This is a genomic window from Segatella copri, from assembly GCF_019249765.2.
Lineage (GTDB): Bacteria > Bacteroidota > Bacteroidia > Bacteroidales > Bacteroidaceae > Prevotella > Prevotella copri_K.
This window is the reverse complement of the sequence record NZ_CP152484.1, coordinates 3,635,514-3,862,622: the sequence shown is the minus strand read 5'-3', so window position 1 is coordinate 3,862,622 and position 227,109 is coordinate 3,635,514. Positions and strand designations below refer to the sequence as shown.

Genomic DNA, 227,109 nt, shown 5'->3' with positions numbered 1-227,109 from the left:
TGATTACTTATATTATTAATACTTTAATTCACAAATGACGGGACGCACCAAAAGATGCGAAATCACGTGCAAAGTTACAAAAAAAATAGGAGAAATGCAAATCCCCTTATTTAAAACATTTTAATAGATAGTCTTTAAATTACTGAATACCAAACACTTGTCTAAAATACAAATATAGCAGACTGAAATTCAGTGAAACAATAATGTAACGTCCCCGAAACGGCTAACAAACAAACAGTTTGCGAGTCATTTCGGGGCGTGAAACATACCGAATCTTATTTAGACTAAATTTATTTAGCTCGGACTCTTTTTACTTGTCTTTTCTGCCGAAAACAGAGAAATGGACATAGCGTTTCGGATGTGCCTTCAAGTCGATAACCAAGGAGTCAGCATGACCCATGGTTGACGTCAGATTGTCGTACAGCTTGGTATCGTTCATCAGCAATCCGAGGCTGCCCTGGTTGCTGTTCAGCTTCTCAGTAAACTGATGAGCACTCTCCAAAGTCTGGTTCACCTTGTTCAAAGTACCCTGCACATCAAGACTGGCCAGATTAGCTGTGAGGCGGTTGGTATTATCCAGCACGCCATTTGCCTTTCCTATCATACCCGGAACCTGTTTGTTGAGACCCGCCATCAGGGTATTCAGTTCACGTGTAGAAACGGTGAGGTTGCTTGTGATGGTTTCCACATTATGCAGCGAAGCAGCCAGAGCCGGGTCAGCCAGCAGCGCATTCACGCTGGTAAGGATAGAGTCCAACTTAGGCAACATCTTTTCCACTACCGGAACCAGGTTGGCAGCCTTATCCATCATGCCTCCGTTTACAGCACCCGGAATGATACCACCCGGTTCTACTCTTTCGCGCGGATTGTTTGCCAGAAGCAGATTCACCTGCAGGTTACCCATCAGGTCCTTTACTATTTCGGCTTTACTGCCCTGCGGGATTCTCAAATCCTTGATAATATCCACCTTTACTTTGATAGGACCATTCTCCTTGTAATCATATTCCAAACCATCCACGGTACCTACCTTATAACCATCCGCATAAATAGGCGTAGAGGCACCCAGTCCCTGGATGTCATCAAACGTTATAAAATAGGTATTGTTGGTAGAGAACAGATTCATGCCTTTCAGAAAATTGATTCCGAAATACAGAATCAAAATACCGACAATAGCTACAAGAGCTATCTTGATTTCTTTTGTTAGCTTCATATTTATCTCTTTATATATTCGTGCTTATATCTTATCCTTACTCAGGTCAATCAGCGGTTTCTGTTCTGTTTGAACTCACGTATAGCCTGATTCACATCATATTTCTTTCCATTCTTGAAAGCTATGATGAAAGCTTCCGGGAACTTCTCGGCAAGCGTCTTGCGCAAGCGGAAAATCTCATTATAGTTGGTAGAGGCTCCCATCGTATATTTCACCATATTGCCTTCCTGATAACTGTCATAACCGGTTTCGCCCTTAAAATGGGCATCGCCCTTGCGGAGCATGCGGTTGCTGACAAATATCTGAAGCTTGAAGACAGGCGCATCGGCTACATGGGCTTTCTGCTGTGCCGGCTGGTTCTGAGCTACAGTTCTGTTCTGCTGGTTCTGTCTGTTCTGCTGCGTCTGTCTGTTCTGCTGAGCCGGCTTATCCTGCTGGTTCTGTCTTCTGTTCTGCTGAACCGTTTTAGCCTTTGTTGCTCTGGTTTCCACATGCTTCACCATTCTTCTCGGCGCAGTATCCGCCTCCTCAGCACGGCGCTCGTCCTTCTCCTGCTTCGTATCAGAAACTATCTTGGCAACCGGCACCGATTCTGTATCCGCAGCTCGATAAGGAACCGAGATGGATTTATCGTATTTATTGCGATATTGCGCAAAACCTTCGTAGATGCCTCGGGCGATATCATCCACCCTGCTGGCATCGTTGAGCAGTCTTTCTTCATCGGCAGTAGTGATGAAACCGAGCTCTATCAGACAGCTAGGCATCGAGGTTTCTCTGAGAACCAGGAATCCTGCCTGATGCACACCCTTATCCGGACGGTTGGCACCGGAACATACCTTTCGCTGGATATTGCGCGCCAGTTCTACGCTTCTCTCCATATTCTTACCCTGTATAAACTCGAAGATGATGTAGCTCTCAGAAGATCGCGGGTTGAAACCCTGATAGGTCTGCTGATAACCCTTCTCCATCGAGATAACGGAGTTCTCTCGCATAGCCACATCGAGATTATCCTTGGCACGGTGCATACCGAGCGTATAGGTTTCAAAACCGCGGGCTATCTTACCGGCTGGCAGCGCATTGGTATGTACCGAGATAAACAGGTCGGCATTGGCACGGTTAGCAATGTTGGCACGCTCTTTCAGAGGAATAAAGACATCCGTCTTGCGGGTATAGATGACTCTCACATCCGGCATATTGCGCTCAACATATTTGCCAAACTGCAATGCCACAGAGAGATTGATATTCTTTTCTTTGGAAATAGCACCAAGTGCACCCGCATCATGACCGCCATGACCTGGGTCGATAACGAGCGTGAAACGGCGGTTGGCGCCTGTCGCTGTCAGCACCAACATACACAATAGGGTCAATATGAATGTTATTTTCTTCAACATATCTTTCTGATGATTTTGCAAAATTACTACTTTTGTATCAGAAAACCTAAATCTACTATAAAGTTTTATCATTTGTTAATACAACTTCTACCCCTGCGCCGTCACAATCTGCTCCAAAAGGAGGATTAACTTTGGTAATGGCGAGTTGTATTTTCTGAATAGTCGGATATTCTGCAAAGAGTCGCTTTCCTATCCTTCCGGCTACATGTTCCAGCAGTTTGCTAGGTATCTCCATCTCCTGTTTCACGAGTTCATAGAGTTCTGCATAGTTGAGGGTTCCAGCCAGTTCATCGGTTTCCATGGCTCTGGAGAAATCATAGAACACATCCAGATTCACCACATAATCGTTGCCCACCCGGGTTTCCTGTGGCAGAACGCCGTGATATGCATGGAAACGGACATTCTTTAAGTATATCTTACTACAGAAAAGCATAGTTTATATCAGTTTCTATCTTGTGGATTAGGATTCGGAATCACTATCATCGTAAAGTTTCATCAGGCTACCATCCTTCAGATATCTCTTCAGGGCTGTCACAACACCTTTCTTCCAGGTATTGATGTTATCTGAAGTAAGCTGGAGCTGATAAACGAGTTTGATGACATGTTCTATAGGCATACGGTAGCGCAGCACACCGGAAATCAGCTTGGCATAGTTCCAGTATTCAGGATTAAACTTCTCGCTCAATCCCTCAACCGTAATCTTATATCCTCGCTTGTTCACAAACTGGAAGTCGTATCGCTTCAATCCTCCATCCAGAATGGTCTTCACAATCTTGCCTTTGCTTACAGATTTAGGCAGCATGATGCCCTCGTCCTCATCCTGCAAACCCGTAAAGATTTCGTATGGATGACCGTCGAGCAGTCCTACCAGAGCCACCCATTTCTCCTTATTATTCTGGAATCGCACCACATCGCATTCCAGTTCTCGAGGTCGCACCTCCATCACTTCAGGAGAGAAAACAGGAAGATGAGTTTCCTCTGAAACAACATTGGCTATCTGATCATAGAGTTTATTCCAATCAGACTGTTCTACATGATAATTCTGATGAAGTGTTGCCAGATTAGCATTCAATTCATCTATAAGAGCCTTGGAAGCCTCTTCAAAAGTCATATTTTCAGTATATTTCATATCAAACGTTTCATATTTAGGTGCAAAATTAAACTTTTATTTCTAAAATCTGAAACGTTTTGGCATATATTTCACTAAAAAAGCGAAAGAAAGACAACTTTTTGGGAAACTTTCACTAACTTTGCAGCAAAATAGGGTTCTGAAATGGAACAGAACTCCTATATATATATAATAAGGTATAATGATAAATAAAAAAGATATGGAATCGATTAAGAACAGAACAAGCATCAGAAAATATGCAGAGAAGGAAGTATCTGAAGAACTCCTGAACCGCCTTTTGGAAGAGGCAGAGCGCACCCCGACAATGGGAAACCTGCAGCTTTACAGCGTTGTGGTAACAAGAAGTGAAGAAGGAAAGAAGGCACTGGCGCCAGCCCACTTCAACCAGCCGATGGTAACAGAAGCCCCTGTCGTCCTCACCATCTGTGCTGATTATCGCCGCACAACCCTCTGGGCGGAGAACCGCAAGGGAACCCCGGGCTATGACAACATTCTCTCTTTTATGAATGCAGCTACCGATGCCCTTCTCTTTACCCAGACCTTCACCAATCTGGCAGAAGAAGCCGGTTTAGGCACCTGCTTCCTGGGAACTACGGTTTATATGCCAAAGATGATCATCGACACTCTGAAGCTCCCTAAGCTCGTAATGCCAGTAGCCACATTGACCATCGGCTGGCCGGCAGAACATCCAGCCCTGAGCGACCGTCTCCCTCTGCGCAGCATCATCCACCACGAGCATTTCGAAGATTACACCCCAGAGAAGATTGATGACTTCTATGCAGAGAAGGAAGCTCTTGAAGAGAACAAGGAGTTCGTTCGCATCAACAACGTAGAGACCCTAGCCCAGGTTTTCACCGACATCCGATACACAAAGAAGGATTGCGAGGCGATGAGCGTTGGTTTTATCGAAGCCCTCAAACAGCAAGGATTTATTTAAAGGTAAAAAAAGTAAAAAGGTAAAAAGGGCACCTCGCTGGTTAACATTCCGCTAGGCTTTTTTACCTTTTTACTTTTTTACTTTTTCGTTATTCTACAACGATTGGCTTGTACTTAGGAACCAATGCCTTCATGATGCACCAGCCTACGAGGTAAGCAACACTACAGATGCAGAATACAATCATGTAGGCACCTGGCTTGCCATCAAAGCCCATGAAGCTGAAGGCTGAACCCTGACCATCTGCATAGGTGAAGAGCATACCGGAACCCTTGTTAATCAGGAAGGAACCGATACCACCTGCCATCGCACCAATACCGGTGATAGTAGCTACAGTTGACTTAGGGAACATATCACCGATGGTAGAATAGAGGTTAGCTGACCATGCCTGATGACCTGCACCGAGCAAACCGATGATGATAGCTGGCCACCATGCACTGTACGCACCCATAGGCTGGGCAATCAGACCGAGCAATGGGAAGCAAGCGAAAATCAACATCGCACGCATTCTACCGATATATGGATTCATACCCTTCTTGTCAACAAAGTAGGTTGGCAAGTAACCACCACCAATACTCAATACGGTTACAATAGCATAGAGAGTGAAAATGAGGGCGATACCCATACCTGAATCTGAAGAATAACCATACTGGTCAGAGAAATAAGCTGGTGCCCAGAAGAGGAAGAACCACCAAACACCATCAGTCATCAGCTTACCTACGATGAATGACCAGGTCTGACGGTAGCTGAAGCACTTCAGGAAACCGATAGTTTTCTCCTCAGCGGCAGTCTCTGTCTCTTTCTCAGCCTCAACCTTTTCGAGGTCCTCATCCTGCTCAATATAAGTAAGCTCAGCCTTGTTTACATGCTTGCTGTCAGATGGTTTGTCATAGAGCCATACCCAGAGGCCCATCCATATATAACCGAGCACACCGATGATGATGAAAGCCCACTCCCAGCCCATGCTGCGAGCCAACAATGGAATGGTAGCAGGAGCTGCCAAAGCACCTACTGAAGCACCACTGTTGAAAATAGCGGTAGAGAAAGCACGGTCTTTCTTAGGGAAATACTCTGCTGTTACCTTGATGGCTGCTGGGAAGTTACCAGCCTCACCCACAGCAAGAATCAAGCGGCAAGAGAGGAACAGCCATACACTGATTGTAGCAATCGCTACGGCTGCATCACTACCAGCCTGTACCATGCGGAGCGCCTCGATAGAATCATATCCTTCCATCTGCATAGCTACCCAACCGCAACCGGCGTGCATCACAGCACCTGTTGACCATACGAAGATAGCGATGAGATAACCTTTCTTGGTGCCCATCCAGTCAACGAACTTACCTGCGAAGAGGTTAGCGATGGCATAGAAGATTGAGAAAAGACCGGTGATGGTACCATAGTGATCATCTGTCCAGTGGAATTCTGGAGCAATAAAGTCTTTCCATGTTAAAGAGAGAACCTGACGGTCCATGTAATTGACTGTGGTTGCGATGAAGAGCAGTGCACAGATTACCCAACGAAAGTTGGACATTTTGCTTGTTGTAATAGGACTCATTTTGCAAAAAGTTTTTAAGCGTTATACTTATTTTTATTTTAGATTACTATTTAGACGGCAAAGCCTGGATCATATTCATCATAAACCAGGTTGCCATATCATGTATTTTATTATTCCAATGTAGGAATCTTCACTACCTGCATATCGTTGTAGATCAGATTCTCACCTGCCATACCCCAGATAAAGGTATAGTTGCTGGTACCTGCTGCACAGTGGATAGACCACTCTGGAGCAATCACAGCCTGCTCGTTGTTCAACCAGATAGGACGTGTCTCCTGTGGTTCACCCATTACGTGGAGAATCTTCTGGCCCTCTGGTACATTATAATAGAGGTAAGTCTCCATACGGCGGAGGTGAGTATGAGCTGGCATGGTGTTCCATACAGAACCCTCCTTCAACTCAGTAACCCCCATCTGCAACTGGCAGGTACGAACACCGGCTACGCCGTCGATAATCAACTGGTGGATTACGCGGTCGTTGCTCTCCTTCAGGCTACCAGCCTTGATGTTGTTGGCATCCTTCAGGGTAACCTTCTTGGTAGGATATGTCTGATGAGCACAAGCGCTATTCATATAGAACTTAGCTGGCTTAGCTGCATCCTTGCTGCTTACCTCGATGTTCTTGGCACCACGACCTACGTAGAGAGCCTCCTGGAAACCGAGTGTATACTTCTTGCCGTCAACGGTAACAGTACCCTCGCCACCGATGTTGATGATACCCAACTCGCGGTTGTCGAGCAGATTCTTCTGATCGTTTGGCTTGTCTGTATAGAGAGGAGCGATAGAAGTCAGCTTCAGAGGAGCGGTTGTTGGCTCAGCACCACCGATGAGGAAGCGGTCGAATAGGGTGTATGTCCAGTTTACCTCGCCTGGAGCAAACACCTTCTCGATAGCGAATTCACCGCGAAGACGGTCTGTTGTATAGTGCTTTGCATCCATCGGATTACTTGCATAACGAACGTTGTAGTTAGTGTAGGCATTTTCTGCCTTCACTTCATAACCACATTTTCCACACTGGCCAAAAGCCTGACTTGCTGTTAATACCATTGCTGCCAATATTAATGTTAATTTCTTCATAATTATCTTGTTTTATTATTGATATTTTATCTTGAGGGGACCAGCGATGGAATCGCTGGGAACGGGGACAGGAGGGGAAAGGCTCTTTTTACCTTTTTACCTTTTCCTCTTCATTCACGATGCGCTGACGGTTGATAACCATCATGGCTACCGTGATGACTGCGAGAACACCCATACCTACGTATGAAAGCTTCACACCGCGATAGATAACCCATCCGAAGAGAGAGGATGCGAAATCGAGTGCACCGCCTGAGAATCCGTCAGGGATATGAGCGGCATTATCGCCTGTTGCTGCATAAACCTGGTTGGCTGCCAGCGTAAAGTCTGGTGCCATATCGGTAACGAAATAGAGACCGATGACGAGGGTTACCAGGCCGATGATAAGCGTCTTCACCACATTACCTCTTGTAAACGGCAGAATCATTGGGAAGAGGTAGAACATACCTGCCAACGAAGCTAAAGGCAAGAATTGGTTGCCTGGCAGGAAGACTGCGATAGCCAGGATAACCGGAATCAGAATCACAGATGCTACCAGAGTAGTAGGATGGCCGATTACCAGGGCAGGACTCATACCGATATGAACCTTCGTGCCGTTAAACTTGGTCTTCACCAACTCCTGTGTCTTCTCTGAGATAGGCTTCAAACCGTCGATAAACAGGGCTGTAATACGAGGAATCAGCTCCATCACGGCTCCCATCGTTACACCCAGGAAGAGAATCTTCTTGATATCGAGCTGGGCTGCCCAACCTATCAGGGCACCTACGATAACACCGAGTACCAGTGGCTCACCGAGCACGCCAAACTTCTTCTTCAGTCCCTCTGCATCGATATCGAGCTTAGAGAAGCCCGGAATCATATCGAAGAGTTTATTGAAAACGATTGCGAATGGCACGAAACTCTGGCAGAATGGCTGCGGAATAGAGATACCATCCAAATCGTAATATTTCTGGAATCTGTCGGCTGTCAGGTCTGCACAGACCAAGGTATTGATGTAGCAGACGATGGCTGCGAAATAGCCCCAGAGCAAACTCTGACCCATCACGAAGTAAGCCACTGCACCGATAAAGGCGAAGTGCCAGTAGTTCCAGAGGTCGATATTCACTGTACGTGTTGTCTTGGTAATCAACATCAGGAAGTTGACACCCAGACAGATTGGGATAATCAATGCTCCCACTGCTGTATTGTAAGCTACAGCTGCAGCTGCTGGCCATCCCATGTCAAAAACGTTTAACTGTAAGTGGTAGATGTCTGAAATAGCCTTCAATGGGTCGTTGAAGTTGGTAGTCAGCAATGCTGTTACCACGCCCAAGCCTACGAAACCCACGCCTACGAAGAGTCCCGACTTCAGAGCCTTTCCGAATTTCATGCCAATACACAGACCGATGACCGTGAAGATGATAGGCATCATCACGCTCGCACCGAGACTGATAATATAGCTAAATACTTGTTCCATTTTAATTTTTTGAATTGTTTAATTGTTAGAAAATACTCGACAAGGAGCACCCTTTTTTGTCTTTAGATGATTTGTTGTGTGCAAAGATACACTTTTTTCTTCAATTACAATACGTTTTGATGGAAAAATTTACGCAAAAAAAATCCCATCAGAACATTTCTGATAGGATTTCTCTATTTTTATACGTTTTTAAATGATTTTTTACCGAATCGGTCTTCATTCTTCCCTCTTCGTTCTTCCCTCTTCACTTCCTAGTCCTGGAAGTAAACTCTCTTCACACGGTTGCTGATGGTGGTCAGCACCTCGTAAGGGATGGTCTCGAGGATGTCGCTCAGTGTCTGGACAGGCAGATGCTCGCCGAAGATTTCTACCGAATCTCCTTCCTTGCAAGGGATGTCGGTCACGTCTATCATAGCCACATCCATACAGATGTTGCCCACATAATCTGCCTTCTGACCGTTCACCAGACAGTAGGCATGACGGTTGCCCAGACGGCGGTTCAGTCCGTCAGCATATCCGATAGGGATGGCTGCGATGACGCTGTCTCTGTCGAGAATCGTCTTGCGGCTGTAGCCCACACTGTCACCTGCCTTCACGTTGTGCATCTGCAGAATGGTTGTCTTCAGGGTGCTCACGCAGTTGATGGTCTTGTTGTTGCGCGAATTGATGCCGTAGAGTCCGAGTCCCAGACGGCACATATCCAGCTGGCGCTCCGGGAAGTGCTCGATACCTGCCGAATTGCAGATATGGCGCAATATCTTATGGTCGAAGGCTGCCTGCAACTGCTTGCTGCCCTTGTCGAAGAGTTCAAACTGATGAGCTGAGAAATCATCGAAACTGTCGTCATCGCTGCCCACGAAGTGAGAGAACACAGAACGTGGGATGATAGCATTCTGGTGCTTCAGCTTGCCGATGAGTTCCTCCATATCGTTCTCAGGGTCGAAGCCCATGCGGTGCATGCCGGTATCCAGCTTGATATGGACAGGGAAACCGGTTACGCCCTCTTTCTCAGCTGCCTTGATGAGCGCATCGAGCAGACGGAAAGAGTAAACCTCAGGCTCCAGGTCGTAATCGAACATAGTCTTGAAGGCGGTCATCTCCGGATTCATGATCATGATGTTGCTGGTGATGCCGTTCTTGCGCAGCGTAACGCCCTCATCGGCTACAGCCACAGCCAGATAGTCTACACGATGGTCCTGCAGGGTCTTGGCTATCTCCACGGCACCTGCACCGTAGCCGTCTGCCTTAATCATGCATACCAGCTTGGTTTCCGGCTTCATAAACGCACGGTAGTAGTTCAGATTGGCTACCACGGCATTCAGATTCACCTCCAGCGTAGTCTCGTGTACTTTCTGTACCAGCAGTTCGGTGAGCTGGTCGAAGCCAAACTGACGGGCGCCCTTCAGCAGAATCACCTCATCGCGCAAGGAAGCAAACACCTCGCTGGCGATGAATTCCTCTACATTCGGGAAGAAGAACTTCTCTGAAATCTGAATCACGTCGTGCTGCTTGCAGAGCTCAGGACCGATACCGATGAACTTTACCACGCCACGTTTACGGGCCAAATCGCTCACCTCTTTATATAATACCTCCGGTGCCTGACCGCTCTGGTAAATGTCGCTCAATATCAGTGTATGGCGACGACCGCGATGGTCAGGACGGCGGTTCATGAAGTCGAGGGCGATATCAAGCGAATTGATATCACTGTTGTAGCTGTCGTTGATCAGCGTACATCCGTGCTGTCCTACCTTCACCTCCAGTCTCATTGCCACAGGTTCGAGCTGTGCCATGCGCTTGTCGATATCTTCAGCCGAAAGACCGAGTTTCGATGCCACGACGGCAGAGATGATGGCATTCTGTACAGATGCATCGTCGATGAACGGGATAGAGAAACTGTCTTCCACACCTTTATATATATAGGTAATCACGCTCACGCTCTGCTGCTTCTCGATGTTCTTTACATAGAAAGGAGCCTCCGCATTCTTGAGCGACCAGAAGAGTTTCTCGCCCTTATAGTCGGGATATTCGGCTATCACCTTGTTGATAACCTCGTCATCGCCATCATAGATTACGGTCTCTGCGTCATGGAAGAGGATGAGTTTCTCCCGGCATTTCTCCTCCATGGAAGAGAAGTTCTCCTGATGGGCAGCACCCAGATTGGTCAGTACGGCGATGGTTGGCTGGATGATGTCACGCAGGGCAAGCATTTCGCCAGGCATACTGATACCTGCCTCGAAAACGCCCACCTGGGTCTGCTCGTTCATCAGCCATACCGACAATGGCACACCTATCTGAGAGTTGTAACTGCGCGGACTGCGGGTAACAAACATGCTTGGCGAGAGCAACTGGTAGAGCCACTCCTTGACCATGGTCTTGCCGTTTGAGCCCGTGATGCCTACGATAGGGATGTTGAACTCGTCACGGTGGCGCTCAGCCAGACGCTGGAGAGCCTCGAGCGTGTTTACTACCTTCAGGAAGTTGGCTCCCGGATAATCAGAAGCATAGCCCTTAGGCACATTCGTTACAACAAAGTTTTTCACACCTCTGCGATACAACTCAGGGATGTAGTTATGACCATCATTACGCTCCGACTTGAGCGCAAAGAACAGAGTTTCCTCTGGGAAACAAAGTGAACGACTATCGGTCAGGATAAAACCGATGTTGGTATCATTGTCTCCATAGCGACGCGCACCTATCAGTGTGGTTACCTTTTCAATAGTATATGTCATTGTCTTGTTATTTAAATATTCTTTATTTTATAAGAGATGATATTTCTCCATTTTATAAGAGATGATATTTCTCCTCAAATTGTATTTTCTTCTCTTCCGTCCTGGCGATGAACTTCTGATGTTCCTCGCTCTCGGGATGGAAGGGCTTGTGGCCGAGTGCTTCGCGGATAGGCCGCCAGTCTTCCAGAAACTGCTCTGCTGCCTTACCGAAGTAAGTTGCCCGGAACCGCTCCCAGATATATTCCACAGCCTGTTCGCTCGGGTGCAGCATGTCTTCCTTGTAGAAGCGGTAGTCACGAAGTTCATCGTTCATAATCTCGTAAGCCGGGAAATAGCTCACCACTCCGGGATTCTCCTTCACTAGCTTATCGGCTGCCAGCAGGAGCGTAGCCTTCGAAAGCTGACTCCCGTGATAGCCGTATTTCGCATAGCGGATAGGGCTTACCGTGATGATTACCTTCAGAGTGCCTTCACTGCTACCGGATGCTGCGGTCTGCGATTTCAGCAGATTGATAGCCTTCTGCAGATAGCCGGCACATTCGTCCACGCTCAGTTCCCGCTCTTCGAAGAGGCGCTGCGGGCGCTTCTGGCAGTTGTCCACTATCTCGCCCGTCTCCTTCAGGATATACACATGGTTGGTACCCAGCGTAAAGACAGCCACACGGGGACGCACCTCGGAACATTTCTCTACCGTATGGAGAATGCTTGCCGGATTATACATCACCCCGAAGGGATTCACCGTAGCCCGGAAGCGGTTCTCCACAAACCGCCTACCCAGATTGTCGGCAAAGCAACTGCCCACAAAGAGCATCCGCTCTGCCGCCCCTATCTCGAAGTCGGCCTTCGGAATATCTATTTCTGTGCGAAACAGCATAAGTCTTTCTCCTTTTTATTCTTTCACTTCCGGAGAAGCCTTCTTGCGCTTTCTCACCTCAACCACTACACCTATTATAATAAGGAGAGCCAGAACGCCATAACCGATGTAAGCCACCGTCTCGGTATTCTTGAGCGACTGAGGATGGAAATCGAGAACCACTTTGTGGTTACCAGCCTTCACGTTCAACGCACGCAGAATATAGTTCACTCTACCCAGCTCAGCCGGCTGTCCGTCAACCGTAGCCGTCCAGCCCGGATAGTAAATCTCAGAGAATACGATCACACCACCCTTGTTCGACTTCACCTCGTAAGTCAGGTTGTTCGGCTTATACTGAATCATCTTCACCACCGAAGTATCATCCTGCTTCACGCTCTGCGCCAGCTGTTCCTTGAATTTGGCATCAGCCACAGCCACGTGTCGGAGGTTCACCTTGCCCACACCATCGATTTCCTCGTTGGCATTGTTCACATACTTCACCTCGTCTACGAACCATGCATTGCCGTAGGCATACGGATTCTGAACAGGAACGGTCTGTCCGCCCTGCAGCGGCATGATGAAGTATTTGGTATTCAGCATGTTCAATACCGGATAGATACTGTCGCCGTTCACCTTGGTCATATCGCCGCCCGCAGCAGCTACCGCCTGCATCGTCTTCTGCATCTCAGGAGCGATGTGAGCATCAATCATCTCCTGGTAGCGACGGAGCTTGGCTGGATGATAGCCGCCGATGCTCTTGTGGTAGTAAGAGGTCTCGTTCTCATTGAATGTATTCGATGCCAGATTCAGCACACGGTAGTCGAGTGCCTTGTCACGGCAGATAATCTTGTCGGTCTCGGTCATCTGCTGCGGTGTATCGCGCTGCGCCTTGTCCACGAACATATCATCGTAGAGATAGCGCTTGTTCACCATCCACATATCCACCAGACAGAGCACGGCGATACCGGCAATCATATATTCCTTGCCCAGCTTCTTCATCTTGAAGAGCATCAGCAGTGCCGAACCGATGAGAATAATCCAGAACGAACGCCAGCAGTCGGATGTGAAGATGCCCTTGCGGATATCTGTCAGATTGCTCATGATTGGAGAGATATACTCCTGAGGCAACTGCTGCAGCGCCTGAGTCTCCTGTACCGATACGAAATCAGGGAAGAATACGCCCGGCATGATGGCGAAGAGCAGACAGAAGCCTGCTGTCAGACCAAAGCTGGCATATACATATTTTATCTTCTCTGTCAGAATCTCCGGCTCATCCACAATCTTCTTCAGCGCCATCATCGCCAGGAGCGGGATGGTGAATTCTGCGATGACGAGGATAGATGCCACCGTTCGGAACTTGGCATACATCGGCACATAATCGAGGAAGAAATTGGTAAACGGCATGAAGTTTCTACCCCAGGCGAGCAGGATGCTCAGGATGGTGGCAGCAAGCAGCGCCCACTTCATCGGACCCTTCACGATAAACAGACCCAGGATAAAGAGCATGCAGACGAAGGCACCTACATATACCGGTCCGCTCGTTCCCGGCTGGTTGCCCCAGTACTGTCCCAGCTGCTGGTAAATCTGAACGAAGTTAGGATCCGCCTTCTCCATCGCCTGCTGGTTCTGCGCCAGCGGAACGGAGGCACCGCCCTTGGCATCCGGAATCATCAGCGTCCAGGTTTCGTCGATACCGTAGCTCCACTGTGTGATATAGTCTCTATCCAGACCGCTGCTGGTCTGGTTAGCCACATTTTTCTTTACTAGTTCGCTCTTTCCTCGCATGGTTTCCTGACCATACTGCCAGGTATGATAAAGGTTCGAGAGGTTGAGCGAGATACCGATGAGGGCACCCACCACGCATACCGCCGTAGCCTTTCCGAAGCGTGCGAGTTCACCTTTCTTGATGGCATCTGCCAGGAAGGCAATCACCATGAAGAGGATGATAAAGAGGTAGTAATAAGTCATCTGCACGTGGTTAGCCTGCACCTCGAAAGCCGAGAAGATGGCAGTAAGGAGCAGTCCCTTGAGATACTTGCCCCGATAGGCAAGCACCACGCCCGCAATCATCGGAGGCAGATAAGCCAGCGCCCATACCTTCCAGATATGTCCGGCAGCGATGATGATGAAAAAGTAGGACGAGAATGCCCAGATGATACTTCCCAGCGCCGCCAGCGACTGTCTGAAGTTGAAGGCACGCAGCATAATATAGAAGCCCAGGAGGTATACGAAAACATACCAAACATAGTCTGGCAACCACAGATGATATGCCTTCACAATCTGGCTGAGCACCTGATTACTGTCATACGAAGGCGACATCTGATAGGTAGGCATACCGCCAAACACCGAGTTCGTCCATCGTGTAGTCTCTCCCGTCTGCTGCTGGAAGAGTTCCTTTTCATGTCCCAGTCCCTTTCCTGCCGCTGCATCATGTCGGAAGAGGATTCGTCCGTCCATATCGGCAGGCATAAAGTAGACGAAGGAGATGATTGCAAATGCAATAACTACCAGAATATCCAGTAGATACTTCTTCAAAAATTTCATATTTCTATATAAACGTTTATAATTTGAAGGCAAAGATAGCACAAATTGGAGACAAAACAAAAAAATATAGCAAAAATTTATATTTTTTTTGTTGAGAAAGTTATATTAGGTCAGAAATAGGGGTTCCCCTCTATCATTTAGGGAAACACTCGCTGCCGTTTCGATTTTTATCCCTACCTTTGCATCGTAAAACAAGTTTCTTCAAACAGTATATATTAATGTATAAAAGAATAAGAATTATGAAAAGATTAGCATTCATCATGATGGCATTGCTCCTGGCTCTGATGCCGGCAGCTGCACAGAATTATCGTGACAGCAGATATTACAACAAGCAGACGGGGCATCTCGACTACCGTTACAACCACAACTACGGCAGCCCGTATTATGGTTTCCGCATCGGTCCTGCCTTCACCTTTGTCAATTCCGACGATTCCCGTCTGGATGGTGGCGACTGGCAGACTGGTCTGAACGTGGGCGTAGTAGCCGGCATCCCATTGACCGACAGCGCCCCACTCTATCTCGAAACCGGACTTTCGTATATAGAGAAAGGTGGCAAGAAGGATCTTCCTGAAGGCAAGAAGATGACCTACGATCTCAACTATCTTGAGATTCCTGCCGTTCTGAAGTACAAGTACGAGGTAGACGACCACTTCTCTATCCAGCCTCAGGTAGGCGGCTATTTTGCCGTTGGTGTAGGAGGTAAAATCAAAAACTTTGCCGAGCGTGAGGCAGAGAGTTCATTCAAGGATGCCAACTTCCGCCGTCTTGATGGTGGTATCCGCATCGGCTGCGGCATCGGCTACGACATGTTCTATGCCGATCTCACCTACGATATCGGTCTTGCCAACATCTGCCACGACAGTTTCGACAAATCGCGCAATGGAGCCCTCCAGCTCAATTTCGGAGTTAACTTCTAGGAAACCTCGGCAGTAACCCAGTTCTTGAACTTCACGGCAGTAGGAAGTTTGGAGCCGAGAACCAAAGCATAGAAACCGCTCTCGTTAACATAGAGCATCTGTTGGGCACAGAACTGCGGTTCTCCTTTTTTAAAAAACTACCCATGCACCCTAAAACAGGGGGCATGGGTAAGACCATCCGTATTCAGTATTCAGTTATTCAGTTTTTTTTTAAACCCTTACATGGATAAAGGGTTTGAAAACCCGAAAGAAAGGGATTGGTTATTTTGTAATGTATTTTTATTATTACATTATATTATATATATTATATATATAGATATATAGATAGTATATAAACTTTACTTTTTAAGGGGGTAAAAAGTAACCCCTTAAAAAAAAACTGAATAACTGAATACTGAATAAGGTGCTGTGTTTTCTTCTCTTTAACTCTATGTTTTCTCTTCTGAAAAAGTATGAGTTGCGGGGCGCAAAACGGCGAGTTAGATTGTTTAACAGATTTCAGATTGAAAGCGTGCTGAAAATCGCGCCTTATCACACGCTGAAATTTGGTGGTATCGGGGAATTGGCGTATCTTTGCATCGTGATTCAAGAAAGGCTTGTGCACCCCGCCAAGTCAACATTCAACATTCAACATTCGACATTAAAACTAAAGATTATGGAAGTAAAAGGAACATTGAAATATCGTAAAGTACAGCGCACACCTCAGACTAGTGAAAACGCAGGTAAGAAGAAGTGGTATGCTACTTCGGTAACCGACCGAAGCCCCCGGTGCATCACGCATCGGGGGCTTTTTTTACTTTTTTACCTTTAAAAGCCTTTTTCCTTAAAAACTCCTTAAACTTTGCTACTCTCTGCAATATTTTTAGTAACTTTGCACCCAAAAGTTAGTATACAAGATGAAAATAGGAATTATCGTTGCGATGGACAAAGAGTTCGCGCAACTCAAAACATTATTGACCGAATCGCAGGTTGAGAGAAAAAATTATAAGGACTTCGTTATCGGAAAGATAGGCAATAACGAGGTGGTGATGCAACAATGCGGCATCGGTAAGGTGAACAGTACCATAGGTGCCGTGGAAATGATTGACAACTATCACCCTGACCTCGTCATCTCTTCTGGCGTGGCTGGAGGCGCTGATATCAACCTCAACGTGACTGAGGTGGTGGTGGCAACCAACTGCGTTTACCACGATGCCTACTGCGGCGAGGAATGCGAATTCGGACAGATTCTGGGCATGCCGGCTTCCTTCAAGTCACCTAAGGAATATGTGGAGAAGGCACTCGCCATCAACAACCTGCCGGGCAATAGGCACCCGAAGATCCACGCCGGACAGATTGTGAGCGGCGAATGGTTTGTAGACAGCAAGGAGAAGATGCGCTCTATCCTGGAACACTTTCCTCAGGCGATGGCGGTGGATATGGAGAGCTGCTCTATCGCCCAGACCTGCCACATCTACAAGACGCCTTTCATCTCCTTCCGCATCATCAGCGATGTACCGCTGAAAGATACCAAGGCACAGCAGTATTTCGACTTCTGGGCTAAGATGGCTGAAGGCTCTTTCAACGTTACCAAGGCTTTTCTCGAAAGTCTTTAGAAGTGTTGAATGTTGAGTGTTGAATGTTGAATTTTTGCCTAACGGACTCAAGGGCGCTAGCCTAATTCAACATTCAACATTCAACATTCAACACTATTCACTCAACATTCAACACTCAACATTCAACATTATAAAAAAGATGAATAAGATTCCAAGTTTTACAATCAATCACAATAAACTGCTCCGCGGCATCTACGTGAGCCGTAAGGACGAAGTAGGCGGAGAAGTCATCACAACATTCGATATCCGAATGAAGGTGCCTAACCAGGAGCCTTGTCTGCACAACGGCGCCATCCATACCATTGAGCACCTGGCTGCCACCTATCTGCGCAACGACGAGGAGTGGAAGGACCGCATCATCTACTGGGGACCGATGGGATGCCTCACGGGCAACTATCTCCTCATCAAGGGCGACCTGGAGAGCAAGGACATCGTGGAACTGATGAAGCGCACCTTTAAGTTTATCGCCGATTTCGAGGGTGAGATTCCGGGACAGGCGGCAAAGGACTGTGGCAACTACCTGCTCCACGACCTGCCTATGGCGAAATATGAAGCCAGAAAATATCTGGATGAGGTGCTCTGCTGCATCAGGGAAGAAAACCTCATCTACCCTACCCAGGATTAGAAACAAAAAAATATGGCAAGCTTACCACTTAAGCTTGCCATATTTTTCTTTATACCAAAGTTGCCAGCCATTGACCAGATTCTGCCATACTACATAGGCACCCGGTGCTACGGCAGAAAGAGGATTCAGGAAGGTGAGGGTGAGCCAGATGCCCACTACCGTATTCTTCTGTCCCAACGCCTGACCGGCACTGATACTCGCACCGAAATGCCTGCCTACCGTCTTGCCGATGGCAAACTGGAGGAGACATACCAGCAGCGGTACAAAGAGCAGCAGAAGCATCGTTACGCCCGATACCTCGGCATGGAGCATGTTGCGAACCGTTTCGCCCATCAGTATCGTGAGGTTGAAACACCACATATAAAAACCCAAATCCTTTACATTCTTCACCTTATCCACCCATTTTGGCAGGAACCGGCGGCTCAGCAAGGCAAGCAGCAGAGGCACCACCAGCACGGTAGTGACATTGCGGAACACCATCGCACTCATCATGAGGAACGATACGTCTGCCCCCTTCTCTACCATCGGGAAAAGACTCGGAATGATGATCATCGTAAAAATGTTGGCGATGACCGTATAAGTGGTCAGCGAACCGATACTGCCGCCCAACTTCTCCGTAACCACAGCCACGGCGGCAGCCGTAGGACAGATGAAGCAGATGAAGGCACCCTCGAGAACCAGTTTGGTACTGTAATCGGAGCCGAACTCGAAGATGAGCACCACCATCATCAATGCCAGCGAGGTACGGATGAGCTGGAGGATGAAATGCCACGCCTTAGGCTTCATCTCCCTGATTTCTATCTTACAGAAAGTAACATAGAGCAGGGAGAACAGCACCACCGGCATCAGACTTACCAACCTCGGACCACAATAATCGCCAATGGGCACCAGGAAGGGCACATTGGCGAATATCAGGTAGCCCAATGCTCCCATAACCAGGGAGCAGGGCAATGAAAACTTTCTAAAAAATCTCCACAAAAACATTTCTGTTTAGTCTTTGTTGCTGCGCTTGCGCTTCAGGTGATCGAGCTCGATCTTGCGCATACGCATGTTCTTTGGAGTTACCTCTACGTACTCGTCCTCACGGATATACTCCAGGCACTCCTCAAGACTCATCACGGTCTTAGGAATGACGCGAGCCTTATCGTCAGAACCGGAAGCACGCACGTTGGTAAGCTGCTTAGCCTTGGTTACGTTGACTACCAGGTCGTTGTCGTGAACATGCTCACCTACAACCTCGCCGCCGTAAACCTCCTCACCCGGGTCGATGAAGAACTTACCACGATCCTGCAGCTTATCGATAGCGTAAGCAAAGGCAGTACCGGTTTCGAGCGCAATCATGCTACCGTTAGAACGGCGGCTGATTTCACCCTTGTATGGCTGATACTCCTTGAAGCGGTGAGCCATGATAGCCTCGCCCTGAGAAGCGGTAAGCACGTTGGTACGCAGACCGATGATACCACGTGATGGGATATCAAACTCAATGTCTACACGCTCGCCCATGTTCAGCATAGAGGTCATATCACCCTTGCGGCGGGTTACCATATCAATCATCTTAGAAGCAAACTCCTCTGGTACGTTGATGGTCAACTCCTCTACAGGCTCGCACTTCACACCGTCAATCTCCTTATAGATAACCTGAGGCTGACCTACCTGGAGCTCATAGCCCTCGCGGCGCATGGTCTCGATGAGTACAGAGAGATGGAGCACACCACGACCTGATACAATCCACTTATCGGTAGAATCCTCGTAAGGCTGTACGCGGAGAGCGAGGTTCTTCTCGAGCTCCTTGTTCAAGCGCTCCTGGATGTGGCGTGATGTACAGAACTTGCCTTCCTTACCGAAGAATGGTGAATCGTTGATGGTGAAGAGCATGCTCATGGTAGGCTCATCGACAGCGATTGGAGGCAGTGGCTCAGGGTTCTCGAAGTCGCAGATGGTATCACCAATCTCAAACTTCTCCAAGCCGACAACGGCACAGATATCGCCTGAATCTACATGATCGGTCTTCTTGTGGCCCATACCCTCGAAGGTGTGGAGCTCCTTGATCTTGGTCTTCTCCTGGGTTCCGTCGCGGTGGCAGATAGTAACATTCATGCCGTCCTTCAATGTACCACGGTGAACACGACCTACGGCGATACGACCTGTATAAGAGCTGTAATCGAGTGATGTGATAAGGAGCTGTGGAGTACCCTCGAGCTGCTTAGGAGCTGGGATAACCTCAATAATCTTATCGAGCAGATAATCGATATTGTCTGTTGGATGATTATAGTCCTCGCCCATCCAGCCGTTCTTGGCTGAACCGTAAACTACTGGGAAGTCGAGCTGGTCTTCTGTAGCATCGAGGTCGCACATCAGGTCGAATACCATCTCGTACACCTCTTCAGGGCGACAGTTAGGCTTATCTACCTTATTAACAACGACGATAGGCTTCAGTCCGAGCTGCAATGCCTTCTGGAGCACGAAACGAGTCTGAGGCATCGGACCCTCGAAAGCATCGACGAGGAGGAGGCATCCATCTGCCATGTTGAGCACGCGCTCAACCTCACCACCGAAGTCAGAGTGTCCAGGAGTATCGAGGATATTAATCTTAGTACCTTTCCAATTGATAGATACATTCTTTGAGAGAATGGTTATACCACGCTCGCGCTCCAAGTCGTTGGAATCGAGCACTTCGCCGCTGTTATCCTGGCCGTCGCGGAACAGCTTACCGGCGAGCATCATCTTGTCGACCAATGTAGTCTTACCATGGTCAACGTGTGCAATAACTGCAATGTTTCTAATGTCTTGCATTTTAATTTTTACCTTAAATACTTAAATTTGGGTGCAAAATTACAAAAAAATCCCGAAATGTTTGCATAATTCGGCAAAAAGTTGTATCTTTGCACCGCATTTTTAATGAAACCACCGTGAGGAAGGTCATCAGATGCACAAAATTAAACATATTCATATTTTATTAAATTAAGTTTTTACAGCTATGTATTTAGACAAAGCAAAAAAAGAAGAGATCTTTAGCAAGTACGGAAAGTCTAACTCTGATACTGGTTCTGCTGAGAGCCAGATAGCATTGTTCTCATACCGTATTGCTCATTTGACGGAACATGTTAAGAAGAACCGTAAAGATTATACTACAACACGTGCGTTGACACAGCTTGTAGGAAAGCGTCGTGCATTGCTCGATTACTTGTATGATCGCGACATCAATCGCTATCGTGCTATCATCAAGGCCCTCGGTCTTCGTAAGTAATCAGCTTAGGCAGACACATTGCTTAACAGAACAGAATCCCATCGTTCGCAAGAGCGATGGGATTTTTCTTGCATACTCAAGTCTTGAGTAAATAAAAAAAAAGAATATGATTCATTTCTTAGAACAGCACTTTGTAGAACTTGTAACCATAACCAGCATCATCTATCTGACGCTGGCAACCATCCTGTTGCTCTACCAGACACCTGATACAGCCGTTTACAAAACTTTTCGCAGATCTAAAAGACTGATGGCAGGCGGAATGATGCTCATCAGCCTGAATATATGGATCTGGATAGCTTCATTTACAGGAAGCTGGACGGAATATAACAACTGGGTTCCCTGTTTCGACATCATCCTCTTCTATCTGATGGGCATCTGCTTCAGCTTCTCGCTCAGCAGTCTGCTCGACCCGCATTATATCTCCCGGAAGCGCTGCAGGACGATAGCCGTAAAGTTCACAATGATGGCTTTCTTCGCCCTTATCGCCATGACAGATGCGCTGAAGGCATACCAGATACCTCTGCTGCTTATCGCCCTGATAGGACTGCTGGAGATGCTCATAGGGCATATCTACTACTTCAACAAGTGCTATCTGAGAAGCAACGCCCTCTTCGAAAACTACTTCTCGAACGAGAAGAGCCATTTCATCAGATGGCTCAAGGTGAGCCACTGGCTCTTCTACGGCATGCTGATACTGGGCGTGATATCCATCCGTACGGGTGCTCTGTTCAACTGGCTGGTGCAATTCTATGTGGTGGGCATGAACCTCTATATTCTGGTAAACATCATCAACTATACCTCAGAATACGAGACGCTGATGAAGGCAGACTGCGATAAGACGGAAGAAGAAAAGAGCGGAGAAGCCAGTCCGAAGAAAGCCTACATCGAAACGCTGCGCCCTAGAGTAACGGAATGGATTCAGGAGAAATCGTATCTGAAGGACCAGTTCACGATAGATGATCTTGCCACCAGGCTGTATACCAACAAGACCTACCTCTCCTCCTTCATCAAGGAAGAATTCGGCATGAGCTTCAGCAGTTGGATAGCGAATCTGCGCCTGGAAGAAGCCAAGAAAATGATGAGCGAGCATCCTGATGCCAAGCTGAAGGATATCGCCTACAACGTAGGTTTCTCTTCGCTGCCCTACTTTTCGAGCGTCTTTGCCAAATCAGAAGGTGTTACGCCATCTGCCTGGATGAAAGAACGCAGCAGGAATAAATAAAGAAAGATAAGAAACAGAAAACGGGCTGGGAGCGAAAAAGCTCCTAGCCCGTTTTTGTATACTTACTAAAATTAAATTACCTGAGTATCTCCTTCAGCGGTTTCATCACGAATTCACGCTCCTCCATCAATGGATGGGGAACCTTGAAATCGGGCTCATCTATCACCAAGTCATCTATCATCAGGATATCAATGTCGATGATGCGGTCCTGGTATTCGCCATCCACCGACTTCATAGTGCGCCCCATTTCGCGCTCTATGCGCTGCGTAGCCTCCAGCACCTGGCGCGGAGCCATCGTGGTGAGAACCAGCACACAGGCATTGATATAGTCGTTGGGCGATGAATAGCCCCAAGGCTTGGTTTCGTAAAGAGCAGACTGGCGCTCTACCACACCAATCTGCTCTCCTATCTTTTCTATTACCTCGCGAATGTTGCGCTTTCGGTTGCCCAAATTCGTACCGAGACTTAAATATACCTGATACATACTTATTCACACTTTTTTAAAATTGTGGATAACTAAGCTAAAACCCAGAATATCAACAACTTCTATGTGTATAAAAACTATTTATACCGCTGTTTAATCTGGAAGCATCAACAAAGAATCACCATAGCAGCCAAACATATAACCATTCTTCACAGCCATCTTGTATGCCTCGTAAACCAGGTCGTAACCGCCAAAGGCTGCAGTACTCATCATCAGGGTTGACTCCGGATGATAGAAATTGGCTACGGCACAGTCAGCAAGACCGAAATCGTATGGAGGGAAGATGAACTTGTTGGTCCATCCATCGAAAGCCTTCATCATACCATCGGTGCCTACAGCCGTTTCTGTTGCCTTCATCACACTGGTACCGATAGCGCAGACGCGATGGCCGGCAAGCTTGGTCTTGTTAACCAGATCGCATGCCTCCTGGCTGATCATCATCTGCTCAGAATCCATCTTGTGCTTGGTAAGGTCCTCCACCTCAATATCATGGAAGTTGCCCAAACCGCAATGCAGGGTGATATAAGCCTCGTTGATACCGTTGATTTCCATACGCTTCATCAGCTCGCGTGAGAAGTGAAGACCGGTAGCAGGAGCAGTAACAGCACCCTCTACCTCAGCGAAAACACACTGGAAATCGTCCATATCATCCTCTGTAGCGTGATGATCCTCACGTGCATCGATAACGTAGCGAGGAAGCGGAGCCTCGCCCAGAGCGAAGAGCGAACGCTTGAAGACATCATGATTGCCATCCTCATCATAGAGGAAACGGAGGGTACGGCCACGGCTGGTGGTATTGTCGATAACCTCGGCAACCATCTCGTTGACATCATCGAAGAAAAGCTTGTTGCCGATACGGATCTTGCGGGCAGGCTCTACCAATACGTCCCAAAGGCGCATCTCAGGATTGAGCTCACGGAGCAGGAACACCTCAATCTTGGCATCGGTCTTCTCCTTGGTACCATAAAGACGGGCTGGGAAAACCTTGGTATTGTTGAAGATGAAGGTATCGCCCTCTTCGAAGTAATTCACGATATCCTTGAACTGCAGGAATACTGGATTGCCATCGGCATCAACCATATCCTTGCCGTTTTCATCTTTCTTGTACATCTCGATGGTTTCTGACTTCTTGTGGAGAACCATGAGTCGGGACTCATCGCGGCGAGTAATCTCGAATGTACGTTCACCACTAGCCGTTTTTACCACGTGCTTTGCCTTATGTGGATAAAGTGCCACCTGATCTTTTGGCAACTTAAAGTTAAATTGTGATAGCTTCATGTTATATTTTTTATTACTTGGATGGCTGAAGGCTGTCTTCGAGAGGCTGCTCATCAAGCCATTCCTGGAAATGTTCAAAACTGATGCAGTTTTCTACTGCGAAACTTCCTGCCTTGGTACGGCGGAGGGCGGTAAGGTAGGCACCACTATCGAGAGCTCTGCCGATATCACGGGCGAGGGAGCGGATGTAAGTGCCTTTGCCACAAACCACGCGGATGCTGGCGGTCTTCTCCTCATCGTTATAATCGGTGAGTTCTATCTCGTCTACACGCACGGTCTTCGGCTTGAGCTGAACCTCTTCGCCTGCCCGGCGCAAGGCATAAGAGCGGTCGCCATTCACCTTTACGGCGCTGTAGGTAGGCGGAACCTGCTGAATCTCGCCCACAAACTGCTTGAGCGTTTCCTCCACCAGCTGGCGGGTGATATGCTCCGTAGGATAGGTGTGATTCACGCTGTGTTCCTTATCGTAGCTGGCGGTAGTAGCACCGAGCTGCAGGGTAGCTGTATACTCCTTGGTATGGGTCTGCAGCTGTTCTATCTGCTTGGTACATTTACCGGTGCAGAGCACCAGCACGCCAGTGGCAAGGGGATCGAGCGTACCGGCATGTCCTATCTTCACCTTAAAACCGAGCTTCTTGCTGAGCAGATAGCGAACATGTGCCAGGGCTCCGAAACTCGACATGCGATAAGGCTTGTCGATGGCAATAATTTCTCCTTTTCTGAAATCCATAGTTTATGTTTAGTCAACCATCTGCATATCTACACCGCAAAGGCCGCAGATGATAATGATAAGTCCTACTACGATACGGTACCAGCCGAAAGCTGCAAAACCGTACTTGGTGACATAATTGATGAAAAACTTGATGGCGAGAATGGCAACAATGAATGCTACCACTGAGCCTAATATCAATGTGAACAGGTTGTTGCCCTGGGTGAGCAATGAGCCGCCGCCATGGCTGATGAGCTTATAAACCTCGAGACAGGTGGCGCCAAACATGGTTGGCACAGCCAGGAAGAATGAGAACTCGGCTGCTGCCTTGCGGGTAAGACGCTGGGACATACCACCCACGATGGTTGACATGGAGCGCGATACACCAGGAATCATCGCTATACACTGGATGAAACCGATAATCAGGGCACGCTTGTAAGTAAGCTTGGTCTGTTCGCTGCCTTTATTGAATATCTTATCGCAGAAGAGCATGAAAATACCGCCAATGACAAGCATCCAGCCCACCAGCTGTACATTGCCAAGGTTTGACTCGATGAAATCATTGAAGGCAAGACCCAATACCACGGCAGGCAAGGTACCTACAACCAGACGGGCATAGAAATCGAACATCGCCTTCAAATAGGTCTTCTCACCGGTCTTCACTGCCTCTGGATAGAAGAATCTCTTCCAATACAGACAGATGACAGAAAGGATGGCGCCAAACTGGATGATGACAGTAAAGGCGTTGACAAACTTATCCTGGATATCTACACCCAGCAAATTTTCTGCTATAATCATGTGGCCCGTACTGGATACAGGCAAGAACTCGGTCAGTCCCTCTACGATAGAGATAATGATAGTCTGAATAAAATCCATCTAATAATAATATGTATATTAATTATAAATTATTCATTGTCTTTCGGCTTATGTATCACCGCATAGATGATTGAAAGGAAACCTATCAATGTTACGGTTGGTGCTACAACGATGCGACGGGTACTGAAAATATCAGTATCGAAGGTATGCTCGTTAGAACCGGCGCCACTCATCAGCAGAAAGCCGATGATGATAATCGCCATTCCGATGCCTAACAAGATAAAGTTCATCTTGTCGAATGCTAAATTCTTCTTATCCATTTTTTTTAATGTTGAATGTTGAGTGTTGAATGTTGATAGCAAGATTGCTATAAACTATTAACTTTTAACTATTAACTAAATCTTATAAAGGTCTCCCGCCTTCATCTTCAGGAACTTATTGACTGAGATGCAGGCGCAGAAGGCGGTAATGATGATACCGAAGAGGAAGACGGAGCCGCCGGTGATGGCAAGTTCCTGCCAGCCCAAAACGTTCATCAACTCAGGTTCGTGGAGCGACCATGCATAGAGACAACCGCCCAGGAAACCATCTGCCAGCAATGCAGAAACAACGCCCACAAGCATAGCCTTGCGGAGGAACGGGCGGCGGATAAAGCCCCAGGATGCACCTACCAGCTTCATCGTATGGATGGAGAAACGGCGGGCATAGATGCCCAGACGCACCGTATTGTTAATCAGCGAGAACGAGATGAAGGTGAGCAGGGCTGCTACAATCAGCAATCCGATACTGATCTTTGCCAACGAATTGTTCACCTGTTCTATCAGGTCGTGCTGATAAGTAACCTCGGTAACACGTGGGAATGCCTTCAGTTCCTTGGCAATCCACTTCAAAGAATCATTGTTCGCGTAATCTGCCTTCGTCGTAATCTCTATGGAAGGCTGGAAAGGGTTGACACCAGCAAACTCGCTCGGGTTGGTACCCAAATCGCGGGTAGCTTCTTTCAGTGCCTCTTCCTTGGTGATATAAGTCAGCGTATTGACATAAGGTCTTGCATTCAGGCGTTTACACATCTGCAATCCCTCCGGGTTAGTCATATCCTGTTCGAGCATCACCTGTACCACGAGATTCTCCTTCACATAGGAAGAGAGATTGCGTCCCATGAGGACAGAGAAGATAACTAATCCCAACAAAATGAGCACCATAGCGGTACTGATACACAAAGTAATGACCTGCAATCCACGATGATTGCTAGGCTTATATTGTTTCTTTCTCATTTTTAAAAATCTTTACTAACTTAAAACAAAAAGGGCACAATGACCCAAATTGTCTGCAAAGATACGCATAAACGAAGAGATAACAAAATAAAATTGCATTTATTTACATTTATTCAATTAATTAATCGAACCACAGGCAAAAGTTAAGTTCAATTGAAAAAGGAAAAGGGCCAACCTCACGGCCAGCCCTTCACATAATAAGTAAAATTCAAATAGGTATGACTTGAATTTACTAATTTACAAATACAATATTAGGGATGAAAAAATCCCAACATCTACACAATCTTTACATCTTAGTGATGACACCCTTCTCTGAACTCTCCAGGAACTGGATGATGTTCTGAATCTCCGGTCCATCTGGCACCTGATCCTTGATCTGGTTAATGGCATCGAAGATGGATGTCTGACCATGGAATACCAGTCGGTAGGCATTAGCAATATGCTTGCGAACCTTCTCGGTAAGCTCAGCTGCTTCCATGATGATGGTGTTAGGACCTGCATACTTTACAGGCTTTCCACCGGCAATGATATAAGGAGGAATATCCTTAGAGAAGGCAGTACCTGCCTGAATCATCGCCAAGTCGCCTACTCTAGTCTTGGCGTTCTCTACTACAGATGTTGAGTAGATGACACCGTTACCAATCACACAGTCGCCCGCAATCTTGGTACCATAACCGAATACGCAACCGTTGCCGATTACGGTATCGTGAGAGACATGGGCACCTTCCATCAGGAAGTTGTTGTTGCCCAGAACGGTCTTGCCGCCCTTATGGGTACCACGGTTGATAACCACGTTCTCACGGATGGTATTGTTATCGCCGATGACTACCTCACTCTCCTCACCTGTAAAGTGGAAGTCCTGTGGGAGCGCAGCGATAACGGCTGCCTGGAACACCTTATTATTATTACCCATGCGAGTACCGTTCATGATGCTCACGAATGGATAGATGGTACAGTTGTCGCCGATGACCACATCGTCCTCAATATAGGCGAATGGATATATCTTGCAGTTGTCTCCAATCTTAGCCTTTGGAGAAACCTCTGCCTTTGGACTTATTATACTAGCCATAACTATAAACTATTAATTATTAACTATAAACTACTTAGCTCCTCCACCCAATGCATAGTAGAGATTTACTACTGCCTGCATCTTGTAGAAGTCATCAGCTACCTTAGAAAGCTGTACGTTGAGGAGTGAAGACTGTGCCTGGATGATTTCAAGGTAAGAGCTGCCTGCAATACCCATCAATTCCTTGGTAGATTCTACATTCTTCTCGAGTACTTCTATTCGCTTCTGCTCTATCTTGCTCTTCTCATCAGAGTAGTTGTAGAGAACAAGCGCATTGCTCACCTCGCTACCAGCCTTCAGCACGGTATTCTGCCAGGTGTTGTAAGCCTGCTCATACTGCATCTTAGCCACCTTTAAACCGGCAATGATACGGCCGTTCTGGAAAATTGGCTGGGTAAGAGAACCTACAGCTGAGAGCAACCACTTACCTGGGTTCACGATGCCCATACCACCTGAATTGGTGAAGGCACCTGTACCGGAAATAGTGATAGATGGATAGAACTTGCTGCGGGCGGTCTCTACACCATAGAAGCACTGGGCAAGATTCATCTCGGCTGCGTGGACATCAGCACGGTTGTTGAGCAACTGGATGCCTACACCGGTTGAGAAATTAGAAGGAAGACTCTGGTTATCCAACTTGCCACGGGCGATGCTATGTGCCTGGTCGCCGATGAGCAGACTCAGAGAGTTCTCTGTCTCACGAATCTGGCGCAACAGATCGGTCTTCTGGGTCAACACAGAATAGTAGTTAGACTCAGCTGACTGGATGGCTGGTGTACGGTAACCCAATCTGAGATCGTGCATCTTCTGCATAGTCTCCCAAGTATCCTTGGTCAATCCTTCCATATTGTTAACCAACTCCACCTGCTTGTCGAGCATCAACAGAGTATAATACATGTTGGCGATGTTGGCGATGAGGTTGGTCTTGACAGATACCTGATAATCCTGCAACTGGAGCAGCGCCATCTGGGCACTGCGCTTCTGAGAGAGCAGGTTGCCGAAGAGGTCTACCATCCAGCTGGCTGTAACAGGCATCGTGTAAGTCTTGGTGGCAGCCTGACCATCCCAGGAAGCGATGGTTCCCTGAGGAGTGAAAGCCAGAGAAGGCACGAATGCCAACTTGGCACACTTCAGCTGCTCTTCTGCTATCTTCACGTTCAAAGCCGCATTGAGGAGGTTGACATTGTTGTTCAATCCCTTCTCAATGATTGACTGGAGCTGAGGATCGGTAAAGACACTGCGCCAAGGGATATTGGCGAAGGTAGTAGTATCCTTTACAGCCAATGTATCTGTATCAGAAGCTACATCGCGAACGATACCGCTGGTCTTCACATCCGGACGCTCATACTTTCCGTAGAGTGTCTTGCAGCTGCTCAGGGAGAGCGCTGCGAGACCCAATATGATGATATTTAAATTCTTTTTCATTGTTTCCTTTGAAGTTACATTGCGTTATTACTTCTTCTCGATACCCTTCATTTCGTGAGCGGCGTTGGCATACTGCTCCAATTCGGCAGCTACCTCCTCGTTCATCTCGTCCTCGAACTTCATTGGGGTCAACTTCTCCTGCAACCACTGGAAGACTGCAAAGAGAGCAGGAACCACGAAGATCTGACAGATAGTACCGATCAACATACCACCTACGGCGGCAGCACCCAAGGTCTGGTTACCATTCTTACCTACACCTGATGCGAACATCAGAGGCAACAGACCGATAACCATCGCCAGAGAGGTCATCAGGATAGGACGGAGACGGGCACCGGCACCCAGGATAGCTGAGTACTTGATAGCCATACCCGTACGACGACGCTCGAGGGCAAACTGTACGATAAGGATGGCGTTCTTAGCCAACAGACCAATCAACATAATAAACGAAATCTGCATGTAGATATCGTTAGAGTGACCGAAGAGGTTGGTGAAGATGAACGCACCTGCCAAACCGAATGGGATAGACAACACTACAGACAATGGCAAGATGTAACTCTCGTACTGGGCACTCAAGATGAGGTAAACGAATACAATACAGAGTGCGAAGATCAAACCTGTAGAGTTGCTTGATTCAGCCTCAGAACGGGTCAAACCAGAGTACTCATAACCATAACCCTCTGGCAATGTCTCCTTGGCAACCTCAGCAATCGCCTTCATACCGTCACCGGTAGAGTAACCGGTGTTAGGAGTTACAGATACATCCATAGAGGTAAACAGGTTGAAACGTGTGATGTTAGATGGACCATAAATCTTCTTCAAGTTCACGAACTCGCTTACAGGAGACATGGTGCCATCAGCACAACGTACATAAATTTTGCTCAGATCGTCTGGACGCATACGACTCTCAGGTCCAGCCTGAATCATGACACGGTAGAGCTTACCGTAGGCATTGAAGTTAGATGCGTAGAGACCACCAAGATAACCCTGCATGACAGACAATACTGTTGATGGAGAGATACCAGCCTGCTTGGTCTTGGCAACATCTACATCTACCATATACTGAGGATAGTTAGGGTTGTACTGAGTCTGAGCGGTCTGAATCTCAGGACGCTTGTTCAACTCAGCCAGGAACTTCTTCACATTATCAAAGAACTTATTCAAGTCACCACCGGTCTTATCCTGCATAGTCATGGTAATACCATTCTGCATAGAGAAACCGGAAATCATAGGTGGAGCAAAGGCAAGCACCTGTGCATCCTTGATCGTAGCAGTCTGCTTGTAGATCATACCCAATACAGAGGTATACTCCATAGGGTTGACAAACAGCGCCTCGATACCGCCACCGGTACAAGCCTCCTTGATACGGTGGAAGAATCCACCCGGACGCTCCTCGAATGGCTTCAGCTTCACGATGATGGTACCCTGGTTAGAACCGGCACCACCGATAAAGCTATAACCCATGATGGCGTTACGGGTTGCGATGGCTGGGTTGCTAGCCAGCATCTTATCTACCTGCTTAACGACCTCTGCTGTACGTTCCTGAGAAGTACCAGGAGCTGTAGAGATACAAGCGAAGATAGTACCGGTATCCTCATCAGGCACCAGACCCGTCTTGGTAGTACCCATCAGGGCAACCAGACCTACGATGCTGACAGCCACGAGGCTACCAGCGATGATGCCATGATTGATAACCCACTTGACACCACCTTTATATTTATTGGTAATCTTATCAAACTGATAGTTGAATCCAGCGTGGAATCGGTCGATGAAAGACATCTTCTTCTCGTGACCCTCCTCGTGTGGCTTCAGCAACACGGCACAGAGTGCAGGAGACAGCGTCAACGCATTGATAGCCGAAATAACGATAGATACAGCCATGGTTACACCGAACTCACGGTAGAAGTAACCGGAAGTACCACCGATGAACGATACAGGAACGAACACGGCAGACATCACCAATGTAATAGAGATGATGGCGCTGGAAATTTCGTTCATCGCATCGATAGCTGCAGTAAGGGCACTCTTGTAACCCTGGTCGAGCTTGGCGTGAACCGCCTCGACCACCACAATGGCATCATCGACCACAATCGCAATAGCCAGCAGCAGGGCTGACAGCGTAAGCAGGTTGATGGAGAATCCGAAGATCCAAAGGAAGAGGAACGTACCGACCAGAGCCACAGGCACGGCAATCATAGGAATCAGCGTAGAACGGAAGTCCTGCAAGAAGATATACACTACGATGAACACCAGTACCAGAGTGATGATCAAGGTGAAGATAACCTCCTCGATAGATGCGAACAAGAACTCAGTAACATCCATCAGGATGACATTCTTCAACCCAGGAGGATAACTCTTCTCCAGTTCATCAAGCGATTTCTTTACGTCGCTGGCAATCTGGGTAGCGTTGGAACCGGCAATCTGCTGAACCATACCCAGCACGGCAGGCTGACCATCATTGAGCAGGTTTACGTTATACTGCAAACCACCCAACTCAACCTTGGCTATTTCGCCCAAACGGAGCGTCTGACCGGAAGTATTACTCTTGATAAGGATGTTCTCATACTCCATTGGAGTCTTCAAACGACCCTTGTAGCGCAAGGTATATTCATACTGCATATCAGAGCTTTCACCAAAGCTACCAGGGGCAGCCTCGATATTCTGCTCTGCCAAAGCCTGAGAAACATCAGAAGGAACCAGTCCGAACTCCTTCATCTTCTCTGGCTTCAACCAGATACGCATAGAGTAGTTACGGGTAGAAGGGCTCTGCACATCACCCACACCACTGATACGTTTCAACTGAGGAATGACGTTGATCAGGGCGTAGTTGGTAACAAACTGGTCGTCGTAACGGCCATCGTCTGTAGTCAGAGCGAACATGATAACGTTAGAACTCTGACGCTTGGTTACAGTGACACCCACCTTGGTAACCTCGGCAGGCAACAGAGACTGCGCCTGAGACACACGGTTCTGTACGTTGACCGCAGCCATATCAGGGTCAGAACCCTGCTTGAAATAAACGGTGATCTGAGCAAAACCAGAGTTAGACGCAGAAGAGGTCATATAAGTCATGTTCTCCACACCGTTGATACTCTCCTCCAGCGGAGCAACGACAGAGTTCAACACCGTCTGGGCATCTGCACCCGTATAGGTAGCAGTTACCGTGATGGTAGGCGGCGCGATATTCGGATACTGCTCGATAGGCAGCGATACCAAGCCGATAATACCCAGCAAGACGAAGAAGATGGAAACCACCGTCGAAAGTACCGGGCGCTTTATAAAGTTTGTAAATGACATAATTTACTATTTTTCTTTATACCTTATTATATATTACTTCTTTCCGCCCATAGCAGTAGCGAAGGCATGAGCGTTATCCTGAGACTCAGCCAACTTGGCAGCCTCAGCAATCTTCTGATTGTAACGCTCCAGAGTGATAGGCTTGATCTGCTGGCCATCGGTCAACTTGGTAATACCCTTCAAAACAATACGATCGCCTACATGAAGACCTGCAGTTACGATATAGTTCTTGCCATCATCCTGTGGATTGACCTTGATCTCAGAATACTTCACCTTGTTATCCTTGGTTACGATGTAAACGAAGATCTTATCCTGAACCTGCGAGCAAGCCTCCTGAGGGATAACGATAGCGCTGTTATGATCGTTAGGAACAACGATAGAACCTGCACCACCACTCTTCAGCAACTTCTCTGGGTTAGCGAAGTGAGCGATGAGAGAGATAGAACCGGAAGTAGCATCGATGACACCACTCATCTTGACTACCTTACCTGGGTGATTATAGATAGAACCGTCTGCCAACTGCAACTTGACAGCTGGGAACGCTGCGATGGCTGCCTGAATGCTACCATTGGTCTTAGACATACTCAAGATCTGAGACTCAGAGAGTGAGAAGAATACCTCCATAGTGCTGATATTGGAAACGGTAGTAAGAGCCTGACCAGAAGCACTTACCAAAGCACCCACCTTGAAAGGAAGACTACCTACTACACCAGCAGAAGGACTGGTAACGGTACACCAAGCCAACTGCTCGCGGGCTGAAGCCAATGCTGCCTCTGCCTGAGCTACCTGAGCCTTAGCTGTTGCATAGCTGTTAGCTGCTGTAGAGAGTTCAAATTCACCGATAATCTTGCTATCATACAATTTTTTATTGTTCTGATAGGTCAACTTGGCTGTATTAGCCTGTGCCTTAGCTGTATTTACAGCGGCAGCTGCAGAACGGACAGCAGCCTGATAGGTCTCGCTATCAATAGAGAACAAAGCCTGACCTGCTGATACAGTCTGTCCCTCGTGTACAAAAACCTTAGTGATAAAACCAGAAACCTTAGGACGTACCTCTACATCCTGGATACCCTTGATGGTAGCAGGATAGGTAGTCTGCAATGCGGCGCTGGAAGTACCGATAGTAGCCACAGCGAACTCATCATCGCTGAAGTCAGGCAGACCGCCCTTCTTACTTCCACCACATGATGTCAACGCAGCAAGAACACAAACTGCTGCAACAAACAAAACGCTTTTAATTTTCATACCTATTTTTTATATTATAATTTATTATTTAATCTTTTATCTTCTCTTATTCAAAAGTTCTTTCCGTCCTCTAACGAAAACTTTTATGCGCCTTTAAGTTTTAAAAGCGCTGCAAAAGTACTAATAATAAATGAATAACGGCTCGCTAGGAGCCGTTATTTAACAAAAATTATTCTCTATTTTGAGTTTTCTGCATTTACCAATCCCATCTCCTGAGCCTTCTTCATCAGAAGTTCCATCAACGGTTCACGCTCATTAGCCACCTTATTATCCAATACAGCATCCTTGAGATACTGCTTCAGGGTGCCTACCTCGCGGCAAGGGGTAAGATGGAACATCTCCATAATCTCATTACCATCGATGCATGGCTGGAGAAGTCGCTTATAATCACGCTCCTGCAGATCAACCAGTTTCTCGCGCACCATCTTGAAATTATCCAGAAAACGCTGCTTGCGCACCTGGTTCTTGCTGGTAATATCAGCCTCGCAGAGCGTCATCAGGTCGTTGATGTCATCGCCGGCATCATTCAGCAGGCGGCGAACGGCACTGTCGGTAACCTCCTCATCAGCAATCACAATCGGACGCATGTGGAGTTCTACCAGCTTCTGCACATACTTCATCTTCGCATCCATCGGAAGTTTCATACGGCGGAAGATACCCGGAATCATCTTTGCACCTATTATATTATGACTGTGGAATGTCCAGCCGATATTGTTGTCCCAGCGCTTGCTCTTCGGTTTACCGATGTCGTGGAAGAGAGCAGCCCAGCGGAGCCAGAGGTTATCAGAGTGCTTGCACACATTCTCGAGCACCTCCATCGTATGGTCGTAATTATTCTTATGTGCCCTGCCGTTACGGGTTTCCACCTTGTCCATCGCAACCAGTTCTGGCAGAATGAGATCGAGCAGACCTGAATCTTTCAGGTAATAGAAACCGCTGCTTGGGTGCTTGGAGAGCATAATCTTGTTCATCTCGTCGCAGATTCGCTCAGCACTGATAATCTTCAGGCGCTCGGCATTGCGGGAGAGCGCATCATAGGTTTCCTCCTCTATCTGGAAATTGAGTTGGGTAGCGAAACGCACGCAACGCATCATACGCAGCGGGTCATCAGAAAAAGTGATATCCGGGTCGAGCGGAGTGGCAATAATGCCATCTTCCATATCGTAGACACCATCAAAAGGATCTACGAGTTCTCCAAAACGGTCTTTGTTCAGGCAGATAGCCATCGCATTGATGGTGAAGTCGCGGCGGTTCTGGTCATCCTCCAGCGTTCCATCTTCCACAATAGGCTTTCTGGAATCGCGCTGATAGCTCTCCTTACGGGCGCCGACAAACTCCACTTCTGTATCCTGATACTTCACTTGTGCTGTTCCGAAATTACGGAACACAGAGAGATGCGCCTTTCTTCCGAGCATCTTCTTCAAGGCAGAAGCTACCTCTATACCGCTACCAACCACAACGACATCAATATCATTGGAAGGTCGCTCCAGGAAGAGGTCACGCACATATCCACCTACTACATAACACTCCACAGACAGCCCATCTGCTGCCTCTGAAATCTTATGAAATATATCCTTATCCAGTATCTGTGCCAGTTCGGCATTGGTCAAATTTCTCATACTCTTTTTACTTTCGGGGTGCAAAGTTACTGCAAATCGAAGACAATACAAAATAAAAAAAGGTTTTTTTTGTTTTTATTGTTGAGATGCAGCGTAACTTATCAAAAGTTACAGCAATATAAGCGAAAAACAAAATAATTATTTGGCTATTTCATAATAAATGCGTAAATTTGCACCGAATTTCGAAATTATTATGGCAGATTTATTGAAAACAGAACAGCAGTTTAAGGATGTCATGAGTGAATGCAGGACATTATTTGAGAAGAAGCTTCATGATTATGGAGCCTCTTGGAGAATCTTGCGCCCTTCTTCTCTGACAGACCAGCTCTATATCAAGGCGAAGCGCATCCGCTCGCTCGAAATCAAGAAAGAATCTTTGGTTGGCGAAGGTATCCGTCCGGAGTTCATTGCCCTTATCAATTATGGTATCATAGGACTCATCCAGCTAGAAAAGCCTTTCGTGGATGAGGTGGATATGACACCCGAAGAGGCTATGAAACTATACGACCTCCATGCAAAGGAGGCACTGGAACTGATGCTCAGGAAGAACCATGACTATGATGAGGCATGGCGCTCGATGAGAGTCAGCAGTTATACAGACTTCATTCTGACCAAGATTCAGCGCGTAAAGGAAATTGAAGACATCGCAGGCGCTACCCTCGTTTCTGAAGGTATTGATGCCAACTATATGGACATCATCAACTATGCCGTCTTCGGTGCCATCAAAATGAGCGAGAAGTAAAAATATAAAATGATGAAGAATAAGGCAACTCACATATTAACAAAGATAGCGGTCAATATCGGGCGACTGCTGATGGCTATAACCTTCATTTTCTCAGGATTTGTGAAGGGAATTGACCCATTAGGCACGCAATACAAGATAACCGACTATCTGGAGGCGCTGCACATCGACTGGATGTTCCCTTCATGGAGCACCCTGGTGATGTCGGTATTACTAGCCACTGCAGAGTTTGCCATCGGTATCTTCCTCCTCTTCGCCATCCGACGGAGACTGATGAGCAAGATCACCCTTGCCGTGATGAGCGTGATGACGCTGATTACCCTGTGGATCGTTATCGCAGACCCAGTAAAGGATTGCGGATGCTTCGGTGATGCCGTAGTGCTCACCAATATGGAGACATTCATCAAGAACATCATCCTCCTGATATTCGCCGTCCTGCTTTGGAGAAAGCCGCTGGAGATGCAGAGACTCATCTCGAAACAGACCCAGTGGGTGGTGATCAACTACACCTTCCTCTTCTCCATCGTGATGAGTATCTGGAGTCTGTGGTATCTTCCGCAATTCGACTTCCGTCCTTATCATATAGGTGTCAACATTGCCAAGGGCATGGAGATTCCGAAGGGAGCCAAGCAACCCAAGTTTGATACCACCTTCATCCTGGAGAAGAACGGAGAGCGGAAGGAGTTTACGATAGACAACTATCCCGATTCCACCTGGACCTTCATCGACAGCAAGACGGTTCAGACCGAAGAAGGTTACGTACCTCCCATCCACGACTTCAGCATAGCTGATGCCAAGACGGGAGAAGACATTACCCAGGAAGTGATTCACGATAAAGGCTACACCTTCCTCCTAGTTTCGCCACATCTGGAATTTGCCGATGACAGCAACTTCGGCAATATCGATGAGATTTACGAATATGCCAACGACCATGGCTACCGTTTTCTCTGCCTCACAGCAAGTACGGAGAAAGCCATCAAGCACTGGCAGGACATAACAGGAGCGGAATATCCCTTCTATGTCACAGACGAGACTACGCTGAAGACGGTAATCCGCAGCAACCCAGGTCTTCTTCTACTGAAGAACGGAACCATCATCCAGAAATGGAGCCACAACGATTTGCCTGACATGGCAGAGATTGGTGACAAGCCACTGGAGAAGACCGAGATAGGCAAGATGCCGGAAGCAAGTGCCGCCAAGAAGATAGCCGGCATCATCTCCTGGTTCATCATTCCACTGGTACTCCTCACCATTGCCGACCGGCTCTGGGCTTGGGGCGCCTGGATCAGAAAGAAAGAGAATTCGAACAGAATATTATCAACTTTTAAAAAGAAAAGAAAAATGAGAAAGAAAATTGTAGCAGGTAACTGGAAAATGAACATGAACCTGCAGGACGGTGTTGCTCTCGCTAAGGAGATCAACGAGGCATTGGTAGCAGACAAACCAAACTGCGACGTAATCATCTGTACTCCATTCATCCACTTGGCTTCTGTAGCTCAGGTTTTGGATTCAAAGGTAGTAGGTCTCGGTGCTGAGAACTGCGCTGACAAGGCTAAGGGTGCTTTCACTGGTGAGGTTTCAGCTGAGATGGTAAAGAGCACAGGTGCTCAGTATGTTATCCTCGGTCACTCAGAGCGTCGTCAGTACTATGGCGAGACAGCTGAGATCTTGAAGGAGAAGGTAGAGTTGGCTTTGGCTAACGGTTTGAAGGTTATCTTCTGCTGCGGTGAGACTCTCGAGGAGCGTGAGGCTGAGAAGCAGAACGAGGTAGTAAAGGCTGAGTTGGAAGGTTCAGTATTCCACTTGAGCGCTGACGCTTGGAAGAACATCATCCTCGCTTACGAGCCAATCTGGGCTATCGGTACAGGTAAGACTGCTACTTCTGACCAGGCTGAAGAGATGTTGGCATACATCCGCTCTATCGTAGCAGAGAAGTATGGCAACGAGGCTGCTGAGGATACATCAATCCTCTACGGTGGTAGCTGCAAGGCTAGCAACGCTCCTGAGCTCTTCGCTAAGCCAAATATCGACGGTGGTTTGATCGGTGGTGCTTCTTTGAAGGCTGCTGACTTCAAGGGTATCATCGACGCTTGGAAGAAGTAATCTCATAAGGATATTACATTTCCCGAAGGGATGCCTTCTTCGTGAAGCGCATCCCTTCATTCTTCATTACACCTTATTATATATAGAGATCCAAGAATAAGGTGCTGTTTTAAAACAAGACGACAAACATAAAAGGAATAGTCATGAAACAATTCGTCACATTATTGATTATGATCCTCTGCTCAACATTCACAGCTAATGCGCAGAACTACCTGGACCATCTCAAAAAGAAGGAACCGGGAAAGGGTGTTGTAACCGTGAACCAAAGTAAAGCGATTGATGAACTGGTAAACGGCAAACAAGTGATTCCACAAGACGACAAGACTAAGACTACCCCACAGAAAAAAGAAAAAGAGCCTGAAGCTCAGCACAAACAGGGGCCTGATTCCCTGAAGAAGACTGAGCCACAGCATCATGAGGCAAACCGAGAGAATGCCCACGTGAACAATGCCCAAAAGGCAGAGAACAAAAAAGAAGAAACAGAGACACCTGTAGTGGATATGCGCAAGAAAGTGATGCGCAAGAGCTATAAGGTTACAGGATATAGAGTACAGGCTTTCGCTGGCGGCAATTCGCGTAACGACCGCCTGAAAGCAGAACAGACTGGCAATCAGCTGAAAGTTCATTTTCCTGAGCAGCCGGTTTATGTTCATTTCTACTCTCCAAGATGGATTTGCCGAATGGGCAACTTCCGCAGTTTAGCTGAAGCCCAGAAGATGCTTGCCAAGGTTCGTTCCCTGGGATACAGACAGGCATGCCTTGTAAAGGGACAGATTACGGTACAGTACTAGTTAATAGTTTATAGTTGATAGTTAACAGTTTACAGCATTGATGCCGTAGGCCTAACTATAAACTATTAATTGTAAATTATTAACTATTAATTAAGAATTATAAATTAAATAAGATGAATCCAGAAACAGAATTTCGCGAGGGATTGGACGAACTCGCAGAACACTATACAGAAGTATTAAAGCTCTTGGGAGAAGACCCTGAACGTGAAGGACTTGTAAAAACACCGATGCGAGTAGCCAAGGCTATGCAGATACTGACTCGTGGCTATACACAGGATGCACACAAGGTATTGACCGATGCCCTCTTCGAAGAGAAATACAACCAGATGGTCATCGTGAAAGATATTGATTTCTTCTCGATGTGCGAGCACCACATGCTTCCTTTCTATGGCAAGGTGCATGTTGCCTATATCCCGAACGGCAAGATTACCGGTCTGAGCAAGATAGCCCGTGTGGTAGATATCTACAGCCATCGTCTCCAGGTACAGGAGCGTCTTACCCAGCAGATTAAAGACTGCATTCAGGAAACATTGAATCCGCAGGGCGTGATGGTAGTGATAGAAGCCAAGCACATGTGCATGCAGATGCGAGGTGTAGAGAAACAGAATTCCATAACCACCACCAGCGACTACAGCGGAGTCTTCAATTCACTGAACACCCGCCAGGAGTTTATGAGTCTGCTGAGAGGAGAAACGAAGAGAATCTAATTTTTTAATGTTGAATGTTGAATGTTGAATGTTGAATGTTGAATTAGGCATACGCCATATCAACTCATCATTCATCATTCAACATTCAACATTCAACATTCAACACTACTCCCCATTCAACACTCCTCCCCCATTCAACATTCAACATTATTACAAAAAATGAAGTTTATATCCTGGAATGTAAATGGCCTGCGCGCTTGCGTAGGCAAGGACTTCGAGAACCAGTTTAAGGAACTCGATGCCGACTTCTTCTGCCTGCAGGAAACAAAGATGCAGGAGGGACAGCTCGACCTTCAGTTTGAGGGCTACGAGAGTTATTGGAACTACGCTGAGAAAAAAGGATACTCTGGTACAGCCATTTATACCAAGCACAAGCCATTAAACGTAAGTTATGGCATGGGCGTAGAGGAACATGATCATGAAGGCAGAATCATCACGCTGGAATATGACCAGTTCTATCTCGTTACCTGCTACACCCCAAATTCGCAGACAGAGCTCAAGCGTCTGGATTATCGCATGACTTGGGAAGACGATTTCCGCAAGTTTCTGAAATCTCTTGACGCCAAGAAACCAGTCGTCATCTGCGGCGATCTGAATGTAGCACACGAAGAGATAGATATCAAGAATCCGAAGACCAACCGTCGAAATGCCGGTTTCACCGATGAGGAGCGCGAAAAGATGACCGTTCTTCTGAATGATGGCTTTACCGACAGTTTCCGTTATCTCCACCCTGATGAGGTAACCTATTCGTGGTGGTCATACCGGTTCAAGGCGCGCGAAAAGAATGCCGGTTGGCGTATAGACTACTTCCTAGTATCCGACCGTATCAAGGAACAGATTACAGAAGCTAAAATCCATACTGAAATCATGGGCAGCGACCATTGTCCGGTAGAAGTAGATTTAGCATTCTAATCCAACATTAATAAGAATAATCAGAAGAGGGTGAATCATAAGTTTATGATTCACCCTCTTCTTGTTGTTGGTAAATATAGGTCATAAAAAAAGGGGATGCACCTTCCTCACGGAAGCCATCCCCATATTGGTCATATCAACATAAAATTTTAATTTATATAAGAGAGATTTTCTTCTAATTCAATGAAGTAACAAAACTATAGTTGCTTATTTCTGATTACATGAACTGCTTCAACTCAGAGAGATTTCTCTTCTCAGAAGAACCGTCCTTGTAAGTTACCATGAAGTAATCGTGAACAGACTTGCCATTCTTGAACTGAACGACAGCTACACCGCCTTCACGGAGCTGGAGTGTGAAGTAGCCTTCGCGCTTACCATTGACATAGTTGCCATGCCACTTCTCCTTACCATTCTTATAATAGGTAGTAACCTCACCATTAAAGATAGTATTGCGATCGTTGCCGAGGTCGATAAAGCTATAACCACCTTCAGCACGGAGATTACCGTTCATATAGAAGTCCTGAAAAACGTCCTTCTTGTTAAGGCCTGAACCAGTAGTCATCAGCAGTCTGTAATAACTAGCCTGATCTGCACTGGTTACATTGCTCATATTTTCTGCATAGAAAATAGTGTCAGCTACAACTGTTGCATTCTCTACGTGCTTACGACCGAAAGCTGCTATGGTCATCAAAGCCATCAATGAGAATAATATCATTCGTTTCATATCGTTTATTTTTAGGATGTTATTGTAATTGTCTTTGTTTCTTTTTCTGGTGCAAAGATACAACGATTTCCGAAAAATTCATAATTCCTTAACGCTATTTTATCTTATTTTTTGAGCAAGTAATACTTTTTGATTTTGAACGCGCACAAGCTTACAATTTGCAATTTCATAGCCTAAAATTTAGCATATTGCACGAAGACATACCTTACAAAACGCTGTTTTCATGGTATCAAGTTTACAAAATGTTACTGAATTGACATACATCAAGAAGATGAAAGCACAAGTTTTTTGGCATTTTGAGAAACTTTTTCAGGATATTTCTCGCCTATCTTCTTTTATTTTTGTATTTTTGCACGAAAATATATAATATAAGGTACGCGCATGAGAAAAATTCTTTATTTCATGATCGCCCTCACCGTCCTCAGCTTTGCATCATGCAAGGATACCGAAGGCTCTATCGGCGACCCTATCATATCCCACGGACAAGACCGTGACACAGATATCATTACAGGCGATGATTATGTCTATCATCTGCCTGTCATCTTCCATGTCTTCTACAGTAACACCACGCAATACATCGAATATACCCGCCTCAAGGAGATTCTCTCCAATGTGAACGAACTTTACCAGGGCGATATATACAACTATCAGATGGATACCATCCCGAGCGAGAACCTGCATATCCAGTTCGAACTGGCTGAGAAGAATGAGAGCGGCAAGAGACTCAGTACACCAGGTGTGGAATATATCAAGGTTCCAGAATCGGAGTTCGACTGCGAGAGCTTCATGAAGGACAAAAAGAATGCTAAGTACTGCTGGGACCAGAACAACTACATCAATGTGATGGTATATGCCTTCAAGAAGACCGATGAAAACAGCACCACGCTGGGCATCAGTCATCTGCCTTATCAGGTAGGCGGCTATCCGCAGATAGATGGTTTGGGCGATGGCAAGAATTATCCGCTGAGTAAGCTAGGGAAACCTTATTGCGTTTCGCTTAACTCAATCTATGTGGGAAGGGAGTATGAAGGGACCCGGTATACTACAGATAAGAATCATAAAGGATATACCTACAATACAGCCGACCCGAATGCTACGCTGGCCCACGAACTGGGTCATTATCTGGGTCTCTTCCACTGCTTCTCGGAAAAGACTACAAAAGAAAGTTCAGAGGCTGCCGATGATGATGACGACTCAGACCATTGCGATGATACACCGAGCTACAACCGAATAGCATACGGCAAATGGCTGACAGAATATGTCAGTAAAGCACAAGCCATCAAGAAGGATACCACGCTCAGCATGCGAGAGCTTGCCAAACGCACCAACAGCAAGAATGAGGAATGGCAGTCAGACAATCTGATGGACTACAGCATCTGTTACAGCATGCGATTCACCCCAGAACAGGCAAACCGCATCCGTCAGGTTCTGTATTACTCGCCCCTGATACCGGGTCCGAAGAAGGTTCGTCCGAGAACCCGTGCATGGGATGAGATGCCGGAAACAGAAGATGACCTCCCAATCCGATATGCCAAGGAAAAGGCTGTCAGCATCAAGGACATCCGGATACTGAAGGCTGAGAAATAGCAAAATCAGAAAAAAGAGTATTAAAAGAAAAAAAACAGAAACAAGAAGAAAATGAAATATACAATCAAGGCTCCACGCCAACTCAATGCAAGTATCAACTTGCCAGCTTCCAAGAGTATCAGCAACCGTGCATTGGTAATCAATGCCATGGCGGGATGCAAGTTGCAGCCCCGCAACCTGAGCGATTGCGATGATACAGAAGTCATCATTGCGGCACTGCGCGATATGCCTGATGTCATCAACATCAAGGCTGCCGGTACTGCCATGCGCTTTATGACCGCCTATCTTTCTGCTACACCGGGCGAGCATACCATTACAGGTACAGAGCGCATGCAGAACCGCCCTATTGCTATCCTGGTAGATGCTCTGCGCTACCTCGGAGCTGATATACAGTATGAAAAGAAAGAGGGCTATCCTCCACTCCACATCGTTGGTAAGCCATTGGAAGGCGGACATCTCGAAGTGGTGGGAAACATCAGTTCGCAGTATATCTCGGCACTGCTGATGATTGGTCCTATCCTGAAAAACGGTCTGGAACTGAAACTGACGGGCGAGATAGCATCACGTCCTTACATCGACCTCACACTGTGGACGATGCAGAACTTTGGAGCCAGCGCAGAATGGACCGATGTGGATACCATCACCGTAAAGCCACAACCTTACAGCTGCGTAGCCGACTACACCATCGAGAATGACTGGAGCGCTTCTTCTTACTGGTATGAAATGATGGCACTGAACGGAAACCCTGATTCTGAGGTAAGACTCGAAGGTCTGTTCGACAGTTCCAAACAGGGCGATTCTGTCGTGAAATACATCTTCAGTCTGCTGGGCGTGAAATCGGAATTTGAGAACCGTGATGTTCTTTCTCCTGTCAAGTTGAAAGTCCAGCGCTGTCTCTTGCCTCGTTTCGACTACGATTTCAGCGGTTCTCCAGACCTAGCACAGACCATCGTTGTAGCCTGCTGTGCCCTGGGCGTAAAGTTTAAGTTCACCGGCCTTGCCAGTCTCAAGATCAAGGAGACCGACCGCATCGAGGCTTTGAAGAAGGAGCTGAAGAAGGTGGGTTACGTGATTTATGACGAGAACGATAACACGCTGATTTGGGATGGCGAGACCTGCGAGCCTAGTTTCGAGCCTATCGACACCTACGAGGATCATCGCATGGCACTTGCCTTCGCCCCTCTTGCCTTCAAGTTCCCTCAGATTGAAATCAACAATCCTGAGGTAGTGAGCAAATCCTATCCTCATTATTGGGAAGACCTGAAGAAAGTTGGGTTTGAGATAGTTGAAAGTTAATAGTTGATAGTTAACAGTTTATGCTATATTTAGTTTTGGCCCTGGTGGTCCTAGGCTTGATAAGCGCCATTTTCGGCATCATTTCTCATCGCAAGGGAGAGGATGAAGAACCGCTGCAGGAAGGAGTATCGTGCAATACCTGCAACGGAGAGAACTCCAAATGCGAACAGGAATGCATGATGGAAGCCGCCACCAAGGAAATAGAATACTACGATGACGAGGAACTCGACCGGTTTGCAGGAAGAGCTGCCGACGACTATACCGATGATGAGGTAGAGGAATTCTCGGAAGTGCTCTATACGATGCAACCGGAAGAGGTGGCGGGATGGAACCGAAGTCTGATACTGAGAGGCATCAACCTGCCTAACCAGATAAAGGACGAAGTCATCAGTTTTTTAAGTTAAACATGCAATGCGCAAAGTTCAAAGTTTTAAGTTCAAAGTAAAGACATGGATATACTGCAATATACATTTTTTCAGAACGCACTGATTGGCGCCCTACTGGCAAGCATTCTGTGCGGCTTTGTAGGCACCTACATCGTCACCCGCCGGCTGGTTTTCATCAGCGGTGGCATTACGCATGCCTCTTTTGGCGGCATCGGTATCGGCGTATTTGCAGGCATCAACCCCATACTCTCTGCCATGGTATTCGCCATCTTGAGTGCCTTCGGCGTGCAATGGGTATCACGGAAGAAAGATGTGCGCAAAGACTCTGCCATCGCCATGTTCTGGACCCTTGGCATGAGCGTGGGCATCATCTGCTGCTTCCTTACTCCGGGATTCATGCCCGACCTGCCCTCTTTCCTCTTCGGAAGTATACTTGCCATCGACAGCACAGACCTCTGGCTTCTGGCAGGTCTTACCCTGTTTGTAGCAATACTGTTCACCTTTCTGCTGCGTCCTATCCAGACCATCGCATTCGACAGCACCTTTGCCAAATCGCAACATCTGCCGGTTGCAGCGATAGAATATATGATGATGACGCTCATCGCCATGACCATCGTGGCAACCATCAAGATGGTGGGCATCGTACTTGCCATCAGTCTGCTCACCATACCACAGATGACTGCCAACCTCTTCACCTACAGCTACAAGCGCATGATAGGAGCCAGCATCGTGATAGGCTGCATCGACTGCATCGTAGGCCTCTATGCCAGTTATCTACTCAATGTGCCATCAGGTGCAACCATCATCTTCGTCAGCATCATCCTGTTTGCAGCAGCAAAGATACTGGCAGCCAGAAAGCACTAAGGCTTTCACACGCCCTGAAAGAAAAATTTTAAATAAAGAAGAAACTTATGTTGAAGCATTTCCCATTCAGAAACTTCTTGCCAGCTATGGTTATCCTTGCCTTCGCAATGACCATAGCAGGATGCTCTACGCAGAAGAATACGGCGAAGAGCAGATGGTGGCATGCCTTCAACGCCCGATACAACACCTATTATAATGGTACCGTAGCCTATATAGAAGGCTCGCTCGAAAAGGAAAATGGGAATAAGGACAATTACTCTGAAATGATTCCTTATTATACGGTTGGCAACAAGAACAGCCGCGAACTGGGCAAGTCGAACTACGACCGCGCCATCGAGAAATGCGAGAAAGCCATTCACCAGCATAGCATCAAGCGCCGCCCGGTATGGGACAAGAAACGCCGCAAGACAGCCAAAGACCTGGAATGGCTGCATCGCCGTGAATATAATCCGTTTCTCTGGAAGGCATGGATGCTGATGGGCCGTTCCCAGTTTTTTGAAGGCGATTTCCAGTCGGCAGCAGCCACATTCGCCTATATGAGCCGTCTCTACGCTACCCAACCCGGCATTTACGGCAAGGCACGTGCCTGGCTCGCCAAGAGTTATCTCGAATCGGGATGGATATACGATGCCGAAGATGTAATCCGTAATATCGAGCGCGATTCCATCCACTGGCGTGCCCAGAAGGAATGGGACAAGACCTATGCCCTCTACTATCTGAAGACCGGACGCTATCAGGAAGCCGTTCCGTATCTCCGCAAAGCCATCGGCTATGAGATGCGACGCAAGCAGAAAGCCCGCCACTGGTATCTGATGGGACAGGTAGAAGCACAACAGGGACATGCCCAGAATGCCTACCGTGCCTTCAAGCATGTCATCCGTCTCAATCCGCCTTACGAACTGGAGTTCAATGCCCGCATCTCCATGACCGAGGTACTGGCAACCAACAACTCCCGGAAGATGGTATCCAAATTGAAGCGAATGGCAGCGAGCGACAAGAATCAGGAATATCTCGACCAGGTTTATTATGCCATCGGCAACATACATCTCAATCAGGGCGATACCCTTCAGGCTATTGCTGCATACGAAAAAGGTGCTGCGAAATCAAGCCGAAACGGAGTAGAGAAAGGTGTATTGCTGCTGCATCTGGGCAATGTATACTGGCAATGCCACCGTTATGGCGATGCCAAGCGATGCTATGATGCAGCCATCGGACTCCTAGACCAGGACCGCAAAGACTACAAACAGCTCTCCGACCGTTCGAAGGTACTTGATGAACTGGTACCTTATACCGACGCCATCCATCTGCAGGACTCCCTGCAATCACTCGCCCACATGAGCGAAACAGAACGGAACGTCGCCATTGACAAGGTGATAGATGCCCTGAAAAAACAGGAAAAGGAAGAAAAGAGAAGACTTGCCGACCAGGAACTGGCAGAACAGCAGGGCAACTCTGACTTCGGAAGAAGCAACGGCAATAATAACAGCAGAAATAACAGGAATCAGAGAAACAGCAATGCCTCTTCCGGCTTCGGAAACGGAGCCATGGGCAACGGCGGTTTCGGCAACACCAATACCTGGTATTTCTACTCCCAATCTGCCGTAGCCCAAGGCAAACTGCAGTTTGAGCGTCTCTGGGGTAAAAGAAAGAACATAGACAACTGGCAGCGGAGCAACCAGACCGTAGTAGCCGATGCCAAAGGTGTAGAAGAAATGACTGATGAACAGCGCGATTCACTCCTCAACGAGGCACAGAAGAAAGACCTTGAGAAGGAGAAAGAGAAGAATCTGAGTGCAGAAGAAGATCCGCATCAGCGTGCCTACTATCTCGCTCAGATTCCGCTCACCGAAGAGAAGATGGCAGAAAGCAATCAGATTCTGGACGACGGACTGCTGCATGCCGGCATCATTCTGAAAGACAAACTCAATGATCTGGACGAAAGCGAACGCATGCTGCAGCGACTGGTGAAGAAGAACGCAGCATACGAACATCTCGATGATGCCTACTATCACCTCTACCTGCTCTACAACATCAGGAAACAGCCAGCCATCGCCAGCCGCTATCTCGACCTGTTGAAAGCGAATTATCCGGAGAGCCAATGGACCGCCCTGCTCACCTCTCCTTATTATGAGGAAGATGCGAAGATGGGCATTCATCTCGAAGATTCGCTCTATGCTGCCACCTACGACGCCTTCAAGGCTAACCTATATAATAAGGTGGTACACAACAGAGCTATCTCTGACAAGCGCTATCCTGAAGGAGCCAACCGCGACAAGTTCCTCTTTATCGGCGGACTCACCCAGCTCCACGAGGGTAATATCCAGGCCTGTCTCGATGATATGCAGCAGGTGGTAGAGAAATATCCGAACAGTCGACTCAGCGAAATGGCGGGAATGATTCTCAACGGAGTGAAAGCCGGCAGACAGCTCAAGGGCGGCACATTCGACCTGAGCAATGTATGGTCGCGCCGCAACGCCGTACTCAATGATGATGTCAAATCCAAAGCAAAGGTATTCAGCATTGAGCGCAACGAGCCGTTCGTCTTCATGCTCGCCTACGTTCCTGATTCTGTAAACGAGAACCAGTTGCTCTTCGAGATGGCGAAATATAATTTCACCTCCTATCTCGTTCGCAATTTCGACCTCGTCATTGACGAGCAGAATGGTCTGCACCGCATGCAGGTAAAGGGCTTCCGCAATTACGACGAAGCACGCCAGTATGCCAACGACATCTACCAGCATCAGGCCATCACCCAGCTCCTCTCAAAGGGAGCCCGAGGCATCGTTATCAGCGAACCAAACCTTCTGCTGCTGGGCACCAGTCTGAGCTACGATGACTATACCCTCTTCTATACCCAGCATCTGGCACCGCTGAAAATCAGCAAGGCCCCACTGCTTGAAGAACCGGAGGAAATCATCCAGCAGGAAAAGACGGATGATACAGAAGAAAATGAAGAAGAAACCGGAACTGCCGAAAGCGGAACAACAGGTGAAATAGAAACCGGAACTACCGGAACATTCGATAATGGTACAACCGGAACTTTCAGTAACGGAACTACCGGAACTCTCAGCAACGGAACTACCGGAACCCAGGGAACCGATGCGGATATAAAGGAAGAAAAAGCGCCAAAGACAACTTTCGACAACGACGACAGTCTGGATTTGGACAGCGAAGAATATGATTTAGATGGATTTTAGTGAATAGTTATCATGTTTAAAAAGACAGAAACAGAACTTATCCTTCAACTCAAAAAAGGATCTATGAAGGCATTCGATGAAATCTACGCGCTATATGCCCGCAGACTCTTTGCCTTTTGCCTGAAATATACCAAGTCGAAGGAGAATGCCGAAGAGATCATGGAAGATACCTTCGTGTGGCTCTGGAAAAACCGAAGCACGCTAGAAGAGGCAGACAGCGTAAAGCCGCTGCTCTTCCTCAGAGCCAAGCATTACCTCATCAACGCCTACAGGAAGGTCATCAATTCGCCCGTATACGAAGACTACATGGACTATCTTGACCATCACAACAGCACCACTGCAGACAGTCAGTTGGAGTATGATGATTTCGTCAGACAGCTCAACCAGATGCTTGCCAAGCTGCCCAAGACGCAGCAGGAAATCATCCGACTCTCCAAGTTGGAGATGCTCAACAATCAGGAGATTGCCGAGAAACTCAACTATAGTGAACAGACCGTTAAGAACCAGTTGTCGATGGGTTTGAAACAGCTCCGACAGCTTATCAGCAACCGCACCAACCTGATGTGGCTCTTGTTTTTAGTATAATTTAACGGTACATTCTCTACCGAACCGTGTATAATCTAAAAAAGATTGTTTTATGTTAGACGACATCAAGAATAGTACAGACTTAGCTAATCTGAAGGAACGGATCAACAACTGTTCTGATGAAGAATTAGCAGCAGCCATGGAAGAGGAATGGCTGCACGGCATCATCCCGGATAGCGGTATTTCTGACGAAGATTTGGCACGTATCAAGACCGAAATTCATGAACAGATAGGAACCCGTAAGCAATTCACCCTGAAGCGCGTCCTCAAGTGGACCCAGATAGCGGCAGCTATTGCCCTGCCTATCTGCATGGTGATTATGGGAATGATGTATAAGGAAAACAAGCAATATGCCGCGATTCCGCTGACAGAAATCACTACCCAGGAAGGCGAACAGGTGAGCATCACCCTGCCCGACAAGAGTGTGGTAGCGCTCAATTCGCTCTCCAGCATCAAGTATGCACCACAGGATTTCTGCAAGGACAATCGTGAGATTGAATTTGAAGGCGAAGCTCACTACAAGGTAGCCAAAGACGCCAGACATCCGTTCATCATCCACATGCAGGGAATGGAAATCAAGGTATTGGGCACTGAGTTTAACGTCATCAACCGAAAGAAAGAACAGACAGCAGAAGTTGCGCTACTCAACGGTAGCGTGATGCTCACTTCCCTTGCCAACGGCAGCACCTATACGATGAAGCCAAACGAAATCGTAGTGGTGAACAAACTGACAGGAAGGATGGATGTACGCGAAGTATCGCATATCGAGGATGCCTGTGCATGGCAGAAGAAGCAGCTGGTATTCCGCGATGCATCGCTGGGCAAAGTCATCAGAAGTCTGGAGAAGAATTACGGGGTTGAGATTGCTGTGAAAATGGATACCATCGAACCTTTCACAGGAACCTTGCCGAACAACAACCTTACCGAGGCGCTGCAGATTGTCTCTGAAGCCTATCAGGTAAAGTTCAGCAAGACACCAGCCGGAAAGTATGTTTTGAGATAATATACACCACACGCTTTCCAAGCGTATGGAATTTGCTTGTTACAGTTCAATCATTTAGGGTAAAAAATAAGCCTTTGAGCTATCATTTCCGATACGCTCAAAGGCTTTTTTATTTAGGTCTTAAGATGTGCCAAACCCCTTTGGCATGACGTTTAACACATGAGATTATCGTTTATTTTCCATAATCATTGTACATCATGATCAGGCAAGCGGCACTCCAGCTGAAGTGAGAAGCCTGCATAGGCTTGCCGGTATGCGTGTCATAATTCTCATAAATTGGGGTACCTGCCGAAATACCCTGCAAGTTGCGGAACACCTGGTCGGTATAGGCATCTGCCTTCTTCTTCTCACCATAATTGCGATAGCCCTTAATGCCATAATAGGTCTGGTCGAGCCAGATAGGACCGCGCCAGTAACCCTGCGGATTGTACTTCGGATTATCGGCAGCTATCGTCGGGAATGGGATGAAGGTAGAGAACTTCTTCTTATTGTCGAGCAACTTTCTTGCCTTGGCAAACTGCTTAGGCGTTGCTATGTTCGCCCAGAAAGGAATATAGCCCTCACAACCTGCTTCACGTACAAAACTTCTGTCGCCATCCAAACGGCGGTCGTAGAAGAAGCCATCTTTCTGGTCAAAGAAATAATCGGCAACCAGTCCACGATAGTCAGGCAAGTCGAAAGGCTCGCCCAGCAATCCGGCAAACTTCTTGAGCAAGGTATACTCCAGCGAGAGATAAGCATTCAGGTCAACACTCTCCTGGTCTGTACTCCATGCATCCTTGCCGTTCTGCAACATCTTGGTGCCGTCGAAACGGATGGCATTATCCATACCGCTCTCCCAGGCAGCTGCCTCCAGGGTTCCATCCACCGAACCGAACTCACAGATATGGTTCTTGTCATGATCCCTCTTCTCATACCACCACTTATGATATTTCAGAAGCTTCGGATACATCTCCTTTACGAAAGCCAGATCCTGGGTATGCTCGTAAATCTCGTTCACCGCCCAGGCTGCCAGAGGAGGCTTACTGTCGCGGTAGTTGTTCTCTGAAGCATCCGGATAGATGCAGTCGATAATCATGCCGTCTGGCTGCTGGTAGTCGAACATCACGCGGATGTTATCCTTCGCCAACTCTGGGAAGAAGGAAGCCATACCGGCAGAGAAACGCCAGCAATCCCATGCCCAGCAACCTACGAAATAGCCAACAGCATGACTAGGCACGATACCGTCATGATACAGGGCACCTCGCTTGGCACGCCAGTTGGAAAGCAGGGTGACGATGGATTTCGCAGCCACCCGGTTGTATTCTGCTGGCATATCATCACGTATCACCTTCTTCAGATAACCGTTCCAGCGCTTCTCGTTTTCATCGAGTGCAACCTTCGGATTGGCAAGCAGACTGGCTGTATGCACATGCTGAACCGAAGCCTCGGTATCCTGCTCTACTAGCGAAATGGCGATGGTGAGCTGCTCTACACCTCTTGGCACAGTAGCCAGATAGTTGTGGTCGGTATCAGTCACCTTAACCTCCTGAGGGAAGTCGATGATGACGCGTTCACCGTAGAAGTCTCCGATGGTAACACGGTTCTTGTAACGTGATACATTGGCACGGGTACTGATGCTGTCGGCAGTAAACGTGAACGGAACCTTGGACGGATTGGTAACTGTAAGCAACGCCGTACGGGCATCTACAAACTGCAGACTCTCATAGAAATCGGCACCATCCTTCTTCAGACTCATCCTGATTTCACCCGGATAATAGCTCTGTTCCTGCACGGTACCATCAATGAGAGATACCAGCGAACGGGCATACCAGTTGCGGTAATAGATACTGAAAGGTCCGCAGAAGCCTGCGGTAGGTTTCTCCTTCTCTGAGAGGGTGAACCCCATCCATGAACCCATATCCGTGAAGCATCCGTTCTGACGGCGGGGAGCACCCGGAGTCAGCTGGATGTCAAGAATATCCTTATACTCCTGACGGGTGGTCTGTGCCATGCCGTCCATAGACAGCATGGCAAGCCCCATAGTCAGTATAGCTATAGACTTAGTCTTCATATCGTTTATTTTAAGTTCTTAATAGTAAAGCTATAGCTCCACTCCTTTGGTGTGATGGTATATTCCGGATGCACCATAGCGCCCCAGGTATTATCGCCACCAACACCCATCTGCAAATGGTCGATGTTCACCCATACCATGTCCTTCTTGTCTACACAGCCGCCATGACGGTGCTCGATGGTAGAAGGAACATAGAGGAGATCATCCTGAGGGAAGTTCCAGGCACTTACGCTCAATGGCTCAGCACCTTCCACCTTGATACCGGCTCCAGCCTTCGATGCGAGGGTGAACCAGCGTACATCACACTTGTTGGCAGTTTCCTGTGCTCTTACGTATGGATGATACTGCTCCCATACGCTGGCAGAATACTTACCGATGAGGTAACCACTCTTACGGTCGGCATAGTTCTCCTGCGGACCTCTACCCAACCAGGTCATCTGGTCGTAGTCGCCCTTCAGAATCATGCGCATACCGAGACGAGGCATCTCCGGCAGCGCCTTGTTGCCAGGCATGAAGTGCATGTTCACCTCTACATTTCCATTGGCAAGCATCTGATAGGTAATCTGCATCTGAGATTCCTGCTCAGGCATATCGAAGTCTGCGATGACGGTAGCCTTCTGGTTGTCTGTCTGGGTCTTGATGCCCTTCAGTACCATTTTCTTTCCAGCCTCACGCCAGGTAGCACAGCGCTCCTGAGTACCGTTAGCCACATCGTTGTCGGTGATACCGCGCCAGAAGTTTGGCTGCAAGCCTGCCAGCAGCATTTCCTTACCGTCATATTTCAGTGAGGTCATCTCGCCGGTCTTCTTAGAGAAGCTGATGCTGAAATCCTTGGTCTTTCCCTGGATGGTGATAGCCTCTGCTGTCTCGGTCTTCTCTATCTGTCCACTTACCTGTTCCTGAGCCTTTTCCAGTCTTACAGGCAGCTGCATCTGCCCGATGGCTACCTCGTGACCTGCAGGAACAGCTCCGGTAGCCTGCTTGCTGAAGGCGCGCAGGGTGAGGAAGTATTCCTTGTTGTCGGCAGCAGGAAGAGTGCCCATCGGAATCTCCATCTCCTTCGTCTGATGAGGCAGGAGGGTTGGGAAGTTCATCTTGCCGCTTCTGATGGTTTCGCCGTTGGCCTCTACTGCCCAGAAGAGTTGATAATTGTCAAGCGTGGTATAGTCGAACCGGTTGGTTACCTTGATGCGGTTCTGCATGAAGGCTACTGGCTCGAAGGCAATGTTCTGGTAAACCTTCTTCACCTCCCAGATATGTGGATGCAGAGAGCGGTCGGCTGCTACAAGTCCGTTGGCACAGAAGTTGGAATCGTTTACTACGCCTACGAATCCCATATCGCCACCATAAGCCCAGTATTTGTGCCCCTTGTCATCGGTCTTGGCGATGGTCTGGTCTACCCAGTCCCAGATGAAACCACCCTGCAACTGGTCGTATTTGTAAATCAGATCCCAGTAATCCTTGAGGTTACCCTCGCTGTTACCCATGGCATGGGCGTATTCGCAGAGAATCAGCGGACGCTCATCACGCTGATTGACATGGCGGCGCAAAGACCAGATGCGGGCATACATCGGACAGTAGATATCCGACTTGGCGTAGTAACCGCCGCCCTCATACTGTACCGGACGGGTTGGATCCATCGCCTTGCTCATATCATAGAGTTTCTCGAAACTCTTGCCATATCCGCTCTCGTTACCCATAGACCAGATGATGATGGCGGTATGGTTGCGGTCGCGCTTGATCATGCGGCACATGCGGTCGTGGAAAGCAGGATACCAGTCTTCTCTGTCTGCCAGCTGCTTATATTCTGTATCCAGAATACCATGACACTCGATGTTCGCCTCGCCTACCATGTAGAGACCATACTTATCGCAGAGCTGATACCACTCCGAATAGTTTGGATAGTGAGAGGTACGCACGGCATTGATGTTGAACTGCTTCATCATCTTCACATCCTTCACCATCTCACCGATGCTGAGGGTTCTGCCGTGTACGGCATTGTGCTCCTGTCGGTTCACACCCTTAATGGTGATGGCTACACCATTTACCAGAAGCTGTCCGTTCTTCATTTCGACGGTACGGAAGCCGAAAGGCTGTGCCACACTCTCCTCTACTCTGCCATTCCTGTCGGTAGTATTGATGACGAGGGTGTAGAGATAAGGGCTCTCGGCGCTCCAAGGCTGCACGTTCTTCAGCAGTTTTTCGAAATGAATCAAGGTATCAGCAGGTGAGGTGATGCTCTGGATTTGTTTGAAGAGAGATTTACCTGTTGCCGAAAGCACTTTCACCTCAACCTTCTGACCCTTTTGTGGATTGAGCATATTCACGTCGAGCGTGAAATTGCCATCCTTATATTGATTGATTAGTTTATTTCCCAATACGTAGTCGTTCATTCTGCTCTTAGGACGAGCCTGGATGAACACATTGCGCTCGATGCCGCTATACTTCCAGTAGTCCTGGCCTTCCAGGTAACTGCCGTCGCTGAAGCGGAACACCTTCATGGCAAGGCGGTTCTTGCCCTTCTTCAGGAACTTGGATATATTGAAGTGGGCAGGCAGACGGCTATCTTCACTATAACCCACCATCTTGCCGTTGATCCAGAGATAGAAGGCAGATTCTACGCCTTCGAAATCCATAATCACATCCATGCCCTTCCAGTTTTCAGGCACGGTAAATTCGTGTACATAATGTCCTACAGGGTTGTAATCCTGTGGCACGAAAGGAGGATTTGGCTTGAAAGGATAGGTTACATCGGTGTAGATGGGCGCATCGAAGCCCTGCAACTCCCAGCTGCCAGGCACATTGATGTTCTGCCAATCGTTTACATTATAGGATGTCTTGAAGAAATCGGTCAAGGCAAGACTCGGATTCTTCACCAGTTTGAATTTCCATACACCATCCAGCGAGCGGCGACGCTCATTCTGGGTGTTCAACTGGAAACGGCGGGCGTCGTCCATCTTCAACTGTGCCAAGGCTCCGTTCTCACTTGTAAAAGGCAAGTAATGAGCGGTCATCGGCATGCGGTTGATATGGGTTACGGTGGCGTCCTGCCAAGGGTCTGAAGCTGCTGGCTGCTTGCCATCCTGAGCCGCAAGGGCTACTGAGGTATGGGCACAGCAGAGGCTCAGACATATCATGAATGAACTGAAAATATGTCTCATACGGGTTTGGTTTAAAACTGCTTTTAGCTATTTCTACAAAGAACAGAAGAAGGTAACCAGGAAGGGTACAGAAAAGTCGACACAGAAGCCATGGAAGATGGAAACGATGATGAAACTCTCGCCCGAATAGCGGGTGATGATTGGCAACGTTGTATCCATGGTCGTAGCTCCACCTACACTGATAGGTGCCAGTTTGCCGAAGTATTTTGCCAGCAGCGGAGCACACAGCAGGGTGAGAATCTCGCGGAAGATGTTGGCAAGAAGGGCGATGGTTCCAAGTTCGGCGCCCCGGTATTCGGTGATGAAGATACTCGAAAGTGAGTAATATCCGAATCCTGAACCGATTGCCAGACAATCGGTAAGCTGGCGATGGCTCAAGATGAGAGATACGGCTGCACAACCTGCCAGCGTACCCAGAATGGTCATCACAGGGAGCATCATCAGACGGGGATTCACCTTCTTGAAACTCTTCAGCACAGAGGTATCGCAACCAATGCTGATACCTACGCAGAACATCAGGCAGCAGAGTGCACAATAGCTCACGTCGCTATCCAGAAGACCTGCCGGAATCACATCACACAAACCTACGATGATGCCCAGAACAAAGAAGCTTACGATAATCAAACTGCCTTTCATGCCTTGCCTCCTTTCCCGGTTTCAGCGTGAGCCGACGATTTAGCCTGCTTTGCTGTAACATACTTCCACAATGCCCAAGCAAAGAGTGCACTACCCAGACTGCCTCCCAAGGTCAGGGCTATCGCCTCAAGTCCCAGGGTCTGAAGACCGCTGATGATACGAGGGTTAGAACCTACCTCGATACCGAGCAGGAACAGGAGTACCCATATCAGCGCCGTGATGATACGGCCGATAAAACTCATTTTCTTGTTGCGGAGCAGATAGCCGGTACCTATTCCGCATAGCATAATCATTACTATCTTGAGCATTGTTTCTTGTTTTTCTTCTTTATTTTATTGTTCGTTTTTATGAATTACTTTACCGTAAAAAACGGATTCCCGGTCGTATTATTGCTTAATAGACCGAGAATCCTGATGATATTTATAAGTAATCTTCAATGGTTACTCGCCCCTATTACTTAGCCAGACTGTTTGAGTTCAACTCTGTCAGAGGAGTTGGGTAGAACAGCTTGCTCTTGTCGAAGCCTGTACGGCCGGCAGCAGTCAGCGCCTCAGCAGTCTTGCCCCAGCGGCGCAGGTCATACCAGCGCAAGTTCTCCAATGGGAACTCAATCATACGCTCGTGCTCAATCTGAGCCTGAACCTCAGCCTGTGTTGTACCGGTCATGGCTGGCATATTGCCGTGAACTCTTCTCACCTCATTGATCAGCGGAATAGCCTCTCCTGTACGTCCCAAATCATTGAGAGCCTCAGCCTTCATCAGAAGAACGTTGGCATAACGCATCAGAGGAATGTTCACATCGGTAGTTGACTGTGCCAGGGCTTCATAGGTTGCAGGCATGAACTTGCGGAAAGAAGGACGGTCATAAGCCTCTTCTACCTCCGGATTCCTCTTGACCCAAGCATCCCAGTCGTAACCATATACCTTTCCGGTTCCATCGTTAAAGTAAGGATCCTGGAAGAAGACTGAAGCATAAAGACGGGCATCATACAAGCCATTGTTCAGTTTACCTTCCTTCTTAAACTCGTTCATCAAGGTCTCTGAAGGGGTAATCTCATCCCATCCTTCAAACTCCTCTGTACCTATCCAGCGATGCAGCTGGGTAGCATAGTTGGCACCATTGGCACTACTCAGAGAGAACTGCACCTCGAAAAGACTCTCCTTACAGTTTTTGTTTGTACCATTAAACATGCTGGCATAATTGCTTTCCAGACTATATCCCTTTACATTATTGAATGCCTCTACAGCAGCATTCAGATATTCTGCTTTCTTATCAGCCTGCTCAGAAGCCATCGTAAGATAAGCATAGCCTAAGTAGGCATAAGCTGTGCCTGAGGTAACACGTCCCACTTCTTCATTGCTGCGAGAGTTACTCATCTCCGTACCGGCTTTCAGTTCATCTACGATAAACTGCCAAGTCTCAGGACGGTCAGAAAGAGCCTTATCCAACTGGCTGGTAGAAGTGATATATGTATCACGGATAATGATTTTCTCCCAGTTGAGCAAGAGTTGCATATGATAGAAGCCACGAAGGAAATGAGCCTCAGCCAGGAGCTGCTTTCTGTCTGCTGCAGCAAGCTGACCTTCACTCATGGTAGCCACCTTATCAATAATCTGGTTACAGAAACTGATTCCGCGATAGTAACTCTTCCAGTAGATAGAGAACTGAGAGTTTCCGTTGTTGTAGCTGAAGTTACGTAGCTGCACCCAGTTTGGATAGTTCTGTACATCCTTACCCAAATCTACGTCATCCTGACGATAAGCCTCCACTGGCCATTTCACCTCAGAGAAGTCCCATTGGTCTCCGGAATATTCTGCAAAATACAGTTGGGAATAAGCTGATGACATTGCCGACTCTACGTCTGCTTTATCACGCCAGTAAGAATCGGAAGTCAGTTTATCTGGCGAAGTCTGCGTCAAATAGTCATCACATGATGTGAGTGACAGAGCAAGGCAAATGCCTGCTATATATTTTAATGCTTTCATAAGATTTTCCTTTTTATGTTAATACTAGAATGATACCTGTGCACCTACTGTGTAAGAGCGAGAGAACGGATAGGTAAAGCGGTCGATACCACTATTCAATACGCCCATAGAGAATTCTGGGTTGGCACCAGAATAACCTGTAATGGTAAACACATTTTCTGCACTCACGTAGAAACGGATGCGGTCGCAATAAATCTTCTTAACCAGCGATGTTGGCAAGGTATAACCCAACTGCACCTGACGCAAGCGTACGAAATCTCCATTCTCCAGGAAGCGGGTTGACTCGCGAGTATTGTCGTTAGGGTCACCATAGATGGCACGTGGTACGCTGGTATTGGTATGGGTAGGAGTCCAGGCATCCAGAGTGCTGCTGAGGAAGTTGGAAGCTGAGTTCATTCCCTCATAGTAGTAGCGGATACCATTGTAAATCTTGTTGCCGAATGCACTACCGATGACTGCTGAGAAGTCGAAACCCTTGTAACTGGCGCTCAAGTTAAGGTTAGCCTCAACCTTAGCGATACCTGTACCAGAATAGGTCTTATCATCCTCGTCAATCACACCATCACCATTCATATCCTTGAAACGTACATCACCAGGCTGAGCATTTGGCTGAAGGAGTTTGCCATCCTTGTTTTTATAAGCATTTACCTCATCCATATTCTGGAAGATACCGTCTGCCTGATAGAGGTAGAAAGCACCGATTGGCTTGCCTACCTTGGTCTGGGTAGGGAAGTGCTCTGAGCCATACTTCAAACCCATACCGTAAATGGTCTGATCTTCATTAGCAAGAGAAACCACCTTATTAGATACCGTACTGAGGTTGAAGCCTACATTATACTCGAAATCACGTACCTTGTCGTTCCAGTTCAACTCCAGCTCAAAACCCTGGTTGCGCATCTTACCTACGTTCAGCGTTGGGTTGGCAAGACCGGCAGATGGAGCCAGCTTACGGGTAATCAGCAGGTCGCGTGTCTCGTTGATATAATAGTTTACATTACCACTCAGATGGTTATTGAAGAAGCCGAAATCGAAACCGATGTTCTTGGTATCAGTAGTTTCCCATTTCAAAGAGCGGTTTTCCAATCCACGGGCAATACTGCCTGGCCATGCAGAAGAGCCAGAACCCTGAACATAACCCTGATAGAGGTCATTGTATGTAGAAATGAGCGCCAGGAAATCATAGTAGCCCAAAGCATTCTCGTTACCGAGTTGTCCCCAGCTGGCACGGAACTTCAAGTTGCTGATTACGGTATTCTTAGGGAAGAAAGGCTCCTCGCTGATTCTCCAACCTACAGCAACAGATGGGAAGAAACCCCAACGGCTATCTGCACCGAACTTAGAAGATCCATCCTCACGGAAGGTGAACTGGAAGAGATAGCGGTCGTTGAAATTATAGTTCAAACGGCCGAAGAAAGAAGCACGGTTATACTTCCAGCAGGAACCGTCACCACTGAAGGTACCACCTGCTCCGGCACCGATGGTAGCAAAGCTGGAATCCAGAAATCCTGCAGCCTTCTCACTCTGCTGCAGCTGTCCGTTTTCTACCTTATAGACGATGGTCTTACCTTCTACGCCTACCGAACTCCAGTTATACTTGCGGCTGGTGAGCGAAGTACCGAGCATGGCATTGATGCTGTGCTTCTTGATTTCCTTGTTGAAGGAGAGCACATTCTCGAACACCTGCTCTTCCCAGTAGGCACGGGTCTCACTGCTATTCGGATAATTGTTAGGACTCTTAGTATCTGCTATATAATCAGGTGCATGATAAGAATCTATCTCATGCTCACCACGATAACCATAGCTGGTCTTGAAGTTGAGCCAAGGGAAGAACTTGAAGGTTAATGCTACATTGGCAGAAGTATGATACTTCTTATCTACTTCGTTCTTATAGTAGTTATCTGCAACAACGTTACGGTTGTTTGGCAGACCATCAAAGTTAGTCAAACCGAAACCATACTTCTCATTCTCATTATAAATAGGTACGAGAGGAGAAATCATATAAGTTTCCTTGAGAGAATACTGAGGCTGACGGCTGTTGGTATATTTGAAATCCATATTGGCATCCAGATCTATGATGCCCTTGGTTGCATGGAGTTTCATACGTGCGATATCATGACGATGCTCGTTGCCGATAAAGATACCCTTCTCGTCGGCATGGTTGTAAGATACAGAATACTGTGCCTTATCACCACCTCCGCGGAGGCTGACCATATAGTTCTGTGCCAATCCGTTGCGCTGGATAGCATCCTGCCAATCGGTATTCACACCAGTTTCATGGGTAATATAGGCAGGTAAGCCGGCACCAGGATATTCACCATACTGGGTCTTATAGTTCTCATACATCATCTTATGTACAGCCTTATAGCCATCAGCATCAAGCATATCGAGGTCCTTAGCAACGTGAGTGAAGCTCAAATAGGTACTGAAATCCACCTTTACATCGCCCTTCTTACCGTTCTTGGTTGTAATCAGAACCACACCGTTGGCAGCTACAGAACCGTAGATGGCAGCGGCAGCACCATCCTTCAGAATCTCCATAGACTCGATGTCCTGAGGGTTTATGCTGTTGATATCGCCTGGGAAACCGTCCACGATATAAAGAGGTTCGTTATCACCGAATGTCTTGATACCACGAATCTTGATGCTCACACCGGCACCGGCGTTACCACCACTTTTCAGGATGTTCACACCGGCTACCTTACCCTGCAAAGCCTCTGCTGGGTTGGTAGTGGTGCGCTTAGCCATCTCCTTGGTATCTACAGAAGAGAGGGCACCGGTCATATCGCTGCGCTTCATGGTACCGTAACCTACTACAACCACTTCGCTCAGCGCCTGTGTGTCCTCGCTCATGGCGATGTTCATGTTTTCTGAAGCCTTCACCTCGCGGTCTACGAAACCGAGATAAGAAACCTTCACCTTAGCGCCCTTGGCTGCATTGATGGTGAATCGGCCGTCAATATCGGTTACTGCGAGTTCATCGGTACCAACAACAGAAACAGTAGCACCAATGACTGGCTCACCGTTGTCGTCCTTCACTACACCCTGCATCTTGCGCTTGTTGTTCTGCTGAGGAGCGGCAACCTTTGCATGCTTCTCAGAAACAACGATAGAATTCTGCGAAACCACAGAGTATTTCAAGTTGCGTCCTTTCAAGGCTGCATCAAGTACAGCTGTTACAGGAACGCCACTCTTCCTGATGGTGATATCCTTGCGATGGTCAATGATATCACTCTTGTAAGAAAACCTGTAAGATGTCTGGTTTTCGATTGTACTGAACACCTGCTTCAAGGAGGCATTCACAACATTGACTGTTACTTTCTGCTGCGCCGATACTCCCAAGAGAGGAAGGCACGTCAGGATGAAGATCATCAAACTTTTCAAGTAATTGCGTCTGATCATAATGCTTACGTTTAGTTATACAAATAAGTTTCAAATAACCTATGTTTTCAGGTTTTGTCACAAGGTAATACAAACGTTTTCATAAAAAGTACCAAAGAATCTTCATCATTAACTCTCTTTAACACGAAGTCGTGTTCCTCATTCCATTTTTCTTTGTACTTTAGCACCCCGAAAAGAAAAAGGATATAAAATATGAGCAACGGTTTATTACTTTGGATAGACGACGAGATAGAACTTCTCAAGGCACACATCATCTTTCTGGAAAAGAAAGGATACGAGGTGCAGACGGTAAGCAACGGCCCTGATGCCATTGAACTTTGCCGCCAGCAGACCTTCGACCTCATCCTGCTCGATGAGATGATGCCGGGACTCAGCGGACTGGAAACCCTGCTACGCATCAAGGACATCCAGCCTGCCACACCGGTAGTGATGTGCACCAAGAGCGAAGAAGAAAACATCATGGACCAGGCAATCGGTTCAAAGATAGCCGACTATCTGATCAAACCCGTAAATCCGAACCAGATTCTGCTCTCGCTCAAGAAGAACATCCACCGCAAAGACATCGTGGCGGAGGTGACGCAGAGCGGATACCAGCAGGACTACCAGCAGATAGCCATGCAGATGATGGAATGCAGAACGGCGGAAGACTGGATGGAGATTTACAGGCGACTGGTAAGCTGGGAACTGAAGCTGAGCGATACGGCAAGTCCGATGGCAGAGATGCTGGGCATGCAGAAGGAAGAGGCTAACCAGGGTTTCGCCAAATACATAGCCAAGAACTATCTCGACTGGGTGAGTCCCGACAACAGAGACCGCCATCTGATGAGTCCCGACATCTTCAAGCGCAAGATATTCCCGCTGCTCGATGAGGGCAAGAAGGTGTTCCTGATTGTGATAGATAACTTCCGCTATGACCAGTGGCGCATGCTGGCTGAAGACATCGGCGACCTGTTCGACATCGATGAGCAGCTCTACATGAGCATCCTTCCTACCGCCACGCAATATGCGCGCAACGCCATCTTTAGCGGTCTGATGCCGAACAAGATAGCCGAAATGTTCCCTGACCTCTGGGTAGATGAGGACGAGGAGGAAGGCAAGAACCTCAACGAGGCGCCGCTGATACAGACCCAGATAGAGCGATTCAGAAAGCACTATACCTTCAGTTATCACAAGGTGAACGATTCGCAGGGTGCCGACCGCTTCCTGGAGCATTACAACGAATGCCGGAACAACGACCTGAACGTGCTGGTGATTAACTTCATCGACATGCTCTCTCACGCGCGTACCGAATCTAAGATGGTGCGCGAGCTTGCCAACAACGAGAGTGCCTACCGCAGCATCACGCAGAGCTGGCTCCGCCATTCGGTTCTCTCCGAACTCTTCAAGCTCCTTTCGCAGAGCGATTACCAGGTAGTGCTCACCACCGACCACGGCAGCATCAGGGCATCGAAACCAATCAAGATTGTAGGCGACCGCAATACGAACACCAACCTGCGCTACAAGCTGGGCAAGAATCTGGCTTACCAGAGCAAGGAAGTTTTCACCATCAAGGAGCCTCAGCGTGCCCAGTTGCCGGCACCTAACCTGAGTACCTCGTATGTATTTGCCACGGGCGACAGTTTCTTCGCCTATCCGAATAATTACAACTATTATGTGCAATACTACAAGGATACCTTCCAGCACGGCGGCATCTCGATGGAGGAAATGCTCATACCGCTCATCACACTGACACCGAGAAAAAGGTGAGAATAGATAGAACTTCCGCAAGTAGTTCAAGTATGGACAGAAGGCACAAAAGTTCCAGAAGCAGCACGCCCTGAAAGGGCAGAAGCTCCTAGCCCAGGGCATCGCCCTGGGTATAATGGCAATCAGCAAGACGCCCTGTAAGGGCAAAAGCTTTAAAACTCCAGGCAAAATATAAAGCTTTTGCCCTTACAGGGCGATAGGCTAACGCCCGTAATAACCCAGGGCGATGCCCTGGGCTAGGAGCTTCTGCCCTTTCAGGGCGTGTGGGGCAAAACTTGCGAAAGTTCAGTTCAAAGTTAATAGTAATCATAAAGTTCAAAGTTTGAAGTTAATAGTTAATAGTTTATAGTTAACAGTTTATAGAAAACATATATGAAGATAAAAATTGACTCATTAGACACGATCCATGAAGCAGCCAAGGAATTTCTGCAGAACATGGGCGACGGCAAGGTCTTTGCCTTCTATGGCAAGATGGGAGCCGGAAAGACAACATTTGTAAAAGCCATTTGCGAAGAACTGGGCGTAGAAGATGTCATCACATCTCCTACCTTCGCCCTCGTAAACGAATATACAGCGGGCGACGGCTCACCTGTCTACCACTTCGATTTCTACCGCATCAAGAAACTCGATGAGGTATACGACATGGGCTACGAAGATTATTTCTACAGCGGTAACCTCTGTTTCCTGGAGTGGCCGGAACTGATAGAAGAACTGCTGCCGGAAGACTGCACCAAAGTGACTATCACCGTAGAAGAAGACGGAACAAGAAGCGTAGAATGGTAAGTCACCGACAGCCCCGAACAAAAAAAAAGCATCTGGCTGAGAATATGTTTTCTCAAGCCAGATGCTTTTATCATTTTCTATCCGGGCTGATTACAGGAGAGCCTGGAACTTCTCGGTGAGGGTTGCCTTAGAGGCTGCGCCAACAAACTTGTCTACCAGCTGGCCTCCCTTGAAGAAGAGGATGGTAGGGATATTACGAACACCAAACTCCATAGCGATGTCGTCGTTCTCCTCTACATCACACTTACCTACTACCAACTTGCCGTCAAACTCCTCAGCAAGTTCTGATACGATAGGAGCAATCTGGCGGCAAGGACCGCACCATGTTGCCCACAAATCTACTACCAATGGCAGTTCGCCATTCTTGTAGCTCTCGAAATTCTCGGTTGTAATTGTTACTTCCATTTTTCTAAACCTTTTTATATATTAATACTAAAATTATCTCTAATTGATCTGATAGCTCATCTTAGGATGCTGCTCGATATACTGGATGAGGGCATGGCCCACACCTACCGTATGCTCACGGGCACGCATCAGCAGATAGGTATTGCTGTCTACATCATGTATCTGGAAAAAGAGCTGCGCCTTGCCCTCGTCATTCTCCAGAATGGTCTGCAGGTCGCTGACCATCGTTTCATCTATCGCATCGCTCTCCACATTGATGGTGAAGCGGTCGATGCGGTTCTCCTTAACCGTCTGCAGATACTCCACATTGCCTATCTGGAAATCGAGATAGTTGGCATTGCCGTAACGGGAAACGCACTTGGCGGTGATGTAGATGGTGCTGCCTTCAACCATGATGCCGCGCCACTTGCCCCAGTCCTCGCCAAAGAGAGCCAGCTCGCCTGAGCCTTCAAAGTCTTCGAGCGTAACGAAACCGCACGGCTTGCCCGTCTTGGTAAACTTCGACTTCACACCCGTGATGATGCCGCCCAGCACCACATCCTCCTTCTTTGCCAGTTCCTGCTTGTCGCCCAGTTCAGAGCAATGGGTATTGCAGAGGGAGTTGAGGATGATGCTGTACTCATCGAGCGGATGGGCAGAAAGATAGATGCCCACAAGCTCGCGCTCACGGTTCAGACGTTCGATGGTGCTCCAGCTCTCAGCATCAGGAATAGGCGGCGTAGCTATCTCTATCGCCTCGGTACCGCCAAAGAGTGAGTTGGCAGCCTCGTGCTGTTCCTGCTGGAAGAGCTGACCGTAGCGCACCAGCGTATCGAGGAAGGTTTCGCCCTTGTTGTTCTTGCCGAAGAACTGCTCGCGACGGATGCCGAAGCTGTCGAAACCGCCACTCAGCGCCAAGGTTTCGAAAGCCTTGCGGTTCACGCTGGAGTAATCTACACGCTCGGCAAAATCGAAGATGGTTTTATAAGGTCCGTTCTTCAGTCGCTCTGCCACGATGGCATCGGCTGCCGGAGCACCCATACCCTTGATGGCTGAAAGACCGAAACGTATCTCTCCATGCTCGTTCACACCGAACACGCGGTAACTCTCGTTCACATCCGGTCCCAAGGTCTTGATGCCCATCGACTGGCACTCCTCCATCAGCTTGGTGATTTCGGTAATCTGTGCAAAGCGTCGGGTCATCAGCGCCGCCATGTATTCGGCAGGATAGTGCGCCTTGAGATAGGCAGTCTGGTAGGCTACCCACGAATAACAGGTGGCATGAGACTTATTGAAGGCGTAGGAAGCAAACTTCTCCCAGTCGCCCCATATCTTCTCCAGCACCTTCGGGTCGTGGCCGTTCTCCTGTCCCTGCTTGATGAACTTAGGCTTCATCGCATCTACGATGGCCTTTTTCTTCTTACCCATCGCCTTACGCAGGGCATCTGACTCGCCTCGGGTGAAGCTCGCCAACTGACGGGAAAGAAGCATCACCTGCTCCTGATAGACCGTGATGCCGTAGGTATCCTTCAGATACTTCTCCATACACGGGATATCGTAGGTAATCTCCTGCTTGCCGTTCTTGCGGGCAATGAAGTCAGGGATATAATCCATAGGTCCCGGACGGTAGAGGGCGTTCATGGCGATGAGGTCCTCGAACACCGTAGGTTTCAGCTCACGGAGATACTTCTGCATACCCGGCGACTCGAACTGGAAGGTTCCGATGGTCTGACCGCGCTGATAGAGCTGATAGGTCAGCTCGTCATCGATAGGGATGGTATCGAGGTCAACGACATCGCCCGTAGTCTGCTTGATAACCTTGCATGCCTCCTTCATCTCGGAGAGGGTCTTCAAGCCCAGGAAGTCCATCTTAATCAGACCGGTGGTCTCGATGACATGGCCGTCGTACTGCGTTACCGCCGTCTTCAGTCCCGGGAAATCAGGGTCATCGGCAGTAGATACAGGCACCCAGTTGCTGATAGGGTCGCGGCAGATGATGAATCCGCAGGCATGGATACCCGTGCCTCGGATGGTTCCCTCGAGCATCTTGGCATACTTGATGGTATTGCTCTCGCGGGGATCGTTGGAGAACTCTGCCTCGCGCAGCTCTGGGGTATATTTGATGGCATTGGTCAGGTTCATCTTGGCACCGTCAGGCAAACGGTCTGGGATAGCCTTGCAGAGTGCATTCGCCTTATCCAACGGCAACTTCTCTACACGCGCCACGTCCTTGATGGAGTTCTTCGTGGCCATGGAACCGTAGGTAATGATATGGGCACAGTTCTCATGACCGTACTTATCCATTACCCATCTCAGCACCTTGCCTCGGCCGTCATCATCAAAGTCGGTATCAATATCCGGAAGGTTCACACGGTCTGGGTTCAGGAAACGCTCAAACAGGAGGTCGTACTTCAATGGGTCTATCTTGGTAATGCCCAAGCAGTAAGCCACCACCGAACCTGCCGCAGATCCACGTCCCGGGCCCACCATCACGCCGAGTTCCTCGCGCGCCGCCCTGATGAAGTCTGACACGATGAGGAAGTAGCCCGGGAAACCCATGGTCTTCATCACGTGGAGCTCGAAGTTTACGTGCTCGTCAACATTCTCGGGCAGCGGGTCGCCATAAAGCTTTTTGGCTCCCTCGTAGGCAAGGTGGCGCAGATATTCTGCCTCAAACTTGATACGGTATATCTTATCGTAACCGCCCAATCGGTCGATTACCTTCTGACCTTCCTCAGGTGGCAGCGGGTTCTTGCCGTTCTCATCAGAGGTAAACTCCTTGTAGAGGTCTTCTTCTGATACCTTCTGTCGCAACTGCTCCTCGGTACCGAAACTCTCCGGAATCGGGAAGAAAGGCATGATAGGACCATGGTCGATGCTGTAAATCTCCACCTTATCCAATACTTCGAGGGTATTGGAAAGTGCTTCGGGAATATCCGAGAACACATCGTTCATCTCCTGGCGGGTCTTGAACCATTCCTGCTTGGAATAGCGCATACGGTTAGGGTCGTCGAGATCCTTGCCGGTAGCGATACAGAGCAGATGGTCGTGAGCCTCGGCAGTTTCCTTATCCTCGAAGTGGCAGTCGTTGGTGCACACCAGCTTGATGTTAAACTCCCTTGCCATCTTGATAAGTTCCTTGTTGGCACGCTGCTGCAACTCGTAAGCCTCGCGGTTGGCAAGCAGACTTGGATCATCGGGCACTTTATGGCGCTGGAGCTCGAGATAGTAATCATCGCCAAAGAGGTTGTGGTACCACTGGCAAGCCTCGCGGGCTCCTTCCAGGTCACCATGCAGAATCTTGGATGGCACCTCGCCTGCAATACATGCCGAACAGACGATGAGGTCTTCGTGATACTTCTCCAGATCGGCACGGTCGGTTCGTGGGCGCATGTAGTAACCATCCACCCACGAATTGCTCACCAGCTTGATGAGGTTCTTGTATCCATTATAATTCTTGGCAAGTACAATGAGGTGATAACCGCTCATATCGCCCTTATCCTTCTCTCGGTCGGCTTTGGTTCGGCGTGCCACATACATCTCGCAGCCTATGATAGGCTTGAAAGGTTCGAGTCCCTCCTTCTTGCGGTCTTTATTAATCTTGCCGCAATAGTCGGTGAGTTCCTTGATGCCGAACATCACACCGTGGTCGGTTACCGCCATACCCTTCATGCCGTCCTTGATGGCCTTATCTACCAGATGCGGTATCTTCGACTGGCCGTCGAGGATGGAGTATTGGGTGTGTACATGCAAATGAACAAAATCTTCCATTATCTGTTTAAAATTCGAATTTTGACAACAAAGTTACGGCGAAATATTGAAAAAGCCAAAAGAAATATGCGAAAATATTGAAAAAGGTAAAAGAAACCCACAAAAAATTTGCAAAAGTGATAAAAATGACGTACCTTTGCACCAATAAAAACTTAATCCTACTGTATGGGACAGAAAATAAAGAAATTAAAGAAGATAAGATTGCACCGCGAAGGTACCGATCAGCTGGTAACCGGAGCGATAGCGTTAGTAGCCATTGCGGCTATATTGTGGACAACCTTAGACAACAAGATTCCGTTCTGGGCTTTTGTTGTTGTGTTCGGTACGGTATATGGTATCGTGCTCAACTTCTACCGTTGTCCTGTCAGATACCTCAACGTAGAGGATACTTCGAAACTGGTAGTAGCACCAGCCGACGGAAAGATTGTGGTGATAGAAGAGGTGGAGAATGCTCCCTACTTCGGTGACCGCCGCCTGATGATTTCCATCTTCATGAGCCTCTGGAATGTTCATGCCAACTGGTTCCCGGTGGATGGTAAGGTGAAATTCGTGAAGCATGTTGACGGCAACTACCACAAGGCATGGCTGCCTAAGGCTAGCGAGGAAAACGAGCATGCCGACGTGATGATTACCACACCTGAGGGAGTGGATGTACTCTGCCGACAGATTGCCGGTGCAGTGGCACGCCGCATCGTAACCTATGCCAAGGAAGGGGAAGAATGCTTCATCGACGAGCACCTGGGATTCATCAAGCTGGGTTCACGCGTGGATGTCTACCTGCCTGTAGGTACAGAAGTATGCGTAAAGATGGGACAGTCAACTACTGGCGACCAGACCGTCATCGCTAAATTGAAATAACATATTGACAGATAGAGGGCAAGCCGGAACATACTTCCGGCTTTCACTCTATCATAATATACTGGAAAGAAATGAGTATCAAGAAACATATTCCAAACACGATAACCTGCTGCAACCTGGTTTCGGGCTGCGTCGCAACATCGTTTGCCTTCGGCGGGAACCCAAAGATGGCATTGTTATGGATTATCATCGGAGCCGTATTCGACTTTTTTGACGGCATGAGCGCCCGCCTGCTGCACGTTTCATCGCCAATAGGCAAGGAGCTGGATTCGCTGGCAGATGACGTAACCTTCGGTGTGGCTCCTGCCACCATCGTATTCTCACAACTCTTTGTGATGGAATATCCGGGTTTTCTGGAGCCTTTGCGCCCATGGCTGCCTTACGCAGCCTTCATCATCGCAGCCTTCTCGGCATTGCGACTGGCTAAGTTTAATCTTGATGAGCGCCAGACTACCTCTTTCATCGGTGTTCCTACACCAGCCAACGCCCTGTTCTGGGGTTCGCTGATTGTATTCAATCCAAGCTGGCTCGAAGGATATTCATGGTCGGTATTCATCATTCTGGCTCTGATACTCATCACCAGCTATCTGCTGGTTTGCGAGATGCCTCTTTTCGCCTTGAAATTCAAGCAGTGGGGTTTCAAGGGCAATGAGGTGAAATATGGCTTTGCCGCGCTCACCATCATCATCCTCGCTACTTCGGTAGCACTCGATGGTCTGATCGGCTTCCTCACCGGCTGGTGGCTTGTCATCGTGGCATACGTCATCATCTCGGCGATTATTTATCTGAAGAAGACGAAATAGAAGAAATCCCCTTTATTGGGATATTTAGGTATTTAGGTAGATTGTTAACTGAAAAATGCGGCTAGATGTGAATCCAGTCGCATTTGCTTTTTTCTTCCTGTTGAGAGAGATGATTAGTTGTGTACGAGCGTACCAATCTCCTCACCATCCATCACCTTCTTGAGGTTACCTACTACATCCATATTGAACACGTAGATAGGAAGGTTGTTTTCCTTACACATGGTGGTAGCAGTCAAATCCATTACCTTCAAGCCCTTGGTATAAATCTCATCATAGGTGATGTCCTTGAACTTGGTAGCTGTAGGATCCTTCTCAGGGTCAGCGGTATAGATGCCGTCTACACGGGTACCCTTGAGCATCACGTCAGCCTCGATTTCGATACCACGGAGAGAAGAACCGGTATCGGTAGTGAAGTATGGACTACCTGTACCTGCAGAGAAGATGCAGATATAGCCTGCCTCCATCGCCTCAATCGCCTTCCACTTGGTGTAGAATTCGCCGATAGGCTCCATGCGGATGGCAGTAAGCACCTTGTTCTTAACGCCCAAGGCTCCGAGTGCGCTGCTCAATGCCAGGGAATTGATAACGGTAGCACACATACCCATCTGGTCGCCCTTGACACGGTCGAAACCCTTCTGGCTTCCACTCAAACCGCGGAAGATGTTACCACCACCAATCACAATGCCTATCTGAACGCCCATCTCATGGACCTCCTTTATCTGCTTAGCATAATCACTCAGGCGCTCTGGGTCGATGCCGAAGCTCTGCTTGCCCATCAGACTCTCGCCGCTCAATTTCAAAAGAATTCTTTTAAACTTTGCCATTTTATTTTAATTTACAATTTACAGTTAACAGTTTACAGGGCGTAGCCTCCTATAAACCATTAACTATTAACTCTTAACTATTAATCAGGAACTTGATTTCTCCGAACGCATACGAGCGTATCACTCCCTTCTTGTCATGAAGGATGAGATGACCATCGTCCTCCACCTCTACGAAGGCGCCCTCGAACTTACCATCCTTATCCTCATACCAGTGATAGCCCTTGCGACGGTAGAGAGAAAGATGATAGATGCCCGACACATCCATATAGTCGGCACGACGCAGAAGTTCGTAGTATTTGCAGAAAGCCTCAATCACCTTCTGCAGCACCTCTTCCCTATCTACCTCATGACCCAGAATCAGAGCCAGGGATACAGGGTTGGGCGCATCGCTGTGGAACTCAGTCTGATTGACATCAATGCCGATACCGAAGATGCAGCGCTTGATGCCCTTGGAGTCGATGGCAGTCTCTATTAGCGTGCCACTGATTTTCTTGTCATACCAATACACATCATTCGGCCATTTCAGCGTAATGCCGTCCGTATAGGAATCAAGAGCGTCCTTCACGGCGAGCGCACCAGCCTCGGAAAGGAGGAACTGCTGGCGCAAAGGTACCCACTTAGGACACATCATCATACTGAAGAGGAGGTTCTTGCCCGGCTCACTCTCCCAGGTATGCACACCCTGTCCCCTGCCTGCAGTCTGATAGTCAGCAATGGCAATGGTCAGCGCATCTTCATCGTAAGTATCCAAATTCTTCAGGAAGGCATTCGTGGAATCCACTTCCTTTAATCGTATAATCTTCTTTTCCATGTCTATATAATAATGTATAGCGAATCACAACGGGTTATCCAATCAGCAACGGGTTGAAGGCATCCACAAGATGCTCGATGCGTTTCACCTGATGGCCTACCCCTACCACGGTAACAATATCAAAGCGAAGTTCTTTTTCCACCTTCTGTTCCTTGACGTAAGTATTGGCGGCTATTGCCAGATTACGCATCTTCCTGACATCTACGGCTTCCTCGGGCTGCTGGTATTCTTCACCCGAACGGGTCTTGACCTCTACCACAACCAGCGTCTTACCATCCGGCGAAACGGCAAGGATATCCAGATCCCGCTTGCCGGCTTTCCAGTCTCTGTCGATGACGACATAGCCTTCATTCTCGAGATAGAGCGTAGCCTCGTCTTCTCCCCATTTGCCTAATTCATTATGCTCTGCCATAGTCTATTTTCTTTATTTTGCACCAAAAGATGCTTTTACCTTGCAAAAATAACAAAAAAAGTCCACACTTCAAACTTTTTTATGTAATTTTGCACGAAAAACAATGGAAGATATCAAGAAAAAAGACGAAGCATACATGCGCCGTGCCCTGATGGAGGCTCAGGCGGCATTCGATGAAGACGAGATTCCGGTAGGCGCCATCATCGTTTGTAAAGACCGGATCATATCGCGAGCCCACAATCTTACGGAGATGCTGACCGATGTTACAGCTCATGCCGAAATGCAGGCCATCACTTCGGGAGCCAACATGCTGGGAGGAAAATACCTGAAAGACTGTACCCTCTACGTTACGGTAGAACCCTGCGTGATGTGCGCCGGAGCACTGGGATGGGCACAGATCAGCCGCGTGGTATATGGTGCCAGCGACGAGAAAAGGGGGTATACAAAATATGCGCCCGATGCACTGCATCCTAAGACGACAGTTACATCGGGCGTATTGGAAGATGAGTGCCGCGCACTCATGCAGGATTTCTTTCAGAGAAAGAGATAATTACTTAACGAGCACTACAAGATACTTGCTGGTGCTCCAGAAAATCTGTGGATTGGTGATGCGGAGAGTATACTGCTTGTTAGCATCACGTACCAATGCATAAGAGCTGGATGGGTGGGTAGTGAGCAACTTAGCAGACTTTGACATCAACTTGATTTCAGAAATGTTGCGGATATCAACCTTGGTGAAATAACTCTTGTTGAAATTACCGGTCATTACCTTACCCTTTTCCATGATATGCTGCTCCTTCAACTCCTTCTTGGTACCGAATACGTACCAGGCAGTGTTGATCTGCTTGTCCTGTGCATTGATTGTCTCTGTCTTCTGGTTGCTTTCAGTAGTAAGACGAGAGGTCTTGGTATTCAGATTGTTGATAGTCTCGTCGAGCGCTGCAATATGAATATCCTTCTTATCCAACTCCTCGCGAAGCGCCTGGAGTTCCTTATCCTTCTGTGCAATCTGCTCCTGAAGGTTTGCGATGGTCTTCTTCAACTGGTCAGCCTGCAAAGAGCTGTTAGCCATCTGCTTCTGCAGTTTAGCCAGGAGTTCGCGGTTCTGCTGCATACGGGTAGCGATGAACTGAACATCCTCCTTGAGCTGCTGTCTCTTGCTGGCACCCTCACCGTTCTTCAGGAGAGTTACTCTGTGCTCAGCCTCACTGATCTGGTTCAGACCGTCCTGGATTTCATTCAATGTACCCATCATATCGTTAATTTCGCTATCCTTCTGAGCGATGATACTGTTTAGCGAATCATTCTGCTGATTTGCCAAATCCTGGGTGTTGTTCTTGCCGTTGTTGCAACTGGTCAAGCAAAAAGCAGCTAAACATGCCGCAAATAATAGCTTTTTCATAATCATTTTCCTTTTTAATGTTTGATTTAAAAAATTATCTTTTCGCGTAAAACGCGTCGCTTCCTATACTTTATTCATTACTTTCTTCATCCCTGCGAGCCCCGTTTTTCTTCTGCCGGCGCTCTTCACGCTTCTTTTCCTTCATCTCCTCCTTGAGCTGTTTAGGATCTTTTCCTGCCAATACGATGACAAATTCGCCCCTTGGTTCTGTCTCCTCAAAATGAGCGATAACCTCGGCAAGCGTACCCCTCACACTCTCCTCGTGGAGTTTGGATATTTCACGACAACAGCTCACCTGTCTGTCATCCCCGAAAACCTCGGCAAACTGCTGCAAAGTTTTCACCACACGATAAGGCGACTCATAGAAAATCATGGTGCGCACCTCATCCTTCAATGATTCAAGATAGGTCTGTCTGCCCTTTTTCTGCGGAATGAATCCTTCGAAGCAGAAACGGTCGCATGGCAAACCCGATGAAACGATGGCCGGTATGCATGCCGTAGGACCAGGCAAAGTCTGCACCGTGATGCCTGCCTTGGCTGCCTCGCGGGCGAGGTAAAAACCAGGATCGCTGATACCCGGTGTTCCGGCATCGCTGATCAAGGCGATGGTTTCGCCACCCTTCAGTCGCTCTACGATGGCAGAAGATGTGCCATGTTCGTTAAACTTATGGTGAGCCACTAATCGATTTCTGATATCGAAATGCTTCAGCAGAACACTCGATGTTCGAGTGTCCTCAGCGAGTACCAAATCCGCTTCTTTCAGTATGCGAATGGCTCGCATTGTCATATCCTCCATGTTACCAACTGGAGTCGGAACGATGTATAATGTGCCCATACTGTCCGCAAATGTAGTTAATTAATCTTTCTTAGCAAAAAAAAAACGCATTTCTTTGCATTTTTTAAAACCTTATTATTAATTTTGCCCCCGAAATGACAGAAAATCTAATTGGGGAGGCACACCGTCCCGGAAGAATTGAAGTGGTGTGCGGATCGATGTTCTCCGGAAAAACAGAGGAATTGATCCGAAGAATGAAGCGTGCGAAGTTCGCCAAGCAGAAGGTGGAAATCTTTAAGCCGGCGCTTGACACTCGTTACTCCGAGGAAGATGTAGTGAGCCATGATCAGAACTCTATCCGGTCTACTCCTATTGAGTCCTCTGGATCGATACTGCTATTGGCTTCTGATATCGACGTGGTGGGTATCGATGAAGCCCAGTTCCTGGACAATGGGCTCGTGGAGGTTTGCAACGAACTCGCCAACCGTGGTGTGAGAGTCATCGTGGCAGGACTGGATATGGACTTCAAGGGTGTTCCCTTCGGTCCGATTCCTGCTCTCTGTGCCATCGCCGACGAGGTGACCAAGGTTCATGCCATCTGCGTAAAGTGCGGATCGGTTGCCTATGTGAGCCACCGGTTGGTCAATAACGACAAGCGGGTGCTCCTGGGCGAGAAAGATGAATACGAGCCACTCTGCAGGGAATGCTACCAGAAGGCGATTCTTAACGAAAAATTATAACAAAAGGAACAGTTATGGGAAAGGAGATTACATTTGATAAGTTTATAAGATGGGCGGGTGTTACCCTCATCGTACTGGCCGTGCTCTACATGACCAATTATCTGAGCAGCGTACTGCTGCCATTCTTCATTGCATGGTTTTTCGCTTACCTGCTCTATCCGGTCGTGAAGTTTATCGAAAACAAACTCCACGTCAGAATACGTGCGCTGTCTATCCTCATCGCCATGGGAACGGCTATCGCTGTTATAGGAGGCGTGCTGTGGCTCATCATCCCTCCGATGATTGACCAGTTTGACAAACTCGGTGAGGTGTTGACACGATGGCTGCATCAGACGACTCATACCAACAACCTGACGGCGCTGATCAAAGACTGGCTGCAGGCCAACCAGGAACAGATAGAGCATTTTCTGAAAAGCAAGGACTTCAGCGATGCCATCAAGACCACCATGCCTAAGGTCTTCTCGGTAGTCAGCCAGACGGCAACGGTACTGATGAGTATCGTGGCATCGATGATTACCTTATTATATATGTTCTTCATCCTGCTCGATTATGAGACACTGACAGCCAACTGGGTGAGAATCTTCCCTAAGAAGAACCGTCCGTTCTGGAGTGCGCTGATGAAGGATGTGGAGCGCGAGCTCAACAACTATATCCGTGGTCAGGGACTGGTAGCGCTCTGTATGGGCATCATGTTCTGCATCGGTTTTACCATCATAGGTTTCCCGATGGCGATAGGTCTGGGTATTCTCATCGGCATCATGGACCTGGTTCCGTATCTCCATACCTTCGCCCTCATCCCTACGGCATTCCTTGCCATGCTGAAGGCTGCCGACACAGGTCAGAACTTCTGGCTGGTATTCGGTCTGGCTGTTCTGGTGTTCTGTGTGGTGCAGGTCATCACCGACATGGTAGTTACCCCGAAGATTATGGGTAAGGCGATGGGATTGAATCCAGCCATTCTTCTCTTGAGTCTCTCGGTTTGGGGTGCACTTCTGGGCTTCTTGGGATTGATTGTAGCCCTTCCGCTCACAACGCTCATCATAGCCTACTGGCAGCGGTATGTAACGAAAGAGAAGCCGCAATATCATGAAGAAATGGGCAAAAATGTCCCGATTTCGGATAAAAATGAAGAAAATCAGTAAAAATATGGCAAAATATTTGGTTATTTCAGATTTTTGCCGTACCTTTGCACTCGCTTTTGAAACATAAAGCAGAAGATTGACTCGCTAGCTCAGCTGGTAGAGCACAACACTTTTAATGTTGGGGTCATGGGTTCGAGCCCCATGCGAGTCACAGATCTTCAAGAAAAAGGCTTTCCGTAATGGAAAGCCTTTTTTCGTTTATTCATCGATTATCTTCATCGGATTACGCTGAGTTAATGGAAAGCGACCTTATATAATAACACACCCTCGTGTGGTGCAAAACTTGCGAGATTCGTTTCTAAAACATTTCAGCCTTAGCCTCTACCCTCTTCTCAACATCATCCGGAAGCTGAGGGAAGAAATCATAGCCGGTGATACGCTCCACTTCATCTACTGAATTTACGAATTCCGTCTTCTTTCTGCCTTTCTGCGACTGGTTACGGCAGATAAAGCCGACGGCTTGCGGATTCTTGCCCGTATGAAGAACCACCTTGAAGAAGGCATCAGGCACTACCACCTTGTTCTTACCCAACTTGCGATGCTCCTTATTCAGAAATATCGGTCCGCAGACAATATAAACCTTGCCATACTGCTTCGCCCAGTTGCGGCACTGCTGCTCTATCGTGTTCCATACCCCCGCATTCAGACTGTGGTTCTGCGGACACATATTGGTCATCAGGAAACATTCATCCATCGCCTGCTGACTCCATTTGTTGTCACCAGCCGGACACATATGTCCCCTGTCCAAACCACTGTTGTAATAATCCGCCAAAGTACCCACGGGTGCCGGCATCTCCTCATCATCAGTAAACTTACCGCGCGGCAACTTACCAGATGCATGCTCCCCCGTCAGCATCCAGGCAACCCAATTCGGCTGTCGCGTATCATGATTATAAGATACCGTATAAGCCAACCGATGCTTGATGGTCTCCGATACCTTTACCTTAGATACCGGAATCTCCAGCCCCTGCGCCTCCAGATTCGCAACTTCCCCCAAAGACTCCTGTTCATTCCCAGCAGCCGATTCTGAGCCTACCTCATCAGAAGTTTCCTGCTTATTCTCTGCAGCCGGTTCATCCCCCACAGCATCAGCAGCCTCCTGCATATTCTCCTTTACAACAAGTGCCTGATCTTCTGTTGCCAACGAAGAAACCTTCGGCAAGACAGAAAACGCCACAACTGCGGCTATCGCCAACAGCCAAATCTTAAATGTACCTACTTTCTTTTTCATATCAGATTCATCATTATTTCATTTCCCATAAGACTCAGAGTCTACACTATTTATTCCGCTTTTAGGTGAATAATCCCTAAAATCTCTACAAAAGTAGTATTTTTAAGCGAAAAAGAGAAAGAAAATCATAAATTTCTTGCGTAATTCAAAATAAAACACTAACTTTGCATCGCTATGTAGAACAAACCTAGACTTAAACAGTAAAAAGCTCAAACAACTAAGAACTGCAAGTCAAAGGTTATAGTACATTGGCAAAAGTGCTCTATGAAATGGACAATCGAAGAACATTAACAGAGATTAACTAAAAGTGATGCAAGTTTCCCGCCTTTTCTTGTTTTATACAAGGACTGAAGAGCCTCGAACAACCATATCGGGGTACATTTAGGCTGAGAAATATGAGAAAATAAGAATCAAAACATAATAGCAAAATGAAAAAAATCAAATTATTCTCAATTGCAGCTGCCTTCGTTGCAGCTTTCGCATTCACTTCTTGTAATACAGGCGATGATAACAGTTATAGCTACCTTACTAAGGAGCAGCAACTGTCTTATCAGAAAACAATGGCTATGGGTTCGTATAACAACATGAAGTTGATATTTGACCATAAGAATGCAGCCAATACAAGTATCAAGACAGACTCTGTAGATACCTATTGTAATGTCAGCATGTATGGCGATAGTATCATCCGTGTAGCAAACTTTCCTGTAGCAAAAATCGCAGAGCATATCTACAATAATAAAGCTCTCGCTGATGCGCTTGCAAAGGAAAGCCCAAGAGACATCACATGTAAATTTATGGTTCTTCCAAACAGTACAGACAAAATAGCATATCTCTATGTTTGTCCTACGGATATTGAATTGAATCTCGCTTATGGTGAAAATAATGAAGCTCACAAGGTAGTTTTGAGATTTACATATAGCCCATATCAATATGGCGTTTGTCTGCTCACTACCAAGGAGATGGGATTTGCATTTTATCTCAACCAAATCTATGTAGACGGCAAGCCTACAGATTACCTCCAGAGCACAACAACTTCTAAGAAGTATATTGCATTCCTCTGTCAGCCAGCATGGAAAAAGAAGTAAGAAACTTACACTTACAAATATATATATGTTAATACTCTCTTAAAAATTAAACAAAAAAAGAAAACTATTAGAGGCGCAGTCTTCGTGAGAAGGTTGCGCCTTGTTGCATATATACAAAGATCAGACGCTCCTTAAAACTTATATATAGGCAAAACCTTGACCTTATATCCATTTTTCTCAATTACCCTTTCCTCATTCATCGTGACAATGATCAGATTGGAGCATTTGAGTTCTCCCGCACATTCTATGATGCTATCTATCTCCCGCTTGAGTGTTCGTTCGGAAGAGAGGTCATAACATACTTGTATCAGACTTTCTACATGAGCACCCTGCCTTGTAACAAAATCAGTCTCCTTGTCATTACGGGAGCGATAATAGAAAAGCGATGTTTCTGCATGATATCCCCTGCGAACCAACTCTATAAAAACCTGATTCTCCAATAACCTGCCTAAGTTCTCACTCACACTAAAAGCCTTGGCTTCTACAAAACCATTGTCAACCACATATACTTTCTGTGGAGCTTTCTTCATCATTTTCAACTTGTTGTTGTAACGTGGCAGATAATACAGGAGATAGGGTTCTCTTAAAAATCCCATGAACTTCTTGGTGGTTGCTACGCTCGAAAATCCCAGCGCTTCTGCCAGTTCGTTGGCACTGAAAGGATTGCAGAAGTTAGAAACCAGATACATGGCAAGACTGTTCAAATCCTCCACATTGCGTACTTTATGGCGCTTGGCAATGTCTTTCCAAATGATGGAATCGAAGAGTGTGGAGAGATAGTTTTGGGTCAGGCTTCTTGCTGCTACAGTCTCAGGATAACCACCATGGTGCAGATAGTCAGCTATAAGCGAGAGGTCGGATACGCTATCTTTCATCTCTGATACTTCCGAAAGATTCCTGTGGTTCCAGATAAAGAATTCAGAAAGACTGAAAGGCAGCATCTCTATCTGTATATATCTGCCTGTAAGCAATGTTGCCATTTCGCTACTCAGCAATTTGGCGTTGCTTCCCGTAATGACCATGTTGATTCCCATGCGGTAAAGCTTGGAGACCCACAAATCCCAACCATCCAGATTTTGAACCTCATCGAGCAGAAGATACTCGAAGTCGGGATAAACGGCACGTAGCGTTTCCCAAACCAGATCATCGTCCCATGCACTCAGGAGTTTGCCGTCATCAAAATTCAGATAGGCAAAGTTCCTGCCTTTCAGCATCAGCAAAGCCTCTGTCGATTTGCCGGTTCTTCTAGGCCCCGTTATCAACTTGATTTGCTTGCTTGCCAACAGTTCATCCACATCATATTGGGTATGACGTGTAAGATAAGGACGGGAAAGCAGAATATCCCGTTCCTTTTTCTGGTTATTGATAATTGTTCTCATTTCTCTTCAGATGAATTGATTAAACCGGGGCAAAGATACAAAAAATATTCAATATATCATTCGTATTGAATAAAAAAGTACTGATTTTATTCAATACGATGGATAAAATGAATAAAAAACGACAAGGATCTATATGCCACGATGAACAGGTGGCGTATAGACCCTTGATTATATGGTGATATTCGTAATCTACATCTCCGCTATTATATTTTTCATGAATTGCTCAGATTCTTAATGATTTCCAAAGGTAGCTGGGTAGCTTTGGCAACCTGTTCGGCAGAAAGTCCCATTGCCAGCAAACGTTGTGCTGTTTCTGTGTTGGCCTCATGCTTGCCTTCTGCTCTGCCTTTCTCCATGCCTTTTTCCATACCTTCTTCCATTCCTTTCTGATATCTGTCATCCAGAAGGGTTCTTTCAACACTTACCGAATCCCAAAACTTGTCATAGGCTCTGAGTTCGGCATCTGTAAATCCGGAAACTTCAAGATCTTCTACTGCTTTTCCAATCTCCGGATCATTGAGCAGGTCGGCAGGAATATCCTTCGTATTGGAATTTATTTCTGTGAGGAAACGGAGCCACAAGACCATCATGCGCTTATCGGCAATGGAATGAGGAGTGAACTTCGGGAGTTCAATGAAGGTGAAATGCAAGCCTTCGATGACCTTATTGCTGTCCTTATCGTGCACGATGCGGTAGTTGTGGATGAAATCCGGAGTATCATGCGCAAAGATTTCATTTATCAGGTTGAGAGAATACACTGGTTGGAGTTCGCTGTATTTGCCTCCCTTTTTTGCCTGACTCACATAGAGCTTGGATGCATTGAACAGTACTCGCTGCTGGAATGCGTCAGACCATTCCATCTGCATTTCCACGCAGAACTTCCTGCCTCTGACATCTGTGCAGAGTACATCCACTATGGTGTTCTTGCCCCCTTCGAGCTGGGGCACAAGTTCTGTAGGCAGATACTTTATCTCGTGTATCTGCTCTTCTTCGCTGAGTGGCAGGAGGGCGTTCAGAAGGCTGATCAGTCTTTTAGGATGATTGCCGAATATCTTCTTGAACGTAAGGTCTGCCTTAGGATCTAAGTACTTCATAACCATCTGTTTTAAAATTCACTACTGCAAAGTTACGACTTTATTTTCAAACCCGCAAGAGATTTTAGGGAAAAGTTTCGGAAAAAGTTAGAGAATGGTGAGTGTTGAATGTTGAATGTTGAGTGTTGAATGGTGAATGTTGAATGTGGAGTGTTGAATGGTCTATATGCCTCGATGAACAGGTGACGTATAATTAGTCTTTGTTGATAATTACTTCTTGAATAAAGTCTGAAAACGTTAAAAAATACTAACAAGGTGTCGCATTGCCCACGAATGAGACACCTAAAACCAAAAAATCATACCTGAAAAAACAAATATTACCCCCCCCACTTTTAAATAAAACCCTTAACTTTGCACCTGGATTTTTTATAATCTGTATCAAGTAAAGATTTAAAATGTCGTAAATTATAATCAAAACATAATAGATATGAAGAAAGTTTTAACTAAGAAGAAAAAGTATGTAGCTCCATCTGTGCAGGTACTCGAATTGGAAACTACTCAGATTCTCGCAGGAAGTGGCGAAACCAATTCTACACCTACCGTGAACGGTTTTCAACCCGGTGGTTCTTTAGGCTCAGGTAACATGGAAGAAAGCAGTCCGGCTAGAAGTACAAGCATTTGGGACTAAAATGAATATTAAATGAAATGAATATGAAATTATCCAGTTTATTACCCCAGATGGCTTGCGCCCTCCTCCTTATGGCGAGTTGTTCGCAGGAGGATAGTATGACGCCAGGCGAAAGCCCATCTTCAGTTGGCGGCATTCGCATCACCACGCAGGTATCAGATATTGCTACCCGTGGCATCACCGAAACAGCCACCCTGCAAAACTTCGGCATCTGTATACAGGGTTCCGGAGAGCACGCTTCATCTTTGCAATATAATAATGTTAAGATGACGAAGAACGGCGAAGAGTGGACTTCTGCTACCCCAATGTTGTGGCAGAGTGAGATTCCTTCTGCCGACATCATCGCCTATGCTCCTTATCAGGCTGATATAAGTGATGCCTTGGCTACCCAGAAGCAGTTCCCTGTATCGGTGAAAGCCGTACAGACTAAAGCAGACCTGTCTTCCGACCTCCTGGTGTTCAAGGCTAAGGATTATATTCCAACCATCGTCGGCGAGAACAAAGACAAGATTGTAGAGGTGAAGTTTGATCATGCCTTCAGCCAGCTGATGGTAACCTTCAACTTCCATTCCGCCTTTTCCAACGATGAGGTAGATCTGTCAAAGATAGAAGACGTAAAGGTAGAGGGCACCGTTTTGTCAGGCGTATGCGACTTTTCTCAGGATAAGCCGCAGATAACGGTTCAGGCTGATGCCGCAGCAGAGTCCATTACTCCAGAGAATGTTTCTTTCCAGGCAAAGGATGCAGAGCATGCCAACATCTCTGCCCAATACTCCTCTCTGCTGGTTCCGCAGACCATCCAGGCAGCCAACCAGCCTCTGAAGGTTTCCTTCCGATTGGGTGATACCACCTATTCATGGAAGGCGAATACCGACATCACCCTGGAGCAGGGCAAGTATTATACCCTTTCGCTCAACATCAGGAAGACCGGAGTTGTAGTAGAAGGAACGATTAAAGGCTGGATTCCGGCAGAAGGCAACAATGAATATGTAGCAAATTAATAACTATTAAATAACAACATTTATGAAGAAATTTAGATTCTTATACATCGCTGCCGCAGCATTGCTGTTTGCAGCTTGCGCTAACGAAGAAGACGGTATCGGCAACAATGGTCCTGTTGCTGCTACCGTACAGGCGGACATTGTTAAAAACATCACACGTGCCACCACTGACGATACATGGTCTAAGAATGATGCCATTGGCGTATATGCCACATCTTCTGGCAATACAACAGGAGACAACAAAAAGTATGTAACAACAAATGGGGATGGTACTTTTGAAGCTGCTGACAATAACAACATCATCTATTTCAAGGACAACAAAGAGACAACATTTAGTGCATACTATCCTTATAGCAAATTCTTAACTGATGGTAAAATGAATTGGAATATAGCTGAGGTAGAAGCAAACCAACCTTGTAAGGCTGATGTACTTTTTGCCTCAGGAGCTACTGCAAGTAAAGCATCTCCAACTGTGAATTTTACAGATGCAGAACATCGCTTTAAGCATTGTATGAGTTTGGTTGAATTCAAAATTAAGCCAGGGCAGGGTGTCAAATATAACAATTATAAATTCAATAGCTTGAATATGAAAGGAATATTTACAAGCGGTAAATTTGACACAAGAACAGGTTCGGTTGAAACTGCTGGTGACAGAGCGACTCTTACTCGTGTTTTTAATGATGTACCTTTTGAAAGCGAAGAAAGTTTTGCTTATATCATGTTGCCGCAAAGCCTTGAAAGCAATAAAATGGATATAGAGATTTACTTGTTGTTGAATGATAGCGAAGTAAAATACACAACCCCTATAACACCATCCACCAATGGACAATTTGAAGGTGGCAAAAAATATACATACAACATAACTGTTAAAAATACGGGGATTACTATAGAAAAAGCTAATATAGTTCCTTGGGAAAATGGTGATTCAAGTGATTTAGACGCAGATATAGCTTTGTAATGATAAATAAGGTACTGAAAATAGGGAATACAGGGTTAGTGAGCTTGGCCGCTCACTAACTCACTAACAATAAAAAATTAAAGATTATGAAGACGATAAAACAAAGAATTTCCTATGCGGTAATGGGCCTTATGGCTATGGGCTTTACAGCATGTACGCAAAATGAAGATATGGCTCCTACGCTGAAAGGGCAGGAAATCAATGCCACTTTCTCTGTTGGAGGTATGCAGACTCGTGTCAATACATTGGGACACGGTAACAATTGGGAGAATGAGGACCTAATAAGTGTACTGCAAATTTTCGGTGATGAAGATACTAGAACTGGTGAATATAAATATGTGGAAGAAAATGGGTTATACCGTTGGGAACCTATCAGAAGACTTCGCTGGGAAAAAGTGGGAAGATGCGAATTGATTGCTTGGTATCCTTATGATATAACCAATCCTTTTATCTATAATTTGCATATAGACCAAAGTGATGAGACCAAGTTGAAAGCTGCAGATTTAATAAACGGCTATTGGTACGATGTCCCTAAAGATTATGTAGACATTCCTATGAAGCATCGCATGTCGCTGGTCACGATAGTATATCATGTTGGTACTGCGGATTATCCCAATAAGGATATTAGTGAACCACAAGTGTATTCTAAACACAACAGTGTTAGATTTTTTAGAGACCAAGACCAGGGAAAATTTGTAATGAATACACCTTCAGGTAATCCTGATTGGGTACAAGCCTGTAAGCATGACGATGGTATGTTTTCTGCAATCGTTATCCCTGGTTCCTACAAAGTTGGCGAGATTTTCGTGAAATTCAAGATAGGCGACCAAAACTTCCATGCAAAAATGAGGTCAAATACGGAGTTTCAAGAGGGCCATCGCTACACCTACAAACTCGATGTAGGAAAAGACAAAGTGGAACTGACCAGAATCAGCATAGATAATATGACTGGTTGGACAAATGAAGAAGAACTCAAATAAACAATGGAGGATATAACTATGCGCAAGATATTTCAATACATCATGCTGGCAGTCGTTACTATAGTAATGGCGTCATGCACAAGTGATATAGCAGAAACAACCACAACAGCAGGCAAGAGCAACGTACAGTTGGTTGTTGGTGAATTTCCGGCATTCGGAGATTCACAGACTCGTGCTATAGGTACACCTGATCCGGGCAAGACTTCATGGGCTGAAGGAGATGAGTTGCTTTTAGTGATTGACAACACTTCTTATGGAAGTCATAGTGCAACCTTTACATATAATGGCAAGAGTTGGGAATTGACAAGTGGTGAATTGGTTTATCTGGAAGGAGACCCTGCATACATACCTCATGTATATTACGCCCCTAATTACAAATGGGAAGCCGGAAAATTAGTTTTGAAAGAAGGTAAGGATCCTGGAACAGATGAATATATCGAGGGAAATGCTAAAATCACTGGTAATGATGAGACTATAACCGTTTCTTTTGCCGAGGCAACACGCAAATATTCACGTTTGCGTATTGCAACTCTACCCAATGAGCAAATAACAGTTGATACCGAATATTTCACTCCTGCGGGCAGCAGCGATATGGAACAGAACGGAAATTATACACTTACTTCGGATGAAAAGGGCAATGCCTATTTATATGGTACTTTTGAAAATAATTCCGAAGTTACAGTGAAATATAGAGAAGCAACTTTGGCAACTCATACATTCTTGCAAAAAACAGAAAATGCTATGAGTTATGCTTTGGATGCTACTGTCATTTCGGCAAATAGTGCAGAAGAAATAAAGTCAGCTATTGAGCAAAAAGTAGCAGATAGCAAGACTGCCATAAGACTCAACCTCGCTTCTGATGCTGGCGCTAATGAGTTTAATGCTATCCGTGAAGCTTTTGAGAAAGTAAAATCTGGCGGCACTATAGATCTCACTCTAATAGGATGCAAGGAAATTCCTGCAAATGGTTTGAACAACCAATCAGGAGGACTAGAGGCATTAAAGTCTATTACTTTGCCTGATGTGACAAAAATTGGAAAGTATGCCTTATACTTCTGTGTGGATTTGGAAGAAATTTGTGCTCCGAATGTTTCTGCTATAGATGAAGGTGCATTTGCAGAATGTCTCAAATTGAGAAAAGTAACTTTGGGAGAACTCACGGATGTAAAAGGTGACTATGAACACGGGGGTGGTATTTTTGGCCTCAATTCTTCTATAGAAAATATAGATTTGTATTTGCCCAAAAATCAGGAAGTCATGGAGTTTGACGAGAATCAATATATTTGGAAGCCTACGGGTGAAAGTTACTTTGCCAGCCTAGACGTTGATAATGGTATATTCCTCGGCTATCAATTTAACTCAGTAAAGAGTTGGGAATAAAAGGCTGTACTATCAAGTTTAACTCCTAAGCTGGGCAGGAGTATAAGTTGCCCAGTAAACATATATTCACCCGCACCTCACGGGAAACGACAAGGGTCTATATGCCACGATGATAGGTGGCGTATAGACCCTTGATTATATGGTGATATTCGTAATCTACATCTCCGCTTTCTGTTTTTTATGAATTGCTCAGATTCTTAATGATTTCCAAAGGTAGCTGGGTAGCTTTGGCAACCTGTTCGGCAGAAAGTCCCATTGCCAGCAAACGTTGTGCTGTTTCTGTGTTGGCCTCATGCTTGCCTTCAGCTCTGCCTTTCTCCATGCCTTTTTCCATACCTTCCTTCATACCAATTTCCTTACCCTCAGCTATGCCTTCACGCTTAGCTGTGTCAACGAAATTCTTGATGTCGCGATATGCCATCTTGCTGGCATCAAAGCTGATATATCTTTCTTCTACCTGCTTCATAATCATCTGTATTAAAAATCCATGCCGCAAAGTTACGACTTTATTTTCAAACCCGCAAGAGTTTTCTAGGAAAAGTTAAAGAATGGTGAGTGTTGAATGTTGAGTGTTGAATGAAAGAAATATAACGACAAAGAAAAAGGGCGCATCCGGATTGGATGCGCCCTAACTTGTTAAATAAAATCAGAGGGATTCTGCTCTTGAAAAACCCTCTTAATGGAAGAGAATCAGGAAGCATCCAGGAGGTACTGGAGCTTCGTGGCATCAAAACACGGACAGGCTTTCTGAACGCCAGGCAAATCGCGATGCCCCAGGATGGTACGGATGCCCGGAAAACGGTGGTGAAGATCCTGAATTAGATGCTTCATCGCCTCCTTCTGCTCAGGAGTGCGGGTGTCGCTGATGCAGCCCGATGGCGAAAGACCACCCTCGTAACAGATGCCTATGCTGTGCGCATTGTAACCGAGGGCATGAGAGCCCATACGCTCTACCGGGCGACAGGCATGAACCACTCCATCCAGCGTGATGTAGAAATGGTAGCCGATGTCAGTCCAGCCGTTGTTATGAACATGGTCGTAGCGCAGCATCTTCATCGTATAACGGTGATTGCAGCGGCTGCCGCTGCAATGCACCACTATCATATTGATGTCTCTCATAGGCATCCTTCTAAAGTCCACCTGCCGAAACGCCCAACGCCCCGAGAAGAGCTGTCAGTACGGTTACTGCAAACTTGAGAATCTCATTCCATTTCTGCTTGTTCTTTTCTGTCATAATCTATTCTGTTTTAAAAGGTTAATTATTCTAATCCGTCTCCAGTGTCACCGTTGCCGGTACTGCCTGTTCCGCCAGTCTGTTCGCCAGAGGTGTTGCCACCCGTGGTATCGCCGCCTGAAGGAGCATTGTCCTTGGCAGGCTTTTTCTTAGCCTCCTCGATGTCGAGAGTCTTGGCACCCTCCTTCTCAGCCTTGAGGGCAGCCTTCTGTACGGCACGTGATGCAACTTGCTCAAACTCCATACCTACGAAGATGTTGGCAAGATCGCTGCCCGGGATAAACTGGATGTTCACACCCTTGATGTTGATGTCGCTCTTAAATTCGGCTGCAGTTGCCGCACCCTCACTGGTAAGCTGGAGGCGGAACTTGCCCAACTCGCCGAAATCAATCTGGTTTCCTCGCTGCAACTCGATGATCATGTTCTCCTGCATACTGACCAGAACGGCTGTTACATCCGCATAGGATACAGTGGTCTGCATAGCGATCAACTTCGCAAACTTCTTGAGCGAAATAGACTCGTTCATCTGAGCACGGGCGTAGAACTTAGGAACTCCTGCTTTGTCACCAAATTTTGACGCAAGCTTTACTAAACTGTAATTAATTGCCATAATACATAAAATTTTAAAATTGTGAATAATCATGTTGTGCACCGGTCTCTTCCCGAATGCTGATACAAAGATACAACATCGGCGGAGTCCTAGTTGTCCACTTTGGTACGATAAGTACCAGTTGTGCACTATTTGGCTCAATTATGTATACTTTTGCACGCAAGCGTATGCTGCAGAATATTCAAGTGGCTCAGTTAACTTACTCAAGTGGCTCAGTTAACTTACTCAAGTGGCTCAGTTAACTTACTCAAGTGGCTCAATCAGCTTACTCAAGTGGCTTTGTCAGATTACTCAAGTGGCTCAATCAGCGAGTCCAGCCGTCTGAGTAAGCGAATCCAGCCGTCTGCGTAACCCAGTTCAGCAATATCCTTAACCCGACGCAGCCACATCAGTTGGTAAACGGAAGAACATCATTTTTTCACCTCATTTGGGTGGGCAATGACTACCAGAGAGAATTATCCTTTTTTGATGACTACCAGGGCCAATAATAGGTACCATCAGAGCCAATCATGTGCCTTCTGATATGCCCCAATGACTACCAGGGCGAATCTTAAAAATACAAGATATTGAATATCAGATAGTTAGGTGCTAATTTTTCTTCCCTACATTATACCAAGTATATTATATATATACGTTTACATTTTTTACATTATACGTAATACGGGAGGAAAAAGATTTTTTTTTCAACAAATCAGCTATTAAAATGCATTTTTTCTCTTCAAAAAAATTGCATAAGTCTGAAATAAACATTACTTTTGCATCATGAAAGCGCGGAGAATGTGATTCTCCTCCCGATGAAGGACACCGAGCTTGCCCCAATCGGTAGGCCACTAACAATTTAAAGAGAAAAACGAAAATGGAAAAATTAAATCATATCATGGTATGGATTAAGCTGACGAGCCGGGGGCATAAAGAAAGACCGCCAGGCGTTTCTTTCTACGCCTGGCGGTCTTGATATTTCACAGAATAAGGACTTAGTTTTTCTTCCAAAGCTTGGTCATATCCTCCAGTGTCTTACCCTTGGTCTCAGGAACGAGCTTCCATACAAAGAAGGCAGCGAGGATACAGATAACACCATACAGGCCATAGGTGAACCAATAGCCCAGGCTGTTAGCCATCGGAACGAAAGAGGTAGAAACAATCCAGTTGAAAATCCACTGGAAGGCTACGGCAATCGCTACGGCAGCACCACGAATCGTATTAGGGAATACCTCGGCGATAAGTACCCAGCAGATTGGTCCCCAAGAGAACATGAATGATGCAGAATAAACCATGATGGATACCATGCACAACAACTGCAGATTAGGATTACCGAAGGTGATGGCTACACCGATGGCACCCAATGCCATGCCCAGAGAACCGGTAATGAGCAAAGGCTTACGTCCCAACTTCTCTACCGTAAAGATGGCTACACAGGTGAAACCGAGGTTCACGATACCATTGAACACGGTCAATACCATCGGATTGTCAAAGCCCATAGCATCATAGATGCGAGGAGCATAATAGAGCACGGCATTGATACCTACAGCCTGCTGGAATACGGAAAGCATCACACCTACGAAGATACAGAGCACACCGTAAGTAAGCAGTTTCTCCTTCTTCTCAGTAACCGTATTCTTGATGTCATCCAAAATCTTCTTAGCCTCCTCAGCACCATTGATGCGAGCCAGGATACGCTCAGCCTTCGCATCCTGACCAACCATGGCAAGATAACGGGGAGTCTCAGGAACAAAGCAGATAAGCAGAGCAAACAAACCCGCAGGAACCATCTCAGAACCAAACATATAGCGCCATCCGGTTTCGATAGCCCAGGCAGCCTCGCCACCATTCAGAATCTGGTTCATACCGTTGCCCACACTCTGGATAGCAGGAGCAATATGATCGCCAAGAATGAAGAAGTTGACGAAATAAACCACCAGCTGACCGAAGATGATGGCAAACTGGTTCCAGCTGACCAACATACCACGGATGTTACTAGGCGCAATCTCACCGATATACATCGGACATACAGCAGATGCCAGACCCACACCGATACCGCCAATCACACGATAGAGGTTGAACACGATGAGAAGCGTAAGATTAGGTTCGCCCTTTGGCAACACCAAAGACTCAGGACACATAGATCCCCATGCAGAGATGAAGAACATCACACCCGCAAAGATTAGCGAACGCTTACGGCCCCAGTTAGAAGCCAGCACACCCGAAAGCGCCGAACCGATGATACAACCAATCAGGGCACTGGAAGAAGTGAATCCATGCCAGAAATCGGTATAGGTGAAATCCTCAGCACCCATGAAGAATGCCTGCAAACCCTTCTCGGCTCCCGAGATTACCGCGGTATCATAACCGAAAAGCAAGCCGCCCAAAACGGCTACCATCACAATTGAAATAAGATAGGCTCTAGAGCCTGTTTGTTTTTGTTCCATTATTTTTTAGGTTTAAATTTTAATCACTTTTCTGTAGAATAGCGTAGCATTTACCGGCAGGAAATCTTCTTTTTTCATGCCAAAAATCAATCTCCACCTAATAATATACGTTTTTTCTTTATAAATATTACGTTCAATATGCGGTTTTCCCCTATTTTTTTTGTAAATTTGCACCAAAATAAGAAGAAACATAGAATTTAGGTAATATGAACATAGCAGATTTCCTACATCAGCAGGGCGATAAGCGAGGCTTTTCGTTCGAGGTTTTACCTCCGCTGAAAGGTAACGGAACAGCAGCACTCTTCCGTACCATCGATGCGCTGAGCGAGTTTGGTCCTCGCTTTATCAACATCACTACGCACCATAGCGAGTATGTATACAAGGAACTGGAAAACGGTCTCCTCACTCGCCAGCGTGTGCGCCGCCGCCCGGGCACCGTAGCCATCGCAGGCGCTATACAGAATAAGTACGACATACCTGTCATCCCTCATATTATCTGCAGCGGTGCTACGAAGGAAGACATCGAGTACGAACTGCTCGACCTCCAGTTTCTGGGCATCAGCAACATTCTCGTTCTGCGAGGAGACAAGGCGAAAGAAGACCGGCAGTTTACACCAACCGAGAACGGTCATGCCCATGCCACCGACCTCCTGAAGCAGGTGAATCAGTTTAACGACGGTTTCTTCTTTGACGGCACACCCATCAAGCACCCGGGCGACAAGTTCTGCTGCGGTGTAGCCTGCTATCCGGAGAAGCATGAAGAGGCGCCAAACCTCGAAATGGATATGCAGCATCTGCTGGAGAAACAACAGTTGGGCGCAGCGTATGCCGTTACCCAGCTCTTCTACGACAACGAGAAGTTCTATGCTTTCGTTGAAAAGGCTCGGCAGATAGGCGTAACCATCCCTATCATTCCTGCCATCAAGCCTTTCGCCAAGTTGAGCCAGCTCACTGTAGTGCCGAAAACCTTCCACTGCGATATTCCTGAAGAACTCGCACAGGAAGTATTGAAATGTAAAACTGACGATGATGCCAAGCAGCTCGGTATCGAGTGGACCACCGCTCAGGTGCAAGATCTCTTCGAACATGGTTACAACAATGTTCACTTCTTCACCGTATCGGCTGTAGACAGCGTCAAGCAAATAGCAAAAATTCTGTTTTAAATGCAAAGAAATGAAGTTATAGGTCAGCAAGAAGTATGGAACCGTCTCATGGAGATGGTTCAGGAGAACCGTTTGCCCCATGCGCTGATGTTCTGCGGCCCGCAGGGTTGCGGCAAACTGGCGATGGCACTGGCTTTTGCCAGCTATCTTCTGGGCGATTCACCGATGCTCAGGAAATGGGAACATCCGGACCTCCACTTCACCTTTCCTACCATCAAGACCGCCAATATGGGCAGCGAACACAAACCGGTGAGCCTCGACTTCATCAAGGAATGGAGAGAGCTGCTGCTTTCTAAAGGTCCCTACATCCAGATTAGCGACTGGATGCTGAAGATGGGCAAGACGGATGCCGACTATAACAAACAGGCTATCATCACTGCCGAAGAAACCGATGCCATCTCTCACGAACTGATGATGATGTCGAGTCAGGGCGGATATAAGATAAGTCTGATATGGCTCCCGGAACGTATGAACATCCAGAGTGCCAACAAGATACTGAAACTGCTGGAGGAGCCGCCACGCCAAACGGTATTCCTGCTGGTAAGCGAGAATCCGGAACTGCTGCTCGAAACCATCAGAAGCCGTACACAGCGTATCGACTTCAAGAAGATAGAAACCGCTGAGATGGAAAAAGCGCTGACGGAACGGAGAGCGCTGGAGCCAGACATGGCACACCGCATAGCCCGTATCGCCAACGGCAACTGGAACCTCGCACTCGAAGAACTGGATGCAGGAAACGAAAACCGGCAGCATCTCGACATGTTCATCATGCTGATGCGACTGGCTTACATGCGCAAGATAGGTGACCTCAAGAAGTGGACCGATGTGATAGCCACCTTCGGAAGAGAAAAGCAGAAACGCATGCTCGACTACTTTATGCACATGCTCAGAGAAAGTTTCATGTACAACTTCCGGAATCCGGAACTGAGCTACATGACGCAGGATGAGGAGAACTTTGCCAAGAACTTTGCCCGCTTCATCAACGAGGCAAACATCATTGACATCTCCAACCTCTTCGAAGACAGCAAGCGCATGATTTCGCAAAATGCCAATGCCAAAATCGTTTTCTTCGATATGGCGCTCAAAATCATCGTCCTCCTGCTTAGGAAGTGAAAAGAGAAAAGTGAAGAGTGAAGAATTCAAATGAATAACGGGGCAGATGCCGGTCATTATTCATTGTACATTATAAATTATACATTATAAATTAGACTATCGTGGATTACAAAAATATGAAATTCAGGATGTGTAACGGCTGCGACCGTGGTCTGTGCGCTAAGGGCGTAGGAAGACAGGACAGACAGCTCAACACATACGACTGGCTTGCCGATGTACCCGGCAATGCTGAAAGTACTGACCTCGTGGAGGTACAGTTCAAGAATACCCGTAAGGGATATTACCACAATGTGAATAACCTCGACCTGAAGAAGGGCGATATAGTGGCGGTAGAGGCTAACCCGGGTCACGACATCGGTGTGGTTACGCTGACCGGAAGACTGGTAAAACTCCAGATTAAGAAGGCAAACCTCAAGTCGCAGGATGATATCAAGCGTATCTACCGTATCGCCAAACAGGTGGATCTTGACAAATGCAAGGAGGCTAAGAGCCGTGAACACGGCACCATGATCCAGAGCCGCCAGATAGCCAAAGATCTAGGACTGAAGATGAAAATAGGTGATGTAGAATATCAGGGAGACGGCAACAAGGCTATCTTCTATTACATCGCTGACGAACGTGTGGACTTCCGCCAGCTCATCAAGGTTCTTGCCGATACCTTCCATGTGCGCATTGAGATGAAACAGATCGGTGCACGACAGGAAGCAGGCCGCATCGGTGGAACGGGTCCTTGCGGCAGAGAACTCTGCTGCGCTACCTGGATGAAGAACTTCATCAGCGTTAGCACCAATGCAGCACGCTACCAGGATATCTCTCTGAATCCTCAGAAACTTGCCGGTATGTGCGCCAAACTGAAGTGCTGTCTCAACTACGAGGTAGACAGCTATGTAGAGGCTAGCAGAAAGTTGCCTCCTAAGGATGCCGTACTGCAGACTGCCGACGGTGATTTCCATCAGTTCAAGGTGGATATCCTGGCTGGCCTTATCACCTACTCTTCTGACAAGAACCTTGCTTCCAACCTCGAAACCATCAGCATCGAGCGTGCCAAGGCTATCATCGAAATGAACCGTCAGGGCGAGAAGCCATTGAGTCTGCTGGAAGACGGTAAGGCAAAACCTGTAGCCAAGCCAGTCGACCTGCTTGCCGAAGCAGATTTGAGCCGCTTTGACAAGGCTAAGAAAAAGAAGAAGAAGAACAATAAGAACAAGGGACCTCGCCAGCAGGAGGGAGACAACAAGCCTCAGAAGAACGAGAACCGTGCGCAGAATGGCGACAACAAACCTCAGAAGAATGAAGGCAAGCCAAACAACCAGCGCCGCGACAACCGTAATCAGGGCAATCATCCTAAGGGTGACAACCGCCAGCCAAGAAACGACAGACGACCTAACAAGGGCAACAAGCCGCAGAATGGCAACAAGCCACAGGGTGGAAACAAGCCACAGAATGGCAATAATGCCCCTCAGAATGGCAACAAGCCACAGGGCAATAATGCCCCACAAGGTGGTAACAAACCACAAGGCAACAATGCCCCACAAGAATAAAGAATAGGAGCTAGAAAAAGATGAAAAAGACTGTTTATTTCATCGTTTTGACAGCGATCGTTCACATTCTCTCTGCCTGCAGCGGTTCGACTGTATACGATGAGTATGCCCATACACCGATTGCAGGATGGGAGAAGAACGACACCCTATCATTCGAAGTATCACCTCTACTCGAGCCTGGGCATTACAAACAAAGCCTAGGACTTCGCATTACAGGTGCCTATCCGTTCATGGGACTTACGCTCATCGTAGAACAGACGGTTTATCACCGAAACAGAAAGATACCAGGCGAATGCAAGATAGATACGGTAAACTGCCAGCTGATTGACAACAACGGCGTGAGCAAAGGACAGGGTATCAGCTACTATCAGTATAACTTCCCTATCAACATCTATCAGATGCATCAGGGCGATTCCATACACGTAGCCATCAGACATGATATGAAAAGAGAAATCCTGCCCGGTGTGAGTGACATCGGCATCAAGATTTCCAAGATACAATAAAAAAAGAGTGAACAGATTCATCAACAATCTGTTCACTCTTTTTTTTAACTTCTCACTAAGTTCCTTCCCGCATCAATTCTCAAGAAGATGAAAAGAAGGATGGTAAATCCCCATAACGAACTGCCACCATAACTGAAGAACGGCAGCGGAATACCGATAACCGGTGTTAAACCCAGCACCATTCCCACATTAATAAACAGGTGGAAGAGGAATACCGACAGGACACAATAGCCGTAGATACGCCCGAATTTATAAGGTTGCCGCTCAGCCAGATGCATCAACCGCAATATCAAAGCCAGGAAAAGCAGCAGCACGCCTGCCGAACCGAGGAAACCTTCCTCCTCGCCTACCGTACAGAAGATAAAGTCTGTATCCTGCTCAGGCACGAACTTCAGTTTGGTCTGCGTTCCATTGAGGAAACCTTTGCCCTGAAGTCCGCCGGAACCAATGGCAATCTCACTCTGATGCACGTTATATCCCGCACCAGCCAAATCTTCATCCAGTCCCAGCAGTACGTTGATACGCACTCTCTGATGAGGTTCCATCACATGATTCAACACATAATCGGCAGAATAGAAGAAAGCGATACTTCCCAACGAAAAGATGGAGATGAGGAAGTAATTCCGGAACCGGGTTCTCAGTCCCTGATAAACCAGGAATCCGATGAGCATAGCACACAGGAAGAGCTGGATCCACACAATGTCGAACGGAATGACATAGGTAGAAAAGAGCACGAAGAGCAGTGTAATGCCTACCGAATAGGCAAGGATTATCAGTGCCTGTTTCCTATCGCCCGTATAGGAGTTCACCATACCAGCCGTAAAAATCTGCACCAGCAGAAGCACAACAAACTTACCCACAGAAGTATAGGTATCCCACATCATCACGTTCTCATACTTCACACCCACTACGAAATAAGCCACCATCGACACGCCGGTAAAGAGAATGGCACCCGGCATTCCTTCGCGGTAAAGCATGAGGAAGAATGAAAGATAAACCAAGGCAGAACCCGTTTCGCGCTGACCTACGATACAGAGCATCGGCAGAACGATAATGCCTACGGCTGCCATGAAATGCTTCAGGTTCTGCATACTGAAACCATAGCTTGACATAAATTTGGCTACCGCCAGAGCCGTAGCAAACTTACCAAACTCAGCCGGTTGCAGTCGGAGCGGTCCCAACACCAGCCAGGAGTGGGAACCCTTGATGCTATGCGGATTGAATATCGTAGCAAAGAGCAAGAGTATCAGGACGCCATAGATGACATACGAGAAGGTATCGTAAAACCGGTCATCAAGCAGCAGGATTACCAATCCCAGTGCTATGGATGTGCCAATCCATATAATCTGCATACCCGAGCGGGCACCCAGACTGAATATCTCGTTGTCACCATAGTTATAGCTGGCTCCACAGACGCTCACCCATCCGAAGATGAGGAGTGCCAGATAAATACCTATCGTCCACCAGTCAAGTGAAGCAAGCACACTAGGTTGTTTATTATCGATCATAATCTATAAACTATCAACTATAAACTATTAACTGAAAACTATCTACTGCTTAATCCGTAGGCGATTCTACGGGCCTGCATCTCTGCAGCCCTGCGCTCAGAATCAGGAGATAACTTACCCTTGAGATACTGTTCCATCATCAGACCGCCGATAGGCACACCATAGTCAGCACCCCAACCACCATTCTCTACATACACGGCAATGGCAATCTTCGGGTTGTTCATCGGAGCAAAGCCCATGAATACAGAGTGGTCATGGCCACGGTTCTGTGCCGTACCCGTCTTTCCGCAAGCTTCGAAATCGTAGCGGCCGAGCAGCTTACAGGTTCCCTTCAGCGCCGAACTTCTCATACCGGCTACCACATAGTTGTAAGCCCGTCGGGAAGCCTTGGTATAATGGCGTCGGGTATAGAGCGTATCAAGCGGTTCTCCCTTCACCTTTCTCACTACATGAGGCACATAATAGTATCCCCTGTTGGCTATGGTAGCACCCAGGTTGGCTATCTGCAACGGCGTGAGGTTAACCTCACCCTGACCGATAGAAATACTGATTACCGTCAGTCCGTTCCATGAACCTTTGTAAGCCTTATCATAGAACTGTGCATTCGGAATGAGACCGCGTTTCTCGCCAGGCAAGTCGATGCCCAACTTATATCCGAATCCCATGCTCACCATATAATCTTTCCATAAGGTCATCGCATTCTGTACGCTGCCATACTTCTTGCGGTTACCTATCATATAGTAAAGACCCCAACAGAAGTAACCGTTACAAGAGGTACTGATGGCATCAACCAGCGAAATAGGCGACGGGTGACCATGACAGCCCACATGCAGACCCTTATAAGAGAAACCATGATTACATGGGAATGCTGTTCCCGGTGTGATGATACCTTCAGTAAGATAGGTCAGCGCCTGGCTGGTCTTAAAGGTAGAACCCGGAGGATACTGCCCCTGAATACTACGGTTCAGGAGCGGTTTCCAAGGATTCTGCGAGAGCCACTTGTGCATCTTACCGCGGTTTCTACCCACCAGACGTCTTGGATCGTAAGAAGGAGAAGAAACCATAGCCAGCACATCGCCCGTTCTAGGATCGATGGCAACGATACTGCCGATTTTACCCTGGAGCAGACGTTCGCCCAAGGCTTGCAACTTGACATCCAATCCCAGCGTCAAGTCCTTTCCAGCCACAGGTTTCTGGTCGAGTTTACCATTCTGATAGCTACCCTGTATTCTTCCGTGGGCATCTCTCAGCATGATCTTCACACCCTTCTCACCACGCAGCTGCTTCTCATAAAACTTCTCGATACCCAGTTTACCGATATAGTCACCAGCCTGATAGTAGTCATCATCTTCAATATCGCTTTGCGAAACCTCACCCACATCACCCAGCACATGGGCAGCATAAGGATAGGTATATTCTCTGACGGTACGTTTTTGGACATAGAAACCGGGGAATCGGAACATCTTCTCCTGGAACACACTGAAATCCCGGTCGCTCAGCTGTCCCATAAAAAGCTGCTGGGTATAGCGCGAATAGCCCGGGTTTTTAGAGCGGTCCTTGATATCGTTCATTCGCTTGATAAAAAACTCTTTCGTGATACCCAGCGAATTACAGAAATCCATCGTATCAAGCCTGCCGCTCTCCTCGTTCATGACCACCATCAGATCGTAAGACGGCTGATTATACACCAGCAGCTTACCATTACGGTCGTAAATGGCACCACGGGCGGGAAACTCAATATGCTTCAAGAAGGCATTACTGTCGGCATTCTTCTTGTAGTCGTCGCTCATAATCTGAAGCGTAAACAGACGAATCATGTAAATGACCACAATAGCTATGGCCACTCCACCGATAACGAATCTACGTTTTTCAAGATTGTAATCCAACATACCTTATTATATATAGCAAACTAAAAATCGTGTTCTTTTCTCTCTCATCACTTATCCGGAATCTTACTTTCTGAAACTTTCTGTCGCCATCACCAATATATAAGTGATGACCGTACTTCCGCCTATACATTCCAACCAGTGAACCCAATTAAAGAAATTGAATGTTTCGAGTGTAAAGAACAATAGATTATAAACGAGAATGATGAAGAATACGTACCAGCAATATGCACCTACGCCGATAGAACGCATGGACGGTTCCAGATCGTCGGCGCTGTCACGCGGTACGAAAAGTTCAAACAAATAAGGTTGTAGCAGTCCTACGGCAGTCATCGAAGCTGCTGCAACACCTGGCGTATTGGCAAATACGTCCACACAAAGCCCCATCATAAAGCACCACAATAACACCGCCCATTTAGGATGGTTGCGGCGGAAATGCAGTACCATAATGATATACAGCAAGGGGGTGGCACAATTGAATAGATGAATATGATTAAACACCAATCCCTGTACCAGCACGAGCACCACAAAGGTAGCTAGTCTTTTCACTAAATCTATACTCATTGCTTTTTATATCCTCTTACTATACGTCATTATTGATTATTGTCTCCATTTGTTGCGATGCTATCCTGTGCTGCACGCATAATCTCCAACCGCTCTTTCATGGCGGCATCATCAATTACACATACATCACGCAGACGGGCGAAATCGGTAGAGAGGCGAAGTTGTACGCGATACGACAGTCCATCGGCGGAGTTGAACACGTGCAATATTCTGCCTACTCTCACTCCAGGAGGGAATACAGCAGAATAGCCACTCGTTACCACATAGTCACCCAATTTAAAGTGAGCATGACGTGGCACCTCTTCCAGATAGGCAAGGTCAGACACACCACCCTTCCAGCGCAGATAGCCAAAATAGCCTCTATTCTGAATCATACAACTGATGTTCGACTTCGTGTTCAATACCGGAATCACGATAGCGTAATGTTCTGCCACCAGATACACGATACCCACAACACCCGTACCGCTGATTACACCCATATCCTTGTGGATGCCATCCGCGCTACCCTTGTCAATTGTCATCAGGTTGCCGGGTTTATCGACACTATTCGCCACTACCTTAGCCGGAATCAGACGATAGTTTCTCAGCAATGCAAACTGGTCACGATGGTAGATGCTGCTATCCTTGGTCACGCTCACGAGACTGTCGGAAAGTTTCTGCACCTCCTGTTCGAGATATGCATTGCGCTGTGTCAGTTCCTGGTTCACCTTGGTAAGTGAGAAGAATGTTTCTACATTCGCATCCCATTCATACAACTTACCCGTTACGGCATTAGCCGAGGAGAACCAGGCACTGCCCTGATAGCTGTTATACTGAAACAACAGCACCATACTCACCACCTCAAGAATCAGGAAGACAAACCAATGGTTGTATTTCGCTAAAAACTCTAAAAGGTTGCGCATACTTTATTCTTACTATTAGAATAAGTTCTGATTATCTCATCAAGAATGAGAATCGGTCTACATTCTTCAACGCAATACCAGCACCCTTGGCAACACTGTGCAATGGATCTTCTGCGATGTGGAATGGGATATTGATCTTATCCTGCAAACGCTTGTCGAGACCGCGGAGCAAAGCACCACCACCAGAGAGCCAGATACCATTCTTCACGATATCGGCATAGAGCTCAGGAGGTGTGTTCTCCAATGCTGAGAGCACAGCGTTCTCAATCTTTGCCACGGTCTTATCCAGACAGTGAGCAATCTCCTGGTAGCATACAGGTACCTCCATAGGCAACGCTGTAATACGGTTAGGACCATGTACGATGAAATCTTCTGGAGCCTCATCACCCAGATCGGTCAGAGCTGAACCCACATGAATCTTGATACGCTCAGCCATACGCTCAGAAACCTTCACGTTGTGCTGACGGCTCATATATTCCTGAATATCGGCAGTAAGGTCGTCACCGGCTGTACGGATTGAGTTGTTCGATACGATACCACCCAATGAGATGACAGCGATTTCAGTAGAACCACCACCTATATCAACAATCATATTACCCTCTGGAGCCTCAACATCGATACCGATACCGATAGCGGCAGCCATTGGCTCAAAAATCAAATATACATCACGTCCGTCGGCATGCTCGGCAGAGTCGCGCACAGCACGAAGCTCAACCTCGGTAGAACCAGAAGGTACACCGATAACCATACGGAGTGAAGGAGAGAAGAGACGGCTACCAGTATGAACCATCTTAATCAATCCACGCATCATCTGCTCACAGGCAGTAAAGTCGGCAATCACGCCATCACGCAACGGTCTGATAGTACGGATATTATCATGAGTCTTCTCGTACATCATCTTAGCCTTCTCGCCCACAGCAATCATCTTGTCGGTGCGGCGATCAAGGGCTACAACAGAAGGTTCATCCACTACAATCTTATCATCACTGATAATGATGGTATTGGCTGTACCCAAGTCCATTGCGATTTCCTGAATAAATGAAAAAAATCCCATTTCGTTTCTAAATTATTTTAAGCTTAAAATTTTCTTTTTATTTAAGGAGTTAAGGAGTTAAAGGAGCATAGAAGCCACGGCAACAGTCTGTCATATACCAGGGATGGAATCCCCGCAGACACCTGTCCTGACTTCTTCCACTTCTTAACTCCTTAACTACTTTATTTTTCCGAGAGTTTACTTAGCAAACCAAGCATGGATTGCAGTATCGTAGTGAGAGCTTACACCGAATGCACGCTCTGCAAACATCTTGCGGTCTTCGATATCTGTCTCAGCACCCTTCTTCTTCAGGATATCGAGCAAAACGCCGTATTCTGCCTTGCTAGGAACGATCACCACGTCCTTGAAGTTTTTGGCACCTGCACGGATCAAAGAGATACCGCCAATATCGATTTTCTCGATGATATCAGCATCGCTAGCGCCGCTAGCTACAGTCTGTTCGAAAGGATACAAGTCTACGATGACGAGATCGATAGAAGGGATTTCGTATTCCTTCATCTGCTCCTGGTCACCCTCGTTGTCACGGCGAGCCAAGATGCCTCCAAATATTTTAGGATGAAGAGTCTTTACGCGACCACCCAAGATAGATGGATAGGTAGTGACCTCCTCAACTTTCTCGCATTCATAACCCAAAGATTCGATAAACTTCTGGGTACCACCAGTACTCAGGAATTTTACACCCTCTTCATTCAACTTGGCGAGCAATTCGTCCAAGCCATCCTTGTGGAAGACAGACACCAACGCTGTCTTGATTTTCTTTGTTTCAGCCATTGAACTTATAAATTATAATTTATGATGGTGCAAAGGTACGAAGATTATTTTGATTACACAACATTTCCCCCCATAAAATAGCATTATTTAAAGGATATTTAAAAGATAATTGAGAGAAATCAAGAAATAAGCAATCTGAGCGAATTCTAATTCTATCATTTCTTCGCGTACTGAACTTTCGCAAGTAAGCCCCACACGCCCTGAAAGGAACCTGAGTCTTCAGGGCGTGCTGCTTCTGGAGCATTTGGGCCTTCAGCCCGTACTCAAACCGCCTTCTTCTGTCATTCTGTCCGGGAATTTCTCTTATTTCTATCTTTTACCTACCCAAAACAAGACAGATTGTCAGTAAACCATTGATTTTCAACGAATAGGCATAAGTTTCGCTAAAGGATGGGAGGAACGCACCGGGAGGTTTCCGAAGAGGAGATTCCGGCGCTCATCCAAATAACACAAATATGAATATATAATATAAGAAAGGAGATATTAATATGACATTCGACAAATTTACAATCAAGGCGCAGGAGGCGGTACAGGAAGCCGTAAACATTGCGCAGCGAAATGGTCAGCAAACCATCGAACCGGTGCATCTGCTTAGCGGTATCCTTGAAAAGGCTACCGATGTGACCAACTACATCTTCCAGAAGTTGGGCATGAACGGACAGCAAATCGCCATGCTCTTGCGTCAGGAGATGCAACATCTGCCTCGTGTGCAGGGCGGCGGTCAGCCGTACCTCAGCAACGAGACTAACCAGATACTGATGAATGCCGAGGATACCGCCAAGAAAATGGGCGACGAGTTCGTTAGCGTAGAACCTATCCTGTTGGCTATCGTACAGGGCAACTCTACTGCTGCACGTATTCTGAAGGATGCTGGTGCAAATGCCAAAGATATGCTCGCTGCCATCCAGGCATTGAGACAGGGACAGAACGTAAAATCACAAAGCGCTGATGATAACTATCAGAGTTTGGAGAAATATGCGAAAAACCTTGTAGAACAGGCAAGAAGCGGCAAGCTGGACCCAGTTATCGGACGTGATGAGGAAATCAGAAGAGTACTCCAGATTCTGTCACGAAGAACCAAGAACAACCCTATTCTGATAGGTGAGCCTGGTACAGGTAAGACTGCCATCGTAGAAGGTCTTGCCGAGCGTATCGTGCGTGGCGATGTACCGGAGAATCTGAAGAACAAGCAACTCTATTCTCTCGATATGGGTGCGCTGGTAGCCGGTGCCAAATATAAGGGTGAGTTCGAGGAGCGTCTGAAGAGCGTCATTAAAGAGGTAACCAACGCCAACGGCCAGATTATCCTCTTCATCGATGAGATTCACACGCTGGTAGGTGCAGGCGGTGGCGAGGGTGCCATGGATGCAGCCAACATTCTGAAGCCAGCCCTGGCTCGTGGTGAACTGAGAGCCATCGGTGCTACTACCCTCAACGAGTATCAGAAGTACTTCGAGAAGGATAAGGCGCTGGAACGCCGTTTCCAGACCGTCATGGTCAATGAGCCTGACGAGGTAGACGCCATCAGTATCCTCCGTGGTATCAAGGAGCGCTACGAGAACCATCATAAGGTACGTATTCAGGATGATGCCTGCATCGCAGCCGTCAAGTTATCAGAGAGATACATCTCTGACAGATTCCTCCCTGATAAGGCTATCGACCTGATGGATGAGGCAGCAGCCAAACTGAGGATGGAGCGTGACTCTGTACCAGAAGAACTGGATGAGATTACCCGCCACTTGAAGCAGTTGGAGATTGAGCGTGAGGCCATCAAGCGCGAGAATGACCAACCTAAGATTCAGCAGTTGGATAAGGAAATTGCAGAATTGAAGGATCAGGAGCATGACTTCCGTGCTAAATGGGAAGGCGAAAAAGCACTCGTCAACAAGATTCAGCAGGATAAGCAGGAGATAGAAAACCTGAAGTTTGAGGCTGAACGCATGGAGCGCGAAGGCAATTACGAACGCGTAGCTGAAATCCGCTATTCTAAACTGAAGGCGCTCGAGGATGACATCAAAAAGATCCAGGAGCAGCTGAAGAGTACACAGGGTGGCGCAGCGATGGTCAGAGAGGAAGTTACAGCTGATGATATCGCTGAAGTTGTAAGCCGCTGGACCGGAATACCAGTAAACCGTATGATGCAGAGCGAGCGTGAGAAACTGCTCCACCTGGAGGAAGAACTCCACAAGAGAGTCATCGGACAGGACGAGGCTATCACCGCTGTAAGTGATGCCGTTCGCCGCAGCCGTGCCGGTTTGCAGGATCCTAAGCGTCCTATCGCCAGCTTCATCTTCCTCGGTACTACCGGTGTAGGTAAGACGGAACTTGCCAAGGCGCTGGCTGAGTATCTGTTCAATGACGAGTCGATGATGACCCGAATTGATATGAGTGAATATCAGGAGAAGTTTAGCGTAACCCGTCTGATCGGTGCGCCTCCAGGGTATGTAGGCTACGATGAAGGTGGTCAGTTGACCGAGGCTGTACGCCGCAAACCATATAGTGTGGTTCTCTTCGATGAGATTGAGAAGGCGCATCCTGATGTTTTCAATACCCTGTTGCAGGTATTGGACGATGGCCGGTTGACCGACAACAAGGGTCGTGTAGTCAACTTCAAGAACACCATCATCATCATGACTTCCAACGCAAGCCGTGAGATGTTGCGCAAGACCTTCCGTCCTGAGTTCCTGAACCGTATTGATGATATCATTACCTTCAAGCCGTTGACCCAGGAGCAGATTGCCGAGGTTGTAGAACTTCAGATGAAGCGAGTAAAGAAGATGTTGGAGCCTCAGGGCTTTGAACTTCGCTGGACTCCTGCAGCTATCCAGTATCTGGCAAAGGTAGGATACGACCCTGAGTTTGGTGCCCGTCCTGTAAAGCGCGCTATCCAGGATTATGTATTAAACGACTTGAGTAAGAAGATTCTTGCAGAAGAGGTTAGCAGAGAGAAACCAATTACCATCGATCATACAGATGCAGATGGATTGGTCTTCAAAAACCAATAATTCCAGCAGATAACCAATCCGCGGAAAAAACGGATTGAAACATAAAATAAAGAGGGTGACAGATTCAGATATCTGCCACCCTTTTTTATTTATTATACACAGTTTTCCATCAACACACTCACCTTGACCGCCAATCTGCCATCAGGGGATGTTACTTCATAATTGTTGGCTTGCGCACAAACCGCGCCGAGCAACAAAATACCAGCAACACATTTTTTTTGCTTCATTTTCATTTTATTGTTAGGTTGAAATTATTATCTGTCTATGACGCAACAGCAGTATAGCCGACGTTCCAGCTTCTGTTACTGTAGCGTACAACAAAAATCGCTCCTGAATGAGAAGAAACCAAAAAGCCCCGACATCACGTCGAGGCCTTTGAAGTTTTTGAATGTTTCAGCAGTTTGTGTTTTTTATGTAGTTATGATTTGTTCGTTTTTGAAAATCAATTCTTTACTGGGTGCAAAATTAAGACAAATATTGATATAAATCAAATAAATCTCGATTTTTTATGCAAAAAACCACGTAAACGTTTACAATTTTTGCGCACCAAAAAGACCCTTTGTGCGCTGTTGTGACTAAAATACAGCTGTGCATTTTGTGTCTTTTGAATATTTTCTGCCACATTAATAAAAAAGTTAAAATATTGATGCTATATTTTGTTTTCTCTGTATTTTACACTATCTTTGCACTATCTTTTCACATTATTATATATATAAAGAAATTAGATGAAAGAATTTGTAATATCAGAAGTCAAGGCGGAAACCGCTGTACTCGTGGGTCTGATTACCAAGACACAGGACGAAGCCAAGACAAAAGAATATCTCGACGAGCTGGAATTTCTTGCCGATACTGCGGGGGCTGTCACCGTAAAGCGATTCACGCAGAAGGTGGTTTCTCCTAACCAGACCACCTATGTGGGTAAGGGTAAACTCGAAGAAATCAAAGAATATATCAAAAACGAAGAAGAGGAAGATAGAGAAGTAGGTATGGTCATCTTTGATGATGAGCTTTCTGCCAAACAGATCCGTAACATCGAACAGGAACTGCAGGTAAAGATTCTGGACCGCACCTCACTCATCCTCGATATCTTCGCCATGCGTGCGCAAACCGCTGCGGCTAAAACCCAGGTAGAGTTGGCGCAATATCGTTATATGCTCCCTCGTCTGCAAAGACTCTGGACTCACCTGGAACGACAGGGTGGTGGTTCAGGATCTGGTGGCGGTAAGGGATCTGTTGGTCTGCGTGGACCGGGTGAGACCCAGCTCGAGATGGACCGCCGTATCATCCTCGGCAGAATGAGTCTCCTCAAAGAGCGACTGGCAGAAATCGACAAGCAGAAGACTACACAGCGAAAAAACAGAGGCAGAATGGTGCGCGTGGCACTGGTGGGCTATACCAACGTAGGTAAATCTACCATCATGAATCTGCTCAGCAAGAGCGAGGTGTTTGCAGAGAACAAACTCTTTGCCACCCTCGACACCACCGTACGCAAGGTAGTGGTAGACAACCTGCCGTTCCTCCTTGCCGATACCGTAGGATTCATCCGCAAATTGCCAACCGACCTGGTCGACTCATTCAAGAGTACCCTTGACGAGACACGCGAGGCCGACCTTCTTCTGCACGTAGTAGACATCTCACATCCCGACTTCGAAGAGCAGATCCAGGTAGTAGAGAATACGCTCAAGGAACTGGATTGCGCCGATAAGCCATCGATGATTATCTTCAACAAGATAGACAACTACTCATGGGTAGAAAAAGAGGAAGACGACCTCACACCGATGGAGAAAGAGAACATCCCGCTGGAAGACCTGAAGAAGACCTGGATGGCAAAACTCAATGAGGACTGCCTCTTCATCTCGGCAAAGAACAAGGAGAACATCGACGAATTCCGCGAGATACTCTACAAGAAAGTAAGAGAGTTGCACGTACAGAAGTATCCATACAACGACTTCCTGTACCAGGATTATGAGTAAGAACATAAATATCAATAACAAGTAAGTTATGAATGATTACAGACCTTTAACCACCGAGGAAATCGAGGTGCTTAAACATAACGACTGCTGGGCCGAAGACTGGACCTCAGTCAATGTATCAGAAGATTTCAAGCCCAACTTCATGCACCGCGTGATGCTCTATGGCGAAATAAACATCGGATCCTTCAACAAGAACGTGGAGGTGAGCCAGGGCTTCGTAAAGCATTCGGGCATCAACAATGCCACCTTGCGCAATGTAACCATAGGCGACGACTGTCTGATAGAAAACGTAGGCAATTTCATCAACAACTATACCATTGGCGATGATTGCTACATCTCAAACATCTCGACCATGGAAACCACCGAGGGAGCTACTTACGGCGAAGGAAATCTTGTGAGCGTACTCAACGAGGTGGGCGAAGGCAACGTAATCCTCTTCAGCGATCTGAACAGCCAGCTGGCAGCCTTCATGGTGAAGCATTTCCCTGACAAGGAAATGAAGGAGAAGATTCGCCAGCTCATCAAGACCGACATCGACAACAAGATGCCGGATCGGGGACAGATTGGCAATAATGTGAAGATCATCAATACCAAGGAGATTACTAACTGCGTAATCAATGATTACTGCGAAGTGAACGGTGCTTCCCGTCTGAGCGACTGTACGCTATTGGGCTCTGTTCATGGCAACGTATATATCGGCACAGGCGTTATTACAGAAAACAGCATCATCGCTGAAGGCGCCAGCGTCATCAACAGCGTAAAGATACAGGATTGCTTCGTAGGCGAAGCCTGCCAGCTGTCTAACGGCTTTACCGCATCAGCCTCCGTATTCTTCGCCAACTCCTATATGAGCAATGGCGAGGCTTGTGCAGCCTTCTGCGGTCCTTTCACCGCTTCTCATCATAAGAGCAGTCTGCTTATCGGAGGCATGTTCTCTTTCTATAACGCCGGTTCTGCCACCAACTTCAGCAACCATGCCTACAAGATGGGACCTATGCACTGGGGCATTCTGGAGCGCGGTTCCAAGACAGCCAGCGGTGCTTATCTCCTGATGCCAGCCACTCTGGGTTCCTTCTCAGTATGCTTCGGCAAGCTGATGCACCACCCTAACACCCGCAATCTGCCTTTCGCCTACCTCATTGCCGATGGCGACAAGATGTTCCTCATCCCGGGCAGAAACATCACTACCGTAGGTCTGTACCGCGATATCAAAAAATGGCCTAAGCGTGATCTCCGTGCTATGGAGAACCGCAAGAGCATCGTCAACTTCGACTGGCTTTCACCTTATTCTGTTGGCGAGATTCTAAAGGGTAAGAAGATTCTTGAAAACCTGCGCGAAGTAACGGGCGATAATGTTTCGCAGTATCTTTATCACGAATATATCATACCGGCTTCATCGCTCCACAAGGGCATCAAATATTATGATATCGCCCTCCGCATCTACATGGGTGCCGTATTGAAGCGTGTACTGAAGCGCGACCCAGCCATCACCCCTCCAGCCAGCCATGTCGGCGTGGGCGATTGGGATGATCTTTCGGGACTCCTACTCCCGGTTTCTGAAGAAGAAGGCATCGTTAGGGATGTGAAGGAAGGAACTATCGAGAATATAGAACAGTTGCTCGACCGGTTTGAAGAAATCAATGCCAACTATCGCGACTACCAGTGGGCATGGACCTACCAGATGATCTGCGATTACTACGGCATCAGTGACATCACACTCGAAGATGCCAACCGCATACACGAAGATTATATCAAGGCACGCCGCTCATGGATAGCAGAAATCCGAAAGGATGCTGAGAAAGAATTTGCCATGGGCGATGTGGAGGAAGAGGTTTTCCGCAACTTCGTCGACAGCCTCGACCAGGAAATAGAATACGAGAATTAATGAGACTTGAATATTTCAACAGTTTAAAATAACAAAAAACATTATGGCAAAAACTCCAGATTTTAAGTATGCTCCAATGTTCCAGATTGGAGAGGACAAGACAGAGTATCGCCTTATCTCTAAGGAAGGCGTAAGTACAGCAGAGTTCGAGGGTAAGACTATCCTCAAGGTTTCTAAGGAAGCTCTTACTTTGCTGGCACAGCAGGGTTTCCACGACGTAGAGTTCATGCTCCGTCGTGAGCACAACCTCCAGGTGGCTAAGATCCTCAGCGACCCAGAGGCTTCAGAGAACGACAAGTACGTAGCACTCCAGTTCCTCCGCAATGCAGAGACTGCCGTTAAGGGCATTCTCCCATTCTGCCAGGATACAGGTACTGCTATCATCCACGGTGAGAAGGGCCAGCGCGTATGGACCGACTTCGAGGACGAAGAGGCACTGAGCCTGGGTGTTTACAACACCTACACACAGGACAACCTCCGCTATTCTCAGAACGCTCCTCTCAATATGTATGATGAGGTGAACACCCGTTGCAACCTTCCTGCTCAGATTGATATCGAGGCGACAGAGGGCGACGAGTACCGTTTCGTGATGGTAGCTAAGGGTGGTGGCTCTGCCAACAAGACCTACTTCTACCCAATGACCAAGGCTACTATCCAGAACGAGGGCACATTGCTCCCATTCCTCGTAGAGAAGATGAAGAGTCTGGGTACAGCAGCATGTCCTCCTTACCACATCGCCTTCGTTATCGGTGGTACTTCAGCTGAGAAGAACCTCCTCACCGTGAAGTTGGCTTCTATCAAGTACTACGATGAGTTGCCTACAACAGGTGATGAGACGGGTCGTGCTTTCCGTGACATCGACTTGGAGAACAAGCTCCTCGAAGAGGCTCACAAGATTGGCTTGGGTGCACAGTTCGGCGGTAAGTATCTCGCTCACGATATCCGCGTGATCCGTTTGCCACGTCATGGCGCAAGCTGCCCTATCGGTATGGGTGTAAGCTGCTCTGCCGACCGTAACATCAAGGCTAAGATCAACAAGGACGGTATCTGGTTGGAGAAGATGGATGAGAACCCAACAGAGTTGATTCCTGAGGAGCTCCGTAACCCAGGTGAGGGTACCAAGGGTATCGAGATTGACCTCGACAAGGGTATCGACGCAGTTCGTGCTGAGTTGACCAAGTATCCTGTAAGCACCCGTGTTAACTTGAAGGGTACCATCATCGTGGCTCGTGACATTGCTCACGCTAAGCTCAAGGCTCGTCTGGATGCAGGCGAGGAGATGCCTGAGTACTTCAAGAACCACCCTATCCTCTATGCAGGACCAGCCAAGACTCCAGAGGGTTATCCATGTGGCTCTATGGGACCTACCACAGCCAACCGTATGGACCCATACGTAGATGAGTTCCAGGATCATGGCGCTAGCCTTGTAATGATTGCCAAGGGTAACCGTGGCGATGTTGTTACAGAGGCTTGCAAGAAGCATGGTGGTTTCTACCTCGGTACTATCGGTGGTGTAGCTGCCGTTCTCTCTAAGAGTTCTATCAAGAGCATCGAGTGCGTAGAGTACCCAGAGCTCGGTATGGAGGCTATCTGGAAGATTACCGTAGAGGACTTCCCTGCATTCATCCTCGTAGATGATAAGGGCAACGACTTCTTCAAGCAGTTGAAGCCTTGGACTCCTTGCAAGGAATGCCAGAAGTAAATGATACTGAAATCATGATAATGAAAAAAGCTCAGGGCAGATAGCCCTGAGCTTTCTTTTTATACTTATATCGGATAACCTGTTCTGTTTCCGAAACAGGAACATCCGTTTAAAGCAGCAGTTTATATGTCTTGCTTTGCATACCGGTTTCTACCCGCAACAGATAAACGCCTTGTCTGATACCCTGTAAAGAGAGACTGACTGTTTTTCCATCCGTAGCAGATGCCTGTCTGAGCAGGTTTCCTCCCGCATGATACAGTTTAATCTTTCTCACGTCCTTGCCCGAAACCAGGAGTTGATGTCCCTCGCGACTGATCTCGGTTTCAGTATCAGGGCTGGTAGCATTTTCTATTCCTGTAGCTATATCCTGATAGAGAATAAGGATATCGCCCTTTCGCTTGAGAAAATAAGTAGGTTCCTGCGGATTCTTCAGTTCCACTTTCTTTCCTCCTATTTCGCCCATCACCCTGAACAGATAGGTATGACCGTCGGTCCAAGGCAGATTATTCTTGCGCAGCCAGTAACTGTAAAGCGGCACGTCGGAAGCTGATGAGACAGTTACATCATCGCTGAGTCCATTTACCTCTATTTCTTCCTTTGTATCTACATCTTCAGAGATGAGGGAAACATGCCCCTCGTAACTGCGGTCTTCTGTCGTACGCAGCGAAACACCCATCTTGAAGAGAGATACCTTCGATACATCGACGCTTCCGGTTTCTATCTTCTCGTTTGAATCATCAGCCAGAAAGACTTCAGCTTTTGCCATCAGCGGTTTCTCCTCTCCCTTTACCACCTCTATATAGGCTGCATCCTGATCGTGGATACCGTTGACCGGACAATCCTGGGTTTCGGCTTCATCCGAAGTAATCTCCAGTTTCACCTGATAATATCCCGGAGCAAGCTGGGCAGGAACGGAAAGGAGAATCGGGATTTCGGTCTCGCTGAAACCATCTATTTCGGTCAGCTGGTCCACACGTGTACTCAGCACAACCTCCTGGTTCTCATCCAGCAGTTTCACTCTCAGGTAACAGTCGCGCGGCACACCATTGAGGTTCTTGATAGTGAAGAAGGCAAGTACCTTGCTGCCCTGTTCAGCCTTGCCGTCAAGTCTTGGCTGCCCCATCAGTTGGAAGCGGGCATCTTCCGAACAGATTTCAGAGATGCGGCCGGCACCGTCTTTCAGTTCCACCCCGATAACAGGTGCCTTCTTCATCGGCAGGAAATCATCCCATGAACCATCATCCTTCCGGGCTGCACATATAGCGATGATACGGTAATAGCCGTTTTCAAGACCGGCAAGACTGAGACTGATTTTCTGAACCTGATTGATAAGATAATCAGTTCCCATCCATCCCTTCTGCTCTCCGCCATAAAGTCTTTCCGTAAAGCCTCCCTGCTGATGATCATCAGAATAAACCACCTGCTTGAGATTCCCCGCTTCATCATAAACGGCAACACCGATGTCGCCCCTGAAAGGCTTGCCTCTGTTGACGAAGGAATTCATCTCGACAGTTACCGGCTGTGATGGGTCGAATAACTTTCCCGACGCCTCTTTCAGGCTGAGAGAACCACCCTCGTTGAACATCAGCTGCGGCGAAGTTTCCAGCAGTCCGCGCTCTATTTCGGGATATTTCCCGTTGTTGGGATGAGCTAAGATGGCGGTAATGGCACGGTTAAAGGCAAGCGGTTTGCCCTGAAACTCACTTCCGGTCTGCGAAACATTGAGATTGGTGAGCGAATAATAGGCATCGCCCTGTCCCTCCCAACCGAAGTTCATGTGGAAGAGGCCATTTTCATCGAAACCATCAGTTACCCAGGCATGACCGGAAGCCGAACCGGCTGGTCTGCCTTCCAGATAAACCGGACATCCGTTAAGCAGTTCCTGTCTCAGGATTTCTGCAAACCTCCCCGGTCCTTCTACAGCTTTCGTAACGTAGGCTGCCGAATAATCGAAATGCTTTTGCAGCGCCTGATAGGCGAAGACTCCCTGGGTTCCACTTGCGCTGGGCGTATATTGCATGAAAGAAGCCACGCCCACATCGCTCATCAGTAAGGCTACGGCATCAATCTCTGCAGGAGTAGCCTGAACCGGATAGCGGTAGTCGGGCAACATGTTGGTCCAGTCGTAGTGCGACTGACTGAAATCCGCACTTTTCTTGTCCTGGTAGTAGGTTACCACATATTCGTTTTTTCCCTGTCCCTGAGCCGGCCACTGATGATAATACATCATCTGAGCCACAGCCGTAGCCACACAGCCGCTGTAATAATATCCTGTTTTAGCATTAAACGGATACGACTGTCCCCATTTGCTTTTCAGCATCGGCGCTACGGTTTTAGAGTAAAGTCCGGTGCGTGTATGGCTTTGTACCTTCACCTTTCCTTCTTTCAGCACCTCGAAAGTCTGTCGGTATCCCGAAAGCAGCAGTTTTACGCAGGGATTGGCATTGAGCGTATCGAGACAACCTTCTTTGCTGTATCCCAACACTTCCCCCATCTGGTCATCACCTGATACGATAACGAATCCCTGTCCGTGCGCATCATTATATATATAATAAGGTGTACCAGCCTTATTTTTCCTGCCCTTCTCCTTTGCTTTCATACCGGTATCTTGCGGCAGAGTGACATATCTCTTAGCTATCTCCGCCGCCTTCTGCCAATTGATTTCCTCGGCATGAACAGTTTGAGAACAGGTCATCATCAGAGCAACGAATCCCACAAATAGGTTCCCCATTTTCAGTCCCTTCCATTTTTTCCTTTCTTCTTTCTTTTTCATTTCTTCAGGTCTTTTTATTTGATATTGAGTTAATTACGCCACCTTCTGGAAATATCAGATTAGCTACACTTTGCCATCATCCAGAAAGTTTTCTGCAAATATACAACTTTTCTTTGAAAAAAAAGAGATTTTCCAAAATATTCGTGTTTTTATAAAATAAAAGTTTCTTCCATTTTTCTTGCTTATTACGAATAAAAGTCTTAACTTTGCAGCAGACTTAGGAGAAAGCCGAATATCTCGGAACAAATAAGTGATAATATGGTATAGCGTATGAAACAGGTAGAAGAAAGATACATCAGCTTGCTGATCGACTTCGGCTTCGACCGTCTCTTTGAGGAAGCCGAAATAGCCAAGTTTACTCCGCAGGAAATGAGGGAGTATGAAGCTAGTAAAAAGGCATAACGCGATATGAGCCAGAAAGCCCTGGAGATAGCTAAGAAAAACGATGAAAACAGTTTTTTTAGCTTTGCTTATCCATATCCTATCATTATGAGTATAGGGAAAATCCTATGCTATATTAGGGTTTATTCTATCCATATATCACAAAAAACATTTAATTTTGCAGCAGAAAATGATAATAATATAAAATTATGGAAAAAACAAAGAGATGCCCTTATTGTGGCGAAGAAATTCTCGCAATTGCGAAGAAATGCAAACATTGTGGGGAATGGTTAGATGAAACTCCTCCCTTAAAGGAAACAAAAACCTGTCCTACCTGTGGAGAATCTATTGCTGCAAATGCAAAGGTATGTCCTATATGCAATGAACCTACACATGTTTTGGATGAAACAGAAACTCTTTCAGATACTTCTAACCCAAAAGGAACAACTGTAGTTAATGACGGACACATTCTTTACTGTAAAACATGCAAGGAAAAAATCAGTTCAAGCGCTCAGATATGTCCTAATTGTGGGGATACTGATCCTTTTTATTTTGACGACATAACCAACAAACGCAAGAAAGTAGGTCTTGGATGTGCTACCATAGTTATTTTAGCCATTGTTATGACATTTATATTTAGAGCTTTTGGGTCTAAAAATGGAATATTAACTTGGAGTTCTGCCGAATTTTGGATCTTCGTATTCGTTATATTGGGCATTTTGGGTTTACAAAGATACTTCTCATATGCCAATATGAAAGAACATAGAGATGAAATGGATAAGATTTTCAAATCGAAGAATGACTCCCAGGCTCTTGAAATATGGAAGAAGGAATTAGAAGAGAAAAATTATAATTAAACTCATTAAAAAATTATATGAAAAGAATTATTTTGTGTATATCTATGTTGTTCATGGTAATGGTATTTACTCATGCACAAGAGAAAGCTAACGTATTGGTTGAGAAGTTTACTGCAGAAGGCGGTTATACTGACAGTGATATACGAACTTTAAGGGAAAATGTTATTAGAGCATTAGTCAAGACTATGCGAGTTAACGTTTTAGATGCAGAAAACTGTAAAGCCACTGACAAGCAGTATACTTTGGTTAAAGGTCATCTTCAAAAACCAGCCGTATCTAGCCAAACTGTAGAAGATAAAGGAGAAAGATTTACGCTGACAGAAGTAAACCTAAACTATGTAATTACCATGATTAAGCCAAATTCAAAGGAATCTTCTACTTCGTTTATGTTCACAACCAGAGGTAATAGCATGAGTGGCGAGGCTGATGCGATTGCTGATGCATGTAAGATGGTAAAGTTAAGCATGACCAAGATGATGGAAAAGGTGTTTCCTGTGGTTGGAAAGATTGTATTAATTGACAATGCTAAAGATGATAAAGCTCTGACCGTCTATATTAATCTGGGAGCATCAAACGGAATTAAAAAGGGACAGAAGTTTGATGTTGCCATCATGAAAGACGTAGCAGGAGAGCAAGTAGCCAAAAATATTGGAACATTGACCGCAACAGAAGTTTCTGATACAAAAACTCTTTGTAAAGTAAATAGTGGCGAAGTTGAAATTTTCACTTCTGTAAATTCTGGTATAGATACAGCTATCAAAACTCGTGAAAAAAAGGGACTTTTAAAAGGATTAGGCGATGTTATGGGAAATGTATATGGTGGTAGCGGATTCATAGCAGACTCTGGTATGCAAGTGGAAAATTCCACTGAGAATACCGTTTCGGCTGCTTCTGTATCTGGTCATGCTGGAACAGCAGCATCAGGTCTAAAGACGGGTTCAGCAAGTAAGTTCAGCTACTATGATTTTATTTCCGGACCTAATGGACGTAAATACATCGAACCAATTCTTGATTGGTCTGCAAACAAAGCTACTATCATAGCTTATATGAAGGAAGCAGGCTATGTGAAGAGCGATGAAGACATGTTGGCTTTTGCCAGCGATGATGATAATGACCCTCATAGTCCATCCATCATGTATATGATAATGAATGGCCAGTACTTCAGTGCAACATCTATGCTTATGCAAGTTAAAAAAGAAAGCGTTTTAACATGGATGAAGCAGCATTACATCTATAAGGGGAAAAACAATGGAGGCCTTGCCGATTTGCATAATTTTATTTCTAAAGATAAAAAAACAAGTATTATGGTCAGTTTTATGAATCTGAATGAATCAGAGTATTCAACTGTTACCATAGCATACCAAAAAGAATTCTAATTAATTGAGTTGAAGATAGTGCCGATAGGGTTTATCCTATTCGGCACTTTATTTTTATGAAAAGAAACAGAGTATTTTGCAAGTTTCCTTGCGTAATAAAAATAACTTATCTCTGCTGCTATAAAAATGCAAGAAATAGCCCCCAAAAACAGCATGATTATTTAAACCAATATTTATTCTTATCTTTGCATCCCATTTTTCATAGTAAGTATTTTAACAGTAAAAACTCAAAATGATGAAGCAGAAAAAACATCGAAAGATTCCGGCACTGGCTGCTGGAACCACACTCGTGGCAGCGATGCCCCTGATGGCATCCTGCTCCACCGATTATCACAGCCGTATCTGCTCCTGGCATCTGTCTGCCACCTCCTTCCTATGCGTAACACAGATAATAGTCTTATCGGCATACGAAGCAAAGAGGCGGTCGAAAAGAAGTTTCTCGGTTTCGGCATCCAGCGATGAGCTGATTTCATCAAGCAACAGAATGTTACCTTCGCGCAAAAGACTGCGGGCTATAGCAATGCGCTGTGCCTGACCGCCACTCAAACGGGTGGCATGCTCTCCTATCTTCGTATTCATACCTGCCGGCAAACTGAAAACGAAATCGGCACAGGCTACATGAAGGGCTTCGGTAAGCTGCTCATCGGTAGCCACGGGATTGGCAAGAAGAAGATTATCGCGAATGGTTCCGCTCATCAGCGTATTACCCTGCTCTATATACACGATATGCGAACGCATGCCGGTTCCTTCTGTCTCTTTGCCCAGAGCATCATACAATACTATCCTTCCGCTATCGGGCTGGATGATACTCGACAAGAGACGCAGGATGGTGGTCTTGCCACAACCGGTTTCTCCTACTATCGCCACAGATGTGGCGGGACGGAAATCATAAGAGAAATGACTGACAACAACTTTCTTTCGCTCATCGGGATATGAATAACTCACATCCTGAAGACGGATGCCGCAAGCACGCTGCAAAGGTATAGAAGCTTCTGCCTGCAACAGAGATTCCTCCTGCTCGGTATTTTCAATCTCTACCAACCGGTCTACACTCGCTGATGCATGAATCAGCTGGGGAATCATGCCCAAGAGCGACATGATAGGACTCTGTATCTGACCCACCAACTGCAGGAAGGCGGTCATCACACCAAAGGTTATCAACCCGTTCTTGAGTTGGATGGCACCATAGACAAAGGCTCCGAAATAGCCGTAACTGAAGGTGAAAGCCAGAAGCAGGCGGGATATCAACGTAAAACGGATTCTACGGCGGACCAGATGATGCAAACGCTGCTGCATGCTGCCTACCCTACCGGAAACCGTGCTCTCTGCCTGCAAGGTCTTGATGGTGAGTTCATGTTCTACCGTCTCCTGAATCATCATCTGTATGCTGCTCTCCTCCTCGCGTATCGCCAGCGTCATCTTCTTGAGTCGGCTGCCGAGATACTTGGCACAGACTGCAACCACCGGTGTCAGTACTAGAAGGCTCCATGCCAGAATGGAATCGATAGAACGCATCAGGAAGAAGGCACCGAAGAGCTGCACCAGGGTGACTACGATTGTGGGCAGGATATCCGTAACTACCGAAGAGGCTGATGAGAGATCACGCTCCAAACGCTGGCTGATGTCGCCGGAAAGCATATCAGAAGCAGGCTTTCCGGAACCAGCCTCAGCCTGATGCTTAACGGCATAGAGTTTCCTGCCCAGCACAAACCGGAAGAGGCGGCTACGCATATCATTCTGGAGGATTACCTCGGTGATGCCGGAAAGATAGAATACCAGCTGGCGAAGGGCTATCAGCAGGGCGATGACAGAAAAAAGCACGATGGTTTCGCGCAGCACATTGCCACGCCAGATCACCACATCGATGAACCGGCGACACAGCCAGACGAGCCACAAACCTAATGCTACCTGCAGGAGACCGGCGATGATGCGCAACAGCAAACGTCCACGGACAGCAGACATCTGGCGGAAAAACCAAAGTGCATACTTCCTCATACCAGTCCCTCTTTCTGCCACTGGGCAATAATCGCCTCACAGTCTTTTTCTGCCTGAGCCATGACTACATCATACTCATCGCACAGAGCCTGAGCCAACGAAGCTACCGTAAATTCACCCTGTTTCTCAGCCGCCTTCCAGAGAAAGGCGGCAGTTTCATTGAGACTGATCAACTTGGTAAAGTCTACTGCCTGCATACCTTCGGCTGTTACCACATACTCACCGCAAATTTCGCGGAGCTTGAAATCTTTCCTGATCTTCATTGTATCTTGTTTTTTAGTTTTTATATGATAAACGGATATAGAGCTTGATTATTTTAAGCAAGACCCTACGCACAGGCCTCAACCTCTGCCATCTGTGCCAGTTTCTGAGCGCTTTCTGCGAGATGAGACTCTTACGGCTGCCGTCGGGACAGATGACAGCATGCGCCTTCGCAATGACATCCTTGCGCAGGCAATGCTCCTTAAAACCGAGATTTCCATCGCCCGTCAGCACGATACGGCAATCATCTGCTGAAAAGGATGCGGGGGAAGCTGCTCCTGCAACAGACTCTATCCCGATGATGCGATGCACCACCGGATAGCCTTCTTCTACCCTCGCCATCACAATATCGCCCACCTTCAACTCGCCTTCTACCGGATAGAATTCTACGCAATCTCTATCACCTACGATAAAGGGAAGCATGCTGGTTCCCTTGACCGGAAACTTGACAGGACGACCTTCACGGATGAATTGCTCGAGCGCGGCTATTGCTTTATATTTTGAATCGGATGTATTCATCTTTCTATTGTACGATTGGTTTTTACCCGACGGTTGGTTTTACAGACTGATGGTCTGACAGCAAAGGAGGGCTGCACCGGCATCAGGCAGACAGTCGAGCTGATAAAGCCGGGTAGCCCCGATCAGCTTCTCTATCGTTTGATGCTGGCCATCTGCAATTTCCTTCTCCCATGCCTTGCCGGAGACAGAAGTCTTGATAGACACATAAGACTCTATGACGGTCTGTTTTCTGATTTTATTCTCTGGTGCCTGGCGCAACTGGACAATTGCCCCTATCGGATATTCCTCGTTCTTATAGCAAGGTGTCTTTCCGCTCCAAGGCGAGCCACTCACCATGGGCGTTCCTTCGTGCGATATATATACCACCGGGTTATCATCATTGAGCAGTCGGGTGCCCTCGATATGTTTGAGCCACAGTCCGGAATGCGTACTCTTGCCCGTTCCGCTCTTGCCCAGGAAGAGATAAGCCTTTCCATCCTTTACTACGGTAGAAGAATGAAACAGGAGTGTATCTCCGGCAGCCGAACGCATGGCATAGAGCAGCATCAGCGAGGTGTCAACGGTTGCCTTGAGGGATCCGAAAGCCGACTTCTGGCTGAAGGTGCCAGCAGGAACCAGAAGACAGGAATGCTGATAATCATGACCTGTAACCAATATCGATTTCATATCAGTCATTGCCATCAGGAACGCCTTCTGCTTCTCTCCCAGACTACCACTGATAATGAGCTGTCCCTCCTCATCCTGTCTGCATTCCTCCTTGAAACCGGCAGGTTTCCTCAGTTCTTCCCCGCTTTCGTTCAAGGTAAGAGAGAAGGAGGTCAGGGCAGCTGATGCGACCTGTTCATCGCATTCAAACGCCTGATAAGCCTCCAGTAAAACAGCCATCATCTCCTGAGAGGAATCAGGATAAGAAAGGCTAAACCCGACATGAGCTACCTGATAATGCTTTATAATAGATTCCATTATTCTGTAATTTCATTTATGCTCCCTATAAGGAACGGTTCAAGTTTTTCATTGCTGCAACAAAGGCTCAGAGGCCTCATTGTCTGCAATTTCGCAACAAAAATACGATTTTTATCTGAGAAAGCCAAATCTTTCTCTATCTTTCTTCAAATTACTGAAGTTTTGCAGATGGAAATCGGCGCACAAAAAAAAAGAGATGAAGCAAAATCTACGTTGCTTCATCTCTTTATATGATCTCATATTCAGTATCTTACTGCATATCATAAACCACCTGCATGAGCTTCTTGCCCAGTTCATCAGCCTGCTCCATGGTAGAGGCCTCGCTATATACGCGGATGATAGGCTCGGTATTACTCTTGCGGAGGTGAACCCACTTGTCAGGGAAATCGAGCTTGACGCCATCAATATCTGTTACGGTGACATCCTTCTCCTTACCATACATCTCCTTAACCTTCACGAGGATAGCATCTACATCGGTAGATGGAGTCAGGTCGATGCGGTTCTTGGCGATGAAATAGTTAGGGAAGCTGGCACGGAGCTCGCTCACCTTGCAGCCCTTGTGAGCCAGACTGCTCAGGAAGAGGGCGATACCAACGAGGGCATCACGACCGTAATGGCTCTCCGGATAGATAACTCCACCATTGCCTTCACCACCGATAACAGCGTGAACATCCTTCATCTTGGTAGTTACATTCACCTCGCCTACAGCAGCTGCGGTGTACTTGCCACCATGCTTCTCTGTAACATCACGGAGGGCACGGGTAGATGAAAGGTTGCTGACAGTATTGCCTGGAGTCTTGCTCAACACGTAATCTGCCACACTTACCAAGGTATACTCTTCGCCAAACATCTTGCCATCTTCGCAGATGAAAGCCAGACGGTCAACATCAGGGTCTACAACGATACCCATATCGTAGCCACCCTTCTTCAACTCATCCATGATACCACCGAGGTTCTTCTCCAATGGCTCCGGATTATGAGCAAAGTCGCCTGTAGGCTCACCATTGAGGAAAGTATATGCTACACCGAGCGCATCGAGCAACTCTGGAAGTATAACGCCACCAACAGAGTTGATGGAATCTACACAAACCTTGAAGTGGGCATTCTTGATTGCTTCGACATCTACGAGCTTCAAAGCAAGTACGGAGTCGATATGGCGCTTGTTGAAGGTATTGTCTTCAGTATATTTTCCGAGATGATCCACATCCGCATAGTCGAAGTCTTCCTTCTCTGCGATACCCAGCACCTCGTTACCATTAGCTGCTGTGAGGAACTCACCCTTCTCGTTGAGGAGCTTGAGGGCATTCCACTGGCGTGGGTTGTGAGAAGCTGTGATGATGATACCGCCGGCGGCACCACTCATGGTAACAGCAAGTTCGGTGGTAGGAGTAGTAGCCAGACCGATGTTCAGCACATCGTAGCCCATACCCATGAGGGTTCCACAAACCACATTCTTTACCATCTCGCCAGAGATGCGTGCATCACGGCCTACAACGATGGTATTACTCTCTGAAGCACCGCTACGGCGAATGAAGGTAGCGTATGCTGAAGTGAACTTTACGATATCGAGCGGATTCAAAGTATCGCCCGCTGGACCGCCGATAGTACCGCGGATACCAGAAATTGACTTAATCAGTGTCATAAATATATCTTTCTGAATTGATGTTTATCTTCCTTTCTGCAGGGTCATGTCGTAGACACATGCCTGCACACTGCCCGATGCCGATGTGGTACCGTAAGAGTGAGGTACGAGCAGGCGGACATGAGCGATGCGGTCATCATCAGTCTTCGGTCTGCCTATCTTAATCCAGGTGAATGGTATGAGCCAACCGCTAGGCACGGTAGAACTTACACTGCCATAATTGGATGAATTATATGTATTGGCCATCAGACTGGCTTTAGGATCAACGAAAGAACCGGTGAATGTACCGGAAGTATTGGTAACGCTTATCTTATCTATATAATAGGAATAAGCAGGAACTTTGTTTGAAAGCGTGAGACACTTATCGCTCATTTCAGCAGCATACGAAAGGTTATACTCATCAAAGCGGACCAATACATCTACCGATGTACCTTTCTTGATATAGTCGCCACATCCCTGGTCAATCACCTGCATGTAGATACCGTTACTGTTGAAAAGTACCCATTCGTTGTTGTTCTTTGCTGTATCCGTCAGTTTTTCATTATTTTTCCAACGTCTGTTGAACTCATCCTCGGAGATGACCTTAATATTTTCCTTACGCAAGAAAGAGCTGATAGAATCGAGCTCTCTGTCGCGCATGTCCTTATAAGTCTCACTATCATTGCATGCGGCAAACGATAAAACAGCCGCAAAAGCAATCATTGCAAACAAAAATTTCTTCATTCTTCTTTTTAAAATCTGATTTATTGGGCAAAGGTACAAAAAAGATAAGACAACACCGAGAGGAATAGGTTGATTTTATTATTATTTATCACTTATTATCATCCTATTGCCTCAAAACGGGGTTGTTTTCTGCCTTTTTCGTCATTTCTAAAGAAAAAATCGGCTACTTCAGCATATCGGCGTATGCCAGGATAGCCTTCAGTGCTATCTGCTCTGCCTTCTGTATGCTGCAAAGCAATTTGCCGCCGGAAGCATTGCGATGACCGCCACCATTGAAGAACTCGGCTGCCATCTTATTGCATGGGAAATCGTCTACCGAACGGAGACTTACCAATATGCGATTGTCTATATCTGTATCTTCACGAAGAGAAATGGAGAGTTTGTGTCCCTTGATGGTAAGAGGCACGTTCACCAATCCTTCCAGGTCGCCCTTGATAAAGTCATACTTCTTCAACTCTTTACGGGTCACGGTATAGAAACTGGCATGAAGACCCTCTATTACCTGCAACTTTTCATTCATCAGATAGCCACGGAACCGGACTGCCGGAATGCGGGCATTATTGAAGACATTACGGTAAATCTTATCCTTGTCGATGTTCTTGGTAAGCAGCAAGCAGATGATGTAATAGATATAAGGCTGGGTAGAATTATAGGTGAAACCGCCCGTATCGGTCATCATGCCGCAATAGATGCAGGTAGCCCAAGTCTGATCCATCTGTGGGAAACCTCCCAACTGCCAGACTACACGGAATACCAAGTCGCTGGCACTGCTGGCATGTGGCTGCGAAACCAGCAGCTTAGCCTCAAGATTAGGAGCCAGATGGTGGTCGATGATGACACGCTGAGTCTTGCAACCCAACAATACATGGTCCATCTCATCAAGACGTCCCTCACTGCTAAAGTCAACACAGCATACCAGGTCGGCTTCATCAAAAGCTCGCTGCACCAGTTCAGGCTGTCTGTCATATCGCAGGATACCGGCAGCTCCAGGCAACCAGGAAATAGAATCCGGTACCATATCCGGCACACAAATGTCAACTTTCTTGCCCAAAGAGCGAAGATAACCAGCCCATCCCAAAGAAGAGCCGATGGCATCACCGTCTGGCGACTTATGTGCACAGACGACAATACGATGAGAAGCCGCTATCGTCTCTCGGAGAATAGCGGCTTCCTGATCTGTCAATATATTAATGTTTATATCCATCACATCAAATTAGAAGAGCTTGTTAGGATAAACACCCTCATCGATAAGATGCTGAATCTTATCAACAACACTCTGGCGGTCGGCTGCATAAGTTACACCAAACCACTTGCTGGTAGTATCGAGCACCTTAACGGTAGCTGTACCCTCATTGATGAGCTTGTTGACCATCAATGGGATGAAGAACTCAGCCTTCTTATTTTCCATATTCTTAGGATCACTCAAGAACTCCTTGAAGTACTCCTCACTATGCTGGAAGTAATCAGGTGTGAAGCCCCAAACGTTCATGGAAACAGGAGTATTGTCGCCAACAGCAACCCACTCGCCCTGCTCGTCCTTGTAAGATACCTTACCGTCGATACGCATGATCTCGGTACGCTCTACACAGGTAGTAAGGTTCTCATCAGCATCCTTAGAGCAGATGCCACGAGCTACGGTACCATTCTCACTCAAGGTGTTACCCACACGGAAACCAACCATGGCATAACGGTTCTTGCTGCCCTCTGGAAGTTCAGAGAGGAACTTGCCGATTACCATGAAGCAATCGCGGTTGTAGAAGTCATCGCAGTTGATTACGCAGAAAGGTTCCTTAATGATATCCTTTGCCATAAGGACAGCATGGTTTGTACCCCAGGGCTTCTCACGACCTTCTGGTACAGAGAATCCCTCAGGGAGATCATCCAATGCCTGGAAGCAAAGTTCTGCAGGAATATGACCCTCATACTTTGAAAGAATCTTCTCACGGAACTGATCTTCGAAGTCCTTGCGGATAACGAATACGATCTTTCCGAAACCAGCCTGAATAGCATCATAGATGCTGTAGTCCATGATAGTCTCACCATTAGGACCCAGACCATCAAGCTGTTTCAAACCACCATAACGGCTACCCATACCGGCAGCCAGAAGCAATAACGTAGGTTTCATTTTGTCTATACTTTTATTTATTAATAGTTGATAGTTATTAAAAATAATAACGATGCAAAAGTAACAAAAAAAATGCAGTTAACCGCAAGTTTTCCTACTTTTTTTTGATTAATATCAATTTTTATTCTTTTATGCACTATCTGTAACACATATCAGACTTATTTCCGGACACATCTCCCAGGCAAAACCTAGAAAGGATAACCCACAGCGAAATGCAGACTCTGGGCATCCTTGAACCGACGGATGTTATAGATGCCATTCTTGCCGGTATCGTAAGGAACATGCAGACCGATACCCCAGTCGACACGTATCACAAACATACCCATATCATAACGCACACCGACACCGGTGCCTACCGCCAGCTGCCGGAAAAACTTGTCTACATCAAACTTGCCGAGCGGACTGTACTCATGGTTGCGTAAGGTCCACACATTACCAGCATCCAGGAAAAGGGCTCCATAGAGATCGCCCCATACCTTCTGACGGTATTCCAGATTCATCAGATACTTGATGTCGCCCGTCTGGTCGATATACGAATACTTGCTGTTGGTAGGCTGGTATCTGCCCGGTCCGATGCTCCGCACATTAAAGGCTCGCACACTGTTGGCACCACCGATATAGAACTGCTCATAATAAGGAGCATTCTCGGCATTGCCATAACTCCAGATAATGCCGGCATTGACATGTCCCACCAGCGTACCATCCTGGGTGATACGCCAATATTTCACGAAATCAGTCTCCAGTTTCAGGAACTGAGCAAACGGATTCTTGAACATCTTCTTGTCTTTCTCGTTCCATCCCTTTCCGGCCGCCATGTAACCAAGCGAAAGGATATTGGCTGCCTCGCTGATGGTGGTTGACCAGGTGATAGGATGGCGGTAACGGCGCGGACTGCGATAAGTATAGGTGTAACTCATCTTAGGCACAAACTGGTCGCGCATCGATATCTGAAGATAAGGATGCAGGGCGAGGATGCTATCGAAAGCGGCTGTGCGGCTGTTCATAAACTCATAAGAGAGAATCAGCGGACTGAAAGAATGCTGATGCTGGTAAGAGGTAGACCACGCATAGGTTAACTCGCCCGCTGCCACATGACGTCGGAAATAGCTGGCTCTGTTCAGCACATTCATCGAAGCCTTGATGGTAGTAGTTGGCACACCCCGATATTTGGTAGGCATATGCCCGGCACGGTATCTGCGCTCGTTCTGCTCCATCGTTCTGAACATATTCCAAGGCGTGATGATGCGAGGGAACTCTACGGAAACATCCGATCCGTATTCATAGGAATTGATGCGGGTTGAACCTCCACCAGCCTGACTGACGGTTTGCCACTCATGCGAACCATGCAGGTTGACAGTAAGTTTCTCGCCTCCATGAAAAGCATTGCGCTTGGTAAGACCCACTACCAACTCCGGTCCTACTCTACCGGTCGTTTTGCCGCGGGCATTTGCCTCGACATAGAAATCGTATGGCTTGTCGAATACCAGATCGATATTGGCATCCAAAGTATCACGATATACTACATTGCCCAGACTGTCTAGGGTCTGCACCGAACGGGGAGTGAACTGGATGCTGGAATAGCTGAAGAGTCCCATCTCCTGGAGTCCGGTCTTGGCACGCTCCTCGGTACGTACCCGATACAGTTCACGGGGACGCAGGCGCAGACTCTGCAAAACGATACCCGGACGTATCGGCATCTTTCTTCCATTATAATGGAAACTCAGAAAACTGCGCACAAAGGAATCCTTCAACTCCTCCATATACTGCTTTCTGAAATTAACATTGATTTTTCCTATATACCATTGGCGGGTAGCCTTATCATCCACGCTGTCTGCCATCATCAGCCGCAACTGCACCTTGCCGGGCACATTCACGGTATCGGCAAGATAAGAAGCATAACTGTTCTGATAGAAATAATAGCCCCTGTTGCGGAACAGACGGGTGATACGCTGACGTTCCGATTCCATGTTGGCGACATTGAAAGGACTCCCCTTCCGTATGAGCGCCTTGTTCATGGAAGCATCTATAAACTGCTTGCTCTTGGCTGGGAAGTTGAGATAAGCCATAGAATCAAGCGTCCAGAGATGACCGAAGTCTACCTGATAGGCAACCTTCGCCTTCTTCGGATTGCTCTGTGTCAGCACATCATAAGTCACCTTACCGTTAAAATAGCCATATTTATCGAGCTGATGCTCGGCTACCTGGGCACGGAGCTGCGGATTCACATTCGCCATCAGCTTAGGTTTGGAACCGAATACCTTGGTTATCCACTTAGCCAGTGCTCCATCCGACTGAGAGAAAGCATTCCATATCCACAGGCGCACAGGGAACGGCGTGCGGTAATAGCTGCTTCCGAACAAAGCACCGTTCGGAGCCGAAGCCAGGGCATACTCCATCTCGGTGATGGTAGAATCAGCATAAGATCCCTTCTCGTAGTTCTTATACTCGATAGGTACCAGACCCGTAAACAGCTGCTCGTCTTCTTTCAGCGCACTGGTTGAAGAGCAACCCGTTATGAGCTGCCCCGACAACATCAGCAATGCTGCCACATATATAATAAGGTATAACCTGTTCTGCTGTTTCATATCGTTCATTACTTTTCGTTAAGTTTCAATGGGTCAAAGTCCTTTGTTTTGGCTTTTTCCATCGTATCCTTCTTCTCATTCGTATGCTTCTTCACCGCAGGATTCTTCTCCATTGGGGCTGCAGGAATCTGCTGCTTATCGGTCTTGAACCGGAAGATGTCCTTGAAATGCTGCAACTTTCTCTGCCATTTGAAACCGACACCGTACTCACCTATCAAACCTTCGAGCCAATCGTAGGTATTGTTGTTGTAGAAGGCACGGATATACTGGCTCGCACCTTCGTTGAGACGGTACTGCAATTCGATATTGTTGAAGAATGCATCATCATTGTTGGCTGCATTCTCCATTTCTGCACCGGTAGAAACCTTGCCGCCCACACTGAAACTCAAGCGGTTGTTGAAGAACCGCTTGGCAAACTTAAAGTTGTAATCGGTGTGCATGGCACCTGCTGCATTGGTGGAGTTATCTACCGACATACCGACATCCACACCCACAGAACGCATCGCAGAACCTGCAATATTATTGATCTCTGAGTTGAGGAATGAGGTCAAGGCACTGTTCATGGAGAACGAATTGGTATTTCCGTTGGCAAGATACATGCCCGAAGCCAGCATCGTAATGGCTATCTTACCCCGCTCTTCAATACTCATCGTGTTCAGTTCATCCTGCAAGGTGGCATCGTTTGGTGAGGAAACGATAAACTGGATGCCTGGCTTATTCAATGTCTGCGAGAGTTTTACGCCACAAATGAAATCCACCGAGCGGCCGGTTCCCTGTCCCTCGTTTACCGTTGTCCTGACATTCTCTGTTGCCGTGATGTTCAGGGTCGGGTTGAACGGATCGCCGTTAAACTCTATGTAGCTGCCGTCCTGGATATCAAACGTCTTGAGCGGAATGATAGGCAGCGAATATTTCATCTTGCCATTGTTCAGGGTATACTTGCCCGTGATGCCGATGCCATCAACCGAATTGTAAGTCATCGTCAGATTACCACCGCCCATCAGGTCGATGTAGTTGGTCTGGTCGGCATTCAAAGCACAGAGGATATGAGCCGACTCGTCTATCGACATGCCCAACATCATGTTCAATCCTTCCAGTGCCGGACGCTCGACAACGACAGGCTTGCCACTCTTGAAATTCGTAAACTTCACCAGCTCATCGAGCTGCGTATCAGTAGTCAGTTCCGATTCTTTCAGCACATACGTCATATCCGTATTGCCGAGGACATCCAGCTTACCCTGCATCTTCAGATTGCTTACCGGTCCGCGCATCGCACCATAGAAGTTGACATACGCCTTGCCGAAAGCCTCGGAACGGGCATTCTCCTTGGCATCAATCAGCAGGAAGTTCTGTGCTCTCATCCGGATATCGAGCATCATCTTCTCTATATTCGTAAAGTCGAGACTGCCCTGGATATTGAGCGGACTCTCATTGTTGGCATACATCATGAAGTTTTCGAAGAGCAACTTGCTGTCTATGATACGGACAGGATCGTTGGCAAAACGCATCGTGATGCCATACGGCACACTGACGAGATAAGCCGAATCCAGATATACTTCGCCCTCTACATCCAATTGGCTCAAGGCTCCCTTCAAACTCAGTTTTCCTTCGCCATATCCCTTCAGACCCATAATCTGGTCAGGAACAAAACCGTTGACAAAATGCAGAGGCAACTTCTCCATACCCACTTCGGCATCGAGATAACCGTTTCCTTCCGACTTGTAAGTACCCTTTACGGTAGCTACTTCTTCACCCTCATAATTGAGGAAACCATCTACATAATGAGAACCGTCGCTCTTCGGCATGTAAACGAATTCAGTACCGACATCTCCCATCGGACACTTTTCGTAAACCAAATTGTCGATGTTCAGATTAGAAGAAACCGAGAGTTCATCCTTGGTCTGGATAATATGGAAGTCGCCGTCAAGAATACCCGAGATGTCAGGCATATAAGGAATCACGCTGAGCACTTTATCCAGATTAAACTGGCTCATGCTCACCGTAAGATCCTGCAGCGCTTCTTCATTTTCATCATTGCTGTATATGCGGATACCCATACCGTTGGCTGCCTTCAGAATCAGATTGGCAGAAACACGGTCGTCATTGCCCAACATCAGATAGTTGTCATCGTTGGCAGTAAACTTTTTGTACCCCAGGACAGGATGGGTATCGATGAGCGAAATCTTCACGCCGTTTTCCAGCAACAGCGCCTCCAGACCCACATCTACACCCAATCTGTTTTTGGCATCATAGATGCGGGCATCGATATTGGAACCCTTCTCCTGCAGTTCGCCCTCTACCTGTGCCCGGAACACATACTGAGGATTATGCTTGTTGTTCTGAACACGTGCTGCATAGCGGATGGTATCGCCCTCAGTCTTCACCAAGGCACGGATCGTATCCAACTGCATGCCACTCGCTACCAGTGAATCGATGTTGAGATAACCATTGACACCTGTTACAGGCGACATGGTCATCTTCATATCCACCATCTTGAAATCATAACCGCAGTAAGCGATGAAACGGGAAATGAAATTGTCCTTTCCTGTGGTAAGATAAACATGACCGAAAGGGAACTGACTGCGAATCTTCACCTGATCGATATGATGGTTCCTAAGCTGATGAGCCAATTCTTTCTGCAATCCGGCAAAACGGCTCATCAACTGCTTATAGCCTCCGTGTACATCCATGTTGAGATGGAAGTCGCCGCAATCGATGACTGCGTGCGTGGTATCTCTGCGGGTAAATACATCAGCGTCAACACCCACCGGACGGTAATTCTTTTTTGCCGTACGAACCGTAATATCACTCATCGAAGCCATGATGTCGTGACTGTCCTTCAGGTCGGACCTGATATCCATGTGGCCGCAGAGCGACAGACGCATCGGTGCCTTCGTTACCTCTAACGAATAAAGATTCACATCGCGGACATCTGCCACCAGGGTAGCCTCCAGTTTCTTGGAATTCGTAAGTGCATCAAGGCTGACGAGTCCCGTAAGATACTGGTTCTTGCTGTCGATATCGGCATGCACCTTACCATTAGCAACGTGAGCCACTGCCAATACATGATCCAGTTTGTATTTACTATACTGAATCTGATTTACCTGTGCCTTAGCCTGCAATCGGGTACGAGGAGAGAGGAAATCGGTTCCCACTCCCTTCGCCTGCAATGAGCCGGTGAAAGAATGCAAATCCTGTTTTGGCAGGAAATGCTTTGCCTGGATGTTGTGCGCCTGAATCTTAGCTTGATAAGCCAGACGGTTCATATCGATACTGCCGTCTTTCCGGGTCTTCGCATCTATCTTGGCATCTACCTTCATCCTGCCACGACCTTCGGTAATGGCGAGTCGGGTAGCATATCTGGAGCCGTCAGCCTGAATGTTACCACGGATTCCGATACCGCTAGGCACACGTATCTCCTGCATCAGAGAAGGGTCAAGCATGGCGGTAATGAAATCCAGATGATAGGTACGGGCGTTCAGATCTACATTTGCCTTCAGACGGTTCATATCCGTCAGGTTACCCAATTTTCCATCAGCACTCAGTTCGAAGGCTGTAGGCAGCGACAGTTTCAAGCCCGAGAAAGATGCCTGCTGCATATTTCCCTTGAACGATCCTTCTATCTTCATCGGATAGAAAGGCCATTTCTTCTTCATGGCGCTTGGGAAGGCATCGCCTGCAAAGAGGAACAGGTCTGAACGGCCCAAAGCACCCTTCAGCTGTGCCATCAACTTGCCAGGTTTCACCTCATCAAAGGCATTCATATCCATATCCACAGTTGCCTGCAACTGGGAGTATGGGGTACGGAGACAGATATCAGGCAACTGCAGTTTCACAGAATCCATCACGAATCTGCCATAGAGCTGGTCTACCTGCAAACCGCTTTTCTCCTTAAACTGAGCTTCACGAATCTTGACATCTATCTTCGAATCGCAATAATAGAAAGAGTCTGCCTTCAAAGTCATGGCCGACAGGGCGATATGGTTAAAGTCCATGCCCGATACCGGACGGATATAGTTCTGGTCATAGTTCACCTTGCCATTCTTCCAGTCAAGATGACCTATCTGATAAAGTCCTTTATAAAGGTCGAGATAGGTAGTCTGCGCCACCGCATCTCCAAAATAAGCATTCACCTGAAGGGTATCTCCAGGCATGTGTAATACGAAATCAGTGTTCTTCAGTTTCAGTTTTTCGATATTCACCTTCCAGAAATTGGTACTAGGCGTAGTATCCGGCGGCACAGTATCGCTCAGTTCTACCGAGAGTCGGGCATCAGCCAACAGGGCATGATTCACCCTGACCTTCTCCTTTCCGAGGTCAATGCCATGAGCCTTCAGGCGCAGATTACCTACATTGCCCTTGATTCTGGCTTCGTGAATAAAATTAGTGGTATTCACCTTCATCTGGGTGAAATTGAGTTCATCCACCATGACTTGACTTTCGAAAAGAGGCAACAATTGTACGTCTACCACCATCTTCCGGATGTCGGCAACGGTATCTCTCTTATTTCTTAAAGCCAAGTTTGGGGAATTCTTGAGTGAGTCGATTGGCTGAAGTACCTTTACGCCTTCCACTCCCAGTTTCAGAGGGAAGACGAGGCGTACTTGCTTTACCGAAATATCCATACCCGTCGACTCAGAGGCATAAGCAGCCACTTGCTTTACCGCCCAATTCTGAACAGGTGGCAGATAAAGCAGAATGGATAACAACAAGATGAGCACCAATGGAGTCAACACCGTGATTCCTGCCCATTTCGCATACCTCTTCATAAGCATGGATTTTTGAGTTAGGGTGCAATAGCCCGCCAAAGATTATCATCCGGCAGCGGAGCCTCTGCTACTATTGTTTCTTTAGACACAGGATGAACAAATTCTACTCTGTGTGAAAGGAGAGAAATACTGCCATCTGCATTGCTACGTGGAGAACCGTATTTCAGATCTCCCTTGATAGGACATCCCATCTTGGCAAGCTGGCATCTTATCTGATGATGACGACCCGTCATCAAATTCACCTCCAGAAGTGTATAATGGTCTGTATGACCTATCACCTTATACTTCAATATCGCTTTCTTCGAGTTTTTCACCTCATGGTCGTAAGCATAGCTCTTATTCTGCTTTTCATTTCTTACAATCCAATGGGTGAGCGTAGCCTCAGGTTCCTTTGGCATGTTCTTCACGATTGCCCAATAGGTTTTGTGAACTTCGCCATCCCGGAACATATTGTTCAGACGGCTCAATGCCTTAGAAGTCTTGGCAAATACGACCAAACCCGAAACAGGACGGTCAAGGCGATGCACCACCCCGAGAAATACATTTCCCGGCTTGTGATACTTCTCCTTGATGTACTGTTTCACAGTCTCCGAGAGAGGTTCGTCGCCGGTCTTGTCGCCCTGCACGATTTCGCCACTTCTCTTAGAGACTATGATTATATGGTTGTCTTCGTAAACTACCTGCATGTTTTATCAACAAAACGTTGCCGAGAGATTACATGTTCATACCACCGTCGATCTGAATAACCTGACCGCTTACATAGCTAGACAAGTCGGAAGCGAGGAAGAGGCAAACATTTGCGATATCCTCAGTCTGACCACCACGACGCAATGGAATCTTCTTCATCCAGTCCTTGCGGATTTCCTCAGGCAACTGTGCAGTCATTGCAGTCTCGATGAAACCAGGAGCTACTGCATTAGCGCGTACACCCTTAGGACCCAACTCCTGAGCGATAGACTTAGCCAAAGCAATCATACCAGCCTTAGAAGCTGCATAGTTGCACTGACCTGCATTACCATGAACACCTACTACAGAAGCCATGTTGATGATAGAACCACCACGCTGACGAAGCATGATTGGAGAGCAAGCATGAATGAAGTTGAAGGCTGACTTCAAGTTTACATTCAAAACAGCATCCCACTGAGCCTCGCTCATACGGAGCATCAAACCGTCCTTGGTGATACCTGCATTGTTAACCAGAATATCGATAGAACCGAAGTCCTCATGAATCTGCTTAACTGTCTTCTGTGTCTCCTCGAAATCTGCTGCATTACCAGCATAAGCACGACAGGTTACACCAAGAGCCTCAATCTCCTTACGAGTAGCTTCCAAACCGGCAGCCATATCGTCGTTGAGTACGAGGTCTGTAAATGCGATGTTAGCGCCCTCAGAGGCGAACTTCATAGCGACAGCCTTACCGATGCCGCGAGCAGCACCTGTTACAAGGGCTGTTTTACCACTTAATAATCCCATTTCTTTCTTATTTAATTAATTATCAATTAGTTACGTATTTACTATATTCTTTTATCTAGAGTTTCAAGCCCGACTTTCCCAAGGCACCATAAACCACCTTGGCAACCAGAGGTTTGCTCGACTCCACATTCATGCCATGGCCCAAACGTCCATAGATAAATGGAACCTCGAGACCTTTGATACAATAGTGAGTAATATCGGCCACCAGATCGATGTTATCAATATCAAACTCACCATCTTCTCTTCCTTCGGCATAAATTCTTCTGAGAATCTCTATTTCGTCTTCATCGAAGTTTTTTCTCGCCTTCTCAACCATCCAGATATTCCGGAAGAACTCAGCACGGAGGTTACCGTTTCTTACAACCGTTTCCTTGATCATACTGAGGTGAGTATAGATAAGCTCGATGATTTTATCCTGTGGACGCATCTTGCAATTAGCAACCTCGTCCAACTTGTCTGAAAGACGCTCCAACTCTGATTCTATCACCGCGTAATAGACATCCTCCTTCCTACTGAAATAAGTATAAAGCGTACGTCTTCCCTTACCAGAAGCTACAGCAATATCATTCATTGTAGTATTTGCTATACCATTCTTGGCAAAGAGTTGTCGTGCGACATCTACCAGTTTTTGTCTTGTTTTGGATACTGACATATTGAAGCCCTTCCTTTTTTATTAATTGCACATAAAAATATTATTGTGCAAAAGTAGCACTTTAATTCGAATTAAACAAATATTTAATGTTAAATTAATAAATTAGGGCACAAAAAAATCGGATAAGATGTTGTTGACCAACTTCTTACCCGATCATTGTTGCGGCGGCAGGACTCGAACATGCGACCTCCAGGTTATGAGCCTGGCGAGCTACCAACTGCTCCACACCGCGATATAATCAACTCATTTCTGAATTGCGAGTGCAAAGGTACGACTTTTTTCCGACCCCACCAAACATTTTGTCAGAAATCTGCATATATTTAACAGTTATTAAACAGAATAGCAACAAAACGTACATAAAAGAGGCGAAAACGAGTAAAAAGCAAGCCCGATTGCTCTTTTTCAGAACAATCGGGCCTTATGGAAAAAGAATTACTTTTTCAAAAGTTTCATTACCTTCTCGAAATATCTCTGAGTACGCTTCTTACTGTAATGATTACCGCCATTCCATGAACGGATAGCGCGCTCGATACTATTAAGAGGATTGTAGACACTCTGAATCAATAGAAACATTTCTTTAGATTTAGCTACATTATATCTATCAGCCAAAGTGTAGCGCTTCTTCGATTTTTTGCGCTTCAGAATATTATTACATTCTGCTACTAAAATTGGAGTGATCTGCATCACACCTACAGAGTTACCGCTCTTAGCTTTCGGATCACCCTTACTCTCTACCTGAATGATAGCGTCCATCACTGGAGTCCAGTCCATCTCGCTGGTAGAGGATACATTTCCTGATGTTGCAGCCGACGCTGCATGAATTTCTAATGTCAGCATTAACATGCTGACTAATACCATTGTTATTCTCTTCATATTAATTGTTTTATGGAACCTGAAAAGCTGAAATACAACATCAGAGATTTCGCGGTGGCAACTTGTGAGAAAAAGAAAGGCTACTCACCTCAGTCCCGTTAGATACCTTAATGGATACCTTCTCACACAACAAAAAGCACAAGATACTGGTATCCTTATTCTTATCGTTTGCAAAGATACAAAAAAAAATCGAATTATGCAAGTAATTGGCTGATTATCAGCGCATTTTTACGTAATTAAACACTTAGTAACACTTAGGTTTGATATAAATCAAGCAAAAACAGAAAAGCCCCGACTACTTTCGTAATCGAGGCTTCTGAAATTGAAAGGAGGCGGCTACCTACTCTCCCGCATTGCATTGCAGTACCATCGGCGCAAGTGAGCTTAACTTCTCTGTTCGGAATGGGAAGAGGTGGGACCTCACCGCAATAACCACCTGATAATGGGTTATGACGTATTTGCACACAAGCAAACGTATAAGTAATGTTGAATGTTGATTGTTGAATGTTGAATTACAACTTTCAGCACCATTCAGACTGTACATACAGTTGAAATTATGAACTTTCTAAAGAAAGTGTTCGGGCAATTAGTAATGCTCGGCTTTGACATCACTGTCTTTACACCTGCATCCTATCAACGTCATCGTCTCTGACGACCCTCAATGGAGTTCTCATCTTGCGGCTGGCTTCGCACTTAGATGCTTTCAGCGCTTATCCAATCCAGACTCAGATACCCAGCGGTGCGCCTGGCGGCACAACTGGTAAACCGGAGGTCTGTCCATCACGGTCCTCTCGTACTAGTGACGGCACCACTCAAAACTCCCACGCCCACGATAGATAGAGACCGAACTGTCTCACGACGTTCTGAACCCAGCTCGCGTGCCACTTTAATGGGCGAACAGCCCAACCCTTGGGACCTTCTCCAGCCCCAGGATGTGACGAGCCGACATCGAGGTGCCAAACCACCCCGTCGATATGAGCTCTTGGGGGGATCAGCCTGTTATCCCCGGAGTACCTTTTATCCTTTGAGCGACGGAGTTTCCATACACATCCGCCGGATCACTATGCCCCAGTTTCCTGCCTGCTCGGCATGTCTGCCTCCCAGTCAAGCGCCCTTATGCCATTGCACTCTTTGAGGTCGGTTACCAATCGACCCGAGGGCACCTTTGGAAGCCTCCGTTACGCTTTTGGAGGCGACCACCCCAGTCAAACTACCCACCAAGCAGTGTCCGCGTAATCACGCGTTAGACCTCAGACAGCCAAAGGGCCGTATTTCAAGGATGGCTCCACGAAAGCTGGCGCTCCCGCTTCGAAGCCTCCGGCCTATCCTACACATCGGATGACCAAGGTCAATGCTAAGCTGTAGTAAAGGTTCACGGGGTCTTTTCGTCCCATCGCGGGTAATCGGCATCTTCACCGATACTACAATTTCACTGAGCTCATGGTTGAGACAGCGTCCGGATCATTACACCATTCGTGCAGGTCGGAACTTACCCGACAAGGAATTTCGCTACCTTAGGACCGTTATAGTTACGGCCGCCGTTTACCGGGGCTTCAATTCAATGCTTCCCATTGCTGGTGACATCTCCTCTTAACCTTCCGGCACCGGGCAGGTGTCAGGCTGTATACGTCATCTTTCGAGTTTGCACAGCCCTGTGTTTTTGTTAAACAGTTGCCTGGACCTATTCTCTGCGCCTCGCTCATCACGAGGACCCTTTATCCCGAAGTTACAGGGTCAATTTGCCTAGTTCCTTAACCATGAATCTCTCAACGCCTTAGTATGTTCTACCCGACCACGTGTGTCCGTTTGCGGTACGGGTGCCGCATGGGTTAAGCTTAGCGGATTTTCTCGGGAGTATGATTACCCACACTATCAGATTCCTCCGAGGAGGACTCCGTACTGTCAAGTTCAGCTCGGATGGTGGATTTGCCTGCCATCCTCAACGCCTACACTCTTCAACGGGGACTTCCGTCGCCCCGCGGTGGTTTCACTGCTCCGTCTCCACGTCGCCCCATGCGGCAGTGACGGAATATTAACCGTCTCTGCCATCGCCATCGCCGTTCGGCTTAGACTTAGGACCCGACTGACCCCGGGCTGATTGGCATTGCCCGGGAAACCTTGGTCTTACAGCGGGAGGGAATCTAACCCTCCTTATCGTTACTTATTCCTACATTTGCTTTACTCACCGCTCCAGGATAACTTACGTACACCATTCGACGCTGTGAGTATGCTCCCCTACCGATACTTTTATAATTGCTATCCCGCGCCTTCGGTGTCTGCCTTATACCCGATTATTATCCATGCCCGGACCCTCGACTAGTGAGCTGTTACGCACTCTTTGAATGAATGGCTGCTTCCAAGCCAACATCCTAGCTGTCATAGGGACCAGACTTCGTTAGACTAACTCAGGCAGAACTCCGGGACCTTAGACGGCGGTCTGGATTCTTCTCCTCTCGGGGACGGACCTTAGCACCCGCCCCCTTACTGCCGGACTGCAGACCGTGAGCATTCGGAGTTCGTCAGGACTCGATAGGCGGTGAAGCCCTCTTGTCCTATCGGTCGCTCTACCTCTCACGGTGACCATCCGACGCGGCACCTAAATGCCTTTCGGGGAGTACGAGCTATCTCCAAGTTTGATTGGCCTTTCACTCCTACACTCGGCTCATCCAGAAGCTTTTCAACGCTTATTGGTGCGGACCTCCATCCCGTGTTACCGGGACTTCATCCTGGCCAAGTGTAGATCACTTGGTTTCGCGTCTACCCCCACTGACTGTGCGCCCTCTTCAGGCTCGCTTTCACTGCGGCTACGTGTCTCGTGACACTCAACCTCGCCAGTGACGGTAACTCGTAGGATCATTATGCAAAAGGCACGCCGTCACATCTTACGATGCTCCGACCGCTTGTAGGCGTATGGTTTCAGGAACTATTTCACTCCCCTGCTCGGGGTTCTTTTCACCTTTCCTTCACAGTACTCGTTCGCTATCGGTCTCACGGGAGTATTTAGCCTTACCGGATGGTCCCGGCAGATTCGCGCAGGATTCCTCGTGTCCCGCGTTACTCAGGATACCGCTATGCTGCATTTCGCTTCACATACTGGACTATCACCGTCTATGGTCACATTTTCCAAAGTGTTCTGTTCACGATTTGCATACAATGTCGCGGTCCTACAACCCCGATGGCGCCTTGCGACGTCAACGGTTTGGGCTGTTCCCCATTCGCTCGCCACTACTGGGGGAATCATTCATTTATTTTCTCTTCCTGCAGGTACTAAGATGTTTCAGTTCCCTGCGTTAGCTCTCTTACATTGGTAAGAGTAACCGTCCTTCAGACGGCTAGGTTGTCCCATTCGGAAATCTTCGGATCAAAGGTTATTTGCACCTACCCGAAGCTTATCGCAGCTTATCGCGTCCTTCATCGCCTCCGTGAGCCTAGGCATCCGCCATACGCCCTTTCTTACTTTCTTTACGACTGTATCTGTTATCTCGTTTATCATTGCTGATTACTCGACAACGAATAAGTAGCTCATACTTTCAGCTGTATTCTAACTTGTGAAATCTCATCTTGCGATTTGATTTACTTTAGTCTGAACTAAAGTTCATTACTTACAGTTTTGCTTGTGTCAATATGTCAAAGATCTTCTTGCCTTTAAAGGCATGGTGGAGATTGTGGAGTTGAACCATTTTGCTTGAGCCATCCCTATATATTATAAGGAATCCCAGTCTCCTGTATTTAACTAAACAGATGGTGCGTACAAGAAGAGAAGCGAACTTTAATCAGTCACTATCTCAACAAATATAGAAGTAAGCAAGAATGAGAACTCAAAATTCAACATTCAACACTCAACATTCTCTCAATATTCGTCTCTCCAGAAAGGAGGTGTTCCAGCCGCACCTTCCGGTACGGCTACCTTGTTACGACTTAGCCCCAATTACCAGTTTCGCCCTAGGCCGCTCCTTACGGTCACGGACTTTAGGCGCCCCCGGCTTTCATGGCTTGACGGGCGGTGTGTACAAGGCCCGGGAACGTATTCACCGCGCCATGGCTGATGCGCGATTACTAGCGAATCCAGCTTCGTGGGGTCGGGTTGCAGACCCCAGTCCGAACTGAGACAGGCTTTAAGGATTTGATGCGCTTTGCAGAACACCATCTCTCTGTACCTGCCATTGTAACACGTGTGTAGCCCCGGACGTAAGGGCCGTGCTGATTTGACGTCATCCCCACCTTCCTCACACCTTACGGTGGCAGTGTCCCCAGAGTGCCCAGCTTGACCTGATGGCAACTAAGGAGAGGGGTTGCGCTCGTTATGGCACTTAAGCCGACACCTCACGGCACGAGCTGACGACAACCATGCAGCACCTTCACAGAGGCCCCGAAGGGCGTCATTGTCTCCAAATCCTTCCTCTGCAATTCAAGCCCGGGTAAGGTTCCTCGCGTATCATCGAATTAAACCACATGTTCCTCCGCTTGTGCGGGCCCCCGTCAATTCCTTTGAGTTTCACCGTTGCCGGCGTACTCCCCAGGTGGGATGCTTAATGCTTTCGCTTGGCCGCTGACCTATTCAGACCAACAGCGGGCATCCATCGTTTACCGTGCGGACTACCAGGGTATCTAATCCTGTTCGATACCCGCACTTTCGAGCTTCAGCGTCAGTTGCGCTCCAGTGAGCTGCCTTCGCAATCGGAGTTCTTCGTGATATCTAAGCATTTCACCGCTACACCACGAATTCCGCCCACTTTGTGCGTACTCAAGGAAACCAGTTCGCGCTGCAGTGCAGACGTTGAGCGTCTACATTTCACAACACGCTTAATCTCCGGCCTACGCTCCCTTTAAACCCAATAAATCCGGATAACGCCCGGACCTTCCGTATTACCGCGGCTGCTGGCACGGAATTAGCCGGTCCTTATTCATAAGGTACATGCAAAAAGTCTCACGAGACTCACTTTATTCCCTTATAAAAGCAGTTTACAACCCATAGGGCCGTCATCCTGCACGCTACTTGGCTGGTTCAGACTCTCGTCCATTGACCAATATTCCTCACTGCTGCCTCCCGTAGGAGTTTGGACCGTGTCTCAGTTCCAATGTGGGGGACCTTCCTCTCAGAACCCCTACTGATCGTCGCCTTGGTGGGCCGTTACCCCGCCAACAAGCTAATCAGACGCATCCCCATCCATCACCGATAAATCTTTAATCTCCTTCAGATGTCTTCTAGAGACGTCATTGGGTATTAGTCTTACTTTCGCAAGGTTATCCCCAAGTGATGGGCAGGTTGGATACGCGTTACTCACCCGTGCGCCGGTCGACGCCCATCAAAAGCAAGCTTTCGATGTCGTTTCCCCTCGACTTGCATGTGTTAAGCCTGTAGCTAGCGTTCATCCTGAGCCAGGATCAAACTCTCCATTGTAAAATATCATTTTTACCTAGCCTTGCGGCTTGGTTTGTTTGTTGTCTGTACTTAGGACGAATATCCTTTTCGTTTATTGAAGCTTAGTAAACCTGACTTGTCAATTGCTTGACGGTTCGTTTCTTTTACCCAGTCAACTTTCTTATTTCTAAGAAGTTAACCGCTTCTTGTACTACTTGTCTGTTTATGTAAAATCTTTCAAAGAACTCTTTCTTTAATCACTAAGAGAAACCGTATTTCTCAAAAGCGAGTGCAAAAGTACTAACTATTTTTCATTCCACCAAATCTTTTCGCAAAAAAGTTTCATTTTAGTCAAACATTTAACAGTTATAAACATTTAAGCTATTTTTACACCTTATTATATATATAAATAGACTGAACTTTTGGCTATTCCAAAATTTCTTCGTACTTTTGCCCTATCAATCAGTAAGGTTTAACAGAAAACGGAAATTCATCATGAAAATTATTGTATCAGAAGAAATCGAATCGGTATGTCCCACCTTTGTGGGAGCATGCGTGGAAGCCAATGTGGTAAACACCCCTTATTGTCAGGAACTTTGGGATGAAATCAATGCCCTCGGTGAGAAATACAGACATACGCTGACCACGGAATCGCTGAAAGAGATGAGCGGAATTGCCGCCACCCGAAAGGTGTACCGTGCCTGCGGCAAGGATCCATCTCGCTACCGTCCTGCATCAGAAGCCCTTATCCGCAGAATGCTGCAGGGCAAGGAACTCTACCAGAGAGATACGCTGGTGGATCTGGTGAACCTGGCAAGCATCGCCTACGGCTACAGCATCGGCGGATTTGATGCAGACAAGTTTGAAGGCGACACCCTGACCCTGGGCGTAGGCAAAGCCGGCGAACCATACGAAGGCATCGGCAGAGGCATGATTAATATAGAAGGTCTGCCTGTTTACAGAGACAAGACAGGTGGCGTAGGAACCCCGACCAGCGACAACGAGCGAACCAAAATGAGTATTGACACCACCCATTTAGTGGTTCTCATCAACGGATATGACGGAGACGAACAGCACGTTCGCGAGAATGCCGAATACATTATCCAGCTTCTGAAGAAATATTGCCAGAGTGATGGAGGCAGCTACTTCATCTACAAATAAAGAGGATGTGTCATAAGTTTATGATTCACCCTCTTCTTGTCGTTGGTAAATATGGGTTATGTTGCTGGAAGAGATAGGATATGTTGCTGAAAGAGATAGGATATGTTGTTGGAAGAGACAGAATAAGTTGTTGGAAGAGATAGGATATGTTGTTGAGACAGTCAGTATCTTCGATCGCACAACAGCTGTTGTGCGCTTGCATAACAGCTGATATGCGCATGCACAACACCCGTTGTGCATGCGGTAGTCAACTGTTATACACCAACTATTATCCAGATTTATGACACACCCTCATTAACCAAGAAATCTCTCTTATAAATTCAAAAAGGGGACTGGCCACCGCCAGTCCCCAAGACGAGAGAGATATAAGTGTTGACTTTGTCAACAACGAGGCAAATCACTTTGCCTTATATCTTTAATATTATTCCTAGACAATATCATTAGAAACATCATCTAGGAATAATTCATATCTTGCAAAAGTATATTACTTTTTGTCCTCAGCCCAACCAGTAGACTTAAATCCTGTTACTCTATAATGATATCCAGGCTGGTCAGAACGGGAATAGGTGAAACTGATCGCATCTGTCACAGTACCAGATACAGTAGTATAAGTATTGTGACCACACTTACCGCTAACAGTTACCTTGTCGGTAGCTGTAGCAGAGTTACCAATGAAATCATCCACATTCTCACCACCGAAAGTATAAGCACTCATATCAATAGATACCTTAGCATTGATGGCGTAAGCTGCCTTAGAGGCAGCTGAGCCTACACGAATCCACGCCTTATCCTTATCATAATCGGTAGTATTGCTGAGATAGGCATAGAGAACACCCGAAGTGGTTCCTGTACCATCAGTCTTAAAGATGAATTCAGCATCTGTTGGATTAGAAGCCCAATACTCTGCATCTGTCTTAGAAGCATCATAACCTCTCTCCACATTGATTCTATACTCACCACCAACAGGAGCAATAGGAGTATAATCGATATCGAAATCGTCTCCCTCAGAGCATGCAGTAAACAATGCTACGAAAACAAAGCTCAAAAAATATAATATTTTCTTCATGACTTTTCGTTTATTACATTAATAATCATTACTTCTCCCACCAAAGTTTCTTGGTCAGCGAGTTTCCATTCTCTTCTACATACTTGGCAGCAGCAGAGTTATACAATGTAGTAGCTGTAGGATAAAGCAATCGCATAGGATACTCACCGGCATTCATATTGCTAGCACCTGGATCAACCAAATTGCCTAACACATAACCATCAGACAATTCACGCTGCAAAGCAGTTGTAGACTTACGAACAGTAATATTAGCCTGAACCTCAGGAATACCCAAACGGTTACGGGTCATCCAACCATCATAAGCATTCGCACCAGCATAAGTTACCCAATACTGCATGGCGATACTATGAAGCATATCGGCCTTATCGAACTTGTAAGCACCATCAACGAATGCTGTGCCATCAAATCCCCAACGGCTGAAACCAGCAAGAACACCCTTATTATAATACTCCTCTGCCTTTTCAGCATTACCCAAACGAGCATAAGCCTCAGCAATCATCAATTCGCATTCAGCCTCGTTCATCAGATAGACAGCATCATCATAAGCCTGTTTCATACGAGAAGACTTAGAGATTCCAATACCACCCTCTGTAGTTTCATCAGTATTTGGTTTTGTTCCACAAGGAAGACCCTCATAGCATTCATCCATGTGAGCAACCAGTTCCTCATCAGAAGAATAGCCGAGAGTTTTTTTGGCATTAGCAGTTACCTCATACAACTTGATGATACGAGGATCCTTCTTATCCAAAAGATACTCTAAGAAAGTATGACAAGCACGAATATTCTCAGTAGTATTCAACTGACGGATATTAAACTCATAAAGAGGATTACCCTTATTAGTGCCATCTTCCCAATTTACCCAAGCACAATCCTGCTCCAAAAGACCACCTGAACTAAGTAAAGCCTGAATATCAGATTTATGAGCGTCGAAGTCTTTGAGATACATCTTCAACTTCAAACTCTTTGCAAAGCCTGCCCAGCTATCCATACTGCCTCCCAAGAAACAGTCAGCAGTTCCTAAAGGTGAAGCTTTTTCTGCAGCTTTAGCATCATCGAGTTTGGCAATGGCAGCATCCAGCATCTCCAGAATACCCGGATATACTACGGTTTTGCTATCATCAAATGCAGCATGTGGATTGTTTTCGACATCAAGAGCACCTGTAAACGGAATATCACCATAAGTATCAGTCAATACCAAGAAATTATAGGCCTGAAGAACCTTGGCAACCATCCAATAGTTCCAAGCCTTACTTTCTTCAGCAGAAGCCAAAGCCAGCTTTAAATCTTCCAGACTGTTGGCATATGTATTCTGCCAAATCGTAGTAACAGGAGGAATTGAACCTGATGTTGTTACAGCATAATTAGACAATGTATTATACTGGTTTGTACTATTACCCTGTGTTACATACTGGCACCAAAAGTCACCAGTAATTTGCTGATAAAGACCACTGACAGCTACGATAGAACCTTCGGCAGCCGGAAGCAACTGTTTGTAGGAAGCTGTAGAAGGATAGTTTGGGTTGTAGTTGATATCCAAATAGCCAGAATCGCTACAAGAAGTAACAGTACCCATTGTCAAGACAGCTCCCAGCAATGCTGCGCTTAAAAATTTATATCTTTTCATATAAGAAATCTCCTTTAATTAAAATACAACCTTCAAGTTAATACCATAGTTGCGAGTTGACACAGAACCCATAGTCTCACCAAACTCAGAACTGATATCATTACCAAAGTTAGAAGACTCAGGGTCGATATAATTCTGATGCTTTGGAGTGATGAGCAACAAGTTGTGGCCAACGAGACTCAAAGACAACTTCTGCATCTTCAATGCACTTGTGATTGTCTTAGGGAAATCGTATGTCAAAGCCAACTCACGGAGTTTGAAGTAAGAACGGCTTACAACGAAATCACGACGCACCTCCGGGTTGTAGCTATAGTTACCCTGAACATAATTCATATAATTGGAAGTTACAGGAATATTATTCTCAACATACTCTCCACCAACAATCTTTACAGAATGGGGATAAACAAAAGCATCACGCTCATTGAATACGGTCTCTGTAGAGTTACCATTGAAGTGAGTAATATAAGATGTCTCAGAATACATCAATCCACCCTTATGCCAGTCGCCCGTTGCAGCAAGACTCAAGTTCTTCCACTTCAGATGTGTGGTGAAGCCCATTACGAAATCTGGCTGAGAAGAACCGAGATAATCATAATCTGTAGTACTAGACTGCAAGAAACCATTACCATTTACGATTCTATAACCATAATATGGACTGTTTTTATCTGTTACCTTCTGTGTTGCTGGCAACTTGAAGATACCGATAGGCTCACCAACCTTCAATACGTAAGATACACCACGCATAGAAGAATACAAACCAGTACTTGTAGTACCTACAGGAATGGTATATTCATCAAGACCATCCCAAAGTTCCTTCACCTTACTCCAGTTCTTAGCGTATGTAGCACCTACACTCCACTCCCAATCCTTAGTACGGATAGGAGTAAAATTAACCATCGCCTCAATACCCTTGTTCTGAAGTTTACCTACATTACGGGTGTTAGAAGTATAGCCTGTCTCAGGAGCCAAAGTAGCAGAGATAATCTGATTTTTGGTTGTACGATCATAGTAAGCCACATCGAAGCTCAAACGGTTGCCAAAGAATGTACCGCTCAAACCAAGCTCATACTCAGTTGTAATCTCAGGCTTCAATGACTTATTTGGCAAACGGTTATACTCTGTCAAACCAGAAACACCGGAAATTGGCAAATATGTATAATAAGACTGGAATGGACGACAATATGAATTAGTCATATATACATCAGCATCATTACCTGTCTGACCTATAGCTGCACGAACCTTCAACAAGTCGATTTGCTTGACATTCTTCAAAGCAGGAATAGCCTGATTCAGAAGCACAGACACATTGGCACCGCCATAGAAGAAGCTGTTATCACCCATAGGAAGAGTAGAAGACCAGTCGTTACGGGCAGAAAGGTTCAGGAAAGCCCAATCCTTATAACCCAATTCAACCTGTCCCAAGAGACCCAACAATCTTCTATTCCATGAGTCTGTATCAGTAATCGAATAGGAAGATGTATTACTCAAGGAATTCCAACCTGGAATATCCAACTGCTCATTATAACCACCTACATTATCATAGTTTCTCTGGTTCAAGTTCCAACCAAAGGTTGCACCTAACGAGAAATCACCGAAAGTATGATTGCCGGTCAGCAAGAGGCTGGCGTCAATCTGTCCGCGCTGAGAACGATACTTAGAATAGTAACCCTGGTTACCTACAGTTGTACCATTACCAGTTGCCTGATAAGAACCCTCGGTATAAAGAATACGTGGTTCGATGCGCTCGGTCTTATAATTGGTATAATCACCACCGAAACGGCCAATTACTTTGATATCCTTGGTAATATCGTATGACAACTCCAGCTTACCATAAATACGGTCGTCCTGGTAAGTAGAATAGTAGTTATCTACCATATAATATGGGTTGGTAGCATACAATGTATAGTAGTTATCTACATTGTTTCGCTCAAGGTTGTAATCCTTCATATCTGTGAAACGAACATCAGAAGCACCCTGAAGCAACTCCATATACATATCACGAGAACGGCGCATATCCTTGCGAACATAGTTCAGGGACATGTCCAGATGGAATCTGTCGATATTGGCGTAACCACGGAGTGAGAAGGTATTACGATGATATGTATCACCATCATTAGGAGTAATACCATTAGAACTTACATTACCGTAAGATGCAACAATACCTACTTTCTCATCACCATAGCGGAGAGATACGTTGTTGTTCCATTCCTTACCTACCTGATAGAAGTCACGGATATTGTTCTTAACATAAGAAAAAGGCTTGGTTAAAGTCTCGCCGTTAGAAAGACCGGTAGAACCATACCAATGCTCACGACCATCGAGACGAGGTCCCCAAGAACCGTTCTCCTCATTAGACCAGGAACCCCAACCTTGACCAAAGAGATTCTGAGTCATTGGCACACGGAGCACATCAGTAAATGTCAAAGAACCATCGTAAGTGATAGAAGCCTTCTTGTCACCCTGTGGTTTCTTTGTAGTAATCATGATAACACCATTGGCTGCACGAGAACCATAAAGAGCAGTAGCAGAAGCACCCTTCAATACAGTTACCGATTCAATATCCTCTGGGTTGATGTCGCCTGCGCCACTACCAAAGTCAACAGAGTTATCACCCAAACGGTCATTGTTGATAGGCACACCATCAACAATATACAATGGGTTGTTGCTAGAAACAGAAGAAATACCACGAATTACGACTTTCTGAGAGGTACCTGTAACACCACCACCAGAAATCTGCACACCAGCCATCTTACCCTGAAGACCACTCATCAGGGAACCAGACTTAGCAACAGTCAACTCAGAAGCGTTGGCTGTACTGGCAGCATAACCCAAAGTTTTCTCTGAACGTTTCATACCCAAGGCAGTAACAACTACCTCGTCAAGATTTCTTGCATCAGAAGCCAAAATGATCTTCATCTTAGCAGATGCTTTCATTGTTTTAGTCTGCATGCCGAGGTAACTGATTTCCAAGACAGCATCCTTGCTGGCATTAGGAAGCGTAAAATTACCATCGACATCAGTCGCCGTTCCAGTCTTAGTTCCTACAATTCTAACTGATGCACCAATAACCGGTTCACCGTCTTCCTGAGAAACAACCTTACCTGTAACAGTAGTTTGAGCGAGGGCTATTCCTGTTGAAAGAATAAGCCCCCCATGAGCATGGTCAATCTTTTTACCATAATTCTCTCTCTTAAAAATTAAACAACTTACAAATATCGGGTGCAAAGATACATACTTTTTGCTAATTAAACAAATTTTTAGTAAACAATTTGATATAAAATACCAATTTTATGGTACTTTATGTATATTTTTCGCATATTTTATTACTTTTCGTAAGCGTTTTTGATATTTATTCCAACAAAAAGTAAATAACGAGAAGAAACTAGGTGTAAAAGGTAAGTTTTAAAAACAGAAAGGCAAACACGCCATTTATTACAATAAATAACATGTTTGCCTTTATTATTTTATTAAAATGAAACTCGCCTATCAAAAAGGCTTCATCAGGATTACACCTTAATTATATATAGGGAGTTATGAAAAAAAAAGTCAATAACGCCGGGAATTTAAATCACGCCAAAATGAAGGAGCGCATTCTTAACACCATCTTCATCCACATGAGTCGTAATGTAATCGGCTACCTGCTTGAGATTATCTCCCGCATTGCCCATCGCAACACCGGTGCCTGCCTCCCGGACGATGGAAATATCATTGCCGCCATCTCCGAAAGCCATGGTTTCATCTATATTCAAACCCAGATAATCAGCCATTGCATGCAAGCCCTTGCCCTTATCCGCATCGGCTGCCGTAATATCCGTAAAGGCAGGATGCCATCTGCCCGAGGTGCAGTTGCGGAGCGTAGGCATCAGGAGCGCCTCCTGCTCTACCGAACAGAAAGGGGTTACCTGCAGAACCTGCTCATCTCCCAGTTCATTCACATCGGTCAGGAAGATTTCACAATCCACTCCCAGTCCCTTGGCAAAGATTTCATAAACCTCGTCAGTATAATGATGGATAGCGAGATGATGCTCTCCTACGACGATTGCCGGATAATCATCACGGTCGGCTGCCTCGATAATCTTCTTTACATCTTCAGGAAGGATGGCGTGCTGGCTCACCACCTTATCGCCTACAAAACAGCGGGCTCCATTGGTGGTGATGTAACCGTCGATGAGATGTTCTATCTGACCGAGGTTGTTGATGATGAGTTGCGGACGACCGGTAGAAATATACACCTCTACCCCATTCTTCTTAGCCTGCTCCAAGGCATCTACCGTGCTCTGCGGAATCTTGTGGGTCTTGAAACTCACCAGGGTGCCGTCAATATCAAAAAACAATGCTTTTATCTTCTTATCCATACCAATATCTTCTATACCTTATTATATATAATGCAAAATCGGCTCTGTAAGTACAGAAAAACCGATGCAAAATTACGAAAAAACAGATAAATGACAAAAAATATAAAGATTTATTAGATTTTACTTGCATCGAAAAGAGAAAAAACGTATATTTGCCACATCTTTATGCCCGAGGAAACTCCGAGATAACGCATAGAGCAACTAGTAAATAAGAACGGTTATGAGTAAGAAGCCCTATCGGTTACTGGCATCCCTGTTGCTGATGCTCGTAGCGACGCTTACTTCATGCGAGAAGTTTTCGATTGACGAAACAACCGGAAAATCACGTGAGGCAAACGCCAATGTAACTATCCATGTGCAGAAAATAGAAGGCACAAGTCTGCTGACGACCAAAGCTGCCGACAAGCAGATGGCGCTGGGCGATGTGTGCTCCAGACTGACACTTGCCATCTTTGACGGAGAGGAGAAACTGGAGACGGTGAACCAGCTTTCAACAGACAATGGCTTCGGAACAGCCTATGTAAGTCTGGACGAAGGAGAATACCGACTGGTGGTGATTGCCCATAACGGAAAGGGAAACTGCTCTGTCAGCGCACCCGAGAAGGTGAAGTTTGCAAGCAACAAACTTACCGACACCTTTTATTATTACGGCAGGTTGAGCGTAAACGAAGAGGGTGCCACCACAGACATCAACCTGAGGCGAGCAGTTGGCGCCTTCAAGTTACATATTACCGACGAAAACATTCCCGAAGAAATCAGGAGCATCAAGTTCTATTATACCGGCGGCAGCAGCACCCTGGATGCAACCACCGGATTCGGCTGCGTGAACAGCCGTCAGACCGAGAATTTCAGCATGAAAGATGGCGGCAGAGACTTTACCGTCTACACCTTCCCACATGAAGAAGAGAAGAACATCAAGATGAGTATCAGCTTTCTGGATGCCGATGCAAAGGTGGTAAAGAGTTTTGAAAAAGCCGATTTGAAAATCCATCAGAACAAGGCAGCCTATACCGAGATTTCCATTGCTGACGGATTCGGTGGCGGAGACGACAGTACGGGTGGTGGAATAGGCATTACCGTAGACCCTACCTGGGGCGAGACAGAACGGGTGAATTTCTAAGAAACAGACGATTAAGGGATTACGGAAAACCAGAAGGTATGTTCTATTTTTCCACAATGCAATATATTTTTTGATTCTTAAAGATTTGATAAACAAAATTTCTTTGTCATTTAAGAATAATTCCATAATTTTGCATCCAATATTATATAATATTATAAACAAAGGATGAAAAAATATATAACTCTTATCATGCTGATGGGAGCATTGATTTCTGCCGGGGCTCAGGCACAAACGCTGAGCCTTGACAGTTGCCGTGCCATGGCGCTGCGCAACAACAAGCAGCTCAATGCCTCGAAGCTCAAGAAAGACGTGGCGTACAACATGAAGAAATCGGCACGTACCAAATATCTTCCTAAAGTAGATGCTTTAGGCGGTTACGAATGGTTCAGCAGGGAGATTTCGCTGCTGAACGACGGTCAGAAATCAACATTCAGCAATATCGGCTCTACCGTTACCGGAGGAATATCGGGAGGAGCCAGCAATCTGATGAGCCAACTTGTAAGTCAGGGAATGATTACCCCGGAGATAGCGCAGCAGATAGGCGGACTGATGAATGAGAAACTGGGACCCCTGCAGCAGCAAGGCAATGCGCTGGGAGAGAAACTGGTAGATGCTTTCCGCACCGACACCCGCAATATCTGGGCAGGAAGCGTGATGGTTCGCCAACCTATCTATATGGGAGGAGCCATCATTGCAGCCAACAAGATTGCCGACATCGGAGAGCAGATTGCAGAGAATGATCTCGACCAGCAGACCCAGAGCACGCTCTACAGCATAGACCAGGCTTACTGGCTCGCCGTTTCGCTGAAGCAGAAGCAGAAACTCGCCATCAGTTACCGCGACCTCGTAAAGAAACTGAACGAGGATGTTCATAAGATGATTCAGCAGGGAGTAGCCACCAAGGCAGACGGACTGAAGGTAGACGTGAAAGTGAACGAGGCTGAGATGCAGATTACCCAGGCAGAAGACGGACTCGCGCTGTCGAAGATGCTGCTCTGCCAGCTCTGCGGCATTCCGATGAACCAGGAAATCACACTTGCTGATGAAGATAAGGAAACCCTGGCTTTATCAGGAACTCCTGTTGACACCGAGCAGCAGAAAGTGGCAGCACAGGATTCGGCGCTGAACACCCGTCCGGAACTCCGCATGCTGCAGAATGCGCTCGACATCTCCAAAGAAGCTACCAATATGGTTCGCGCCATCAATCTGCCTCACGTCATGCTGACAGGCGGCTACATGATTTCGAACCCGAACGTATTCAATGGTTTCCAGAAGAAGTTTACCGGTGTCTGGAACGTAGGCGTGATGGTTCATGTTCCGGTATGGAACTGGTTCGACGGCGCCTACAAGGTGAGAGCCGCCAAGGCTGCCAGCAATATCGCCCAGATGAACCTGGATGATACAAGAGAGAAGATTCATCTGCAGATTACCCAAAGCCAGTTTAAGGTAAAGGAAGCCCAGAAGAAGCTCAACATGGCAATGAAGAACATCGCCAGTGCAGATGAGAACCTGAGATGCGCCAACCTCGGTTTCAAGGAAGGCGTGATGGAGGTCACCGACGTGATGGCTGCACAGACTGCCTGGCAGAAAGCACAGAGCCAGAAGATTGATGCAGAAATCGACGTGAAGCTGACTCAGGTTGGGCTGAACAAGGCGCTCGGTATCCTGCAGTAATAATAATAACAAATTTAAATTCAGATTAAGCAAATGTCTAAGAAATCACAGCATAACAACATATTGCTCGCTGTAATCGGTTTTACAGCAGTAGTCATTCTCGTAGGCGTCATCGGTTTCTTCACCCTGGAACAGAAGGATGACACCATTCAGGGCGAGGTAGAAGTATCAGAATACAGAGTATCCTGCAAACTGCCGGGACGCGTGGTAGAACTCCGCGTTCAGGAAGGCGATTACGTTCATGTGGGCGATACGCTCGCCATCCTCGAAGTGCCGGAAATGAAATCGCAGGAACAGATGCTCCAGGCTACCAACGCTGCAGCCGAGGCTATGAAGGACCTGACGGATGCAGGTGCACGCAAGGAGCAGATTCAGGGCGCTTTCCAACTGGTTCAGCAGGCTGAAGCTGCCGCAACCATCGCCAAAAAGACCTACAACCGCATGCAGAACCTCTTCAACGAGGGCGTAATCAGCGGTCAGAAGCGCGATGAGGCTTACGCAGCCTACAAGGCTACAGAGGCTCAGGTGGCTGCTGCCAGAAGTCAGTACGATATGGCGAAGAATGGAGCCCGCGAGCAGGAGAAGCGTATGGCTGCCAACAACACCCAGGCTTCGAAGAGCGCTGTGGATGTAGTGAAGAATCTTCTGAAAGAGACCGTTCAGATTGCCCAGTGCGAGGGCGAGGTAAGCAATGTCTATCCTAAAGTAGGCGAGCTGGTAGGCCTCGGCTCTCCTATCATGAGCATCTCTATCATGAGCGATATGTGGGGAACCTTCAATGTTCGCGAAGACCATCTCAAGGGTCTGAACAAGGGCGATGAGTTCACCGCTTACGTTCCTGCCTTCAACAAGGACATCAAGATGAAGGTTTACTACCTGAAAGACCAGGGCTCTTACGCTACCTGGAAGGCAACCAAGGATAATGGCGACTACGACCGCAAGACATTCGAGGTGAAGGCCCGTCCTGTCACAAAGATTGAGGGATTGCGCCCGGGAATGTCACTCATCATTAAATAACATCTATGTTTAAGAAATTATATCATATAGCCCTCAGAGAATGCGGCATCATGTGGAAGAATCCCATTTATCTCTTCTGCATGGTCATCTTCCCCATCGTGGTGGTGATTTTCTTCACCACGCTGATGAAGGGAGGAGTGCCTACCGACATGCCTGTGGGCATAGTAGATCAGGACAACTCCGCCACATCGCGCCAGCTGGTGCATAAGCTTGATGCCTTCCAGACTACCAAGGTAGTGGCTCATTACGAGAACATGGCTGAGGCAAGACATGCTATCCAGAAGAACGAAATCTACGCCTTTCTGCTGATTCCTGACGGAACGGAGGCAGGACTGATGGCCCAGAAGCAGCCTAAGATTTCATTCTATTACAGCAGCGTATCGTTGGCAGCCGGCTCCCTGCTCTTCCGCGATCTGAAAACCATCTCTACCCTGGGAGGTGCGGTGGCAGGAATGGCGAAACTTTCGGCGCTGGGAAAGACAAATGATGAAATCATGACCTTCCTGCAGCCTATCGCCGTAGATCTGCACATGATAGGCAACCCATACGCCAACTACAACTATTATCTTTCGAGCGTAATGGTGCCGGGACTCATCATGCTGTTCATCTTCCTGATTACACCTTATTCTATAGGTACGGAACTGAAGTTCAACCGGGCAAGAGACTGGATGCGGATGGCAGGCAACAATCCTTATCTCGCCATTGCGGGTAAGATGCTGCCACAGACGCTCATCTTCCTGAGTATCTTCCTGCTGTTCGAATTCTACATCTATTATGTATTACAGTTTCCACATCCGGGCGGCGCGCTGCCTATCATCCTGTTAGGCGTTCTGAGCGTACTCTCCTGCCAGTGTTTCGGCATCTTTGCCTTCGGGCTGATGCCTTCATTGCGCATGTCGATGAGTATCTGTTCGTTGTGGGGCGTGGTGAGTTTCTCCATCTGCGGAGCCACCTATCCGCTCTTCTCGATGGATTCTCCGATTCAGGCTATCGGCCAGCTTTTCCCGATGCGTCACTATTATATGATTTACCTGATAAACATCTTCAATGGTTTCCCTATGGGCGATGCTGTGCTCCACTGGGGCGCAATGGTGCTGTTCTGCGCCCTGCCGATGCTCACTGTCTGGAACATCAAGAAAGCAATGCTGGTATATAAATACTTGCCGTAGGAGTGTTGAATGTTGAATGTTGAGTGTTGAATGTTCAAGATTAAATGTTAGATATTAAATGTTAAAAAGTAGTTTATTATATAAGATTATCAATGGCATCTGGGATATGTGCTACATCTGGAAGACGGAAATGCGCAATGTTTTCCGCGATGAGGGTGTGCTCATCTTCTGCATTCTGGTGCCGCTGGGATATCCGCTGCTCTACTCTTGGATTTACAACAACGAGGTGGTGAGAGAAGTGGATACGGCGATTGTGGATCTGAGCCACAGTCACAGTTCTCGCGAGTTTATCCGCGATTATGATGCTTCGCCAGATGCCAAGGCTACCTATTACTGCAACAGTCTGGATGAGGCGAAGGAACTGGTGCGCAGGCAGGCAGTTCACGGAATCCTTTACTTCCCTGCCGACTTCGATACGAAGCTGAACCGGGGCGAACAGGCGCATGTGGGAGTTTACTGCGATATGAGTCTGATGCTGACCTATAAGGCGATCTATCAGACCTCGCAGGCCGTAGCCAGCCACATCAACTCGGGCATTCAGATAACACAGGCTGGAGGATTTACGGATAGAGACGACGAGATTACCACCGAGCCGCTTGCCTTTGATGAGGTTCCGATATTCAACACGACAGGAGGTTACGGAAATGCCATTCTGCCGGCTGTGCTGGTTCTTATCCTGCAGCAGACGATGCTGCTGGGCATAGGAATGGCAGCGGGAACATCAAGAGAACTCAACAGAAACCGCGAACTCATACCGGTAAGCGAGCATTATGGCGGTATTTTCCGCATTGTTTTCGGCAAGGCATTGGTTTATTTCATGGTTTATGCCGTGATGGGAATGTATCTTACGCTGGTAATTCCTAAGCTGTTCAGTTTTGTAAGTATGGTAACGTGGACCACCATTCTCGGTTTCCTCCTTCCTTACATTCTTTCGTGTGTTTTCTTCGGTCTGATGCTGTCGTGTCTGGTAAGATATCGTGAAAATGTGATGCTTCTGGTGGTATTTACCTCCGTTCCGTTGCTTTTTATGACGGGAGTTTCATGGCCATTGAGCAATATTCCGGGCTTTTGGCAAGGATTTTCGTGGGTTTTCCCATCCACTTTCGGCATCCGCGGGTTCCTCAGAATCAGCAGTATGGGTGCTTCGCTTTCAGATATTCTGCCGGAATTCAGAGCACTCTGGATACAAACGGGTGTCTATTTCCTGGCTACCTGCCTGGTTTTCAGGCAGCAACTGAGATCGGCAAGACTCAAGGCAAACCTTACTGCCGAAGTAGCAGAAGAAGAGGATGAGGCGGAAGAAATAGTTGACTGTTAAGAGTTTAGAGTTAAAAGTTTATAGCAATCTTGCTAACGGCTAAGCCCTATAAATTATAAACTTTCAACTATAAACTATAAAAAATGGGCTGTTAACTGTTAACCTGTTAACTCCTCTGATAAAAAAAGCTAGGACTGCTTGAGGGCAATCCTAGCTTTTTATTTTATATGACCTTTCCAAACAGGTCATTTACTTATGAGTACTAACAATCTTGGTTGGAGCCTTCTCGGCATTTCTGCGGTTCACCACCGTTACTACGCTTTGGGCAAGGCTGAGGAAAGCCTGACCGGTAATGGAATCAACCTTGGTAGCAGCAGGCGCACCATCATCACCACCCTCGCAGATGCTCTGAACGATAGGAATCTGGGCGAGCAGAGGCACATTCATTTCCTTGGCGAGGTTCTTACAACCCTCCTTACCAAAGATATAATACTTGTTCTCAGGCAGCTCGGCAGGCGTAAAGTAAGCCATATTCTCGATAAGTCCGAGGATAGGCACATTCACCTTATCATTCTGATACATGTCAATACCCTTTCTCGCATCGGCAAGCGCCACCTGCTGAGGCGTACTTACGATAACTGCACCCGTAATGGAAAGCGTCTGGAGCAGCGTAAGATGAATATCACTTGTGCCAGGAGGCGTATCGAGGATAAAGTAATCCAACTCACCCCAGTCAGCATCAGCAATCAGCTGCTTCAGGGCAGAACAAGCCATTCCGCCGCGCCACAGAGTAGCCGTAGTAGGACTTACGAAGAAACCGATACTCAGGAGCTTCACGCCATATTTCTCGACAGGTTCGATGAGGTCTCTGCCGTCCTTGTGAACAGAATAAGGACGCTCCTCCTCCACACCGAACATCTTAGGCATGGAAGGACCGAAGATATCCGTATCGAGCAAGCCCACCTTGTAGCCCAACTTAGCCAGAGCGATGGCGAGATTGGCAGAAACGGTACTCTTGCCTACTCCACCCTTACCAGAGCTCACAGCGATGACGTTCTTCACCTGTGGCAGCATCTTTCCCACCTCAGGACGAGGAGCCGACTTGAACTCAGTAACGATTTCCACCTCTACATCTTTCGAAATATGATAATGGATGGCAGCCTCGGCCGCCTTCACCGTACTCTTGAGGAAAGGATCCGTATCACGAGGAAAGAGAAGAACCACCTTCACCTTCATACCATTGATGCTAGGCGTATCTGCCAGCATCTCGCTCTCTATGAGGTTCTTCTTGGTGCCTGGATAAATCACCGTAGCAAGCGCCTCTTCAATCAATTTTGGATATAATGTCATCATTTCTTTTTATTTATTTGGTGCAAAAGTAACAATAAATAATGTAATAAGCAAATAAAAACTAAATAATTTCAGATATTAAACACTTTTATGTATCTTTGCAAATTGCAGAAATGTGTAGTTTCAGCAAAAAGCGAATCTACAACCGAACAGACAAAAACGGAAGAAAAATGAAATATAAAAAGATTATATTAGGCGTTGCCTTGGCTCTGGCCTGCTTCTCTAGCCTGAATGCCAACGCGCTGACCGAAACCAAAGTGAAGAAGACGGAAACTCAGACCGCAGCACCCAACGTTTACTGGACCGACGGCTACGGAAGAGTATCTTATACCACCAACTCTATCATTTCGCCGGTAGTGAAGATTGCCCTCAAGGAGTTTGCGGGCGATATGAAAGCCGTAACCGGATTCGATGCGAAAGAAAAATCAGGTGCTCCGATACAGATTTACCAGCTCGACCAGCTCACCAACAAGGAGTTTTCGGCAGTAGAAAAAATCGGTGCGCCGCTGCATCTTATTATCACCGCAAAGGATGCTTTCTACATCGGTACGAGGAAAGGGAAACTCATCGTTATCGGAAGCAATGCCCGTGGAACGGCTTACGCCATCATGAAACTCTCTGAGCTGGCTGGCGTTTCGCCTCTGGCGGCATGGAACGACCTGCAGCCTGCACAGCGCAAGAGCCTCTATACACCCGTAGACCAGCAGTGGATCGAGGTTCCGAGAATAGAATTCAGAGGACTTGCCCTGAACAACAGCCAGTGGATGAAACCGCAGAACTACAGCCGCATCGCCCGATTGATGCTGCGCCTGAGAGCCAATACGCTGTGGCAGGTAGACGGCAGGCACGAGGCTGCTTACAACAAGGCTGTGGTAGACAGTTTCGACATCTGCGTGGCGGAAAACTACAAGGTGACGGAGTTCGTGGGCAAGAAGCACAAGAAGAAACACCGCAAAACCATTGAGAATGTGAAGCTGGTATGCTCGGATGCACAGATGGAGATGAGCTATCTCTCGCCGGGCCTGCTGCTCGAAATGCTCAACAGCAAGGATTATCTGGAGAGCAAGAATGCCCAGCACGGCAAATCGCACCGCTCTGCCGCTCACAACGACGAAGACTGTGCCTGGATAGCCAACATTACCAATCCGAAGCAGTCAACCTTCCAGCTAGCCATGATGATGAACCTGGCGTGGAATAAAAACGCCCTGAAAGCAGGTTGCAAGACGTATATCCAGAACACTCTCAACGCATTCTTTGGCGCCATTACGGGCAAGAAAATCATGCCTCTGATGGAAGAATATTACCGCCTTACCAGCATCCGCCATTCCGCTTATATGGCGATGCCTTACGGCGATACTGAGTTCCATTCAGGCGAATTCGGCAACGAACTGGAGCGTTTTCTCTACCGCTACGACCTGTTGAAGGCGAAGACAGAATCCATCGAACGCATGCTGCCTCAGAACCAGAAAGACGGTTTCTTCGAGGTAGTGAAATATCCGATATTCCTAGCTGCCTTCGTAGCCGAAAAGGAGCTGGAGGCACAGGAAGCAAGACACATCGCCCGTCCGGGACTGTTTAATAAAGACGATGAGGCGAAGGCTGCAGCTGCTGTGAGCATCGATGCTTACAACAAACTGAAGCAGCTCAATGCCTACTACAGTCGCATCAGAAACGGCAAATGGAAGAATTTCATCCTTACCAACGGTACAGAGATGCAGGCTCCGCAGATTCCGGGCACACTGCCTGCTGCTGACATCAAGCGGCTGAAAGCTGATGCCTTCGACCGCAGCAACGATCTCAAGCCGCTCTCTGTAGTTACCGGCGACATCATTGCCAAGAATGCCTACGAATGGAGCAAGGCTACCGAATCGCCGCTTGCCCAGGCTGCCGTAAAAGGAGCCGAGAAGATTACCGTCCGTCCGCTGTTAGGTCACAGCAGCAAGGCTGTGAAATTGCCGAAGGGAGCCAGTCTGAGCTATGATTTCTACTGCGACAAGAGCGGTGATGCGCGTTTCACCATCGCCGTTATTCCTTGCTTCCTCAACGCTGTAAAGAATATGAGGGTGAGTGTGAGCATAGACCGTGGCGAACCGGTAATCTGCCAGTTGAAGGAGGTTTACAACTCTAAGGACTGGAAGTTTGACCTGTGGCGCGGACAGACGCTAAAGAGCTTCTACGTTACGCTGCCTGGCGGCAGTCACAACGTAACCATCAAGGCTTTAGACGATAATGTGATGATTGACCAGTGGGTTCTGGATTACGATGTAGACAGAGAATATTACGTATTCCCAGTAGCAAAATAAGAGGCTTTTCTGCAGTTTTCAGGCTTAAATGAAGACCGAGCTGAGGCATAAATGAAGACCGGGCTGAGGCATAAATGAAGACTGGGCTGAGGCATAAATGATGACGGGGCAGAGGCTTAAATGAGAGCTGTCATGAGGTTTTTACGTAGCTTTTCATGAGGCTTTTATGATGCTGAAATGTGTTAAGAATCCTAACTCATAGCTTCTTCCCCCTCAACTCTATGACTTATGCCCCGCAAAGCACAGAGACGGGGAAAAAAGAGCGAGGGGTTAACAGGTTAACAGTTAACACCCCAAAAATGCATGGTTCCCCCCACACACATATAAAAATAAGTATATATATATTATATTATAATAAGGTACGCGCGAGGGGGAGTATCGAAAAAACAGCTGTTAACTGTTAACTCTGTTAACCCCCAGGCATAAAGAGACATAAAAAAAGCACTCCAAGGAGCGTGAACTCCTCAAAGTGCCCTGATCATAATTATATTTCTAATATTGGTTTTTACGCAATAAAGAAGTCATTGATTACTCAATAACTACGGTTGTCCAACCATGCTTGTCCTCGATGGTACCATACTGGATTCCGCGGAGCGTATCATACAGGTGCTTAGAGATAGGACCTGGCTTCTCACCGAAGTTGTAGCGCTTGCCTGTATCCAAGTCATCAATGTAGCTGATAGGACTGATTACGGCAGCAGTACCGCAAGCACCAGCCTCCTCGAAAGTATCCAGTTCATCCTCAGGAATCTGACGGCGCTCCACCTTCATACCGAGATCCTCAGCCAACTGCATCAGACTCTTGTTGGTGATAGAAGGGAGGATAGATGTACTCTTAGGAGTAACGTATGTATTATTCTTGATTCCGAAGAAGTTGGCAGCACCACACTCATCCATGTATTTCTTCTCCTTGGCGTCGAGATAGAACTCGCATGCATAACCCTTCTCGTGAGCGATATTGTTGGCTCTAAGAGAAGCAGCATAGTTTCCACCAACCTTATAGATACCTGTTCCGAGAGGAGCAGAACGGTCGAAATCACGGATGATGACGTATGGGTTGGTAGAGAATCCACCCTTGAAGTATGGACCTACTGGAGTTACGAAGATAAGGAAGCAATACTCCTTAGAAGGATGAACACCCACCTGAGCACTTGTACCGATGAGCAGCGGACGGATATAGAGCGTAGCACCACTCTCGTAGGTAGGAATCCACTCCTGGTTAAGGCGAACCACCTTCTTCACCATTTCCTCGAACATTTCTGTAGGCACCTCTGGCATCAGAATGCCGCGACATGTGCTCTGCAAGCGCTTAGCGTTCTCGTCCATACGGAACACGCGCACCTTACCGTCTGGGCAACGATAAGCCTTCAAGCCCTCGAATGCCTCCTGACCATAGTGCAGACAGGTTGCAGCCATGTGCAATTTCAAATACTCATCAGAGCAAACTTCTATTTCGCCCCATTTGCCGTCGCGATAGTAACAGCGAACATTGTAGTCAGTCTGGCGATAGCCAAATGACAAATTAGACCAATCTAAGTCTTTCATAACATCTATATTTTTAATGTTCTACTAATATTTTAGATGCAAAAGTACAAAATAATCTATTAATCTGCAACTCTTTTATAATATTTTTAATGAAAACGTTATCTTTTTATTCATTTCTGCCATTTTGGGGCATCATTTTACCATTTTAGGGGGTTCTTTTATTGTAATTGAGAGATGGTATTTCTGAAAATGAAAAAGCTGCACCCATTCTTCGCGAACAGGATGCAGCTTACTAACTAACATTAACTTTAAATCAACTATTCTTTAAACCTATCATCTTATATTGTTATATAACCAATAGGGGAAGCGGGGTTAACGGATGTATTCCTCAGGAATCTGAGGCATCGCTCCATTCTGGGTACAAACGTAGGCACTTACCTTTACGGCAAGTTCGTGAGCCTCCTGAATGCTCTTACCCTTCAGGATGCTGGCACAGAATGTACCGGTAAAGCTGTCGCCTGCACCTACTGTATCAGCCACCTCAACCTTTGGAGTCTCCTGGAATGACTTCACACCCGGAGCAAAGACATAGCTGCCGTTTACACCGCAGGTCAGCACGAGCATATCGAGATTATACTTGCCGAGAATCAGCCAGCACTTGTTCTCGATATCCAAACCTGGATAACCGAAGAGACGGCCGATGGTAATCAACTCCTCATCGTTAATCTTCAACACATTGCAGCGCTTCAAGCTCTCGGTAATCACCTCAGGAGTATAGAAGTTCTGACGAAGATTGATGTCGAAAATCTTAAGACAATCCTCTGGAGTATGATCGAGGAACGTATAGATGGTCTTACGGCTAACCTCACTGCGCTGAGCCAGAGAACCCCAGCATACAGCTCCAGCATTGACAGCAATCTCCCTGATATCACTGGTGAACGGGATATTATCCCAGGCTACACCCTGCTTGATATCGTAAGTAGGAACGCCCTCCTTGTCGAGCTGCACCTGAACAGTACCGGTAGGATAATCTACCTCAGGCATTACATACTTCAACTTCTTCTCATCGAGAATGCGAAGGGCTGTTTCGCCCAAGGCATCCTTACCCACAGCACTCACGGCTACAGAATGCAAACCATGCTGACCTGCGTGGTAAGCGAAGTTGGCAGGAGCACCGCCGAGTTGAGAACCACTAGGGAGAACGTCAAAGAGGATTTCGCCCAAACCTACACAATATTTTGTATTTAAATTCTTTGTTTCCATAATTACACCTTATTATTATAAAAGATTGCTAATGAAGATTATTATAACTTTCTGATATAAGTGAAGAGATAAGCGACTCCCACAGCCATGACAGCCACAGCACCAGCCTGACCCCAAGTATCGCTGGCAAAGCCCATAATCAACGGGAAGACGGTACCACCGAAGAGTCCCATGATCATCAGTCCACTCACCTCGTTCTTCTTATCAGGCATAGCTAGAAGTGCCTGAGAGAAAATCATGGAGAACACGTTAGAGTTACCATATCCCACCAGGGCGATGGCGATATAAAGCATTGTCTTGCTCTCGCCTACCCACATGCCTATCATACTCAGAGCCATCATCACTACGCTGATAACGAAGAAAGTGCGGGTCTTCATCATGCGGAGGAAAACGGTACCGGTGAAGCATCCGATGGTACGGAAGATGAAGTAGAGCGATGTAGCGAAGGCAGCCTCGTTCAGCGTCCACCCCAGACGCTCCATCAGAATTTTAGGAGCTGTGGTATTGGTACCCACATCGATGCCTACATGACACATGATACCGATGAAGGAAAGCAGCACGATAGGTTTGCCGAGCAACTTGAAGCACTCGCCAAAGCCGGAAGCCTTACCTTCGTTCTTCTCTTCTTCAATAGGTGTACCTGCCAGGAAGAATGTTGCAGCTATTCCGATAATCATATAGATTGGGAAGAGGATTCTCCAGCCCAAACCGAAGGTTGGAATGCTTGCCATGGCACCCCACATGGCAATGTATGGTGCCAGAAAGGAAGCGATGGCCTTTACGAACTGTCCGAAGGTCAAAGTAGAAGCCAGGTTCTTACCTGATGTCACCACCGAAACCAGAGGGTTCAGGGAGGTCTGCATCAAGGCATTTCCGATGCCGAGCAATGAGAACGACACGAGCATCAGCTCAAAGTTTTCGCCAAAGATGGGCAAAAGGAGTGAGATAACGGTAACGAGCAAAGACAGGAGTACTGTCTTCTTTCTACCTATCTTATTCATCAGGATTCCCGTAGGAACCGAGAAGATGAGAAACCAGAAGAATACCAGCGATGGGAACAGATTGGCTGTTGCATCATTGAGGTTGAGATCTTCCTTTACGTAGTTGGAGGCGATGCCTACCAAATCTACAAATCCCATGGCGAAGAAACAGAGCATCACCGGGATGATTGATAACTTTGATGATTTATTCATAATTGTTAGCGTTATTGTTTCTATTTTGCTGGTGCAAAGGTAGCGATAAACGATACAATATATCATAAAATATCGTTCATCGGCTACCATTTATGTTGCATTGTTACATCAGTAACACGCTAAGAAACAATTATCTTATAGATTCAGTTCTTAACAGATGAGGTTACTTGATGTCGTAAACCTGATACTTACCCTTTCCCTTTACAGTAACCTTGTTGTAAGGCTTGCTTGGGAACACGAGATTGGTCATTGCCATCTTTCCGTCAGCATCCAGTGCCTCGATGCTGCTCTTGTCGATGAAGATGCGCAGCTGGCTGATATTGCCATAGGTTGGAGCCTTGGTGACTGCAGCGAAATCCTTGCTGAAATCTACCTTACCGCTCTTGGTTCTATCCATTGAGAAGGTTTCTGCCTTGGCATCGTAGTTCATCACTACCTTCTCACCCTTGTCGTTGCTCAGGGTGATAGTAGCATTTCCCTTTAGGTTCACTACCATCTCGCAAGATTCAGAGAGAGACTTGGTGGCCTTCTTGCTTCTTGCCGCTGTCATTTCAGGAGATGGAACCACGCTGCAATAAGTTTCACCCTTATACTCGAAGAGACCTAAGTCGCGAGGAATAGAGTTGCCTGAACGGTACTGCTGGGTAGGAACCTGGTTGGCATACTGCCAGTTGCTCATCCAGGCGATAGCCACACGGCGACCGTTTGGAGCATTATCAAAGGAAACTGTGGCATAGTGGTCCTTACCGTAATCCATCCACTTGGTAACCTCAGGCTTACTGTCGCAAGTAAACTTATGACCGTCGAAATCACCGATGAAATACTGGGTAGCAGAACCTCCGGAAGGTCCACCAGGATTGATGTTGCAGATAAGCATCCACTTCTCCTTACCGGTGCCACGAACCTTCATCTTCATCAAGTCTGGGCATTCCCAGACACCGCCATGGTTGCCATACTTCTCACCAAAAGAGCTTTCGTATTTCCAGTCCTTCAAGTTATCTGAAGAATAGATTTCCATGTGCTGACCAACCGCCATGATCATATTCCATTTCTTGATGTCCTCGTTCCAGAACATGTGAGGGTCACGGAAATCAGGCACATTGCTGGTGATGATCGGATTTCCCTCATATTTGGTAAAGGTCTTGCCATTATCTGTGCTGTAAGCCATGCTCTGTGTCTGGTTCTCACCAGCCGAAGTGTAGAGAGCCACAACAGCACCCTTGCCCAAACCAGCGGTATTATTCTTATCCACAACGGCAGAACCGCTGAAAATGGTACCAATTGCATCGGGCTGGATAGGGGCACCCTGGAACTTCCAATGTACCAAGTCGGTAGATGTAGAATGTCCCCAGGTCATATTCTCCCACTGTGATCCGTAAGGATTATACTGGAAGTAGAGATTCCATACGCCATCCTTATAGAACATACCATTTGGGTCGTTCATCCATCCGTAAACAGGAGTGTGATGGAAAACAGGGCGATACTGTTCACGATTCTTCATATCGAAAGCATCAGAGAACTTCATCTCCTTCCAGCAAGTGAGGGCATTCAGTCCTTCCTTGTTATAATCGCCATTGACATGAATATCGAGAGCCAGACCTTTCAAGCCAGCAAACTCATCCATATAGAGAGGTACGAAATAATCTACGTGGTCTTTAGCCAACTTCACATTGAGTGCTTTCACCTGCTTGTTGTTGGCAATCACCTTAATATTAGCTATCTCTGCATTTTCCTGCACAGGAAGCAAGAGACACTTCTGGTTCTGACTCTCCTGGCTGATGCGATAGAGACAGTGGTTATTGCTCAAGAAGGAAGCCTGCTGGGCATAACTGGCGGTGAAACCGCAAAGAGCGACAAGCGCCGAAATAAATATCTTTTTCATATTAATAAGACTGTTTATTATTTATTGTTTATTCTACTTAATTTTATATAGGATGCCTTCAGCAACTATCTTATATATGATGCCTCCAGCACGTTTTACTTTTTTATATGTATCCTGAAAAACAATCCTCTTACCCGTCAAGTAACTAATTCCTACTGTATCCTTAAATTCTAACTAACCTAAAAACTAAGCCCTTTTATCAACAAATACTAAAATCCTAATTATATCAACTAAACCAATCAACTATCAATGGATTAAACTGTTTTTATTTGCATGACTAAACGATTCAAGAATAACCTCTTCTCGTTTTCTGCTGCAAAATTAGTGGTTTTGCTGAAAAAAGGATTCAACTAATCGTTCATACCCTAATAAATATGTAACATGGACACATTTTTAATAAGTAATGAACTTTTTTTCTCATGATCGAAGAAAAAACTATGACCGGTATATGGAATCTTCACATCACCCAAAAGAAGGTATGACCTTCATATTGAATAAAACTTGTAAAATTTTCCATATATCGGTCTTTTTATAGCAGGGAACACCCCTGATTATTTCTACTTAAAGCTTGCATAACCAGGATTTTGGGTATATGCACCATTTGAAAGGTTGTACTGAGTAATGGAGATTGGCAAATACTCGTCCTTACCTTCTGTGAACTTAGCATTATTATAATATGTTCTACTACCCTTTTCGTGTGCAAAGTAGGCATTCATCGTCTCAGCGGCAATACCCCAACGTACCAGGTCGAAGAAACGCTCACCCTCCATAGCAGTCTCCAGACGGCTCTCATAGCGCAAAGCCTTACGAGCATAATCCTGAGTCCAGCCAGCCTGTGGATAAAGCGCAATCTTATAATTGGCAGCAAACTTGGTATCATCATTGAAATCCTTAACCCAATACTGCTTGTGGGCAGCACGTCCACGAACTTCATTAATCAACTGGCGAGCCTCATCCAGATTCTGATTCATCTCAATCAAAGCCTCAGCCTTCCAAAGCAAGATGTCGCTATAACGGATGATGTTCCAGTTTAAGGCACTGGCACCCCAAGGCCAACCATTGAACATCTCATTGCTCTCAGGAGAAACGAAGAAGCGCTTGCAGCTATGCTGACCATAGGTAGCCTGATCGCGTACCCATGTGTTCTTATATGGAGTCTCGCCGTAAGTCTTCCAGGTTACACCAGGGCGACCCACAATGAAATCTACACGAGGATCCACATTGGCTGTGGTATTATCACACTTATTTTCTTCAGCATTCCATACATCGAAATGCTTCTTGTAATAAGTATCGAAGAGAGGCAGACCATTCTCATCGGTCTGATAAGCATCAATCAAATCCTGACTTGGCAAGAAGAAGCCGTCGCCTGAATAAGGACCCTGAGGAGCATTCAGCAAGTTGCTCCAGTTGATGCGACCTGCTGATGCAGAACCATCGTTCATGGAATACTGTACCTGGAAGACACCCTCCTTGCTGTTATCACCGGTAGAAACCTTATCCAAATCCTGGAAATTATCGAGCAATCCATACTTACCGCTATTGATAAGAACATCACACTCGCTAACTACCTTCTGCAGAAGATTCTGATCGATGGAAATGACCTTATGGGTAGTCTCATCCTGCTTATAAGCACGGTAGAGGTTCACCTTGGCTGCATAGGCTGTAGCAATATACTTATTGATACGGCCAATCTCAGGCTGTGATTCCGGCAACACATTGGCAGCCTCCTCCATAGTGGCAGCAATCTTCTCGAGAATCTGGTCGCGAGTAAACTCTACGTTAGAAAGATCAGAAATCTTGCCTTCGTAATTCTCCTCAAAATAAGGAATACGATTGAACAAACGGCTCAACTCGAAATAGAAATGTCCACGAAGCACCTTCATCTCCTCGATCTGAACCTTGCGGTCCTTCAGCTGGGCATCACTCATACTCTCCAACATGCGTAGAGCTGAATTGCAGCGCTGAACGCTTGTATAAAGATGATACCACTTAGAGTCGCCATTGCCGTTGGTAGCATCTACATCCATGATCTCCATGCGGTGAATGTCTGCCAAGTCGCCGGTACCACCGCCACCTTTGTAGGCATCGTCAGAACGTACACTACCATAGCTCCAGTTGGTTACCGGGCAAGTCCATACACTCCAATCCTGTGGGTTAGGTCCCATCAAGGCAGAATAAGCTGCATTGGTGAGCAAATCTACCTTATTATCGTTCTTGATAACTTCATCACTCAAAGAACCCTGAGGCTGGTTATCCAGGAAACTATCTTCGTTACAGCTTGTTGCCATCAAACTTACAGCAGCAAACAGAATATATTTAAACTTCATAATTGTGATCTTTTAAGAAATTAAACTTTACTTGTTCTAAACTCAATATCAGAAACCAACACTCAAACCAAATGTGAAGGTTCTTGGCAATGGGTAGGTATACCCCAAGCCCTCTGGATCAGCACCTGTATAACCGGTGATGGTGAAGAGATTCTGTGCCTGAAAATAAACACGAGCATTGCGGATATTAACCTTCTCAAGCAAATACTTTGGCAAGGTGTAGCCCAAAGTCAAAGTCTTCAACTTGATGAATGAGCCATCCTCGATATAGAACTCAGAACTACGATTCTCGTTGTTGCTGTCCAATGTGGTCAAAGCAGGTACATTGCTGTTGTAAACACCTGTCTTCTCATACTCTGTCCAAGCATTCATTGCATCCAGTAGACGGGTTGAATGGTTACCGTTCCAGCACTGGAAGAGATCTGTATAGTACTTCGAATTATTCCATGCATCACGAACCATGCCGTTGAAGAACAAGCTCAAGTCGAAGCCCTTGTAAGAAGCTGAGAGGTTCAAACCGCCAATAAACTTAGGCTGATCTGAGCCCAACCAGGTCTGATCGTCGGTAGTAATCTTGCCATCATTGTTAACATCAAGATACTTGATACGGCCTACACCAGGCTTACCAAACTGTACATCATATTTCTGATTGTACTCATCCACCTCTGCCTGAGTATGGAATACGCCATCTGTCTTGTAACCCATCCATGAGCCAAAGCTGTGACCTACGATTGATTTGCCTGGCATACCGCCGCCAAATGTATAATAGATAGTATTTGGAAGTGAAGTGATTTCATTGTTGTAGACAGAACCGTTGAAGGAAACATCATAGCTGAAGCCGGAATTCAAACGGTCTCTCCAACCCAATACAAACTCAACACCCTTATTGTTCATAGAGATGCAGTTGGTCCAAGAGTAACCACCTTCACCCAAAACACCTGCATATGGAGGCTGATAAAGCATATCTGTAGTACGCTTATCGAAGTAATCGAAGGTAACAGTCAGGCGCTGATCGAGGAGAGTAGCATCGAAACCGAGATTCAACTGCTTGGTCTGCTCCCACTTCAAGTCAGGATTACCAGTATAAGTCTTGCTGGCACCTGGAGCGAGAGTCTGGTTATTGCCAGAGATGTTGTAGCTGGCATTGGAGAGTGAAACCAGATATTTTGTATAAGTAGCTTCGTTATCAATCTCATCGTTACCGTTGACACCCCAGCTGGCACGGAGCTTCAAGTCGTCCAACCACTTGTGGGTATTCTTCATAAACTTCTCGCTGCTGATACGCCAACCTCCTGATACAGAAGGGAACACACCAGAGTTATTATTCTTACCGAAACGGGAAGAAGCATCACGACGAATAGTGAAAGCCAAGAGATACTTGCTATCATAAGCATAGTTGATCTTACCGAAATAAGATACCATACTGTAATTAGAGCCGAAACCATTCACGTTTGGAACAGAGGTGATTGAATTCAGATATCGATAGTTCGGATCTTCAGAAGTCAAGCCCTGACCGTAACCTTTCAAATCCTCGGTAGAATTCTTCTTGCTCTCCATACCTAAGAGGAAAGATGTGGCATGCTTGCCAAGATTCAACTGATAGTTGGCTGTATTGGTCCAAACCCAGTTGAGGTTGTGATAGTGATATGAATCCAATTCATTGGTATTGACGACACGAGGTCCCTCATTCCAGGAAGGTACAAAGGTCTTGCTGAATTCATTATAGTAGTTCACACCGAAGTTGGAGCGCAAGGTAAGATTCTTGATTGGCTCAATCTCCAAGTACATGTTACCGAAAACTCTCCAGTACTGATGCTTATTATCCTTCTGATTGTTCTGAAGACGAACTGGGTTTGGAGAATCATTGAATACATCAATGTATCCACCACCGTATCCGCCCATGCTGTCATAAATAGGCTGTGCAGGGTGCTGCTTGACAAGCTGCTCTTCTATGCCTCCCTGAGCTACATGCTGGGTCCAATAGTTGATGGCAACACTCTCGCCTACTCGTACCTTATTGTTGAGGAACTGATAATCGGATGTCAAACGGGTGTTGAAACGCTGGTAATCTGTATTTTTCAGCATACCATCCTGATCTATCCAGTTGACTGACAAAGAAGATGCGCCATTATCTCCACCTCTACTCAATGTCAGAGAGTAGTTCTGCATCAGGGCTGTCTTATACATCACATCAAGCCAATCGGTATTGGCTGCTGTATAAGTCTGACCATTTGCACCAGTGAAATAAGGAGTTGTGGTATTCAACTGCGCCTGCTCGCCATTACCATAAATCAATGAATTTGGATGAGTGCCATAGGTATTCTTGTAAGCCTGCCAATAAACATCACCCCACTGGTTGGCATCCAGCAAGTCATAATTGGTTGTAAAAGTCTGAGCGGTAAGAGAACCCTCGAAATCTATCTTCACCTCACCCTTCTTGGCACGCTTGGTGGTAATGATGATGACACCATTGGCAGCCTGAGCACCATAGATGGCAGCAGAAGATGCATCCTTCAAAACCTGGATACTCTCTACATCATTGGAAGACAAGATTGAACCTACGTTATCACGGGTCATCACACCATCGATAACGTAAAGTGGAGAAGAATTATTAATAGTTGTAGTACCACGAACCAATGTTCCTGTGTTACCACCACCAGGAGTACCATCGGTAGTGATATTAACACCTGCTACACGACCATTCAAGCTGGAAAGGACATTACCTGTAGGTACGTCAGCAATATCAGACATCTTGACAACGGCAACAGAACCTGTCAAGTCTGCTTTCTTTTCTGATGTATAACCAGTAACAACCACCTCGTTCAAGCTATTAGACTCTTCCTGAAGTGTCACTACCATATCATCAGTAGCCTTCACTTCTTGCGTCTTATATCCAATATAAGATATAACAAGTGTGGAACCAGGAGCACATTCTACATGAAAGTTACCATCAAAGTCGGTAACAGTACCAGTCTTTGTGCCTTTCACCATAACAGATGCACCAATGACTGTCTCACCGGTAGCATCCTTTACGATGCCATTTACATTTACCTGTTGTGCACTAGCTACGGTGCAAACAGTACAGAGCGCAGAGCTCATTAGTAATTTTGAAAGATTGTTCATACTATTATAACGTTTTAAGTTTCAAAAATTGTTATTGCTTGTATCTGCTGCAAAATTAGGGAAAGTCTGCGAGCAGAACTGTAACTTTTAGTTCTTTCACTATAAGAAATCGTACATGAAATGATTTTCTCAGTAAACGAAATTATTTTTTATCTTTGGAGCTATTTCCAAATAGCTTGGAGAGGCCACCATTTCAATTCCATATTCGTTACACTTTTTTGGGAGAATGTTTCGATACCTATCTGATCTTCAGAAGGGAAAGTTTGCAGCGTAAACACATCCTGACCGTCATTACAGAATATTTCCACGCTCGATTTGTCTACGAAGATATGCATTCGCAGCTTCCCATTTTGCGGCAACACCTGAGCATGAGCCATACGGTCAAACTTAGGAATATCCACATCAGCACAATGCGTACGGTCGATTACCAGATTATGAGAATCAGTATCATAACTGATTGTCACCTTCCTGCCGTGTCCAGAACATAGGTTCAAGCCAAAGACATTTGATTGCAGAGCTGAGAAGGTTACATCCATCTCATAGACATTACTCTTTGGAGATGCACACTTCAATCTTGCACTTCCCAAAGGCAATTTATAGTTGGCTGATACCTGCTTGCCCCTAAGCTGACGCAAAGCCTCAATAGGTTGCTGAGTCAGAAAATAACGGGAACCCACCTTTTTCAATGCCAGCTTACGAGGCACCGACCACATGCCTTTTCCGTATTGTGAAGGCTGCTGCTGAGCATAGTCCCATGTGGCTACCCAACCTAAAGACACAACATCGTGCAGGCTACCATCATAATCGCGGAAGGTACGTGATGCATAATAATCCATGCCCTTATCAACATAGAGAGGCTCTACAGGATGATTTGCCTCCAGTCTGAATGACTTGCCATCAAAATCGCCAACAAAATATTGCTCCTGTGCCCAATTGATGGAAACCACAAGAACCCATTTCTTCACATTAGAATCACCCTCAACCGGTAATTGGAACAAATCGGGGCATTCCCAGCTTTTCTCTGAATTTCCTGATGGACCAAAGTCGCTTAACCACGTCCAATGCTTCAAGTCATCAGACTCATAAAACTTCACCTTCTTCTCCAAGGCCTTAGCCACAACCATCACCCACTTATGGGTCTTCTCGCACCAAAAGACAGTAGGGTCTCTAAACTCTGTGCTCCATAAATCCAACACAGGATTCTGGTCGTAAAGATAAAACTTATCGCCATCATGGCTGTAGGCTATGCCCTGAGCCTGCTTCTTGCTATCCTTAGAGAATACGGTAAGGGCTGCTATATAGGAACCCTTGCCGAATCCAGCCGTATTATTCTTGTCGATCAAAGCTGAACCCGTAAAGCAGGAAGTGTTAGAATCCACATTCTGCATCACGTTATCTGCTGACTTTTCCTCGAAATGAACCAAGTCCTTGGATTCCGCCTTACCCCACCAATACAAGTGGTACTTGCCTTGATAATACATCAATCCGCTTGGATCACCTACCCATCCCTTGCTTGGGGAGAAATGATACTGAGGTCTATACTTCTCATGGTAAAGAGAAGATGCCTGAGCATACACACCTAAACAACCTATGCTGAAAAGCACGGTCATCAATACGTTCTTTGCTTTCATATTAATTGTTATTTAAAAGTTAGTTTTCATTTTGGCACCATTCAGAGTCCATACCTTTACTTCGGCTTCTGTCTTTCCTTTCTTGGAATATAGCTGAACCTGTACATTCTCTGCATTTTTAGGGAAGAAGCGAGAGGTGAAAGCATATTCGTCATTAACAAATCCCTCGATAACCGAACCATCTATAAAAAGATGGAAACGGACTGGAGAATTCATCGGCAAGTGCAAATTGCCTGTACGGATTTCAAGAGGAATACCCATCTGCAAAGATGATTTCGTATGATCAGCCACTAAACGTTGCTTTTTCACATCATAATAGATGAAAGACTTCTCCTTACCGCCATTTGTCTGCAGCTGGAAACCAAACTGACTGGCATCCTGAGGATAGAATACGGCATCAATCTCTACCTGACGCTTACCATCGTAGATAAGTTTCGACCGAACAAGGTTCTCTTTAGCTATACGTGATTCCTTGTCACGAAGTTGTTTCAAAGCAGGAAGCGGCATCTGGCATATCTTGCCATTTCTCAACGTCCACACTCTAGGTAAACTGAAAAGATGTGCCCAACCTTGCTGATAAGTAGGCACTTCTCTTATCTCGTCAGGAATAATAGCCATAGCCACATATTGACTATCCGCAATCTGCCATACTGACGGAGACAGTAATCTGTTGATTACCTCTAGATTTTCTGGCACCTGCTGATCCGGTACAAATCTCTCATTCTGAATGTCGCCCACCCAATATTGAGTCTGGGCTGGGATTCCGCGATGAGGCACACGATTGACAGACAGGACATATTTATCGCCCATCTTGATGACGATAGGCATCTCCCAAAAGATACCCGTATGATCTACCTGAGGATTTCCCTCAAAAAACAGACCTCTGTAAGTCCATGAGCGTAAATCATCAGAACGGTACAGAAGCAAGGTTCCATGCTCCTCCTGATCTCTAGTCACACCAAAGCCTACAACCATATACCAGTGACCATCCATTTTCCAAACAAAGGGATCTCTCATATCAGAACGGGAAAATTCGCTCGGACAATCTGCAACGATTGGATTGTGAGCAAACTTCTGCCATACATTCAAACATGAATCCTGAGGAAAAGCGGCATTGATGGAATTACGCCTGCTTCCGCCAGTATAAATAATCTGAGGGATTCCTTCATCATTAATGAACGCACAGCCCGACCAGATACCTAAACTATCATAGCTTTTATCAGGAGAAAGAACAGGCTTACGCTCAGTCCAACTGACTAAATCCTTGCTCTCGAAATGGCCCCAGTTTATCTGTTTGAGATTAATATTGGAAGCATTTTTCTGATCAAAAATATGATACATGCCATTAAAATATATCAAACCATGCGACTCATTAGTCCAGTTGGCAGCAGGCATCAAATGATATTTCGGACGATTATAGTCTGTCATAAACCTAGAGGCAGGAATCGACAAATCAGGAATTTCCCTAACATACTTAGCCACTTCATCCTTTAAAAATACCTTTTCAGCAGACACAACATTCAATCGTACATTGTCTATCACGCCATTGATAAATGACTGATCGTACATTCCCAAAGGCCTAGACTTGAATCCCTGACAAAAAAACATCTGAAACGGACCTACCAAATCAGAAACAACACCTTTGAATGAAGCCACGTCTTTACCATTATAATATAAGGTGGAGGTTTCGATATCCAACAAAAGATGCAACCACTTAAAAGTTTCAACTTTACAACCAGCATAGACAGAAGTATTCACCTCCTTGCCAGAATTCTTGCCAGAAATCTCAAACATCAACTTTCCATAAGAGTCAACGCTCACGGAAACAGCATTGCCATTCTTGTCCTTGATACCTATAAAGGTAGCCGTATCCGTAGGCAAAGACTCTAGGGCAAACCATGCAGACACAGAGTGGCACGGAGATGAAACCTGCGTACGAAGACTTACGGAATATCCATCGGTTCTCAAAGCTTTTCCTTTGATGCCTGCACAATAATCAACACTCGTTCTCACCGAAGAACAGGTAAGAGGATTCAGTCCCTGGCTATCAGCAAATGGATTTTGCCCATCAAAATTCCAAAGACGCTGAGCTTCTACTGATTGGAATATCAGCAGCGACATTAACACCAGTAAAGACAGATGTAATTTCGTTAATTGTTTATTCAAATGTTCTATCATACGGTTTTTATTGAATTAATAAAATTGTTTATTCTTTAATATTATTATAGTTGCTTGTTGCTGGCAAAAGTACTTTGTTTTCAACCATAACAATAAAAAAAATCGTTCCTGCAACAATAATTATGTTACATGAAACGATTTTCTTATCTTTTGCTAAGATTTTAAAGTACTTATTTTAAATACTATTTCCTTTTAGATAACTGTTCATTTCTGAAATCGGTAGGAAGAACGCCATATTGTTTCTTGAAACAGGAAGAGAAATAGCCCGGTAATGCAAAGCCTACTTCTGCCGAAACTTCAGAGATTGTCTTGTCTGTTTGCTGCAAGAGGGTATAGGCTCTCTGCAGACGCATCTCTTTCAGAAGCTCGACAGGCGTTTTTCCTGTCATAGCCTTCACCTTGCGATAGAGCTGTACTTTACTCAACTGCATCTCGGCTCCCAAATCATCCATCTTCATATCAGCATTGCTCATATTCGCAAGAATCTTCTTCTTGAAACGGTCCATGAAATAACGTTCACTCTCATCCAGATGATTCAGTTCAGCAGCCCAGCCCTCCTTGTTCTCGATGAAGCCACGAGCCACGGCTTTCTGTTTCTGCAGCTTCTTTCTATATACCTTATATATATAGTAGATGACAAAGAGCAGAACCAATACGATGACGATGGCAACAATGATCATCCATTTCTGGATACGGGAAACCTTTGAATAAGAATCAAGACTGTCAGAAATCTGATCCAGATTCTTCATCTTGGCTTCCAAATCCTGATATTGTAGAGCGATGGCATCGCAATTTTCAGGGGTAGCAAGAAATGATTTCATCACATTATCCTTCTTATAGGGTTTACCCTGAAGGATACTCATCGCCAATTCCATAATCTTTTCGCCCTGGGTAGGATAGACATAAGAAGCAGCAAAATGCCCCCTCTTCACTCTATCCACTTCTTCCCAGATACCAGGCAATCCATCAATGCCCACTATCAGCATCTGCTTGTATATTCCTCTTCTCTCTGCTTCCTGAAAGGCTCCTATGGCACTGAGGTCATTATGTCCGAACACACCATCCGCATGTCCGCCTTTATCCAGATATTGCTTCATCAACTCCTGGGCTCGCTCCATCTTCCAGTTACTGTCCAGGGTAACCACCTTGATTCCCGGGTAATTCTTCATCACCTCGTGGAAACCGCGATGGCGCTCAATGACAGGGGAAGCATCCTTCAAGCCCGTAATCTCAACAATGGTACCTTTTCCATCCAGTTTACTGGCAAGAAAGCGGGCTACTTCCCTACCCGCTTCTACATTATCGCCACCGATGGAAGCTGTATAATGGGTTGTCTTTACCTTTCTGTCGAAGAGAATAACCGGGATATGCGCACGATAAGCTCGCTCGATGGCGGGAGTAACATCATTCACGTTATCAGGGGCAACCACGATCAGATCTACCTTCCTGGCTATCATGCTGTCTATCTGGCGAGCCTGGCGTTGCCCGTCATTCTCTGCAGTAGTAAACAGCAAATCCACATTCTTATATTGATACTGCGCCAGTCGCATCTCATTATTCACCTTCTCGCGCCAAAGTCCGCCGCAACATTGCGACACACCTATCACTATCTTCTTCTGGGTACAAGCACCAAGAAGAAGGAGCATACTAAAAGATAGTACTATTAAGATAATATTGATTCTTTTCATTGAATTTATACTTCTTCCATCCGTTTAAGTTTCCACCCCTCAAACTGCATGATGATGAGATGGAGTTTTGTTCCTTGGCGCAAAGCCTCAACCCTTGGAGCCTCGGCATATCGATGAATCTGCTCTACAGCCTCACGCCACTGTTTCTCGGCCTTGGTCATAGGCTTGCCATCTTCCGTAAACTCACCTTCAACTATCGCAGAGAAATCTTTCTTCGAAAGAACCTTCAACTCCAGAATGTAGCTATGCTGACTGGCATAATGGGTAAGGTCTGGCAAAAGGAAGAAATCACAATAGCCATGATTCAACTCCAACTCTGGAGCCGTGATATAATAATCATTCAGATTCAGATAAGCCATGAAGAATCCCTGCAGGTTTCGCTCTGCCTCAATGCCATCACGCACCGATGAAACCTTGGCATAGGCATCTGCCATGAAGCGCAATCCTTCTTTCCACTTACCATCGTATGCCATATCATAATAGTAATCGGTGAGCTGGTTGACATCCACATAAGCCTTTGCCTGATACTCTTCTTCCAGATAACCATAATACTGCTTGCGGACATTATTGTTCGGAATGCCCAGAATGAGCTTGGATCCACGAGTTCCCTTGATGGTCAACATGCCATAATAGAACAGAAGACTTGGGAATATCTCTGCCTTTGGAATCTGATACGCAGAAAACGACTCATAAAGCTGGGTAACAATCTGCTCTTCTTCTGCTATCTTGCGGATAATGCCCTTACGCTCTCCATCCAACTTGTCAAACTGCAACAGTTTCTTCATCTTGCCGTAATCGGTACGGGTATTCGGGTCAATCATCTCTTCCGGTGGACATCCTGCATCCATATAATTGCGAAGGTAATATAGAACCATATCACAATTAAACATACGAGTCTTTTTCTTCAATGCCTGTTTAGCGAAGCAATAGTTATCATACCATGGCTTCATATCATTGACGATGGCATCAATATCACTATCAGCAGGAATACTTCCATGCTCCTTATAATAGGTAAACATCTCCACCACATCGGTGGTAGAGAAGCCCAGCATCTCATCAAACTCTGGCTTGATAGAAATATTCCAACCTATATTGAATCCACTCGTTACATCATCCAGGGTTACAGGGCTCACACCCATCATGAAGATACGCTCAAAATTACCCTTGAACTTTTTGAAGACATCACGATAAAAGCCGTCGGCATGGGTAATCGCATGATACACATTCTCACCACGTTCGTTGAGTATGACATTCGTGAAATTGTCATATTCATCGATGATGAGATACAGATGATACTGGTGCGCCTTGGCAGCCTTGAATATCAGTTCCATCTTTTCCTCGAAATCTTCCTGCGCCAGGATTTCTTCCATCTCTGCCTGATAATATTCTGAGTATTGACGGACAAAAGCATCAAGGTTGATGCTGAGATAAGAATTAAACTTAGTCTCAAGCTTATCGATATTACCCGTAATCTGGGAGAAATCTAGGAACAGCACCTGATACTTTCCCTGCAAAGGTGTAGGATGCTGGCCTATCCACAGATTTCCAAAAAGACTCTGGAACTTATGGCTCTGCGTACAGTCATAGTAAGAATAGAGCATACTCAAGAATATGCTCTTACCAAAACGACGAGGACGGATGAAGAAGAGATTGCGAGGCTGCTTCTCCAGCTCCGGGATAAACATCGTCTTATCCACATAATATAGATTCTGCTCTATTACCGTAGCAAAATCAGCCACCCCATAAGGTACTAGTTTTACTTGCTGTTCCATCATGATCTATCTTTAAAAACACTATCTGTGTGCAAAGATAGCATAAAAAAACGAAAAAGCCACAGTTTGCGTTTACAAACTGCGGCTTTTATTATATTTTATCCGAAACACACGTTCCTACCATACGACTTTCTTGTTGCCCATAATATAAATGTGTCCTTTTTGTGGCACAAGGACTTTTCTTCCCGAGAGGTCGAACAGAGTAGGATAAATGCTTCATTACCAAAATAAACGTCTCCAAAAGTGCGTTTCTCAAATTTTATTTGTACTTTTGCAGTGTCATTCAGAACTTTGTTTTATTTTTACAGCACGATAATAAACAAAATGTCTGGATATGGCAAGCATCCCGGTGCACCAACAGAGTAGCTTAGGTACACCCTGATAAAGAAGATAAATGATAGTGCTGCGTTAATTAAATAAATCAGATTCAACATGTCGTTTCTAACTCGAACATATCCTTTTAAACAGAGTAAACACTTGCTAAAAGATAGTAGCATCTTTGGCTTCATCATTTGGGTAATTTTATATTTTCTGCAGCCATTTGGACTCTGCTTATATCAAGGTAACAAATGCTTTGTTGCTACATTATTCGGACTGGTAACTTTTGGATGCCACATAACATACGCTGCAACGATATTGAAGTATTTGCATCAAACTATCAAGCCCTGGCGTATCTGGCATGAAGGAGTAGCTATACTCGGACTGATTTTCATCATTGCCTTCGGTAATTTCCTCCTATTCTCATACTTGTTTCATTATACGATTACATTCAGTCTGTTTCTCTTGTTTCTAAATTGGACTATTATCATAGGCATATTTCTTACGACATTATCTATCGGAATGCAATACAACAGAACATTACGAGAGAGAATGGAAGAGTTGTTGCGCAATACAACAAAGGAACAGGAAGAAGTATCTATTACCATCCATGATACTAACGTAAGAGGAAACGATCTGTCGATTGCCATCAACGATCTACTTTATATGGAAGCACAGAAAAACAATGTATCCGTCTGTTTTCTAAAAGAAGGTAATGTTGTTGCTGTTGATATCCATACAACACTAACCCATGCTCTTGAAGAGTTGAAAGAGTTTGAGAACATTTTCCAATGTCACCGTTCTTTTGCTGTCAATGTGAATAATATCACTTCGGCACGAGGCAACTCAAATGGTTATCAACTGACCCTCGGAAATTGCACAAACATCATACCCGTTTCCCGAAGATTTGTGCCCAAGTTAAAGACTTATCTTACATAGTTATTTGTCCTTCAACTTAGTTATTCGGCATCTTAACTAGCTTTCTATCATAAGTTTTAGTTGTATATCCTAAGAATTTGGTAACTCCAGTTTCATGCAGTATCTTTGCGGCATGAAACATCGAATAATACATATTGCATTGCTGCTGACTTCAGTCTGCAACCTGGATGCACAGACCATCATATCAGGCATGGTAAAAAGCGGTCAGGAACCGCTTGCTGGTGCCAATGTTTTCATCATGGGCACAATTGATGGATGCCTGACAGATTCTCTGGGCAGGTTTTCCTTTTCCACATCAAAAACCGGAGAAGCGTCTATCAAGATTACCATGATTGGTTTTGAAGAATATATGCAGACTACAGATGCCTGCAAGTTACATAATCTTTCTATCCAAATGAAAGAAAAAGCTACGGCAATCCAAGAAGTTGTAATATCTGCCAGCACTTACAGTTTCGGGAAAAGTGACAACTTCAAGACTATGGATGCCTTAGATGTTGTGATGGCAGGTAATTCATGCGGGGACATTGTTGCAGCCCTGCAAACTTTACCCGGCACTCAAAAAGTGGGAGAAAACGGAAAGCTCTATGTCCGTGGTGGAGAAAGCGAAGAATGCCAGACTTTCATTAACGGAATGCACGTCCTTGTTCCATATAGTACAAACACAGAAAATACTGCTGTACGTGGACGATTCTCTCCTTTTATATTTAAAGGTATCAACTTTTCTCTTGGTGGATATAGCGGAGAATATGGACAAGCACTTTCCTCCGTTCTCCCTATGGAAACATCAGATGCTGCAACTAGTGACAAATATGGAGTCAGCGCATCATTGGTTGACTGGAACATCGGTGGCACCAAGGCATATTCCCACAGCAGCTTATCCTTTAATGCCGCACTGACAAGTTTGGGAATCTACAATCAGTTATTTTCAGAAAGGCTTGATTTCAACAAGCCTTATCTAAAACTATCTGGCGAATCACAATACAAGAATGAGTTCCGAAATGCCGGAATATTGAAAACATACGTTGGCTATGATTATACATCTGTAGGACAGCATATAGACAACCAAAACCTTTCGCTCAAAGAGAATAATATCTATGCCAACACAACCTATAAGGCACAGTGGGGTGCTGGCTACACGCTCTTTTGCGGTATGGCAAGCTCATCGGTATTCAACGATATAGAAGATGCGAAGATTGCTGGTGACCGATATTACAACTTCAGGAATGAGATACATCTGAAAACAGAAATACGCAAAATTTGCTCGGATGCACTAAAAATATCGGCAGGAATGGAGGACTATCAGCGAAACAGCCTCATGGAGTACGAAAACGATTGCTACAAGTTGGATTATAATATTCTTGCTGCTCATATTGATGCCCAATGGAGGATGATGCCCCATTTGTTCCTGAATATTTCGACAAGGACAGAATATATGGCTCATGCCAACTGGCTGTTTATGCCAAGGGCTACACTATGTTATATTCCTAACAAGAATTTTCAGCTTTCATTTGCTACCGGTCGATATAGCCAGACTCCAGAAGATGACTATCTTGCAACAAACAAGAAATCTCTTGGACAAAGTACGGCAGATCATGCTATCCTATCCATACAATATAAGTCGCCTGGTACACTCATACGAATAGAACCCTACTGGAAAAAATATCAGCGATTGCCTTTATGGGAAAAGGGTATTTACCAACCGAAAGGATATGGAAAGAGTAAAGGTATAGACATTTTTGTAGAAGAGCATTCGCTTTTCAAACATCTGACCACAGCATTTTCATATTCCTACAACGATTCCAAGCGATTCTATCACGAATACACAGAAGAGCGAATACCTGACTACGCCTCAAGGCATAATCTGAGATTGACAGCAAAATATTCATTCGGCAAAGCAATCATCGGGCTGACTGAATCGTATGCAAGCGGACGTCATTTTCTTATTGGCAAGACACCACATTATAATAGCGTAGATATAAACCTTACTTATCTGCTAAGTCCCAAGGTCATTATCTATTCTTCTCTGAACAACATCCTCGGCCGTACAAACATTTTCGGATATAATACTAACGGGCGTTCGATAGTTCCATCTAGAGACAGATTTTTATATATAGGCATATTTGTTTCACTTAAAAATAATAAAGCATATGACATTTCAAACTTTTAAACGATTCGTATTGATGTCAGTCTTCTTCATGACAACATCTGTAGTTATCTATGCCCAGCAATCCACAATGCAGGGGCTTATCGGACAGTCGCTTGCTAAACTTCAGCAACCGACATCAGAGAGCATACTTAATTGTATTGCAGAGATGAAGCGTATTGATGATATGTTTCCTGATAGCATCCAGCCCAAGTTTCAGATAGCTTTGCAAAGTCTCAATTATTCCGTGATGAATCCGCATGCTCCACAAACAGAAAATCTTCTAAAAGAGACAGAAGAAACTATTGCCAAGATGGAGAATATAAAGCATGCTGACCCGTCTGACATCTGTACCCTTCGCGGTTTTCTCTACATGGTACGCATCGTACAGAATCCTGGGCAAAACGGTCAACGCTATTATCTGGAAGTGATGCAGGATTACGAGAAAGCTCTCAAACTCAACCCTGATAATCAACTGGCCAAACAATTGCAGCAAAAGTTTTTTGAGGGAATGAAACAGCAAACCGGTAAATAAGAAACAGAGGTTGTTTTATCCACGGACAATCTCCCCTAAGCCAAAAAAAAGAGTCGCAACCTAAAATATTTTCAGGTTGCGACTCATTATTATTACATTAAAACCTACAATTCGACTATACAATATCTACATGATTACAAACCAAGTTTGTGAACCTTCAGATTCTTGAATTCAGCCTTGCCACCCTGGGTGTAGAGCTTCACATTCTCGTATGGAGCTACAGGGAACACGAGGTTGGTCATGGCGATGCGACCGCCATCTACGAAGAGCTCTACAGATGACTTATCTACGAAAATATCAACATGATAGGTCTTCTTGCCATCCTCGCAAAGACTCAATGGAGCCCAGGTAGCCAGGGCGAAATCGTTCTTGTAGTTGATGGAGTTAGTGATGCGGGCAGGCTCCTTGCCTTCTGCAGCACGCTGCTTGTCCCAAGCCAACTCGATATCGTGAGGAACTGCCTGCTTGCCGAAATCGGTCAAACCGCTCTCTGTTCTATCCATCACTACCTTGCCCTGCTTCATATCGAAGTAGATCATGGTGCGCTCACGCTTGTTGTTTGAAATTTCAATACCGGCAATGCCGTTGGCATCTGGAGTTACATCGGCCTCGATCTCGAAGGCACCCTCCATATTGGCTGCAACACCCTTCAGATCCTTGGCATTGGCAACAGAAGCATCAGCCAGACTCTTGGTATCCTTTCTCAAGGCATAAACCTCAGGAGCTACATCCTCAGAAATATAGTACTTGCCATTCTTTTCGTAGAGTTTCAACTCTCTTGGCAAACCGTTGGCACCACGATTCTGCTTGAACGGAGTGAGGTTGGCATACTGCCAGTTGCTCATCCAGGTGATACCCAGAACTCGGTCGCCTGTATTTGAGAAGGTAACGGTAGCATAGTGATCCTTACCCCAGTCGAGCCACTTTACTTCGTTGGCATCAGGACAAGTAAACTTCTTGCCATCGAAATCGCCTACGAAATACTCGGTAGCGCTGCCACCAAACCAGCAGCCAGGGTTGATATTCATCGTCATCACCCACTTCATCTTCTTCTTATCACCATTTACAGGCAACTGGAAGAAGTCTGGGCACTCATACTGGCATGGCTGCTGACCCATACCCTTGCCGAAAGCGCTTACATAAGTCCACTTTTTCAAGTTCTTTGACTTATAGAAACGGGTCTCCTTATCGGCAGAAACAATCATGTACCAGCACTTTCCCTTCTCATACCAGAACACCTTAGGATCGCGGAAGTCCTTCAACCCGTCGAATGGAGTCAACACTGGATTGCCCTCGTACTTGGTAAAAGTACGACCATTATCGTTGCTGTAGGCGATGCACTGAACCTCATCGTGGTTCACACTGTTGTTGGTATAGATGGCGATGATGGCATTCTTGCCAAAACCGGCAGTATTCTTCTTATCTACCACAGAACTACCTGAGAAGATATGACCTACTGGGTCGCGGGCGATGGCCGGGTCGAGATGCTCCCAATGAACCAGGTCCTTGCTTACAGCATGACCCCAGTGCATATTGCCCCACTTGCTTCCGTATGGGTTATACTGGAAATAGAGATGATACTCACCATCCTTATACACCATACCATTAGGGTCGTTCATCCAGCCGTAGAGCGGAGTGAAGTGATAAGATGGGCGATAGTAATCGGTGTTGGTAGTATCGAATGTATCGCTGAGCTTGAGCAAGTTGAGTGCCAAAGCATCCTTCTTCAGACCAAGAATCTTGACTGTAGCGGTCTTACCCTTGCCCAAGGCAAATGGCACGAAGTAATCAGAACCATTCTGAGCCAGGCGAACATCCATCCAGGTATCATCCTTAGAACCTGTATCGAGCAAAACCTGGGCCTCATCCTTCTCTTCCTGGATAGGGAGAAGAAGATACTTGGTAGGATTCTCCACCTTGATGATAGTAGTATCACCCTTGTGTTCGATATTCATCTTCTGTGCAAAGGCAGAAGTTGTAGCTGATGCCATCAACATGAGGCAGGCAGCCTTCATCATATTATTTGTTCTCATTGTACTATTATTGTTAATTGTTATTGTTTATATCTATAACGTATTATTGTTTGTCTTATTACCGACAGCCCTATACATTATATTATATATAGGAGCTGTCGATGATGTTTATTGATATTTATATCGCTTAGAACTTCAGCGAAGCTGTGAATTCTACAGTGAATGGACGAAGATAGCTACCCGTCATAATCTGATTCTTGATTCCCTTTGCCTCATCCTTGGTAATCAGCTCGGCACCTGCGATACTACCCTTGGCACCAGTCTGGTTGAGGAAGTTGACTACGGTGCAGCCGAGAGCCAGACGCTTGGTTGCCTGCCAGTTCAAACCTCCGAAAGTCTCCCAGTGACCGTTGAAGTAATATGCCTCGTTGATGTTGGCGTAGGTCTTGCTGAAGTAACGGAAACTGGTCCAGAGCTTAATGTCCTTGGTAATCATGTAGCTAGGATCCAACTCGATGAGAATCTGAGGAATCTCGGCTACGATATTACCTGTGGCATTGATGTTGCCAACATAGCCATCGCTGAAGGTGATGCTGGTTTCATACTTCTTGTAAGTTGGCTTCTGATAAGTGAAGAGGAAGTGGAAATCGAATCCCTTGAAAGGATGAGCCACAGCATCGGTTGTCCAACCCCATGTCTGGATATCGTAAGTCATTGGCGCAGCCTTGATCTCCCTGCCATGCTGCAGGTTCAGAGTTGAGTTGTTGTTGGTCTTTGAGATGTAAGAGAACAACGATGTCAAACTCAGCCAAGAGTTGTTGTAGTAGATACCTGCACGACCGAGTGGCACAGAAATCTTACCTGTATTTGGCAATGTAGCTGGAGCAAAAGCCTCGAACTTAGGATGCTGCACAATGTAAGTGAAATCGCCAGTGAAGCCGAAGTTATCGGTCAACTTATAAGTTGCTGCCACTGAGAAATCGTAGTTGATCCAGTTGTAACTCAAGTCTGCTGGAGCTATCTTGGTTCCATCTACTGCGGTAGCACCGAGATAGTAATCGGCGAAGCGACCTACGAATTCACCCTTTGCATTCTTCACTGCTGCGTTTTCACCCTTCAGCTTCTGCCACTCCAGACGGGCACCATAGTAGAGATTCAACTTGTTGGTAACATCCCAATCGTGAGTGAAGTAGAGAGCCAGCTTGTTTTCGCTTCCCTTGTAATACTCAGAGGCATTCTTGTTGAAATCGTAGAAGTAGCTGTCGCGCTGTTTTGCATCCCAAACTCGCAAGGCATAACTTCCATCAGCAGGTACACTCTGGTCATACATGGTTGTATTTGAGCAATAATCAATATGATAGAACCACTCATTCACGCCGAGGCGGAAGGTGGAAGCACTGAATTTCTTGCTAAGCTCGGTGGTGAAGAGAGCCTCATCAATTTTACCGGCATTGAGACATGACATACGGGTCTGGATGTACTGACCGTTGTAAGCCTTGGTCTGTCCGTCGATATCGCGATACTTATAATTATATACGCCCTGATTGGCAGCGCTCTTCAAATCGATGATAGACATTGGAGTCTGATAAACCATCGCACCACGGGAATGGTCATACTTCAAAGTAGCTTTCCAGTTCAAACCGTTGTCAAAACGGTAGCTGTTCATGAGGGTTACCTCACTTGCCTTGTTCAGACAAGCATCGTAGAGAGATGTCTGCTCCACCTTGCCGGTACGCATATTGCGATAAGTAATCTCGTTATCGATAGGAAGATAAGAGGTGGTACCGAGCTTGAAGTCACCATACTCCTTTACGCTTCCATCGCCCACATAGATAAATGGAGCACTCTGGGTTGCGTAGTTATACACGTTGTGGCTGTTGGCATACTTATACATGGCAGTGAATTCACCACGGTTGCCGTTATACTTCTTGGTGAGGAGAGCCTTGTAAATCTGAGTACGGTCCTGATAAGGAGTTGACTTGATCTTGAAGGTTCCCGGGTCGAAATCCTGATACATATTAAAGCTGTAGTACCAGTCCTTACCCAAATCACCATTCATATTCAGAGAGAATTCCTGCAATCCAAAGTGATTGCTCTTATAGTTCAGCGTACCATTGAATCCTTTCTGTCCCTTCTGGGTGAAAGAGTTCACGGCATAACCGATATTACCGGTAGTGATGGCAGTCTCGGCAATCTTGAGCAAACCCTGATGGCTCAAACTAGCATCACCACGCCAGATAGTATTGACAGAATGAGGATTGGTAGCGTAAGTAACAGGCAAACCATTCTCCAACACGTTGACATCGGCAGAAGGCAAACCTATCTGAATCTCACGAGGACCATTCGCACTGGCAGCATTGAGCATCACATTACGATTACCCTCTTCCTTAGCACTTGAATTATCATCCTGTGCAAAAGCTGCTGTAACATTTACCAATGAAAGTGCAAGCATCATAGCTGCGCTCTTTCCATTTAATAAGTTGTTCATACTTTAAATGTTTAATTTGTTAGCGTTAATGTTTTGATTTCTGCTGCAAAAATACATAAAGGTCTGAACAGCGGCTTAAAAAATCATTTCATCGAATAAAAAATTCCGTTCATTGTAACATAATTGCTATTACATGAACGGAATTTCACACTTTTCTGCTACTTTCTACTTCTTAACTAACTCTTTTCTATTTCAGACAAAGGGAGTCATATAGATCACTACAGACTATTAAGAGCGTGTCATGATTGTACTTGAGCTAATGAGTTCAAGTGCTTGAATCAGTGAGATCAAGTGCTTGAATCAGTGAGGTCAAGTGTTTGGTTCAGCTTACTCAAGTGGTTCCGTAAGCTATCGGAGACGACTCAACAAGCTATCGATGACGACTCCATTAGCTATCGGAGACGACTCCGAAAGCTATCGGAGACGACTCCGGAAGCAGTCACAGATAGCTTCGTTGGCTAACGCAAGTACTTGAGTTGACTAACGCAAGTACTTGAGTTGGCTAACGCAAGTACTTGCGATGCTCAACGCAGCCTGTTTCGATGGACCATGTAGGCTAATACCCAAAAACGTTAACGAACAATAAAAAACAGCTTAGATTTTGTGGAAACGCATCTTTTTTGTACTTTTGGAAAAAATAAGGCAGGAATGACTGAGCGAAAGATCATACATATCGACATGGATGCCTTCTTTGCTGCGGTAGAGCAAAGAGACAATCCGGAACTTCGGGGCAAACCGGTAGCGGTTGGCTTCGACGGACCACGTGGTGTGGTTTCTACAGCCAGCTATGAGGCAAGGAAGTATGGCGTTCACTCGGCGCAATCCATCGCTCAAGCCAAGCAGCGCTGCCCTAATCTCATCATCGTGCCCTGCCGGCATGATTATTATGCTAAAATATCCCATCAGATACATCAGATATTCCAGGAATATACCGACCTCATCGAACCCATCTCCATAGATGAAGCTTTTCTTGATGTAACACAGAATAAGAAAGGGATAGAACTGGCGGTGGATATTGCCAAAGAAATCAAAACCCGTATCAAGGAGGCAACCGGACTCACCGCCTCGGCAGGCATCAGCTACTGCAAGTTTCTCGCCAAAGTGGCTTCTGATTACCGCAAGCCCGACGGCATCTGCACCATTCATCCCGACAAGGCGCTCGATTTCATCGCCCAGCTGCCTGTAGAGGATTTCTGGGGCGTGGGCAAGAAAACACTGCAAAAGATGCATTTCATGGGTATCTTCAACGGAGCAGACCTGAGGAAAGTATCCGAGGAACATCTGGTAGAAGTGTTCGGAAAAGCCGGACACATCTTCTATGATTTCGCAAGGGGGATAGATGAACGACCTGTCATCACCTACCGGGAACGGAAATCGGTAGGCTGCGAACAGACTTTCCTGGAAGATATCTATCTAAAAACGGCTGTGATTATCGAACTGTACCATACTGTACTTGAACTGCTGGAGCGCATCGCCAAAAGCGGTTTCGAAGGAAGAACCCTGACGCTGAAGGTGAAGTTTGCCGATTTCACCCAGATAACACGAAGCATCTCACAAGAAAAGGTTCTGAAAAAGAAGGATGATATTCTACCTCTTGCCAAACGGCTACTGAAACTGATAGATTACTCCTCTGCTCATCCCATCCGCCTGCTTGGTCTGTCCGTAAGCAACGCCTCATCAGAAGAAGCCAGGAAGCAAGATAAGGAGAACAGCAGTTTCAAACCCGAATACAAAGAACTGGAACTGGAATTCGAAGATTGGGAATAAGCCTCCTTTAAAAAGCTATAGTATGCCCGCTTAAAAAGTAACAAACCAGATAATACGCGAAAAGCAGCTGTCAGACATCCCGTCTATACAGCTGCTTTCTCTCATTACTACTTATTTCCCAAAACAAAACTTTTTACCTTAAAGAAAACTACTTACCTTAATGAATACTCAATCCTATAACCTTAAAACATAAAACCTAAACCTATGAAAATGCAACTATTTCTGCATGAAACAATTTATAAACTTCTAAATTCTGGTGCAAAGGTAGTAAGTTTCGGCGAAACTCAGGTATAATTATCGTTCAAATAGTGACAAAAATGATACAATGTACCTTTTATGCTAGGAAATGAACGATTTTTATCCATATATTCACAGATTTTACACTTCAGGTATAGCGTATTTCTCTCTATTTCATCACATTACCGACATCACCAGGTAACATTCCATACTCTTCCTTGAAACATTTTGTGAAGTAAGACGGCGCTGAGAAGCCCACTTCATAGGCTACTTCAGAGACACTCATGCTCCGGGTTTCGAGCAAACGCCTAGCTTTGGCAAGGCGAGCCTTACGGAGTAAGTCAACAACAGAAGAGCCTGTCATCGCCTTCACCTTGCGATAGAGCTGCACACGGCTTAAGCCAATCTGCTGTCCCATATCCTCAACTCCAAACTCGCTATCAGAAAGATTCTTCTGGATAATAGCTTGAAGCTGCTTGAGGAACTGCCTGTCACGGTCTTCCAGATGAGCCTCAGAAATCTCCTTCTCAGCCTCTTTAGAACCTTGATAAAGATTCTTCAGGAGCTGACGCTGTCGCAAGAGATTCTCAATACGGGCGAGAAGCACCTTGCTGTGGAATGGTTTGGTAATATAGGAATCAGCTCCATGCTCATAACCCTCTGCGCGATGCTCCTCCAGGTTCTTCGCCGTAAGCATAATAACAGGGATATGAGAGGTAGCCGTATTCGTCTTCAGCTGTTCTGTCAACTCCAATCCGTCCATAACAGGCATCATCACATCGCAGATTACCAGGTCAGGCACCTCTTTCAAGGCGACAGCCAGACCCTCCTTACCATCAGCGGCCTCAAGAACAACATACTCATCCTGCAAAAGAGTACGCTCATACTGACGGATATCGGTATTATCATCAATAACCAGAACAGTAGGACGATTGGTATTCTCGCTTACCAGCTGCTGAACTTTTCCACGACTTCTGTCTCCATCGTCAATATATTGCAAAACAGATTCATCTACCACATTCTTACCAGTTGGCGCAGAAGCATTTACAGAGTTATCCACAATATCCACATCATTGTGGATAACTTGTGAATCACCCTCCTGCTCACGAGGAATGACAACGATAAAATCAGAACCCTTTCCCAGTTCACTTTCTACCCTAGCCTCACCATGATGCAACTCTACAAATGATTTCACCAGAGCCAGACCGATACCCGTACCGCTGGCAGCACCCTTGGCCTGGAAGAAGCGTTCAAAGATCTTATCAGCCTCATCCTGCGAGATACCCTTGCCCGTATCTTTCACATCAAGACGGAGATTGGCACCTTCATCTTTCAGCGAAACAAAGATTTCGCCACCAGCAGGCGTATATTTCAAGGCATTGCTCAACAGATTGAACACGATACGGGAAATCTTCTCCTGATCGGCAATCATTTCATGGCTGCCTTTCAAGTCATCAACATCCAGATGCAGTCTGATCTGCTTGCGCTCGGCAGTAAGCTGGAAGTCGCCCACCCACATCGTCAAGGTCTTCACAATGTCGAAGCGATAGAGTTTCAGTTCCATCTTGCCATTCTGAATCTTACGGAAATCAAGAATGTTACTTACCAACTGTTGGAGAGCAAGGGCGTTACGCTGCACCATCTTCAAGAGTTCGCGGCTCTTGCCCTTGATGCCGGTATCTTCAAGCAGCATCTCTACCGGGTCGGCTATCAGGGTTAAAGGCGTGCGAAGTTCATGACTGATATTGGTAAAGAATACCAGACGGGAATGAGTGAGTTCCAAGACCTCCTCATTCAATCGTTTCAATTCTCCATTCTTTTCACCCAATTCTACATTCAGTCGCTTCAGTTCGCCATTTGTCTTAGCCAATGTTTCGTTCAGTTTCACCTTTATCAGATAACCTCTGAAAATTAAAGCCGCAGCTGCAAGGCAAACTAGCAGGAACAGACACAGACCTATGAGCATGACTTTCTGTGAGTTATAATCAGACAGATACTGATTTACCTGCTTATGCAAAGTCTTCAGATTGTGCGCCTGGCGCTCGGCATCTCTAGCCTCCATCAATGTAAGGGCAGCATTTGCCTGGGTTATGATAGAAGTGCTCAGATAATTGTCGCGTTCATAAGGCTGATGCTTCAATATCTTCATGGCAAGCGCTATGACCTCGTCACCCTTGGTAGGATAAAGATAAGAGGCTTCGAAAATACCATCGCGCACAAGTTCCAAACCACCACCTTCGGTAGCCATGCCGTCTACTCCGGTATACTTATAGTTACGCTTTACCCTCATCTGGCGGGCAGCCACATAAGCTCCCCAGGCAAGAAAGTCATTATGGGCAAAGACATAATCAAAGTCCTGTGTCTGTTTCAATATGCGTTTCATCGCCTGGATTCCACCCTCTTCTTTCCAGTTTCCTTCCTCCGAGGCTACAACCTGTAACCCAGGATAAGGCTTGATAGCATCCATAAAACCACGATGACGCTCCAAAGCAGGCGAAGAGCCCTCCAAACCGCTGATTTCAACGATGCGGCCCTTTCCATGAAGCTGCTGGGCGATAAAAGTTCCCATCGATTTACCTATCGTATAGTTATCGCAGCCGATAAATGCCGTATACTTATCAGAATTGGTCTTCCTGTCATAGAGAATCACAGGAATACCTTTATCGTAAGCACGCTCTACCGACTTGGATATAGCACTCAACTGATTAGGAGATACGATAAGCAGATCTACGCCCTCATCGATAAACTGGTTAACTTGCTTATTCTGCAACACATTATCATCGTTGGAAGAAGCCAGTTTCACGATAAGCGAATCGTTGAGATACTCGCCCATCTTCAGTTCATCATTCAGTTTATCGCGCCAGATATCTTCCGAACACTGGGATACGCCAATGACAAACTTCCTAGGCTTCTGAGCACAACCGGTCAGCAACACGATGATTGCTACATATATAATAAGGTGTAATTTTCGTTTCATACAGCTTATACAATTTCTATGTTTATAAAGAAGAGGCATTCAACAAATGCCTAAAAATAAAACTTTACCGCTGCAAATATACAACTTTTTTTTGTATTTTAGCCCCATTGGTCAGTTTTTTACAAATATTTTATTCTGAAAACACCAAGAAAAACATAGGAAAATCTTTCATATTTATCTTTTCCACATCAGTTACCAACAGGAAAAACATCTGATAACCAACGAAATAACATAGTTATCAACACATATGTGGATAACTTTTCCATGAGAAGTGAATAAGTGTGGAAAAGTTTAGAGCATAAAAAAGACATCAACTAAAAAGTTGATGTCTCTCATCTTGTAGCGGGAGGGGGCCACGATCCCTCGACCTCCGGATTATGAATCCGACGCTCTAACCAGCTGAGCTATCCCGCCATCCAAGCAATTGATTTCTCATTTGCGGGTGCAAAGGTAATACATTTATTTGAATTGAACAAATTTTTCGGCAGAAATTTTCAAAAAAAGTTTCATTTTCTCATTTTTCTCACATTCCAGCCCCACTTTCACCTAATTATATATATAAAAAAAACGAAAAATAAAGGTTTTCTTATTTTTTTATATTACCTTTGCACGCTGAATAACAGACCTGCTATTATTTTAAATAAAGAAAAGGTCTGAAACAACAGAATATTGAAATGCTTAGAATTAAGAAATTAGACATATTTATTGCCAAACAGTTTGGTCTCCTTTTCATGGGAACTTTCTTCATCTGCCAGTTTGTGCTGATGATGCAGTTCTTGTGGAGATATATTGATGACCTCATTGGTAAGGGACTCACGATGGATGTGATGGCTCAATTCTTCTGGTACATGGGCCTGATGCTCGTACCGCAAGCTCTGCCATTGGCTATTCTCCTGTCTTCACTCATGACGTTCGGTAATCTCGGCGAGAGTTCGGAACTTACAGCCATCAAGGCTGCCGGCATTTCACTGATGCAAGCTTTCCGCTCACTCATCGTCATCACCATCATCATCATGTTTGGCTCATTCTATTTCCAGAACAATGTGGGACCTAAGTCGAACATGAAACTGGCACAACTTCTGATTTCCATGAAACAGAAAAGCCCGGAACTGGAAATTCCTGAAGGAATCTTCTATGATGGTATTCCAAACTGCAACCTTTATGTGCAGAAGAAGGATTTGAAAACCGGAAAGCTTTACGGCATCATGATTTACCGCATGACCGACAGCTATGAAGATGCCGCAATCATATTGGCAGACTCTGGCATGCTTCAGAGTACTGCAGAGAAGAAGCATCTTGTTCTGAGCCTCTACAGCGGAGAATGGTTTGAGAACATGCAAAGCAGTGCACTTGCCAATACTGCTGCCGTACCATACAGACGAGAGACTTTCGTTTCCAAGAAAATCATTCTCGACTTTGATGGAGACTTCAGTATGACCGATGCAGCTTCGCTTTCAGGAAATGCAAAGGGTAAAAGTCTGGAGAAAATCAACCACGACATCGATTCGCTCAACCAATTATATGATTCTATCGGAAGAATCTATCTGAACGAAGCCAATGCGAGATTCTATGGAGGTGCACAGCGCATCAACAAGAAGGACTCTCTCAAAGAAATCAAGAAGGGCGAAAAACTCAATTTCGACACCTTATATAATAAGTTGCCACAGGACAAGAAGCTCATGGCGGTAAACCAGGCACAGTCTACCGTACAACAGGAGCTTTCTGACCTTGATTTCAAATCGATGTCAACGAGCGATGCAGACTACATGATAAGACAGCACAAGATTGAGGCTATCAACAAGTTCACTCTAGCCCTTTCGTGTCTCATCTTCTTCTTTATCGGAGCACCATTAGGAGCCATCATCCGAAAGGGAGGTCTGGGTTTCCCTGTCGTCATCTCCGTACTTGTATTCATCGTCTTCTTTATCCTCGACAACACAGGATACAGAATGTCAAGAAGTGGCATGTGGGCCATTTGGTTCGGTAAAGGTCTTGCACCGGCAGTATTGACGCCTTTGGCTATCTTCGTAACCTACAAGGCAACCAATGACTCTTCCGTATTCAATATGGATGTTTACAAAGAGTTCTTCATGAAACTGCTCGGTTTACGACAGAAACGCCATTACTTCGGCAAGGAAGTCATCATCACCGACCCGGATTATCAGACGGATACAGAGAAACTGGAAAGAATAAACCAAGACATCACCTTATATAATAAGGAGCACAAACTGGTTCATCTTCCAAACGTCATCAATGTATTCTTCAAATACGAGCCTGATCATGAGATAGAAAGAATCAATGCAGAATTGGAAGAGGTAATAGAAGATTTGACCAACACCGCCAACAAGTATATCCTGCACGACATGAACCAATATCCGGTTCTTTCTGTCAAGGCACATACACGCCCATTCGAGCGGAAATGGCTCAACATCATTGCAGCCATCATCTTCCCTGTGGGCACACTGCTGTACTTGAGAATGTGGCGATTCCGACTGCGCTTGTTCCGTGACCTCAAGGTCATCAGTCAGACCAATACGGACATCATCCAGCGGATTAGAGAACAGAAAAAGTAAAATGTAACTATATAATAAGGTATCAAACATGTCAGAAATCAAATTAAATAGCATCGAAGATGCAGTAAAAGACTTCAAGGAAGGAAAGTTCGTCATTGTTGTTGATGACGAAGACCGCGAAAACGAAGGCGACCTCATCATTGCCGCAGAGAAGATAGACGCAGAAAAAGTAAACTTCATGCTGAAACACGCAAGAGGTGTACTCTGTGCCCCTATCACCCTGAGCCGCTGCGATGAGCTCGACTTGCCTCATCAGGTTTCAGAGAACACCTCAGTATTGGGTACACCATTCACCATAACCGTAGATAAACTGGAAGGCTGTTCTACCGGTGTTTCTGCACACGACCGTGCTGAAACCATCAAAGCACTTGCCGACCCGAACTCTACACCACAGACATTCGGCAGACCGGGACACATCAACCCACTCTACGCACAGGATAACGGCGTGTTAAGAAGAAGCGGACACACTGAAGCAGCCATTGACCTTTGTAAGATGGCAGGTCTCTATCCTGCAGGCGCACTTATGGAAATCATGAATGAAGACGGCACCATGGCACGTCTGCCAGAACTGATGAAGATGGCAAAGGAATGGAACCTCAAGGTTATTTCTATTAAAGACATGATAGAATACCGACTCAAGAAAGAATCACTCATCGAAGTGGGCGAAGAGGTTGACATGCCTACAGAATACGGCCACTTCCGCCTCATTCCGTTCCGCCAGTCTAGCAATGGTCTGGAACACATGGCACTCATCAAGGGAGAATGGAAAGAAGACGAACCTATCCTGGTCCGTGTTCACTCTTCTTGCGCTACTGGCGACATTCTGGGCAGCAAGCGTTGCGACTGCGGTCAGCAGCTCCACAAGGCCATGCAGATGATAGACGAGGCAGGAAAGGGAGTTGTTGTCTACATGCAGCAGGAAGGACGCGGCATCGGTCTGATGAACAAGATTGCAGCCTACAAACTTCAGGAAGAAGGCTATGATACTGTTGACGCTAATACCCATCTCGGTTTCAAGCCAGACGAGCGCGACTATGGTTGCGGTGCACAGATGCTCCGTCATCTCGGTGTACACAAAATGCGTCTGCTCACCAACAATCCGGTAAAGCGCGTAGGTCTCGAAGCATACGGTTTGGAAATCGTAGAAAATGTACCTATCGAAGTTGTACCAAACAAGTACAATGAGCGTTATCTCAAGACCAAGAGAGACCGCATGGGGCACACTTTGCACCTCGGATAATAAAATTATGTTATTATTTCAATACAAAACATGAAATAATGCTCAATTTTCTTCCGAAAAAGAAATAATTTGCTTACTTTTGCACACGATAAACAAATATAAGAATAAAATTATGGCACAATTATCTGATCGTTTAAACAGATTGGCACCTTCAGCAACGCTGGCGATGTCACAGAAGAGTAGTGAAATGAAAGCTCAAGGTATCGATGTAATCAACATGAGCGTAGGTGAACCAGACTTCAACACTCCTGACAATATCAAACAGGCAGCAAAGAAGGCTATTGACGAGAACTATTCCCGTTATTCACCAGTACCAGGTTATCCTGACTTGCGAAAAGCAATTGTAGCCAAATTAAAGAACGAAAATGGTTTGGAGTACACTACCAATGAAGTAATCGTTGGTACGGGTGGTAAGCAGTGCGTCTGCAACGCAGTATTGGCACTCGTAAATCCAGGCGACGAGGTTATCATTCCTGCACCATATTGGGTAAGCTACCCACAGATGGTGAAATTGGCAGGAGGTACTCCGGTCATTGTGAATGCCGGTTTCGACCAGGACTTTAAGATGACAGCAGAGCAGTTGGAGAATGCCATCACAGAAAAGACCAAGATGCTCATTCTCTGTTCTCCAAGCAACCCTACCGGTAGCGTATACTCTAAGGAAGAGTTGGCAGCACTGGCAGAAGTACTCAAGAAGCATCCTGAAGTATTTGTGTTGGCAGATGAAATCTACGAACACATCAATTATATCGGCAAGCACCACAGCATTGCTCAGGAACCGGGCATGAAGGAGCAGGTTATCATTGCCAATGGTGTATCTAAGGCTTACGCCATGACAGGATGGAGAATCGGTTTCCTGGCTGGTCCGGAATGGATCATCAAGGGCTGCAACAAGCTCCAGGGACAGTATACCAGCGGTACATGTTCTGTCAGCCAGAAGGCAGCAGAAGCAGCCTACACACTCGACCAGAGTGCAGTAGAGGAAATGCGCGTAGCTTTCGAGCGTCGCCGCAACCTGATTGTAAAGTTGGCTAAAGAGGTTCCAGGTCTTGAGGTAAACATGCCACAGGGTGCCTTCTATCTCTTCCCTAAGTGCAACAGCTACTTTGGCAAGAGCAATGGTGAGAAGACCATCAACAACTCAACCGACTTTGCCATGTACCTTCTCGAAGAGGCACATGTAGCCACCGTAGGTGGTGACGCATTCGGTGATCCAGACTGTTTCCGCATGAGCTATGCAACAAGCGACGAGAACATCGTTGAAGCTATCAAGCGCATCAAGGAAGCTTTGGGCAAGTTGAAATAAAAAAGGCTTAAAGACCATTTTCAAGGGTCAAAATGTAAGAAAAATGCGAGATATTGGTATAAAATAAGCCAATATCTCGTTAAAACTTCTTAATTAGGCTGATAGTAAACTTTAATTTATTATCTTTGCCAATGCAAAATAGATAACCCAACTGTGTTTATTGACAAACGACACATTCAAGGTCTACGAAGCGAGAAAGGAAAAAAGAAAATATTAATAATTTATTAACTAATAATTTAAAAAAAAGTAAAATTATGGCAACTACAAAACAAGCAGCCCCAGCTAAGAAGTCTGAGGGCTTTCAGGGAGTAAGAGGCGCATTCTGGATCATCGTGGTATGTGCTATCATCGCATTCACATTGTTCTTCACATGGTTCGGTAATGACATGCACTTCCAGGATCCAGGTGTACAGGATCACCCAGCAGACATTTGGGGTACTATCTACAAAGGTGGTGTAATCGTACCAGTTATCCACACATTGTTGCTCACAGTGTTGGCTATGACAATCGAGCGTTGGTTGGCTCTTAAGACCGCTACAGGTAAAGGTGCTCTTCCTAAGTTCGTTGCAAACATCAAGGCAGCTTTGAACGCAAATGATTTCGCTAAGGCTGAGCAGCTCTGCAACAAGCAGCGCGGTACAGTAGCTAACGTTGTTATGGCTTCTTTGAACGCTTACAAGTCTATGGAGTCTGGCGCTAACGCATCTTTGAAGAAGGCTCAGAAGGTAGCTAAGATTCAGCAGGCTCACGAAGAGGCAACTCAGTTGGAGATGCCAACTTTGACAATGAACTTGCCTATCATCGCTACAATCGTAACACTTGGTACTTTGACAGGTCTTCTCGGTACTGTAACCGGTATGATCAAGTCATTCCAGGCCATGGGTGAAGGTGGTGGCGCTGACTCAGCAGCACTTTCTGTAGGTATTTCTGAGGCGTTGATCAACACCGCATTCGGTATTTTGACATCATGGTGTGCCGTTGTATCTTACAACACATTCACCAACAAGGTAGATAAGTTGACATACGCACTCGACGAGGTAGGTTACTCAATTGCTCAGACATACGAAGCTAACCACGCAGAAGAGGCTTAATTTTTGCTAACCCTTTAAAATTTTATCGCTATGGGTAAAGTAAAAATTAAGAAGAGTGACGTCTGGATCGATATGACGCCTATGTCAGACGTTATGACCCTGTTGCTTACCTTCTTCATGCTCACCTCTACATTCGTAAAGAATGAGCCTGTAAAGGTTAACACACCAGGATCTGTGTCTGAGATTAAGGTGCCAGAGAACGGCGTCTTGACTATCTTGGTAAGTCCTGAAAAGGACAAGGCTGGTAATCCTACCGGCGAGGGCCAAGTATTTATGAGTATTGATAATACTGATCAGTTGGGAGCTACACTGAGCACAATGACAGGAGCATTCGGCGTGTCATTGAATCCAAAGCAGATTGAGACATTCAAGAGCGAAGGTACGTTTGGTGTACCAATGAACGACTTGAGTACTTATCTGACAATGAACGCTTCTAAGCGTCCACAGTATCTCCAGACTAAAGGTATTCCTCTCGACAGTATTAAGGGCGGTATGAGCGAGTTCCAGCAGTGGGTTGACGCAGCTCGTAACGTAAACGAGGACATCAAGATTGCCCTCAAGGCAGATGCTTCTACACCTTACAAGACCGTTAAGAGAGTGATGAACGAACTCCAGGATATGGACGAGAGTCATTACTATATGATTACACAGTTAAAAAAACAGGGGGACGAATAAATGGCAAAGAAAGAAAGCAAACAAAAGAAAATGAATGTCCGCGTAGACTTTACGCCTATGGTGGATATGCTCATGCTGCTTATCACGTTCTTCATGCTGTGTACATCATTGAGCAAACCTCAGACTATGGAGCTGACTATGCCAAGTAATGATGACAACCAACCAGAGGACAAGAAGAACGAAGCAAAGGCTTCTGAGACTGTGACACTCTACGTAACAGCAGACAACAAGATTTATTATGGTGCAGGTATTCCTAAGTACGATGACCCATCATGGATCAAGGAGACTACATGGGGCAGCCAGGGCATCCGTAAGGTCTTGAGAGAGCACGCTACAGAAAACGGCACACGCCCTGTAGAAAGAATCGCACTTGCTGTCAAGGAGTTGAACATGGACCGTCAGAAGAATCCTAAGCAGTATCCTGATAGCATCTATCAGAAGAAGTTGAGCGATTTGAAGGCTGGTAACTTGAAGGACGGAAAGATTCCTACTCTTACCATCGTCATCAAGCCTACCGACAACGCTTCTTACAAGAATATGGTTGACGCTCTCGACGAAATGCAGATTTCAAACATTGGTACTTACGTCATCGATAAGATTAACGCAGACGACGAGAAACTTCTCAAGTCTAGAAACGTTAAGATGTAAGATGAGTAACAAACAATTTTAAACAAGAAAGAAATGGCAAAAATAGATCTTTACGATCCTAAATGGGTCGATATGGTTTTCGCCGGAAAGAACAAGGAGTATGGTGCATACCAGCTCCGTAAGGGTACTTCTGGCCGAAACATCAAGGCTCTTCTGATCTTGGTCATTGCTGCAGCTCTCGTGGGTGGATTCTTGGCTTGGAAAGTCATCGAACAGAAACAGGCCGAAGAACAGCAGGCATATATGGAAGCTATGGAGTTGGCTAAACTCCAGCAGCAGGCTAAGAAGGAAGAAAAGAAGAAGGAGCCAGTGAAGCCAAAGATTGAACCAAAGAAGGAGATACCTGTGGCTCGCGAAACTCAGAAGTTTACCGCACCTGTCATTAAGAAGGATGAACTCGTAAAAGAGGAAAACCAGGTTAAGCAGATGGATAAACTGGATGAAAAAGTTGCAGTCGGTACTGAAAACAAGGAAGGTGTGAAGGACCGTACAATTGAAGCTGTTAGAAGTGATATTGCAACGGTAGCTCCACCTCCACCACCAGCACCAAAACCTGAAGTTTCAACTAAGGTCTTCGATGTTGTAGAGGAGATGCCTTCATTCCCTGGTGGACAAGGCGCCCTGATGTCTTACCTTGCAAGCAACATCAAGTATCCTGTAGTTGCACAGGAGAATGGTGTACAGGGTCGTGTTATCGTATCATTCGTGGTAGAGCGTGATGGTTCTATCTCTGATGTTAGGGTAGCTCGTTCAGTTGACCCTTCACTTGACCGTGAAGCACAGCGTGTCGTTAAGAGCATGCCTAGGTGGAAACCAGGTAAGCAAAACGGTTCTGCTGTACGTGTTAAATATACTGTACCAGTTGTATTTAGATTGCAGTAATAGAATGAAAAAAACATCTTATATTTTTTTAGGTATAGGATTAACAGTACTATCAATGGCTTTCTTCTCGTCATGTGGCGAGAAGAAAGCCAAAGATGGTAGAACTGATACTCCTACTTCAGGCACAATTGAATTTGTGGCTGACGAGAGTTTGAGTCCTATCATTGACGAAGAAAGAAGTCAGTTTGAGTATGAGTTCCCGAAAGCTAAACTCAAGCCGAAGTATACAGATGAAGTCACCGGACTTCAGATGATTAAAGATTTCAAAACAGCGCTCTTGTTCACTACACGTAATTTGAAAGATAGTGAAATAGCCTACTTGAAGTCTAAAAGCAATGTAATTCCTTCTGTTTTCCCTATCGGTTACGATGGATTGGCATTTATTGTAAACAAGCAAAACAATGATACTTGTATTACGGTAAAAGATATCAAACGTATCCTTACAGGTAAGGCAACAAAATGGAGTGATATTGTGAAAGGTTCAAAGAGAGGAGACATCGAAGTCATTTTCGATAATACCCGCTCTGCAACAACCAATTACGTAGTAGACTCTGTGCTGCACGGAGCTAAAATGGGTGCAAAAATCATGGCCGCAAAAACGAGTAAAGAGGTTATCGACTATGTGGATCAGAACCCAGGCTCAATCGGTGTAATTGGATCTAACTGGCTCAACGACCGCCGTGATTCAACCAACACTACATTTAAGAAGAATATTCATGTCATGCGAGTATCTATCAAAGATGTGGCAACACCATATAACAGCTGGCAACCATATCAGGCATACTTGCTGGATGGAAGATATCCGTTCGTGAGAACATTATATGCTATTGTAGTTGACCCTCACAGGGCATTGCCTTGGAGCTTCGCAAACTACATTTCAGGCCCAAGAGGTCAGCTCATACTGTTCAAAACCGGATTACTTCCTTACAGAGGTGACATCACTATAAAGACCGTTAATGTAAAACGCTAAAGAAAAAGCTAAGAAAGAGACGCATATAAAAAAGTAGAATTATGAAAGCAATTAAATATTTAGTAGCAGGTTTGCTCGTCATGGGTTTGGCAACACCTGCAATGGCACAGGATGTCAACTATAAGGACATGCTGAAGCCTATAGAGACAACATTGAAGGCTGGTAACGCTGATCCTAAGGCTTTTGCCAAGGAAATCAAGGAATACCAGAAGGAGTTCAAAAAGGATCCTAAGGCATTGGTAGCTTTGGGTAACCTTCTTGCAATGAACAAGAGCTATGATCAAGCTAATGCCGTTGCTGATGCTGTCATCGCTAAGTTCAAGAACTATGGTGACGCTTACATTCTGAAAGGCGACATCTATGCAATGCAGGACAATGGTGGTGAGGCTGCTACATGGTATGGTCAGTGTATGACAATGGATCCTAAGAATCCTCAGGGATACATCAGCTATTCTAACGTTTACCGTAAGATTGACCCACAGGCTAGTGCGGAAGCTTTGAACAAACTGAGAGAAATCAACCCTAACTACCCTATCGAGGCAGAAGCTGGTCACAACTTCTTCAGCGCTGGCAACTACGAGAAGGCTTATGAGTATTTCTCAAAGGCTAAGCCAAACACACTTGAAGAGTATACTCAGTACGAATATGCTTTCACAGCTTATATCGTTGGTAAGAAGGAAGAAAGTTTGAGCCTTTGCGAAAGTGGTATCCAGAAGTTCCCTAAGGATGCAGCTATGCAGGTTTTGGCTATGCGCGCTGCAGTTGACGTAAAGAACTTTGAAGCTGCTCTAAAGCATTCAAACATCGTAATGAACACAGATTCTATCAAGAAAAATGCTAGTATCGTTGCTTATTATGGTTTGGCTTTGGCTGGCAACAAGCAGTATAATGAGGCTATTGCTCAGTACCAGAAGGCATTGGAGATGAAGGCTGACGACCCTAAGCCATTGCAGTATATCTCTGAGGCTTACAAGGAGTTGGGCGATGAAGACAAGGCATTGGAGTACAACCAGCAGTACATGGATAAGAATCCAAATGCTGCTCCTACAGACTTCATGAAGCTTGCTGAAATCTATGTAAACAAGGCTAAGAAAGATCCAGCCAAGAAGATTGAGAACATTGACAAGGCTATCAGCGTATACGCTAAGTTAGCAGAGAAATATCCTACATTGAAGCCATTTGCTAAGCTTCAGGAGGGTAACACTGCTTTCCAGAACGAGTTGGACGACAAGGCTATTGCTGCTTATACAGAAGTAATCAATGAGCTGGAAGCAAAGCAGTGTGATGAAGATGAGCTCAGCTACCTGAAGACATCTTACCAGTATATGGGCTTCATCTATACCTACGACAAGCAGGACTTCGACACAGCTAAGCCATACTGGGATAAACTTCTGAAGCTTGATCCACAGAACAAGTTGGCTAACGATGCTTACGAGAAGGCAGGTCTCAAGCCAGGTGAATAAGCATAACATTAACTACAACATATTGGGGATTGCATCGATTATTGATGCAATCCCCTTTTCGTTTCTATGATTTATACTATGAGTTAAAAAGATAGAAAGGTAAACAAATCTATAAACAACGGAAAACGAAAAGAGCGATTTCCAAGGAAACCGCTCTCAATGTTTTATGTAACTAAAAGTATCTACCTTATAGATTAAGGAAGACTGATTGCCTCGTTAGGGCAAACATCAGCACAAGTGCCACACTCTGTGCAGAGGTCTGGGTTGATTGAATACTTATCGCCCTCAGAGATTGCACCTGATGGACACTCATCAATACATGTACCGCAAGCGATACAATCGTCACCAATTACGTATGCCATAATTATTAATGTTTAAATGTTTATAATGTTTTTGTATAATATGCTTTTAATTTGTCTTACTTCATAACATCAGGTATATTACCTAATAATTATGGTGCAAAGATAATAATAATTTCTGAAATACCTACAATTAGGTATAAGAATTTTCAAGAATTAGATTAATTTATACATAATCGAAATAAAACGGAAAGCAATATGAAGAGGAATATTCCGTTATAAATATATGAAACAGAAACTATTGACATTCATCATAAGCCTTGCCATCACAATCCAGGCTGGCGCACAGGAAAGAACAGTAGAAAACCGTCCTTATACCGATTTGCGCTCATTCCACTTCGGTGTATTAGTAGGCACCCACTTCCAGGATATAGAATTCCAGAATGCAGGACCGGTGACTTATCTTGATGCTGACGGCATTGAGCAGCAAAGCTGTGTAACAGTAGACCAGGACAGATGGGATACTGGATTTACAGTAGGTGTACTAGGAGAATTCCGCCTCAACACCCACTTCCAGCTACGCATAGCACCAGCCATGTATTTCGGTACCCGACATCTCTCATTCTACAACATGCTGGAAAAAGATGGAGCCGGTAATCCGATCCAACAGAAACAGGAGATGAAGACGGCTTACATTTCCAGTGCCCTCGACCTGATATTTGCAGCACAGAGATTCAACAATCACCGCCCATACATCATGGCAGGAATCAACCCGATGATGAATCTGAACAGCAAGAACGAAGATTATATCAAACTGAAGAAAACAGATCTGTTCCTAGAACTGGGATTGGGGTGTGATTTCTATCTGCCTTATTTCAAACTTCGCCCAGAACTGAAGTTTATGTATGGAATAACAGATACATACGATAAGAATCACATCAAAAATATAAAAGACAAGAGTACACTTCCATATACACTATCAGCTAAGTCAGCACATAGCAAGATGATAGCTCTCACATTCTATTTCGAATAATCGAACAATATCACATAAGAAAAAGAGGCAGACTCCCCCACAGCGAGAGTCTGCCTCTTCTAATTTATAAAGAACAGATATCTTTACTCAACAACTTCCCAACCGAAAACACATCCGTTCTTCATGCCGGCATCAGCACCTTGGTAATCTGCAGAATAAGGACTTCCATCCACAGGATTCTTACCCACATAACGCTGAGTCTTCAGAGAAAGCAGCATACAGCGGTTATAAAGCATATCCTGCCATACAAACTCCTCTGCCTTGGAAGAGTCAGAAGTCAGACGAACATCACCAGATAAACCAGCACCAGCAATATAAACATATCGTCCGTCAGCTGTCTTCAAAGCAATCTTTCCCTTACCTCTATCCTCCACAACAAACTTCACCTGATTTCTCATGTCCTTTCGGTTACTAGAACTATGCATCAGCCCATGTCCGGTAGCATCCATTAAACTTCCATCAGCGAGATTAGAGAATCTTATGGTCTTGCCTATAGGCAGATTGGCAGTTCTGTCTGCCATCGGCTCCTCTACCATGAAATCATCGAAATCAGCCACACCGCCATTCAATTCCTTCTTGTTGAAAGCATAAAGTGCCACACGAATACCCTGGAAGGTCTTCAACTGATAAGGTGAAAGCATCTGCTCGCCGATATTCTCCCAGTTCTTACCATCCAGAGAATAGGAATATTGCAACTGGCTCTTGTCATAATCACCCCAAAGGCGCAACCATACTACCTTACTTTTAGCCAACGGCTTCCACACTTTCTTGTTGGTATTCTGGTCATAACACCTCAAGTTCAACCCCTTATCCGTCTTGACAACGCCCAATGAAGCGTATGGCGTATTGATGGCACCCAAACCAGCCTCATCACCTACCTTCAAGCGGGATGCATCCAACTTAACAGATGTATAAGATACCGGTCCGATGGCACGCTGCGTCAATGTATTCTTTGCCCAAAGCAGTTGCTTAGCAGGCATCGAATGCAAACGGAGCCATCCTTTTCGCTCCTTATTCAGCGACCACATCTTGTCATTCGGATTATGATTCCATTGCCAAACCGGTTTAAAAGTTTTACCCGAGAAATCATCACATCTGTCGTATGGAGCCTGTGGTGTCTTTACCATATCATTCGGTTTGAACCAGGTACGAGGCGAGCGTCCCAGGTTCTTCTCCAATCCGAAGTAAGGCCAGCCGTCAACCCAAGTGACAGGCGACAGGCACACCGTTCTTCCCACGGCATTGAAGTCCTGCATCGAAACACCCCACCATTTTCCGTCAGGAGCCTGCACGATGCCGCCCTGATGAATGGTAGCACATCCCAGGTTCAGACCATTAGGCTTGTTGTTCTGGAAATTGAAACCATCTTCCGGCAAAGGCCGACCGATTCCCATGTTACCTACGCTCCATCCTGCAGCATAACCATACGATTCTCTCTCGCTGATTACGCAAGTTTCATAAGGTCCCCAGATGCTCTTGCTTCGGGCACACTGCATGCGGCCCATCGGTGAATAATCGGCAGAGAGGATATAGTACATACCGTTGATTTTATACACATGATGTCCCTCACCCATCGCATTACCTTCAGGAATCACCACCTTGCTGCTGCCCTCTACCGGACCGCTCAAATCGGGCTTCAACTCCGTAACGGTTACGTTGCCATACTTGTGCACGGCATAAATCTTACCATCCTCATCGAAGAGCACAGAGAGGTCGTAGATATCGCCATTAACTTTATGATGCGTCCAAGGTCCCTTGGCACTGTCCGAAATATACACCTGTAAGCCATGTCCGTTGATATTAGAGAAGATATAGAACTTTCCGTTGTGATAGCGGATGGCAGGTGCCCAGATACCCTGTCCGTAAGCCTCCTTACCGTTTCTGAGATTGAAGTCATCAGAATCATCCAATCGGTCGAAGCAATAAGAAGAAAATTCCCAGTTCACCAAATCCTTGGAATGCAGCACCACCAGTCCCGGCACACAGTGCATCGTGGTACCCGCCAGATAGTAATCCTCCCCTACTCTGATAATATCAGGGTCAGAAAACTCATCATAAAACAAAGGGTTTGTAAAGGTACCATTACCGTTATCTGTCGACCAAGACTTCCCTTTCAAAGTCTGTGTCAGAACATTCTTGGCTGCAGATTTTTTCTGCGCCGCAGCTCCCAAAGAACCGCTCAAAAAAGCGATGCAACAGGTTGCAAATAATAATTTCTTCATTCTTATTTATAGGTCTAAAAGATTATTATAAAAAATATTGCCACAAAAGTACGAATAATTATCCAAACAGAGGTGGACAAAATGATACTTTTTATGGCAACAAATGTAATTTTAGGACATTATTTAATCAGATAAGTCTTTCCAGGTTCTGTTTCCAAGTCATATTCATATACGTCAGGAATAGGAACCTTCACTCCTTCTGCTATCCGATGCTGTTCCATTACTGGCTTCACTTCTGCAGATGCAAAAAGGATATTGGGACATGTTCCTTCTGCCTTCTTCAGATTCTTCGCCTTCAGCGGAACGTAGGAGCGGAGACGCAGGATGCCTCCGATGGTGGAGCGAATCTTCGCCTTCATCAGTCTGCCATTCTTCCAGTCCATATCCACCACAAAGCCGCCACGGGCACGAAGTCCCTTTACGCTTCCTTCTTTCCAGGCATCAGGCAAGGCTGGCAAGAGATGCACGGCTCCATCATGACTCTGCAGGAGCATTTCGGCGATACCGGCTGTTACTCCGAAGTTGCCGTCAATCTGGAATGGCGGATGGGCATCGAAGAGATTCGGATAGGTTCTGCCATCAGGATATTCCTTTGCCTGCGCATCAGATGGCAACAGGCGAAGCATATTGCTGATGATTCTGAAAGCATGATTGCCATCAAGCATGCGTGCCCAGAAGTTCGTCTTCCAACCCAGACTCCAGCCCGTAGCCTGGTCGCCACGATGCTTCAGGGTGGTGGCTGCGGCACGGAACAGTTCCGGATGAGAGAAAGGAGAAATCTGATTGGATGGATACAATCCATAGAGATGCGAGATATGGCGATGCTCATTCTTCGGATCATCCGCATCCACAAGCCACTCCTGCAACTGTCCGTACTTTCCTATCTGCATCGGCGGAATCTGAGAAACCAGCTGCTGCATCTCCTTGCGCTCAGCCTCATCAACACCCAATATTTCAGAAGCCTTCACGGCACTGGTTAAGGCATCGAAGGCTATCTGGTTATCCATTGTGCAACCAGCCGTTACGGCAGTTCTCTTACCCATAGGTCCCTGTTCCGGACTCACCGACGGCACGCTTACCTTCCATTCGGTGCCCGGCAACTTCTGCATATAGTCAAGATAGAACTCAGCAGCACCTTTTATTACCGGATACCACTGCTTGAGGAAAGCCTTGTCGCCCGTATAGAGATAATGCTGCCAGAGATGGGTAGTGAGCCAGGCACCGCCGTTCGGGAACATGCCCCACTGCGCACCGTCCACCGGACCTGCTATGCGCCAGATATCGGTGTTATGATGTGCCATCCAGCCACGGCAACCATACATTTCCCTAGCCGTCTGTGCTCCCGTTACACTCAAATCCTTGATGAGCGAATACAGAGGCTCCGTGGTGTTACCGAGATTCGTTACCTCGGCAGGCCAGTAGTTCATCTCCGTATTGATGTTGATGGTATATTTACTGTCCCAAGGTGCATTTTTGCTGTCGTTCCAAACGCCCTGCAGGTTTGCCGCCTGTCCACCAGGCTGGGAAGAGGAAATGAGCAGATAGCGACCATAGTTATACATCAGCGCTACCATCGCCATATCCTTGCTGCCCGCAAATTTCTCCAGGCGTTGGTTGGTAGGCAACGAAGCATTGATATCGGTTGGCAAAATCAGAGAAGAAGTAGCGAACTGCTTCTGGTAAGCCTCCACATGGCGTTTCTCCAACTGTGCATAGCTCATCAGTTTCACCTTATTTATATAGTCAGCATTGCGCTGGGCTGCATTGCCCGACACATCGTGATAGTTCACAAAATTGGTAGCAGCGCTCACAATGATGGTTGCCTCGGTACCATCCGTCCTTATATCTGCCACACATTCCGCAGCGAGAGCCGCCTTGATGCCTTCCTGGTCTTGTCCCTTCACCTTCAGTACAACCCCTGAAGGCGTTTTCTGAGTCTGATGTTCAAAAGGCGAATCCAGGGTAACATCGATATTCAAAGTCCCCTTTCTGCTCGCCTTGATGTGACAGACGATAACGCCATCAGCCAGCGAAGCAAAGGTAGTACGAGTATATCTTACGCCATCCATCACGAAAGAAGTCGTAGCAATCGCCCTCTTCAAATCCAAGTCGCGCACAAACTGCTCAGTCTTTCCCCGGTTCTTCATGCTGATATGCAGATTTGCCATTGGCAGGAAGCGCATGCCATGAGGTCCAGGGATGAAGGTTTGGTTGATGAGAGCCGCTGCCTCCTCTTCCCTTCCATTGAAGATGAGTTCCCTCACCTTTGGCAGATTCTCTAAGGATTTCTTGCTATTGTTGTTATGAGGACCGCCACTCCAGAAAGTCTCCTCATTCAACTGGATATTCTCATCCGTGGTTCCGCCATACACCATACCTCCCAGATGTGAGTTTCCGATAGGCAGAGCCTCCAGCCACTGCTGAGCAGGGGCGTTATACCAAAGCAGAGTACTATTATCTGTGCAACTTGTCTTAGCCATCATCTCTATCGGAAACAATAGTCCCAAGACCCAAGCCCCCAAAATCATCTTATTTCTGTTCATAAAATCAGCATTGATTAGTTATTAAAAACGGCACAAAGATAAGGAAACTTTTTGATTTTCCTTCACTTTGTGCCGTTAAAATAAAAAAAAGCTCAAACTTTAAACCTATTTTCTTTTAGAATACTCAAAAGAATCAACATCCACATATCCGCCAGCAGCCTTTGTGGCATAGTTATAGATGGCGATACGAGTACCCATGAAGAAGCGGCGATAATCATACTGCATCTTGAAATCCTTGATGGCAGGAATCCAGGTCTTGCCGTCTATACTATATAATAAGGTGGCAAGATCCTGATGAAGACGGAAATCGCAACTCATCTTCAGATAGATGATGCTTGATTTCGTTGCCTTATCCTGCTTCAGATTCAAAGGCTGGCGATAAACCACCTCACGTTTCACATCAGTCACTGCCTTTTCCTTTTCAGTCAAAGCTACACTCTCCTTGGTACCTACCACAAAGAGTTTCTTGCCTTCCTTTACGATAGAAAGCAGGGCCGCATCACCCTGGAAGGCTGACAGACCAGCCACATCACCATCTTTCATCTTGCTCACATCCATCTTGATGATTCCCTCGCAAGTTGGTCCTTCGGTACGGGTACTGATGGTATTAGGAGCCAGGAAGATGTTAGGAACAATACGGGATGTCTTCAGGCGGAGCCAGCCCTTGCGCTCTGTGAGCGACCAGGCATTATCCACAGGATTGTGGTTCCACTGCCACTGCAGTTCCAGTTTATCCTTCGAGAAATCGTCGCTATACACGAGTCCCTTGCCGTCATAGCCCAACACAGGCTTCTGCATCTCGGCAGGAATATTGCCCTTCTCATCGGTCAGCATAGGCCATCCGTCCTTCCAGGTACATGGCTCCAGCGTGAGCACTCTGCCCACACCACCACGGTCTTGGAATACGATGCCATACCAGTTGCCATCCTTATCATCTACAATCGTACCTTGTCCCACGCCGTTGAATCCGGCAAACTCCGTTTCCAGAATCACCTTCTTTTCGTAAGGACCCGTTATTTTATCAGCACGATAACAAACCTCACGACGAGGGTGTCCCTGTGGCCACGAAATCATCAGAAGATAATACTTGCCGTTGTGCTTGATCATGCGGGAGCCTTCGAGCAAACCCGTTTCATCAGCATCACGTTCAAAGAGTTTGCGATGGCTGCCCGGCACCACATCCGTCAGGTCGGTATTCAGCTGCACCATCTCTCCCGTTCCATAAACCACGTATGCCTTATCGTCGTCATCGAAGAAGAGAGCGGCATCATGGAAATGCTGCAAACGGCTGTGGATAGTCCATTTGCCCTCGATATCATCGGCGGTACAGATATAAGTCTCTCCACCAGGATTATCATTCGGAGCAAAGAGCGCATAGAACTTGCCACGATGATACTGCAGCGAAGTGGCCCACTGACCACGACCATACACCGTACCCTCCTTCATGTCATACTTAGGTGAATCGGTAAGTTTAGGGAAGATATAGTTCACGGTTTCCCAGTTCACCAGATCCTTCGATTTCATGATAGGCGCACCCGGCATCAGATGCATGGTGGTGCTTACCATATAGAAGCTGTCACCCACACGGATTACATCCACATCAGGCACATCAGCCCAAACCACAGGATTGGCGAAATTCTTCTCAAACTTCCACCAGTCGAAATTGAAGAGTTTGCTTCCCTTCAATCCTTTGAACACGAAGTATATATCATGCTTTCCTGTCACTTTCTTTAGCATTTGTGCCGAGAAAGTCTTCCACTTTTCCCAGCCACCCGTCTTGGTAATATCAAGTTTTGCCACCAGTTCGCCATCTTCCTTATCGAGATGAACCTCCAGCGAACCTCCAAGCGAAGAGCATGCCGCTGAGATGGCAAATGCATCCGGACTCTCATTTCCGAAATCCACCTCACGTACCTTGATATAATCACCTGTATGAATTTCTGAGATATAAACACCCGTCTCGTCGGTCTGCTCCGACTTCACTCCCTTAGAGAAAGCGATGGTTTCAGCCTCCTGACGCTTGTAAGGATTGAGGGTTGCGATAGGAGCCACTCCTTCCTGAGTATGGTGGATAATTGGGAATGTGCCGTCGGCATTGTATTTGAATTCTTCCACAGCCACACTGCGTCCGAATCCGCCACCCAGTTTACCCGTATGATAGAAGAAATAAGACTTGCCCTTGAAGTCGGTCACACCGCAATGGTTAGTAAAGGAACCCGTATCTTCCAATGGCATGATTTCGCCCATATACTTCCATGGTCCGAAAGGCTTCTTGCTCATAGAATAAGCGATATGCTCAGGCACTCCACCTGCAGCATAGAGCATATAATAGTTCTTGCCACGCTTCATGAACCAAGGTCCCTCTGTGTAGCAATCCTTATATTTCCGGGTTGAATCGCGCTTCTCCATGTCAGGCGAACCGAATCCCTCCTCAGTCATCACGATTCTGCCCACTTCACGCTTTTCATCAACAGCCGACTTAGCATCTATACCACCCTTGAAGCTGATCATATCTTTATTCAGTTTGGCATAGTAAAGATGCGGATTACCCCAATAGAGATAAGCCTGACCATCCTCATCCATCCAGACGGTAGGGTCGATATTGTCCCAACTTCCATTATCGAAAAGCGGTTTGCCCAGCGCATCCTTGAACGGACCGGTAGGAGAATCAGCCACAGCTACGCCGATAGCCATTCCGCCCGTCAGTTTAGAGTGCGCACAGATATACCAGTAATACTTACCATTACGTTCGATGGTCTGTGCTGCCCAGGCACGGTCGTCTGCCCAAGAAAAAGAACTGAGGTCGAGCGGAGAACCATGGTCTGTCCAGTTCACCATATCCTTGGTGGAATACACACGCCATTCGTTCATCCAGAAGAAGTCAGCCTTATCTTCATCATGACCGGTATATACATAGAGACGGTCTCCGACAACCAGAGGTGCTGGGTCGGTAGTTAACTGTGTTTGCACGATTGGGTTCTGTGCATAGGTAGCACCCTGCATGGCAAGCAGCCATGCGCTTATCAGTAACGGCTTTCTGAGAGCCAAGTTTTTCGTTGTATTCATCATTATGATTGTTTATTCGTTTAACGCTGCAAAATTACGAAAAAACAATCATAATGACTTTATCGAATGTTTCAAAAACTTTATTAAGTTTATCTTACTCCCCAAACTTCCACCAATCCAGGAAGAAGAGGTTCTGCTTCTGGATGTCGCCTCCCTTAAAGACGAAGTAGAGATCATGAACACCCTTTACCTTCTTCACCTGGGTAGAGAAGGTTTTGTATTCGTCCTTGGTGTTGCTGATATCCACCTTGCCGATGCACTGGCCGTTTACCCCATCAAGGCGGATTTCGATGCTGCCGCCAAACATGTGGCAAGAGGCAGAAACATCAAACTTACTTGCGCCCTTCTTGAAGTCAACACCCTTCACGAGGATATACTCAGCCTCATCAATATTCGTAACCACTTGGTTCCATCTGTCCTTCTGCGCCCATTCGTTCTTAGGCTGCGTTTTCAATCCATAGCCCCAAGCCATCGTCTCAGCCTCAACCTGGCGATAAGGGTTGAACCATTCTATCTGCTCCAACTTGCAATCCTGGAAGTATGGCAACTCCTGGATGGTTCCGTCAGGATTGTAAGTCATTTCGGCCGCAGATACAGAACGCTGCTCGGCATGACGCCCCGTCTTCAAACGGAAGATGTCATAATTCAAGCCGAAGCAATAGCTCTTGCCCTTATAGTCGATGATGCCCGGATGATTGCCACGAGTGCGAGGCGTATGGTTCATGATATGTCCCTTATATTCCCATGGTCCGAGCGGATTCTTGCTCATCGCATAACCGATGCCCTCAGGACAGCAGGTAGAAGCATAAGCCAGATAATAATTGCCATTGCGCTTCCAGAACCAAGGACCTTCCTGATAATCTTGAATCTTCGGGAAGTGCATGATGGAATCGGAATAAGAAATCATGTCCTCGTTCAGTTTCACTGCCTTCAACTCCGGGTTGCCCCAATACATGTAAGCCTGGTTATCATCATCAATCCATACGGTAGGGTCGATGTCGAACCAATCGCCCTCCCATGCCAGAGGCTTTCCGATAGGATCCTTGAACGGTCCGTATGGATTATCAGCTACCAGCACTCCGATGCCATGACCATGGATAGGACAATACATATACCATTTGCCATTGCGCTCGATGACCTGCTCTGCCCAGGCACCATTCTCGCCCTTAAACCACTTGAAGTCTTTCAATGAAGCCACGGCACCGCGGTCTTGCCAGTTTACCATATCCGTTGAGGTGTAGAGCAGCCAGTCCTTCATCAGGAACCCTTCAGCCCCATCCTCATCGTGGGTGGTATAGAGATATACCGTATCGTTGTGCACATAAGGTGCAGGATCGGCTGTGTACTTGGTCTGGATGATTGGCAAATTGATATTCTGTGCTGTTGCTGCAGTTCCCATGCCAGCCAAAAGCAGGGATAAAATCATTCTGTATCTAGTCATTTTATGATTTAAATTAATTATTAGTTGATTAAATTGTTATTTATGGATGCAAAGGTAAGCAAAAAAACAGGATTCTACTTTATCATAATTACCAAATACTTTATTTTATGTAACACTTACATCTGTACCTTTACTGCCTTTCCGACATATTCCACCCTCTTGCTTGCCAGCATTGGCTGATAGCCTGCACTGCTATCAGTACTCAACAAGAAAAAAAACACACGGACAAATTGAATTTGTCCAGATTACCTGTCCGGACGCTCATAACCGTCCAATAATCAACGCATTACAAACCACCGGGCAATTTGTCCGGACAAATTCAATTTGTCCGTGTTATTTTTTTAGCATGAAATCATAAAGAAATACAAGGATTTCCATCCTGTCAATGAGTTCCCAAATAGAAAACGCTGACTTCAGACCCAAGAAACTATGAGTTTTAGAGGAGAAAGCTATGAGTTAGGATTTTTAACATAAAGCTCTAAAGCAGCCAAAGGAGAATAAGAGAGGTTGGAACGTAAACAGTTGGGAATGAGTAGATTTGCACAAAGTTGCCAAATCGGCATAAAGCAAGCGAGTGAGGAATATTGAAGTAGTTCAGTTACTAAATCGTGAGCCACAGTTACCTATGCAAAGCAGGTAACAATGCGGAAAGGCAACTTTGTGCATCAACGGATTTTATTGCACTGATTCTCAATGTTTTGCGTATCAAGGAACGCTTACAAAATGATTATATTTGCACACTCAAAATGTAAGCGTTATGAAAATCGAAAAATTCAAGGTGTTGCTCTACCTGAAAAAGAGCGGAATGGACAAGAATGGGAAAGCTCCCATCATGGGACGCATCACGGTGAACAGGACTATGGCGCAGTTCTCCTGCAAGTTGTCTTGCACTCCATCGCTTTGGAATCCTCGTGCCAGCCGATTGGAGGGCAAGAGCAAGGAAGCCGTGGAAACCAACAAGGACATCGAGCAGTTGTTGCTTTCCATCCAAAAGGCTTTCGATGTGCTTGTGGAAAAGAGAACGGACTTCGAGGCTAAGGATGTCAAGGAGGCTTTGCAGGGCAGCGTCAAGACACAGACCACCCTTCTCTCCTTCGTGGACGAGCATATCAGTGAACTCAGCACCCATGAGGGCATCGATATGTCGAAGAGCAGTGTCTGGACTTACAGAAAGATTCGCAAGAATCTCGCTGAGTTCATCGGGGAGAAGTATAGGTTGACTGATTTGGCTTTCGGACAGCTGACCGAGCCTTTCATCAGTGACTTTCACCATTACTTGCTTGACGAGAAAGGCTTTTCATCAGGAACCATCACCATCTATGTGTCGCTCTTCAAGAAGATGTGCCGCATCGCCTTTGAGCGAGGCTTGTGCAAGAACCTGCTGTTCGCCCATTATCGGGTTGGCACTCCAAGGGTTACGACACCCAAGGCTCTCAGCATGTCTGATTTCATAAAAATCCGTGATGCGGAACTACCCGAAGACAAGCCGAGACTATCCGTTAGCCGTGACATGTTTCTTTTTGCCTGCTATGCAGGAACAGCCTTCATAGACACCGTTTCCATCACGAAAGCCAATGTCAAGGTGTTGGAGGATGGTGACAAATGGCTCATCTATAACCGCAAGAAGACCGGAACACTTGCCAGGGTGAAACTCCTGCCCGAGGCGTTGGAGCTGATGGCGAAATACGAGGACGAGGCAAGAGATACCCTTTTCCCATTGCTGAGCCCGAATCGTGTTCGTATCGATCTCATCACCATCTGCAAGTTGGCGGAAACGAGCAAGACCTATTCCTACCATGTCTCAAGACACACGTTCGCCACGATGGAGCTGACCATGGGCGCAGACCTATACACTACAAGCAAACTTCTCGGTCATACGGAGGTGCGTACGACACAAATTTACGCAAAAATCATCAATAAGAAAAAGGACGAGGCTGTTTCCCTATTGGACAGTGCGTTCGAAGAATAAAAATGGAACATAATAATACATCAAACAACCAAGGACGAGACGACTCCTCGTTCTCTCTTTTTACCCCAATGCAATGAATGCACCTTCGCTAACGGTGTAGGTGGCATTTGTGGTACCAACAAATTGTGGCTGTTCTTCAAGGAAGCCCATGAGTGCTATCAGACGGAAGTAATAGGATGCGGTAAACTGTATCACCGCTATAAAAAGGACTTTCTCAACAGCCATTCCTATACGGACTGCCAGTATGCGGCAGGCAAGAACGAGCACAAGAAGAACTTCTACATCATGGAGGAGTTTCTTGAAGAACGTGAGGACTTGGTAGTCATATTCTTTACCAAAGTGGATTTCGAGTATCATGACTACAAGGCTCTTCATCACAAGTTCAACACCACGGAGCCGCCTCCAAACGGTCAGTATCTCCATGGTAAACCACCGTCAATATTACAAACAGCACAAGAAACCAAACCGAAACAGGACTTTCAATGTTACTTTGATTCTACTCAGTTGAACCTCATTGCGCGCCATGCCAATGAGGTTCGTTTGTTCTCAGCCGATGTGTCGGAAGAGGATATGCGAAAACTCTTCTCGTGCCAAGTCTGCAAGCAGCTAAAGGCGAGAAGCAACAGACGTGTGGCATTCTTCTTTGACATGCTCTGCAGCAAGAACTTGATTTGCAAGCAATGGCAATCGGTCATTGCCAAGCATAAACTCATTCTGTCTTCATCAACAGACAAGCCACTTACAACAACCAAGCTGTCCTCAGCAACCAGTGATGCCAAAAGTACCAACGCCAGTATCTATGAGGCTATCCGCAAGAAAGTGCAAGAAATAGCAGATTGCGGTAAAAATGACAGCAAGGACAGCATCTGACAGATGAAAACCTTGACAGTTGGCTTGATAGTCGGTTGACAGTCAAGCGCACTTCCATCCGATTGGGCAGAAATGCCCTTACCTTTGCCCTCCGTAATCAGAAACCTGGTTATGGAGGGCGACCTCGTTATGTGTAACGATAAATAAAATTACGACAATGATTGGACAGACAACAAATCAGGCAAACAATCCGCCAAAGGATGGCACTATCCTACCGCCAACGATAGACGTGGATAAACACGAGTTGACAGAACAAGAACTGGCAGACATGACACCAATGAGACTTGCCGAGCGCATTCAACAGATGGAAGAAGCATTCAAGCTGCTTGGACCAGTGGAGGATGTGCTGAACCGCATCAAGTGCTTGGAGAAATGGCTCTTTGCAGGAAAAGACGTGCTCACCCTTGACGAGGCAAGCGTATTCCTTGACGCTTCAAAGAGTCAGCTTTACAAACTGACACGTACCTTTGCCATTCCCCATTACAAGCCAAACGGCAAGACCATCTATTTCAGCAAGGAAGAACTGGTGGAATGGATCAAGAAGCACCCTGTGAAAACAAAAGAGGTGTATGAGCAGGATGCCATACGCTATGTGATGAACAAACCCTTGAAGAGCAGATGACGATGGAAGAAATGAACGACATGAGCCTCTTTGAAGGCGCAGCGGACAATGCTGATTTGTTGGAAAAGTTGCTGAAGGCATCGCTTATCCATGCGGATGAGACCTACCAGACACCGCCACAGATAATATGGGTGGACAACTCGACCATAGCCACGCTTGGCAACTTCAGTGCCTCCACAGGCAAGGCGAAGAGCCGAAAGACGTTCAATGTATCGGCATTGGTGGCAGCCTCGCTCGCTAATGGAAAGGTGCTGCAATATACGGCAAAACTACCCGATGACAAGCGTAAGATACTCTACGTTGATACGGAGCAGAGCCGTTTCCACTGTCACAGCGTGATGCAGCGCATCCTCCGGCTTGCAGGATTGCCCGACAACATGAACAGTGAGAACCTTGTGTTCTTCGGACTGCGAGAGTACAGTCCCAACCTCAGACTGCGACTGATAGAATATGCCTTGCAGACGCAAAAGGGCTTTGGCTTGGTCATCATTGACGGCATAAGGGACTTGATGCTCGACATCAACAATCCGAGCGAGTCCGTCCATATCATCAACAAACTGATGCAGTGGTCAAGCCGCTATGACCTGCACATACATTGTGTCCTACACTTGAACAAGGGTGATGACAATGTAAGAGGTCACATAGGAACGGAACTCAGCAACAAGGCAGAGACGGTACTGGTGATAAGCAAGAGCAATTCGATGGCGAATGTGAGTGAAGTGAAACCGCTCAACATCCGAGACAAGGACTTTGCGCCCTTTGCGTTCCAAATAAACAAGGAGGGACTTCCAGAGATTTCCAAGGACTATGTGGTTGACTCTACCACAGCCAAACAGCCGAAGATGACGATAGCCGACATTACCGATGAGCAGCATGACAAGGCACTTGAAATGGCTTTCGGCAAGAAAGTGGTGTCAGGTTATGAGAATGTGATAAACGCATTGACGAAAGGATATACAACTATTGGTTTTGCCAGAGGTAGAACAGTGATGTCAAAGTTGCTGACCTTCCTATTGAAGAGCAAACTGGTGGTGAAATGCGGCAACAACGAGTATTGCAGAATGAAGAATTATCCTTCGCTTCCGCTGCTTGAAGGGCAGGAGGTGAAGAAGTGAGGATGAAGCGAAAATCACTTCAAAAACTACTTCATTCACCTCGGTGTATATATAATAGTAGAACGGACGGATTTTGTGAAGTGGCATCATATATAACTACATAGATATACGACGAAATGACTTCACAAAACCGTTCATTCACTCTGGTGTATATATAATAAGCGCACGAATGAACAAAAAAAAGAAAGATGAACATACAACAAGCAAAGGAAATCAAACTCACGGACTATCTGAGCGCATTGGGACATCAGCCCAAACGATGCAGCAAGTCCACCTCTTATTATCTGTCGCCATTACATGCGGAGACAAAGCCATCGTTCAAGGTGAACTTCAGCCGAAACCAATGGTATGACTTTGCTCTTGGCAAGGGTGGCAACATCATTGCTCTTGCCCAACTTCTCTACAATACGGATGATGTGGGTGCTGCATTGCAGCATATAGCAGCAGACATGAACAACCCAAAGTCCACAAAGGCAAAACCTCCCATACCGACACAAGTAGAGACAGACAAGATGGACAAGGTACATATCCAAGAATTGTCCTACCCTGTGCTTATGTCGTATCTGCGTTCACGCCATGTGGATGCGGACATAGGTAAACGCTATTGCAAGGAGATCTGGTACACGTTTAAGGGCAAGCGGTATTTTGGTATAGCCTTTCCAAATAACAGGGATGGTTATGAGCTGCGTAACCCATATTATAAAGGTTGTTTGGGCGAGAAAGACATATCCTTGATACATTCACAGCAAGTTGGAGTGCAGGACAGATGCTGCATCTTCGAGGGGTTTATGGACTTTCTTTCGTACAAGACTTTGGAAAAGCGAGGCGACAATGTGATTTGCATACAAGAGCCATGTGATTATATTGTACTGAACTCCATCAGTAGCCTTGGGAAATGCATGGAACGATTGGCGTGTTACACTGCTATCCATTGTTATCTTGATAATGACCAAGCAGGAACGGTGGCTGCCCATACAATCATGGACTGTTATCAAAACAGGGCAATCAACGAATCCATAAGATATGCAGAATACAAGGATGTCAATGATTATCTTATCGGCAGAAAATCCATTATTCCGCATAAAGAGGATGTATAATACGATAATTTTCTACGGAGAAAGTCAATATTCTCCGTAGAAAACTATATTTTGCGTGATTTTTGCGTAGATTTCCGTACAAACATACTACATTTTTGAAAATATGTAGTAACTTTGTACAGAATTAAAGATGCAAATCATGGAAAAGCGTATGACAAATCCAAAATCTGAAGGCTATATCTCTGCAAAAGATATGGCAGGAAGAGCTGCATACTATAAAGTATTGCAAGCCGCCAAGAATGGCGAACTCACCAGAATAAAAAGAGGTGTGTATGCAACCGATGACCATTTGGCAAGTCAAATGCTTGATGTGGAAAAGGTTGTTCCTGGTGGTGTGTTGTGTCTGTATTCCGCTTGGTCACATTATCAGTTGACTACACAGGTACCACAAGAATATTGTCTTGCAATAAAAAGAGGCCGAAAAATCACCCTTCCAGATTATCCCCCAATTACACTATACCATTGGAGTGATACCGCCTTTAACCTTGGAATTACGAATACAGAGATTGAGGGTTTCAAGGTGAGAATATATGACGTGGAGAAATGTGTCTGTGATGCAGTAAAGTATAGAAACAAAATCGGCATAGATGTCTGTACGGAGATTATAAAGGAATATCTGAAACGCAGAGATCGTAATGTCAGCAAACTGATGAAATATGCCTCACAACTGAGAGTTGCCAAAACATTGGGAACATATCTACAAATGGAACTATAAAATAATAAATATGACAACGAAGAATTATGCTCGCTCGGTAAGAGCGAAACTGCTTAATATATCGAAAGAAGAGAATGTCTTCTACCAATCGATATTGACACGATACTTTCAGGAGCGTCTGTTGTACCGTCTGTCGGTAAGTCCATACAAAGAACGCTTTATATTGAAAGGTGGTGCATTACTGTATGCCCATGAGCATTTGAAAGCAAGACCAACATTGGACATAGATTTCCTTGGTCAACAGATTAGCCGTGAGTTGGACAATATCAAGGAGACATTCAGAAATTTATGCGACATAGAATGTCTGGAAGACGGAGTTGTCTTTGAAAAGGACAGCATTAGCGTAGAAGAAATCACTCTCAAAAAAGAATATAATGGTGTGCGAGTGCATGTCAAGGTAGGACTTGACACGGCAAGCCAAGTTATTTCCATGGATGTAGGCTTTGGCGACATCATAACTCCAGCACCCGTTGACCTTTCTTATCCGGTGTTGCTGGACACATTACCAGAAGTTGACATCTTGGCTTACTCTTTAGAGACCGTGGTGGCTGAAAAGTATCAGGCAATGATAGACCATGCGACAGAGAACAGCCGCATGAAAGACTTCTTTGATGTGTACAGAATACTAAAAGCAGGAAATATTGACTTGAACACATTGCAAGAAGCCATCACAGCCACGTTTGAGAATAGAGGCACCGCCATCTCTACGGAATATAGCCTTTTCGAGGATTCTTTTGCGACAGATGCCAAACGAAATATTATGTGGAATAGTTATTTGAAGAAAATCAAATTCAAGGAGCCACTAACCTTCCAAGAAGTTTGGACATATATCACACAGGAACTGAAACAATACATGGAAAAATAACAGTTCACCAAGAATTTGCCAAGCTCTCCGTTTCGGAGGGCTTTTTTTTATGCCCTTTTCATAAGCAAAGATTATAAGGATGTAAACGATTGTCTAATAGGGAGAAAGAAAGCATGAGGGAAACAAAAGTGGAATATGACGATATAGCGGATATACACTGGTGGATGGTGGATCATATTCACTATCTGCCAGCCATGATATATGCTGTATTGTTGATAGATATAGTATCAATCGTTGTCATCATCAAACATAGCAAGGGGCTGGAGCAAGACGAGGTATTGGAACGATTGAAGATAGGATGCAGTGTGGCAGTGTTCCTGCTTGGGATGCTGTTGGTGTATTATATAGCATATCTGTTTTGGTAAGGTGATATGGGAAAGTTTGAAAAACGATAGTTTTCTACGGAGAATATTCATTTTCTCCGCAGAAAACTGTTGTATTGAATTTGGATGTTCAGAAGCAATGAAGCAGGAATCCCCATAACTGATTCTATCTGTAAAGCCATTTCTGTGGATAGTTGCCTTTTCCCAGAAATTGTTTCATTTAAAGCTATCAATTCGATATTAGCTTTTTCTGACAATTGCTCTACAGACAGTCCCGACGCAACAAGCTCGTCGTTTATCAGTTCTCCAACATGAGTGGGCACATAGGGAATGGCGTTTGAAAAATCATATGTAGCCATAATAAAGTACGATCATTAATTATCAACTCGAATATCATTATGAATATTGATATCGTTGTGTACATATCCTCTTTGTTCTAGTAAATCGAGACATTCGGTATATATCGTGCCACGATGTCTAGGGTCTTTTATTGTCACAACGACAACAACGTCTTGCGAAAGTACTTCTCCGTCTCTCTCCAAAGCTTGTACAGCTGCATCACGGTAGAGTCCAGTGAGTTTCATTGCCCATTTTCTGTTTTCTCCCAATGCCTTTCTCCTGTTAGTGTCAGTCATCTTGGAAAGATCAACATAATACTTCTTGATAGGTTGATATTTATCTCCCTGTTCAATCAGCATACGTTCTTCTGCGAACTCCTTTTTGAAAGCTTTTGAGCTATAAATCGATGCATTGAGTACATTAACGGCATCTTTTGATGTTCTTGACTCATTGCGCATCATACCTTCGCCCAATTGAACATGTTCAACATGGTCATAAGTTTCCAATAGAACATCCACTTGACTTTGGCAATACTCACAACCTTGCCCCGCATTAATTACAGGATTCACAGCCATTGACAATGTAATTTCACCGATGAAATAACCGTTTTCAACCAAACTTTGTGGGTATGGAAAATCCAAAGAAACAATATTTGTTCCTTTCTGTAAAGTCTGATGAAAAACCATAGTGCACTCATCAGCATCGTTGTTAAGCATATCTGTAATAACAGATGGCAAACCGAACCCCATTTCCCTGCGAAGTTCTTCTGGCGTTTTCGATAAACCTACAGGGTAATCAGAGTTGTGAACAAGCAATGCTTTCAAAAGCAAGGGATTGCATTCACCTCCAATCATCTGATTAAGATTAGCAGCCAAAGCTGTAATTCGCGGAGTAGAAAAACTAGTTCCACTCCAGCGGCAAAACTGTCTTCCCCATTCTGAAAACAGGGACAGATGTGTATCCATATTGCCGCCATAGTGCACCAAATCTGGCTTTACTGCATTTTCAACACCAGGACCAATGCGAGAAAAAGGACTTCTGTCATTTTCTTTAGCATCATTATTGGTAGTTTTCTTATGAGCTATAGATCCTACAACGAGACTAAGCAAAGAATCGGCGCCATCAGTAATTCTTTGATTTTCTGCTCTTGGATCAACATTACCTGCAGATTTGCAAATCAAGATTCTGTTGTCTTTCTGCAAGCTGTCCAATGCGATGCCCAAGTCGGAATATCTGTCATTATCTATCGTTTTTGTTGTACCTTGCGAGAGATTCCAGATTTTTATATCTGGATGTTTAGCGATAGCATTTTGAATGTTGGCTACCAACTCGTTTTCGTATATTTGGGTTCTGTCTGTATTGACAATACAACTCTTTATTTTACAAGGTCCACATTTCGTCAAATCTTTATTTTCAAGAAAATCACCATAGTTGATGACACTTGCAACAGCAGTTCCATGACTTCTGTTTATGTCTTCATCTTCCAAATCAGCGATATTATCTTCATCATCAATCATCCAAGGACGCAGGTAATCATTATCGCCAACACCAGAATCCAACAAGCCTACCACAGGATATGTTGCGCCTTCCAATGGTGTCATCACTTCGATGCTGGAGTTGTCTTCGTCTGGGGCAGTTTCAAATTCTATTGTAGGCATTTTTCTAACCGCCAAGACACAATCCATGGATGCAATAGCCTGAAGTGCTTCCTCTGACACATGTTCCAAGGAAAACAAGCGTAAGCTACTAGCATAATTCAGCTCTTCTAATTCAACTCCAAATTCCTTGCATTTTATACTCAAAGCAATACGAGAACGATGATTGTACTCACTATTCAGATAATCAACCAACTGCAGTTTGAGACGGTCATTTTCTTGAATGCTATCATCAACAACAGCCTTGTATCGAGAAATGTTTTCTATTGCAGACAAACCAATCTTTTTGTCTTTCGGCAGATTGGTTGTATTTACCACCTTAAAACCTCGCTCCATTTTCTTCAAATCATTGGCGGTATCAATCTTTACCAAGATTTTACCTACCGATGTGACTCCTAGGACATTTCGTTTAGAGTTTACATCCATCATTTTTCGCACTGCTGGACGATGAGATTTAGCTGTTGCTTTTTTGTTCAGTGTAATCTCTGTAAGCACAGGCATCGTTCTATTTGCATCAGAGAATAATTCTGAGAACAACTCCAATTGATCGTGAACCCTTTCTGCATTAACGGAAATAGCAGTATCATTAACCCACTTTGGTAATTCACTGCCACCACCAGCTTCCGTCAAGAAATTGTCTGTTTCTCCCCTAAAAGATACATTTTGTATAGGATATTCTTTTGCCATAATTCACTATTTTTTAGATAATACATTTCTGACCAATCTTGCACTAATATTTAGTTTTTGTACAATCTTGGCTTGACTAACTCCGTTTGTGTTAAGGAACATGATGAGTTTATCTTGTGCTTCGTCTTTTCCTTCGAACTCAAAGATAGCAACAAGTAAGTCCTCATATTCAATAGCTTTGCTTCCATTGATAACGCCCTTCACTTTTAGTTTGTTAAATATCGTAGAGATGTCAGAGGGAGACATTTTTTTTGTTAAGTCACAAACCGTTTTCATCTTTTGTCCATCCTCTACAAAAGGACAATTGAACCCAGATGTTAAGTCCAAAATTATTTTTTTTCTTGCTTCGTCATCAGGCATTCCGACTTCAATTTTTGTTGTGAAGCGTCTCCAAACGGCCTTGTCTAACAATTCGGGATGGTTTGTTGCTGCAATCAGAACGCAAGAAGTTGGCATGGAGTCAATGTTTTGAAGCAAGCTGTTGATGACACGCTTCAGTTCTCCCAGCTCGTGATTGTCGTCACGTGCCTTGGCTATTGCATCAAATTCGTCAAGAAACAAGATGCATGGCATGCTACTAGCATAGCTGAATATTTTTCTTAAGTTCTTTGCTGTACTACCAAGAAGTGATGAAACAATTCCATCCAATCTTGCTACCACCAATGGTAAATTGGTGTTTTCACTGACATAGTGAGCTATAGAGGTCTTGCCACAACCAGGTGCTCCGTAAAGAAGCATGGACTTAGGCATATTAACCCCTGCCTGTTCCAGTTCGTCACTGTGCCTCACCAACTCAATGAACTCACCTACTTGCCTTCCGACATTATCAGAAAGGACAATATTGGTACGTGTTGAGTCTTCGGGAATTACTTCTACTATTTGCAATTTGCTGTCCGAATCTAAAGGTAACATACGCATGGCATCAGCTGTTGCAGAACTTCTTGTGTTAGAGTTTTGAATTTGCTCTTTGATGCAACGAGCCAATTGAATGTTGCCCTCGGCTTCAAGACGAGTAGCTAAACGATTGGAGTAACTTATGATTTTTCTCCTATCGTTATTCAATCCTCCTTCTATAATTCTTAATATATCTGATGACATATGGCTTGTTATACATGTTATTATTATTTTTTGAATACAAAAGTAATAAAATAAAATCCAATGCGGCAAACATATTGAAACATTAACTCATTTTTAACACAAAACGTACATAAAACCAAAATATCTGTACGAATACCTCTGTTTTATGTTATATTTCGTATTAAACAAGTACATATTACAAGATTTAAATAGATAAGGTATTCTATACTTAAAAACATCCGTCTAAGTATAAGGAAGAAATATGCGAAAACTAACAGAAGAAGCTGATTAAAGTATGATTGAGAGTATGATATATGATTATAATTTGAATATATCTTAAACTTTGATGGTCATACTTTACAAAATTCTTTTATGTCGGATTTTACTCTTTACTTTGCACTCGCAACTGGCAAGTTTGCCACTGCATAGAGTATAAATAATCAATAAAACAAAGTATTATATGAGTCCATTTTTGATATTCGCTATCAGTCTTACCATTGCATACGCCATCTACTATGCGGTGATGATAACCAGAGACCTGTATGGTAAGAAGGAAGAAGCCAAGAGCAACGAGGAAGTGTTTGACATCAGCAACATAACGGAAGAGGAAGCCGCAGTAGCCGTCAATGAAAGCGATGGTGGCTTTAGCGTTGCCGACAAGCAATACGACACGAGTTTCCAAGACGGCACATCATACGATGAGGGCTATGGTATGGGAACAGAGAACAACGGAATGTGTGATTATTCTCCAGAAACGGATTCTTCCGGCAGAGAAGATGATGTTGATGAAGACGAAGAAAATGATGTCAACCAACAGAAGCCGAAGAACGCAGCCGAGTCGTTGCAGGAAAAGATGGATGGGCAGATGGAGTCCACCTCTCCCATATGGATAGACGGACTATGGCAGGACGACTTCACGGAGAGCCTATTGAGACAAGGCGAGACAAAGCCAGGACAACCAAACATCAAAACAATACCAGTCAAGGATGAAATTTAGCCATATCATAAAGAATGTAGTAAGTTCCTTTGTCTTTGCGCTGCTCCCCCTGTCAGCATCAGCCAAATGCGGTAATGTGGACTATAGCTGGGGAGCAGACGCACTGGCAGGGATGCACGACTATGTGGTGACGATGATGCTGTATGTGCTGTATCTGACATACGCTGTCGCTGCTGTGATGGTGATTATATCCGCTTTGCAGATATACATCAAGATGAACACAGGGGAAGATGGAGTTACCAAGTCCATACTGACGCTGATAGGAGCCTGTCTGTTTATGATAGGCGCATCCATCCTGTTCCCAGCATTCTTTGGCTACCAGATTTAAGACTCAACTGCAGAAGAGTATATCATGTGAAAGCGACAACACCTTTCTATATAATTATAATAAGGTGTTTCCAAACGAATCATTAACAAGTAAAACAAGAAAGAATGTTTAAGAAAACAACGAACTATCTGAAGAAGACCACCAAGAGCGTTCTCTCTTCAGGACGCTTGAAGACATTGGCATTTATGCTCCTTGTGGGCGGTGGCATTGCCATGGCGCAAAACTCGGCAGGTGACTACACAGCAGGAACCACTGCCTTGACAACTGTGACAGAGGAAATTGCCAAGTACGTACCTATCGTGGTCAAACTCTGCTATGCCATTGCAGGTGTTGTCGCCGTAGTGGGTGCTATCAGCGTTTACATCGCCATGAACAATGAGGAGCAGGATGTCAAGAAAAAGATCATGATGATTGTAGGAGCATGTATCTTCCTCGTGGCAGCAGCACAGGCATTGCCATTGTTCTTCGGTGTGACCAACTAACGAGTGAGAGTTATTCCGTGCATATTCAGTAAGTGAGAAACGACGTGAAGAATGGCAAGAGAAGAGCAGGAAATCCGCTACCCCGATTACCCACTGTTCAAGGGACTCCAGAAGCCCCTTGAATTCATGGGAATACAAGGGCGGTATATCTATTGGGCTGCAGCCACGGCAGGAGGAGCCATCATTGGCTTCATTGCCGCCTACTGTCTGATGGGTATCATTGCAGGACTGATCGTGTTGGTCGTGGCAATCACTACGGGTGCAGGTCTCATCATGTTCAAACAACGGAAAGGACTGCATACCAAGAAGAACGACCAAGGAGTGTTTATCTATGCCTACAGCAAGCGCATATAAAAATGTGAAACAAAAAAGTATCGACATGACCAAGATGTGGATGACAAGTAGAAAGTGAACGACTGGTAGGCTCATTCTCCCCCAAGGGTGTGGGTCTACCATTATTTGTTTCAGCAGAAACATTGCATCTTAGACATAAAAGAACAGTTATGAGCATGAGAGCAAAGAACATAATCATGATGGCATTGGCTGGCATATTGCTGACCGCATGCAAGGACAAGACCTACAAGCCACCCACATTGGATGCCATGAGGAGTGCAGATAAAGCAAGAGCAGCTTGGGCGAGAGAGACAGAAGAACATCCTGCAACTGTGGAAACACCAATAAGCAGGATGGATTCCACTGCAAAGGATAGTGTATCAACCCTTTATAGCGAAGAAAGCTACAATACCTCTTATCAAGAGAATGACAACAAATCATCCAGTATGAGGGGAAATCATCAATAATCCGAAGAAACAGAAGAATAAACGAGTATGGTACTATATGTAATCTTATTTTTCGTGGCAACCTGCATTGGCATGGCCATATCGGTCTATGCCTTTGGTACTGGTGGCAAGCGGAAGAAAATCTTTCAGGACATCTACTTCTCCGTAGAATACACGGATGGTATCGGTGTGCTCTATACCAAGACAGGAGAATATTCTGCCATTCTGAAAATGGAGAATCCTGTGCAGAAGTATTCTGCCAATATAGACAGCTATTATGAGTTCACCAATCTGTTTGCTGCCATCGCACAGACTCTGGGTGAAGGCTATGCCCTGCACAAGCAGGACATCTTTACCAGAAAGCAGTTCAAGGATGAGAGTGGCAAGGGACACGAGTTCCTTTCCGAATCCTACTTCCGCTATTTCAACGGAAGAGAATATACGGACAGCATGACCTATCTGACCATTACGCAGGAGAACAAGAAGAGTCGTCTGATGTCTTTCGACAACAAGAAATGGCGAGATTTTCTGGTGAAAATCAGAAAGGTGCAAGACCAGCTGAAGGATGCCGGTATCAAGTCGGAGTTTCTGAACAAACAAGAAGCAAGCCAATATGTTGACCGCTTCTTTGCCATGAACTTCCGTGACAAGATGTTGAGCATGACAGGATTCAAGGTGGATGACGAGATGATAGGTATGGGTGACATACGCTGTAAGGTATATAGTCTTGTGGATGTGGATTGCGCTAATCTGCCGACACAAATCCGTCCGTTTACCAACATCGAGGTGAACAACACCAGCATGCCAGTGGATCTGGTGTCATTGGTGGACAGCATACCAGGTGTGGAGAGTGTGGTGTATAACCAAATCATCTTTGTACCGAATCAGAAGCGTGAGCTTGCTCTGCTAGACAAAAAGAAGAATCGCCATGCCAGTATGCCAAACCCAAGCAATCTGATTGCCGTGGAGGACATCAAGCGAGTGCAGGAGGTGATAGCGAGAGAAAACAAGCAGTTAGTATATACCCACTATAATCTGATAGTGACGGTGAAGCCAAACACGGATATACAAAAGTGTACCAACCATCTGGAGAATGCCTTTGGCAGGATGGGCATACATATCTCGAAGCGAGCCTACAACCAGTTGGAACTGTTCGTCAATTCATTCCCCGGCAACTGCTATGGGATGAATGCCGACTACGACCGATTCTTGACCTTGGGCGATGCCGCCACCTGCCTGATGTACAAGGAAAAGATTGTGCATAGCGAGGACACACCCTTCAAGGTCTATTATACCGACCGCCAAGGAGTGCCAGTAGCCATCGACATATCAGGAAAAGAGGGACGAAACAAGCTGACCGACAACAGCAATTTCTTTGTCCTCGGTCCTTCGGGAAGCGGCAAGAGTTTTTATGTAAACTCCATGGTGCGCCAAGCCCATGAGCAAGACACCGACATCGTGCTGGTAGATACAGGTAACTCGTATGAAGGACTGTGTGAATACTTCGGCGGAAAATACATTTCCTATACCGAGGAGCATCCTATCACGATGAACCCTTTCAAAATCAAGCGAGAGGAATGGAACATCGAGAAGTTGGGATTCCTGAAAAACCTCGTGATGCTGATATGGAAAGGAAGTCAAGGCACGGTGAGCAAGACCGAGGACAGGTTGATAGAGCAAGTCATCAACGAGTATTACGAAGCCTACTTCACCACCAAGCGAGTGAGCAACCTCTGTTTCAACAGCTTCTATGAGTTCAGTACTGAGCGACTGCCGAAGATATGCGAGGAGAACGGTCTGCATGGCATAGACCTGTCATCCTACAACTATCTGTTGAAGGATTTCTATAAAGGAGGCAGCCACGATGTGACGCTGAATGAGAATATGGACAGCAGTCTGTTTGATGAGACCTTCATCGTCTTCGAAATCGACAGTATCAAGGATGATCCACTGCTCTTTCCATTGGTGACACTCATCATCATGGACGTGTTCCTGCAGAAGATGCGTATCAAAAAGAACCGAAAGATGCTCATCATCGAGGAGGCATGGAAAGCCATCGCCTCGCCCATGATGGCGGAATACATAAAATATCTGTATAAGACCGCCAGAAAATTCTGGGCAAGTGTGGGTGTGGTGACACAAGAGATACAGGACATCATCGGCAGCGAGATAGTGAAGGAAGCCATCATCAACAACTCGGATGTGGTGATGCTGCTCGACCAGAGCAAGTTCAAGGAACGCTTTGACACCATCAAGGCGATACTCGGTTTGACCGATGTGGACTGCAAGAAGATATTCACCATCAACCGTTTGGAGAATAAGGAAGGACGCAGCTTCTTTCGTGAAGTGTTCATCAGACGAGGACAGACTAGCAATGTGTATGGTGTGGAAGAACCTCATGAGTGCTATATGACCTACACCACGGAACGAGCGGAGAAGGAAGCATTAAAACTCTACAAGCGAGAGTTGAAATGCAACCACCAACAAGCTATCGAAGCCTATTGCAGGGATTGGGATGCAAGTGGTATCAGCAAGAGCCT

The 227,109-nt window shown here is 46.0% G+C and carries 169 protein-coding genes, 3 tRNA genes, 3 rRNA genes and 2 pseudogenes (1 of these 177 cut by a window edge); 78 read left to right on the top strand and 99 right to left on the bottom strand.

The genetic code is table 11. The features are described from left to right. Positions 1-310: 310 nt before the first annotated feature. The 4 genes and pseudogenes from KUA46_RS16240 to KUA46_RS16225 all read right to left on the bottom strand — a co-directional run. Complete coding sequence (locus KUA46_RS16240; protein WP_153138953.1) at positions 311-1,210, bottom strand: MlaD family protein; 900 nt, start codon at positions 1,208-1,210, stop codon at positions 311-313. A 50-nt stretch (positions 1,211-1,260) separates the two neighbouring features. Beyond that, positions 1,261-2,601, bottom strand: coding sequence for an N-acetylmuramoyl-L-alanine amidase family protein (locus tag KUA46_RS16235; protein WP_218486684.1), 1,341 nt, complete (start codon positions 2,599-2,601; stop codon positions 1,261-1,263). 55 nt (positions 2,602-2,656) lie between these two features. Beyond that, on the bottom strand, positions 2,657-3,034 hold the full coding sequence (gene folB, locus KUA46_RS16230) for a dihydroneopterin aldolase (RefSeq protein ID WP_218486685.1): 378 nt from the start codon (positions 3,032-3,034) through the stop codon (positions 2,657-2,659). 66 nt (positions 3,035-3,100) lie between these two features. Next, positions 3,101-3,559: pseudogene (locus KUA46_RS16225) on the bottom strand (adenosylcobalamin-dependent ribonucleoside-diphosphate reductase); the annotation flags it as partial. Positions 3,560-3,929: 370 nt separating this feature from the next. On the opposite strand from KUA46_RS16225, the gene KUA46_RS16220 reads away from it, so the two are divergent. After that, complete coding sequence (locus KUA46_RS16220; protein ID WP_022121402.1) at positions 3,930-4,667, top strand: nitroreductase family protein; 738 nt, start codon at positions 3,930-3,932, stop codon at positions 4,665-4,667. Between the two features lie 88 nt (positions 4,668-4,755). Here KUA46_RS16220 and KUA46_RS16215 read toward each other — a convergent pair whose 3' ends face one another. The 6 genes from KUA46_RS16215 to KUA46_RS16190 form a co-directional block, all read right to left on the bottom strand. Further along, a complete protein-coding gene (locus KUA46_RS16215; protein WP_218486686.1) occupies positions 4,756-6,219 on the bottom strand; it encodes an MFS transporter in 1,464 nt (487 codons plus the stop codon). A gap of 110 nt (positions 6,220-6,329) precedes the next feature. Continuing rightward, entirely contained in the window at positions 6,330-7,295 is a 966-nt protein-coding gene (kduI, locus tag KUA46_RS16210; RefSeq protein WP_118080715.1) for a 5-dehydro-4-deoxy-D-glucuronate isomerase, read from the bottom strand. An 88-nt stretch (positions 7,296-7,383) separates the two neighbouring features. Then, on the bottom strand, positions 7,384-8,748 hold the full coding sequence (locus KUA46_RS16205) for a PTS galactitol transporter subunit IIC (protein WP_218486687.1): 1,365 nt from the start codon (positions 8,746-8,748) through the stop codon (positions 7,384-7,386). 251 nt (positions 8,749-8,999) lie between these two features. Further along, positions 9,000-11,477 carry a bifunctional UDP-N-acetylmuramoyl-tripeptide:D-alanyl-D-alanine ligase/alanine racemase gene (locus KUA46_RS16200; RefSeq protein WP_218486688.1) on the bottom strand — a complete coding sequence of 826 codons (2,478 nt, stop codon included), beginning with the start codon at positions 11,475-11,477 and terminating at the stop codon, positions 9,000-9,002. A 52-nt stretch (positions 11,478-11,529) separates the two neighbouring features. Beyond that, positions 11,530-12,351 carry a GSCFA domain-containing protein gene (locus KUA46_RS16195; RefSeq protein ID WP_218486689.1) on the bottom strand — a complete coding sequence of 274 codons (822 nt, stop codon included), beginning with the start codon at positions 12,349-12,351 and terminating at the stop codon, positions 11,530-11,532. Positions 12,352-12,366: 15 nt separating this feature from the next. Beyond that, on the bottom strand, positions 12,367-14,874 hold the full coding sequence (locus tag KUA46_RS16190; RefSeq protein WP_218486690.1) for a YfhO family protein: 2,508 nt from the start codon (positions 14,872-14,874) through the stop codon (positions 12,367-12,369). A 239-nt stretch (positions 14,875-15,113) separates the two neighbouring features. On the opposite strand from KUA46_RS16190, the gene KUA46_RS16185 reads away from it, so the two are divergent. Continuing rightward, positions 15,114-15,791: an outer membrane beta-barrel protein gene (locus tag KUA46_RS16185; RefSeq protein WP_238405583.1), complete on the top strand. Its 678-nt coding sequence runs from the start codon at positions 15,114-15,116 to the stop codon at positions 15,789-15,791. Here the strand turns inward: KUA46_RS16185 and KUA46_RS16180 are convergent. Next, complete coding sequence (locus KUA46_RS16180; protein WP_218486691.1) at positions 15,788-15,889, bottom strand: BRO family protein; 102 nt, start codon at positions 15,887-15,889, stop codon at positions 15,788-15,790. The two genes, KUA46_RS16185 and KUA46_RS16180, sit on opposite strands and share 4 nt — an antisense overlap. A gap of 798 nt (positions 15,890-16,687) precedes the next feature. On the opposite strand from KUA46_RS16180, the gene KUA46_RS16175 reads away from it, so the two are divergent. After that, positions 16,688-17,386 (top strand): 5'-methylthioadenosine/adenosylhomocysteine nucleosidase, encoded by a 699-nt coding sequence (locus tag KUA46_RS16175; protein ID WP_218486692.1) that lies wholly within the window; start codon positions 16,688-16,690, stop codon positions 17,384-17,386. 139 nt (positions 17,387-17,525) lie between these two features. Next, positions 17,526-18,011 carry an S-ribosylhomocysteine lyase gene (locus KUA46_RS16170; protein ID WP_117587516.1) on the top strand — a complete coding sequence of 162 codons (486 nt, stop codon included), beginning with the start codon at positions 17,526-17,528 and terminating at the stop codon, positions 18,009-18,011. A 21-nt stretch (positions 18,012-18,032) separates the two neighbouring features. Here KUA46_RS16170 and KUA46_RS16165 read toward each other — a convergent pair whose 3' ends face one another. Together KUA46_RS16165 and typA are read right to left on the bottom strand one after the other, a co-directional pair. Continuing rightward, positions 18,033-18,944: a transporter gene (locus KUA46_RS16165; protein ID WP_420377682.1), complete on the bottom strand. Its 912-nt coding sequence runs from the start codon at positions 18,942-18,944 to the stop codon at positions 18,033-18,035. A gap of 57 nt (positions 18,945-19,001) precedes the next feature. Beyond that, entirely contained in the window at positions 19,002-20,804 is a 1,803-nt protein-coding gene (gene typA / locus KUA46_RS16160) for a translational GTPase TypA (RefSeq protein WP_022122064.1), read from the bottom strand. A gap of 184 nt (positions 20,805-20,988) precedes the next feature. Here typA and rpsO point away from each other — a divergent pair, with 184 nt between their 5' ends. Together rpsO and KUA46_RS16150 are read left to right on the top strand one after the other, a co-directional pair. Continuing rightward, entirely contained in the window at positions 20,989-21,258 is a 270-nt protein-coding gene (gene rpsO, locus KUA46_RS16155) for a 30S ribosomal protein S15 (RefSeq protein ID WP_022122065.1), read from the top strand. Between the two features lie 106 nt (positions 21,259-21,364). Further along, a complete protein-coding gene (locus KUA46_RS16150) occupies positions 21,365-22,480 on the top strand; it encodes a helix-turn-helix transcriptional regulator (RefSeq protein ID WP_218486694.1) in 1,116 nt (371 codons plus the stop codon). Positions 22,481-22,556: 76 nt separating this feature from the next. On the opposite strand, the gene folK is transcribed toward KUA46_RS16150, so the two are convergent. The 11 genes from folK to KUA46_RS16095 form a co-directional block, all read right to left on the bottom strand. Continuing rightward, positions 22,557-22,964, bottom strand: a complete 408-nt coding sequence (folK, locus tag KUA46_RS16145; protein ID WP_153085409.1) for a 2-amino-4-hydroxy-6-hydroxymethyldihydropteridine diphosphokinase — start codon at positions 22,962-22,964, stop codon at positions 22,557-22,559. 93 nt (positions 22,965-23,057) lie between these two features. Further along, positions 23,058-24,242 carry a tRNA preQ1(34) S-adenosylmethionine ribosyltransferase-isomerase QueA gene (gene queA / locus KUA46_RS16140; RefSeq protein WP_006849071.1) on the bottom strand — a complete coding sequence of 395 codons (1,185 nt, stop codon included), beginning with the start codon at positions 24,240-24,242 and terminating at the stop codon, positions 23,058-23,060. A 13-nt stretch (positions 24,243-24,255) separates the two neighbouring features. Then, the gene (gene truB / locus KUA46_RS16135; protein WP_022122068.1) at positions 24,256-24,972 is read right to left on the bottom strand and encodes a tRNA pseudouridine(55) synthase TruB; all 717 of its coding nucleotides are present in this window, start codon (positions 24,970-24,972) and stop codon (positions 24,256-24,258) included. Positions 24,973-24,981: 9 nt separating this feature from the next. Beyond that, on the bottom strand, positions 24,982-25,827 hold the full coding sequence (locus tag KUA46_RS16130) for an undecaprenyl-diphosphate phosphatase (RefSeq protein ID WP_022122069.1): 846 nt from the start codon (positions 25,825-25,827) through the stop codon (positions 24,982-24,984). Positions 25,828-25,856: 29 nt separating this feature from the next. Continuing rightward, the gene (locus tag KUA46_RS16125) at positions 25,857-26,087 is read right to left on the bottom strand and encodes a DUF3098 domain-containing protein (RefSeq protein ID WP_006849068.1); all 231 of its coding nucleotides are present in this window, start codon (positions 26,085-26,087) and stop codon (positions 25,857-25,859) included. Positions 26,088-26,162: 75 nt separating this feature from the next. Then, positions 26,163-27,041, bottom strand: coding sequence for a cell division protein FtsX (locus tag KUA46_RS16120; RefSeq protein WP_022122070.1), 879 nt, complete (start codon positions 27,039-27,041; stop codon positions 26,163-26,165). A 286-nt stretch (positions 27,042-27,327) separates the two neighbouring features. Continuing rightward, the gene (gene lpxA, locus KUA46_RS16115) at positions 27,328-28,110 is read right to left on the bottom strand and encodes an acyl-ACP--UDP-N-acetylglucosamine O-acyltransferase (RefSeq protein ID WP_218486695.1); all 783 of its coding nucleotides are present in this window, start codon (positions 28,108-28,110) and stop codon (positions 27,328-27,330) included. Between the two features lie 30 nt (positions 28,111-28,140). Further along, positions 28,141-29,535 carry an efflux transporter outer membrane subunit gene (locus KUA46_RS16110; RefSeq protein WP_022122072.1) on the bottom strand — a complete coding sequence of 465 codons (1,395 nt, stop codon included), beginning with the start codon at positions 29,533-29,535 and terminating at the stop codon, positions 28,141-28,143. Positions 29,536-29,562: 27 nt separating this feature from the next. Continuing rightward, positions 29,563-32,829 (bottom strand): efflux RND transporter permease subunit, encoded by a 3,267-nt coding sequence (locus KUA46_RS16105; protein ID WP_218486696.1) that lies wholly within the window; start codon positions 32,827-32,829, stop codon positions 29,563-29,565. 33 nt (positions 32,830-32,862) lie between these two features. Next, complete coding sequence (locus tag KUA46_RS16100) at positions 32,863-34,074, bottom strand: efflux RND transporter periplasmic adaptor subunit (protein WP_118190945.1); 1,212 nt, start codon at positions 34,072-34,074, stop codon at positions 32,863-32,865. A gap of 176 nt (positions 34,075-34,250) precedes the next feature. After that, positions 34,251-35,693 carry a CCA tRNA nucleotidyltransferase gene (locus KUA46_RS16095; protein ID WP_217745876.1) on the bottom strand — a complete coding sequence of 481 codons (1,443 nt, stop codon included), beginning with the start codon at positions 35,691-35,693 and terminating at the stop codon, positions 34,251-34,253. 193 nt (positions 35,694-35,886) lie between these two features. Between KUA46_RS16095 and KUA46_RS16090 the strand changes: the two genes are divergently transcribed. The 5 genes from KUA46_RS16090 to KUA46_RS16070 all read left to right on the top strand — a co-directional run bounded on the left by KUA46_RS16090 (position 35,887) and on the right by KUA46_RS16070 (position 40,948). Beyond that, on the top strand, positions 35,887-36,435 hold the full coding sequence (locus tag KUA46_RS16090; protein ID WP_228112588.1) for a DUF1599 domain-containing protein: 549 nt from the start codon (positions 35,887-35,889) through the stop codon (positions 36,433-36,435). A 9-nt stretch (positions 36,436-36,444) separates the two neighbouring features. Continuing rightward, the gene (locus tag KUA46_RS16085) at positions 36,445-38,538 is read left to right on the top strand and encodes a BT_3928 family protein (protein ID WP_217745877.1); all 2,094 of its coding nucleotides are present in this window, start codon (positions 36,445-36,447) and stop codon (positions 38,536-38,538) included. 143 nt (positions 38,539-38,681) lie between these two features. After that, positions 38,682-39,329 (top strand): SPOR domain-containing protein, encoded by a 648-nt coding sequence (locus KUA46_RS16080; protein ID WP_153082998.1) that lies wholly within the window; start codon positions 38,682-38,684, stop codon positions 39,327-39,329. Positions 39,330-39,442: 113 nt separating this feature from the next. After that, positions 39,443-40,036, top strand: a complete 594-nt coding sequence (folE, locus tag KUA46_RS16075) for a GTP cyclohydrolase I FolE (protein WP_117727317.1) — start codon at positions 39,443-39,445, stop codon at positions 40,034-40,036. Positions 40,037-40,195: 159 nt separating this feature from the next. After that, positions 40,196-40,948, top strand: coding sequence for an exodeoxyribonuclease III (locus KUA46_RS16070; RefSeq protein ID WP_218486697.1), 753 nt, complete (start codon positions 40,196-40,198; stop codon positions 40,946-40,948). Positions 40,949-41,165: 217 nt separating this feature from the next. Here KUA46_RS16070 and KUA46_RS16065 read toward each other — a convergent pair whose 3' ends face one another. Further along, entirely contained in the window at positions 41,166-41,672 is a 507-nt protein-coding gene (locus tag KUA46_RS16065) for a toxin-antitoxin system YwqK family antitoxin (protein ID WP_022122080.1), read from the bottom strand. Positions 41,673-42,053: 381 nt separating this feature from the next. Here KUA46_RS16065 and KUA46_RS16060 point away from each other — a divergent pair, with 381 nt between their 5' ends. The 7 genes from KUA46_RS16060 to KUA46_RS16030 all read left to right on the top strand — a co-directional run bounded on the left by KUA46_RS16060 (position 42,054) and on the right by KUA46_RS16030 (position 50,590). Further along, a complete protein-coding gene (locus tag KUA46_RS16060; protein ID WP_218486698.1) occupies positions 42,054-43,259 on the top strand; it encodes a zinc-dependent metalloproteinase lipoprotein in 1,206 nt (401 codons plus the stop codon). 51 nt (positions 43,260-43,310) lie between these two features. Continuing rightward, complete coding sequence (locus tag KUA46_RS16055; RefSeq protein ID WP_006849052.1) at positions 43,311-44,555, top strand: 3-phosphoshikimate 1-carboxyvinyltransferase; 1,245 nt, start codon at positions 43,311-43,313, stop codon at positions 44,553-44,555. Between the two features lie 20 nt (positions 44,556-44,575). Further along, positions 44,576-44,959, top strand: coding sequence for a hypothetical protein (locus KUA46_RS16050; RefSeq protein WP_153093218.1), 384 nt, complete (start codon positions 44,576-44,578; stop codon positions 44,957-44,959). 45 nt (positions 44,960-45,004) lie between these two features. After that, positions 45,005-45,805: a metal ABC transporter permease gene (locus KUA46_RS16045; protein ID WP_153138719.1), complete on the top strand. Its 801-nt coding sequence runs from the start codon at positions 45,005-45,007 to the stop codon at positions 45,803-45,805. Between the two features lie 47 nt (positions 45,806-45,852). Next, entirely contained in the window at positions 45,853-49,002 is a 3,150-nt protein-coding gene (locus KUA46_RS16040; protein WP_218486699.1) for a tetratricopeptide repeat protein, read from the top strand. Positions 49,003-49,065: 63 nt separating this feature from the next. Then, positions 49,066-49,587 carry an RNA polymerase sigma-70 factor gene (locus KUA46_RS16035; protein WP_256624996.1) on the top strand — a complete coding sequence of 174 codons (522 nt, stop codon included), beginning with the start codon at positions 49,066-49,068 and terminating at the stop codon, positions 49,585-49,587. A gap of 52 nt (positions 49,588-49,639) precedes the next feature. Then, positions 49,640-50,590, top strand: a complete 951-nt coding sequence (locus tag KUA46_RS16030) for a FecR domain-containing protein (RefSeq protein ID WP_153093215.1) — start codon at positions 49,640-49,642, stop codon at positions 50,588-50,590. 172 nt (positions 50,591-50,762) lie between these two features. On the opposite strand, the gene KUA46_RS16025 is transcribed toward KUA46_RS16030, so the two are convergent. From KUA46_RS16025 to KUA46_RS16000, 6 genes are all read right to left on the bottom strand, one after another. Beyond that, on the bottom strand, positions 50,763-52,643 hold the full coding sequence (locus tag KUA46_RS16025; RefSeq protein ID WP_218486701.1) for an MGH1-like glycoside hydrolase domain-containing protein: 1,881 nt from the start codon (positions 52,641-52,643) through the stop codon (positions 50,763-50,765). A 5-nt stretch (positions 52,644-52,648) separates the two neighbouring features. Beyond that, positions 52,649-55,804 carry a glycoside hydrolase family 2 TIM barrel-domain containing protein gene (locus KUA46_RS16020; protein ID WP_218486702.1) on the bottom strand — a complete coding sequence of 1,052 codons (3,156 nt, stop codon included), beginning with the start codon at positions 55,802-55,804 and terminating at the stop codon, positions 52,649-52,651. 33 nt (positions 55,805-55,837) lie between these two features. Continuing rightward, positions 55,838-56,440: a lysine exporter LysO family protein gene (locus KUA46_RS16015; protein WP_006847844.1), complete on the bottom strand. Its 603-nt coding sequence runs from the start codon at positions 56,438-56,440 to the stop codon at positions 55,838-55,840. Then, positions 56,437-56,748 carry a LysO family transporter gene (locus tag KUA46_RS16010; protein WP_022122090.1) on the bottom strand — a complete coding sequence of 104 codons (312 nt, stop codon included), beginning with the start codon at positions 56,746-56,748 and terminating at the stop codon, positions 56,437-56,439. The genes KUA46_RS16015 and KUA46_RS16010 overlap by 4 nt, the downstream gene beginning before the upstream one ends. Positions 56,749-56,893: 145 nt before the next feature. Further along, the gene (locus KUA46_RS16005) at positions 56,894-58,426 is read right to left on the bottom strand and encodes a RagB/SusD family nutrient uptake outer membrane protein (protein ID WP_022122091.1); all 1,533 of its coding nucleotides are present in this window, start codon (positions 58,424-58,426) and stop codon (positions 56,894-56,896) included. A gap of 24 nt (positions 58,427-58,450) precedes the next feature. Next, complete coding sequence (locus KUA46_RS16000) at positions 58,451-61,825, bottom strand: SusC/RagA family TonB-linked outer membrane protein (RefSeq protein ID WP_256624997.1); 3,375 nt, start codon at positions 61,823-61,825, stop codon at positions 58,451-58,453. Between the two features lie 192 nt (positions 61,826-62,017). Between KUA46_RS16000 and KUA46_RS15995 the strand changes: the two genes are divergently transcribed. Further along, the gene (locus KUA46_RS15995; protein ID WP_022122094.1) at positions 62,018-63,571 is read left to right on the top strand and encodes a bifunctional response regulator/alkaline phosphatase family protein; all 1,554 of its coding nucleotides are present in this window, start codon (positions 62,018-62,020) and stop codon (positions 63,569-63,571) included. Positions 63,572-63,943: 372 nt separating this feature from the next. Continuing rightward, on the top strand, positions 63,944-64,354 hold the full coding sequence (gene tsaE / locus KUA46_RS15990) for a tRNA (adenosine(37)-N6)-threonylcarbamoyltransferase complex ATPase subunit type 1 TsaE (protein WP_022122095.1): 411 nt from the start codon (positions 63,944-63,946) through the stop codon (positions 64,352-64,354). A 90-nt stretch (positions 64,355-64,444) separates the two neighbouring features. On the opposite strand, the gene trxA is transcribed toward tsaE, so the two are convergent. Together trxA and dnaE are read right to left on the bottom strand one after the other, a co-directional pair. Next, positions 64,445-64,759, bottom strand: a complete 315-nt coding sequence (trxA, locus tag KUA46_RS15985) for a thioredoxin (protein ID WP_118066009.1) — start codon at positions 64,757-64,759, stop codon at positions 64,445-64,447. Positions 64,760-64,798: 39 nt separating this feature from the next. Next, positions 64,799-68,509 (bottom strand): DNA polymerase III subunit alpha, encoded by a 3,711-nt coding sequence (gene dnaE, locus KUA46_RS15980; RefSeq protein WP_217326924.1) that lies wholly within the window; start codon positions 68,507-68,509, stop codon positions 64,799-64,801. Between the two features lie 165 nt (positions 68,510-68,674). Here dnaE and KUA46_RS15975 point away from each other — a divergent pair, with 165 nt between their 5' ends. Continuing rightward, complete coding sequence (locus KUA46_RS15975; protein WP_022122098.1) at positions 68,675-69,367, top strand: phosphatidylserine decarboxylase family protein; 693 nt, start codon at positions 68,675-68,677, stop codon at positions 69,365-69,367. Between the two features lie 71 nt (positions 69,368-69,438). Then, positions 69,439-70,170, top strand: coding sequence for a CDP-diacylglycerol--serine O-phosphatidyltransferase (gene pssA / locus KUA46_RS15970; RefSeq protein WP_218486703.1), 732 nt, complete (start codon positions 69,439-69,441; stop codon positions 70,168-70,170). A gap of 113 nt (positions 70,171-70,283) precedes the next feature. Here pssA and pyrH read toward each other — a convergent pair whose 3' ends face one another. The 3 genes from pyrH to KUA46_RS15955 all read right to left on the bottom strand — a co-directional run bounded on the left by pyrH (position 70,284) and on the right by KUA46_RS15955 (position 72,217). Beyond that, a complete protein-coding gene (gene pyrH / locus KUA46_RS15965) occupies positions 70,284-70,994 on the bottom strand; it encodes a UMP kinase (RefSeq protein WP_006847854.1) in 711 nt (236 codons plus the stop codon). A gap of 73 nt (positions 70,995-71,067) precedes the next feature. Beyond that, on the bottom strand, positions 71,068-71,805 hold the full coding sequence (locus tag KUA46_RS15960; RefSeq protein WP_218486704.1) for a biotin--[acetyl-CoA-carboxylase] ligase: 738 nt from the start codon (positions 71,803-71,805) through the stop codon (positions 71,068-71,070). A gap of 34 nt (positions 71,806-71,839) precedes the next feature. Then, complete coding sequence (locus KUA46_RS15955) at positions 71,840-72,217, bottom strand: YraN family protein (protein ID WP_006847856.1); 378 nt, start codon at positions 72,215-72,217, stop codon at positions 71,840-71,842. 103 nt (positions 72,218-72,320) lie between these two features. On the opposite strand from KUA46_RS15955, the gene KUA46_RS15950 reads away from it, so the two are divergent. Then, positions 72,321-72,767 (top strand): nucleoside deaminase, encoded by a 447-nt coding sequence (locus KUA46_RS15950; RefSeq protein WP_006847857.1) that lies wholly within the window; start codon positions 72,321-72,323, stop codon positions 72,765-72,767. Here KUA46_RS15950 and KUA46_RS15945 read toward each other — a convergent pair whose 3' ends face one another. Together KUA46_RS15945 and rsmI are read right to left on the bottom strand one after the other, a co-directional pair. Beyond that, entirely contained in the window at positions 72,768-73,619 is an 852-nt protein-coding gene (locus tag KUA46_RS15945; protein WP_022122103.1) for a lipoprotein, read from the bottom strand. Positions 73,620-73,689: 70 nt separating this feature from the next. Beyond that, complete coding sequence (gene rsmI, locus KUA46_RS15940) at positions 73,690-74,454, bottom strand: 16S rRNA (cytidine(1402)-2'-O)-methyltransferase (protein ID WP_022122104.1); 765 nt, start codon at positions 74,452-74,454, stop codon at positions 73,690-73,692. A gap of 95 nt (positions 74,455-74,549) precedes the next feature. Here rsmI and KUA46_RS15935 point away from each other — a divergent pair, with 95 nt between their 5' ends. The 3 genes from KUA46_RS15935 (at position 74,550) to KUA46_RS15925 (ending at position 76,427) form a co-directional block, all read left to right on the top strand. Continuing rightward, the gene (locus tag KUA46_RS15935) at positions 74,550-75,134 is read left to right on the top strand and encodes a thymidine kinase (protein WP_006847860.1); all 585 of its coding nucleotides are present in this window, start codon (positions 74,550-74,552) and stop codon (positions 75,132-75,134) included. 14 nt (positions 75,135-75,148) lie between these two features. Beyond that, positions 75,149-76,276: an AI-2E family transporter gene (locus KUA46_RS15930; protein ID WP_118081201.1), complete on the top strand. Its 1,128-nt coding sequence runs from the start codon at positions 75,149-75,151 to the stop codon at positions 76,274-76,276. 78 nt (positions 76,277-76,354) lie between these two features. Next, positions 76,355-76,427: transfer RNA gene (locus KUA46_RS15925), tRNA-Lys, on the top strand. Positions 76,428-76,574: 147 nt separating this feature from the next. On the opposite strand, the gene KUA46_RS15920 is transcribed toward KUA46_RS15925, so the two are convergent. Further along, entirely contained in the window at positions 76,575-77,507 is a 933-nt protein-coding gene (locus KUA46_RS15920; protein WP_218486705.1) for a DNA/RNA non-specific endonuclease, read from the bottom strand. A 428-nt stretch (positions 77,508-77,935) separates the two neighbouring features. Between KUA46_RS15920 and KUA46_RS15915 the strand changes: the two genes are divergently transcribed. Continuing rightward, positions 77,936-78,592, top strand: a complete 657-nt coding sequence (locus KUA46_RS15915) for a DUF4840 domain-containing protein (protein WP_218486706.1) — start codon at positions 77,936-77,938, stop codon at positions 78,590-78,592. Positions 78,593-78,723: 131 nt separating this feature from the next. Here KUA46_RS15915 and KUA46_RS15910 read toward each other — a convergent pair whose 3' ends face one another. Continuing rightward, positions 78,724-79,971 carry an AAA family ATPase gene (locus KUA46_RS15910; protein ID WP_153093203.1) on the bottom strand — a complete coding sequence of 416 codons (1,248 nt, stop codon included), beginning with the start codon at positions 79,969-79,971 and terminating at the stop codon, positions 78,724-78,726. 212 nt (positions 79,972-80,183) lie between these two features. After that, positions 80,184-81,071, bottom strand: a complete 888-nt coding sequence (locus KUA46_RS15905; RefSeq protein WP_218486707.1) for an Rpn family recombination-promoting nuclease/putative transposase — start codon at positions 81,069-81,071, stop codon at positions 80,184-80,186. Positions 81,072-81,492: 421 nt separating this feature from the next. Here KUA46_RS15905 and KUA46_RS15900 point away from each other — a divergent pair, with 421 nt between their 5' ends. The 5 genes from KUA46_RS15900 (at position 81,493) to KUA46_RS15880 (ending at position 86,012) form a co-directional block, all read left to right on the top strand. Next, complete coding sequence (locus KUA46_RS15900; protein WP_217327165.1) at positions 81,493-81,693, top strand: hypothetical protein; 201 nt, start codon at positions 81,493-81,495, stop codon at positions 81,691-81,693. A gap of 23 nt (positions 81,694-81,716) precedes the next feature. Continuing rightward, on the top strand, positions 81,717-82,694 hold the full coding sequence (locus KUA46_RS15895; RefSeq protein WP_218486708.1) for a fimbrillin family protein: 978 nt from the start codon (positions 81,717-81,719) through the stop codon (positions 82,692-82,694). Positions 82,695-82,716: 22 nt separating this feature from the next. Then, complete coding sequence (locus KUA46_RS15890) at positions 82,717-83,652, top strand: fimbrillin family protein (RefSeq protein ID WP_337499438.1); 936 nt, start codon at positions 82,717-82,719, stop codon at positions 83,650-83,652. An 86-nt stretch (positions 83,653-83,738) separates the two neighbouring features. Next, positions 83,739-84,632, top strand: a complete 894-nt coding sequence (locus tag KUA46_RS15885; protein ID WP_434725806.1) for a fimbrillin family protein — start codon at positions 83,739-83,741, stop codon at positions 84,630-84,632. 3 nt (positions 84,633-84,635) lie between these two features. After that, complete coding sequence (locus KUA46_RS15880; RefSeq protein WP_218487573.1) at positions 84,636-86,012, top strand: leucine-rich repeat protein; 1,377 nt, start codon at positions 84,636-84,638, stop codon at positions 86,010-86,012. Between the two features lie 178 nt (positions 86,013-86,190). Here the strand turns inward: KUA46_RS15880 and KUA46_RS15875 are convergent. The 5 genes and pseudogenes from KUA46_RS15875 to xylE all read right to left on the bottom strand — a co-directional run. Beyond that, positions 86,191-86,361 (bottom strand): annotated as a pseudogene (locus tag KUA46_RS15875) (Rpn family recombination-promoting nuclease/putative transposase); the annotation flags it as partial. A 341-nt stretch (positions 86,362-86,702) separates the two neighbouring features. Further along, the gene (locus tag KUA46_RS15870; RefSeq protein WP_434725805.1) at positions 86,703-87,131 is read right to left on the bottom strand and encodes an N-acetylmuramoyl-L-alanine amidase; all 429 of its coding nucleotides are present in this window, start codon (positions 87,129-87,131) and stop codon (positions 86,703-86,705) included. A 10-nt stretch (positions 87,132-87,141) separates the two neighbouring features. Next, positions 87,142-87,246 (bottom strand): smalltalk protein, encoded by a 105-nt coding sequence (locus KUA46_RS15865; RefSeq protein WP_022120813.1) that lies wholly within the window; start codon positions 87,244-87,246, stop codon positions 87,142-87,144. A gap of 25 nt (positions 87,247-87,271) precedes the next feature. Further along, entirely contained in the window at positions 87,272-87,856 is a 585-nt protein-coding gene (locus tag KUA46_RS15860; RefSeq protein ID WP_218487575.1) for an HU family DNA-binding protein, read from the bottom strand. A 974-nt stretch (positions 87,857-88,830) separates the two neighbouring features. After that, on the bottom strand, positions 88,831-90,282 hold the full coding sequence (gene xylE / locus KUA46_RS15855) for a D-xylose transporter XylE (RefSeq protein WP_218487576.1): 1,452 nt from the start codon (positions 90,280-90,282) through the stop codon (positions 88,831-88,833). A gap of 206 nt (positions 90,283-90,488) precedes the next feature. Between xylE and KUA46_RS15850 the strand changes: the two genes are divergently transcribed. From KUA46_RS15850 to KUA46_RS15835, 4 genes are all read left to right on the top strand, one after another. After that, positions 90,489-91,445 (top strand): methylenetetrahydrofolate reductase, encoded by a 957-nt coding sequence (locus tag KUA46_RS15850; protein WP_117727839.1) that lies wholly within the window; start codon positions 90,489-90,491, stop codon positions 91,443-91,445. Beyond that, positions 91,446-92,558, top strand: coding sequence for an ATP-binding protein (locus tag KUA46_RS15845; RefSeq protein WP_117694004.1), 1,113 nt, complete (start codon positions 91,446-91,448; stop codon positions 92,556-92,558). A 101-nt stretch (positions 92,559-92,659) separates the two neighbouring features. Further along, complete coding sequence (ricT, locus tag KUA46_RS15840) at positions 92,660-94,099, top strand: regulatory iron-sulfur-containing complex subunit RicT (RefSeq protein WP_254970162.1); 1,440 nt, start codon at positions 92,660-92,662, stop codon at positions 94,097-94,099. 20 nt (positions 94,100-94,119) lie between these two features. Then, a complete protein-coding gene (locus tag KUA46_RS15835; protein WP_022120428.1) occupies positions 94,120-94,602 on the top strand; it encodes a gliding motility lipoprotein GldH in 483 nt (160 codons plus the stop codon). A 44-nt stretch (positions 94,603-94,646) separates the two neighbouring features. Here KUA46_RS15835 and rodA read toward each other — a convergent pair whose 3' ends face one another. The 6 genes from rodA to KUA46_RS15805 all read right to left on the bottom strand — a co-directional run bounded on the left by rodA (position 94,647) and on the right by KUA46_RS15805 (position 101,287). Next, the gene (gene rodA / locus KUA46_RS15830; RefSeq protein WP_218487578.1) at positions 94,647-96,110 is read right to left on the bottom strand and encodes a rod shape-determining protein RodA; all 1,464 of its coding nucleotides are present in this window, start codon (positions 96,108-96,110) and stop codon (positions 94,647-94,649) included. A 38-nt stretch (positions 96,111-96,148) separates the two neighbouring features. Continuing rightward, positions 96,149-97,999 (bottom strand): penicillin-binding protein 2, encoded by a 1,851-nt coding sequence (gene mrdA, locus KUA46_RS15825; RefSeq protein WP_119229727.1) that lies wholly within the window; start codon positions 97,997-97,999, stop codon positions 96,149-96,151. Positions 98,000-98,062: 63 nt separating this feature from the next. Then, entirely contained in the window at positions 98,063-98,560 is a 498-nt protein-coding gene (gene mreD, locus KUA46_RS15820; protein ID WP_022120425.1) for a rod shape-determining protein MreD, read from the bottom strand. Positions 98,561-98,589: 29 nt separating this feature from the next. Continuing rightward, positions 98,590-99,462, bottom strand: coding sequence for a rod shape-determining protein MreC (mreC, locus tag KUA46_RS15815; RefSeq protein ID WP_022120424.1), 873 nt, complete (start codon positions 99,460-99,462; stop codon positions 98,590-98,592). A gap of 31 nt (positions 99,463-99,493) precedes the next feature. Then, the gene (locus tag KUA46_RS15810; protein ID WP_006847875.1) at positions 99,494-100,516 is read right to left on the bottom strand and encodes a rod shape-determining protein; all 1,023 of its coding nucleotides are present in this window, start codon (positions 100,514-100,516) and stop codon (positions 99,494-99,496) included. 177 nt (positions 100,517-100,693) lie between these two features. After that, the gene (locus KUA46_RS15805; RefSeq protein WP_006847876.1) at positions 100,694-101,287 is read right to left on the bottom strand and encodes a phosphoribosylaminoimidazolecarboxamide formyltransferase/IMP cyclohydrolase; all 594 of its coding nucleotides are present in this window, start codon (positions 101,285-101,287) and stop codon (positions 100,694-100,696) included. 488 nt (positions 101,288-101,775) lie between these two features. Here KUA46_RS15805 and clpB point away from each other — a divergent pair, with 488 nt between their 5' ends. Beyond that, entirely contained in the window at positions 101,776-104,292 is a 2,517-nt protein-coding gene (gene clpB / locus KUA46_RS15800) for an ATP-dependent chaperone ClpB (RefSeq protein ID WP_022120423.1), read from the top strand. Between the two features lie 92 nt (positions 104,293-104,384). Here clpB and KUA46_RS15795 read toward each other — a convergent pair whose 3' ends face one another. Further along, positions 104,385-104,525 carry a hypothetical protein gene (locus KUA46_RS15795; RefSeq protein WP_434725804.1) on the bottom strand — a complete coding sequence of 47 codons (141 nt, stop codon included), beginning with the start codon at positions 104,523-104,525 and terminating at the stop codon, positions 104,385-104,387. 492 nt (positions 104,526-105,017) lie between these two features. Between KUA46_RS15795 and hflX the strand changes: the two genes are divergently transcribed. From hflX to KUA46_RS15780, 3 genes are read left to right on the top strand one after another with little or no spacing between them, the layout of a single operon-like run. Further along, positions 105,018-106,265, top strand: a complete 1,248-nt coding sequence (gene hflX / locus KUA46_RS15790) for a GTPase HflX (protein WP_022120421.1) — start codon at positions 105,018-105,020, stop codon at positions 106,263-106,265. Between the two features lie 28 nt (positions 106,266-106,293). Continuing rightward, positions 106,294-108,150, top strand: coding sequence for a DUF4954 family protein (locus KUA46_RS15785; protein ID WP_117587997.1), 1,857 nt, complete (start codon positions 106,294-106,296; stop codon positions 108,148-108,150). 43 nt (positions 108,151-108,193) lie between these two features. Then, the gene (locus KUA46_RS15780; protein ID WP_022120419.1) at positions 108,194-109,852 is read left to right on the top strand and encodes a fumarate hydratase; all 1,659 of its coding nucleotides are present in this window, start codon (positions 108,194-108,196) and stop codon (positions 109,850-109,852) included. Between the two features lie 109 nt (positions 109,853-109,961). Here KUA46_RS15780 and KUA46_RS15775 read toward each other — a convergent pair whose 3' ends face one another. Next, complete coding sequence (locus tag KUA46_RS15775; protein WP_218487579.1) at positions 109,962-112,625, bottom strand: thiol protease/hemagglutinin PrtT; 2,664 nt, start codon at positions 112,623-112,625, stop codon at positions 109,962-109,964. 270 nt (positions 112,626-112,895) lie between these two features. On the opposite strand from KUA46_RS15775, the gene KUA46_RS15770 reads away from it, so the two are divergent. From KUA46_RS15770 to KUA46_RS15760, 3 genes are all read left to right on the top strand, one after another. Further along, positions 112,896-113,027 (top strand): hypothetical protein, encoded by a 132-nt coding sequence (locus KUA46_RS15770; protein WP_256625076.1) that lies wholly within the window; start codon positions 112,896-112,898, stop codon positions 113,025-113,027. A gap of 188 nt (positions 113,028-113,215) precedes the next feature. Then, the gene (locus KUA46_RS15765) at positions 113,216-113,863 is read left to right on the top strand and encodes a double zinc ribbon domain-containing protein (protein ID WP_194252947.1); all 648 of its coding nucleotides are present in this window, start codon (positions 113,216-113,218) and stop codon (positions 113,861-113,863) included. 17 nt (positions 113,864-113,880) lie between these two features. Continuing rightward, positions 113,881-115,239 carry a hypothetical protein gene (locus tag KUA46_RS15760; RefSeq protein WP_153118314.1) on the top strand — a complete coding sequence of 453 codons (1,359 nt, stop codon included), beginning with the start codon at positions 113,881-113,883 and terminating at the stop codon, positions 115,237-115,239. 330 nt (positions 115,240-115,569) lie between these two features. Here KUA46_RS15760 and KUA46_RS15755 read toward each other — a convergent pair whose 3' ends face one another. The 18 genes from KUA46_RS15755 to KUA46_RS15670 form a co-directional block, all read right to left on the bottom strand. After that, entirely contained in the window at positions 115,570-117,234 is a 1,665-nt protein-coding gene (locus KUA46_RS15755) for an ABC transporter ATP-binding protein (protein WP_153118315.1), read from the bottom strand. Further along, positions 117,231-117,497, bottom strand: a complete 267-nt coding sequence (locus KUA46_RS15750) for a PqqD family peptide modification chaperone (protein ID WP_153118316.1) — start codon at positions 117,495-117,497, stop codon at positions 117,231-117,233. Before KUA46_RS15750 ends, KUA46_RS15755 begins: the two co-directional genes overlap by 4 nt. A gap of 13 nt (positions 117,498-117,510) precedes the next feature. Then, positions 117,511-118,014 carry a S24/S26 family peptidase gene (locus KUA46_RS15745; RefSeq protein WP_153118317.1) on the bottom strand — a complete coding sequence of 168 codons (504 nt, stop codon included), beginning with the start codon at positions 118,012-118,014 and terminating at the stop codon, positions 117,511-117,513. 39 nt (positions 118,015-118,053) lie between these two features. Continuing rightward, positions 118,054-118,977, bottom strand: a complete 924-nt coding sequence (locus tag KUA46_RS15740; RefSeq protein ID WP_218487580.1) for a hypothetical protein — start codon at positions 118,975-118,977, stop codon at positions 118,054-118,056. Between the two features lie 250 nt (positions 118,978-119,227). Then, positions 119,228-120,619, bottom strand: coding sequence for a phosphoglucosamine mutase (gene glmM / locus KUA46_RS15735; protein ID WP_117727824.1), 1,392 nt, complete (start codon positions 120,617-120,619; stop codon positions 119,228-119,230). Positions 120,620-120,643: 24 nt separating this feature from the next. After that, positions 120,644-121,342 carry a DUF4827 domain-containing protein gene (locus tag KUA46_RS15730; RefSeq protein WP_217326952.1) on the bottom strand — a complete coding sequence of 233 codons (699 nt, stop codon included), beginning with the start codon at positions 121,340-121,342 and terminating at the stop codon, positions 120,644-120,646. A gap of 163 nt (positions 121,343-121,505) precedes the next feature. Further along, positions 121,506-122,540: a DHH family phosphoesterase gene (locus tag KUA46_RS15725; protein ID WP_420377683.1), complete on the bottom strand. Its 1,035-nt coding sequence runs from the start codon at positions 122,538-122,540 to the stop codon at positions 121,506-121,508. A 15-nt stretch (positions 122,541-122,555) separates the two neighbouring features. Next, positions 122,556-123,467, bottom strand: a complete 912-nt coding sequence (locus tag KUA46_RS15720) for a nucleotidyltransferase (protein WP_022120329.1) — start codon at positions 123,465-123,467, stop codon at positions 122,556-122,558. A gap of 188 nt (positions 123,468-123,655) precedes the next feature. Then, positions 123,656-126,061, bottom strand: a complete 2,406-nt coding sequence (locus KUA46_RS15715) for a BamA/TamA family outer membrane protein (RefSeq protein ID WP_218487582.1) — start codon at positions 126,059-126,061, stop codon at positions 123,656-123,658. Further along, complete coding sequence (locus KUA46_RS15710) at positions 126,061-130,821, bottom strand: translocation/assembly module TamB domain-containing protein (RefSeq protein ID WP_218487583.1); 4,761 nt, start codon at positions 130,819-130,821, stop codon at positions 126,061-126,063. The genes KUA46_RS15715 and KUA46_RS15710 overlap by 1 nt, the downstream gene beginning before the upstream one ends. A 17-nt stretch (positions 130,822-130,838) precedes the next feature. Then, a complete protein-coding gene (locus tag KUA46_RS15705; RefSeq protein ID WP_022120326.1) occupies positions 130,839-131,507 on the bottom strand; it encodes an RluA family pseudouridine synthase in 669 nt (222 codons plus the stop codon). Positions 131,508-131,535: 28 nt separating this feature from the next. Then, positions 131,536-132,294, bottom strand: a complete 759-nt coding sequence (gene fabG / locus KUA46_RS15700; protein ID WP_022120325.1) for a 3-oxoacyl-[acyl-carrier-protein] reductase — start codon at positions 132,292-132,294, stop codon at positions 131,536-131,538. A 55-nt stretch (positions 132,295-132,349) separates the two neighbouring features. Further along, positions 132,350-132,946, bottom strand: coding sequence for a TetR/AcrR family transcriptional regulator (locus KUA46_RS15695; protein WP_006847902.1), 597 nt, complete (start codon positions 132,944-132,946; stop codon positions 132,350-132,352). Positions 132,947-133,105: 159 nt separating this feature from the next. Then, positions 133,106-133,178: transfer RNA gene (locus tag KUA46_RS15690), tRNA-Met, on the bottom strand. A gap of 200 nt (positions 133,179-133,378) precedes the next feature. Further along, a complete protein-coding gene (locus KUA46_RS15685) occupies positions 133,379-133,819 on the bottom strand; it encodes a lytic transglycosylase domain-containing protein (RefSeq protein WP_022120324.1) in 441 nt (146 codons plus the stop codon). Between the two features lie 327 nt (positions 133,820-134,146). Further along, positions 134,147-134,259, bottom strand: a 5S ribosomal RNA gene (rrf, locus tag KUA46_RS15680). Positions 134,260-134,385: 126 nt separating this feature from the next. Next, positions 134,386-137,282 (bottom strand): 23S ribosomal RNA (locus tag KUA46_RS15675). Between the two features lie 406 nt (positions 137,283-137,688). Then, positions 137,689-139,220, bottom strand: a 16S ribosomal RNA gene (locus KUA46_RS15670). Together the 16S, 23S and 5S rRNA genes form the textbook arrangement of a ribosomal RNA operon. Before the next feature lie 456 nt (positions 139,221-139,676). Between KUA46_RS15670 and KUA46_RS15665 the strand changes: the two genes are divergently transcribed. Then, positions 139,677-140,342 (top strand): B3/B4 domain-containing protein, encoded by a 666-nt coding sequence (locus tag KUA46_RS15665; RefSeq protein ID WP_218484936.1) that lies wholly within the window; start codon positions 139,677-139,679, stop codon positions 140,340-140,342. A 484-nt stretch (positions 140,343-140,826) separates the two neighbouring features. Here KUA46_RS15665 and KUA46_RS15660 read toward each other — a convergent pair whose 3' ends face one another. From KUA46_RS15660 to KUA46_RS15645, 4 genes are all read right to left on the bottom strand, one after another. Continuing rightward, positions 140,827-141,408: a lipid-binding protein gene (locus tag KUA46_RS15660; protein ID WP_218486985.1), complete on the bottom strand. Its 582-nt coding sequence runs from the start codon at positions 141,406-141,408 to the stop codon at positions 140,827-140,829. A 28-nt stretch (positions 141,409-141,436) separates the two neighbouring features. Then, the gene (locus KUA46_RS15655; RefSeq protein ID WP_153112539.1) at positions 141,437-143,032 is read right to left on the bottom strand and encodes a SusD/RagB family nutrient-binding outer membrane lipoprotein; all 1,596 of its coding nucleotides are present in this window, start codon (positions 143,030-143,032) and stop codon (positions 141,437-141,439) included. 18 nt (positions 143,033-143,050) lie between these two features. Further along, complete coding sequence (locus KUA46_RS15650) at positions 143,051-146,257, bottom strand: SusC/RagA family TonB-linked outer membrane protein (RefSeq protein WP_256625028.1); 3,207 nt, start codon at positions 146,255-146,257, stop codon at positions 143,051-143,053. 338 nt (positions 146,258-146,595) lie between these two features. Next, positions 146,596-147,387, bottom strand: a complete 792-nt coding sequence (locus tag KUA46_RS15645; protein WP_153079363.1) for a Cof-type HAD-IIB family hydrolase — start codon at positions 147,385-147,387, stop codon at positions 146,596-146,598. 220 nt (positions 147,388-147,607) lie between these two features. Here KUA46_RS15645 and KUA46_RS15640 point away from each other — a divergent pair, with 220 nt between their 5' ends. From KUA46_RS15640 to KUA46_RS15620, 5 genes are all read left to right on the top strand, one after another. Then, positions 147,608-148,507, top strand: coding sequence for a FimB/Mfa2 family fimbrial subunit (locus tag KUA46_RS15640; protein WP_218486986.1), 900 nt, complete (start codon positions 147,608-147,610; stop codon positions 148,505-148,507). Positions 148,508-148,672: 165 nt separating this feature from the next. After that, complete coding sequence (locus KUA46_RS15635; protein ID WP_218486987.1) at positions 148,673-150,181, top strand: TolC family protein; 1,509 nt, start codon at positions 148,673-148,675, stop codon at positions 150,179-150,181. A gap of 33 nt (positions 150,182-150,214) precedes the next feature. After that, complete coding sequence (locus KUA46_RS15630) at positions 150,215-151,198, top strand: HlyD family secretion protein (protein ID WP_217746367.1); 984 nt, start codon at positions 150,215-150,217, stop codon at positions 151,196-151,198. A 5-nt stretch (positions 151,199-151,203) separates the two neighbouring features. Continuing rightward, entirely contained in the window at positions 151,204-152,367 is a 1,164-nt protein-coding gene (locus tag KUA46_RS15625) for an ABC transporter permease (protein WP_218486988.1), read from the top strand. Positions 152,368-152,425: 58 nt separating this feature from the next. Beyond that, positions 152,426-153,685 carry an ABC transporter permease gene (locus KUA46_RS15620; RefSeq protein WP_218486989.1) on the top strand — a complete coding sequence of 420 codons (1,260 nt, stop codon included), beginning with the start codon at positions 152,426-152,428 and terminating at the stop codon, positions 153,683-153,685. Positions 153,686-153,874: 189 nt separating this feature from the next. Here the strand turns inward: KUA46_RS15620 and KUA46_RS15615 are convergent, their stop codons facing one another. Further along, positions 153,875-154,975: an Mrp/NBP35 family ATP-binding protein gene (locus KUA46_RS15615; RefSeq protein WP_022120906.1), complete on the bottom strand. Its 1,101-nt coding sequence runs from the start codon at positions 154,973-154,975 to the stop codon at positions 153,875-153,877. A gap of 170 nt (positions 154,976-155,145) precedes the next feature. Here KUA46_RS15615 and KUA46_RS15610 point away from each other — a divergent pair, with 170 nt between their 5' ends. Then, entirely contained in the window at positions 155,146-157,278 is a 2,133-nt protein-coding gene (locus tag KUA46_RS15610) for a glycosyl hydrolase 115 family protein (protein ID WP_218486990.1), read from the top strand. A 528-nt stretch (positions 157,279-157,806) separates the two neighbouring features. Here KUA46_RS15610 and KUA46_RS15605 read toward each other — a convergent pair. The 10 genes from KUA46_RS15605 to KUA46_RS15560 all read right to left on the bottom strand — a co-directional run bounded on the left by KUA46_RS15605 (position 157,807) and on the right by KUA46_RS15560 (position 175,820). After that, on the bottom strand, positions 157,807-158,823 hold the full coding sequence (locus tag KUA46_RS15605; RefSeq protein ID WP_153079366.1) for a branched-chain amino acid aminotransferase: 1,017 nt from the start codon (positions 158,821-158,823) through the stop codon (positions 157,807-157,809). Between the two features lie 312 nt (positions 158,824-159,135). Next, on the bottom strand, positions 159,136-160,026 hold the full coding sequence (locus tag KUA46_RS15600; protein ID WP_022120911.1) for a carbohydrate kinase family protein: 891 nt from the start codon (positions 160,024-160,026) through the stop codon (positions 159,136-159,138). A gap of 41 nt (positions 160,027-160,067) precedes the next feature. Beyond that, positions 160,068-161,219 (bottom strand): MFS transporter, encoded by a 1,152-nt coding sequence (locus KUA46_RS15595; protein WP_217326501.1) that lies wholly within the window; start codon positions 161,217-161,219, stop codon positions 160,068-160,070. 163 nt (positions 161,220-161,382) lie between these two features. Continuing rightward, positions 161,383-163,101 (bottom strand): DUF4980 domain-containing protein, encoded by a 1,719-nt coding sequence (locus KUA46_RS15590; protein ID WP_218486991.1) that lies wholly within the window; start codon positions 163,099-163,101, stop codon positions 161,383-161,385. 557 nt (positions 163,102-163,658) lie between these two features. After that, on the bottom strand, positions 163,659-165,428 hold the full coding sequence (locus tag KUA46_RS15585; protein WP_217326503.1) for a RagB/SusD family nutrient uptake outer membrane protein: 1,770 nt from the start codon (positions 165,426-165,428) through the stop codon (positions 163,659-163,661). Positions 165,429-165,476: 48 nt separating this feature from the next. Beyond that, complete coding sequence (locus KUA46_RS15580; protein ID WP_218486992.1) at positions 165,477-168,551, bottom strand: SusC/RagA family TonB-linked outer membrane protein; 3,075 nt, start codon at positions 168,549-168,551, stop codon at positions 165,477-165,479. Positions 168,552-168,712: 161 nt separating this feature from the next. Next, the gene (locus tag KUA46_RS15575) at positions 168,713-170,182 is read right to left on the bottom strand and encodes a glycoside hydrolase family 32 protein (RefSeq protein WP_217326505.1); all 1,470 of its coding nucleotides are present in this window, start codon (positions 170,180-170,182) and stop codon (positions 168,713-168,715) included. A gap of 12 nt (positions 170,183-170,194) precedes the next feature. Beyond that, positions 170,195-172,360 carry a GH32 C-terminal domain-containing protein gene (locus KUA46_RS15570; protein ID WP_217326506.1) on the bottom strand — a complete coding sequence of 722 codons (2,166 nt, stop codon included), beginning with the start codon at positions 172,358-172,360 and terminating at the stop codon, positions 170,195-170,197. A gap of 182 nt (positions 172,361-172,542) precedes the next feature. Beyond that, complete coding sequence (locus KUA46_RS15565; protein WP_218486993.1) at positions 172,543-174,048, bottom strand: AraC family transcriptional regulator; 1,506 nt, start codon at positions 174,046-174,048, stop codon at positions 172,543-172,545. Between the two features lie 5 nt (positions 174,049-174,053). Continuing rightward, a complete protein-coding gene (locus KUA46_RS15560) occupies positions 174,054-175,820 on the bottom strand; it encodes an ATP-binding protein (protein WP_218487024.1) in 1,767 nt (588 codons plus the stop codon). 870 nt (positions 175,821-176,690) lie between these two features. Here KUA46_RS15560 and KUA46_RS15555 point away from each other — a divergent pair. The 3 genes from KUA46_RS15555 to KUA46_RS15545 all read left to right on the top strand — a co-directional run bounded on the left by KUA46_RS15555 (position 176,691) and on the right by KUA46_RS15545 (position 179,755). After that, a complete protein-coding gene (locus KUA46_RS15555) occupies positions 176,691-177,077 on the top strand; it encodes a LytTR family DNA-binding domain-containing protein (RefSeq protein ID WP_181976471.1) in 387 nt (128 codons plus the stop codon). Positions 177,078-177,189: 112 nt separating this feature from the next. Further along, positions 177,190-179,244, top strand: a complete 2,055-nt coding sequence (locus KUA46_RS15550) for a TonB-dependent receptor (protein WP_334675615.1) — start codon at positions 177,190-177,192, stop codon at positions 179,242-179,244. Next, complete coding sequence (locus tag KUA46_RS15545) at positions 179,225-179,755, top strand: hypothetical protein (protein ID WP_153082304.1); 531 nt, start codon at positions 179,225-179,227, stop codon at positions 179,753-179,755. Before KUA46_RS15550 ends, KUA46_RS15545 begins: the two co-directional genes overlap by 20 nt. 134 nt (positions 179,756-179,889) lie before the next feature. On the opposite strand, the gene KUA46_RS15540 is transcribed toward KUA46_RS15545, so the two are convergent. Then, positions 179,890-181,788, bottom strand: coding sequence for a GH32 C-terminal domain-containing protein (locus tag KUA46_RS15540; protein WP_153093765.1), 1,899 nt, complete (start codon positions 181,786-181,788; stop codon positions 179,890-179,892). 127 nt (positions 181,789-181,915) lie between these two features. Then, complete coding sequence (locus tag KUA46_RS15535) at positions 181,916-184,183, bottom strand: TonB-dependent receptor (protein ID WP_420377692.1); 2,268 nt, start codon at positions 184,181-184,183, stop codon at positions 181,916-181,918. Positions 184,184-184,864: 681 nt separating this feature from the next. Between KUA46_RS15535 and dinB the strand changes: the two genes are divergently transcribed. Then, positions 184,865-185,983 carry a DNA polymerase IV gene (dinB, locus tag KUA46_RS15530; protein WP_022120101.1) on the top strand — a complete coding sequence of 373 codons (1,119 nt, stop codon included), beginning with the start codon at positions 184,865-184,867 and terminating at the stop codon, positions 185,981-185,983. Between the two features lie 406 nt (positions 185,984-186,389). Here the strand turns inward: dinB and KUA46_RS15525 are convergent, their stop codons facing one another. Then, a complete protein-coding gene (locus KUA46_RS15525) occupies positions 186,390-189,197 on the bottom strand; it encodes a hybrid sensor histidine kinase/response regulator transcription factor (protein WP_218486996.1) in 2,808 nt (935 codons plus the stop codon). A 340-nt stretch (positions 189,198-189,537) separates the two neighbouring features. Continuing rightward, a tRNA-Met gene (locus KUA46_RS15520) sits at positions 189,538-189,611 on the bottom strand. A 260-nt stretch (positions 189,612-189,871) separates the two neighbouring features. Between KUA46_RS15520 and KUA46_RS15515 the strand changes: the two genes are divergently transcribed. The 9 genes from KUA46_RS15515 to KUA46_RS15475 all read left to right on the top strand — a co-directional run bounded on the left by KUA46_RS15515 (position 189,872) and on the right by KUA46_RS15475 (position 200,045). Continuing rightward, on the top strand, positions 189,872-191,770 hold the full coding sequence (locus KUA46_RS15515) for an LptF/LptG family permease (protein ID WP_022120098.1): 1,899 nt from the start codon (positions 189,872-189,874) through the stop codon (positions 191,768-191,770). A 28-nt stretch (positions 191,771-191,798) separates the two neighbouring features. Next, complete coding sequence (locus KUA46_RS15510) at positions 191,799-193,010, top strand: bifunctional 3,4-dihydroxy-2-butanone-4-phosphate synthase/GTP cyclohydrolase II (RefSeq protein ID WP_006849147.1); 1,212 nt, start codon at positions 191,799-191,801, stop codon at positions 193,008-193,010. Positions 193,011-193,122: 112 nt separating this feature from the next. Further along, positions 193,123-194,316 (top strand): pyridoxal phosphate-dependent aminotransferase, encoded by a 1,194-nt coding sequence (locus tag KUA46_RS15505; protein WP_006849146.1) that lies wholly within the window; start codon positions 193,123-193,125, stop codon positions 194,314-194,316. Positions 194,317-194,570: 254 nt separating this feature from the next. Further along, positions 194,571-195,407: a MotA/TolQ/ExbB proton channel family protein gene (locus KUA46_RS15500; RefSeq protein ID WP_022120095.1), complete on the top strand. Its 837-nt coding sequence runs from the start codon at positions 194,571-194,573 to the stop codon at positions 195,405-195,407. A gap of 30 nt (positions 195,408-195,437) precedes the next feature. Continuing rightward, positions 195,438-196,082 carry an ExbD/TolR family protein gene (locus tag KUA46_RS15495; RefSeq protein WP_022120094.1) on the top strand — a complete coding sequence of 215 codons (645 nt, stop codon included), beginning with the start codon at positions 195,438-195,440 and terminating at the stop codon, positions 196,080-196,082. Further along, positions 196,083-196,730: an ExbD/TolR family protein gene (locus KUA46_RS15490; RefSeq protein ID WP_022120093.1), complete on the top strand. Its 648-nt coding sequence runs from the start codon at positions 196,083-196,085 to the stop codon at positions 196,728-196,730. It abuts the gene before it with no gap. A gap of 33 nt (positions 196,731-196,763) precedes the next feature. Then, on the top strand, positions 196,764-197,612 hold the full coding sequence (locus KUA46_RS15485; RefSeq protein ID WP_022120092.1) for an energy transducer TonB: 849 nt from the start codon (positions 196,764-196,766) through the stop codon (positions 197,610-197,612). Between the two features lie 4 nt (positions 197,613-197,616). After that, positions 197,617-198,582: a substrate-binding domain-containing protein gene (locus tag KUA46_RS15480; protein WP_153137131.1), complete on the top strand. Its 966-nt coding sequence runs from the start codon at positions 197,617-197,619 to the stop codon at positions 198,580-198,582. 41 nt (positions 198,583-198,623) lie between these two features. Further along, entirely contained in the window at positions 198,624-200,045 is a 1,422-nt protein-coding gene (locus tag KUA46_RS15475) for a tetratricopeptide repeat protein (RefSeq protein WP_218486997.1), read from the top strand. Positions 200,046-200,239: 194 nt separating this feature from the next. Here the strand turns inward: KUA46_RS15475 and KUA46_RS15470 are convergent, their stop codons facing one another. Then, the gene (locus tag KUA46_RS15470; RefSeq protein WP_022120089.1) at positions 200,240-200,407 is read right to left on the bottom strand and encodes a 4Fe-4S binding protein; all 168 of its coding nucleotides are present in this window, start codon (positions 200,405-200,407) and stop codon (positions 200,240-200,242) included. Positions 200,408-200,630: 223 nt separating this feature from the next. Between KUA46_RS15470 and KUA46_RS15465 the strand changes: the two genes are divergently transcribed. Further along, positions 200,631-201,377, top strand: a complete 747-nt coding sequence (locus KUA46_RS15465) for a porin family protein (protein WP_218486998.1) — start codon at positions 200,631-200,633, stop codon at positions 201,375-201,377. 83 nt (positions 201,378-201,460) lie between these two features. On the opposite strand, the gene KUA46_RS15460 is transcribed toward KUA46_RS15465, so the two are convergent. From KUA46_RS15460 to KUA46_RS15445, 4 genes are all read right to left on the bottom strand, one after another. Then, the gene (locus KUA46_RS15460) at positions 201,461-203,599 is read right to left on the bottom strand and encodes a family 43 glycosylhydrolase (RefSeq protein WP_218486999.1); all 2,139 of its coding nucleotides are present in this window, start codon (positions 203,597-203,599) and stop codon (positions 201,461-201,463) included. A 119-nt stretch (positions 203,600-203,718) separates the two neighbouring features. Continuing rightward, positions 203,719-206,142: a glycoside hydrolase family 95 protein gene (locus tag KUA46_RS15455; RefSeq protein WP_218487000.1), complete on the bottom strand. Its 2,424-nt coding sequence runs from the start codon at positions 206,140-206,142 to the stop codon at positions 203,719-203,721. 105 nt (positions 206,143-206,247) lie between these two features. After that, the gene (locus KUA46_RS15450; protein ID WP_420377693.1) at positions 206,248-209,208 is read right to left on the bottom strand and encodes a family 43 glycosylhydrolase; all 2,961 of its coding nucleotides are present in this window, start codon (positions 209,206-209,208) and stop codon (positions 206,248-206,250) included. 94 nt (positions 209,209-209,302) lie between these two features. Beyond that, a complete protein-coding gene (locus KUA46_RS15445; RefSeq protein WP_218487001.1) occupies positions 209,303-210,649 on the bottom strand; it encodes a glycoside hydrolase family 43 protein in 1,347 nt (448 codons plus the stop codon). A gap of 757 nt (positions 210,650-211,406) precedes the next feature. Between KUA46_RS15445 and KUA46_RS15440 the strand changes: the two genes are divergently transcribed. The 8 genes from KUA46_RS15440 to KUA46_RS15405 all read left to right on the top strand — a co-directional run bounded on the left by KUA46_RS15440 (position 211,407) and on the right by KUA46_RS15405 (position 218,267). Continuing rightward, positions 211,407-212,618, top strand: coding sequence for a site-specific integrase (locus KUA46_RS15440; protein ID WP_218487002.1), 1,212 nt, complete (start codon positions 211,407-211,409; stop codon positions 212,616-212,618). Positions 212,619-212,741: 123 nt separating this feature from the next. After that, the gene (locus KUA46_RS15435; protein WP_218487003.1) at positions 212,742-213,488 is read left to right on the top strand and encodes a hypothetical protein; all 747 of its coding nucleotides are present in this window, start codon (positions 212,742-212,744) and stop codon (positions 213,486-213,488) included. A gap of 157 nt (positions 213,489-213,645) precedes the next feature. Beyond that, positions 213,646-214,110: a helix-turn-helix domain-containing protein gene (locus KUA46_RS15430; protein ID WP_010537131.1), complete on the top strand. Its 465-nt coding sequence runs from the start codon at positions 213,646-213,648 to the stop codon at positions 214,108-214,110. After that, on the top strand, positions 214,107-215,225 hold the full coding sequence (locus KUA46_RS15425; protein WP_218487004.1) for an AAA family ATPase: 1,119 nt from the start codon (positions 214,107-214,109) through the stop codon (positions 215,223-215,225). The genes KUA46_RS15430 and KUA46_RS15425 overlap by 4 nt, the downstream gene beginning before the upstream one ends. Positions 215,226-215,413: 188 nt before the next feature. Then, on the top strand, positions 215,414-216,322 hold the full coding sequence (locus tag KUA46_RS15420) for a toprim domain-containing protein (RefSeq protein ID WP_118066281.1): 909 nt from the start codon (positions 215,414-215,416) through the stop codon (positions 216,320-216,322). 130 nt (positions 216,323-216,452) lie between these two features. Next, positions 216,453-217,037: a type IV toxin-antitoxin system AbiEi family antitoxin domain-containing protein gene (locus KUA46_RS15415; protein ID WP_010537134.1), complete on the top strand. Its 585-nt coding sequence runs from the start codon at positions 216,453-216,455 to the stop codon at positions 217,035-217,037. 10 nt (positions 217,038-217,047) lie between these two features. Next, the gene (locus KUA46_RS15410; RefSeq protein WP_010537135.1) at positions 217,048-217,902 is read left to right on the top strand and encodes a nucleotidyl transferase AbiEii/AbiGii toxin family protein; all 855 of its coding nucleotides are present in this window, start codon (positions 217,048-217,050) and stop codon (positions 217,900-217,902) included. Between the two features lie 113 nt (positions 217,903-218,015). Continuing rightward, positions 218,016-218,267: a hypothetical protein gene (locus KUA46_RS15405; RefSeq protein ID WP_218487005.1), complete on the top strand. Its 252-nt coding sequence runs from the start codon at positions 218,016-218,018 to the stop codon at positions 218,265-218,267. A gap of 47 nt (positions 218,268-218,314) precedes the next feature. Here the strand turns inward: KUA46_RS15405 and KUA46_RS15400 are convergent, their stop codons facing one another. From KUA46_RS15400 to KUA46_RS15390, 3 genes are read right to left on the bottom strand one after another with little or no spacing between them, the layout of a single operon-like run. After that, on the bottom strand, positions 218,315-218,584 hold the full coding sequence (locus KUA46_RS15400; RefSeq protein ID WP_071122662.1) for a helix-turn-helix transcriptional regulator: 270 nt from the start codon (positions 218,582-218,584) through the stop codon (positions 218,315-218,317). A gap of 15 nt (positions 218,585-218,599) precedes the next feature. Then, a complete protein-coding gene (locus tag KUA46_RS15395; protein ID WP_218487006.1) occupies positions 218,600-220,906 on the bottom strand; it encodes a S8 family peptidase in 2,307 nt (768 codons plus the stop codon). A gap of 6 nt (positions 220,907-220,912) precedes the next feature. After that, positions 220,913-222,004 (bottom strand): AAA family ATPase, encoded by a 1,092-nt coding sequence (locus KUA46_RS15390; protein ID WP_149952475.1) that lies wholly within the window; start codon positions 222,002-222,004, stop codon positions 220,913-220,915. Positions 222,005-222,443: 439 nt separating this feature from the next. Between KUA46_RS15390 and KUA46_RS15385 the strand changes: the two genes are divergently transcribed. The 6 genes from KUA46_RS15385 to KUA46_RS15360 all read left to right on the top strand — a co-directional run. Then, positions 222,444-222,980, top strand: a complete 537-nt coding sequence (locus tag KUA46_RS15385; protein ID WP_218487007.1) for a hypothetical protein — start codon at positions 222,444-222,446, stop codon at positions 222,978-222,980. After that, positions 222,970-223,308, top strand: coding sequence for a DUF4134 domain-containing protein (locus KUA46_RS15380; protein ID WP_010537137.1), 339 nt, complete (start codon positions 222,970-222,972; stop codon positions 223,306-223,308). Before KUA46_RS15385 ends, KUA46_RS15380 begins: the two co-directional genes overlap by 11 nt. 104 nt (positions 223,309-223,412) lie before the next feature. Next, the gene (locus tag KUA46_RS15375) at positions 223,413-223,790 is read left to right on the top strand and encodes a DUF4134 domain-containing protein (protein ID WP_149952473.1); all 378 of its coding nucleotides are present in this window, start codon (positions 223,413-223,415) and stop codon (positions 223,788-223,790) included. A gap of 51 nt (positions 223,791-223,841) precedes the next feature. Continuing rightward, positions 223,842-224,144, top strand: a complete 303-nt coding sequence (locus tag KUA46_RS15370; RefSeq protein WP_118312534.1) for a DUF4133 domain-containing protein — start codon at positions 223,842-223,844, stop codon at positions 224,142-224,144. Positions 224,145-224,293: 149 nt separating this feature from the next. Further along, complete coding sequence (locus tag KUA46_RS15365; protein ID WP_218487008.1) at positions 224,294-224,590, top strand: hypothetical protein; 297 nt, start codon at positions 224,294-224,296, stop codon at positions 224,588-224,590. Positions 224,591-224,617: 27 nt separating this feature from the next. After that, positions 224,618-227,109 carry the 5' portion of a TraG family conjugative transposon ATPase gene (locus KUA46_RS15360; RefSeq protein ID WP_218487009.1) on the top strand. It continues 67 nt past the right edge of the window, so only the first 2,492 of its 2,559 coding nucleotides appear in the window; its start codon is at positions 224,618-224,620; its stop codon lies off the right edge, out of view.

Coding starts and splice junctions, on each gene's coding strand:
- KUA46_RS16180 (WP_218486691.1), bottom strand. CDS start 15,889: ATGCTCTATGTTAACGAGAGCGGTTTCTATGCTTTGGTTCTCGGCTCC.
- pyrH (WP_006847854.1), bottom strand. CDS start 70,994: ATGGCAAAGTTTAAAAGAATTCTTTTGAAATTGAGCGGCGAGAGTCTG.
- KUA46_RS16050 (WP_153093218.1), top strand. CDS start 44,576: ATGCTATATTTAGTTTTGGCCCTGGTGGTCCTAGGCTTGATAAGCGCC.
- KUA46_RS15565 (WP_218486993.1), bottom strand. CDS start 174,048: ATGAAAAGAATCAATATTATCTTAATAGTACTATCTTTTAGTATGCTC.
- KUA46_RS15975 (WP_022122098.1), top strand. CDS start 68,675: ATGGGACAGAAAATAAAGAAATTAAAGAAGATAAGATTGCACCGCGAA.
- xylE (WP_218487576.1), bottom strand. CDS start 90,282: ATGGAACAAAAACAAACAGGCTCTAGAGCCTATCTTATTTCAATTGTG.
- KUA46_RS15645 (WP_153079363.1), bottom strand. CDS start 147,387: ATGGATAAGAAGATAAAAGCATTGTTTTTTGATATTGACGGCACCCTG.
- KUA46_RS16190 (WP_218486690.1), bottom strand. CDS start 14,874: ATGAAATTTTTGAAGAAGTATCTACTGGATATTCTGGTAGTTATTGCA.
- KUA46_RS15685 (WP_022120324.1), bottom strand. CDS start 133,819: ATGAAGAGAATAACAATGGTATTAGTCAGCATGTTAATGCTGACATTA.
- KUA46_RS15870 (WP_434725805.1), bottom strand. CDS start 87,131: ATGAGAGACATCAATATGATAGTGGTGCATTGCAGCGGCAGCCGCTGC.
- KUA46_RS15920 (WP_218486705.1), bottom strand. CDS start 77,507: ATGAAAAAGAAAGTAGGTACATTTAAGATTTGGCTGTTGGCGATAGCC.
- KUA46_RS15740 (WP_218487580.1), bottom strand. CDS start 118,977: ATGGAATCTATTATAAAGCATTATCAGGTAGCTCATGTCGGGTTTAGC.
- KUA46_RS15545 (WP_153082304.1), top strand. CDS start 179,225: ATGACATTTCAAACTTTTAAACGATTCGTATTGATGTCAGTCTTCTTC.
- KUA46_RS15610 (WP_218486990.1), top strand. CDS start 155,146: ATGAAATATAAAAAGATTATATTAGGCGTTGCCTTGGCTCTGGCCTGC.
- KUA46_RS15640 (WP_218486986.1), top strand. CDS start 147,608: ATGAGTAAGAAGCCCTATCGGTTACTGGCATCCCTGTTGCTGATGCTC.
- KUA46_RS15585 (WP_217326503.1), bottom strand. CDS start 165,428: ATGAAGTTTAAATATATTCTGTTTGCTGCTGTAAGTTTGATGGCAACA.
- KUA46_RS15695 (WP_006847902.1), bottom strand. CDS start 132,946: ATGTCAGTATCCAAAACAAGACAAAAACTGGTAGATGTCGCACGACAA.
- KUA46_RS15390 (WP_149952475.1), bottom strand. CDS start 222,004: ATGTCATCAGATATATTAAGAATTATAGAAGGAGGATTGAATAACGAT.
- KUA46_RS16195 (WP_218486689.1), bottom strand. CDS start 12,351: ATGCTGTTTCGCACAGAAATAGATATTCCGAAGGCCGACTTCGAGATA.
- KUA46_RS16030 (WP_153093215.1), top strand. CDS start 49,640: ATGTTAGACGACATCAAGAATAGTACAGACTTAGCTAATCTGAAGGAA.
- KUA46_RS16220 (WP_022121402.1), top strand. CDS start 3,930: ATGGAATCGATTAAGAACAGAACAAGCATCAGAAAATATGCAGAGAAG.
- truB (WP_022122068.1), bottom strand. CDS start 24,972: ATGGATTTCAGAAAAGGAGAAATTATTGCCATCGACAAGCCTTATCGC.
- KUA46_RS15465 (WP_218486998.1), top strand. CDS start 200,631: ATGAAACAGAAACTATTGACATTCATCATAAGCCTTGCCATCACAATC.
- KUA46_RS15590 (WP_218486991.1), bottom strand. CDS start 163,101: ATGAAAAAGATATTTATTTCGGCGCTTGTCGCTCTTTGCGGTTTCACC.
- KUA46_RS16065 (WP_022122080.1), bottom strand. CDS start 41,672: ATGAAACGAATGATATTATTCTCATTGATGGCTTTGATGACCATAGCA.
- KUA46_RS15395 (WP_218487006.1), bottom strand. CDS start 220,906: ATGGCAAAAGAATATCCTATACAAAATGTATCTTTTAGGGGAGAAACA.
- mreC (WP_022120424.1), bottom strand. CDS start 99,462: ATGCGCAACCTTTTAGAGTTTTTAGCGAAATACAACCATTGGTTTGTC.
- KUA46_RS15780 (WP_022120419.1), top strand. CDS start 108,194: ATGGCAAAAACTCCAGATTTTAAGTATGCTCCAATGTTCCAGATTGGA.
- KUA46_RS16040 (WP_218486699.1), top strand. CDS start 45,853: ATGTTGAAGCATTTCCCATTCAGAAACTTCTTGCCAGCTATGGTTATC.
- KUA46_RS15420 (WP_118066281.1), top strand. CDS start 215,414: ATGAACATACAACAAGCAAAGGAAATCAAACTCACGGACTATCTGAGC.
- KUA46_RS15560 (WP_218487024.1), bottom strand. CDS start 175,820: ATGGAACAGCAAGTAAAACTAGTACCTTATGGGGTGGCTGATTTTGCT.
- KUA46_RS15770 (WP_256625076.1), top strand. CDS start 112,896: ATGAAACAGGTAGAAGAAAGATACATCAGCTTGCTGATCGACTTCGGC.
- pssA (WP_218486703.1), top strand. CDS start 69,439: ATGAGTATCAAGAAACATATTCCAAACACGATAACCTGCTGCAACCTG.
- KUA46_RS15850 (WP_117727839.1), top strand. CDS start 90,489: ATGAACATAGCAGATTTCCTACATCAGCAGGGCGATAAGCGAGGCTTT.
- KUA46_RS15440 (WP_218487002.1), top strand. CDS start 211,407: ATGAAAATCGAAAAATTCAAGGTGTTGCTCTACCTGAAAAAGAGCGGA.
- KUA46_RS16105 (WP_218486696.1), bottom strand. CDS start 32,829: ATGTCATTTACAAACTTTATAAAGCGCCCGGTACTTTCGACGGTGGTT.
- KUA46_RS15385 (WP_218487007.1), top strand. CDS start 222,444: ATGAGTCCATTTTTGATATTCGCTATCAGTCTTACCATTGCATACGCC.
- KUA46_RS15625 (WP_218486988.1), top strand. CDS start 151,204: ATGTTTAAGAAATTATATCATATAGCCCTCAGAGAATGCGGCATCATG.
- KUA46_RS15860 (WP_218487575.1), bottom strand. CDS start 87,856: ATGGCAATTAATTACAGTTTAGTAAAGCTTGCGTCAAAATTTGGTGAC.
- KUA46_RS15510 (WP_006849147.1), top strand. CDS start 191,799: ATGTCAGAAATCAAATTAAATAGCATCGAAGATGCAGTAAAAGACTTC.
- KUA46_RS15715 (WP_218487582.1), bottom strand. CDS start 126,061: ATGAACGATATGAAACAGCAGAACAGGTTATACCTTATTATATATGTG.
- folB (WP_218486685.1), bottom strand. CDS start 3,034: ATGCTTTTCTGTAGTAAGATATACTTAAAGAATGTCCGTTTCCATGCA.
- KUA46_RS16175 (WP_218486692.1), top strand. CDS start 16,688: ATGAAAATAGGAATTATCGTTGCGATGGACAAAGAGTTCGCGCAACTC.
- clpB (WP_022120423.1), top strand. CDS start 101,776: ATGACATTCGACAAATTTACAATCAAGGCGCAGGAGGCGGTACAGGAA.
- KUA46_RS15540 (WP_153093765.1), bottom strand. CDS start 181,788: ATGAGAACAAATAATATGATGAAGGCTGCCTGCCTCATGTTGATGGCA.
- KUA46_RS15365 (WP_218487008.1), top strand. CDS start 224,294: ATGAGCATGAGAGCAAAGAACATAATCATGATGGCATTGGCTGGCATA.
- KUA46_RS15620 (WP_218486989.1), top strand. CDS start 152,426: ATGTTAAAAAGTAGTTTATTATATAAGATTATCAATGGCATCTGGGAT.
- KUA46_RS15710 (WP_218487583.1), bottom strand. CDS start 130,821: ATGAAGAGGTATGCGAAATGGGCAGGAATCACGGTGTTGACTCCATTG.
- KUA46_RS15450 (WP_420377693.1), bottom strand. CDS start 209,208: ATGAATACAACGAAAAACTTGGCTCTCAGAAAGCCGTTACTGATAAGC.
- KUA46_RS15475 (WP_218486997.1), top strand. CDS start 198,624: ATGAAAGCAATTAAATATTTAGTAGCAGGTTTGCTCGTCATGGGTTTG.
- KUA46_RS15890 (WP_337499438.1), top strand. CDS start 82,717: ATGAAGAAATTTAGATTCTTATACATCGCTGCCGCAGCATTGCTGTTT.
- KUA46_RS15490 (WP_022120093.1), top strand. CDS start 196,083: ATGGCAAAGAAAGAAAGCAAACAAAAGAAAATGAATGTCCGCGTAGAC.
- KUA46_RS15930 (WP_118081201.1), top strand. CDS start 75,149: ATGGGAAAGGAGATTACATTTGATAAGTTTATAAGATGGGCGGGTGTT.
- KUA46_RS16015 (WP_006847844.1), bottom strand. CDS start 56,440: ATGAAAGGCAGTTTGATTATCGTAAGCTTCTTTGTTCTGGGCATCATC.
- KUA46_RS15660 (WP_218486985.1), bottom strand. CDS start 141,408: ATGAAGAAAATATTATATTTTTTGAGCTTTGTTTTCGTAGCATTGTTT.
- rpsO (WP_022122065.1), top strand. CDS start 20,989: ATGTATTTAGACAAAGCAAAAAAAGAAGAGATCTTTAGCAAGTACGGA.
- mreD (WP_022120425.1), bottom strand. CDS start 98,560: ATGAGTATAGATTTAGTGAAAAGACTAGCTACCTTTGTGGTGCTCGTG.
- KUA46_RS15720 (WP_022120329.1), bottom strand. CDS start 123,467: ATGAAACCTACGTTATTGCTTCTGGCTGCCGGTATGGGTAGCCGTTAT.
- mrdA (WP_119229727.1), bottom strand. CDS start 97,999: ATGTTGGATTACAATCTTGAAAAACGTAGATTCGTTATCGGTGGAGTG.
- KUA46_RS16000 (WP_256624997.1), bottom strand. CDS start 61,825: ATGATCAGACGCAATTACTTGAAAAGTTTGATGATCTTCATCCTGACG.
- KUA46_RS15935 (WP_006847860.1), top strand. CDS start 74,550: ATGACAGAAAATCTAATTGGGGAGGCACACCGTCCCGGAAGAATTGAA.
- tsaE (WP_022122095.1), top strand. CDS start 63,944: ATGAAGATAAAAATTGACTCATTAGACACGATCCATGAAGCAGCCAAG.
- KUA46_RS16085 (WP_217745877.1), top strand. CDS start 36,445: ATGATGAAGAATAAGGCAACTCACATATTAACAAAGATAGCGGTCAAT.
- KUA46_RS16240 (WP_153138953.1), bottom strand. CDS start 1,210: ATGAAGCTAACAAAAGAAATCAAGATAGCTCTTGTAGCTATTGTCGGT.
- KUA46_RS16010 (WP_022122090.1), bottom strand. CDS start 56,748: ATGCTCAAGATAGTAATGATTATGCTATGCGGAATAGGTACCGGCTAT.
- KUA46_RS15405 (WP_218487005.1), top strand. CDS start 218,016: ATGAGGGAAACAAAAGTGGAATATGACGATATAGCGGATATACACTGG.
- KUA46_RS15505 (WP_006849146.1), top strand. CDS start 193,123: ATGGCACAATTATCTGATCGTTTAAACAGATTGGCACCTTCAGCAACG.
- KUA46_RS15380 (WP_010537137.1), top strand. CDS start 222,970: ATGAAATTTAGCCATATCATAAAGAATGTAGTAAGTTCCTTTGTCTTT.
- KUA46_RS16055 (WP_006849052.1), top strand. CDS start 43,311: ATGAAATATACAATCAAGGCTCCACGCCAACTCAATGCAAGTATCAAC.
- KUA46_RS15705 (WP_022120326.1), bottom strand. CDS start 131,507: ATGCAGGTAGTTTACGAAGACAACCATATAATCATAGTCTCTAAGAGA.
- KUA46_RS15835 (WP_022120428.1), top strand. CDS start 94,120: ATGAAAAAGACTGTTTATTTCATCGTTTTGACAGCGATCGTTCACATT.
- lpxA (WP_218486695.1), bottom strand. CDS start 28,110: ATGGCTAGTATAATAAGTCCAAAGGCAGAGGTTTCTCCAAAGGCTAAG.
- KUA46_RS15785 (WP_117587997.1), top strand. CDS start 106,294: ATGAATGATTACAGACCTTTAACCACCGAGGAAATCGAGGTGCTTAAA.
- KUA46_RS15415 (WP_010537134.1), top strand. CDS start 216,453: ATGCAAATCATGGAAAAGCGTATGACAAATCCAAAATCTGAAGGCTAT.
- KUA46_RS16095 (WP_217745876.1), bottom strand. CDS start 35,693: ATGAGAAATTTGACCAATGCCGAACTGGCACAGATACTGGATAAGGAT.
- KUA46_RS15750 (WP_153118316.1), bottom strand. CDS start 117,497: ATGAAGATCAGGAAAGATTTCAAGCTCCGCGAAATTTGCGGTGAGTAT.
- KUA46_RS15765 (WP_194252947.1), top strand. CDS start 113,216: ATGGAAAAAACAAAGAGATGCCCTTATTGTGGCGAAGAAATTCTCGCA.
- KUA46_RS15915 (WP_218486706.1), top strand. CDS start 77,936: ATGAAAAAAATCAAATTATTCTCAATTGCAGCTGCCTTCGTTGCAGCT.
- KUA46_RS16070 (WP_218486697.1), top strand. CDS start 40,196: ATGAAGTTTATATCCTGGAATGTAAATGGCCTGCGCGCTTGCGTAGGC.
- KUA46_RS15375 (WP_149952473.1), top strand. CDS start 223,413: ATGTTTAAGAAAACAACGAACTATCTGAAGAAGACCACCAAGAGCGTT.
- KUA46_RS15810 (WP_006847875.1), bottom strand. CDS start 100,516: ATGGGATTTTTTTCATTTATTCAGGAAATCGCAATGGACTTGGGTACA.
- KUA46_RS15665 (WP_218484936.1), top strand. CDS start 139,677: ATGAAAATTATTGTATCAGAAGAAATCGAATCGGTATGTCCCACCTTT.
- KUA46_RS16020 (WP_218486702.1), bottom strand. CDS start 55,804: ATGAGACATATTTTCAGTTCATTCATGATATGTCTGAGCCTCTGCTGT.
- KUA46_RS15535 (WP_420377692.1), bottom strand. CDS start 184,183: ATGATGCTTGCACTTTCATTGGTAAATGTTACAGCAGCTTTTGCACAG.
- KUA46_RS15460 (WP_218486999.1), bottom strand. CDS start 203,599: ATGAAGAAATTATTATTTGCAACCTGTTGCATCGCTTTTTTGAGCGGT.
- KUA46_RS15570 (WP_217326506.1), bottom strand. CDS start 172,360: ATGATAGAACATTTGAATAAACAATTAACGAAATTACATCTGTCTTTA.
- KUA46_RS15960 (WP_218486704.1), bottom strand. CDS start 71,805: ATGGAAAAGAAGATTATACGATTAAAGGAAGTGGATTCCACGAATGCC.
- trxA (WP_118066009.1), bottom strand. CDS start 64,759: ATGGAAGTAACAATTACAACCGAGAATTTCGAGAGCTACAAGAATGGC.
- KUA46_RS15500 (WP_022120095.1), top strand. CDS start 194,571: ATGGCAACTACAAAACAAGCAGCCCCAGCTAAGAAGTCTGAGGGCTTT.
- KUA46_RS15745 (WP_153118317.1), bottom strand. CDS start 118,014: ATGAATACATCCGATTCAAAATATAAAGCAATAGCCGCGCTCGAGCAA.
- KUA46_RS15580 (WP_218486992.1), bottom strand. CDS start 168,551: ATGAACAATCTTTCAAAATTACTAATGAGCTCTGCGCTCTGTACTGTT.
- folK (WP_153085409.1), bottom strand. CDS start 22,964: ATGTATCAGGTATATTTAAGTCTCGGTACGAATTTGGGCAACCGAAAG.
- KUA46_RS15945 (WP_022122103.1), bottom strand. CDS start 73,619: ATGAAAAAGCTATTATTTGCGGCATGTTTAGCTGCTTTTTGCTTGACC.
- glmM (WP_117727824.1), bottom strand. CDS start 120,619: ATGACACTGATTAAGTCAATTTCTGGTATCCGCGGTACTATCGGCGGT.
- folE (WP_117727317.1), top strand. CDS start 39,443: ATGAATCCAGAAACAGAATTTCGCGAGGGATTGGACGAACTCGCAGAA.
- KUA46_RS15550 (WP_334675615.1), top strand. CDS start 177,190: ATGAAACATCGAATAATACATATTGCATTGCTGCTGACTTCAGTCTGC.
- KUA46_RS16200 (WP_218486688.1), bottom strand. CDS start 11,477: ATGACATATACTATTGAAAAGGTAACCACACTGATAGGTGCGCGTCGC.
- KUA46_RS15895 (WP_218486708.1), top strand. CDS start 81,717: ATGAAATTATCCAGTTTATTACCCCAGATGGCTTGCGCCCTCCTCCTT.
- KUA46_RS15400 (WP_071122662.1), bottom strand. CDS start 218,584: ATGGCTACATATGATTTTTCAAACGCCATTCCCTATGTGCCCACTCAT.
- dinB (WP_022120101.1), top strand. CDS start 184,865: ATGACTGAGCGAAAGATCATACATATCGACATGGATGCCTTCTTTGCT.
- KUA46_RS15455 (WP_218487000.1), bottom strand. CDS start 206,142: ATGAACAGAAATAAGATGATTTTGGGGGCTTGGGTCTTGGGACTATTG.
- KUA46_RS15615 (WP_022120906.1), bottom strand. CDS start 154,975: ATGACATTATATCCAAAATTGATTGAAGAGGCGCTTGCTACGGTGATT.
- KUA46_RS15845 (WP_117694004.1), top strand. CDS start 91,446: ATGCAAAGAAATGAAGTTATAGGTCAGCAAGAAGTATGGAACCGTCTC.
- KUA46_RS15795 (WP_434725804.1), bottom strand. CDS start 104,525: ATGAAAATGAAGCAAAAAAAATGTGTTGCTGGTATTTTGTTGCTCGGC.
- KUA46_RS16060 (WP_218486698.1), top strand. CDS start 42,054: ATGAGAAAAATTCTTTATTTCATGATCGCCCTCACCGTCCTCAGCTTT.
- kduI (WP_118080715.1), bottom strand. CDS start 7,295: ATGAAGAAATTAACATTAATATTGGCAGCAATGGTATTAACAGCAAGT.
- KUA46_RS16120 (WP_022122070.1), bottom strand. CDS start 27,041: ATGAGAAAGAAACAATATAAGCCTAGCAATCATCGTGGATTGCAGGTC.
- KUA46_RS15755 (WP_153118315.1), bottom strand. CDS start 117,234: ATGAGGAAGTATGCACTTTGGTTTTTCCGCCAGATGTCTGCTGTCCGT.
- KUA46_RS15955 (WP_006847856.1), bottom strand. CDS start 72,217: ATGGCAGAGCATAATGAATTAGGCAAATGGGGAGAAGACGAGGCTACG.
- KUA46_RS15600 (WP_022120911.1), bottom strand. CDS start 160,026: ATGGAAACAAAGAATTTAAATACAAAATATTGTGTAGGTTTGGGCGAA.
- KUA46_RS15495 (WP_022120094.1), top strand. CDS start 195,438: ATGGGTAAAGTAAAAATTAAGAAGAGTGACGTCTGGATCGATATGACG.
- KUA46_RS15910 (WP_153093203.1), bottom strand. CDS start 79,971: ATGAGAACAATTATCAATAACCAGAAAAAGGAACGGGATATTCTGCTT.
- KUA46_RS15950 (WP_006847857.1), top strand. CDS start 72,321: ATGGAAGATATCAAGAAAAAAGACGAAGCATACATGCGCCGTGCCCTG.
- rodA (WP_218487578.1), bottom strand. CDS start 96,110: ATGATCGATAATAAACAACCTAGTGTGCTTGCTTCACTTGACTGGTGG.
- KUA46_RS16170 (WP_117587516.1), top strand. CDS start 17,526: ATGAATAAGATTCCAAGTTTTACAATCAATCACAATAAACTGCTCCGC.
- hflX (WP_022120421.1), top strand. CDS start 105,018: ATGAAAGAATTTGTAATATCAGAAGTCAAGGCGGAAACCGCTGTACTC.
- KUA46_RS15655 (WP_153112539.1), bottom strand. CDS start 143,032: ATGAAAAGATATAAATTTTTAAGCGCAGCATTGCTGGGAGCTGTCTTG.
- KUA46_RS15485 (WP_022120092.1), top strand. CDS start 196,764: ATGGCAAAAATAGATCTTTACGATCCTAAATGGGTCGATATGGTTTTC.
- KUA46_RS16045 (WP_153138719.1), top strand. CDS start 45,005: ATGGATATACTGCAATATACATTTTTTCAGAACGCACTGATTGGCGCC.
- KUA46_RS15775 (WP_218487579.1), bottom strand. CDS start 112,625: ATGAAAAAGAAAGAAGAAAGGAAAAAATGGAAGGGACTGAAAATGGGG.
- KUA46_RS15480 (WP_153137131.1), top strand. CDS start 197,617: ATGAAAAAAACATCTTATATTTTTTTAGGTATAGGATTAACAGTACTA.
- KUA46_RS16235 (WP_218486684.1), bottom strand. CDS start 2,601: ATGTTGAAGAAAATAACATTCATATTGACCCTATTGTGTATGTTGGTG.
- dnaE (WP_217326924.1), bottom strand. CDS start 68,509: ATGGAAGATTTTGTTCATTTGCATGTACACACCCAATACTCCATCCTC.
- KUA46_RS16025 (WP_218486701.1), bottom strand. CDS start 52,643: ATGAAGACTAAGTCTATAGCTATACTGACTATGGGGCTTGCCATGCTG.
- KUA46_RS16205 (WP_218486687.1), bottom strand. CDS start 8,748: ATGGAACAAGTATTTAGCTATATTATCAGTCTCGGTGCGAGCGTGATG.
- KUA46_RS15900 (WP_217327165.1), top strand. CDS start 81,493: ATGAAGAAAGTTTTAACTAAGAAGAAAAAGTATGTAGCTCCATCTGTG.
- KUA46_RS16130 (WP_022122069.1), bottom strand. CDS start 25,827: ATGGATTTTATTCAGACTATCATTATCTCTATCGTAGAGGGACTGACC.
- KUA46_RS16005 (WP_022122091.1), bottom strand. CDS start 58,426: ATGAAAGCATTAAAATATATAGCAGGCATTTGCCTTGCTCTGTCACTC.
- KUA46_RS15630 (WP_217746367.1), top strand. CDS start 150,215: ATGTCTAAGAAATCACAGCATAACAACATATTGCTCGCTGTAATCGGT.
- KUA46_RS16035 (WP_256624996.1), top strand. CDS start 49,066: ATGAAGGCATTCGATGAAATCTACGCGCTATATGCCCGCAGACTCTTT.
- KUA46_RS15905 (WP_218486707.1), bottom strand. CDS start 81,071: ATGGTTATGAAGTACTTAGATCCTAAGGCAGACCTTACGTTCAAGAAG.
- fabG (WP_022120325.1), bottom strand. CDS start 132,294: ATGGGATTATTAAGTGGTAAAACAGCCCTTGTAACAGGTGCTGCTCGC.
- KUA46_RS16185 (WP_238405583.1), top strand. CDS start 15,114: ATGAAAAGATTAGCATTCATCATGATGGCATTGCTCCTGGCTCTGATG.
- KUA46_RS15515 (WP_022120098.1), top strand. CDS start 189,872: ATGCTTAGAATTAAGAAATTAGACATATTTATTGCCAAACAGTTTGGT.
- KUA46_RS15885 (WP_434725806.1), top strand. CDS start 83,739: ATGAAGACGATAAAACAAAGAATTTCCTATGCGGTAATGGGCCTTATG.
- KUA46_RS15605 (WP_153079366.1), bottom strand. CDS start 158,823: ATGAAAGACTTAGATTGGTCTAATTTGTCATTTGGCTATCGCCAGACT.
- KUA46_RS15595 (WP_217326501.1), bottom strand. CDS start 161,219: ATGAATAAATCATCAAAGTTATCAATCATCCCGGTGATGCTCTGTTTC.
- KUA46_RS16100 (WP_118190945.1), bottom strand. CDS start 34,074: ATGAAAATTAAAAGCGTTTTGTTTGTTGCAGCAGTTTGTGTTCTTGCT.
- queA (WP_006849071.1), bottom strand. CDS start 24,242: ATGAAGCTATCACAATTTAACTTTAAGTTGCCAAAAGATCAGGTGGCA.
- KUA46_RS15425 (WP_218487004.1), top strand. CDS start 214,107: ATGACGATGGAAGAAATGAACGACATGAGCCTCTTTGAAGGCGCAGCG.
- rsmI (WP_022122104.1), bottom strand. CDS start 74,454: ATGGGCACATTATACATCGTTCCGACTCCAGTTGGTAACATGGAGGAT.
- KUA46_RS15445 (WP_218487001.1), bottom strand. CDS start 210,649: ATGACTAGATACAGAATGATTTTATCCCTGCTTTTGGCTGGCATGGGA.
- KUA46_RS15370 (WP_118312534.1), top strand. CDS start 223,842: ATGGCAAGAGAAGAGCAGGAAATCCGCTACCCCGATTACCCACTGTTC.
- KUA46_RS16150 (WP_218486694.1), top strand. CDS start 21,365: ATGATTCATTTCTTAGAACAGCACTTTGTAGAACTTGTAACCATAACC.
- typA (WP_022122064.1), bottom strand. CDS start 20,804: ATGCAAGACATTAGAAACATTGCAGTTATTGCACACGTTGACCATGGT.
- KUA46_RS16215 (WP_218486686.1), bottom strand. CDS start 6,219: ATGAGTCCTATTACAACAAGCAAAATGTCCAACTTTCGTTGGGTAATC.
- KUA46_RS15555 (WP_181976471.1), top strand. CDS start 176,691: ATGGAAGAGTTGTTGCGCAATACAACAAAGGAACAGGAAGAAGTATCT.
- KUA46_RS15865 (WP_022120813.1), bottom strand. CDS start 87,246: ATGACAGAAAAGAACAAGCAGAAATGGAATGAGATTCTCAAGTTTGCA.
- KUA46_RS15730 (WP_217326952.1), bottom strand. CDS start 121,342: ATGAAGAAATTTTTGTTTGCAATGATTGCTTTTGCGGCTGTTTTATCG.
- KUA46_RS16125 (WP_006849068.1), bottom strand. CDS start 26,087: ATGGATAAGAAGAATTTAGCATTCGACAAGATGAACTTTATCTTGTTA.
- KUA46_RS15760 (WP_153118314.1), top strand. CDS start 113,881: ATGAAAAGAATTATTTTGTGTATATCTATGTTGTTCATGGTAATGGTA.
- KUA46_RS16110 (WP_022122072.1), bottom strand. CDS start 29,535: ATGAAAAAGAATTTAAATATCATCATATTGGGTCTCGCAGCGCTCTCC.
- KUA46_RS15805 (WP_006847876.1), bottom strand. CDS start 101,287: ATGGCTGAAACAAAGAAAATCAAGACAGCGTTGGTGTCTGTCTTCCAC.
- KUA46_RS15410 (WP_010537135.1), top strand. CDS start 217,048: ATGACAACGAAGAATTATGCTCGCTCGGTAAGAGCGAAACTGCTTAAT.
- KUA46_RS16080 (WP_153082998.1), top strand. CDS start 38,682: ATGAAACAATTCGTCACATTATTGATTATGATCCTCTGCTCAACATTC.
- KUA46_RS16090 (WP_228112588.1), top strand. CDS start 35,887: ATGGCAGATTTATTGAAAACAGAACAGCAGTTTAAGGATGTCATGAGT.
- KUA46_RS16165 (WP_420377682.1), bottom strand. CDS start 18,944: ATGGGAGCATTGGGCTACCTGATATTCGCCAATGTGCCCTTCCTGGTG.
- KUA46_RS15525 (WP_218486996.1), bottom strand. CDS start 189,197: ATGAAACGAAAATTACACCTTATTATATATGTAGCAATCATCGTGTTG.
- KUA46_RS15575 (WP_217326505.1), bottom strand. CDS start 170,182: ATGAAAGCAAAGAACGTATTGATGACCGTGCTTTTCAGCATAGGTTGT.
- KUA46_RS15995 (WP_022122094.1), top strand. CDS start 62,018: ATGAGCAACGGTTTATTACTTTGGATAGACGACGAGATAGAACTTCTC.
- KUA46_RS15470 (WP_022120089.1), bottom strand. CDS start 200,407: ATGGCATACGTAATTGGTGACGATTGTATCGCTTGCGGTACATGTATT.
- KUA46_RS15430 (WP_010537131.1), top strand. CDS start 213,646: ATGATTGGACAGACAACAAATCAGGCAAACAATCCGCCAAAGGATGGC.
- KUA46_RS15880 (WP_218487573.1), top strand. CDS start 84,636: ATGGAGGATATAACTATGCGCAAGATATTTCAATACATCATGCTGGCA.
- KUA46_RS15635 (WP_218486987.1), top strand. CDS start 148,673: ATGAAAAAATATATAACTCTTATCATGCTGATGGGAGCATTGATTTCT.